204 protein-coding genes, 8 tRNA genes, 1 pseudogene and 1 riboswitch (2 of these 214 only partly in view) are annotated in these 229,681 nt (G+C 72.5%); of the genes and pseudogenes, 150 read left to right on the forward strand and 63 right to left on the reverse strand.

The genetic code is table 11. The features are described 5' to 3' along the window. Positions 1-469, forward strand: the 3' portion of a protein-coding gene (locus GGE06_RS32060; protein WP_184932449.1) for a helical backbone metal receptor. Its footprint begins 488 nt before the window's first position; only the last 469 of its 957 coding nucleotides appear in the window; its start codon lies beyond the left edge, outside the window; the stop codon is at positions 467-469. Here the strand turns inward: GGE06_RS32060 and GGE06_RS32065 are convergent. After that, the gene (locus tag GGE06_RS32065) at positions 396-1,556 is read right to left on the reverse strand and encodes a TDT family transporter (RefSeq protein ID WP_184932450.1); all 1,161 of its coding nucleotides are present in this window, start codon (positions 1,554-1,556) and stop codon (positions 396-398) included. The genes GGE06_RS32060 and GGE06_RS32065 overlap by 74 nt on opposite strands. Positions 1,557-1,626: 70 nt before the next feature. Between GGE06_RS32065 and GGE06_RS32070 the strand changes: the two genes are divergently transcribed. Then, positions 1,627-2,568: a LysR family transcriptional regulator gene (locus tag GGE06_RS32070; RefSeq protein ID WP_116161913.1), complete on the forward strand. Its 942-nt coding sequence runs from the start codon at positions 1,627-1,629 to the stop codon at positions 2,566-2,568. Between the two features lie 18 nt (positions 2,569-2,586). Here GGE06_RS32070 and GGE06_RS32075 read toward each other — a convergent pair whose 3' ends face one another. Next, positions 2,587-4,221, reverse strand: coding sequence for an amidohydrolase (locus tag GGE06_RS32075; protein WP_184932451.1), 1,635 nt, complete (start codon positions 4,219-4,221; stop codon positions 2,587-2,589). A gap of 350 nt (positions 4,222-4,571) precedes the next feature. Then, the gene (locus GGE06_RS32080; protein WP_184932453.1) at positions 4,572-5,330 is read right to left on the reverse strand and encodes a TetR/AcrR family transcriptional regulator; all 759 of its coding nucleotides are present in this window, start codon (positions 5,328-5,330) and stop codon (positions 4,572-4,574) included. Positions 5,331-5,398: 68 nt separating this feature from the next. Here GGE06_RS32080 and GGE06_RS32085 point away from each other — a divergent pair, with 68 nt between their 5' ends. Beyond that, positions 5,399-6,841, forward strand: coding sequence for a purine-cytosine permease family protein (locus GGE06_RS32085; RefSeq protein WP_184932454.1), 1,443 nt, complete (start codon positions 5,399-5,401; stop codon positions 6,839-6,841). 106 nt (positions 6,842-6,947) lie between these two features. Here GGE06_RS32085 and GGE06_RS32090 read toward each other — a convergent pair whose 3' ends face one another. From GGE06_RS32090 to GGE06_RS32100, 3 genes are all read right to left on the reverse strand, one after another. Continuing rightward, on the reverse strand, positions 6,948-7,631 hold the full coding sequence (locus GGE06_RS32090) for a gamma-glutamyl-gamma-aminobutyrate hydrolase family protein (protein WP_116161917.1): 684 nt from the start codon (positions 7,629-7,631) through the stop codon (positions 6,948-6,950). Between the two features lie 28 nt (positions 7,632-7,659). After that, positions 7,660-9,093: an ethanolamine permease gene (gene eat, locus GGE06_RS32095; RefSeq protein ID WP_116161918.1), complete on the reverse strand. Its 1,434-nt coding sequence runs from the start codon at positions 9,091-9,093 to the stop codon at positions 7,660-7,662. Between the two features lie 142 nt (positions 9,094-9,235). Next, complete coding sequence (locus GGE06_RS32100; protein WP_116161919.1) at positions 9,236-9,964, reverse strand: FadR/GntR family transcriptional regulator; 729 nt, start codon at positions 9,962-9,964, stop codon at positions 9,236-9,238. Between the two features lie 89 nt (positions 9,965-10,053). Between GGE06_RS32100 and GGE06_RS32105 the strand changes: the two genes are divergently transcribed. From GGE06_RS32105 to GGE06_RS32120, 4 genes are all read left to right on the forward strand, one after another. After that, the gene (locus GGE06_RS32105) at positions 10,054-11,418 is read left to right on the forward strand and encodes a glutamine synthetase family protein (protein ID WP_184932456.1); all 1,365 of its coding nucleotides are present in this window, start codon (positions 10,054-10,056) and stop codon (positions 11,416-11,418) included. 28 nt (positions 11,419-11,446) lie between these two features. Next, positions 11,447-12,811, forward strand: coding sequence for an aldehyde dehydrogenase family protein (locus GGE06_RS32110; protein WP_184932457.1), 1,365 nt, complete (start codon positions 11,447-11,449; stop codon positions 12,809-12,811). After that, a complete protein-coding gene (locus GGE06_RS32115) occupies positions 12,808-13,590 on the forward strand; it encodes a 3-oxoacyl-ACP reductase (RefSeq protein ID WP_093876989.1) in 783 nt (260 codons plus the stop codon). Before GGE06_RS32110 ends, GGE06_RS32115 begins: the two co-directional genes overlap by 4 nt. A 102-nt stretch (positions 13,591-13,692) precedes the next feature. Further along, entirely contained in the window at positions 13,693-14,943 is a 1,251-nt protein-coding gene (locus GGE06_RS32120) for a haloacid dehalogenase-like hydrolase (protein ID WP_116161922.1), read from the forward strand. Between the two features lie 3 nt (positions 14,944-14,946). Here GGE06_RS32120 and GGE06_RS32125 read toward each other — a convergent pair whose 3' ends face one another. Continuing rightward, on the reverse strand, positions 14,947-16,149 hold the full coding sequence (locus tag GGE06_RS32125; protein ID WP_116161923.1) for an amino acid deaminase/aldolase: 1,203 nt from the start codon (positions 16,147-16,149) through the stop codon (positions 14,947-14,949). 108 nt (positions 16,150-16,257) lie between these two features. On the opposite strand from GGE06_RS32125, the gene GGE06_RS32130 reads away from it, so the two are divergent. Genes GGE06_RS32130 through GGE06_RS32140 form a run of 3 tightly spaced genes read left to right on the forward strand, consistent with a single transcriptional unit; the run spans position 16,258 to position 19,362 of the window. Further along, positions 16,258-17,412, forward strand: coding sequence for a hypothetical protein (locus GGE06_RS32130; RefSeq protein ID WP_246532886.1), 1,155 nt, complete (start codon positions 16,258-16,260; stop codon positions 17,410-17,412). After that, a complete protein-coding gene (mycP, locus tag GGE06_RS32135; RefSeq protein WP_376773611.1) occupies positions 17,412-18,593 on the forward strand; it encodes a type VII secretion-associated serine protease mycosin in 1,182 nt (393 codons plus the stop codon). The genes GGE06_RS32130 and mycP overlap by 1 nt, the downstream gene beginning before the upstream one ends. Before the next feature lie 34 nt (positions 18,594-18,627). Then, on the forward strand, positions 18,628-19,362 hold the full coding sequence (locus GGE06_RS32140) for an SseB family protein (protein WP_184932459.1): 735 nt from the start codon (positions 18,628-18,630) through the stop codon (positions 19,360-19,362). A gap of 6 nt (positions 19,363-19,368) precedes the next feature. Here the strand turns inward: GGE06_RS32140 and GGE06_RS32145 are convergent, their stop codons facing one another. Further along, on the reverse strand, positions 19,369-19,737 hold the full coding sequence (locus tag GGE06_RS32145; RefSeq protein WP_041128341.1) for a DUF1844 domain-containing protein: 369 nt from the start codon (positions 19,735-19,737) through the stop codon (positions 19,369-19,371). Between the two features lie 285 nt (positions 19,738-20,022). Between GGE06_RS32145 and infC the strand changes: the two genes are divergently transcribed. The 10 genes from infC (at position 20,023) to GGE06_RS32195 (ending at position 31,194) form a co-directional block, all read left to right on the forward strand. Then, positions 20,023-20,754 (forward strand): translation initiation factor IF-3, encoded by a 732-nt coding sequence (infC, locus tag GGE06_RS32150; protein ID WP_221518739.1) that lies wholly within the window; start codon positions 20,023-20,025, stop codon positions 20,752-20,754. 124 nt (positions 20,755-20,878) lie between these two features. Next, entirely contained in the window at positions 20,879-21,073 is a 195-nt protein-coding gene (gene rpmI / locus GGE06_RS32155; protein WP_015032399.1) for a 50S ribosomal protein L35, read from the forward strand. A gap of 105 nt (positions 21,074-21,178) precedes the next feature. Next, on the forward strand, positions 21,179-21,565 hold the full coding sequence (rplT, locus tag GGE06_RS32160) for a 50S ribosomal protein L20 (RefSeq protein ID WP_056566486.1): 387 nt from the start codon (positions 21,179-21,181) through the stop codon (positions 21,563-21,565). 118 nt (positions 21,566-21,683) lie between these two features. Continuing rightward, complete coding sequence (locus GGE06_RS32165) at positions 21,684-22,523, forward strand: TrmH family RNA methyltransferase (RefSeq protein WP_116161927.1); 840 nt, start codon at positions 21,684-21,686, stop codon at positions 22,521-22,523. A gap of 80 nt (positions 22,524-22,603) precedes the next feature. Then, positions 22,604-23,731, forward strand: coding sequence for a sensor histidine kinase (locus tag GGE06_RS32170; protein ID WP_116161928.1), 1,128 nt, complete (start codon positions 22,604-22,606; stop codon positions 23,729-23,731). Positions 23,732-23,887: 156 nt separating this feature from the next. Continuing rightward, positions 23,888-25,015, forward strand: coding sequence for a phenylalanine--tRNA ligase subunit alpha (gene pheS / locus GGE06_RS32175; RefSeq protein ID WP_116161929.1), 1,128 nt, complete (start codon positions 23,888-23,890; stop codon positions 25,013-25,015). After that, the gene (pheT, locus tag GGE06_RS32180) at positions 25,015-27,546 is read left to right on the forward strand and encodes a phenylalanine--tRNA ligase subunit beta (protein ID WP_184932462.1); all 2,532 of its coding nucleotides are present in this window, start codon (positions 25,015-25,017) and stop codon (positions 27,544-27,546) included. The genes pheS and pheT overlap by 1 nt, the downstream gene beginning before the upstream one ends. A 322-nt stretch (positions 27,547-27,868) precedes the next feature. Next, positions 27,869-28,936 (forward strand): PP2C family protein-serine/threonine phosphatase, encoded by a 1,068-nt coding sequence (locus GGE06_RS32185; RefSeq protein WP_116161931.1) that lies wholly within the window; start codon positions 27,869-27,871, stop codon positions 28,934-28,936. Between the two features lie 324 nt (positions 28,937-29,260). After that, entirely contained in the window at positions 29,261-30,601 is a 1,341-nt protein-coding gene (locus tag GGE06_RS32190; RefSeq protein WP_116161932.1) for an NsdA family TPR-like regulatory protein, read from the forward strand. Between the two features lie 62 nt (positions 30,602-30,663). Continuing rightward, positions 30,664-31,194 carry an NUDIX domain-containing protein gene (locus GGE06_RS32195; protein WP_181924676.1) on the forward strand — a complete coding sequence of 177 codons (531 nt, stop codon included), beginning with the start codon at positions 30,664-30,666 and terminating at the stop codon, positions 31,192-31,194. 116 nt (positions 31,195-31,310) lie between these two features. On the opposite strand, the gene GGE06_RS32200 is transcribed toward GGE06_RS32195, so the two are convergent. Then, a complete protein-coding gene (locus tag GGE06_RS32200; RefSeq protein WP_116161934.1) occupies positions 31,311-32,171 on the reverse strand; it encodes a 3-hydroxybutyryl-CoA dehydrogenase in 861 nt (286 codons plus the stop codon). Between the two features lie 200 nt (positions 32,172-32,371). Here GGE06_RS32200 and GGE06_RS32205 point away from each other — a divergent pair, with 200 nt between their 5' ends. After that, the gene (locus GGE06_RS32205; RefSeq protein WP_312883382.1) at positions 32,372-33,607 is read left to right on the forward strand and encodes a glycoside hydrolase family 10-like protein; all 1,236 of its coding nucleotides are present in this window, start codon (positions 32,372-32,374) and stop codon (positions 33,605-33,607) included. Position 33,608: 1 nt separating this feature from the next. Here GGE06_RS32205 and GGE06_RS32210 read toward each other — a convergent pair whose 3' ends face one another. Continuing rightward, positions 33,609-33,812 (reverse strand): DUF1918 domain-containing protein, encoded by a 204-nt coding sequence (locus tag GGE06_RS32210; protein WP_116161936.1) that lies wholly within the window; start codon positions 33,810-33,812, stop codon positions 33,609-33,611. A gap of 93 nt (positions 33,813-33,905) precedes the next feature. Continuing rightward, positions 33,906-34,865, reverse strand: coding sequence for a DMT family transporter (locus tag GGE06_RS32215; RefSeq protein ID WP_184932464.1), 960 nt, complete (start codon positions 34,863-34,865; stop codon positions 33,906-33,908). Here GGE06_RS32215 and GGE06_RS32220 point away from each other — a divergent pair. The 4 genes from GGE06_RS32220 (at position 34,864) to GGE06_RS32235 (ending at position 38,742) form a co-directional block, all read left to right on the forward strand. Then, positions 34,864-36,300 carry an aminotransferase-like domain-containing protein gene (locus tag GGE06_RS32220; RefSeq protein WP_116161938.1) on the forward strand — a complete coding sequence of 479 codons (1,437 nt, stop codon included), beginning with the start codon at positions 34,864-34,866 and terminating at the stop codon, positions 36,298-36,300. The genes GGE06_RS32215 and GGE06_RS32220 overlap by 2 nt on opposite strands. Positions 36,301-36,405: 105 nt before the next feature. Further along, positions 36,406-36,867, forward strand: a complete 462-nt coding sequence (locus GGE06_RS32225; RefSeq protein WP_181924677.1) for a GNAT family N-acetyltransferase — start codon at positions 36,406-36,408, stop codon at positions 36,865-36,867. Between the two features lie 69 nt (positions 36,868-36,936). Next, positions 36,937-37,512 carry a histidine phosphatase family protein gene (locus GGE06_RS32230; RefSeq protein ID WP_184932534.1) on the forward strand — a complete coding sequence of 192 codons (576 nt, stop codon included), beginning with the start codon at positions 36,937-36,939 and terminating at the stop codon, positions 37,510-37,512. A 66-nt stretch (positions 37,513-37,578) separates the two neighbouring features. After that, positions 37,579-38,742, forward strand: a complete 1,164-nt coding sequence (locus GGE06_RS32235; RefSeq protein ID WP_116161939.1) for a methyltransferase — start codon at positions 37,579-37,581, stop codon at positions 38,740-38,742. A gap of 40 nt (positions 38,743-38,782) precedes the next feature. Here GGE06_RS32235 and GGE06_RS32240 read toward each other — a convergent pair whose 3' ends face one another. The 4 genes from GGE06_RS32240 to GGE06_RS32255 form a co-directional block, all read right to left on the reverse strand. Further along, positions 38,783-39,187, reverse strand: a complete 405-nt coding sequence (locus GGE06_RS32240) for a VOC family protein (RefSeq protein ID WP_184932466.1) — start codon at positions 39,185-39,187, stop codon at positions 38,783-38,785. A 97-nt stretch (positions 39,188-39,284) separates the two neighbouring features. Beyond that, positions 39,285-40,124: a sigma factor-like helix-turn-helix DNA-binding protein gene (locus tag GGE06_RS32245; RefSeq protein ID WP_184932468.1), complete on the reverse strand. Its 840-nt coding sequence runs from the start codon at positions 40,122-40,124 to the stop codon at positions 39,285-39,287. Positions 40,125-40,253: 129 nt separating this feature from the next. Next, positions 40,254-41,708: an argininosuccinate synthase gene (gene argG / locus GGE06_RS32250; RefSeq protein WP_116161942.1), complete on the reverse strand. Its 1,455-nt coding sequence runs from the start codon at positions 41,706-41,708 to the stop codon at positions 40,254-40,256. 67 nt (positions 41,709-41,775) lie between these two features. Then, positions 41,776-42,612: a hypothetical protein gene (locus GGE06_RS32255; RefSeq protein ID WP_184932469.1), complete on the reverse strand. Its 837-nt coding sequence runs from the start codon at positions 42,610-42,612 to the stop codon at positions 41,776-41,778. A 129-nt stretch (positions 42,613-42,741) separates the two neighbouring features. Between GGE06_RS32255 and argC the strand changes: the two genes are divergently transcribed. The 5 genes from argC to GGE06_RS32280 are packed head-to-tail and all read left to right on the forward strand — an operon-like array spanning position 42,742 to position 47,569. After that, a complete protein-coding gene (gene argC, locus GGE06_RS32260; protein ID WP_116161943.1) occupies positions 42,742-43,770 on the forward strand; it encodes an N-acetyl-gamma-glutamyl-phosphate reductase in 1,029 nt (342 codons plus the stop codon). Then, a complete protein-coding gene (gene argJ / locus GGE06_RS32265; protein ID WP_184932471.1) occupies positions 43,767-44,933 on the forward strand; it encodes a bifunctional glutamate N-acetyltransferase/amino-acid acetyltransferase ArgJ in 1,167 nt (388 codons plus the stop codon). Before argC ends, argJ begins: the two co-directional genes overlap by 4 nt. Further along, positions 44,930-45,832, forward strand: a complete 903-nt coding sequence (gene argB, locus GGE06_RS32270; protein ID WP_116161945.1) for an acetylglutamate kinase — start codon at positions 44,930-44,932, stop codon at positions 45,830-45,832. Before argJ ends, argB begins: the two co-directional genes overlap by 4 nt. Continuing rightward, positions 45,832-47,031, forward strand: coding sequence for an acetylornithine transaminase (locus GGE06_RS32275; RefSeq protein WP_184932473.1), 1,200 nt, complete (start codon positions 45,832-45,834; stop codon positions 47,029-47,031). The genes argB and GGE06_RS32275 overlap by 1 nt, the downstream gene beginning before the upstream one ends. A 7-nt stretch (positions 47,032-47,038) precedes the next feature. Next, positions 47,039-47,569, forward strand: a complete 531-nt coding sequence (locus GGE06_RS32280) for an arginine repressor (protein WP_030316147.1) — start codon at positions 47,039-47,041, stop codon at positions 47,567-47,569. 9 nt (positions 47,570-47,578) lie between these two features. Here the strand turns inward: GGE06_RS32280 and GGE06_RS32285 are convergent, their stop codons facing one another. Genes GGE06_RS32285 through GGE06_RS32295 form a run of 3 tightly spaced genes read right to left on the reverse strand, consistent with a single transcriptional unit; the run spans position 47,579 to position 50,296 of the window. Next, the gene (locus GGE06_RS32285; protein WP_184932474.1) at positions 47,579-48,268 is read right to left on the reverse strand and encodes a L,D-transpeptidase family protein; all 690 of its coding nucleotides are present in this window, start codon (positions 48,266-48,268) and stop codon (positions 47,579-47,581) included. Positions 48,269-48,314: 46 nt separating this feature from the next. Then, positions 48,315-48,914 (reverse strand): pyridoxamine 5'-phosphate oxidase family protein, encoded by a 600-nt coding sequence (locus tag GGE06_RS32290; RefSeq protein WP_116165628.1) that lies wholly within the window; start codon positions 48,912-48,914, stop codon positions 48,315-48,317. Positions 48,915-48,955: 41 nt separating this feature from the next. Next, on the reverse strand, positions 48,956-50,296 hold the full coding sequence (locus tag GGE06_RS32295; protein ID WP_184932475.1) for a HEAT repeat domain-containing protein: 1,341 nt from the start codon (positions 50,294-50,296) through the stop codon (positions 48,956-48,958). 148 nt (positions 50,297-50,444) lie between these two features. On the opposite strand from GGE06_RS32295, the gene argH reads away from it, so the two are divergent. Further along, entirely contained in the window at positions 50,445-51,872 is a 1,428-nt protein-coding gene (gene argH / locus GGE06_RS32300) for an argininosuccinate lyase (protein WP_116161949.1), read from the forward strand. Between the two features lie 11 nt (positions 51,873-51,883). Here the strand turns inward: argH and GGE06_RS32305 are convergent, their stop codons facing one another. Next, positions 51,884-52,393, reverse strand: a complete 510-nt coding sequence (locus tag GGE06_RS32305; RefSeq protein ID WP_116165629.1) for an HAD domain-containing protein — start codon at positions 52,391-52,393, stop codon at positions 51,884-51,886. A gap of 85 nt (positions 52,394-52,478) precedes the next feature. Here GGE06_RS32305 and GGE06_RS32310 point away from each other — a divergent pair, with 85 nt between their 5' ends. Together GGE06_RS32310 and GGE06_RS32315 are read left to right on the forward strand one after the other, a co-directional pair. Then, complete coding sequence (locus GGE06_RS32310) at positions 52,479-53,030, forward strand: TetR/AcrR family transcriptional regulator (protein WP_116161950.1); 552 nt, start codon at positions 52,479-52,481, stop codon at positions 53,028-53,030. Continuing rightward, positions 53,027-54,559 (forward strand): MFS transporter, encoded by a 1,533-nt coding sequence (locus tag GGE06_RS32315; protein WP_184932476.1) that lies wholly within the window; start codon positions 53,027-53,029, stop codon positions 54,557-54,559. The genes GGE06_RS32310 and GGE06_RS32315 overlap by 4 nt, the downstream gene beginning before the upstream one ends. 66 nt (positions 54,560-54,625) lie before the next feature. Here the strand turns inward: GGE06_RS32315 and GGE06_RS32320 are convergent, their stop codons facing one another. Next, complete coding sequence (locus GGE06_RS32320; RefSeq protein WP_116161951.1) at positions 54,626-55,300, reverse strand: lysophospholipid acyltransferase family protein; 675 nt, start codon at positions 55,298-55,300, stop codon at positions 54,626-54,628. Positions 55,301-55,542: 242 nt separating this feature from the next. On the opposite strand from GGE06_RS32320, the gene GGE06_RS32325 reads away from it, so the two are divergent. From GGE06_RS32325 to GGE06_RS32335, 3 genes are all read left to right on the forward strand, one after another. Then, the gene (locus GGE06_RS32325) at positions 55,543-56,727 is read left to right on the forward strand and encodes a glycerophosphodiester phosphodiesterase (protein ID WP_184932477.1); all 1,185 of its coding nucleotides are present in this window, start codon (positions 55,543-55,545) and stop codon (positions 56,725-56,727) included. Positions 56,728-56,842: 115 nt separating this feature from the next. Further along, positions 56,843-57,412 (forward strand): sigma-70 RNA polymerase sigma factor region 4 domain-containing protein, encoded by a 570-nt coding sequence (locus GGE06_RS32330; RefSeq protein WP_116161953.1) that lies wholly within the window; start codon positions 56,843-56,845, stop codon positions 57,410-57,412. Positions 57,413-57,448: 36 nt separating this feature from the next. Further along, positions 57,449-57,940: a GNAT family N-acetyltransferase gene (locus GGE06_RS32335; RefSeq protein ID WP_116161954.1), complete on the forward strand. Its 492-nt coding sequence runs from the start codon at positions 57,449-57,451 to the stop codon at positions 57,938-57,940. Here the strand turns inward: GGE06_RS32335 and GGE06_RS32340 are convergent. Then, complete coding sequence (locus GGE06_RS32340) at positions 57,937-58,362, reverse strand: hypothetical protein (RefSeq protein ID WP_116161955.1); 426 nt, start codon at positions 58,360-58,362, stop codon at positions 57,937-57,939. The two genes, GGE06_RS32335 and GGE06_RS32340, sit on opposite strands and share 4 nt — an antisense overlap. A 2-nt stretch (positions 58,363-58,364) precedes the next feature. Next, positions 58,365-58,727: a hypothetical protein gene (locus tag GGE06_RS32345; protein WP_041128303.1), complete on the reverse strand. Its 363-nt coding sequence runs from the start codon at positions 58,725-58,727 to the stop codon at positions 58,365-58,367. A gap of 531 nt (positions 58,728-59,258) precedes the next feature. Here GGE06_RS32345 and GGE06_RS32350 point away from each other — a divergent pair. From GGE06_RS32350 to GGE06_RS32385, 8 genes are all read left to right on the forward strand, one after another. Further along, entirely contained in the window at positions 59,259-60,368 is a 1,110-nt protein-coding gene (locus tag GGE06_RS32350) for a methionine ABC transporter ATP-binding protein (RefSeq protein ID WP_116161956.1), read from the forward strand. Beyond that, positions 60,365-61,033 (forward strand): methionine ABC transporter permease, encoded by a 669-nt coding sequence (locus GGE06_RS32355; RefSeq protein WP_116161957.1) that lies wholly within the window; start codon positions 60,365-60,367, stop codon positions 61,031-61,033. Before GGE06_RS32350 ends, GGE06_RS32355 begins: the two co-directional genes overlap by 4 nt. 120 nt (positions 61,034-61,153) lie before the next feature. Beyond that, on the forward strand, positions 61,154-62,008 hold the full coding sequence (locus GGE06_RS32360) for a MetQ/NlpA family ABC transporter substrate-binding protein (RefSeq protein WP_116161958.1): 855 nt from the start codon (positions 61,154-61,156) through the stop codon (positions 62,006-62,008). Positions 62,009-62,218: 210 nt separating this feature from the next. Next, positions 62,219-62,854 (forward strand): GNAT family N-acetyltransferase, encoded by a 636-nt coding sequence (locus GGE06_RS32365; RefSeq protein WP_116161959.1) that lies wholly within the window; start codon positions 62,219-62,221, stop codon positions 62,852-62,854. A gap of 72 nt (positions 62,855-62,926) precedes the next feature. Next, positions 62,927-64,171, forward strand: a complete 1,245-nt coding sequence (cbiE, locus tag GGE06_RS32370) for a precorrin-6y C5,15-methyltransferase (decarboxylating) subunit CbiE (RefSeq protein WP_116161960.1) — start codon at positions 62,927-62,929, stop codon at positions 64,169-64,171. A 306-nt stretch (positions 64,172-64,477) separates the two neighbouring features. Next, complete coding sequence (gene cobT, locus GGE06_RS32375; protein ID WP_184932479.1) at positions 64,478-67,873, forward strand: nicotinate-nucleotide--dimethylbenzimidazole phosphoribosyltransferase; 3,396 nt, start codon at positions 64,478-64,480, stop codon at positions 67,871-67,873. A gap of 302 nt (positions 67,874-68,175) precedes the next feature. Further along, on the forward strand, positions 68,176-69,408 hold the full coding sequence (cobA, locus tag GGE06_RS32380) for a uroporphyrinogen-III C-methyltransferase (protein ID WP_116161962.1): 1,233 nt from the start codon (positions 68,176-68,178) through the stop codon (positions 69,406-69,408). A gap of 64 nt (positions 69,409-69,472) precedes the next feature. Then, positions 69,473-70,291, forward strand: coding sequence for a TrmH family RNA methyltransferase (locus GGE06_RS32385; protein WP_116161963.1), 819 nt, complete (start codon positions 69,473-69,475; stop codon positions 70,289-70,291). 3 nt (positions 70,292-70,294) lie between these two features. Here GGE06_RS32385 and GGE06_RS32390 read toward each other — a convergent pair whose 3' ends face one another. Continuing rightward, on the reverse strand, positions 70,295-71,479 hold the full coding sequence (locus GGE06_RS32390; RefSeq protein WP_116161964.1) for a serine/threonine-protein kinase: 1,185 nt from the start codon (positions 71,477-71,479) through the stop codon (positions 70,295-70,297). A gap of 507 nt (positions 71,480-71,986) precedes the next feature. Between GGE06_RS32390 and GGE06_RS32395 the strand changes: the two genes are divergently transcribed. The 3 genes from GGE06_RS32395 (at position 71,987) to GGE06_RS32405 (ending at position 73,669) form a co-directional block, all read left to right on the forward strand. Beyond that, the gene (locus GGE06_RS32395; protein WP_181924680.1) at positions 71,987-72,154 is read left to right on the forward strand and encodes a hypothetical protein; all 168 of its coding nucleotides are present in this window, start codon (positions 71,987-71,989) and stop codon (positions 72,152-72,154) included. Positions 72,155-72,360: 206 nt separating this feature from the next. After that, entirely contained in the window at positions 72,361-73,308 is a 948-nt protein-coding gene (locus tag GGE06_RS32400; protein WP_184932535.1) for a phosphotransferase family protein, read from the forward strand. A 67-nt stretch (positions 73,309-73,375) separates the two neighbouring features. Then, positions 73,376-73,669, forward strand: a complete 294-nt coding sequence (locus GGE06_RS32405; RefSeq protein ID WP_116161966.1) for a TFIIB-type zinc ribbon-containing protein — start codon at positions 73,376-73,378, stop codon at positions 73,667-73,669. Positions 73,670-73,722: 53 nt separating this feature from the next. Here GGE06_RS32405 and GGE06_RS32410 read toward each other — a convergent pair. From GGE06_RS32410 to GGE06_RS32435, 6 genes are all read right to left on the reverse strand, one after another. Beyond that, positions 73,723-73,797 (reverse strand) — tRNA-Val (locus GGE06_RS32410). Between the two features lie 29 nt (positions 73,798-73,826). Then, positions 73,827-73,898, reverse strand: a tRNA-Val gene (locus tag GGE06_RS32415). A gap of 27 nt (positions 73,899-73,925) precedes the next feature. Then, positions 73,926-74,000 (reverse strand) — tRNA-Val (locus GGE06_RS32420). 34 nt (positions 74,001-74,034) lie between these two features. After that, positions 74,035-74,106, reverse strand: a tRNA-Val gene (locus tag GGE06_RS32425). 1 nt (position 74,107) lies between these two features. Continuing rightward, positions 74,108-74,181, reverse strand: a tRNA-Cys gene (locus GGE06_RS32430). A 39-nt stretch (positions 74,182-74,220) separates the two neighbouring features. Further along, a tRNA-Gly gene (locus GGE06_RS32435) sits at positions 74,221-74,293 on the reverse strand. Positions 74,294-74,540: 247 nt separating this feature from the next. On the opposite strand from GGE06_RS32435, the gene GGE06_RS32440 reads away from it, so the two are divergent. The 3 genes from GGE06_RS32440 to GGE06_RS32450 are packed head-to-tail and all read left to right on the forward strand — an operon-like array spanning position 74,541 to position 77,348. Then, complete coding sequence (locus GGE06_RS32440) at positions 74,541-75,623, forward strand: chorismate-binding protein (protein WP_116161967.1); 1,083 nt, start codon at positions 74,541-74,543, stop codon at positions 75,621-75,623. Next, positions 75,620-76,450 (forward strand): aminotransferase class IV, encoded by an 831-nt coding sequence (locus GGE06_RS32445; protein WP_184932480.1) that lies wholly within the window; start codon positions 75,620-75,622, stop codon positions 76,448-76,450. The genes GGE06_RS32440 and GGE06_RS32445 overlap by 4 nt, the downstream gene beginning before the upstream one ends. A 58-nt stretch (positions 76,451-76,508) precedes the next feature. Continuing rightward, positions 76,509-77,348 carry a GNAT family N-acetyltransferase gene (locus tag GGE06_RS32450; protein ID WP_184932536.1) on the forward strand — a complete coding sequence of 280 codons (840 nt, stop codon included), beginning with the start codon at positions 76,509-76,511 and terminating at the stop codon, positions 77,346-77,348. A gap of 10 nt (positions 77,349-77,358) precedes the next feature. Here the strand turns inward: GGE06_RS32450 and GGE06_RS32455 are convergent, their stop codons facing one another. Next, positions 77,359-77,874 carry a DsbA family protein gene (locus GGE06_RS32455; RefSeq protein WP_116161969.1) on the reverse strand — a complete coding sequence of 172 codons (516 nt, stop codon included), beginning with the start codon at positions 77,872-77,874 and terminating at the stop codon, positions 77,359-77,361. A 149-nt stretch (positions 77,875-78,023) separates the two neighbouring features. Here GGE06_RS32455 and GGE06_RS32460 point away from each other — a divergent pair, with 149 nt between their 5' ends. Next, a complete protein-coding gene (locus GGE06_RS32460) occupies positions 78,024-78,437 on the forward strand; it encodes a hypothetical protein (protein ID WP_116161970.1) in 414 nt (137 codons plus the stop codon). 122 nt (positions 78,438-78,559) lie between these two features. Beyond that, positions 78,560-78,724: a hypothetical protein gene (locus GGE06_RS32465; RefSeq protein WP_177181792.1), complete on the forward strand. Its 165-nt coding sequence runs from the start codon at positions 78,560-78,562 to the stop codon at positions 78,722-78,724. Positions 78,725-78,741: 17 nt separating this feature from the next. On the opposite strand, the gene GGE06_RS32470 is transcribed toward GGE06_RS32465, so the two are convergent. Together GGE06_RS32470 and GGE06_RS32475 are read right to left on the reverse strand one after the other, a co-directional pair. Further along, the gene (locus GGE06_RS32470) at positions 78,742-79,299 is read right to left on the reverse strand and encodes a CGNR zinc finger domain-containing protein (protein ID WP_116161971.1); all 558 of its coding nucleotides are present in this window, start codon (positions 79,297-79,299) and stop codon (positions 78,742-78,744) included. Positions 79,300-79,490: 191 nt separating this feature from the next. Beyond that, positions 79,491-79,904, reverse strand: a complete 414-nt coding sequence (locus GGE06_RS32475; protein WP_015032345.1) for an SsgA family sporulation/cell division regulator — start codon at positions 79,902-79,904, stop codon at positions 79,491-79,493. A 189-nt stretch (positions 79,905-80,093) separates the two neighbouring features. Between GGE06_RS32475 and GGE06_RS32480 the strand changes: the two genes are divergently transcribed. Both GGE06_RS32480 and GGE06_RS32485 read left to right on the forward strand, forming a co-directional pair. Further along, on the forward strand, positions 80,094-80,516 hold the full coding sequence (locus GGE06_RS32480; protein WP_116161972.1) for a TIGR02611 family protein: 423 nt from the start codon (positions 80,094-80,096) through the stop codon (positions 80,514-80,516). 54 nt (positions 80,517-80,570) lie between these two features. Beyond that, positions 80,571-80,645 (forward strand) — tRNA-Val (locus tag GGE06_RS32485). Positions 80,646-80,695: 50 nt separating this feature from the next. Here GGE06_RS32485 and GGE06_RS32490 read toward each other — a convergent pair. Further along, entirely contained in the window at positions 80,696-83,314 is a 2,619-nt protein-coding gene (locus tag GGE06_RS32490; protein ID WP_184932481.1) for an SCO7613 C-terminal domain-containing membrane protein, read from the reverse strand. Positions 83,315-83,406: 92 nt separating this feature from the next. On the opposite strand from GGE06_RS32490, the gene GGE06_RS32495 reads away from it, so the two are divergent. Further along, a complete protein-coding gene (locus GGE06_RS32495; protein WP_184932482.1) occupies positions 83,407-83,853 on the forward strand; it encodes an SRPBCC family protein in 447 nt (148 codons plus the stop codon). A 39-nt stretch (positions 83,854-83,892) separates the two neighbouring features. Then, positions 83,893-83,964: transfer RNA gene (locus GGE06_RS32500), tRNA-Val, on the forward strand. A 56-nt stretch (positions 83,965-84,020) separates the two neighbouring features. Here GGE06_RS32500 and GGE06_RS32505 read toward each other — a convergent pair. Then, a complete protein-coding gene (locus GGE06_RS32505) occupies positions 84,021-84,749 on the reverse strand; it encodes a 3'-5' exonuclease (protein WP_181924681.1) in 729 nt (242 codons plus the stop codon). 121 nt (positions 84,750-84,870) lie between these two features. Here GGE06_RS32505 and GGE06_RS32510 point away from each other — a divergent pair, with 121 nt between their 5' ends. The 3 genes from GGE06_RS32510 (at position 84,871) to thrS (ending at position 88,878) form a co-directional block, all read left to right on the forward strand. Further along, positions 84,871-85,437: a DUF4365 domain-containing protein gene (locus tag GGE06_RS32510; RefSeq protein ID WP_116161975.1), complete on the forward strand. Its 567-nt coding sequence runs from the start codon at positions 84,871-84,873 to the stop codon at positions 85,435-85,437. Then, positions 85,437-86,753: a serine/threonine-protein kinase gene (locus GGE06_RS32515; protein ID WP_184932483.1), complete on the forward strand. Its 1,317-nt coding sequence runs from the start codon at positions 85,437-85,439 to the stop codon at positions 86,751-86,753. The genes GGE06_RS32510 and GGE06_RS32515 overlap by 1 nt, the downstream gene beginning before the upstream one ends. A gap of 148 nt (positions 86,754-86,901) precedes the next feature. Next, positions 86,902-88,878 (forward strand): threonine--tRNA ligase, encoded by a 1,977-nt coding sequence (gene thrS, locus GGE06_RS32520; RefSeq protein ID WP_116161977.1) that lies wholly within the window; start codon positions 86,902-86,904, stop codon positions 88,876-88,878. Between the two features lie 12 nt (positions 88,879-88,890). Here thrS and GGE06_RS32525 read toward each other — a convergent pair whose 3' ends face one another. Beyond that, complete coding sequence (locus GGE06_RS32525; RefSeq protein WP_116161978.1) at positions 88,891-89,589, reverse strand: potassium channel family protein; 699 nt, start codon at positions 89,587-89,589, stop codon at positions 88,891-88,893. A gap of 65 nt (positions 89,590-89,654) precedes the next feature. Between GGE06_RS32525 and GGE06_RS32530 the strand changes: the two genes are divergently transcribed. Further along, positions 89,655-90,218, forward strand: coding sequence for an HIT family protein (locus tag GGE06_RS32530; RefSeq protein ID WP_030692008.1), 564 nt, complete (start codon positions 89,655-89,657; stop codon positions 90,216-90,218). Between the two features lie 29 nt (positions 90,219-90,247). On the opposite strand, the gene GGE06_RS32535 is transcribed toward GGE06_RS32530, so the two are convergent. After that, positions 90,248-91,903: an AbeC-like domain-containing protein gene (locus tag GGE06_RS32535; protein ID WP_181924682.1), complete on the reverse strand. Its 1,656-nt coding sequence runs from the start codon at positions 91,901-91,903 to the stop codon at positions 90,248-90,250. 176 nt (positions 91,904-92,079) lie between these two features. Further along, a complete protein-coding gene (locus tag GGE06_RS32540) occupies positions 92,080-94,293 on the reverse strand; it encodes an elongation factor G-like protein EF-G2 (protein ID WP_116161980.1) in 2,214 nt (737 codons plus the stop codon). Between the two features lie 292 nt (positions 94,294-94,585). Here GGE06_RS32540 and pgsA point away from each other — a divergent pair, with 292 nt between their 5' ends. From pgsA to GGE06_RS32620, 16 genes are all read left to right on the forward strand, one after another. After that, positions 94,586-95,248 carry a phosphatidylinositol phosphate synthase gene (gene pgsA / locus GGE06_RS32545; RefSeq protein WP_116161981.1) on the forward strand — a complete coding sequence of 221 codons (663 nt, stop codon included), beginning with the start codon at positions 94,586-94,588 and terminating at the stop codon, positions 95,246-95,248. Next, positions 95,245-96,159, forward strand: a complete 915-nt coding sequence (locus GGE06_RS32550; protein ID WP_184932484.1) for a phosphatidylinositol mannoside acyltransferase — start codon at positions 95,245-95,247, stop codon at positions 96,157-96,159. Before pgsA ends, GGE06_RS32550 begins: the two co-directional genes overlap by 4 nt. Beyond that, positions 96,156-97,310: a glycosyltransferase family 4 protein gene (locus GGE06_RS32555; protein ID WP_184932485.1), complete on the forward strand. Its 1,155-nt coding sequence runs from the start codon at positions 96,156-96,158 to the stop codon at positions 97,308-97,310. The genes GGE06_RS32550 and GGE06_RS32555 overlap by 4 nt, the downstream gene beginning before the upstream one ends. A gap of 116 nt (positions 97,311-97,426) precedes the next feature. After that, complete coding sequence (locus GGE06_RS32560; protein ID WP_184932487.1) at positions 97,427-98,062, forward strand: MBL fold metallo-hydrolase; 636 nt, start codon at positions 97,427-97,429, stop codon at positions 98,060-98,062. An 11-nt stretch (positions 98,063-98,073) separates the two neighbouring features. After that, positions 98,074-98,616, forward strand: a complete 543-nt coding sequence (locus GGE06_RS32565; protein ID WP_184932489.1) for a hypothetical protein — start codon at positions 98,074-98,076, stop codon at positions 98,614-98,616. 114 nt (positions 98,617-98,730) lie between these two features. Beyond that, a complete protein-coding gene (gene pdxS, locus GGE06_RS32570; protein WP_184932491.1) occupies positions 98,731-99,645 on the forward strand; it encodes a pyridoxal 5'-phosphate synthase lyase subunit PdxS in 915 nt (304 codons plus the stop codon). A 6-nt stretch (positions 99,646-99,651) separates the two neighbouring features. Then, positions 99,652-100,239, forward strand: coding sequence for a pyridoxal 5'-phosphate synthase glutaminase subunit PdxT (gene pdxT / locus GGE06_RS32575; RefSeq protein WP_116161987.1), 588 nt, complete (start codon positions 99,652-99,654; stop codon positions 100,237-100,239). Positions 100,240-100,302: 63 nt separating this feature from the next. After that, positions 100,303-101,055, forward strand: coding sequence for a YebC/PmpR family DNA-binding transcriptional regulator (locus tag GGE06_RS32580; RefSeq protein WP_055602342.1), 753 nt, complete (start codon positions 100,303-100,305; stop codon positions 101,053-101,055). A 109-nt stretch (positions 101,056-101,164) separates the two neighbouring features. Then, positions 101,165-101,725 carry a crossover junction endodeoxyribonuclease RuvC gene (gene ruvC, locus GGE06_RS32585; RefSeq protein WP_184932492.1) on the forward strand — a complete coding sequence of 187 codons (561 nt, stop codon included), beginning with the start codon at positions 101,165-101,167 and terminating at the stop codon, positions 101,723-101,725. Beyond that, a complete protein-coding gene (gene ruvA / locus GGE06_RS32590) occupies positions 101,722-102,354 on the forward strand; it encodes a Holliday junction branch migration protein RuvA (RefSeq protein WP_116161989.1) in 633 nt (210 codons plus the stop codon). The genes ruvC and ruvA overlap by 4 nt, the downstream gene beginning before the upstream one ends. A gap of 53 nt (positions 102,355-102,407) precedes the next feature. Further along, positions 102,408-103,496 (forward strand): Holliday junction branch migration DNA helicase RuvB, encoded by a 1,089-nt coding sequence (ruvB, locus tag GGE06_RS32595; RefSeq protein WP_116161990.1) that lies wholly within the window; start codon positions 102,408-102,410, stop codon positions 103,494-103,496. Positions 103,497-103,661: 165 nt separating this feature from the next. Continuing rightward, positions 103,662-104,141 (forward strand): preprotein translocase subunit YajC, encoded by a 480-nt coding sequence (yajC, locus tag GGE06_RS32600; protein ID WP_116161991.1) that lies wholly within the window; start codon positions 103,662-103,664, stop codon positions 104,139-104,141. Positions 104,142-104,285: 144 nt separating this feature from the next. Beyond that, positions 104,286-106,037: a protein translocase subunit SecD gene (gene secD / locus GGE06_RS32605; protein ID WP_116161992.1), complete on the forward strand. Its 1,752-nt coding sequence runs from the start codon at positions 104,286-104,288 to the stop codon at positions 106,035-106,037. A gap of 1 nt (position 106,038) precedes the next feature. Next, entirely contained in the window at positions 106,039-107,109 is a 1,071-nt protein-coding gene (secF, locus tag GGE06_RS32610; protein WP_116161993.1) for a protein translocase subunit SecF, read from the forward strand. After that, the gene (locus tag GGE06_RS32615; protein WP_116161994.1) at positions 107,106-107,657 is read left to right on the forward strand and encodes an adenine phosphoribosyltransferase; all 552 of its coding nucleotides are present in this window, start codon (positions 107,106-107,108) and stop codon (positions 107,655-107,657) included. Before secF ends, GGE06_RS32615 begins: the two co-directional genes overlap by 4 nt. A 227-nt stretch (positions 107,658-107,884) precedes the next feature. Beyond that, positions 107,885-110,347: a RelA/SpoT family protein gene (locus GGE06_RS32620; RefSeq protein WP_116161995.1), complete on the forward strand. Its 2,463-nt coding sequence runs from the start codon at positions 107,885-107,887 to the stop codon at positions 110,345-110,347. A 69-nt stretch (positions 110,348-110,416) separates the two neighbouring features. Here GGE06_RS32620 and GGE06_RS32625 read toward each other — a convergent pair whose 3' ends face one another. Continuing rightward, the gene (locus GGE06_RS32625; protein ID WP_116161996.1) at positions 110,417-111,646 is read right to left on the reverse strand and encodes a DUF349 domain-containing protein; all 1,230 of its coding nucleotides are present in this window, start codon (positions 111,644-111,646) and stop codon (positions 110,417-110,419) included. Positions 111,647-111,871: 225 nt separating this feature from the next. Then, complete coding sequence (locus GGE06_RS32630; RefSeq protein WP_116161997.1) at positions 111,872-112,669, reverse strand: peptidylprolyl isomerase; 798 nt, start codon at positions 112,667-112,669, stop codon at positions 111,872-111,874. Positions 112,670-112,822: 153 nt separating this feature from the next. On the opposite strand from GGE06_RS32630, the gene GGE06_RS32635 reads away from it, so the two are divergent. From GGE06_RS32635 to rpsD, 5 genes are all read left to right on the forward strand, one after another. Next, the gene (locus GGE06_RS32635) at positions 112,823-113,530 is read left to right on the forward strand and encodes an MBL fold metallo-hydrolase (RefSeq protein ID WP_116161998.1); all 708 of its coding nucleotides are present in this window, start codon (positions 112,823-112,825) and stop codon (positions 113,528-113,530) included. Positions 113,531-113,540: 10 nt separating this feature from the next. Beyond that, positions 113,541-114,803: a histidine--tRNA ligase gene (hisS, locus tag GGE06_RS32640; protein WP_116161999.1), complete on the forward strand. Its 1,263-nt coding sequence runs from the start codon at positions 113,541-113,543 to the stop codon at positions 114,801-114,803. A 132-nt stretch (positions 114,804-114,935) separates the two neighbouring features. Then, entirely contained in the window at positions 114,936-115,562 is a 627-nt protein-coding gene (locus tag GGE06_RS32645; protein WP_116162000.1) for a vitamin K epoxide reductase family protein, read from the forward strand. Positions 115,563-115,605: 43 nt separating this feature from the next. Continuing rightward, on the forward strand, positions 115,606-116,961 hold the full coding sequence (locus tag GGE06_RS32650) for a replication-associated recombination protein A (protein ID WP_116162001.1): 1,356 nt from the start codon (positions 115,606-115,608) through the stop codon (positions 116,959-116,961). A gap of 341 nt (positions 116,962-117,302) precedes the next feature. Continuing rightward, positions 117,303-117,917 carry a 30S ribosomal protein S4 gene (gene rpsD / locus GGE06_RS32655; RefSeq protein ID WP_015032311.1) on the forward strand — a complete coding sequence of 205 codons (615 nt, stop codon included), beginning with the start codon at positions 117,303-117,305 and terminating at the stop codon, positions 117,915-117,917. 34 nt (positions 117,918-117,951) lie between these two features. On the opposite strand, the gene GGE06_RS32660 is transcribed toward rpsD, so the two are convergent. Further along, complete coding sequence (locus GGE06_RS32660) at positions 117,952-120,162, reverse strand: ATP-binding protein (protein WP_116162002.1); 2,211 nt, start codon at positions 120,160-120,162, stop codon at positions 117,952-117,954. Positions 120,163-120,320: 158 nt separating this feature from the next. Between GGE06_RS32660 and GGE06_RS32665 the strand changes: the two genes are divergently transcribed. The 14 genes from GGE06_RS32665 (at position 120,321) to nusB (ending at position 133,681) form a co-directional block, all read left to right on the forward strand. Further along, complete coding sequence (locus GGE06_RS32665) at positions 120,321-120,758, forward strand: DUF948 domain-containing protein (RefSeq protein WP_116162003.1); 438 nt, start codon at positions 120,321-120,323, stop codon at positions 120,756-120,758. Positions 120,759-120,764: 6 nt separating this feature from the next. Beyond that, positions 120,765-121,118, forward strand: a complete 354-nt coding sequence (locus tag GGE06_RS32670) for a DUF6167 family protein (protein ID WP_116162004.1) — start codon at positions 120,765-120,767, stop codon at positions 121,116-121,118. Next, positions 121,118-123,787 (forward strand): alanine--tRNA ligase, encoded by a 2,670-nt coding sequence (gene alaS / locus GGE06_RS32675; RefSeq protein WP_116162005.1) that lies wholly within the window; start codon positions 121,118-121,120, stop codon positions 123,785-123,787. Before GGE06_RS32670 ends, alaS begins: the two co-directional genes overlap by 1 nt. A gap of 2 nt (positions 123,788-123,789) precedes the next feature. Further along, the gene (ruvX, locus tag GGE06_RS32680) at positions 123,790-124,254 is read left to right on the forward strand and encodes a Holliday junction resolvase RuvX (protein WP_116162006.1); all 465 of its coding nucleotides are present in this window, start codon (positions 123,790-123,792) and stop codon (positions 124,252-124,254) included. Between the two features lie 101 nt (positions 124,255-124,355). Continuing rightward, positions 124,356-126,128: an endolytic transglycosylase MltG gene (gene mltG / locus GGE06_RS32685; protein WP_184932493.1), complete on the forward strand. Its 1,773-nt coding sequence runs from the start codon at positions 124,356-124,358 to the stop codon at positions 126,126-126,128. Next, positions 126,128-126,955 (forward strand): shikimate dehydrogenase, encoded by an 828-nt coding sequence (locus GGE06_RS32690; protein WP_184932494.1) that lies wholly within the window; start codon positions 126,128-126,130, stop codon positions 126,953-126,955. Before mltG ends, GGE06_RS32690 begins: the two co-directional genes overlap by 1 nt. Before the next feature lie 143 nt (positions 126,956-127,098). Continuing rightward, complete coding sequence (gene aroC / locus GGE06_RS32695) at positions 127,099-128,283, forward strand: chorismate synthase (protein ID WP_184932495.1); 1,185 nt, start codon at positions 127,099-127,101, stop codon at positions 128,281-128,283. Beyond that, entirely contained in the window at positions 128,280-128,798 is a 519-nt protein-coding gene (locus GGE06_RS32700; protein WP_116162010.1) for a shikimate kinase, read from the forward strand. The genes aroC and GGE06_RS32700 overlap by 4 nt, the downstream gene beginning before the upstream one ends. Then, a complete protein-coding gene (gene aroB / locus GGE06_RS32705) occupies positions 128,795-129,892 on the forward strand; it encodes a 3-dehydroquinate synthase (protein WP_184932496.1) in 1,098 nt (365 codons plus the stop codon). Before GGE06_RS32700 ends, aroB begins: the two co-directional genes overlap by 4 nt. Continuing rightward, entirely contained in the window at positions 129,889-130,344 is a 456-nt protein-coding gene (gene aroQ, locus GGE06_RS32710) for a type II 3-dehydroquinate dehydratase (protein WP_116162012.1), read from the forward strand. Before aroB ends, aroQ begins: the two co-directional genes overlap by 4 nt. A 121-nt stretch (positions 130,345-130,465) precedes the next feature. Beyond that, positions 130,466-131,452 (forward strand): AAA family ATPase, encoded by a 987-nt coding sequence (locus GGE06_RS32715; protein WP_116162013.1) that lies wholly within the window; start codon positions 130,466-130,468, stop codon positions 131,450-131,452. A 60-nt stretch (positions 131,453-131,512) separates the two neighbouring features. Continuing rightward, positions 131,513-132,625, forward strand: coding sequence for an aminopeptidase P family protein (locus GGE06_RS32720; RefSeq protein ID WP_184932497.1), 1,113 nt, complete (start codon positions 131,513-131,515; stop codon positions 132,623-132,625). A 49-nt stretch (positions 132,626-132,674) separates the two neighbouring features. Next, complete coding sequence (gene efp, locus GGE06_RS32725) at positions 132,675-133,241, forward strand: elongation factor P (protein WP_116162015.1); 567 nt, start codon at positions 132,675-132,677, stop codon at positions 133,239-133,241. A gap of 2 nt (positions 133,242-133,243) precedes the next feature. Next, on the forward strand, positions 133,244-133,681 hold the full coding sequence (gene nusB, locus GGE06_RS32730) for a transcription antitermination factor NusB (protein ID WP_116162016.1): 438 nt from the start codon (positions 133,244-133,246) through the stop codon (positions 133,679-133,681). 154 nt (positions 133,682-133,835) lie between these two features. On the opposite strand, the gene bldD is transcribed toward nusB, so the two are convergent. Continuing rightward, entirely contained in the window at positions 133,836-134,336 is a 501-nt protein-coding gene (bldD, locus tag GGE06_RS32735; RefSeq protein WP_017242229.1) for a transcriptional regulator BldD, read from the reverse strand. A gap of 245 nt (positions 134,337-134,581) precedes the next feature. Between bldD and pyrR the strand changes: the two genes are divergently transcribed. The 14 genes from pyrR (at position 134,582) to GGE06_RS32805 (ending at position 151,159) form a co-directional block, all read left to right on the forward strand. Further along, positions 134,582-135,151 (forward strand): bifunctional pyr operon transcriptional regulator/uracil phosphoribosyltransferase PyrR, encoded by a 570-nt coding sequence (gene pyrR / locus GGE06_RS32740; protein ID WP_116162017.1) that lies wholly within the window; start codon positions 134,582-134,584, stop codon positions 135,149-135,151. Positions 135,152-135,235: 84 nt separating this feature from the next. After that, a complete protein-coding gene (locus tag GGE06_RS32745) occupies positions 135,236-136,213 on the forward strand; it encodes an aspartate carbamoyltransferase catalytic subunit (protein WP_116162018.1) in 978 nt (325 codons plus the stop codon). Between the two features lie 2 nt (positions 136,214-136,215). After that, positions 136,216-137,502 (forward strand): dihydroorotase, encoded by a 1,287-nt coding sequence (locus GGE06_RS32750; RefSeq protein ID WP_116162019.1) that lies wholly within the window; start codon positions 136,216-136,218, stop codon positions 137,500-137,502. After that, positions 137,499-138,080, forward strand: a complete 582-nt coding sequence (locus GGE06_RS32755; RefSeq protein ID WP_116162020.1) for a PH-like domain-containing protein — start codon at positions 137,499-137,501, stop codon at positions 138,078-138,080. The genes GGE06_RS32750 and GGE06_RS32755 overlap by 4 nt, the downstream gene beginning before the upstream one ends. Further along, complete coding sequence (gene carA / locus GGE06_RS32760; RefSeq protein ID WP_116162021.1) at positions 138,077-139,219, forward strand: glutamine-hydrolyzing carbamoyl-phosphate synthase small subunit; 1,143 nt, start codon at positions 138,077-138,079, stop codon at positions 139,217-139,219. The genes GGE06_RS32755 and carA overlap by 4 nt, the downstream gene beginning before the upstream one ends. Then, positions 139,212-142,520 (forward strand): carbamoyl-phosphate synthase large subunit, encoded by a 3,309-nt coding sequence (carB, locus tag GGE06_RS32765; RefSeq protein WP_184932498.1) that lies wholly within the window; start codon positions 139,212-139,214, stop codon positions 142,518-142,520. Before carA ends, carB begins: the two co-directional genes overlap by 8 nt. A 71-nt stretch (positions 142,521-142,591) precedes the next feature. Beyond that, positions 142,592-143,701 (forward strand): quinone-dependent dihydroorotate dehydrogenase, encoded by a 1,110-nt coding sequence (locus GGE06_RS32770; RefSeq protein WP_116162023.1) that lies wholly within the window; start codon positions 142,592-142,594, stop codon positions 143,699-143,701. Continuing rightward, positions 143,698-144,534: an orotidine-5'-phosphate decarboxylase gene (pyrF, locus tag GGE06_RS32775; protein WP_116162024.1), complete on the forward strand. Its 837-nt coding sequence runs from the start codon at positions 143,698-143,700 to the stop codon at positions 144,532-144,534. The genes GGE06_RS32770 and pyrF overlap by 4 nt, the downstream gene beginning before the upstream one ends. 297 nt (positions 144,535-144,831) lie before the next feature. After that, entirely contained in the window at positions 144,832-145,155 is a 324-nt protein-coding gene (locus GGE06_RS32780; RefSeq protein WP_030204477.1) for an integration host factor, read from the forward strand. 73 nt (positions 145,156-145,228) lie between these two features. After that, complete coding sequence (gene gmk / locus GGE06_RS32785) at positions 145,229-145,792, forward strand: guanylate kinase (protein ID WP_116162025.1); 564 nt, start codon at positions 145,229-145,231, stop codon at positions 145,790-145,792. 28 nt (positions 145,793-145,820) lie between these two features. Next, positions 145,821-146,093 carry a DNA-directed RNA polymerase subunit omega gene (gene rpoZ, locus GGE06_RS32790; RefSeq protein ID WP_005319902.1) on the forward strand — a complete coding sequence of 91 codons (273 nt, stop codon included), beginning with the start codon at positions 145,821-145,823 and terminating at the stop codon, positions 146,091-146,093. Between the two features lie 117 nt (positions 146,094-146,210). After that, on the forward strand, positions 146,211-147,437 hold the full coding sequence (gene coaBC / locus GGE06_RS32795; protein WP_184932499.1) for a bifunctional phosphopantothenoylcysteine decarboxylase/phosphopantothenate--cysteine ligase CoaBC: 1,227 nt from the start codon (positions 146,211-146,213) through the stop codon (positions 147,435-147,437). Between the two features lie 288 nt (positions 147,438-147,725). Beyond that, on the forward strand, positions 147,726-148,934 hold the full coding sequence (gene metK, locus GGE06_RS32800; RefSeq protein WP_116162027.1) for a methionine adenosyltransferase: 1,209 nt from the start codon (positions 147,726-147,728) through the stop codon (positions 148,932-148,934). A 95-nt stretch (positions 148,935-149,029) separates the two neighbouring features. After that, entirely contained in the window at positions 149,030-151,159 is a 2,130-nt protein-coding gene (locus tag GGE06_RS32805; protein ID WP_116162028.1) for a primosomal protein N', read from the forward strand. A 174-nt stretch (positions 151,160-151,333) separates the two neighbouring features. Here the strand turns inward: GGE06_RS32805 and GGE06_RS32810 are convergent, their stop codons facing one another. Next, a complete protein-coding gene (locus GGE06_RS32810; RefSeq protein ID WP_116162029.1) occupies positions 151,334-151,852 on the reverse strand; it encodes a hypothetical protein in 519 nt (172 codons plus the stop codon). A gap of 228 nt (positions 151,853-152,080) precedes the next feature. Here GGE06_RS32810 and fmt point away from each other — a divergent pair, with 228 nt between their 5' ends. The 7 genes from fmt to GGE06_RS32845 all read left to right on the forward strand — a co-directional run bounded on the left by fmt (position 152,081) and on the right by GGE06_RS32845 (position 158,884). Next, positions 152,081-153,013, forward strand: a complete 933-nt coding sequence (gene fmt / locus GGE06_RS32815) for a methionyl-tRNA formyltransferase (RefSeq protein WP_184932500.1) — start codon at positions 152,081-152,083, stop codon at positions 153,011-153,013. 69 nt (positions 153,014-153,082) lie between these two features. Continuing rightward, a complete protein-coding gene (locus GGE06_RS32820) occupies positions 153,083-154,495 on the forward strand; it encodes an RsmB/NOP family class I SAM-dependent RNA methyltransferase (protein ID WP_116162031.1) in 1,413 nt (470 codons plus the stop codon). A 150-nt stretch (positions 154,496-154,645) separates the two neighbouring features. After that, positions 154,646-155,329, forward strand: a complete 684-nt coding sequence (gene rpe, locus GGE06_RS32825) for a ribulose-phosphate 3-epimerase (RefSeq protein ID WP_041128223.1) — start codon at positions 154,646-154,648, stop codon at positions 155,327-155,329. Positions 155,330-155,496: 167 nt separating this feature from the next. After that, complete coding sequence (locus tag GGE06_RS32830) at positions 155,497-156,513, forward strand: sugar-binding transcriptional regulator (RefSeq protein WP_116162032.1); 1,017 nt, start codon at positions 155,497-155,499, stop codon at positions 156,511-156,513. Positions 156,514-156,568: 55 nt separating this feature from the next. Continuing rightward, complete coding sequence (locus GGE06_RS32835; RefSeq protein ID WP_116162033.1) at positions 156,569-156,991, forward strand: guanyl-specific ribonuclease; 423 nt, start codon at positions 156,569-156,571, stop codon at positions 156,989-156,991. Then, positions 156,981-157,298: a barstar family protein gene (locus GGE06_RS32840; protein ID WP_116162034.1), complete on the forward strand. Its 318-nt coding sequence runs from the start codon at positions 156,981-156,983 to the stop codon at positions 157,296-157,298. Before GGE06_RS32835 ends, GGE06_RS32840 begins: the two co-directional genes overlap by 11 nt. A 143-nt stretch (positions 157,299-157,441) precedes the next feature. Continuing rightward, complete coding sequence (locus GGE06_RS32845; RefSeq protein WP_181924684.1) at positions 157,442-158,884, forward strand: GuaB1 family IMP dehydrogenase-related protein; 1,443 nt, start codon at positions 157,442-157,444, stop codon at positions 158,882-158,884. A 104-nt stretch (positions 158,885-158,988) separates the two neighbouring features. On the opposite strand, the gene GGE06_RS32850 is transcribed toward GGE06_RS32845, so the two are convergent. Further along, positions 158,989-160,050 carry a GDSL-type esterase/lipase family protein gene (locus GGE06_RS32850; protein WP_116162036.1) on the reverse strand — a complete coding sequence of 354 codons (1,062 nt, stop codon included), beginning with the start codon at positions 160,048-160,050 and terminating at the stop codon, positions 158,989-158,991. Between the two features lie 290 nt (positions 160,051-160,340). Here GGE06_RS32850 and GGE06_RS32855 point away from each other — a divergent pair, with 290 nt between their 5' ends. Both GGE06_RS32855 and GGE06_RS32860 read left to right on the forward strand, forming a co-directional pair. Beyond that, positions 160,341-161,828: an amino acid permease gene (locus GGE06_RS32855; RefSeq protein WP_184932501.1), complete on the forward strand. Its 1,488-nt coding sequence runs from the start codon at positions 160,341-160,343 to the stop codon at positions 161,826-161,828. A gap of 10 nt (positions 161,829-161,838) precedes the next feature. After that, positions 161,839-162,294, forward strand: coding sequence for an Lrp/AsnC family transcriptional regulator (locus GGE06_RS32860; protein WP_030691274.1), 456 nt, complete (start codon positions 161,839-161,841; stop codon positions 162,292-162,294). A gap of 71 nt (positions 162,295-162,365) precedes the next feature. Here the strand turns inward: GGE06_RS32860 and GGE06_RS32865 are convergent, their stop codons facing one another. Beyond that, positions 162,366-162,920 carry a Repetin gene (locus GGE06_RS32865; protein ID WP_116162038.1) on the reverse strand — a complete coding sequence of 185 codons (555 nt, stop codon included), beginning with the start codon at positions 162,918-162,920 and terminating at the stop codon, positions 162,366-162,368. A gap of 287 nt (positions 162,921-163,207) precedes the next feature. On the opposite strand from GGE06_RS32865, the gene GGE06_RS32870 reads away from it, so the two are divergent. Together GGE06_RS32870 and GGE06_RS32875 are read left to right on the forward strand one after the other, a co-directional pair. Then, positions 163,208-164,014: a carbon-nitrogen hydrolase family protein gene (locus GGE06_RS32870; RefSeq protein ID WP_116162039.1), complete on the forward strand. Its 807-nt coding sequence runs from the start codon at positions 163,208-163,210 to the stop codon at positions 164,012-164,014. A gap of 60 nt (positions 164,015-164,074) precedes the next feature. Continuing rightward, on the forward strand, positions 164,075-165,772 hold the full coding sequence (locus tag GGE06_RS32875; RefSeq protein WP_116162040.1) for a flavin monoamine oxidase family protein: 1,698 nt from the start codon (positions 164,075-164,077) through the stop codon (positions 165,770-165,772). Between the two features lie 21 nt (positions 165,773-165,793). Here GGE06_RS32875 and GGE06_RS32880 read toward each other — a convergent pair whose 3' ends face one another. The 3 genes from GGE06_RS32880 to GGE06_RS32890 form a co-directional block, all read right to left on the reverse strand. After that, on the reverse strand, positions 165,794-166,501 hold the full coding sequence (locus tag GGE06_RS32880; RefSeq protein ID WP_184932502.1) for a DUF5995 family protein: 708 nt from the start codon (positions 166,499-166,501) through the stop codon (positions 165,794-165,796). A gap of 73 nt (positions 166,502-166,574) precedes the next feature. Then, entirely contained in the window at positions 166,575-167,969 is a 1,395-nt protein-coding gene (locus tag GGE06_RS32885; protein ID WP_184932503.1) for a uracil-xanthine permease family protein, read from the reverse strand. A 109-nt stretch (positions 167,970-168,078) separates the two neighbouring features. Next, positions 168,079-169,293, reverse strand: coding sequence for an MFS transporter (locus GGE06_RS32890; protein ID WP_184932504.1), 1,215 nt, complete (start codon positions 169,291-169,293; stop codon positions 168,079-168,081). Positions 169,294-169,412: 119 nt separating this feature from the next. On the opposite strand from GGE06_RS32890, the gene GGE06_RS32895 reads away from it, so the two are divergent. Continuing rightward, positions 169,413-170,537: an ROK family transcriptional regulator gene (locus GGE06_RS32895; RefSeq protein WP_116162044.1), complete on the forward strand. Its 1,125-nt coding sequence runs from the start codon at positions 169,413-169,415 to the stop codon at positions 170,535-170,537. A gap of 11 nt (positions 170,538-170,548) precedes the next feature. Here the strand turns inward: GGE06_RS32895 and GGE06_RS32900 are convergent, their stop codons facing one another. Both GGE06_RS32900 and GGE06_RS32905 read right to left on the reverse strand, forming a co-directional pair. After that, entirely contained in the window at positions 170,549-171,289 is a 741-nt protein-coding gene (locus tag GGE06_RS32900) for an SDR family oxidoreductase (protein ID WP_116162045.1), read from the reverse strand. 132 nt (positions 171,290-171,421) lie between these two features. Continuing rightward, the gene (locus GGE06_RS32905) at positions 171,422-173,791 is read right to left on the reverse strand and encodes a chitinase C-terminal domain-containing protein (RefSeq protein ID WP_184932505.1); all 2,370 of its coding nucleotides are present in this window, start codon (positions 173,789-173,791) and stop codon (positions 171,422-171,424) included. A 245-nt stretch (positions 173,792-174,036) separates the two neighbouring features. After that, positions 174,037-174,167, forward strand: a riboswitch (FMN riboswitch). A gap of 170 nt (positions 174,168-174,337) precedes the next feature. On the opposite strand from GGE06_RS32905, the gene ribD reads away from it, so the two are divergent. The 10 genes from ribD to GGE06_RS32955 all read left to right on the forward strand — a co-directional run bounded on the left by ribD (position 174,338) and on the right by GGE06_RS32955 (position 182,929). Continuing rightward, the gene (gene ribD / locus GGE06_RS32910; RefSeq protein ID WP_116162047.1) at positions 174,338-175,411 is read left to right on the forward strand and encodes a bifunctional diaminohydroxyphosphoribosylaminopyrimidine deaminase/5-amino-6-(5-phosphoribosylamino)uracil reductase RibD; all 1,074 of its coding nucleotides are present in this window, start codon (positions 174,338-174,340) and stop codon (positions 175,409-175,411) included. A gap of 2 nt (positions 175,412-175,413) precedes the next feature. Then, entirely contained in the window at positions 175,414-176,022 is a 609-nt protein-coding gene (locus GGE06_RS32915; protein ID WP_116162048.1) for a riboflavin synthase, read from the forward strand. A gap of 44 nt (positions 176,023-176,066) precedes the next feature. Then, positions 176,067-176,657 carry a nicotinamide mononucleotide transporter family protein gene (locus GGE06_RS32920; RefSeq protein WP_116165633.1) on the forward strand — a complete coding sequence of 197 codons (591 nt, stop codon included), beginning with the start codon at positions 176,067-176,069 and terminating at the stop codon, positions 176,655-176,657. Next, complete coding sequence (locus GGE06_RS32925; RefSeq protein ID WP_116162049.1) at positions 176,654-177,931, forward strand: bifunctional 3,4-dihydroxy-2-butanone-4-phosphate synthase/GTP cyclohydrolase II; 1,278 nt, start codon at positions 176,654-176,656, stop codon at positions 177,929-177,931. Before GGE06_RS32920 ends, GGE06_RS32925 begins: the two co-directional genes overlap by 4 nt. A 55-nt stretch (positions 177,932-177,986) precedes the next feature. Next, positions 177,987-178,472 carry a 6,7-dimethyl-8-ribityllumazine synthase gene (gene ribH, locus GGE06_RS32930; RefSeq protein WP_024760819.1) on the forward strand — a complete coding sequence of 162 codons (486 nt, stop codon included), beginning with the start codon at positions 177,987-177,989 and terminating at the stop codon, positions 178,470-178,472. A 35-nt stretch (positions 178,473-178,507) separates the two neighbouring features. Beyond that, positions 178,508-178,780 (forward strand): phosphoribosyl-ATP diphosphatase, encoded by a 273-nt coding sequence (locus GGE06_RS32935; protein ID WP_116162050.1) that lies wholly within the window; start codon positions 178,508-178,510, stop codon positions 178,778-178,780. 106 nt (positions 178,781-178,886) lie between these two features. Then, the gene (hisG, locus tag GGE06_RS32940) at positions 178,887-179,735 is read left to right on the forward strand and encodes an ATP phosphoribosyltransferase (RefSeq protein ID WP_030691289.1); all 849 of its coding nucleotides are present in this window, start codon (positions 178,887-178,889) and stop codon (positions 179,733-179,735) included. A gap of 46 nt (positions 179,736-179,781) precedes the next feature. After that, the gene (locus tag GGE06_RS32945; RefSeq protein ID WP_116162051.1) at positions 179,782-180,234 is read left to right on the forward strand and encodes a PH domain-containing protein; all 453 of its coding nucleotides are present in this window, start codon (positions 179,782-179,784) and stop codon (positions 180,232-180,234) included. A gap of 218 nt (positions 180,235-180,452) precedes the next feature. Next, on the forward strand, positions 180,453-181,880 hold the full coding sequence (locus GGE06_RS32950; protein WP_116162052.1) for a hemolysin family protein: 1,428 nt from the start codon (positions 180,453-180,455) through the stop codon (positions 181,878-181,880). Then, the gene (locus tag GGE06_RS32955) at positions 181,877-182,929 is read left to right on the forward strand and encodes a hemolysin family protein (RefSeq protein ID WP_184932506.1); all 1,053 of its coding nucleotides are present in this window, start codon (positions 181,877-181,879) and stop codon (positions 182,927-182,929) included. Before GGE06_RS32950 ends, GGE06_RS32955 begins: the two co-directional genes overlap by 4 nt. A 43-nt stretch (positions 182,930-182,972) precedes the next feature. Here the strand turns inward: GGE06_RS32955 and GGE06_RS32960 are convergent, their stop codons facing one another. Both GGE06_RS32960 and GGE06_RS32965 read right to left on the reverse strand, forming a co-directional pair. Continuing rightward, on the reverse strand, positions 182,973-184,892 hold the full coding sequence (locus tag GGE06_RS32960) for an AAA family ATPase (protein ID WP_184932537.1): 1,920 nt from the start codon (positions 184,890-184,892) through the stop codon (positions 182,973-182,975). A 330-nt stretch (positions 184,893-185,222) separates the two neighbouring features. Beyond that, positions 185,223-185,852, reverse strand: a complete 630-nt coding sequence (locus GGE06_RS32965; RefSeq protein WP_116162055.1) for a uridine kinase family protein — start codon at positions 185,850-185,852, stop codon at positions 185,223-185,225. Positions 185,853-186,105: 253 nt separating this feature from the next. On the opposite strand from GGE06_RS32965, the gene GGE06_RS32970 reads away from it, so the two are divergent. Then, complete coding sequence (locus tag GGE06_RS32970) at positions 186,106-187,491, forward strand: C39 family peptidase (RefSeq protein ID WP_184932507.1); 1,386 nt, start codon at positions 186,106-186,108, stop codon at positions 187,489-187,491. 495 nt (positions 187,492-187,986) lie between these two features. On the opposite strand, the gene GGE06_RS32975 is transcribed toward GGE06_RS32970, so the two are convergent. Together GGE06_RS32975 and GGE06_RS43540 are read right to left on the reverse strand one after the other, a co-directional pair. Beyond that, positions 187,987-188,553: an SMI1/KNR4 family protein gene (locus GGE06_RS32975; protein WP_184932508.1), complete on the reverse strand. Its 567-nt coding sequence runs from the start codon at positions 188,551-188,553 to the stop codon at positions 187,987-187,989. 12 nt (positions 188,554-188,565) lie between these two features. Next, entirely contained in the window at positions 188,566-199,122 is a 10,557-nt protein-coding gene (locus GGE06_RS43540) for a LamG-like jellyroll fold domain-containing protein (protein ID WP_181924685.1), read from the reverse strand. A 556-nt stretch (positions 199,123-199,678) separates the two neighbouring features. On the opposite strand from GGE06_RS43540, the gene GGE06_RS32985 reads away from it, so the two are divergent. The 5 genes and pseudogenes from GGE06_RS32985 (at position 199,679) to GGE06_RS33005 (ending at position 204,106) form a co-directional block, all read left to right on the forward strand. Continuing rightward, positions 199,679-199,888 (forward strand): hypothetical protein, encoded by a 210-nt coding sequence (locus GGE06_RS32985; RefSeq protein ID WP_184932509.1) that lies wholly within the window; start codon positions 199,679-199,681, stop codon positions 199,886-199,888. 896 nt (positions 199,889-200,784) lie between these two features. Then, a pseudogene (locus tag GGE06_RS32990) lies at positions 200,785-200,925 on the forward strand (peptidase C39 family protein); the annotation flags it as partial. A gap of 108 nt (positions 200,926-201,033) precedes the next feature. Further along, positions 201,034-202,416: a glutamate--tRNA ligase gene (gltX, locus tag GGE06_RS32995; RefSeq protein WP_246532901.1), complete on the forward strand. Its 1,383-nt coding sequence runs from the start codon at positions 201,034-201,036 to the stop codon at positions 202,414-202,416. A 249-nt stretch (positions 202,417-202,665) separates the two neighbouring features. Then, positions 202,666-202,812, forward strand: a complete 147-nt coding sequence (locus GGE06_RS33000) for an SCO1431 family membrane protein (RefSeq protein WP_116162063.1) — start codon at positions 202,666-202,668, stop codon at positions 202,810-202,812. Positions 202,813-202,933: 121 nt separating this feature from the next. Continuing rightward, complete coding sequence (locus GGE06_RS33005; protein ID WP_116162064.1) at positions 202,934-204,106, forward strand: acyl-CoA dehydrogenase family protein; 1,173 nt, start codon at positions 202,934-202,936, stop codon at positions 204,104-204,106. Here the strand turns inward: GGE06_RS33005 and GGE06_RS42115 are convergent. Continuing rightward, on the reverse strand, positions 204,069-204,254 hold the full coding sequence (locus GGE06_RS42115; protein WP_181924686.1) for a hypothetical protein: 186 nt from the start codon (positions 204,252-204,254) through the stop codon (positions 204,069-204,071). The genes GGE06_RS33005 and GGE06_RS42115 overlap by 38 nt on opposite strands. 510 nt (positions 204,255-204,764) lie before the next feature. Here GGE06_RS42115 and GGE06_RS33010 point away from each other — a divergent pair. Together GGE06_RS33010 and GGE06_RS33015 are read left to right on the forward strand one after the other, a co-directional pair. After that, a complete protein-coding gene (locus tag GGE06_RS33010; RefSeq protein ID WP_221518819.1) occupies positions 204,765-205,826 on the forward strand; it encodes an Rv3169 family protein in 1,062 nt (353 codons plus the stop codon). A gap of 10 nt (positions 205,827-205,836) precedes the next feature. After that, positions 205,837-206,928, forward strand: a complete 1,092-nt coding sequence (locus tag GGE06_RS33015) for a phosphotransferase family protein (protein ID WP_184932511.1) — start codon at positions 205,837-205,839, stop codon at positions 206,926-206,928. Positions 206,929-206,937: 9 nt separating this feature from the next. On the opposite strand, the gene GGE06_RS33020 is transcribed toward GGE06_RS33015, so the two are convergent. Further along, complete coding sequence (locus GGE06_RS33020; RefSeq protein WP_116162067.1) at positions 206,938-207,306, reverse strand: hypothetical protein; 369 nt, start codon at positions 207,304-207,306, stop codon at positions 206,938-206,940. Positions 207,307-207,531: 225 nt separating this feature from the next. On the opposite strand from GGE06_RS33020, the gene GGE06_RS33025 reads away from it, so the two are divergent. From GGE06_RS33025 to fxsA, 4 genes are all read left to right on the forward strand, one after another. Beyond that, positions 207,532-207,972, forward strand: a complete 441-nt coding sequence (locus GGE06_RS33025) for an Lrp/AsnC family transcriptional regulator (RefSeq protein WP_116162068.1) — start codon at positions 207,532-207,534, stop codon at positions 207,970-207,972. A gap of 138 nt (positions 207,973-208,110) precedes the next feature. Next, positions 208,111-209,748 (forward strand): amidohydrolase, encoded by a 1,638-nt coding sequence (locus GGE06_RS33030; protein ID WP_184932512.1) that lies wholly within the window; start codon positions 208,111-208,113, stop codon positions 209,746-209,748. A gap of 467 nt (positions 209,749-210,215) precedes the next feature. Continuing rightward, complete coding sequence (locus GGE06_RS33035; RefSeq protein ID WP_086824078.1) at positions 210,216-210,992, forward strand: polyprenol monophosphomannose synthase; 777 nt, start codon at positions 210,216-210,218, stop codon at positions 210,990-210,992. A gap of 85 nt (positions 210,993-211,077) precedes the next feature. Continuing rightward, positions 211,078-211,671 carry an FxsA family membrane protein gene (gene fxsA, locus GGE06_RS33040; RefSeq protein ID WP_116162070.1) on the forward strand — a complete coding sequence of 198 codons (594 nt, stop codon included), beginning with the start codon at positions 211,078-211,080 and terminating at the stop codon, positions 211,669-211,671. Between the two features lie 118 nt (positions 211,672-211,789). On the opposite strand, the gene GGE06_RS33045 is transcribed toward fxsA, so the two are convergent. From GGE06_RS33045 to yczE, 4 genes are all read right to left on the reverse strand, one after another. Next, positions 211,790-212,164 (reverse strand): RNA polymerase-binding protein RbpA, encoded by a 375-nt coding sequence (locus tag GGE06_RS33045; RefSeq protein ID WP_015032218.1) that lies wholly within the window; start codon positions 212,162-212,164, stop codon positions 211,790-211,792. Positions 212,165-212,419: 255 nt separating this feature from the next. Next, entirely contained in the window at positions 212,420-213,790 is a 1,371-nt protein-coding gene (locus tag GGE06_RS33050; RefSeq protein WP_116165635.1) for an MFS transporter, read from the reverse strand. Between the two features lie 41 nt (positions 213,791-213,831). Continuing rightward, complete coding sequence (locus tag GGE06_RS33055) at positions 213,832-214,596, reverse strand: glycerophosphodiester phosphodiesterase family protein (protein WP_116162071.1); 765 nt, start codon at positions 214,594-214,596, stop codon at positions 213,832-213,834. After that, positions 214,593-215,327, reverse strand: a complete 735-nt coding sequence (gene yczE / locus GGE06_RS33060) for a membrane protein YczE (RefSeq protein WP_116162072.1) — start codon at positions 215,325-215,327, stop codon at positions 214,593-214,595. Before yczE ends, GGE06_RS33055 begins: the two co-directional genes overlap by 4 nt. Positions 215,328-215,430: 103 nt before the next feature. On the opposite strand from yczE, the gene GGE06_RS33065 reads away from it, so the two are divergent. Beyond that, positions 215,431-216,933, forward strand: coding sequence for an SCO1417 family PLP biosynthesis transcription factor (locus GGE06_RS33065; RefSeq protein WP_116162073.1), 1,503 nt, complete (start codon positions 215,431-215,433; stop codon positions 216,931-216,933). A gap of 81 nt (positions 216,934-217,014) precedes the next feature. Here GGE06_RS33065 and GGE06_RS33070 read toward each other — a convergent pair whose 3' ends face one another. Both GGE06_RS33070 and GGE06_RS33075 read right to left on the reverse strand, forming a co-directional pair. Continuing rightward, entirely contained in the window at positions 217,015-218,718 is a 1,704-nt protein-coding gene (locus tag GGE06_RS33070; protein WP_116162074.1) for a hypothetical protein, read from the reverse strand. Between the two features lie 37 nt (positions 218,719-218,755). After that, complete coding sequence (locus GGE06_RS33075) at positions 218,756-218,950, reverse strand: hypothetical protein (RefSeq protein ID WP_015032212.1); 195 nt, start codon at positions 218,948-218,950, stop codon at positions 218,756-218,758. A gap of 308 nt (positions 218,951-219,258) precedes the next feature. Between GGE06_RS33075 and GGE06_RS33080 the strand changes: the two genes are divergently transcribed. From GGE06_RS33080 to GGE06_RS33105, 6 genes are all read left to right on the forward strand, one after another. Then, a complete protein-coding gene (locus GGE06_RS33080; RefSeq protein ID WP_116162075.1) occupies positions 219,259-219,651 on the forward strand; it encodes an ankyrin repeat domain-containing protein in 393 nt (130 codons plus the stop codon). A 258-nt stretch (positions 219,652-219,909) separates the two neighbouring features. Next, complete coding sequence (locus GGE06_RS33085) at positions 219,910-221,325, forward strand: HEAT repeat domain-containing protein (protein WP_116162076.1); 1,416 nt, start codon at positions 219,910-219,912, stop codon at positions 221,323-221,325. Positions 221,326-221,565: 240 nt separating this feature from the next. Then, positions 221,566-222,687 carry a glycosyltransferase family 4 protein gene (locus GGE06_RS33090; protein WP_184932513.1) on the forward strand — a complete coding sequence of 374 codons (1,122 nt, stop codon included), beginning with the start codon at positions 221,566-221,568 and terminating at the stop codon, positions 222,685-222,687. Beyond that, positions 222,684-223,868, forward strand: a complete 1,185-nt coding sequence (locus GGE06_RS33095) for a glycosyltransferase (protein ID WP_184932514.1) — start codon at positions 222,684-222,686, stop codon at positions 223,866-223,868. Before GGE06_RS33090 ends, GGE06_RS33095 begins: the two co-directional genes overlap by 4 nt. Further along, positions 223,865-224,875 carry an SGNH/GDSL hydrolase family protein gene (locus GGE06_RS33100; RefSeq protein WP_184932515.1) on the forward strand — a complete coding sequence of 337 codons (1,011 nt, stop codon included), beginning with the start codon at positions 223,865-223,867 and terminating at the stop codon, positions 224,873-224,875. The genes GGE06_RS33095 and GGE06_RS33100 overlap by 4 nt, the downstream gene beginning before the upstream one ends. Further along, complete coding sequence (locus GGE06_RS33105) at positions 224,872-228,465, forward strand: hydantoinase B/oxoprolinase family protein (RefSeq protein WP_184932516.1); 3,594 nt, start codon at positions 224,872-224,874, stop codon at positions 228,463-228,465. The genes GGE06_RS33100 and GGE06_RS33105 overlap by 4 nt, the downstream gene beginning before the upstream one ends. A gap of 4 nt (positions 228,466-228,469) precedes the next feature. Here the strand turns inward: GGE06_RS33105 and GGE06_RS33110 are convergent, their stop codons facing one another. Together GGE06_RS33110 and pxpB are read right to left on the reverse strand one after the other, a co-directional pair. Continuing rightward, positions 228,470-229,333: a 5-oxoprolinase subunit C family protein gene (locus GGE06_RS33110; RefSeq protein WP_116162081.1), complete on the reverse strand. Its 864-nt coding sequence runs from the start codon at positions 229,331-229,333 to the stop codon at positions 228,470-228,472. Further along, on the reverse strand, positions 229,330-229,681 hold the 3' portion of the coding sequence (gene pxpB, locus GGE06_RS33115) for a 5-oxoprolinase subunit PxpB (RefSeq protein ID WP_184932517.1). The gene runs 269 nt beyond the window's last position; only the last 352 of its 621 coding nucleotides appear in the window; its start codon lies beyond the right edge, outside the window; the stop codon is at positions 229,330-229,332. Before pxpB ends, GGE06_RS33110 begins: the two co-directional genes overlap by 4 nt.

Consider the following 229,681-nt stretch of genomic DNA (forward strand, 5'->3'; position numbering starts at 1 on the left):
CGGCGCCGTGGGGCTGCCGGGGTCGACTGGCGCCGTGGGGTCGTTGAGGTCGGTCGCCTCCGCCGGACCGCGGGGGCCCGTCACCGGCGTCGTGCCGCGGGGGCCCGTCACCGGCGTCGTGCCGCCGGGGCCCGTCACCGCCGTCGTGCCGATCTGGCGGCGGCCCTGGATGGTGCTCGGGTGTGACACCTTCGCGGGTGATCTGCTCGCCCGCCTCGGCGTGCGGAATCTGTACGACGACCACCCCGAGCGCTATCCCCGGCTCCCGCTCGACGAGCTCCGCGCCGCGCGCCCCGACCTCGTCGTCCTGCCCGACGAGCCCTACCGCTTCACGCGCGACGACGGCCCCGAGGCCTTCCCCGGGACAGCCGCCGCCCTCGTCGACGGGCGCATGCTCACGTGGTACGGGCCGTCACTGGCCGAGGCGCCGCGGGTGCTGTCCCGGGCGCTGCGAGCAGCGCACCGCTGAACAGCCCGCGCAGGGTGTGGAAACCGGCCACCAGCCAGGCCGCCACGAGGAGCGCGTACAGGCCGATCGCCAGCCATCGGAAGGCGTCCAGACCGGTGTGCAGGGCCAGTCCCTCGGCGCCGGTCACACACGTGCCGACCGGGAAGGTGAACGCCCAGAAGGTCATCGCGAAGCCCATGCCCCGCCGCCGCGCCCGCAGCACCATCGCCCCGGCGAGCGCCAGCCACAGCAGCGCGAAGCCCGTCACGGGCACCCCGTAGAGGACGGCGAAGGCGGCGAAGCCGTGGGCGTACGGGGCGGGCAGCACGCCCGCGGCCGTGTCGGCGAACTTGTTCGCGGCGGTCGTCGACTGGCCCAGCGGGCCGAGGACCAGGAAGAGGGTCGGGGTCAGCGCGAGCGGCAGCGGGCCGCCGGTGACGAGCCGTCCGAAGACCAGCGGCAGCATGACCAGGGTGGCGAGCAGGCTGACGCCGAACAGCGCGTAGCAGCCGATCAGCAGGGTCTGCTGGGCCTGTCCGGCGGGCAGATGGGGCACGAGCAGCGGGCCGAGCGCGGCGGAGACCATGGGGGCGACGACCGGCAGCAGCCACACCGGGGAGGCGCCCTCGATCTTGTGGTGCACCACCATGAGGTACGGGATGCCCACCGCCGCCGCCAGGCCGATCACCGTTCCGGCGGTGAACAGGACGGTGTCGAGGGCGACGGCCGCCGGGAGCCCGATCCAGTCGCGGCCCACGATCACCGCCCCGCCGCCGACCGCGAGCAGCGCCATCGACAGACAGCCGTAGAACGGCGCCGTCGCCGGGTCCATCAGATGGGCGCGGGCCTGGTCCCGGTGGCGGGCCCAGTGCGTGGCGCGGGCGGCGAGGAGGGTGAGCAGCATCGCGAGCGACAGGGCCCAGACGGCGGCGCAGGCCGTGCGGAGACCGGGGACGTCGAGGGGGAGGGCGGCGCCGGCGTTGGCGACGATGGCCGTGCCCATCACGGAGGCGTACCAGTTGGGTCCGAGGTGGCGGACGGAGCGGGTCGCCCGGGCGCCGGGGGTGGTGGCGCGAAGAGCGGGGACGGAAGGTGCGAGGCTTGCCATGTGTCGATCGTTTCGCGCCGGAACGGCCCCCACCAGGGACGTTGTGGCTATGAGGCCATAAGCTGACCTTATGAGCAGCGAGCCGGGCGCGACGCCCACCCCCCTCCTCCACCGGGGCCTCTCCCACCGGGTGCCCGACCTCGGCGCGCTCGAACTGCTCCTCGCCGTCGCCCGGCACGGCAGCCTCGGCGCGGCGGCCCGCGAGGTCGGGATCACCCAGCCCGCGGCCAGCAGCCGCATCCGCTCGATGGAGCGGCAGCTCGGCGTGGCCCTCCTCGACCGTTCGCCGCGCGGCTCCCGGCTCACCGACGCGGGCGCGCTCGTCACCGACTGGGCGCGGCGGATCGTGGAGGCCGCGGAGGCCTTCGACGCGGGCGCGCAGGCGCTGCGCGGGCGGCGGGACTCGCGGCTGCGGGTGGCCGCGTCGATGACGATCGCCGAGTACCTGCTGCCGGGCTGGCTGATCGCGCTGCACGCGGAGCGCCCCGACACCGCGGTGTCGCTGCAGGCCGGGAACTCCGCCGCCGTCGCCGAACGCCTCTTCTCCGGCGAGGCGGACGTCGGCTTCGTCGAGGGGCTCGCCGTGCCGGACGGCCTCGACGGGGTCGTCGTCGCCCATGACCGGCTCGCGCTCGTCGCCGCGCCCTCGCACCCGTGGGCCCGGCGCCGCAGCCCGCTCGACCCGGCGGAGCTCGCCGCGACCCCGCTGGTCCTGCGGGAACGCGGCTCGGGCACCCGTCAGGTCCTCGACGCGGCGCTCTCCGCGCACGGGGGGCTCGCGCAGCCGCTCCTCGAACTCGCCTCCACGACCGCGGTGAAGGCGGCGGCGGTGAGCGGCGCCGGGCCCGCCGTCCTGAGCGAGCTCGCGATCACGGAGGAGCTGGCGTCGCGCCGCCTGGTCGCCATCCCGGTGAAGGGGGTCCTCCTCCGCCGGGACCTCCGCGCGGTCTGGCCGGCGGGCCACCGCCCCTCGGGCCCGGCGCGGGACCTGCTGTCGCTGACGCGGGGGTAGGCGCGGGGCGGTGTCCCGTCAGAGATCGGCCGCCCGGAACGTCACCCGGCCCGACACCGTCGTCAGGCGGACCGGGACGTCCGGGAGGTCCGTCGACGGGGTCGTCAGGGGGTCCGCCGCGAGGGCCGTCAGGTCGGCGCGGTAGCCCATGGCCAGACGGCCCGCCTCGTGCTCCTCGCCCGCCGCGTACGCCGCCGCCGTCGTGATCCCCCGCAGTGCCTCCAGCGGCGTCAGCGCCTGCTCCGGGCCGTGCGGCGCCTGGCCGAGGTCACGGCTCGGGCGCCGGTGCCGGGCCCCGGCCATCACGCCCAGCGGCGGGAACGGCGCGATCGGCCAGTCCGAGCCGAGGACGACCGTGGCCCCCGACTCCGACAGGTCCCGGCAGCGCCATGCGCGCGCGGCGCGCTCCTCGCCGAGGCGCCGCGACCAGTTGTCGGTGTGGTCGGCGCGGGTGAAGTCGCAGCAGTGCGTCGGCTGCATCGACGCCAGGACGCCCAACTCCGCGAAGCGGCGCAGCGTGTCGTCCGGCACCGTCTCGATGTGCTCGACCCGGTGCCGTACCGCACCGCCGCCGTCCCCGCCCGCCCGCGCCTTCTCGACGGAGTCGAGCACGTGCCGTACGGCCGCGTCGCCGATCGCGTGCGTCGCCGTCGGCACACCCGCCCGGTGCAGCTCCCCGATGATCCGGGTGTACGCCTCGGGGTCCGGCCAGAACGCGTGCGTGGACTCGCCGTGGCAGTCCGGCCGCTCCAGCCACGCCGTGCCGTTGTCGATCGTCCCGTCCATGAACAGCTTCACGCCCGCGACCCGCCACAACTCCCCGCCCAAGCCCTGCTGCTCGATCAGCGCGCGCACGCCGTCGGCGTCGGTGCCCGGCTGGCACCAGGGCGCGACCCGGAGCCGCAGCGGCAGCTCGCCGGCCGCGTCGAGCTCGCCGTACAGGGCGAGGCTGTCCCCGTTGGCGTCCATGGCGTGGCCGCCGGTGAGACCCGCCGCCGCCATGCCCCGCAGCGTCTCCGCGAGCCGTTCCCGGCTCTCCTCGCGCGTGGGCCGGGGGGCCACCCGCTCGACCAGCTCGCAGGCCGCGTCCTCCTGGAGCAGTCCGGTCGGGCGCCCGTCGGCGTCGCAGACGACCTCGGCGGAGGCCTGGTCGAAGGTGCGGGGGCCGTCGACCCCGGCGAGTTCGAGGGCCCGGCGGCTGGCCAGGGCCGAGTGGGCGTCGAAGAGCAGCAGGAAGGCCGGGATCCCGTCGAGCACCGCGTCGAAGGGGGCGATGCCGACGGGCCGGTCGCCGAAGACGTTCGGGTCCAGGCCCCAGCCGAACAGCCACTGGCCGCGGTCGAGGTTCCGCACCTCGCGGGCCAGCGCCTCCCGCACGTCGTCGAGGTCGGCGCAGTACGACAGGTCGAGGCCGTGGGTGAGTTCGGCGCCGGTCACCGGGTGCAGGTGGCCGTCGACGAAGCCCGGGGTGACGACGGCCCCCTTGAGGTCGACGACGGTGCTCGCCGGACCGGCCAGCGCCCGGATCTCGCGGTCGTCGCCCAGGGCGGAGATCCGGCCGTCGTCGGAGACGGCGAGCGCCGTCTCCGGCAGGAACGCCCCCGTGCCGGGGTCGAGCAGACGGGCGGAGTGCAGGACGAGTCGGGTGCGCACGGGTGGCTCCAGGGGAAGTGCGAAGGGCGGGAGGGGTGGTGGGGTCGGTGGGCGCGGCCGGTTCGGCCGAAACTGCCGGTTCGGTCGGAACTGCCGGTTCGGCCGAAACGGCCGGTTCGGTCGGAACTGCCGGTTCGGCCGAAACAGCCGGTTCGGCCGAAACAGCCGGCTCGGTCGGACCGGCTCGCTCGGTCGGACCGGTTCGCTCGGACCGGCTCGCTCGGCTAGGCCGGTCCAGCCGGTCCAGCCGGTCCAGCCGGTTCGGTCGGAACTGCCGGTTCGGTCGGCCGGAACGGCTCGCTCGTCTAGGCCTAGCTGGTCGGTCCCGCCGGTGCGGCTGGACCGGTCGGTCAGGCCGAGTTGGTCGGTTCAGTCGGCTCGGCGAGCTGGGCCGGTCCTGTCGAATCGGCCGGATCCGTCGACTCGGCCGGATCCGTCGGCCCGGCCTGTCCGGTCGGCGCGACCAGCTCCGCCGGTAGCCGTACCTCCGTCAAAGCCCCGTACCGCAGACCGAGTTCCCGTTCCGCCGTCGTCACCGCCATCCGCGTCACCGCCTCCGGTCGGTCGCTCCGGTCGGTGTTGGCGTGGGCGCCGAGGCCGTCGACGACCACCAGGATCTGGATGGCCGCCGCGCGCGGGTCGTCCGTGCGGAACTCGCCCCGTTCGACGCCCTCGCGGATGAGGTCCGAGAGGCGGTCGTCGGAGGCGAGCTCCTGTTCGGCGACCCGGTCGCGGAGCACGGGCCGGTAGCGGCTGAGGTGCCGGGCGTTGATCCACAGGCGGCTGATGTCGTCGTACGCCTCTCCGCCCGAGAGGGCGAAGTAGCGCGCGAGGTACTGCGTCGGGGACCCGTGCGGGCGGTCGGCGGGCAGCAGGGCGTCGAGCTCTCCGGTGGCGGCGACGCTGAACGCCTCGGCGACCAGATCCTCCGCCGACGGGAAGTAGTGGCTGATCAGACCGGGTCGTACGGCGAGCTCCTCGGCGATGCGCCGGAGCGTGACGCACTCCAGGCCCTCGGTGAGGGCGACGCGGGCCGCGGTCTCGACGATCTCCGCCCTCCGGGCCTCGGGCGTTTTCCGAATTCTCTTGCGCTGGACGCTTGACGGCATACCGGCGATGCTATTGAGTGTGCGACCAATAAGCAACCAGGTGGGCACATACGCATCCGGAGGGCCGCATGGCTTCCACGATTCCCGACCCCGGCGCCGCCCGCGCCGAGGCCACCACGCCGGCCGACGACCGGCCCGGCCGCATCGAAGCCCACGGCATCGATCACATCTCCGACGCGGAGCGCCACGGCAACCCCCGCGAACTGTTCGCCGTGTGGGCAGCCGCCAGCGTCAACTACCTCAGCCTCGTCGTCGGCGGAGCCCTGGTCCTCATGGGCCTGTCCCTCTGGCAGTCGCTCGCCGTGATCGTCGTCGGCAACCTCTTCAGCGTGCTCACCGGCCTGGTCGCCACTCCGGGCCCGGCCGCGGGCGCGCCCAGCGAGGTCATCACCCGCGCCCTGTACGGCGTCATCGGCAACCGCGTGAACAACGCGATCGGCGGCTGGCTCGTCTCCGTCTGCTACTTCGCCCTCAACCTGGCCGCCGCCGCGACCGCCGCCTTCGCCCTGGTCGAGAAGGTCGGCATCACGGCGGACACCCCGGTGAAGATCGTCGTCGTCGTGGTCATCGCCGCGCTCACCCTCGGCATCAGCGTGTACGGGCACGGCCTGATCATCAAGCTGTACCTGCCGATCACGCTGGCCCTGGCCGGCGCCTTCACCGTCGTCGCGCTGGCGGTCTTCAAGCACGCCGACTTCTCGTACGTCCCCGCCGAGCGGCTGACCGGCACGGACCTGTGGGCCGTGCTCGTCGCGGGCACGGCGATGGTCGCCTCGGGCCCGCTCTCGTACACCACGAGCGCCGACTTCTCCCGCTACCTGCCCCGCACGGCCTCCCCGAAGGCCGTCGCCGGCTGGACCGCCCTCGGCTCGTTCATCCCGAGCGTCGTCGTCTGCGCGCTCGGCGCGTTCGCCGCGACGGCCGTCGACATGACCGACCCTCAGAACGCGCTCCAGGGGATCCTGCCCGGCTGGTTCGTCCCGGTGTTCCTGCTGGCCCTGGTCCTGGGCACGATCTCCATCAACGCCCTGACCGCCTACAGCGCGGGCCTCGCCCTCCAGGCCGTCGGCCTGCGCATCCGCCGGACCGTCAGCGTCCTCTTCGACGGCACCGTCGCGGTCGGCCTCACCCTCTACGGGCTGCTGGTCTCCAACTTCCTCGACACCGTCAGCAACGCCCTGCAGATGATCACCGTCCTGATCGGCCCGCTGATGGCCGTCTTCGCGACGGACGTCGTGCTGCGCCGCAACCGGTACGACGGCGTCGCACTCTCGGACGAGACCCCCGGCAGCACCTTCTGGTTCACCGGCGGCGTCAACTGGGCGGGGGCCGGCTCCCTCGTGGCGGGCGTGGTCGCTGCCGCCCTCTGCGTGAACACCCTCTACACCGGCCCGGTCGCCGCCGCCCTCGGCGGCATCGACCTCTCCCTGCCGGTCGGCATGGTGGTCTCCAGCGTGCTGTACGTGGTGCTGGGGCGCCGCGCGGTCGAGGCGACCGCCGCCGCCCGCTGAGCCGCGGGGCGGCCGGTGCCCACCCCGGCCGCCCCGCACCCCCTTCCGGTCCCGCGCCTCTCCCCGGCGCGCCACCGGGCCGCCCCGATCCCTTCCCGCTCGCCTTCTAGCGAGCCGACGCCGCCTCCACCAGCCCCCGCATCACGCGCAGGTCCTCGCCCATCTCCGGGTGCCACTGGACTCCGAGCGCCCAGGCCGGTGCGGCCAGTTCCACCGCCTCCACCGTGCCGTCCTCCGCGTGGGCGGAGGGCGTGAGCCCCGCGCCGAGCCGGTCCACGGCCTGGTGGTGGTAGGTCGGGACCTCGGTGAGCTCGGGCACCAGCGAGGCGTACCGCGTGCCCGGCACCGGCTTCACCGCGTGCCGGCCGATCACCCCGACCGCCTCCACGTGCCCGTCCAGGTGCTGGATCAGCGTCCCGCCGAGGGCCACGTTCAGGAGCTGCATGCCCCGGCAGATGCCGAGCAGCGGGGTGCCGGAGGCCAGGGCCGCGTCGATCAGGGCCAGCTCCCAGGTGTCCCGGGCGCGGGCCGGCGGGCCGGTCCGGGGGTCGGGCTCGGCCCCGTACCGTACGGGCTCGACGTCCGCCCCGCCCGCGACGACGAGCCCGTCGAGCCGGGCCAGGACCGCCGCCGCGTCCTCGGGTCCGCCCGGCGGGAGCATCACCGGGAGCCCGCCGCCGTCCCGTACGAGGCGCGGGTACTGCGCCGGGAGCAGCGCGGCGGGCATGTCCCACACGCCCCAGCGCGCCTGGTCCAGGTAGGTGGTCACGCCGATGAGCGGCTTGGTCACGGAACTTCCTCCAGGAAGAGAAGGGACATCAGTCGCGTTCGAGTTCGGCCTCGGCCGCGGCGAGCGCCGCGAACTCCTCCTCGGGCGCCCTGGCCACCAGATGGTGCCGACTGTAGAACGCGAAGTAGGCGAGGGCGATCACGTACACCCCCAGCGCCATGAACGCCGCCGTCCGGTCCACCAGGAAGGTCGCGACGAGTGCCGAGAGGGCCAGGACGAAGGCCACCGACGAGGTCACGATCCCGCCGGGCGTGCGGTACGGCCGGTGAAGCCCCGGCTCGCGGCGGCGGAGCACGATGTGGGAGAGCGCCATCAGGGCGTACGAGATGGTGGCGCCGAACACCGCGATGTTCAGCATCCGCGCCCCGTTCCCGGTCCCCGCGGCGAGCGCGAAGCCGATCGCGCCCGGGATGAGGAGTCCCAGGTACGGCGACTTGCGGCGGCTGGTCAGGGAGAGGAACCGGGGCAGGTAGCCCGCCCGGGAGAGGGCGAACAGCTGGCGCGAACCGGCGTAGATGAGGGAGAAGAAGGAGGCGACGAGGCCCGCGAGGCCCGCGTAGTTCACGAAGCGGCTGAGCGCCGTCGGCTCCCCGTCGCCCTGGAGCGCCACGACCAGCGGATTGCCCGCCTCCTGCACGGCGGCCGCGCCCCGCGCCCCGGTGGCGGCGAAGAAGGTCATGACGGCGAGCAGCACGAGGATCCCCATGGAGAGCGCGAGCGCCCTCGGCATCGACCGCACCGGGTCCTTCGCCTCCTCGGCGGCCAGCGGCACGCCCTCGACGCCGAGGAAGAACCACATGCCGAAGGGGAACGCCGCCCAGATCCCGAGCAGCCCGAACGGCAGCCAGGAGTTCGCGCCGAAGGCCCCGCCGTCGACCGGGATGTCGTTCAGGCCGTCCACGTGGAAGTCGGTGAACGCGCCGAGCGCGAAGACGACCAGGGCCGTGACCGCGATCGCCGTCACGATCAGGCTGAAACGCAGCGCCTCGCCCACGCCCCACAGGTGGATCCCGATGAAGATCGCGAAGCAGGCCAGGTAGACCGGCCAGCCGGACTCCAGGCCGAAGAGGCCGAGGGACGTCACGTAGTCGCCGATGAAGATGGAGATCGCGGCGGGGGCCAGGATGTACTCGATGAGGATCGCGGTGCCGGTGAGGAAGCCGCCCCAGGTGCCGAGCGCACGGCGGGCGAAGCCGTAGCCGCCGCCCGCGGTGGGCAGGATGGCGGACAGCTCGGCGAGCGCGAAGACCAGACAGGCGTACATCGCGCCCATCAGGACGGTGGCGACGGCGAGCCCGCCGAAGCCGCCCTTCGACAGGCCGATGTTCCAGCCGGAGTAGTCCCCGGACACGACGTAGGCCACGCCGAGGCCCGTGAGCAGCAGCCAGCCGGCGCTGCCGCGGCGCAGGGCCCGGCGTTCGAGGTAGTCGTCCTTCGACGGCGTGGTGTCTTCGAGCGTCATGGCAGCGTCAGCTCCCCGCAACGGGCCCAATGGATTGGAGCCATACCTTTGCGGTGGCCGACGGGGGAGCGCAACCCCCGTGCGTTACTTTCGGGTTACGCGGGAAGCCATGCCCGGGTCACGTCGGGGCCCCGTCCGGCCCTCACGTCAGGAAGCCCCGCAGCAGCGCCGCCGTGCCCGCGCAGTGCTCCCGCATCACCTCGCGCGCCGCGTCCGCGTCCCCGTCGAGGACCGCCTCCACCAGGGCCGTGTGCTGGTGCTGGGAGTGCTCCAGATTGCGTACGAGCAGGGGGATGCAGTCCAGGAGGTCGTTCACCGTCGCGCGCACGGCGGCGTACTGGGCCGTCAGCGTCGGCGAGCCGGAGAGCTCCGCGAGCGTGAGGTGGAGCAGGGTGTCCTGGCGGCGGTAATCGGCCAGCGGGGCGTCATGGGTCGCCGCGACGGCCGTCCGCAGCCGCTCGGCGCCCGCCGCGTCGAGGCCGTGGGCCGCGCAGAGCCCGGCAGCCCCCACTTCCAGGACCTCACGGAAGCGCAGGGTGTCCTCCATGTCGACCGTGGCGATCCGGCGGCGCAGCTCGTCCTCGTCGGCCGTCTGGACCCGGGGCAGCACGAACGTCCCGCCGTACCTGCCCCGCCGGCTCTCCACGAGCCCCTGCTCCTGGAGGACCTTCAGGACCTCGCGCAGGGTCACCCGGCTGATCCCCATCCGGTCGGCGAGCTCCCGCTCGGCGGGCAGCCGCTCCCCGCCGGGCACCAGCCCGAGCCGTACCACCTGGAGGATCTGCTCCAGGGCCTCCTCGAAGCCGTTGCCCGCCCGCACCGGCCGCAGCACGGGCGTCAGCCGGTCCGCCGATTCACTCGTACTGGCCACGTTCTCGTTTCCCCTTCTCCAGCACTTCCCAAGCAATGGTCTTCCGCAATACCTTATGGCTCCCGGCAGGCCGAAGGAGGAGCAATCCCGTGGCAGACCGCACACCCCCGCTCACCGTCGAGGAGCTGCGCGCCCTCGTCGCGAGCGGCGAGATCGACACCGTCGTCCTGGCCTTCCCCGACATGCAGGGACGCCTCCAGGGCAAGCGGTTCGCCGCACCGTTCTTCCTGGACGAGGTCCTCGGCCACGGCACCGAGGGCTGCAACTACCTCCTCGCCGTCGACACCGAGATGAACACCGTCGACGGCTACGAGATGTCCTCCTGGGACCGCGGCTACGGCGACTTCGCGATGCACCCCGACCTCACCACCCTCCGCCGCCTCCCCTGGAACGACGCCACCGCCATGGTGACGGCCGACCTCGCCTGGGCCGACGGCACCCCGGTCGTCGCCGCGCCCCGCCAGATCCTCCGCCGCCAGCTGGAGCGCCTCGCGGAGCTCGGCCTCACCGCGCACGTCGGCACCGAGCTCGAGTTCATCGTCTTCAAGGACAGCTACGAGCAGGCCTGGGACGCGAACTACCGCGGCCTCACCCCGGCCAACCAGTACAACATCGACTACTCCGTCCTCGGTACCGGACGCATCGAACCGCTCCTGCGCCGCATCCGCAACGAGATGACCGGCGCCGGACTCACCGTCGAGTCAGCCAAGGGCGAGTGCAACCCCGGCCAGCACGAGATCGCCTTCAAGTACGACGAGGCCCTCGTCACCTGCGACCAGCACGCCGTCTACAAGACGGGCGCCAAGGAGATCGCCGCCCAGGAGGGCTACTCGCTCACCTTCATGGCGAAGTACAACGAGCGCGAGGGCAACTCCTGCCACATCCACCTCTCGCTCCAGGACGCCGACGGCCGCAACGTCATGGCCGGCGACGACCCGCAGGGCATGTCCGAGACCATGCGGCACTTCCTCGCCGGACAGCTCGCCGCCCTCCGCGACTTCTCCCTCCTCTACGCCCCGAACATCAACTCCTACAAGCGGTTCCAGCCCGGCTCCTTCGCGCCCACCGCCGTCGCCTGGGGCCACGACAACCGCACCTGCGCCCTCCGCGTCGTCGGCCACGGCCGCTCCACCCGCTTCGAGAACCGCCTCCCCGGCGGCGACGTCAACCCCCACCTCGCCGTCGCCGGCCTGGTCGCCGCCGGCCTGTACGGCATCGAGCAGCGCCTCGAACTGCCCGCGCCCTGCACCGGGAACGCGTACACCGGCGAGTACGCGCACGTCCCGACCACCCTGCGCGAGGCCGCCGAACTCTGGGAGACCAGCGAGATCGCCAAGGCCGCCTTCGGCGCCGAGGTCGTCGCCCACTACCGCAACATGGCCCGCGTCGAACTCGACGCCTTCGACGCCGCGGTGACCGACTGGGAGCTGCGCCGCTCCTTCGAACGCCACTGAGCCCCTTCGAGTCACTGAAAGGAACGCGTTGCTCCAGGTACTGAACCCGGCGACCGAGGAACTCGTCGCCACCGTCCCCGCCGCCACCCCCGCTGCCGTCGACGCCGCCGTCGCCCGCGCCACCGCCGCCCAGCGCGGCTGGGCCGCCGCCGCGCCCGCCGACCGGGCCCGGCTGCTCCGCCGCTTCGCCGCCGTCGTCGACGACCACGTCGAGGAACTGGCCCGCCTGGAGGTCACCGAGGCCGGCCACACCATCGGCAACGCCCGCTGGGAGGCCGGCAACGTCCGCGACCTGCTCGACTTCGCCGCCGGGGGAGTGGAGCGCCTCAACGGCCGCCAGATCCCGGTGGCCGGCGGCCTCGACATCACGATCCTCGAACCGCTCGGCGTCGTCGGTGTCATCGCCCCCTGGAACTTCCCGATGCCGATCGCCGCCTGGGCCACCGCACCCGCCCTCGCCGCCGGCAACGCCGTCCTCCTCAAGCCGGCCGAGACCACCCCGCTCACCGCGCTCCGCCTCGCCGAACTCGCCCTGGAGGCGGGCCTGCCCGAAGGCCTCTTCCAGGTCCTCCCCGGCACCGGCCCCGTCGCCGGGAACGCCCTCGTCGAGCACCCCGGCATCGCCAAGATCGTCTTCACCGGCTCCACCCGGGTCGGAAAGTCGATCATGGCGAAGTGCGCCGACCAGGTGAAGCGGGTCACCCTCGAACTCGGCGGCAAGAGCCCCAACATCGTCTTCGCCGACGCGGACCTGGAGGCGGCCGCCGCCGCGGCGCCGATGTCCTTCCTCGACAACAGCGGCCAGGACTGCTGCGCCCGCACCCGCATCCTCGTCCAGCGGAGCGCGTACGACCGCTTCCTGGAGCTCCTCACCCCCGCCATCGAGGAGATCGTCGTCGGCGACCCCTCCGACGAGCGCACCCAGATGGGCCCGCTCATCTCCCGCGCCCAGCTCGACCGCGTCCGCTCCTACGTCACCGACGATCTCGAAGGGATCCGGGGCAAGGCGCCCGAGGGCCCCGGCTTCTGGTTCCCGCCGACCGTCCTCACCGGCGTCCCCGAGAACGCCCCCTGCGCCGTCGAGGAGATCTTCGGACCCGTCGCCGTCGTCCTCCCCTTCGAGGACGAGGCCGACGCGATCCGCCTCGCCAACGCCACCGAGTACGGCCTGTCCGGCTCCCTCTGGACCCGTGACGTCGGCCGCGCCCTGCGCGCCTCCCGCGCCGTCCGGGCCGGCAACCTCTCCGTCAACTCCCACTCCAGCGTCCGCTACTGGACCCCGTTCGGCGGCTACCAGCAGTCCGGCCTCGGCCGTGAACTCGGCCCCGACGCCCTGACCGCCTTCACCGAAACCAAGAACGTCTTCATCAGCACGGAGGGCCCCGCACTGTGAGCAACGAGATCATCTGCCGCCGCCTCGTCGGCCGTACCGCCGTCATCACCGGAGCCGGCAGCGGCATCGGCCTCGCCACCGCCCGCCGCCTCGCCTCCGAAGGCGCCAACGTCGTCTGCGGCGACATCGACGAGACCGCCGGCAAGGCGGCCGCGGAGGAGGTCGGCGGCACCTTCGTGCAGGTCGACGTCACGGACCCGGAGGAGGTCGAGAACCTCTTCAAGGTCGCCTTCGACACGTACGGCTCCGTCGACATCGCCTTCAACAACGCCGGCATCTCGCCCCCCGACGACGACTCCATCCTGGAGACCGGCCTGGAGGCCTGGAAGCGGGTCCAGGACGTCAACCTCACGTCCGTCTACCTCTGCTGCAAGGCCGCCCTGCCCTACATGCGCCGCCAGGGCAAGGGCTCCATCATCAACACCGCCTCCTTCGTCGCCATCATGGGCGCCGCGACCAGCCAGATCTCGTACACCGCGTCCAAGGGCGGCGTCCTCGCCATGTCCCGCGAGCTGGGCGTCCAGTTCGCCCGCGAGGGCATCCGCGTCAACGCCCTCTGCCCCGGGCCGGTCAACACCCCCCTCCTCCAGGAGCTGTTCGCCAAGGACCCCGAGCGGGCCGCGCGCCGCCTCGTCCACATCCCCGTCGGCCGCTTCGCCGAGGCCGAGGAGATCGCCGCCGCCGTCGCCTTCCTCGCGAGCGACGACTCCTCCTTCGTCAACGCCAGCGACTTCCTCGTCGACGGCGGCATCTCCGGGGCGTACGTGACCCCGCTCTAGGCCTCACCGCCGCCACCCCGTATCCCCCCACCCGACAGCCGGGCGTCGCGAGGCGCCCGGCTGTCGTGCGTATCCCCCAGGCATCGCATCCAGGAGACGCCCATGAACGACAAGCTCCGCACCGGCGCCGCGGCGGCCGCCCTCGCCCTCGCCGCCACCGGCCTCCTCCCCGGCACCCAGGCGGAGGCCCGGCCCGCCGCCTGCCCCACCCTGAAGATCTCCGACGGCTGGTACGGCGACAACAAGGCCCGCATCGACGCCCTGCTCGCCGACCACTGCGGCGCCGAGGGAGGCAGGAAGCCGGTCGCGGTCTTCGACTGGGACAACACCGTCATCAAGAACGACGTCGGCGACGCCACCTTCTACTGGCTCCTCCGCAACGACCGCATCCGGCCCCCGAAGGACGGCGACTGGTCCACCACCAGCCGCCACCTCACCCCCGAGGCCGCGACCGCCCTCCGCGCGGCCTGCCCCACCGGCGTCCGCACCCTCCCCACGGCCACCGACACGGGCTGCGCCGACGAACTCCTCTCCGTGTACGGGAACGGCGCCACGACCGCCGGAAAGACGGCCTTCGCCGGCTACGACCACCGCCGCACGGAGCCCCAGTACGCCTGGCTCGCCCAGCTCCTGCACGGCTGGACCACCCGCCAGGCCGCCTCCTTCGCCGCCGCCGCCCGCGCCGAGAACCTCGCCGCCCCGCAGGGCGCGACGCAGCGGGTCGGCAGCGCGCAGGTCACCGGCTGGGTCCGCTACTACGACCAGCAGCGGGACCTCATCCGCGCCCTGAAGGACGGCGGCTTCGACGTCTGGATCGTCTCCGCCTCGCCCGAACCCGTCGTCGACGTCTGGGCGAAGGGCGCCGGCGTCGACGCCTCCCACGCGGTCGGCATCCGCAACACCACCGAGCACGGCCGCCTCACCAGTCACCTCAAGGGCTGCGGCAGCGTCCGCGACGGCGAGGACACGATGATCACCTACGTCGACGGCAAGCGCTGCTGGATCAACCAGGAGATCCTCGGCGTCCCGGGCCCCGCCGCCGAGCGCGTCCAGCCCGCCGCCCGCCGCCAGGTCCTCGCCGCCGGCGACTCCGACACCGACGTCTCCTTCCTGCGGGACGCCACCGGGCTGCGCCTGGTCCTCAACCGCAACAAGAACGAACTCATGTGCCGGGCCTACGAGAACGGAGACGGACGCTGGCTCGTCAACCCCGTGTTCATCGAGCCGAAGAAGCGGAAGACGACGCCGTACCCCTGCGCCACGACCGGCTACACGGCGAGCGACGGCACGGCGGCCCCGGTCCGCCGCGAGGACGGCACGGTGATCCCGGACCAGCTCGACTCCGTCTTCTAGACGCTAGAGGAAGGTCATCCCCTCACCCCGGTACGTGGGCACGGTCGCCGTCACGCGATCGCCCTCGACCAGGTGCAGGCTCTCGAACCGCTCGCACAGCTCCCCGGCCTTCGCGTGCCGGAACCAGACCTTGTCGCCGATCCGCAGGTCGTCGGCGGGGGAGCCGAGCAGCGGGGTCTGCACCTCGCCCGGGCCCTCCTGGGAGTCGTACCGGAGCCCCTCCGGCAGGTACGGGACGGGCAGCCGGTCCGGGCCCGCGACGCCCGAAGCCGGGTAGCCGCCGCCGAGCACCGTCACCACGCCGACGCCCGGGCGGCGGACCACCGGCTGCGCGAAGAGCGCGGCGGGGCGCCCGGTGAAGGACGTGTAGTTGTCGAAGAGGCGCGGCACGAACAGCCCCGAACCCGCGGCGATCTCGGTCACCGCGTCCTCGGCGGCCGTGTGCTGCACGCTGCCGGTGCCGCCGCCGTTCACGAACTCCAGGTCCGGCGCCACCGCCCGGACGGCCCGCACGACGGCCGCACGGCGCTCCGCGAGCTCCTTGCGGGCGGCGGACTGCATGAGCCGGACGGCCCGGGACCGCAGCGGGCGGCCCGCGACGGCATCCCCGACCCCGGCGACGTGCCCCTCGTACGCCATGATCCCGACCAGCCGGAAACCGGGCCGCCGCACCACGGACCGAGCGAGCTCGGCGAGCTGGGCGGGCTCCCTCAGCGGGGAACGCCGGGCCCCGACCCGAATCCGCCCCCCGAACAGGTGCAGCGCCGTGTCCAGCTCCAGACAGACCCGCACCTCCTCCGTCCCGCCCGCGCGGGCGGCGTCGATCAGATCGAGCTGGGCCACGTCGTCCACCATGACGGTCACGGCGGCGGCGAGCTTCGGATCCCGCGTGAGCTCCCCGAACCCGGAGCGGTCCGCCGACGGATACGCGAGCAGCACGTCCTCGAACCCGGCGCGGGCCAGCCACAACGACTCGTCGAGCGTGAACGACATGATCCCGGCGAACCCGTCCCGCGCCAGCACCCGCTCGAGCAGCGCCCGGCACCGCACGGACTTGCTCGCCACCCGGATCGGCTTGCCCCCGGCCCGGCGCACGAGGTCCGCCGCGTTGGCGTCGAAGGCCTCCAGATCGACGATCGCCACGGGCGCGTCGAGATGAGCGGTGGCCCGGTCGTAACGGGCCCGGTCGGCGGCACGGGGAGTCATGGCCCGAGCTTGCCAGACCGGTTTACGGGTGGGTAGCCCCTGGGTTCCCGTGCGCGGGGGAACAGCCCGTAGAGTGACGGGCATTGTCGACACGAGCGGGGGACGGGGATGACCGGCGAGCCCACACCGTCCCGCATCACGGACGCCCTGCTCCCACCGGACCCCCCGGCGACCGAGACCACGACCCGCCTCCGCAGGGTCCCACCGGCGGCCACCGCACCCCGCCCGGCGGCCGTCCCGCCGACGGCCACCGCACCCCGCCCGGCGGCCGTCCCGCCGGCCATGCCGCCCCGGCCGACGGCGGCCCCCGTCGCCGCGACGGGCGCCGCTACCCGTCCGACGCCCGGCCCGGTCCGCCCCGCGACCGGTCCCGCCGTGGCCGGTCACCCGGCCACGGGGCGTGCGGGCGTCGGCGCGGCGACCGTGCCCGCACCCTTCTACCGCGGGCCCGGCGCGCTCCCGCCCGAGGTGCCCGTCGAGGTCACCGCGCGGCTGCGGGTCGTGCGGGAGCGGCAGGTCGGGCGGACCGTCGCCGTCGCCGCCTGTGCCGTGCTCGGGTTCGGGCTCATCGGCGGGGCGCTCGCCGGCGTGTGGCTGGCCGCGGCCGAGCCCGGGAAGCCCGTCGAACCCGTCGGGTACACCGAGGCGAAGGACCTCTGGCACGACGCCCCCGTCGACACCCTCTTCCCCCGCACCCTGACCGGCCCCGGCGCCGGCCCCGGCGGCGCCGACCGCACCTGGACCCGGATCGTCGTCGCCCCCGACGCGGCCTGCGCCCCCGCCGTCCTTCCCAAGGGCCTCCTCGCCACCGTCGAGCCCCTCGGCTGCGAGCGCGTCCTGCGCGCCACGTACACCGACGCCACCGCCAGCAGCGTCATCACCGTCGGTCTCGTCTTCACCCGGGCCGACGCCCCCACCCAGCGCACCCTGGGCCAGGACCTCACCACCCGCCTCGGTGCGGACGTCCCCCCGGCCCTCGCCGGCCCCGGCACCGTCGCCGCCCGCTTCGGCGCCCCCCAGCGCGCCGCCTGGTGGCTGAACGCCCCCGCCGACCTCCCCGTCGTCGTCACCGCCGTCTCCGGCTTCGCCGACGGCCGGACCGTCGAGGGCGGCCCCGTCCCCGCCGACCGCGCCATGACCGCGAACCGTACCGACGCCACCGCCCAGTCCGGCCTCGGCCACGAGGCCAAGGGCATCACCGAACGCCTCGTACGACTGCTGCGCACGGCCGCCACCACGGCCGCCAAGGAGAACGCCCGGTGATCCGACCCACCCACCGCCGCCGGGCCCGCGGCGGCGCGGTCGCCCTGCTCGCCGCCGCGTTCTCCGTACTGCCCGCCACCACCGCCCCCGCGCACGCCGACACCATCCGGGCCCGCCAGTGGGGCCTCGAAGCCCTCCACACCACGGAGGCCTGGCGCACCACCAAGGGCCGCGGCATCACCGTCGCCGTCCTCGACACCGGCGTCGACGCCGACCACCCGGACCTCGCGGGTTCGGTCCTCGCCGGACGCGACCTCGTCGGCTTCGGCGCCTCGAAGGGCGACCGCGCCTGGGCCCGCCACGGCACCGCGATGGCCGGCATCATCGCCGGGCACGGCCACGGCCCCGGCGGCGAGGACGGCGTCCTCGGCGTCGCCCCCGACGTCCGGATCCTGCCCGTACGGGTCATCCTGGAGTCCACCGACAAGGCCCGCGACAAGGCCCGCAAGACCCGCGGCACGGCCCTCGCCGAGGGCATCCGCTGGGCCGCCGACCACGGCGCCGACGTCATCAACCTCTCCCTCGGCGACGACTCCAAGTCCGCCCACCCCGACGCCGGCGAGGACGCCGCCGTCCAGTACGCCCTCGCCAAGGGCGTCTCCGTCGTCGCCTCCGCCGGCAACGGCGGTGAGAAGGGCGACCACATCTCCTACCCCGCCGCCTACCCCGGCGTCATCGCCGCCGCGGCCGTCGACCGCTACGGCACCCACGCCGCCTTCTCCACCCGGCGCTGGTACGCCACCGTCAGCGCCCCCGGCGACGACATCGTCATCGCCGACCCCGACCGCCGCTACTACGAGGGCTGGGGCACCAGCGCCGCGGCCGCGTTCGTCTCCGGGGCCGTCGCCCTCGTCCGCTCCGCCCACCCCGACCTCACCCCGGCCCAGATCAAGCGGCTGCTCATCGACACCGCCCGCAACCGGCCGAAGGGCGGCCGCAGCGACGCCAAGGGGTACGGGACGGTCGACCCGGCCGCCGCGATCGCCGCCGGCGGCCGGATCAAGGCCGGCGACCCCAAGGCCGTCGCCTCCGGATACCAGGGCCGCTACTTCGGGCCCGGCCCCCTCCCCGCCGCCGAGGAGAGCCGTCCCTTCGGCTTGCTCGCCCCCGTCGCCGGCGGACTCGGCGCCCTGCTGCTCCTCACCGCCGTGATGCTCCGCCGCGCCCACCGGACCTCCTAGCCGGCGGCCGGGACCCGGCGGTTAGGCTCGGTGCGTGGCGCTCAAGAACATCCCTGACCCCGGTTTCTCCGAAGACGACGGCACCGCCGACCCGCGGCTCGCCGCGGCCCTCGCGGCCTGGGCGGAGGACAGAACCGCGCACGGCCCGGTCCTGGAGGCGCTCAAGGGCGCCCGGCTGCTCGTCCCCGTGGTCGCCGTCCTCGGCGAGGTCGAGATCGACCCCGAGACGGGCCTCAAGCAGGAGAAGACCAGCGACATGGCCGTCCCCACCCTCACGGCCGGCGACCGGCGGGCTCTCCCGGCCTTCACCTCGATCGCCGCGCTCGCCCTCTGGGACCCGCAGGCCAGGCCCGTCGCCGTCCCCACCCACCAGGCCCTCGCCGCCCTCGTCCACGAGAAGGCCGACACCCTGGTCCTCGACATGGCCGGCCCCGTGCCGTACCAGGTGACCGGCTCCGCGCTGCTCGCCCTCGCCGAGGGCCGCTCCAGCACCGACCCGCTCGACGACCCGGCCGTACGGGACGCGGTGCGCGCCGCCGTGGCCGCCGAGCCCGCGGTGCTCCGCGCCCACCTGGGTCCCGGCACCGCCGACGGCACCCTCGCCCTGGTCCTCGACGCCGACGCCGCCCCGGCGGAGGCCGCCCAGCGCGTGGCCCGCGCCCTGGCCGCCGACGAAACACTGAGGGCCCGCCTGGTGCGGGGCCTCGACCTGGCACTCCTGCCGGCCTCGGCCACGCCTCCGGGCGAGCCCTTCTACGTGAAGAAGTAGGAATCCCTAGCCGTACACCGGTCCGGTGTACTTCTCGCCCGGTCCCTGGCCCGGCTCGTCCGGGATCAGGGAGGCCTCGCGGAAGGCGAGCTGGAGGGACTTCAGGCCGTCCCGCAGGGGAGCCGCGTGGAAGGAGGAGACCTCCGTCGCGCCGGCGTCCAGGAGGCCCGCGAGCGCGTGGATCAGCTTCCGGGCCTCGTCGAGGTCCTTGTGCTTCTCGCCCTCCTCGGTGAGCCCGAGCTTCACGGCGGCGGCGCTCATCAGGTTGACGGCGACGGTCACGATCACCTCGACCGCCGGGACCTCCGCGATGTCGCGGGTCATGCTCTCGAAGTCGGGGGTGTCCGTGGACTCGTTCTGGGGCGTCTCGCTCATGCCCACACGATAAGCGGACGTACGGTTCGCGCCGACCGCCGGGTCCTGCTAACCTTGTGTAACGACCGGCTGGACACCTCTGTGTCCGGCCCACAAGTGGAGGCTCCGTACTCCCACCTGACCACCCTCGCGGGTGGCGGGTCACCGGTCAGGTGGCGCCCATCGTTCCGTACGGACGATGGAGCCGCCCGATGTGCGCCCCGCGGTTGACCGCGGCGGTGCTCCGGTATTTTCGTGGAGCCCCGCCTGTGTCCCGTCCGGGGCGTTTTTCACGTGTCGGCTCGGTTGGTCAGAAACAGACAGTGCGCGTTCGTCCGCCAGGCGGTCGCGTGGTGCTACCGAGGAGGATCCATCAGCGCCGAGCCCCGCATCAACGACAGGATTCGCGTTCCCGAGGTGCGACTTGTCGGACCCAGCGGCGAGCAGGTCGGGATTGTTCCGCTTGCCAAGGCCCTGGAGCTCGCACAGGAGTACGACCTCGACCTGGTCGAGGTGGCGGCGAACGCCCGTCCGCCCGTGTGCAAGCTCATGGACTACGGGAAGTTCAAGTACGAGTCGGCCATGAAGGCCCGTGAGGCGCGCAAGAACCAGGCGCACACGGTCATCAAGGAGATGAAGCTCCGGCCGAAGATCGACCCGCACGACTATGACACCAAGAAGGGTCACGTCGTCCGGTTCCTGAAGCAGGGCGACAAGGTCAAGATCACGATCATGTTCCGTGGTCGTGAGCAGTCCCGTCCCGAGCTCGGTTTCCGACTGCTTCAGCGGCTGGCGTCGGACGTCGAGGAGCTTGGCTTCATCGAGTCCAACCCGAAGCAGGACGGCCGGAACATGATCATGGTTCTCGGCCCGCACAAGAAGAAGACCGAGGCCATGGCCGAGGCGCGTGAGGCCCAGGCCGCACGCAAGGCCGAGCGCCAGGGCGTCGCCTCCGAGGAGGCCCCGGTCGCCGAGGCCCCGGTCGCCGAGGCCCCGGCCGCCGAGGCCGAGGCTCCGGTCGAGACCCCCGAGGCGTGACCCTACGGGCTGCCAACCAGGCAGCCCTGGGCCTCGCCCGGAACCACCAAACGAAGAACTGACGCTCCCGGATGTCCGGTGTTCGCACCGGGCGGGAGCGCCACTGACGAGGAGATACGGCGCGATGCCGAAGAACAAGACGCACTCCGGTGCCAAGAAGCGCTTCAAGGTCACCGGCTCGGGCAAGATCCTGCGCGAGCGCGCCGGCAAGCGCCACCTGCTCGAGCACAAGTCGTCCAAGCTGACGCGTCGCCTCACCGGCAACGCCGAGATGGCCCCGGGTGACGCCGCCAAGATCAAGAAGATGCTGGGCATCTGAGTTGATCTCCCGCCCTCGGCGACGGGGGCATCCGGCAGAGACCGGGAACCATTCGTATTTCGGGTCGTGTGAGGACCACCACGACCCCGCTACAAGGAGTTAAAAGTGGCACGCGTCAAGCGGGCAGTCAACGCCCACAAGAAGCGCCGGGCGATCCTCGAGGCGGCCTCCGGCTACCGCGGTCAGCGTTCGCGCCTGTACCGCAAGGCCAAGGAGCAGGTCACCCACTCGCTGGTCTACAACTACAACGACCGCAAGAAGCGCAAGGGCGACTTCCGTCAGCTGTGGATCCAGCGCATCAACGCCGCTGCCCGCCAGAACGGCATGACGTACAACCGCCTCATCCAGGGTCTGAAGGCCGCCAACATCGAGGTGGACCGCAAGATCCTCGCCGAGCTGGCCGTCAACGACATCAACGCGTTCGCCGCGCTGGTCGAGGTCGCGCAGAAGGCCCTCCCGGCCGACGTCAACGCCCCGAAGGTCGCCGCCTGATCTTCCAGGCCCGCAGTACTTCCGCCCGGACCCGCAGCGCGCTCGCGCCTGCGGGTCCGGGTGCGTCGGCCCCCGAGAACCCGTAGCCCCGGCCCCGAAGAGAGAACCGCCGCACCCCATGGTCACCCCCGAGCTGATCTCCCCGCGTTCCCCGCGCGTCGTCGCCGCCCGGCGGCTCGCCAAGCGCAACTTCCGGGGCAAGGACCGCCTCTTCATCGCCGAGGGCCCCCAGGCCGTCCGCGAGGCCGTCGAACACCGCGGCTCCGGCGGCGAGCCCACCCTCGTCGAGCTGTTCACCACCGTCGAGGCCGCCGAGCGCTACACCGCGATCGTCGACGCCGCCCGCGCCGCCGGCGCCCGCGTCCACTTCGCCTCCGACGCCGTCCTCGCCGAGGTCTCCCAGACCGTCACCCCGCAGGGCCTCGTCGGCGTCTGCCGCTTCCTCGACTCGCCGTTCGAGGACATCATCGCCGCCCGGCCCAAGCTGGTCGCCGTCCTCGCGCACGTCCGCGACCCCGGGAACGCCGGCACCGTGCTGCGCTGCGCCGACGCGGCCGGCGCCGACGCCGTCGTCCTCACCGACGCCTCCGTCGACCTCTACAACCCCAAGTCCGTCCGCGCCTCCGTCGGCTCCCTCTTCCACCTGCCGGTGGCCGTCGGCGTCCCCGTCGAGCAGGCCGTCGCCGGACTCAAGAGCGCGGGCGTACGGATCCTCGCCGCCGACGGGGCCGGTCAGGACGACCTCGACGACGAGCTCGACGCCGGCACCATGGGCGGGCCCACCGCCTGGATCTTCGGCAACGAGGCCTGGGGGCTGCCCGAGGAGACCCGGGCGCTCGCCGACGCCGTCGTCCGCGTCCCGATCCACGGCAAGGCCGAGAGCCTCAACCTCGCCACCGCCGCCGCGGTCTGCCTGTACGCCTCCGCGCGCGCCCAGCGCCCCCGAACCTCCGCCTGAGGGTCCATTCCGCCGTCCCCGCCCAGTAGAGTGACGCACTCGGGGGCCCACTGCACTGCACGGAGGGGTGGGGTACGGGGATGACGGTCGGCACGGACAGTCCCGCACAGGCACGGAGCGCCCCGCCGCACGCCCCGGAACCGCCCCTCGGCTTCGCCGGGGTCGATCCCGACGACCTGCCCGACGGCCTCGTCATCGCCGACGAGACCGGTCGCGTGGTCTGCTTCAACGCCGCCGCCGTCCGCATCACCGCCGTCCGCGGCGACCGGGCCCTCGGCCGCCCGCTCGACGAGGCGCTGCCCCTGGAGGACCTCAAGGGACGCCGCTGGTGGGCGCTGACCGATCCGTACGGCGGACTCTCCACCCGCCGCGGCCAGCCCGAGCGCAACCTGCTGCTCCCCGGCGGCCGCGAGGTCCTCGTCTCCGCCCGGTACGTCCGCGAGCACCCCACCGGGCCCGTCCGCCGCGTCGTGGTCTCCCTGCGCGGCACCGAGGCGCGCCGCCGCACCGAGCGCAGCCACGCCGAGCTCATCGCCACCGTCGCGCACGAACTGCGCTCCCCGCTCACCTCCGTGAAGGGGTTCACCGCCACCCTCCTCGACAAGTGGGAGCGGTTCAACGACGAGCAGAAGCGGCTGATGCTGGAGACGGTCGACGCCGACGCCGGCCGCATCAAGCGGCTCATCGCCGAACTCCTCGACATCTCCCGGATCGACTCCGGCCGCCTCGAAGTGCGCCGCCAGCCCGTCGACATCGCCGCCGCCGTCGGCCGGCACATCCAGGTGCACACCACCGCCGGCCAGTCCCCGGACCGTTTCTTCGTACGGATCAGGCCGCAGCTGCCCGCGCTCTGGGCCGACCCCGACAAGATCGACCAGATCCTCGGCAACCTCCTGGAAAATGCGGTGCGCCACGGCGAGGGAACCGTCACCATCGAGGTGGCACCCACCACGCTGGGCGACGACGGAGAAGAGGGGACGGAGGTCACCGTGAGCGACGAGGGACCCGGCATCCCCGAAGCGTCGATGGGCCGCGTCTTCACCCGCTTCTGGCGGGGCAGCAAGCGCGGCGGCACCGGCCTCGGCCTCTACATCGTCAAGGGCGTCGTCGAGGCCCACGGCGGCACCATCACCGTCGGAAGAGGTCCCCGTGGCGGGGCCGAGTTCCGATTTATCCTGCCCGTCGGCACCCCGGCCCACCTCCTCTGACGTCTCAGCAGTCGAGACCGTACGAGATCAGTGGCCGCGCGGCCCGCCCACGGGCTCATTCGCGTCCCCGCGCCCCGTTAGACTCGTCCTTTGGCACGTTTGCGCCCTTGACGTCGAGCGGGGCCGCCCAGCCAGCCAACGGAAGCACGGGAAGAGATGTCGGCACCCAATAAGTCGTACGACCCGGTCGAGGTCGAGGCCTTGAAACCGGAAGAGATCGAGCGCATGCGGGACGAGGCGCTCGCCGCCTTCGCCGCCGCAGGCGACCTCGACGCGCTCGCCCACGCGAAGACGGCGCACACCGGCGGCACCTCGCCGCTGGCGCTGGCCAACCGCGAGATCGGCGCCCTGCCCCCGCAGGCCAAGGCCGCGGCCGGCAAGATCGTGGGCCAGGCCCGCGGTGCCGTCTCCAAGGCCCTGGCCGCCCGCCAGGTCGAGCTGGAGGCCGAGCGCGACGCCCGCGTCCTCGTCGAGGAGGCCGTCGACGTCACCCTGCCGTACGACCGCGTCCCGGCCGGTGCCCGGCACCCGCTGACCACGCTCATGGAGCGGGTCTCCGACGTCTTCGTCGCCATGGGGTACGAGGTCGCCGAGGGTCCCGAGGTCGAGGCGGAGTGGTTCAACTTCGACGCCCTCAACTTCGTCCCGGACCACCCGGCCCGGCAGATGCAGGACACCTTCTTCGTCCAGGGCCCCGAGGGCACCACGGGCGACGAGTCCGGTGTCGTGCTCCGCACGCACACCTCGCCGGTCCAGGCCCGCACCCTCATCGACCGGGAGCCCCCGGTCTACGTGGTGTGCCCCGGCCGCGTCTACCGCACCGACGAGCTCGACGCCACGCACACCCCGGTCTTCCACCAGATCGAGCTGCTCGCCGTCGACGAGGGCCTGACCATGGCCGACCTCAAGGGCACCCTCGACCACATGGTCCAGGCGCTCTTCGGCCCGGACATGAAGACCCGGCTGCGGCCGAACTTCTTCCCCTTCACCGAGCCGTCCGCAGAGATGGACATGCTCTGCTACGTCTGCCGCGGCGAGTCCGTCGGCAACCCGGACCGTCCCTGCCGCACCTGCGGCAGCGAGGGCTGGATCGAGCTCGGCGGCTGCGGAATGGTCAACCCGAAGGTGCTCGTCGCCGCCGGTGTGGACCCCGAGAAGTACAGCGGATTCGCCTTCGGGTTCGGCATCGAGCGGATGCTGATGTTCCGCCACAACGTGGAAGACATGCGAGACATGGTCGAGGGTGACGTCCGGTTCACCCGGCCGTTCGGGATGGAGATCTGATGCGGGTCCCGCTTTCTTGGCTGCGGGAGTACGTCGACCTGCCGGCGACGGCGACCGGCCGCGACGTCCAGGCCAAGCTCATTTCGGCAGGCCTCGAGGTCGAGACCGTCGAGCAGCTCGGCGCCGGCCTGACCGGCCCGCTGGTGGTCGGCAAGGTCCTCACCATCGAGGAGCTGACGGAGTTCAAGAAGCCCATCCGCTTCTGCACCGTCGACGTCGGCCAGGCCAACGGCACCGGCGAGCCCCAGGAGATCATCTGCGGCGCCCGGAACTTCGCCGAGGGCGACAAGGTCGTCGTGGCGCTGCCCGGCGCCGTGCTCCCCGGTGACTTCCGGATCGCCGAGCGCAAGACGTACGGCCGCGTCTCCCGGGGCATGATCTGCTCCGGCGACGAGCTCGGCATGGGCGACGACGGCACGCACGGCATCATCGTGCTGCCGCCGGAGCACGAGGTCGGCACGGACGCCACGGTCCTCCTGGAGCTGTTCGACGAGGTCCTCGACATCGCCGTCACCCCGGACCGCGGCTACTGCCTCTCGATGCGCGGTGTCGCCCGCGAGACGGCCACCGCCTACGGCCTGCCGCTGCGCGACCCGGCGCTCCTCGACGTGCCCGCGCCGAACTCGTACGGCTACCCGGTCCAGATCGCCGACCCGATCGGCTGCGACCGCTTCACCGCCCGTACGGTCGTCGGCCTCGACCCCGAGGCCCGCAGCCCGATCTGGCTCCAGCGCCGCCTGCAGAAGGCCGGCATGCGCCCGATCTCGCTCGCCGTCGACATCACCAACTACGTGATGTTCGAGCTCGGCCAGCCGCTGCACGCCTACGACCGCACCCGGATCGACGGCCCCATCGGGGTCCGCCGCGCCGCCGCCGGCGAGAAGATCACCACGCTCGACGGCGTCAAGCGCGTCCTCGACACCGGGGACCTGGTCATCACCGACAACCGCGGGCCGATCGGCCTCGCGGGCGTCATGGGCGGCGCCGACACGGAGATCGCCGACCCGGTGACCGACCCGGAGACCGGCATCGTCACCGGCACCACCGAGGTCGTCATCGAGGCCGCGCACTTCGACGCGATCTCGATCGCCCGCACGGCCCGCCGCCACAAGCTGGGCTCCGAGGCGTCCAAGCGCTTCGAGCGCGGTGTCGACCCGCAGGCCGCCGCCGCTGCCGCGCAGCGCTGCGTCGACCTGCTCGTGCTGCTCGCGGGCGGCACCGCCGAGGCCGGCGTCACCGAGATCGCCGCCCCCTCCGCGCCGCACACGATCACCATGCCGGCGAACCACCCCGACAGGGTCGCGGGCGTCGACTACGGCCGTGAGATCGTCGTCCGCCGCCTCCAGGAGGTCGGCTGCGACGTCTACGGCCAGGACGAGCTCGTCGTCACCGTGCCGTCGTGGCGTCCCGACCTCTACGTGCCGAACGACCTCGCCGAAGAGGTCATCCGCCTGGAGGGCTACGAGAACCTGCCCTCCACGCTGCCGAAGCCCCCGGCCGGCCGTGGGCTCACCGACCGCCAGCGCGTCCACCGCCGGGTGGGCCGCGCGCTGGCCGGCGCCGGCTACGTCGAGGCGCTGAACTACCCGTTCATCGGCGAGCAGGCCCTCGACCAGCTCGGTCTCGACGCGGACGACGACCGTCGCCGCCTCGTGAAGCTGGTCAACCCGCTCTCCGACGAGGAGCCCGCGCTCCGCACGACCCTGCTCCCGGGTCTGCTCGGCGCGCTCCGCCGCAACGACAGCCGCGGCAGCCACGACCTGGCGCTCTTCGAGACCGGTCTGGTCTTCCGGCCGACCGAGGGCCAGCCGGGCGTCGCCGTCCGCCTGGGCGTCGACCGCCGTCCCTCCGACGAGGAGATCGCCCGCGTCAACGCCGCGCTGCCCGCGCAGCCGCGCCGCGCCGCCGTCGTGCTCGCCGGTGCGCGCGAGCAGGCCGGCTGGTGGGGCAAGGGCCGTCCGTCCGACTGGGCGGACGCCGTCGAGGCCGGCCGGGCCGTGGCCGCCGAGGCCGGGGTCGAGCTGATCATCAGCGCCGACCAGCACGCGCCCTGGCACCCGGGCCGCTGCGCCGCGTTCCACGTCGAGGTGGACGGCGAGAAGGTCCTCGTCGGCCACGCCGGCGAGCTCCACCCGCGCGTGGTGAAGGCGTACGGCCTCCCGGCCCGCGCCTGCGCGATGGAGATCGACCTGGACCTCCTGGAGAAGGCGAACCAGGGCCCCGTGAAGGCCCCCAGGATCTCCTCCTTCCCGGTCGCCACCCAGGACGTCGCCCTGGTCGTCGCCTCCGGCGTCCCGGCCGCCGACGTCGAGGCCGCCCTCACCGAGGGCGCGGGTGAACTCCTGGAGTCCATCCGGCTGTTCGACGTCTACACCGGCGACCAGCTCGGCGAGGGCAGCAAGTCCCTGGCGTACGCGCTGAAGTTCCGCGCCCCGGACCGCACCCTGACCGTCGACGAGGCCTCCGCGGCCCGCGACGCCGCGGTGGCCCTGGCCACCGAGCGCACGGGCGCCGTCCTGCGCGGCGCCTGACGCACCGCAGCACCACCAGGAGGGCCGCCCCGGGAATCCCCGGGGCGGCCCTCCGCCGTTTCCGGGGCCCGGAAGCCGCTCGGGGGCCGGGAAGCCGTTCGGGGTCCCGGAAACCGCACTCCCGCTCGTGGCTCGGCGATCCGTGCGCGTGGCGCGGCCCTGGCGGAGAGCGGCGCGGCGGGGGCGCTCACTCCTTCGGGTGAGATCGCCGGGGGCCGTTCCACGGCGGACCGCGCGGTCGGCACAATCGACGCGGCCACAGGGGCGGACCTGTGGGCCGCAGGGCCTTCGGGCGCTGTCGGGGGCTCGGAAAGGGCCGTGCATGATCCGTACCAGGTCGTTGCTCGCCGATGGCTCCCGGCTCCGCCGGCTGGCCCCGCTCGCTCTTCCCACCGCGTGGGGCGCGGTGGCCCTGGCGTGGAAGTACGGCTGTCCCCTGGCCCGGCAGCCGGGGCTGCCCATGCGGATCGCCACCAGTGTCGTCTTCGTCAGTGTCGGCCTCGGCCTGGTGTGGGGCGTCCGGCGCGGGCTCGCGCGGGAGCTCGCCCGGGTCCGGGCCGTCGCGGCAGTCACCCAGCGGGTCCTCCTTCGGCCCCTGCCCGCCCGACTCGACGGACTCGCGCTGGCCGCCGGGCAGTTGTCCGCCTCCCGGGGCGCGTCCGTCGGCGGCGACCTGTACGAGGCGGTGGCCACCCCCTACGGGGTGAGGATCGTCATCGGGGACGTCCGGGGCCATGGGCTCGCCGCGCTCGGCGCGGTGGTCGCGGTGCTCGGCAGCTTCCGCGAGGCCGCGCACGACGAGCCCGAACTCGCCGGGGTGCTGCGGCGTCTCGAGCGGGCCCTGGAGCGCCATCTGCGGGAGCGGGGGCGGGAGGAGCACCCGGCGAGGGCCGGTGCGGAGCCCGAACACCCGGCGGCGGAGGAGTTCGTCACGCTGCTGCTCGTGGAGGTCCGCTCCGACGGGCGGCTGGCCGTCCTCAACTGCGGCCACCCCGGCCCGTACCGCCTCGGCCGGCGGGCGGAGCGGCTCCCGGTCGGGGACCCACTGCCCCCGCTCGGGGTGCTGCCGCTGCCCGTCGGGCTCGTGCCGTACACGGCGGCCCGGCTGCTGCCCGGCGAGACGCTGGTCCTGCACACCGACGGAGCGGAGGAGGCCCGGGACCGCCGGGGCCGGTTCTTCGCGCTGGACGCCGCCCTCGCCGGCGTGCCCGGCGAGGCGCCCGCCGCCCTGGTCCGCCGGGTCCACGCGGCGCTGCTGCACCACACGGGCGGCCGGCTCGCCGACGACATCGCGCTGCTCGTCGTACGCAACGACCGTGTCCGGGTACCGGCGCAGCCCGCCGAACCCGGGCTGCGCCGCCCCCGGCCCGCCCCCTCCTCCCACTGCTGAGCGGAAGGAACCGGGACCGGCGTCGCCCGTCCCGCCACGGAGTGTCGGGCAGATCAGCGGGGCGGGCGACGCGGACCGGGCGGCCGCACTGTACGAGGGGGAGCCGGCGGCCCGGTCTTCGCCTTGCGGCGAGAAGCACAGTCAACCGGGGCCGGGACGGGTGTGGCAGAGTACGCGGGCCGGGAGAACGGGTACTTCGTTCACACCCCGTGCGAAATCACCGGTACGGGGGGCTTCCGCTCGGTTCGACCCGTATGAATTCGGCCACCGCTAGGCTGAGTTCACCGAGCGAGCGGAGCGGCCATGCGAGCGACCGGAGCGGCCATGCAGCCCAACACCCTGCTCGACGCCCTGCTCGACGAAGCGGGCGTCTCGAACGCCGGCCTGGCCGCCCATGTGAACCGGGCGGGCCGGGCCAGGGGGCTTTCCCTGCGGTACGAACACACAGCCGTGGCCCGCTGGTTGAAGGGCCAGCGGCCGCGCGGCCAGGTGCCGGACCTGATCTGCGAGGTGCTCGCCGTCCGGCTGCGCCGGCAGGTGACCCTGGACGACATCGGCCTCGGGGTGCCGGGAAGTCCGGTGCCGGCCGCCGGTTCGCCGCTGTCCGGCTTCGTCGAGCGGGCGGCGGCGCTGTGGCGCTCCGACGAGCAGCAGCGGCCGCACATCGTGGCGGCCCCGGCCGTGACCGGCACCCAGGCGGTGATGCCGGTGTGGGAGTGGGAGAACCCGCCGGAGGACGTGGACGTCTCCCGTACGGGCCGGACGGCGGTCTCGGCGGCCGACATCGCGGTCCTGACCGCGGCCCGGTCGCACTACGAGCAGATGTACCGCCGGGCCGGGGGCATCGCGACCCGGGCGCGGATCGCCGGCTTCCTGAACACGCAGACCGCGCCGCTGCTGAGGGGCGCGTACGGCGACGCGCTGGGGCGGCAGCTGCACCGGGCCACCGGCGGGCTCGTCGCGGTGGCCGGAATCTGTGCGTACGACGCGGACGCGCACGGTCTCGCCCAGCGCTACTTCCACCAGGCGCTGCGGCTCGCGAAGGCGAGCGGGGACCGGGGGCTCGGCGCGTACGTGATCGCGCTCCTCGTCAACCAGTCGCTCTTCACGGGGGAGTACCGGCAGGCCGTGGCGTTCGCGGAGGCGGCGCTGCGGGCGGCGGGGCGGCAGATCACCCCGGCGCTCGCCGCCGATCTGACGGCGATGCAGGCGAAGGCGTACGCGCGCCTGGGCGACGGGGCGGCCGCGCTGGCCTGCATCCGGCGGGCCGAGGCGGAGGCGGAGCGGATCAGCCCGGGGGAGGAGCCGGTCGAGACCGGCTACGTCCAGCCGGGGTTCGTCAACGTCCAGGTGGCGGAGGCACTCCTCGGTCTGGGTGAACTCGACGCGGCCCACGAGCACGCGGCGGCGGCGGTCGGGATGCCCTCGCACGACCGGGGCCGGGTGCACCGGCTCGCCATGCTGTGCCGCGTCGAGCTGCGGCAGGGGGAGGTCGACGGGGCGGCGCGCACGGCGGTGGAGATGACGGAGCGGGCGCGGGGGATGGAGTCGCGGCGGCTGCGGGACCGGCTGACGCAGGTGCGGGGGGATCTCCTCGCGAGCGGCGGCGGGGAGGCCCGGGAGGCAGCCGCTCTGATCGAAGGGGCGCTGCGCGTTCCCCTGTGAGCCGTCAACTGCTGCGATATTGCCACCAAACAAGCACCGACCGATCGGAAGGTGGCAAGAACGTGCAGTGGACGAAACTCAGCGAACGCGCTGTCTATGAGAATCGCTGGTTCCGAGTGAACCTCGCGGACGTCGAACTCCCGGACGGCCGCCGCCTCGACCACTATCTGATCCGGCTCCGCCCGGTCGCCGTCGCGACGGCGGTCAACGAGGCCGACGAAGTCCTGATGCTCTGGCGCCACCGCTTCATCACCGACAGCTGGGGCTGGGAACTGGCCGCCGGCATCGTCGAGGACGGCGAGGAGATCGAGGCCGCCGCCGCCCGCGAGATGGAGGAGGAGACCGGCTGGCGGCCGGGGCCGCTGCGCCATCTCCTCACCGTCGAACCCTCGAACGGCCTCACCGACGCCCGCCACCACCTCTACTGGGCGGAGGGGGCCACCTACACGGGACCGCCCGAGGACGCCTTCGAGTCCTCGCGGCGGGCGTGGGTCCCGCTGAAGGAGATCCCCGGGATGATCGGCCGGGGCGAGATCCCGGCCGCCAACATGGCCGCGGGACTGCTGATGCTCCACCATCTGCGCCTCGGCTGAGACGCGGGAGCGAATGTGCCGGACGGCCCGTACCTGTGCGGGGATGCGGGCCGTCCGGCCGGAGCGACGGCGTCAGGGGTCGGACGCCGACTCCGGGTCTGGGTGGGGACCTCGGGTCAGTTGTACGGGTAGAAGCCCGAGCCCGTCTTGCGGCCGAGACGACCCGCGTCCACCATGCGCTGGAGCAGCGGGGGAGCGGCGTACAGCGGCTCCTTGAACTCGGAGTACATCGAGTCGGCGATCGACGCGATCGTGTCCAGGCCGATCAGGTCGGAGAGCTTCAGCGGGCCCATCGGGTGGGCGCAGCCGAACTCCATGCCGTTGTCGATGTCCTCACGGCTCGCGATGCCCGACTCGAACATCCGGATCGCCGAGAGCAGGTACGGCACGAGCAGCGCGTTCACCACGAAGCCGGAGCGGTCCTGGGCGCGGATCGCGTGCTTGCCGAGCACCTTCTCCGCGAAGGCCTGGGCCCGGCTGATCGTGCCCTCGGAGGTGGTGAGGGCCGGGATCAGCTCGACGAGCTTCTGCACCGGGGCCGGGTTGAAGAAGTGGATGCCGATGACATGGTCGGGGCGGGAGGTCGCCACGGCCAGCTTCACCAGCGGGATGGAGGAGGTGTTCGAGGCCAGGATGGCGTCCGGCCGGGTGATCACCTGGTCGAGGACCTGGAAGATCTCGGTCTTGACCTGCTCGTTCTCCACGACCGCCTCGATGACGAGGTCGCGGTCGGCGAACTCGCCCAGGTCGGTGGTGAAGCTGAGGCGGGCGAGCGTCGCGTCCCGCTCCTCCTCGCTGATCTTGCCGCGTTCGGCGGCCTTCGCCAGCGAGTTGTAGAGCCGTGTGCGGCCGATCTCCAGCGCTTCGCCGGTGGTCTCGGCGACCTTCACGTCGAGCCCGCTCCGGGCACACACCTCTGCGATGCCTGCGCCCATCTGGCCGCAGCCCACCACTCCGACGCGCTCAATGTCGGCCATGGAGTCCGTCACCTCGTGCCTTTCGCTCTTCTCCGTCGGCGGAGTGCCCGTGTGATTCCGGGTGCACCCGCCTCTACCCCCACGACGTTACCGCTCATTAACCGATGATCGATCGTCTGAGGCGGGCATGCTGTCCGGGTGCGTGTGACGTATCCGACAGAGGAGGGGTACAAGTGCGGCCTTTCGGCAGAAGAGGGTTCGTGGCCGGCGCCACCGGAGCGGCGCTCGCCGTGGCGGGAACGACAGGAGCGGCACGCCCGGTTGTGTCCGACGCCACTCCCGAGGCGCGCGGGAAACCGCACCGCAGGAGGGAGTTCCGCGGGATGTGGCTGGCGACGGTCGCCAACCGCGACTGGCCCTCCCGCGCCGGGCTGACCGCCGAGCAGCAGCGCACCGAACTCCTCCGCCACCTGGACACGGCCGTCGACCGCCGGCTCAACACGGTGGTCCTCCAGGTCCGGCCGACCGCCGACGCGCTCTGGCCCTCGCCGTACGAGCCGTGGGCGCAGTACCTCACCGGCACGCAGGGCCGGGACCCCGGCTGGGACCCGCTGGGCACGGCCGTCGACGAGGCCCACGCCCGCGGGCTCGAACTGCACGCCTGGTTCAACCCGTACCGCGTGGCGAACCACACGGACCCGGGCAGGCTCGTCGCCGGCCATCCGGCCCGGATCCACCCGGAATGGGTACTGCCCTACGGCGGGAAGCTCTACTACAACCCGGGGCTGCCCGAGGTGAGGAGCTTCGTCCAGGACGCGATGCTGGACGCGCTGCGCCGCTACGAGATCGACGCCGTGCACTGGGACGACTACTTCTATCCGTACCCGGTGGCCGGGCAGGTCTTCGCCGACGACGAGGCGTACGCGCGGTACGGCGGGGACTTCCCCGACAAGGCGTCCTGGCGGCGGAACAACACCGACCTGCTGGTCTCGGAGACGGCGTCGCGGATCAAGGAGATCAGGAAGCGCACGGCCTTCGGCGTCAGCCCCTTCGGGGTCTGGCGGAACATCGCCACCGACCCGGAGGGCTCGGACACCCGCGCCGGCGTCCAGACGTACGACGACCTCCACGCCGACACCCGGAAGTGGATCCGGGAGGGCTGGATCGACTACGTGATCCCCCAGTTGTACTGGAACATCGGGCTGCCGGCGGCCGACTACGCCAGGCTGGTGCCCTGGTGGGACGCGGTGGTCCGGGACACCGGCGTCGGGCTCTACATCGGCGAGGCGCTCTACAAGGCGGGCGATCCCGCCCAGCCCGCGGCCTGGCAGGACCCACGGGAGCTCTCACGCCATCTGGACTTCGCGGCCCAGTACCCCTCGGTCGGCGGCCACTGCTTCTTCTCCGCGAAGGAGGTCGCCGCGGACCCGATCGGGGCGATGACCACCGTGGTGGCCGACCACTACCCGACCAGGGTCCGTCCGCCGAGGCGGTGACTCAGCCCGTCCCCGCCTCCGGGCGGTGGCGTACGACGGAATCGGGGCCCGGCGACACCAGGGCCTCGTGACCGTCGTCCTCGAACTTCACGCGGTACGGGGGATTGCCGTTCTCCCCCAGTACCTGAAGGACCTTGGCCGTGCGGTCGTGGTGACCCACGGTCCGGCCGTGTACCAGCAGCTTGTCGCCCACGCTCGCCTGCATCGAGCTGACCTCCTCGCGACCGGGCCGGTCCTGCCCTGTACTGCGCAGGGCCTCTGTCTGCCATTGTGACCCGTTCCGCCCGGATTCGTCGCGTCAGCTCTTCGCCCGCTGGGTGACCGCGATGCAGACCAGGACCGCCACCGCGGCGACCGGGGCGGCCAGCGGCAGGGTCTCGCCGAGCAGGAAGACCGACCAGAAGAGGGTGAGGAGCGGCTGGGCGAGCTGGAGCTGACTGGCCTTGGGGATGCCGATCGCGGCCATCCCGCGGTACCAGACGTACAGACCGAAGAAGGTGGAGCCGGCGGCGACCCATACGAGGCCGATGACACCGTGCGCGGTCAGACGCACCGGTTCGATCGACAGCGTGACGGCCGAGGCGACCGCCATCAGCGGAAGGCAGAGGACCAGGGCCCAGCCGATGACCTGCCAGCCCGGCATGAGCGCGGCGAGCCGGCCGCCCTCGGTGTAGCCGGCCGCGCACACGAGCAGCGCCCCGAAGAGGTACAGGTCGCCCGTGGAGAAGGAGCCCCCGCTCTCCTTGAGCGTGAAGCCGAGCACCACCACGGCGCCGGAGACGGCCGCGATCCAGAAGGTGCGGGACGGCCGGCGGCCGGTCCGCAGGGCGGCGAGGGTCGCGGTGGTGAGCGGCAGGAGGCCCACGACCACGGCGGCGTGCGAGGTGGTGGAGGTCTGCAGGGCCAGCGTGGTCAGGAGCGGGAAGCCGATGACGACACCGCAGGCGACCACGGCGAGGCCCGCCCAGTGGCGGCGCTCGGGCAGCGGCACCCGGCCCGCGAGCAGGAAGGCGCCGGCGATGAGCGCCGCGAGGGTGGAGCGCACGGCCACCAGCGACCAGGGGCCGAAGCTCTCCAGGCCCCAGACGGTGGACGGGAAGGTGAGGGAGAAGGAGATCACGCCGAGCCCGGCGAGCAGGGTGCCGCGGGTCCGGGGCTCGACGCCGGTGCGGACCTCTGTCGCGGATCCGTTCCCGGGGGTTCCCGTAGCGGTGACCGCTATCGTGGTCGGAGTAGTAGCGCTATCCTGTGTTCTCATGCATGAGCGTAGCAGTGTCGCGGAATTGGCGAAATCCCTGAGGGCGGAACTGAACCGCTACTCACCTGGTGGAAAGCTGCCATCGAGCCGGGCGCTCGTCGAGCGCTACCGCGTCTCCCCGGTCACCGTCACCCGGGCCCTCGCACAGCTCGCCGCCGAAGGGCTCGTCGTCACCCGCCCCGGCGCCGGCGCCTTCCGCGCGGAACCGCGCACCCCCACGCCCGTCGTGGGCGACACCTCCTGGCAGGAGGTCGCCCTCAGCGCCGACAGCGCCACCGAACTCGTCCCCCGGGCCGTCGACGCCTCCGGCGTCCTCGTCACCCTCTCCGCGCCCCCGCCCGGCGTGATCGAGTTCAACGGCGGCTACCTCCACCCCTCCCTCCAGCCCGAGAGCGCCCTCGCCGCCGCCCTCGCCCGGGCCGGCCGCCGCCCCGGCGCCTGGGGCAGGCCCCCCACCGACGGCCTGCCCGAACTGCGCGAATGGTTCGCCCGCGAGATCGGCGGCAGCGTCACCGCGGCCGAGGTCCTCATCACCGCCGGCGGCCAGTCCGCGATCAGCACCGCCCTGCGCGCCCTCGCCCCGCCCGGCACCCCCGTCCTCGTCGAGTCGCCCACCTACCCGGGCATGCTGGCCGTCGCCCGCGCCGCCGGACTCCGCCCCGTCCCCGTGCCGACCGACGCCGACGGAGTGCGCCCCGAACTCCTCGAAGCCGCCTTCCGCGCCACCGGCGCCCGCGTCTTCGTCTGCCAGCCGCTCTTCCAGAACCCGACCGGGACCATGCTGCGCCCCGAACGCGGCCGCGAGGTCGTCCGCATCGCCCGCGCCGCCGGGGCCTTCGTCGTCGAGGACGACTTCGCCCGCCGCCTCGTCCACGAGGACGCGGGGCCGCTCCCCGCACCGCTCGCCGCCGATGACCCCGACGGCGTCGTCGTCCACGTCCGCTCGCTCACCAAGATCACCTCGGCGAGCCTCCGCGTCGGCGCCCTCGCCGCCCGGGGACCCGTCCTGGAACGGCTGCGCGCCATCCAGGTCGTCGACAGCTTCTTCGTCCCCCGACCCCTCCAGGAGGCCGCGCTCGAACTCGTCGGCTCCCCGGCCTGGCCCCGCCACCTCCGCGCCGTCACCCAGGAGCTCAGGAACCGCCGCGAGGTCATGACCGGCGCCCTCGCCCACCACCTCCCCGAACTCGCCCTCCCGCACATCCCCTCCGGCGGCTACCAGCTCTGGCTGCGCCTCCCCGACACCCTCCCCGAGGCCTCCCTCCTCGCCGCCGGCCTGCGCGCCGGGGTCACCGCAGCCCCCGGCCGCCCCTACTTCTGCGCCGAGCCTCCCGCCGGCCACATCCGGCTGAGTTTCGCGGGTGTCGCGGGCCCCACGGAGATCGTCGAGGGCGTACGCCGCCTGCGGACGGCGGTGGACGAGCTCACCGGCTGACCCCCCGGGGCGTGCCGCGCCGACACCCCGCACGGCACGCCCCCTGTCCCTGGCCCACGGCAAATTCACCTGACAAGCCCGCCGGCCCCCTGGAAGCCTTCGCCCATGAGCGACAGCGCCATCCCCGACACCCCCGGCACCCCCCTCATGCACGGGGCGTACGAGATATCAGCCGACCCCGCCCGGATCGACGCCGCCCGCGTCCACCACTGGCTCTCCACCGACGCCTACTGGGCCCTCGGCCGACCTCGCGAAAAGCAGGACAGCGCCATCGCGGGCTCCCTGAACCTCGGTGCCTACCACCGCGAGACCGGCGAGATGAGCGCCTACGCGCGCGTCGTCACCGACTACGCCACCTTCGCCTGGCTCTGCGACGTCTACGTCGACCGCCCGGCCCGCGGCACCGGCCTCGGCACCGCGCTCGTCACCGCCGTCCGCGACCACCTCGCCCCGTACGGACTGCGCCGCATCATGCTCGCCACCGCCGACGCGCACGGCGTGTACGAGAAGGTGGGTTTCACGCCACTGCAGAATCCGGACAAGTGGATGGCTCTCGGGCAGCAGTGAGCCCTGCCCCCTCCGGTCGCTTCAAATGACCCCTTGACCAGCGGCGCCACCGGCCTCACGATCGCGGCCATGAGTCTTCGGGTGACGCTCGTCACGGCGGCACGCAGCTCCTCCCTGCTCGCCGAACGCTTCGACGACGACCGGCCGCTGGACGAAGCCGGCTGGTACGAGGTGCAGCAGGCCGCGCCCGCGCTCATCCCGCTCGGCGCGGCCGAACTGCGCTACTGCTCCCCGACCCCGCGCAGCCGCGCCACCGGCACCGCCCTCGGCTACGCGCCGCTCGCCCAGCCCGCGCTCCGCGACTGCGACATGGGCCGCTGGCGCGGCCTGACCCTCGCCGAGGTCGCCGCCCTCGAACCGGCCGCCGTCAACGCCTGGCTCACCGACGCCCGCTCGGCCCCGCACGGCGGGGAACCGCTCCTCACCTTCATCACCCGCATAGGGAACTGGCTCGACACCCGCCCCGCCGAGGACGGCTCCATCGTCGCCGTCGCCGAACCCTCCGTCGTACGGGCCGCCCTCGTGTACGCCCTCAAAGCGCCACCCGCCACCTACTGGAACGTGGACGTCCGCCCCCTCTCCACCGTCACCCTCACCGGCCGCCCCGGTCTCTGGCACCTCCACCTGGACACCGCCCTGCACTGACACCGGGACACCCGCCCGGCGCCGCGGCGGGAGCCGGCGGTCCCGACCGGCTAGCCTGAGAGCACGATGAACCGTTTGACCACGTCATGGGGCGCCTTCACGCTGACCCGCTTCCCCGAGGACCCGCGCGACCAGCTGCGCGCCTGGGACGCGTCCGACGAGTACCTCCTCGGGCACCTCGCCGAGACCGGGACCGACCTCTCCGGCACCGTCGCCGTCCTCGGCGACCGCTGGGGAGCCCTCGTCACCGCGCTGCAGGCCGCGGGACCCCGCGAACTCGTCCAGATCACCGACTCGTATCTCGGCGAGCAGGCGACCCGGGCCAACCTCGCACGCGCCGGGGCCGCCCCGGACGCCGTGCGGCTGCTCACCACCCAGGACACGCCGCCCGAGCGGATCGACGTGCTCCTCGTCCGGGTCCCCAAGAGCCTCGCGCTCCTGGAGGACCAGCTGCACCGGCTCGCACCCGCCGTGCACGAGGGCACGGTGGTCGTCGGCGCCGGCATGGTCAAGGACATCCACACGTCCACGCTCAAGCTCTTCGAGCGGATCCTCGGCCCCACCCGCACCTCGCTCGCGGTGAAGAAGGCCCGGCTCATCTTCACCACCCCCGACCCGGCCGCCACCCCCGGGCCGAACCCGTGGCCGTACCGCTACGACCTCCCCGCGGACACCCCCGCGCCCGGCCTGCCCGGACTGACCGTCACCAACCACGCCGGGGTCTTCTGCGCCGACCGCCTCGACATCGGCACCCGCTTCTTCCTCGCGAACCTGCCCGGCGGGCTCGGCCGGGCCAGGGTCGCCGACCTGGGCTGCGGCAACGGCGTGGTCGGCCTCGCCATCGCCCTCCACGAACCCGAGGCCGAACTGGTCTTCACCGACGAGTCGTACCAGGCGGTCGCCTCGGCCGAGGAGAACTTCCGCGCCCACGTGGGCACGGACCGCAAGGCCGAGTTCCTCGTCGGCGACGGGCTCACCGGGCTCGCCCCCGGCTCGGTGGACCTCGTCCTCAACAACCCGCCGTTCCACAGCCACCAGGCCACCACCGACCGCACATCCCGCCGGATGTTCGCGGACGCGTGGCGCGCGCTGCGGCCCGGCGGCGAGCTGTGGGTCATCGGAAACCGGCACCTCGGCTATCACGTCACGCTCCGCCGGATCTTCGGCAACAGCGAACTCGTCGCGAGCGACCGGAAGTTCGTCGTCCTGCGCGCGGTCCGCAGGGACTAGTCCGGCCGACCGGTCCGGCCGGCCGGACCGGAGGACCGGTTCATATGGACCAGCTCCGGGAGCACAGCACGAGCCGGTACCCGTCGGGGTCGGCGACGGTGACGCCGTACTCGTCCCAGTACGGGTTGTGCGAGGGCACCCGCGTCCCGCCGGCGGCGAGCAGCCGCTCCACCTGCTCCTCCTCGACGGGCGCGTCGAGGTAGACGACGAACAGGTCGTCGACGGTCGGCGTGGGTTCCATCGGGTGCTCGGGATCGAAGGTCAGCTCGAAGTGCCAGCCCCCACCCGGGGGCCCGACCATGAGCAGGTCGTGCTTCCTGGGCACCCGCTCGGTGCTCCGCCACTGGACTGCGAGGCCGAGCCCGTCGACGTAGAACCGCTCGGCGGCGGCGAGGTCCCGCGAAGGGCGGGCGACCCGTACGTGAGTCTTCGCATCGATGATCATGCCTCCAGGCTAGAGCGAGCCGGCGGCGGCGTCCCTCGGGGATCTCCCCCTCCCGTCACGGACTTGACCCTGACGTGAGGTCGGGGTTCCCCGTGCCTCAGATGTCGGGGAAGGCCACGTCGAGCGCGCGCACCCGGTCCTCCCCGAGGATCAGGGACACGGCGACGATCCGGTCCCGGCGGAGGGTGGCCGCGACCGCCGACACCGGCCGGCCGGCGGCGAACCCGACCGCACCGACCGCCCCGTCGACCAGCGCGGCCCGCGACACGTCCGCGCACCGCGCGAAGGCGGCGGCCGTCTCGGCGACCGCGGCGACCCCGTGCACCGGGCCGCCCTCGGAGTACGCGACGACGTCCGGGTCGAGGACGGCCACCAGCGCTCGGGCGTCACGCGCGCGTGCGGCCGCCAGGAACCGGTCCACCACCGCGCGCTGCCGCCCCCGCTCGCCCTCGGTGCAGGCCGTCCCGCCGCCCCGGATCCGCTCCCGGGCCCGCCGGGCCAGCCGGGCGGCCGCGTCGGGGGAGCAGCCGATGGTCCGCGCGGTCTCGTGCGCGGGCAGCCCGAACAGATCGTGCAGGACATAGGCGAGCCGCTCCTCGTCCCCGAGCCGCTCCAGCATCACGAGCAACACCAGCCACAAGGAGCCGACCCCGTCCGGGAGCGACCCCCCGGACCGTCCCGCCCCCTCGGGCCCGCCGCGCCACCGCTCCTCCGCGCCCCGTCCCTGGAGACCCCGTACGCACGCCTGCCCCACGGCCGCCGTCAGCCAGGCGCGCACCGTCGCACCGTCGTCCCGTCCGAGGCCCGCCCGTGCCGCCGCGAGCGCCTCCTCGGCCTCGACCGGCGACCCCGTGATCCGCAGGGCGACGGCCCGCAGCTGCTCCTCGTGGGCGTCGAACCGCCCGGCCAGGGCGGTCAGAAACGTGTCGTCGTGCATGGCGCCTCACTCCTCTTCGGTTCCCTCACCGCGTTGACGCGAGGACCTGCCGGGATGTGACAGCAGCCGGGCAGACGGAAAAGGCCGGTCCGACACGAAAGTGTCGAACCGGCCTCTCACATGGGGGCGTCAGTCCGTGCCGAACTCCATCGCGGCCCGGTCCAGCATCTCCTCGTCCTCGGAGACCTCGCCGCGGGAGGCGATGGCCTCGGCGCCGCCCTCGGGCAGCTGCGGCATGGTGCCGATCAGCCCGGTCGCGGCCGCCTGGGCGGCACCGATGGTGGGGCTGCCGGTGCCGATCAGGCCGAGGCCCGCGTACTGCTCCAGCTTGGCGCGGGAGTCGGCGATGTCGAGGTTCCGCATGGTGAGCTGGCCGATCCGGTCCACCGGGCCGAAGGCCGAGTCCTCGGTGCGCTCCATGGACAGCTTGTCCGGGTGGTAGCTGAACGCCGGGCCCGTGGTGTCGAGGATCGAGTAGTCCTCGCCGCGCCGCAGCCGCAGCGTGACCTCGCCGGTGATGGCCGCGCCGACCCAGCGCTGGAGCGACTCGCGGACCATGAGGGCCTGCGGGTCCAGCCACCGGCCCTCGTACATGAGCCGGCCGAGGCGGCGGCCCTCGTTGTGGTACTGGGCGAGGGTGTCCTCGTTGTGGATCGCGTTGACCAGGCGCTCGTACGCGGCGTGCAGCAGCGCCATGCCGGGGGCCTCGTAGATGCCGCGGCTCTTGGCCTCGATGATCCGGTTCTCGATCTGGTCGGACATGCCCATGCCGTGGCGGCCGCCGATGGCGTTGGCCTCCATGACCAGGTCGACGGCGGAGTGGAACTCCTTGCCGTTGATCGACACCGGGCGGCCCTGCTCGAAGCCGATGGTGACGTCCTCGGTGGCGATCTCGACCGACGGGTCCCAGAACTTCACGCCCATGATCGGGTCGACGGTCTCGACACCCGTGTCCAGGTGCTCCAGCGTCTTCGCCTCGTGGGTGGCGCCCCAGATGTTGGCGTCGGTGGAGTACGCCTTCTCGGTGCTGTCCCGGTAGGGGAGGTCGTGGGCGACCAGCCACTCCGACATCTCCTTGCGGCCGCCGAGCTCGGTCACGAAGTCCGCGTCCAGCCAGGGCTTGTAGATCCGCAGGTGCGGGTTGGCGAGCAGGCCGTAGCGGTAGAACCGCTCGATGTCGTTGCCCTTGAAGGTCGAGCCGTCGCCCCAGATCTGGACGTTGTCCTCGAGCATCGCCCGGACGAGGAGCGTGCCGGTGACGGCGCGGCCGAGCGGGGTGGTGTTGAAGTAGGCGCGGCCGCCCGAGCGGATGTGGAAAGCGCCGCAGGTGAGCGCGGCCAGGCCTTCCTCGACCAGCGCGGCGCGGCAGTCGACCAGGCGCGCGATCTCGGCACCGTAGGTCTTCGCGCGGCCGGGCACCGAGGCGATGTCGGGCTCGTCGTACTGGCCGATGTCGGCGGTGTAGGTGCACGGGATGGCGCCCTTGTCGCGCATCCATGCGACGGCGACGGACGTGTCGAGGCCGCCGGAGAAGGCGATGCCGACGCGCTCGCCGGCGGGCAGGGAGGTGAGGACCTTGGACATGGGAAGAGTATGCATCATTGCGCATGGTCATGCAAAGGGTGGTTTTCCGGAGGCGGCTCTCGTCCGCTCAGAGGCCGGGAACGCCCGCCCGGTCCAGGAGCGCCCTCATCTCCGGAACCGGCAGCAGCGGATTGCAGGCGGCCGCCCCTCCCACCTCCGGATCCTCCGGCAGTTCCAGCAGTCGGGCCACCGGAAGCCGCCGATCGAGCGAGGCCGCCTCCCGTACCCGCACCGCCGGATCCCGGCTCGGTCGTTCGACGAGTGCGGGTGTCGCGCCCGGATCGCGCAGGGCCGGCCGACGGGCCTCCGGCTCCGACGCGTCCCCGAACCGCGTGGCGAGGCCCGCCGCCGGGAACTGCGGCCGGGAGGTCGGCGAGGCGACGGCCCTGTGGGTGCCGTGCAGATGCAGGTCGAGCAGCAGCTCCGGCGGCGCCGTCGGGTGGAACTCGGTGAGCAGCAGGCGTACGGCGAAGTCCGCGTCGCCCGCCGGCAGCTCCACGCAGTCCTCGGGCGGCTTCGGGCACACCGCGGCGCTCCGCCGCGGCCAGGTGTGCGCGGACGCCGCGCAGCGGTGCAGGAGGTCCGTGTCCTCGCGTGCGTCTCCCACCCACCGCAGGGTGTCGAGCCGGTCCTCGGGGCCGACCGTCCAGTCGATCGCGGCCCGCTCCTCCTCCGACGGCTCGGGGCGGGCGGAGACCGCGAGCCGCACGGCGGGGTCCTCGTGGCCGGCGAGCGGTATCAGCACGTCGGCCGGAGCCGCCGGATTGCTCGCCGACCCGTCCACCGCGTGGTGTGCCGCCACGAGTTCCCCCGTCCACCGGTCCCCGCGCGTCCCGCCGCGGCGTACGTCCGGGCGCGGGGTCGCGAACCCGCTCGCGTAGGGCATCCCGTCGGGCCGCGCCACGACGGGCGCCCCATTTCGAACGGATGTAGACCGGAGGTGCAGGCCGGCGCCGTCGGCGCGTAGATCACGGAGTCGTTGCATAAAAGTTCGGCGACACGTATAGTCATGCCATCCATGAGGAGGGTTTCGATGACGGTACGAGTAGCAGTGGCGGGTGCGAGCGGATACGCGGGCGGGGAGCTCCTGCGTCTCCTCATCGCCCACCCCCACGTGGAGATCGGGACGCTGACCGGCCACTCCAACGCCGGACAGCGACTCGGGGCCCTCCAGCCCCACCTGCTCCCGCTCGCCGACCGCGTCCTCGCGCCCACCACCGCCGAGGAGCTCGCCGGACACGACGTGGTCTTCCTCGCGTTGCCGCACGGCCAGTCCGCCGCCGTCGCCGAGCAGCTCGGGCCCGACGTGCTCGTCGTCGACATGGGCGCCGACTTCCGCCTCAAGGACCCGGCCGACTGGGAGACGTACTACGGCTCCCCGCACGCCGGGACCTGGCCCTACGGCCTCCCCGAACTGCCGGGTGCCCGCGCCGCCCTCGAGGGGTCCAGGCGCGTCGCGGTCCCCGGCTGCTACCCGACGGCCGTCTCGCTCGCCCTCTTCCCGGCGTACGCGGCCGGTCTCGCCGAGCCCGAGGCCGTGATCGTCGCCGCCTCCGGCACCTCCGGCGCCGGCAAGGCCCTCAAGCCGCACCTGCTCGGCAGCGAGGTCATGGGCAGCATGTCCCCGTACGGCGTCGGCGGCGGCCACCGCCACACGCCCGAGATGATCCAGAACCTCAGCGGTCCGGCGGGGGAGCGGGTCACCGTCTCCTTCACGCCCACCCTGGCCCCGATGCCCCGCGGCATCCTCGCCACCTGCACGGCCACCGCGAAGCCCGGCGTCACCGCCGAGTCCGTACGCACCGCGTACGAGAAGGCCTACGCGGACGAGCCCTTCGTCCACCTGCTGCCCGAGGGCCAGTGGCCGGCGACGTCGTCCGTCTACGGTTCCAACGCCGTTCAGGTGCAGGTCGCGTACGACGCGAACGCGAACCGGATCATCGCCATCAGCGCCATCGACAACCTCACCAAGGGCACCGCCGGCGGCGCGGTGCAGAGCATGAACATCGCCCTCGGGCTGCCCGAGGACACCGGACTCTCCACGATTGGAGTCGCTCCATGAGCGTCACCGCAGCGAAGGGATTCACGGCCGCGGGCATCGCGGCCGGGATCAAGTCGAACGGCAACCCGGACCTGGCCCTCGTGGTCAACACCGGGCCCCGCCGCGCCGCCGCGGGAGTCTTCACCTCCAACCGCGTCAAGGCCGCCCCGGTCGTCTGGTCCCAGCAGGTCCTCGCCGACGGCGAGCTGACCGCCGTCGTCCTCAACTCCGGCGGCGCCAACGCCTGCACCGGCCCCAAGGGCTTCCAGGACACCCACGCCACCGCCGAGAAGGTCGCCGAGGTCCTGAGCGGGCAGGGCACGGAGGTCGGCGCGGGCGAGGTCGCCGTCGCCTCCACCGGCCTCATCGGCGTCCTGCTCCCCATGGACAAGCTGCTCCCCGGCGTCGAGACCGCCGCCGCCGAACTCTCCGAGCACGGCGGCGAGAAGGCCGCCATCGCCATCAAGACCACCGACACGGTCCACAAGACCGCGGTCGTCACCAAGGACGGCTGGACCGTCGGCGGCATGGCCAAGGGCGCGGGCATGCTCGCCCCGGGCCTCGCCACCATGCTCGTCGTCCTCACCACCGACGCCGACGTCGACGCCAAGGGCCTCGACGCCGCCCTGCGCAGCGCCACCCGGCTCACCTTCGACCGGGTCGACTCCGACGGCTGCATGTCCACCAACGACACCGTCCTCCTCCTCGCCTCCGGCGCCGCCGGAGTCACCCCGGAGCAGGACGAGTTCGCCGAGGCCGTACGGGCCGTCTGCGACGACCTCGCCCGCCAGCTCATCGGCGACGCCGAGGGCGCCAGCAAGGACATCCGCATCGAGGTGATCAACGCCGCGAGCGAGGACGACGCCGTCGAGGTGGGCCGCTCCATCGCCCGGAACAACCTCCTCAAGTGCGCCATCCACGGCGAGGACCCCAACTGGGGCCGGGTGCTCTCCGCCATCGGCACCACACAGGCCGCCTTCGAGCCCGACCGGCTGAACGTCGCCATCAACGGCGTCTGGGTCTGCAGGAACGGCTCCGTCGGCGAGGACCGCGACCTGGTCGACATGCGCTACCGGGAGGTCGTCGTCACCGCCGACCTCGCCGCCGGCACGGAGTCCGCCGTCATCTGGGCGAACGACCTCACCGCCGACTACGTCCACGAGAACAGCGCGTACTCGTCATGAGCAACACCGCGCGGAAGCACACCGCCCTCCCGAAGGCGCAGATCCTCATCGAGGCCCTGCCCTGGCTGACCCGCCACCACGGCAAGACCGTCGTCATCAAGTTCGGCGGCAACGCCATGATCGACGAGGACCTCAAGGCCGCCTTCGCCCAGGACGTCGTCTTCCTGCGGCACGCCGGCCTCAAGCCGGTCGTGGTGCACGGCGGCGGCCCCCAGATCAACCGCGCCCTCGACCAGGCCGGCCTGGTCAGCGAGTTCAAGGCCGGCCTGCGGGTCACCACCCCCGAGGCCATGGACGTCGTACGGATGGTGCTCGCCGGCCAGGTCCAGCGCGAGCTCGTCGGACTGCTCAACCAGCACGGCCCCTTCGCCGTCGGCATGACCGGCGAGGACGCCCGCACCATCACCGCCACCAAGCACCAGCCGGTCATCGACGGCGAGCGGGTCGACATCGGCCGGGTCGGCGAGATCACCGCCATCGAGACCGGAGCCATCGAGGCGCTCCTGGAGGACGGCCGGATCCCGGTCATCTCCTCCATCGCCCGCTCCCAGGACGACGGACATGTCTACAACGTCAATGCTGATACGGCGGCTGCGGCACTCGCTGCGGCGCTGGGTGCCGAGACCCTGATGGTCCTGACCGACGTCGAGGGCCTCTACGAGGACTGGCCGAACAGCGACGAGGTCATCAGCAGGCTCACCGCGACCCAGCTGGAGAAGCTCCTGCCCGACCTCTCCAGCGGCATGGTCCCCAAGATGGAGGGCTGCCTGCACGCCGTACGCAACGGGGTCACCACGGCCCGCGTCATCGACGGCCGCGTCCAGCACTCCATCCTGCTGGAGATCTTCACCGACGAGGGCATCGGCACGATGGTCGTGCCGGACGGACAGGGGGACTGATGACCGGCAACACCGAGCTGACCCGGCGGTGGCAGGGCTCGCTCATGAACAACTACGGCACCCCCCGGCTCCCGCTCGTCCGCGGCGAGGGCGCCAAGGTCTGGGACGCCGACGGCAAGGAGTACCTCGACTTCGTCGGCGGCATCGCCGTCAACGCCCTCGGCCACGCCCACCCGGCGGTCGTCGACGCCGTGTCGAAGCAGATCGCGTCCCTCGGCCACGTCTCCAACCTCTTCGTCGCCGAACCGCCCGTCGCCCTCGCCGAGCGGCTCCTGGGCCTCTTCGGCCGGCCCGGCAAGGTCTTCTTCTGCAACTCGGGCGCCGAGGCCAACGAGGCCGCGTTCAAGATCGGCCGGCTCACCGGCCGCTCCCACATGGTCGCCACCGACGGCGGCTTCCACGGCCGCACCATGGGCTCCCTGGCGCTCACCGGCCAGCCCGGCAAGCAGACCCCCTTCCTGCCGCTCCCCGGCGACGTCACCCACGTCCCGTACGGGGACGTGGGGGCGCTGCGGGCCGCGGTCACCGAGGACACCGCCTTCGTCATCATCGAGCCCATCCAGGGCGAGAACGGCGTCGTCGTCCCGCCCGCCGGCTACCTGAAGGCCGCCCGGGAGATCACCCGCGCCACCGGCACCCTGCTCGTCCTCGACGAGGTGCAGACCGGCATCGGCCGCTGCGGCCACTGGTTCGAGCACCAGGCCCACGACGGCGTCGAGCCGGACGTCGTGACCCTCGCCAAGGGCCTCGGCGGAGGCCTCCCGCTGGGCGCGACCGTCGCGTTCGGCGAGGCCGCGGAGCTCTTCGCGCCCGGCCACCACGGCACGACCTTCGGCGGCAACCCGGTCGCCTGCGCCGCCGGACTCGCCGTCCTGGACACCCTCGCGGCCGACGCCGCCCTCGACCACGTGAAGTCGGTGGGGGAGCGGCTGCGCCAGGGAATCGAGGGTCTGGGGCACCCGCTGGTCTCCCACGTCCGTGGTGCCGGCCTTCTGCTGGGTATCGTGCTCACCGGGCCCCTCGCACCCCAGGTGCAGCAGGCGGCCCAGGACGCGGGCCTCCTGGTGAACGCGCCCGCCCCCGACGTCGTACGGATCATGCCTCCGCTGGTCCTCACCGACGCCGAGGCGGACGCCTTCCTCCAGGCGCTGCCCGGGGTCCTGGACGAGGCGAACGGGCAAGGACGAACCGGAGAATGAGACGACGATGACCGACGCGCAGGAGAACGAGCACGGCGGGCCGTCCGTTCCGCAGACCCGCACCGCACGCCACCGCAGGATCGTCGACATCCTCAACCGGCAGCCGGTGCGGTCGCAGAGCCAGCTCGCCAAGCTCCTCGCGGACGACGGACTGAGCGTCACCCAGGCGACGCTCAGCCGCGACCTCGACGAGCTCGGCGCGGTGAAGATCCGCAACACGGGCGGCGAGCTGATCTACGCGGTGCCCAGCGAGGGCGGCTTCCGCACCCCGCAGGCGCCGCTCGGCGAGTCCGCCAAGGAGGAGCGCATGCGCCGCCTCTCCGGCGAACTGCTGATCTCCGCCGAGGCCTCCGCCAACCTGGTGGTGCTGCGGACCCCGCCGGGCGCCGCCCAGTTCCTCGCGTCGGCCATCGACCAGGCCGAACTCCACGCCATCCTCGGCACCATCGCGGGTGACGACACCCTGCTCCTCATCAGCCGCGACCCGGCCGGCGGGCAGGCGCTCGCCGACCACCTCCTGAAGCTGGCCCAGAAGTAGCCTCCGGGCTCAGTAGCGCGTGATCGCCGTCGGACCGCCCCGCGTTCCGACGGCGATGTGCGGTCGGCGTACGGGATCCGCCCAGGAGAGGACCGCGCGCATCGCGTCGGCCGGCACGGAGACGCAACCGGCCGTCGCACCACGCCCGTTGACGTGCAGGAAGATCCCGGCCCCGCGCCCGCGCACCGGACGCTCGTAGTTGAAGCCGATGACGAGCGCGTACGCGTACTGCGTGCCGTACGAGGCGAGGTGCTCGGACTCGGCGGCCCGGCAGTCCCGGGGCAGCCCCTCGACCCAGCGGTTGTACGCGCGGGAGGCGTTGTCCTGGCACCACCAGGACCGCTCGGTGACCCGGGCGTACGGGAAGCGGGTCCCGGCGGGCCGCGCCCGCACCCCGAAGGCGTACGGCAGCCGGTAGAGCCCGGTGGGCGTCGTGTTCGTGCCCTGCCGGCGCGAGGCGCCCTCGGCGAGCCCGCTCGCCCCGAACCGTGCGGGCGCGGACCCCGCGACGACCCACCGCCCGTCCTGCCGGTCCCACCAGGTCAGCGTCCCCGTGGTGGCGCCCGGTTCCGCGGCCTCGGCGGTGATCAGCTGGGAACCCCCGCCGGTGTCGGCCATCCGCTCGGGCAGCGGTGCGGGGGCGGGCGCGGCGCCCAGGCAGGAGAGCAGGGCGGCGCCGAGGGCGATGAGGGTGCGCATGCCGCGACGCTAGGACGGCACACGGGTCCCCGCCCGTCGTACGGGGCTATTCGGCGGGCAGCGGGGGCAGCGGGAGCGGCAGCCCGGGCAGTCCGTCGAGGCTGGTCGCGATGTGGTCCTTGCTCTCGCAGTAGTCGCTGAACTCCTGGTCCGTCTTCCGGTTGAAGTACTCGGCGTGCAGTGCCCGCTCCTCCCGGTACTCCATCAGCGGGACGGCGAACCCGCACGCGTCGCTGATCCGCCGCGCGTGCACGAGGACGATCGCCCGCGCGCTGCCCTGGCCCTCGACGGCCTCGGCCGGGAACCGCGCGTACAGCTCGCCCCACCGAGGATCGTCCCGCAGCACGGCCTCCCCGGTCCCGTGCACCCGCACGACGGTCGGCGGGCCGGAGAACGCGGTCCACATCAGGGTGATCCGCCCGTTCCCCGGCTCCCGCAGGTGCGCGATCGTCTCGGCACCGCTGCCACCGAAGTCGACATAGGCGAGCGTCAGTTCGTCGAGCACGACGAGCGTGCCCCTGCGGCCCTTGGGGGAGAGGTTGACGTGCCCGTCGCCGGCGAGCGGCGCGGTCGCGGTGAAGAAGACCGGCTGGTCCTCGATGAAGGTCCGGAGTCGTCCGTCGATACGTTCATATGTTTTCGCCATGGCCTGATTCTCGCTCACCCGGCTGCCGTCCGGTCCGGGCGTCAGCTCCTCAGCAGCGCCCAGGAGTTGGCGCGCAGCCTCGGCTCGGCGTCCTCGACCAGCGTCCGGGCGATCTCCCGCAGGTCCGGACCGTCATGTGCCCGGAGCAGCCGGAACGCCGCCACGCGCACGTGCCGGGGATGCTCCGTCGCGAGCCGGGCCCGCAGGGCGTCCACCGGCAGCCGCTCGCGGTACGGAACGAGGGCGGCCGTCACCTCCCGTACGACTCCGGGCGCGGGGTCGTCGAGCAGCTGCATCAGGCGGGCCACGTCCGTGGCGTCGAGTACGCGCAGCCCGGCCACGGCCCTGGCGCGCACACCGGGGTGAGGGTGGTCGGTGAGACCCCAGAGGAGGGCGGCGTCCCCGCGCGCACCGCACTCGGCGAGCCCGAGGGGCGCGGCCGGAGGCGGCGACCCGCTCGCGCACAGGGCACGGTAGAGCGGGGCGGGGTCGACGCCGTACTGCCGCAGCACGTACCGCGCGCAGGCCCGCACCAGTCCCGACCGGTCCGCGAGGAACGCCTCGGCCTCCCCGGGGCGCCCGGCCCGGCGCAGCGCCGTCACGCCCGCCGCGCGCACCCGGGAGTGCGGGGAGCGGAGCAGCGGGAGAAGGACCTCGTCGCCGGTCTCCGGACCCACGCCGGCGAGCGCGCCGTCCGCGCAGATGTCCTGGATCACCACGTCGGGGTCGGTGGCGGCGGCCTCGGCGAACCGCTGGGGGGAGAAGTGCCGCCGCTGGACCGCGATCCGGTGCGCCAGGCGCCGGGTCGCCCGGTCGTCGCGGACGAGGACGGTGTCGAGGACGGGCGCCGGGCCGTCCCGGAGCGCCGCTTCGAGGAGGGTCCGGGCGGCCTCCCCGTGCCGGCGCACGGCGACGCGCAGGACGATGGTCGTCAGGACGGCGATCGTGTCGGGTCCGGCGCCGGGGAGCGCGTCCCGCAGCAGGTCGCGGGCCACCTCGCGCACCGGCGGCGCCCAGTCGGCGCAGCGGATGGCGACGAGGGGCAGCAGCGGCCGGAGGTCCGGCGCGGGAAGACCGGCCGCGCGTCGCAGGGCCGCCTCGCGTATCCGGCCGTCGGGGTGGCACAGCGCGAGGGCGAGTCCGGTCTCGTCGGGTTCGCGGCGCTTCACGGTGAAGGTGGGCAGCGGCGCGTCCCACGCCCAGTGGAAGCGGCGGCCGGTCGCCCACGCGTGGTCCGGCAGCGCGGACGGGCGGGTGCGGGCGAGCCGGCGTACGGCGAGGTCGAGCCCCGTCCAGGCGGCGGCGTCCGACGTGTCGATCGCCGAGGTGAGCGGCGTCCCCCGGGCCAGTCGGGTGGCTCCCTCGGTGTGGGTGTCGTGCATGGGCGGAGCGTAGGGACAGGGTGTACGGGGACGCCCCTGATTTTCCCGGCCCACGGGCGGCGATTGACAAAACATACGGCCATCCGCATAGTTATGCCTATCAACGTCGACCTTGCGTCATCCGCCCACGTTCGATCGAGGAGCAGCAGTGAGCAGCAACAACGGTGACGTCCGGCTCTGGGGCGGACGGTTCGCCGACGGCCCCGCCGAGGCCCTGGCGAAGCTCTCCGCTTCGGTGCACTTCGACTGGCGTCTCGCGCCGTACGACATCGCCGGCTCCCGGGCCCACGCGCGCGTGCTGCACAAGGCCGGTCTGCTCACCGAGGACGAGCTGACCCGCATGATCGCCGGGCTCGACCAGCTGGAGGCGGACGTCGCCGACGGCTCCTTCGTCGGCACCATCGCCGACGAGGACGTCCACACCGCCCTGGAGCGGGGCCTCCTGGAGCGCCTCGGCGCCGAGCTCGGCGGCAAGCTGCGCGCCGGCCGGTCCCGGAACGACCAGGTCGCCACCCTCTTCCGCATGTACCTGCGCGACCACGCGCGGATCATCGGCGGGCTCGTCGCCGACCTCCAGGACGCCCTCGTCGGCCTCGCCGAGGCCCACCCGGACGTCGCCATGCCCGGTCGTACGCACCTCCAGCACGCCCAGCCGGTGCTCTTCGCCCACCACGTGCTCGCCCACGCCCAGTCCCTCTCGCGGGACGCCGAGCGGCTGCGGCAGTGGGACACCCGGACGGCCGTCTCCCCGTACGGCTCCGGCGCCCTCGCGGGGTCCTCGCTCGGGCTCGACCCGGAGGCGGTGGCGAAGGACCTCGGCTTCGAGCGGGGCTCGGTCGGCAACTCGATCGACGGCACGGCGTCGCGTGACTTCGTCGCCGAGTTCGCCTTCATCACGGCGATGATCGGCGTGAACCTCTCGCGGATCGCCGAGGAGATCATCATCTGGAACACGAAGGAGTTCTCCTTCGTGACCCTCCACGACGCCTTCTCCACCGGCTCGTCGATCATGCCGCAGAAGAAGAACCCCGACATCGCCGAGCTGGCCCGCGGCAAGTCGGGCCGCCTCATCGGCAACCTCTCCGGCCTGATGGCCACCCTCAAGGCCCTCCCGCTCGCCTACAACCGGGACCTCCAGGAGGACAAGGAGCCGGTCTTCGACTCCTGCGACCAGCTGGAGATCCTGCTGCCCGCCTTCACCGGCATGATGGCCACCCTCACGGTCAACCGCGACCGCATGGAGGAACTGGCCCCGGCCGGCTTCTCCCTCGCGACCGACATCGCCGAGTGGCTGGTCAAGCAGGGCGTCCCGTTCCGGGTGGCGCACGAGGTGGCCGGCGAGTGCGTGAAGGTCGCCGAGTCCGAGGGCAAGGAGCTGGACGAGCTCACGGACGAGCAGTTCGCCAAGATCTCCGAGCACCTCACCCCCGAGGTCCGCACCGTCCTCAACGTCCCCGGCGCCCTCGCCTCCCGCAACGGCCGCGGCGGCACCGCCCCCTCGGCGGTCGCCACCCAGCTCGTCGAGGTCAAGGCGGACCTGGTGATCCAGCACGCCTGGGCCGAGGCCAAGAAGTAGCCCTCGGCCCGTCACAGCGCCGCCGCCCACTCCGCGAGCGCGTCGAAGTCCGGTCGGACCAGTCCGATCCGGGGATCGACGCGCAGCAGCAGGGCGGCGGCGAGGTGTTTCTGCTCCACGTACTCGTGGTCGTACGGCGTGATGTCGTCGTCCACCCATGCGAACGGCCGCCCCGCCGCGTACTCCAGGACGTACTGGGTCTTCCAGAACGTCCCGCGCGGGGCGGCCCCGTGCATCTTCGGCCAGTCGACGAACGGCAGCTCGGGCAGCCCGAGGCGGGGTCCGATCCAGTCGTTCGCCTCGCCCTTCCAGGTCGTCGCCCACACCAGCTCGTACGCCTCCGCCAGCGCGAGCAGCTCGCTCCCGTGGTCCGGGTTGAGCCACACCCGCAGCGGCTTCGTCCCGAACCAGCCGTCGGGCCGCATCCGGTGCGTCGTGTACCCCGCCGGACGCCGCTCGCGCTGCGCCGCGTACGGATTCAGCGGTCCGTCGACATCGATCAGCAGCAGTGGCTTCGTCACGATCACAGCATTCCGTTCCCCGCCCCGGTGAGGCGTTGATTTATCGAATGAGACACTGATGTCTCATTGGGTGTATGGTCGTCTCATGTCAGTCGATCGCACCCAGGTGCTCCGTGCCGCCGCCGCCCTGCTCACCCGGAAGGCGACCGCCACCATGGACGAGGTCGCCCGGGCCGCCGGGATCGGGCGGGCGACGCTGCACCGGCACTTCGCCGGGCGGGACGCCCTCGTGCGGGCGCTCGAGGAGCTCGGGCTGCAGGAGCTGGAGGCGGCCCACGACCGGGCCCGCACCGAGGAAGGGCCCGCCGACGAGGCCGTGCGACGGCTCGTCGCCGAGGTCGAACCCGTCGGCCCCCTGCTGTCGTTCCTCGTCACCGAGAACCAGCTCTTCGAGGGCGACCAGCAGAACGAGGGCTGGGCCCGCCTCGACGCCCGCGTCTCCGCGCTCTTCCGGCGCGGCCAGGAACAGGGCGTCTTCCGCATCGACCTGACCCCCGCCTGGCTCACCGAGGCCTTCTACGGGCTCATCGGTTCCGGCGCCTGGGCCGTGCAGGACGGCCGGGTCGCCGCCAAGGACTTCCAGTACATGATCGTCGAGCTGTTGCTCGGCGGAGCGCGCAGGAGCGTGGAGAAGTGACCACCGACAGCATCAGGACGGAAAGCCATATCGAGGGCGTGCGCCGCCCCGGCCGGTGGCTCGCCCTCTCCGTCCTCGTCCTGGCCGTCCTCCTCGTGGCGGTCGACGCCACGGTGCTCGGCCTCGCCACGCCCTTCCTCACCGAGGACCTCAAGCCCTCCGGCACCCAGCTCCTCTGGATCGGCGACGTCTACTCCTTCGTCATCGCCGGACTCCTCGTCTCCATGGGCAGCCTCGGCGACCGCATCGGCCGCAAGAAGCTCCTGCTGATCGGTGCCACCGCCTTCGGCGCCGTCTCGGTCCTGACCGCCTACGCGACCAGCCCCGAGATGATGATCGTCGCCCGCGCCCTCCTCGGCGTCGCCGGCGCGACCCTGATGCCGTCGACCCTGGCCCTCATCCGCAACCTCTTCCACGACGCGCGCGAGCGCAGCCTCGCCATCGGCATCTGGGGCGCCATGGCCTCGGCCGGCGCCGCCGTCGGCCCGGTCGTCGGCGGGTTCCTCCTGGAGCACTTCTGGTGGGGCTCGGTCTTCCTCATCAACCTGCCCGTCATGGCCGTCCTCGTCCTCGTCGGCGCCAAGCTGATCCCCGAGTCGAAGAACCCGAACCCCGGCCCCTGGGACCTCCCCAGCGTCGCCCTCTCCCTCGTCGGCGTCATCGGAGTCGTCTACGCCGTCAAGGAACTGGCCTCCCACGGCCCGACCCTCGGCGCCGGCGCCGGCGCCGTCATCGGTGTCGCCGCCCTGACCTGGTTCGTCCGCAGGCAGCTGACCCTGCCCGCGCCGCTCCTGGACATGCACCTCTTCCGCCACCGCGGCTTCTCCGGTGCCGTCCTCGCCGACCTGCTGACCATCCTCGGCCTCTCCGGCCTGGTGTTCTTCCTGTCCCAGTTCTTCCAGCTGGTCCAGGGCCGGCAGCCCCTGGAGGCCGGACTCGCCGAACTCCCGGCCGCGATCGGCGCCGTGACGGCCGGTCTGGTCGCCGGCGTCGTGGCCCGCCGCTTCTCCGTGCGGTCCGTGGTGGCCGGCGGCCTCGCCGCGGTCGGCCTCGCCCTCGCCGTCCTGACGACGCTCGACCAGCACACCGGCTACCCGCTGCTCGGTGCCGCCCTGCTCGTGGTCGGCGTGGGTGCGGGCTTCTCCTTCACCGTGACCGCCGACGTGATCCTCTCCAGCGTCCCGAAGGAACAGGCCGGAGCCGCCTCGGCCGTCTCCGAGACCGCGTACGAGCTCGGCGCCGCGCTCGGCATCGCCATCCTCGGCTCCATCGTGACCGGCGTCTACCAGAGCTTCACCACTCCGGCCGGCGTCCCCTCGGACATCGCGTCGGCCGCCCACGAATCGCTCGGCGGCGCGGTGGAGGCCTCCGGCGGCCTCGCCCCCGAGACGGCGACCGCCCTGGTCGCCTCCGCCCAGGAGGCCTTCGTCGACGGCCTGCGGATCGCGTCCGGCGTCGGCGCGGCGGTCCTCCTGGCGACGGCCGTCGCCGCCTGGTTCCTCCTCAGGGGCCAGAGGCTGGAGAAGTGACCGGCGGGGAGCAGTCGGGGGCGGCGTCCCGTCCAGGACGCCGCCCCCGCCGATGCCGCACCGCGGCTACGCCGCTTCCTTCGCCTTCGTGGCGTACATGTCCACGTACTCCTGCCCCGACAGGCGCATCACCTCGGCCATCACCGAGTCCGTCACCGCCCGCAGGACGTACCGGTCGCGGTCCATCCCGTCGTACCGCGAGAACTCCATCGCCTCGCCGAAGCGGACCGTCACCCGGCCCGGGCGCGGGAAGCCCGCACCACCCGGCTGGATCTTGTCGGTGCCGATCATCGCGAACGGCACCACCGGCGCCCCGGTCATCAGCGTCAGCCGCGCGATGCCCGTACGGCCCCGGTACAGCCGGCCGTCGGGGGAGCGGGTGCCCTCCGGGTAGATCGAGAAGATCTTGCCCTCCTCCAGGACGCGGCGGCCCGTCATCAGGGCCGCCACACCGCCGCGGCCGCCGTCCCGGTCCACCGGGATCATGCCGACGCTGGTGAAGAACCAGGCCATCGCCCGGCCCTTGATGCCCTTGCCCGTCACGTACTCGTCCTTGCCGATGAAGTGGACCGGACGGTCCAGGCAGATCGGCATGATCATCGAGTCGATGAAGGTCAGGTGGTTGCCCGCGAGGATCACGGGACCCGTCCCGGGGATGTTCTCGACGCCCTCCACGCGGGGGCGGAACATCAGGCGCATGACCGGCCCGAGCACTGCCTTGATGATCGCGAGACGGGACAACGGTTCCTCCGGTGGGAAGCGGGTCGGTCGGGCCCGTCGGGACGACGGCTGAGGCTGGCGACGATACTCGCGGGTCACCCTCACGCGCACATCGGGTTCACCGAGTGGATACACAGTGTTGACGCGTGTTTCCGCCATGTTCCGCACAGGTCTGCCGCCCGTAGGGCCCCACTGCCTAGCGTCGGGGGCAACAGTTGACAGGTGCGGGACATCACACCGCGGCTCACACAGGAGGATCCCTCATGACCCAGGGCGAACGCCGGACCCCGGCACGGCGGACGGTTCTCGGAGCGGCGGGCGCCACCGTCCTCGGCGCCTCCACGGCCCTCGCCGCCGGCACCGGCACCGCGCAGGCCGCCGCGGCGGACCTGGAGAGGGACCGCACGCCCGGCCGGGGCCACGGCTACCGCTCCCTCCCCGTCCCCCTCGTCATCGGCCACCGCGGCGCCGCCGGCTACCGCCCCGAGCACACCCTCGGCTCCTACCGGCACGCCCTCGACCTCGGCGCCGACGTCGTCGAGCAGGACCTCGTCCCCACCCGGGACGGGCACCTGGTCTGCCGCCACGAGAACGACATCACCGGCACCACCGACGTCGCCGACCACCCCGAGTTCGCGTCCCGGAAGACCACCAAGACCGTCGACGGCACCGCGCTCACCGGCTGGTTCACCGAGGACTTCACGCTCGCCGAGCTCAAGACGCTGCGGGCCAAGGAGCGCATCCCCGCCACCCGCCAGGAGAACACCCTCTACGACGGCCGCTGGACCGTCCCCACCTTCGAGGAGGTCCTGATCTGGGCCGAGGAGGAGGGCCGCCGCCGGGGCCGCGAGATCTGGCTCCACGTCGAGACGAAGCACCCCAGCTACTTCCGCTCCCTCGGCCTCGGTCTGGAGGAGCGGCTCGCGAAGCTCCTGCGCCGGTACGGACGCCACCGCGCGAACTCCCCGGTCTTCCTCCAGTCCTTCGAGCCCAGCAGCATCCAGCGCCTGGCGAAGCTCGTGGACGCCCCGGGCGTCGTCCTGCTCTCCGGCGCGACCAGCCGCCCCTGGGACTTCGTCGAGGCCGGGGACCCGCGTACGGTCGCCGACCTGGTCACGCCCGAGGGCCTGCGCTGGATCGCCTCGTACGCCAAGGGCATCGGCCCCACGCTCGACCTGGTCATCCCGAAGGACGCGACCGGCCGGCTCGGCGACCCGACCACCCTGGTCCGCGACGCGCACGCCGAGGGACTGATCCTCCACCCGTACACGCACCGCAACGAGAACACCTTCCTGCCCGTGGACTTCCGCAAGGGCACGGACCCGACGGCGTACGGCGACGCCTTCGGCGCCCTCAAGCGGTACCTGGGGACGGGGATCGACGGCATCTTCTCCGACAACCCGGACACCGCCCTGCTCGCGGCCCAGGACCTCACCGCCCGGGACTGACCCGACCGACCGGGGTTGATCCGAAGAGGGGGCCGTACGGCTCGTACGACCCCCTCCCGGGTGGTTTACGCCCCGCCCCGCAACCGCGGCCGGGCACCCCGGCATCGTGCCGGTCATGACCACCCCCGAGACCGTCCCCGCCGCGGAAGCCCACGCCCCCGGCCTCCTCGCCGCCCTCGCCCCGCTGCTCTCCGCCGAGTCCGACGCCGAGGCCCCGGCCGCCGGCGTCGACCCGGGCGACCTCGAACAGGCCGTCTGGCTGCGCCTCCTGGAACAGCTCCGGGAGACCGGCACCGCACCCGAGCGGCCCGCCGAATGGCTGCGCCGCGCCGTCCGCGCGGAGGCGCGCCGCGCCCGCAGGACCCACGACCGCGAACGCCCCTACCGCGACGAACCCGTGCACGAACCGGGCGGCGCCGTGCCCGAGGGCTCCCCCGAACACTCCCTGATGGTCGCCGAGGGCCGTCGCACCCTGCGCGCCGCCGTCACCAGGACACCCGGCCGCTGCCCGAAGGTACTGACCGCGATGCTCGACCCGCAGGACCCCACCTACCGGGAAATCGCAGGAGAGTTGGGTATCTCACAGGGCAGTCTGGGGCCGATGCGTTCCCGTTGCCTGGGATGCCTGCGCAGAATGCTGGCTGCAGAGGTTCCCGCCCCCGGTCGACGGGGAAGGGTGCGGTAAACCGATGATCGACAGTTGAGCGGGAGGCGTGCACACATGGGCCTGAGTGTGACCATCTCAGCGGCGGACGCGCAGGACGCGGAGCACATCCTGAAGCTGCAGTACCTCTGCTACCAGAGCGAGGCGGAGCTGTACGGGGACTGGTCCATCGAGCCGCTCACCCAGTCGCTCGACGCCCTGCGCACCGAACTGGCCGAGGGGTACGGGCTCGTGGCCCGGCTCGGCGACGAGGTCGTCGCCTCCGTGCGGGCCCGCCTCGACGAGGACGGCACCGTACGGATCGCCAAGCTGATCGTCCACCCGCGCATGCAGCGCCACGGCCTCGGCGGCCGCCTCCTCGACGGCATCGAGCGCCACTTCGCGGCGGACACCGCCGAGGCGACGGCGTCCGCCAAGCGCTTCCAGCTCTTCACCGGCCACCGCAGCGAGGGCAATCTGCGCCTCTACCGCAGCAAGGGGTACGCGCAGGTCTCCACCCGCGAGCTCGGCCCGAAGCTCACCCTGGTGACCCTGGAGAAGGCCGCCTAGGCGGTCCTGGACCTCCGCAGCCACCAGATGCCGGTCAGCGGCAGCAGCACCGGGATGAAGACGTAGCCGTAGCCGAAGTCGGACCAGACCGTGGCGTCCGGGAAGGCGGACGGCTCCACCAGCGTCCAGGTCCCCACGACCAGCACGCCCGCGAGCTCGGCGGCGCAGCACACCAGCGCCGCCCTGCGGGCCTTCTCCCCGCCGCGCACCAGCGTGTACGTGATGAACACGTAGACGACGGCCGCGACCGCCGACAGGCTGTACGCCAGCGGCGCACGGTCGAACTCGCTCGCGATCTGGTAGATCGAGCGGGACAGCGCGCCGACGGACATCACGCCGTACAGCCAGACGAGCAGCATGCCCGGGCCGGTGACGAGCCGGGTCTTTCCCCGGGTCTCGGTCTCGGTCTCGGTCGTGGTCATGGTCAGCCCACCGTCCAGATGTCGTAGAGACGCACTTCGAGCACGGCCAGGACGACCGCGCCGGCCGCCACCGTCGCCGAACCCCACCGACTGCGCTCCGCGAGCGACATGAAGCCGGCGATGGGCACCGCGCACAGCGCGCCGAGCAGATAGGCGACGAAGATCGTCGTGCCCTCCTCGGCCTTCTCGCCGCGCGCCAGCTGCACGATGCCGACGATCAGCTGGACCAGGACCAGGAAGGTCACCACGGCCATGCCGATGAAGTGCCAGTCCTTGGTCGACTGGTCCCGGAAGGCGGCGAAGCCGCACCAGGCGGCGAGGGCGAGCGCGGCCACGGAGACCGCGACCGTCAGGGCGTCAAGCATGCGCCCGAGGGTATTACGGCCCGAATGACCCGATGCCCTCGCCCCCGGCTTGCGAGAGCACGTGGCGCCCGCGTCCCCCTCCACCCCGCCCACCGCGTGGCCTTGGCCACATCCCGTACCCGGGAGCCGTCCCCGACGCGACCGGCCCCGGAGCCGTTCCCTCCAGGCCGCGCAAGGAAAGGCGCTCCGACGCCCGCCCCGGGCGCGTCCGCAGGGCGTCTCAACGATGTCCGCTATTCGGACACCCCGCTTCCCTTCGCAGCTGCGCATGTTTTACTTGCAGACATGACCACGACGAGCAGCCGCACCCTTGCGACCGAGGCGAACACGACGCCCGGTGCTCGTTGTACGTGTCGAATGTGCGCCATCTGAGGGCCCCCGCCTGAGCCTCGCGCCCCGAAGCGAGACCCCGACGGCCGAGCCGATCCGCCCGCCAACCGGCGCCGGACCGTGCCTGCCCCGCGCACCACTGTTCCCCGGTCACCAGCCGGCCGGAACGGCCTCCCGTGCGCCTGACTGTCCGAATGACGAATGCCCGTGCCCGACGGACCCCGCGTCGCGCACTCGACAGTGACGGAAACCCCTGTGATCACCACTTCGGGCCTGACCAAGGTCTACGAGTCGCGCGGCCGGCAGGTCACGGCTCTGGACGGCGTCGACCTCCACGTCCGCGAGGGCGAGGTGTTCGGAGTCATCGGCCAGAGCGGCGCCGGCAAGTCCTCGCTCATCCGCTGCGTCAACCTCCTGGAGCGCCCCACCTCCGGCACCGTGACCGTCGACGGCGTCGACCTCACCGCGCTCGCCGGAAAGGGCCGCCGCGCCGGGAAGGACCTGCGCCGGGCGCGCAGCAGCATCGGCATGGTCTTCCAGCACTTCAACCTGCTGTCCTCCCGCACGGTCAAGGACAACATCGAGCTCCCCCTGGAGATCCTCGGCGTCTCCGGCACCGAGCGCTCCCGCCGCGCCCTGGAACTCCTCGACCTGGTCGGCCTCGCCGACAAGGCGAAGTCCTACCCGGGCCAGCTCTCCGGCGGCCAGAAGCAGCGCGTCGGCATCGCCCGCGCCCTCGCCGGCAACCCCAAGGTCCTGCTCTCCGACGAGGCCACCAGCGCCCTCGACCCGGAGACCACCCGCTCCATCCTCCAGCTCCTGCGCGACCTCAACCGGCAGCTCGGCCTCACCGTCCTGCTCATCACGCACGAGATGGACGTCGTCAAGACGATCTGCGACTCCGCCGCCCTGATGCAGCACGGCCGCGTCGTCGAGTCCGGCACCGTCGGCGAACTGCTCGCCACCCCCGGCTCCCAGCTGGCGGCCGAGCTGTTCCCGGTCAGCGGCGCCCCCACGGGCCCCGACCGCACCGTCGTCGACGTCACGTTCCACGGCGAGGCCGCGACCCAGCCGGTCATCTCCCAGCTCTCCCGCACGTACAACATCGACATCTCGATCCTCGGGGCGGCGATGGACACCGTCGGCGGGAAGCAGATCGGCCGGATGCGGATCGAACTGCCCGGACGGTACGAGGACAACGTCGTCCCGGTCGGCTTCCTGCGCGAGCAGGGCCTCCAGGTCGAACTCGTGGAGGACGAGGACACCGTGCAGGACATCGCGCACGTGCTGGTCAAGGAAGGTGCCAAGTGACCTGGTCGGAGATGCAGCCCCTGCTCGAACAGGGCACCGTCGACACCCTCTACATGGTCCTGTGGGCCACCGTCGTCACCATCGCCGGCGGCCTGCCGCTCGGCATCCTCCTCGTCCTCACGGACAAGGGCGGACTGCTGCAGAACCGGCCCGTGAACAAGGTCGTCGGTGCGATCGTGAACGTCGGCCGTTCGCTGCCGTTCATCATCCTGCTGATCGCCCTGATCCCGTTCACGACCTTCGTCGTCGGCACCTTCATCGGCCCGACCGCGATGATCGTGCCGCTCGCCATCGGCGCCATCCCCTTCTTCGCGCGCCTCGTCGAGACGGCGATCCGCGAGGTCGACCACGGACTCGTCGAAGCCGTCCAGGCCATGGGCGGCGGCATCCCCACCATCGTCCGCAAGGTGCTGCTCCCGCAGGCCCTGCCCTCGCTGATCTCGGCCGTCACCACCACCGTGATCGTGCTCATCGGGTACTCCGCGATGGCCGGCGCGGTCGGCGGCGAGGGCCTCGGCTCCAAGGCCGTCACCTACGGATACCAGCGCTTCGACACCACGTTCATGCTGGTCACCGTCGTCGTCCTGGTCCTGATCGTGACCGTCGTCCAGCTCATCGGCGACGGAGTCGTCCGACTCCTCGCCCGCCGGGGCCGCACCGCCTGACGACCCCGCCGGGGCCGCACCGCGACACGGCCCCCGGCCCCCAAGACTTCGATTCTCGAAGAACAGCCCGGACTTGTTGTCCAGGCAAAGAATCCGCTCCACCGGAAAGAGGCACTCTTCGTGCGTAAGAACATCAAGCTCACCGCCGGTATCGCCGCCACCGCCGCCCTGGCCCTCGGCCTCACCGCCTGCGGCACCTCCTCGGACCCGTCCTCCTCCAAGGACGCGGCCGGCGCCGCCGACAAGCCCCTCGTCGTCGCCGCGTCCCCGACGCCGCACGCCGACATCCTCAACTTCGTCAAGGACAACCTGGCCGCGAAGGCCGGCCTGAAGCTGGAGGTGAAGGAGTTCACGGACTACGTCCTGCCGAACACCGCCACCGAGACCGGCCAGGTCGACGCCAACTTCTTCCAGCACAAGCCGTACCTCGACGACTTCAACAAGAAGAACAACACCCACATCGTCCCCGTGGTGAACGTCCACCTGGAGCCGCTGGGCCTCTACTCCAAGAGCCTCAAGTCGGTGAAGGACATCAAGGCCGGCCAGACCATCGCCGTCCCGAACGACACCACCAACGAGGGCCGCGCGCTCCACCTCCTCGCCGAGAACGGCCTCATCACCCTCAAGGGCGGTGTCGGCACCGACGCCAAGCTCTCCGACATCACCGACAAGAAGGGCCTGGAGTTCAAGGAGCTGGAGGCCGCCACCGTGCCCCGCGCCCTGAACGACGTGGACGCCGCCGTCGTCAACGGCAACTACGCCATCGAGGCCAAGCTCTCCCCGGCGAAGGACGCCCTCGTCCTGGAGAAGGCGGAGGGCAACCCGTACGCCAACTTCCTCGCCGTCAAGGCGGGCAACGAGAAGGACGCCCGCGTGCAGAAGCTCGCCAAGCTCCTCAACTCGCCCGAGGTGAAGAAGTACATCGAGGACACCTACAAGGGCTCGGTCATCCCCGCCTTCGGCGCCGCCCAGTAAGGCCCGCCGAGCGGAACCCGCGTCCGAGGGGCCGTCAGACCGGTTCCCCCGTACAGTCCTTGTGGAGAAGGCCCCCCGCACCCCGTCCGGTGCGCGGGGCCTTCGCCACACCCCCACCCGACACCCGACCCGGCCATGCGCACCGGCAGTCGCATGCTGCATGCTGTGCGTTCACGGTCGATTCGGACGGTCCACGGCATGGAGCTGCGCATGACTACCACCTTTCCGGACATCTCCATCAACACGGACCGGCTGGTGCTGCGCGCGCTCGAGGAGGCGGACGCCCCCGCCCTCGCCGAGATGATGAACGACGAGATGGTCGCCGCCTGGACGGCCGTGCCCCAGCCCTACACCGAGCCCGCGGCACACCGCTGGATCACCGAGTACGCCCCCACCGAACGCGCCGCGGGACGAGGCCTCGACCTCGCCGTCACCGAGTTCCTGACCCAGCGTCTGGTCGGCATCGTCCAGCTGAGCAACACCGACTGGCGCGTCCGCTCCACCGAGATGTCGTACATCATCGCCCCCTGGGCCCGCGGCGAGGGCTACGCCTCCGAGGCCGCGCTCGCCACCGCCCAGTGGCTCTTCGGCGACCAGAAGTTCGAGCGCCTGGAACTGCGCACCGCCGCCGACAACACCGCCTCCCAGCAGGTCGCCCAGAAGATCGGCTGCATCAGCGAAGGCGTCCTGCGCAACGCCTGCATAGCCCGCACCCGCACCGAGGACGGCAGCTGGACCGAACTGCGCACCGACTTCATCGTCTGGGGCCTCCTCCCCGAGGACCTCGACGGCGTCGCCGACCAGATGGCCGAGGCCGGCTACTCCTCGTACACCGACTGGAGCTGAGCCCCCGGGAAGCGATCCCGGGGTACGCTCGGCACGCCCCCGACCTGCGACGACACAGGGAGACAGACGACGATGGCCGACCGCGTCACGGTGATCGGCTGGGACGGCTCGCCCCTCACCGCGGGGGCCAGGGCCGCGCTCTCCGCCGCCACCCTCGTGGCCGGCGCAGCCCACCACCTGGCGCTGCCCGAGGTGCCCCCCGCCGCCGAACGCATCCGCCTCGGCAGCGTCGACCTCGCCGCCCGCCGCATCGCGACACACCGCGGCACCGCCGTCGTCCTCGCCGACGGAGACCCCGGCTTCTTCGGCGTCGTCCGCACCCTGCGCGCCCCCGAACACGGCCTCGAGGTCGAGGTCGTCCCCGCCGTCTCCTCCGTCGCCGCCGCCTTCGCACGGGCCGGCATGCCCTGGGAGGACGCCCGGATCGTCGTCGCCCACCAGCGCACCCTGCGCCGCGCCGTCAACGTCTGCCGCGCCCACCCCAAGGTCGCCGTCCTCACCTCACCGGGCGCGGGCCCCGCCGAACTCGCCCTCCTCCTCGAAGGGGTCCACCGCACCTTCGTCGTCTGCGAGGAACTCGGCACCGACCGCGAACAGGTGTCCGTCCTCACCTCCGACAAGGCCGCCGACCACGCCTGGCGCGACCCGAACGTCGTCCTCGTCATCGGCGGCGCCGTCGGCGGCACCCCCACCGCCCCCTGGCTGATGGGCCAGGACCCGGCCGCGCGCACGGTCCGCGGCTGGGGGCTTCCCACCGAGGAGTACGACTCCGAGGGCGAAGGCCCGGGAACCGGACCGGCGCACACCGGCGCGGGCACGGACCCCGCCCTCCGAGCCGCCCAACTCGCCCGCCTCGGCCCCCGCACCGGCGACCTCGTCTGGGACATCGGCTGCGCGGGCGGCGCCTTCTCCGTCGAGGCCGCCCGCTTCGGCGCCGCCGTCATCGCCGTGGACGCCGACCCGGCCGCCTGCGCCCGCGCCGAACGGGCCGCCCGCCGCCACGGAGTCCCCCTCCAGACCGTCCGGGGCCGCGCCCCGCACGTCCTGGAGAGCCTGCCCGAACCCGACGTCGTACGGATCGCGGCCGGCGGCGTCCCCGTCGTCACCGCCTGCACCGACCGGCGCCCGGAGCGGATCGTCGCCCACGCCTCCACCCGCGACGAGGCCGAGGCGATCGGCGCCGCCCTCGGCGCCGGCGGATACGCCGTCGAGAGCCTCCTCCTGCAGACCGTCGGACTCGACCCGGAGGACTGGTCGGAACGCGAGCGTTCGGTCGTGTTCCTGCTGTCCGGACGCAGGATCGAACGCGCCCCGTGACCAGGCCGCCCCACCGGGGCAGGGTAGGCTGGCCGATTGTTGTACCGCACCGGGACGTTCGACGGTCTGTTCGTCAATGTCCCGAATTGGTGGCCGCTTTGTGCCGCTGATGTGGTACGCGACAAGGGGGGACCGCGCGACGTGGCGCAGTCCACAGCGCACCGTGGCAGATCTCCCTGCCACGATGGCCGAAGGCCGCGACAATGTGTGGATGTCAGCGCGTGCTTCGTGCCGCGCGGCGCGCGCGCTCGTTCTTGTCGACGGGCGCAGGTCTGAAGGAGAACAAGCGATGGGCGAGGGGTACGCATGACGGACACCGGCCAGGTCCCGGGCGAGGGGCTGCCGGAGAACGCAGGCATGGTCGAGCAGCCGGGCATCCCCGCTCCGGACGCGTACACCTTCCTGGACCCCTCCGGTCACACCGCCGATGACGACGACATCCTGCTGATGCCGGGAGCCCAGGGCGCCTGGAGCGAGCACCCGCCGGGCGTCGTGCCCGCGCCGCCGGTCGCCGTACCGGCCCCCGTCCTTCCGCCGCAGGGGGTGCCGCAGGCCGGCGTTCCGGCGCCGCAGGTCCCGATGGGCGACCCGCTCACCGACCCCCTGCCGGACCCGCTCACGGGCCCGCTCCCCGACGGCGTCGCGCTCGCCGACGTGCTGACGGCCCCGCAGGGCCAGACCCCGCCGCAGGGCGTGCCGCTCGGCACCCCGGCGCACGGCGTCCCCGTGGTCACCGACCACGGCTACGAGCCGGGCATCCTCGACACCGGCGCCCACGAGGCGGCGGGCCGCGACACCGGCTCCGTCGACCTCGGCGGCGTCCGCGTGCCCCCGCCCGCTCCGGCCCCGACCCCGCAGCCGGCCCGCCGCCCGCTGCACATGGGCCCGCCGGTGCCCGACGCCACCGGCGGCGTCGTGCTCTCCCTCGCCGACCGCGGCCCGGCCGCCGCGCCCGCGCCGGCCCCGCAGCCCGTGCCGGCCCCCGAGCCGGTCGTGGCCACGGCCCCCGCCCCGATGCCGGTGCGGAACCCGGGCCCGCCGACCACCGGCCCCGAGTACTTCGAGATCGCGCAGGACCAGCAGCTCGCCCCGCAGGGCGCCGAGCCGTGGGTCGCGCAGCCGCAGGAGCCGGCCGCGCCGCAGGCACCCGCAGAAACGGTCGTCCCGCAGACGGCCCAGTTCGTCCAGGTCGAGGGCTCCGTCCCGACGACCCCGCACCTGGCCCCGATCCCGGCGGCCGAGGTGCCCCCGCTCGCCGAGCAGGCGCCGATCGCGGAGCAGCCCGCCCCGGCCGAGGCGCCCGTGGCTCCTGCGGCTCCCGTGACTCCCGTGGCGGAGGTCCCGGCCGAGGTCGTGGAGACCGCCGCCCCGGAGACCCCGGAGGAGGCCCCCGAGCCCCAGGCCGTGGTCCCCGCGCCCCGCGAGGCCGAGCCCGCCGCCGAGGTGATCGTCCCGGCCCAGGAGCCCGAGCCGCAGCCGGCCGAGCCCGTCGCCGAGGCCCCGGCCGAGCCGGCGCAGCCCGTGGAGGAGCCGGTCCAGGCCCAGCAGCCCGTCGTCGAGGAGCTCGCCCAGGCCGCCGAGGTCCAGGAGGAGCCCGCTCCCGAGGCCCCGGTGGAGGCCGTCGCGGAGCCGGTGGCGGAAGCGCTCGCGGAGCCCGCCGTCGAGCAGCCCGCAGCGGTCGAGGCCGTGGTCGAGGAGATCCCCGTAGCGGCCGAGGCGGTACCGGTCGTCGAGGTCGCACCGACCGAGGCGCAGGCCGACACCGAGGCCCAGCCGGCAGTGGAAGCCCCGGCAGAGGAAGCCCCGACCGCCGAAGCCCCGGCGATCGAGGCACCGGCAACCGAGGCCCCGGCCACCGAAGCCGAAGCCACCGAAGCCACTGCCGAAGAGCAGCAGGAGCAGCAGCAGGAGCAGCAGCAGGAGCTGGAGCAGGAGGCGGAGCCGGAGCTGGAGCAGGTGGCGCGCCCCGACTCCCCGGCCCCCGGCTACGACGACGCCGAGCGCGAGGCCGTCCTCCGTGTGATGCGCGAGCGCCGAGACATCCGCAACGGCTTCCGCAGCGACCCGATCCCTCACGAGGTGCTCCTCCGCGTCCTCGAAGCGGCCCACACCGCACCCAGCGTCGGTCACTCGCAGCCCTGGGACTTCGTCGTCATCCGCTCGGCGGAGACCCGGCAGACGATGCACGAGCTGGCGCAGCGTCAGCGCGAGGCGTACGCGAAGTCGCTGCCGAAGGCCCGGGCGAAGCAGTTCAAGGAACTGAAGATCGAGGCCATCCTCGACACCCCGGTGAACATCGTCGTGACCGCCGACCCCACCCGGGGCGGCCGCCACACGCTCGGCCGTTACACGCAGCCGCAGATGGCCCCGTACTCCTCGGCGCTCGCCGTCGAGAACCTCTGGCTCGCGGCCCGCGCCGAGGGCCTCGGCGTCGGCTGGGTCAGCTTCTTCGACGAGCGCGAGATGGTCCGCGCGCTCGGCCTTCCCGAGCACCTGGAAGTGGTCGCGTACCTCTGCGTGGGTTACGTGGACGAGTTCCCGGAGGAGCCCGAGCTGATGCAGGCGGGCTGGTCGAAGCGCCGTCCGCTGGCCTGGGTCGTCCACGAGGAGACGTACGGCCGCCGTGCGCTGCCGGGCGAGGAACCGCACGACCTCCTCCAGGAGACGGTGGCGAACATCCGTCCGCTGGACGCCAAGGCGCTCGGCGAGGCGTGGGAGCGACAGAAGCGCATGACCAAGCCCGCCGGGGCGCTGGGCATGCTGGAGATCATCTCCGCACAGCTCTCGGGCCTGTCCCGCGTCTGCCCGCCCCCGATCCCGGAGCCGGCGGCGGTCGCGATCTTCGCGGGAGACCACGGTGTCCACGCCCAGGGCGTGACCCCGTGGCCGCAGGAGGTCACGGGCCAGATGGTGGCCAACTTCCTGGGCGGGGGAGCGGTCTGCAACGCCTTCGCGAACCAGGTCGGGGCGGAGGTCTGCGTCATCGACGTGGGCGTGAAGTCGGAACTCCCGGCGACACCCGGTCTCCTCCCCCGCAAGGTCCGCCCGGGCACGGACGACTTCACCACGGGCCTCGCGATGACCCGCGAAGAGGTGCTGGCCGCGATCGAGGTGGGCATCGAAACGGCCCGAGACCTCGTGGCGGCGGGCAACAAGGCCCTGCTCACGGGTGAGATGGGCATTGCCAACACGACCGCGTCGGCGGCACTGATCTCGGTCTACACGGGCGTGGACGCCGCCGAGGTCACGGGCCGGGGCACGGGCATCAACGACGAGACGCACGCCCGCAAGGTGGACGTGGTCCGGCGCGCGCTGGACCTGCACAAGCCGGACCCGGCGGACCCGATCGGCGTCCTGTCGGCGGTCGGCGGCCTGGAGCACGCGGCCCTCGTGGGCCTGATCCTGGGCGCGGCCTCGCTCCGTACCCCGGTCATCCTGGACGGCGTCTCCACGGGCGCGGCGGCCCTGGTCGCCCGCGCCATCGCCCCCGAGTCCCTCGCGGCGTGCATCGCGGGCCACCGCAGCGCCGAGCCGGGCCACGTGGCGGCCCTGAACAAGCTGGGCCTGCGCCCGCTGGTCGACCTGGACCTCCGCCTCGGCGAAGGCACGGGCGCGCTTCTGGCGCTTCCCCTGGTGCAGAGCGCGGCCCGGGCGATGCACGAGGTGGCCACGTTCGACTCGGCGGGAGTCACCGAGAAGTAGCACACCGGCGCGTCCCCCGACCCATCCACGGGAGTGGGGGACGCGCAGGAACCGGGTTCGGGACGTAAAGCGTGATGTGTGGCGCGTAAGGGCCTGAAGCTTTCAGGATCCCGCAGGCGCCGTAGATCATGCAGTCCCGAACCCGGTTCCGGAGCGTCCCCCATGCGCCCGCCCACCGGCCGGGGGACATCCGTCACACCCAGCAACCCGCACGTCACCGCTATCGTGACCGTGCAGAGCCGCTCCACCGCAGCAGCGGCACCCTCGCCCGCACCGCACGCTCTCCGAGGAGCCGCTCACCTATGGCAGAGAACACCGAGCACCCCGCCTACCCCGTGGGGCTGCGCCTCGCGGGACGCCGCGTCGTCGTCCTCGGCGGCGGCCAGGTGGCCCAGCGTCGACTGCCGGCGCTGATCGCCGCGGGCGCCGACGTCACGCTGATCTCCCCGTCCGCGACCCCGTCCGTGGACGTGATGGCGGAGACGGGCGAGATCACCTGGATCAAGCGCCGGTACGAGGAGGGCGACCTGGCGGACGCCTGGTACGCCCTGGTGGCAACGACGGACCCGACCGCCAACGCGGCAGCCTCGGCAGAGGCCGAGCGAACCAGGACCTGGTGCGTCCGAGCGGACGACGCGGAGGCGGCGACGGCCTGGACTCCGGCGACGGGCCGGGACGCGGGCGTCACGGTGGCCGTCCTCACGGGCCACGACCCCCGCCGCTCGGCGGCCGTACGCGACGCGATCGTCGAGGGACTCCGCGACGGCTCCCTCGCCGCCCCCGCGCACCGCGACCGCACGCCCTTCGTGGCCCTGGTCGGCGGCGGCCCCGGCGACCCGGACCTGATCACGGTCCGCGGCCGCCGGCTGCTCGCGGAGGCGGACGTGGTGATCGCGGACCGGCTGGGCCCCCGCGACCTCCTGGACGAACTGCCGCCGCACGTCGAGGTGATCGACGCGGCGAAGATCCCGTACGGCCGCTTCATGGCCCAGGAGGCCATCAACAACGCGCTCATCGAGCACGCGAAGCAGGGCAAGTCCGTCGTGCGCCTGAAGGGCGGCGACCCGTTCGTCTTCGGCCGGGGCATGGAGGAGGCCCAGGCGCTGGCGGCCGAGGGCATCGCGTGCACGGTGGTCCCGGGCATCTCCAGCTCGATCTCGGTCCCGGGCGCGGTCGGCATCCCGGTGACGCACCGCGGGGTGGCGCACGAGTTCACGGTGGTCAGCGGCCACGTGGCCCCCGACGACCCGCGCTCGCTGGTCGACTGGGCGTCGCTGGCGAAGCTCACGGGCACGCTGGTCATCCTCATGGGCGTCGACAAGATCGGCAAGATCGCCGAGGCGCTGATCGCCCACGGCAAGTCCCCCGACACCCCCCTCGCCCTCGTCCAGGAGGGCACCACGGCGACCCAGCGCCGCGTGGACGCCACCCTCGCCACGGTCGCCGACGTCGTCCAGGCGGAGGAGGTGCGTCCCCCGGCTGTCATCGTCATCGGCCCGGTGGTCGCGGAGGGGCCGGACAAGCTCACGAAGTAACCCGGGGTAACGGAACCCCGTCGCACACATTGGCACCACACCCCGGACAAGGCAGTATCACCTCGTGGCCGAACTCATCACGATCGACGACCCCGACGACCCGCGCCTGCGCGACTACACCGGCCTGACCGACGTCGAGCTGCGCCGCAGGCGCGAGCCGGCCGAGGGCCTGTTCATCGCGGAGGGCGAGAAGGTCATCCGCCGGGCCAGGCAGGCCGGGTACGAGATGCGGTCGATGCTGCTCTCCGCCAAGTGGGTGGACGTCATGCGCGACGTCATCGACGAGGTCCCGGCGCCGGTGTACGCGATCCAGCCGGAGCTCGCCGAGCGCGTGACCGGCTATCACGTGCACCGGGGCGCGCTGGCCTCGATGCAGCGCAAGCCGCTCCCGGAGGCCGGTGAACTCCTCGCCGGCGCCCGCCGCGTGGTGATCATGGAGTCGGTCAACGACCACACCAACATCGGAGCCATCTTCCGCAGCGCCGCCGCGCTCGGCATGGACGCGGTCCTGCTGTCCCCGGACTGCGCGGACCCGCTGTACCGGCGCTCGGTGAAGGTCTCGATGGGGGCGGTGTTCTCCGTCCCGTACGCCCGTCTGGAGAGCTGGCCCCGGGGCCTGGAGACGGTACGGGAGGCGGGCTTCAAGCTCCTCGCCCTCACCCCGGCGGAGAAGGCGACCTCGATCGACGAGGCCGCCCCGCACCGCCTGGACCGGGTGGCGCTGATGCTCGGAGCGGAGGGCGACGGCCTGTCCACGCAGGCCCTGCGCGCCGCCGACGAGTGGGTCCGCATCCCCATGGCCCACGGCGTCGACTCGCTGAACGTGGGCGCGGCGGCGGCCGTCGCGTTCTACGCGGTGGCGACGGGCCGCCCGGAGGCCTGAGCCTCAGCTCTGAAGGGCCTGGGCGGCGGCGATCCCGAGGGCCACGATGAGCGTCACGACCACGAAGACGAAGAGCCGCTGCCGCAGCAGCCGGGGATTGGCGGGCCGGCGCCCCGTAGAGGTGGAACGGGCGCCGGGCCGGGTCCCGGGACGGGACTGAGGCCCACGCGAACCACCGGTCCGGGGCCCGGCCGAGGGCCGCGACGCGGCCCCGGTCCCACGCTGCCCCCGCTCCGTACCCCGCTCGCCGCCCCGCTCCGCGCCACGACCGGGCACGTCCCGCTCGGTGTACCGCTCGGTGGGCCGGACGGTGCTCCGCTCCTCGGCGCGCTCGCGCTGCACCGGCGGCCGGGAGACCGGCAGCCCCTGGGCCTCGCGCGCCGCGATCTCCTTGAGCCGCATCGACAGCTGGAGCGTGCTGGGCCGGTCCTCGGGGTCCTTCGCGAGGCAGGCCCGGATCAGCGGCGCGAGGGCGTCCGGCACCCCGTGGAGCTGGGGCTCCTCGTGCACGACCCGGTAGAGCATGACCTCGGAACTGCCGTGCCCGAAGGGGGAGTCGGCCATCGACGCGTACGCGAGGGTGGCGCCGAGCGAGAAGACGTCGGTGGCGGGGGTGACGGCCGCGCCGCGCACCTGCTCGGGCGCGAGGAAGCCGGGCGAGCCGACGGCCGTGCCGACATGGGTCAGGGTGCTGGCCCCGGTGGCCCAGGCGATGCCGAAGTCGATGATGCGGGGGCCCTTGGGGGACAGCAGGATGTTCGAGGGCTTGAGGTCACGGTGGACGACCCCGGCCTCGTGGACGGCGACGAGGCCCTCCGAGAGCGCCGCCCCGATGGAGGCCACGTCGGCGGCGCGCAGCCCGCCCTCCTCGGCGACCCGGTCGTGCAGCGAGGGGCCGGGCACGTACTGGGTGGCGAACCAGGGGCGGTCGGCCTCCAGATCGGCGGCGACGAGACGTGCGGTGCAGCCGCCGCGGATGCGCCGGGCCGCCGACACCTCGCGGGCGAACCGCGAGCGGAACTCCTGGTCCTCGGCGAGGTCGGGCCGGATCACCTTCAGCGCCACCCGCTGGCCGCGCCGGTCGGACCCCAGGTACACGACGCCCATTCCGCCGGCCCCCAGCCTGCGGTGGAGCCGGAACGACCCGACGATCCGCGGATCCTCGCGCCGGAGCCGCATCATCGCCATGTCCGTCCCCTCGTCCGTTCGACGTGGCACAGCTTACGTAGTGGCGCCCGTAGGCGCTCATAGGCCGCGCCCTCGCACCGGGATCGATTGTCAGTGCTGAGGGGGACACCGGGGGACCGGCGGTCACGGCATCGGTCGCCAACCTCCCCTCGGGGAAACCCACTTGACGTGCGGACGTGAGCACAGCGGGACACCCCGGAGGGCGCCTCCCGGCCCCTCGGCGGCCGGCCGGCGCACCGGGCCGCACCCCCGGCACCCGGGGAAGTGACCGATGTCACTCTTGCGCACCGGCCCCTCCGGGAAGACCCCGGGTTCCGGACCCCCGTCTCCACCCAGGGGAGTACGCCGCACGGGCGGGCGTCATCCTCCGGGAGGCCCGGAAGTCGGTACGCGGGCATGACGTCCCGGACCTTCCGGCTCCCTACTGTTGAGGTCAAGCGGCGGGTGCCAGCACTCGTCCCCCGAGGTCACGCACCCGCCGCTCGCAGACACGACAGGAGAGGAACCATGGCTTACACGGCACCGCGGACGACCGCCCGGCCCTCCGGCCGCCGTCACCCCCTGGTGGCCACCGCCATGGTCCTCCCTCTCGCGGCCCTGCTCGTGGTCGTCTTCGGCGGCTGGGAGGCAGTGGTCACACAGGCGTCGTCCGTGGGCGTGATGCTGGGGCGCTGAGAGGCGCCCCGGACCCGGGAGAGCGGCCCGGGTCGGGACATCCGGCCATCAGCCCCGTGGGGACGGGGGTGCGGCGGACGGCAGCGTGGGGCCGGTCAGCTGGGGAGCTGACCGGCCCTCGCGCGTTCCCGGAAGGCGATCCGGCCGACGCGGCCGAGCACACCCCGTACGCTCCACGGGTGGCCCCAGCACCCCCGACACCCCCGATGCGTTCCACCTCACCCCTCCACCGCCTCGCCGCCCTGGCCCGTACCGCCGCGCATCCGACGGGCGAGCCCTGCGGCTGCGACGGCGGTGTCGTCGGCGTGCTGGCCGACCGGGACGACGGGACGGTCGTACGGCACGGGGATCTCGTCGCCAAGGCGCACGCGCCCGGGACCGACCCCGAGGCCCATCGCGTACGGCTCGCGCTGGCCGGACACCAGGACGTCGCCGGCGTCTTCGTGCCGCCCCTGCGACTGCCCGCGCCGCGGCCCGGCACCGAGGTGCCGGACGGCCGCCCGGTCACGGTCTGGCCGTACGGGCCGCCCGTCGACCCGGAGGACCCCGACGCAGCACCGTGGGAGGAGGCGGCACGGCTCCTCGCCCTGCTGCACCGCACCCCGCCCCCGCCCGGCTGCGCCGACCGGCTCCCGGACATGAGGGCCCCCGTGAAGGTGGCCCTCGCCGTGGAGCGGATGCGCCGCACGGCCCCGGACCACCCGGCGGCCGCCACCGTCCTGGACGCCTGGCGGACGGTCGCGGACGCCCCCGCGACGGCGCGCCGGCTGCTGTGCCACGGCGACTTCCACCTGGGCCAGCTGGTCCGCGCCCCCCGCCACGGCGCCGTGGCGGGGCCCTGGCGGCTCATCGACATCGACGACCTCGGCCTCGGCGACCCCGCCTGGGACCTGTCCCGGCCCGCCGCCTGGTTCGCCGCCGGCATCCTGCCGCCGGAGATCTGGACGCGGTTCCTCGGCGCGTACCAGGAGGCGGGAGGCCCGGCCGTGGACGGCGATCCATGGGCCCGACTCGACGTCCCGGCACGGGCGCTGACGGTCCAGACCGCCGCGCTGGCCCTCGCGAAGTCCACGGCCGAGAGCCGGCCGCTCGACGAGGTCGAGGAGGTGATGATCGACACCTGTGCCCGCATCGCCGGACATCGAACCGGGTAGGCACTTTCGGCGTCCACGTAAGGTGAAGCCACCATTCGAACGGCAATGTCAGGGAGTTGAGCCGAGCATGCAGTGTCCCAAGTGCCATGCGGCCATGCACACGTACAACCGCAACGGTGTCCAGATCGAGCAGTGCAGCGGTTGCCGGGGCATATTCCTGGACTACGGCGAGCTGGAGGCCCTGACCCGCCTGGAGTCCCAGTGGGTCCAGCAGGCCCCGCCCGCCCCGCCGGCCTACCCGGCGCAGCCCGCCCCCGCCGCGCCCGCCTGGGGCGCCCCGCACCACGGCGGCCACCACGGTGGTCACCACGGCGGCCACTACCGCAAGGGCGGCTTCGGGCGGATGCTCTTCTCCTCCTGACCGGGGAACGAAGAAGCCCCCGGCCGCGAGCTGCGGCCGGGGGCTCCTTCGTATGGTGCGCGATACTGGGATTGAACCAGTGACCTCTTCCGTGTCAGGGAAGCGCTCTCCCGCTGAGCTAATCGCGCGGGTACACCCGAGGGGTGCCTGTACTGCGTGCGCGATACTGGGATTGAACCAGTGACCTCTTCCGTGTCAGGGAAGCGCTCTCCCGCTGAGCTAATCGCGCGGGCGCACCCGAGGGGTGCGTGAAATGTGGTGCGCGATACTGGGATTGAACCAGTGACCTCTTCCGTGTCAGGGAAGCGCTCTCCCGCTGAGCTAATCGCGCGGGGGATCCGGGGATCCAGGATCCGAAGATCCAGTGGACGATACTGGGATTGAACCAGTGACCTCTTCCGTGTCAGGGAAGCGCTCTCCCGCTGAGCTAATCGTCCTTGGAGGTGGAGACGGGATTTGAACCCGTGTAGACGGCTTTGCAGGCCGTTGCCTCGCCTCTCGGCCACTCCACCAGGAGTGAATACGGGGGTTCGGGAAGATCCCCCACATCGAGCGGACGACGAGATTCGAACTCGCGACCCTCACCTTGGCAAGGTGATGCTCTACCAACTGAGCCACGTCCGCTTGTCGTTTCCGTTCCGCTTGCGCGTCCCGGCGACGTGTTGAACTCTAGCGGATTCCTGGGCCAGTACAAAAACGCGTTTCCGCAGCGTGCTGACCTGCGGGCCCTTCGCCGCGCCCGGCCGAGCCTCCCGAAGGGTTGGAACGCTGTTCACCCACCGTGCCCCCGGGACGACAGCAGGCCCCGCCCCCTCCCACCCCGCATCCCGCACGACCCCGTGCTCCCTCCCACCCGACCTAGACTCGATGCGTGCACGACCTTGCTCCTCTGGCCCGCTTCGGCGGCCTCGTCGCGACCGACCTCCGGGACGTCACCCACGATCCCGAGGCACTCGACTCCGCAGGCTTCTGGGCCGTCTGCGCGGACTTCGAAGGGCGCCTCACCTGCGCGCGCTTCGGGGACGTCCGGCCCGCCCCGGTCCCCGCGCCCGTCCCGGGCGCCTGGCGCGGACCCGCCGCCGGTGACTGGACGTCCTCGCTCGACCGCACCGCGTACACCGCGGGCGTACGGCGCGTGCGCGAGCACATCGCGCGCGGCGAGGTCTACCAGGCGAACCTCTGCCGGGTGCTGACCGCGCCGCTGCCGGACCCGGCCGGTGCCGACGTCGACGCCCTCACCGCGCTGCTCGCCCGGGGCAACCCCGCCCCGTACGCCGGAACGATTCGCCTGCCCGCCCACGGCGTGGAGATCGCCACCGCGTCCCCCGAGCTGTACCTGCGCAGGGAAGGGGCCCTGATCTCCTCCGGCCCCATCAAGGGCACCGGCCGCACCGCCGCCGACCTCCTGCCCAAGGACCACGCGGAGAACGTGATGATCGTCGACCTGGTCCGCAACGACCTGGGCCGCGTCAGCGAGACCGGCAGCGTCGCCGTCCCCGAACTCTGCGCGATCGAGGAGCACCCCGGCCTCGTCCACCTGGTGTCCACGGTCACCGGACTCCTCCGCGAGGACGCCGGCTGGCCCGAGCTGCTCGCCGCCACCTTCCCGCCCGGCTCCGTCACCGGCGCGCCCAAGTCCAGCGCGCTGCGGATCATCGAGGCCCTCGAGACCGCGCCCCGGGGGCCGTACTGCGGAGGCATCGGCTGGGTGGACGCCGACGCGGGCACCGGTGAGCTGGCCGTGGGCATCCGCACCTTCTGGATCGACCGCCCCGAGGGCGTGCTCCGCTTCGGCACGGGTGCCGGGATCACCTGGGGCTCCGACCCGGAGCGCGAGTGGGAGGAGACCGAACTGAAGGCGGCCCGGCTCGTCGCGATAGCGTCAGGCGCCTATGAGTCAGGCGCCCCGGGCGCGGACGTCTCCGAGGCGAGCGGAAAGGCCACTTCTCGATGAAACTCTGGGTCAACGGCGGGCTGCACGACGCGGAGACCGCCCGGGTCTCCGTACTGGACCACGGACTGACCGTCGGCGACGGCATCTTCGAGACGGTCAAGGCGGAGCATGGCGAAACGTTTGCTCTCACCCTCCACCTGGAGCGCCTCACCCGCTCCGCCCGGGGCCTCGGCCTGCCCGACCCCGACCTCGACGAGGTTCGCCGCGCCTGCGCGGCCGTCATCGAGGCGAACCCGATGGAGCTCGGCCGGCTCCGCATCACGTACACCGGCGGTCTCTCCCCGCTCGGCTCGGAGCGCGGCGACGCGGGTACGAGCCTGGTCGTCGCCCTCGGCGAGACCGGCCGCCGCCCCGACTCCACCGCCGTGATCACCGTCCCCTGGACGCGCAACGAGCGCGGCGCCCTCACCGGTCTCAAGACCACCTCGTACGCCGAGAACGTCGTCGCCCTGGCCAGGGCGCGCGAGGAGGGGGCCTCCGAGGCGCTCTTCGCCAACACCGTGGGGCAGCTCTGCGAGGGCACCGGCTCCAACGTCTTCGTCGTGGTCGGCGGCCGGATCCTCACCCCGCCCGTCTCCTCCGGCTGCCTCGCGGGCATCACCCGGGCCCTGGCCGTGGAGTGGACCGGCGCGGAGGAGGCCGACCTGCCGTTCGAGGTCCTCGAGAGCGCCGACGAGATCTTCCTGACCTCGACCCTGCGCGACGTCCAGGCCGTGCACCGGGTCGACGGGCGTGAGCCCGCGGACGCGCCCGGCCCCGTCACCGCCAAGGCGATGCGGATCTTCGACGAGCGGGCGGCCGCGGACCGGGATCCGCGGCTCGCGTAGATCCGGACTCGCGTAAATCCGGATGACGGGCGGGGGCCGGATGGGTAGAACACCCATGATGACCACCACCCTGCGGCCGACCGAGCCGCTTCAGCAGTCCGCCGACGGCGGCCGTTCCCGCACCTTCGACATCTGCGTGAACAGCCGCCGGGTCGGCTCCGTCCACCTCGCCACCGATCAGGCCTTCGGCGAGGCCTCCGGCCTGATCGACCGCCTCCTGGTCGACGAGCCCGACCGGGGCCGGGGCCGGGGCACGGTGGCGGCGCTCGCCTCGGAGGAGGTGCTGCGCGGCTGGGGCTGCGGCGAGGTGCAGATCTCGGTGCCGGCGGAGGCGGAGGCCGCGCTGCGGATGGCCCGCTCGCTCGGGTACACCGAGCGCAGCCGGAACATGCTCAAGGAGCTTCCGGCCGAGCCGCCGCGCCTCCCGGAGGGCTTCGAGCACCGGCCGGCGACCCAGGAGGAGTTCGACGCGTGGTCGGCGAAGTCCCGGGCCGCCTTCGCGCAGAGCTGGATCGACCGGGGCGTCCCGGAGGAGCAGGCGCTCGCCAAGGCCGAGGACAGCAACCGCCGCTTCCTCCCGCAGGGCCTCGCGACCCCCGGCGTCACCATCAGCGTGGGCGTGCGCGACGGGCAGGTCGTCGGCTATCTGTGGGTGGGGCGTCTCGAGCGCGAGCCCGGGAAGGCGACGGGCTTCGTCTTCGAGGTCGAGGTCGTCGAGGGGGAGCGCGGCAAGGGCTACGGCCGGGCGCTGATGCTGCTCGCCGAGCAGAACGCGCTGGAGGCCGGGGAGCGCCTCATCGAACTGCACGTGTTCGCGGGCAACACCCCGGCGATCCGGCTCTACGAGTCGCTCGGCTACCGCACGGTGCTCGTCAACAGCGCCAAGCCGCTGCTCTGACCGGGCCCGACTAGGCGCCCAGGAGGCGGTCGGCGATCGTCTCGATCCGCTCCCGCAGGCCCTCCTGGCTCTGGCCGCCGTCGAGGCGCTCGCCGCCGATGACGTAGGTCGGGGTGCCGGTGACCTTGATCGCCTTGCCCTCGGCCTCGTCGGCGTCCACCGTCAGCAGGTGCCGGCCGTCGATCAGGGCGGTGTCGAACTCCTCGGCGTCCAGGCCGAGTCCGGCGGCCACCTCCAGGAGGACCGGCTCGCCGCGCTCGCCGAGCTCGGCGGTCCTGGCGAGCAGCGCCTCCGTGTACGGCCAGCCCTTGCCCTGCTCGAAGGCCTCCTCGGCGGCCTGGGCGGCGGCGTACGCGTGCTTGTGCTTGGCCAGCGGGAAGTGGCGCAGCTGTACGTCGAGCCGGTCGCCGTACTTGTCACGCAGCGCGCGGACGTCGTCGAGGGCCTGGAAGCAGTCGGGGCACTGGAGGTCGAACCACGCCTCCAGGACGACGGGGGAGGCGGGTGCGGTGGTGGACTCGTTCATGGCAGCAGTCTCCCTCACTGGTCCCTGGGGAGGAGATCCCGGCCGGGGGGACCCGGAGATCTCCCTGAGACGGGGCTCGGGACATGGCCCCGGGCGGGCCCGGCGGTGCAGGATGGAAGGGACGTATCGCCCGGCACCTGGAGGATCGCATGCTCGCCGAGACCATCTGTTCCGCGGTGTCCGCGGCGGGCCTGGGCATCGCCGCGATTACGGCGTACCGGAAGAAGTTCCTGTCCGCCGCCCGCATCGCGGCCTACTCCCTGGTGCCGCTCGGCCTGGTGATGACGGGCGCGGTCGAGTGGCTCGTCGACACGGCCTTCAGTCCGGTGGCCTGGGCCGGCTTCGGCGTGCTCGGCGTCGCCTGGCTGCTCTTCATGTCCACCCGGGCCGTGGAGCGGCGCCGGGCCGGGCGTGAGGTGGCCGCCGGGGGAGCCGGGCAGAGAGCCGTGGCCCCGGCCGCGTCGGCGCCCTCGCGGGCCGTGACGTCGAAGCCGAAGGCCGCCCAGCCCGCCGGTGAGGACTTCAGCGACATCGAGGCGATTCTGAAGAAGCACGGAATCTGATCACTTCTGGCGGTTCCGGTGTCCGTCCTCGTTCCGTGATCCACGGGAAGGGGTGAACGGCCCCCGCGGTGGGGCGTGTTGCGGGATTCGCCGGGTGCGGGGTGCGCCATCATCCCCCCGAGATGCTGGATACCTCGCGGGAGCCCGTACCCGCCGCCACCGACGCCCCTGCCGAAGAGCCGCGCGGCTGCCTGTTCGCGCTCTCCCAGCCACCGCTGATGATCTTCCTCGGGGTGATCGGCTGTCTGCTCCTCATGGCCGCGGTGCACGACCTCTTCGTGCTCTGACGCCCGGGGCGGGCCCGTCAGCCCGCGGCCTCCTTGCGGCGCGCCCGGTACGCGGCCACGTGCAGACGGTTGCCGCAGGTGCGGCTGTCGCAGTACCGGCGCGAGCGGTTGCGCGAGAGGTCCACGAAGGCCCGGCCGCAGTCCGGGGCCTCGCAGCGCCGCAGCCGCTCCTGCTCGCCCGCCACGACGATGAAGGCGAGGGCCATGCCGCAGTCGGCCGCGAGGTGGTCCGCGACCGAGGCGCCCGGCGCGAAGTAGTGCACGTGCCAGTCGTAGCCGTCGTGGTCGGTGAGCTGCGGGGTGGTGCCCGCGCCCGCCACCAGCTGGTTGATCAGGGGGGCCGCGATCCGGGCCTCGGGGGCGGAGAAGACCGCCGCGAACTTCTCGCGCACCTCGCGCACGGCGCGCAGGTCGTCGGGGCCGAGGTCGCCCACGCCGCTGACCTCGTGCGCGCGCAGGAAGTCGTGGAGCTCCGGGAGGTCCGCGAGCTCGTCGGCGCGCTCGCCCTGGGGCGCGGTGTTCATCAGATCGACGACGGTGTCGAGGGCGATCCGGGTGTCGTGGGGGATCAGCACGATTCGCTCCCTTGCCGGCCGCGTGCGGGTGCCCGCGGAATGGCGGGTACTTTAGCGCGCCCCGGAAAACGACACCGGCGCCCTCCACCGCGCCGGCTGCGCGGTGGGAGCGCCGGATCTCGTGCCTATGTGACTGTCCGCGCGGCGCCGTCTCCCCGAGTCGGACGGCGCCGTGCGGCTCTCGGCCTGGCTCAGCTGTCGGCCAGGATGTGGGAGAGCTCCGTATCGAGGTCGAAGTGCCGGTGCTCGGTGCCCGGTGGCACGGCGGCGTCGGTCCTCTTCAGGAACGACTCCAGGGCCCTCGCCGGGGCCTCGAGCAGGGCTTCCCCCTCGGGGGAGCTCAACGCGATGCAGACGACTCCCTGACCGTGGCTACGGGACGGCCAGACACGGACGTCGCCCGTGCCGGTGGGCCGGTGCAGCCCCTCGGCGAGAAGGTCGCGGGCGAACACCCATTCGACCGTCTCCTCGGCTCCGGTGTGGAAGGTGGCGTGCACGGCATACGGATCGGCCGTGTCATACCGCAGGCCCGCGGGTACAGGCAGTGAGGACTCGCTCGACACAACGAGGCGCAGGTGCAGCTCGCAGCTGACCGTGGTGTTCATAAGCGCCAGGGCCTTTCGCTCAGTGTGCGCTCGGGGATTCGCACGTCGGCGAAATCGACATGCCACCTCCGGTGCCGTTGTAAACCCCTCTGTCGGTTTTGTGATCGTTCAGGTAGCTCGAACGGGTGCGTGTGACCTGCGGTAATACCGCCATTCCGGTGGGGGCTCCCGGTCCGGTAGGTTGGGGGCATGAATGCGGAGAGTGACGAGCGCACCGGGGAATCCGCGGACGGCCAGGAAGCCGGACTGGGATCCCGCGCACCGGAGTTCATCAAGTCCCGGCGAGGCCTGCACCTGAGCTGGCAGGTCGGTGTCTTCATCGTGGGACTCGCCGTGGTCGGCGCCGGAGTGGTGATGCTTCCGCTCCCGGGGCCCGGCTGGCTGGTCATCTTCGGAGGCATGGCGATCTGGGCGACCGAGTTCGTCTGGGCGCAGCTCGTGCTCCGCTGGACCAAGCGCAAGGTCACGGAGGCCGCCCAGCGCGCCCTCGACCCCAAGGTCCGCCGCCGGAACATCATCCTCACCACCATCGGTCTGGTGATCGTCGCCGCGCTGCTCGCCGTCTACTTCTGGAAGTTCGGCTTCGTCATGCCCTGGAAGATCGACGAGTGACCTTCCGGTGGTTCGGAAGCACCGCTGACATGCGGTAATGTTTGCGGTGCGCCGGGGCGATTAGCTCAGCGGGAGAGCACTTCGTTCACACCGAAGGGGTCACTGGTTCGATCCCAGTATCGCCCACCACCCGGCCCGAAGGCCCGGAGACGGAACACCGTCTCCGGGCCTTCGGCGTCTCACCGCATCCGCGCGAGCCGCTCCCGCAGCCTCCGGGCGTCCCGCAGCCGCTGCTCGTACGTGGCACCCACCGTGAGCAGCACCAGACCCGCGAGGGCCGGCGGCAGCCAGCGCGGCAGCGCGCCCACCACCTGCACCACGTACGGCGCCAGCTCGTGCAGCCCGTCCAGGGCGAGCACCGCACCGCCGAGCACCAGGAGCGCCTGGAGCCGGAAGCGGGCGCCGAGCAGCGTCACCGCGAGCGCCGCGACCCCCAGGGCCAGCGGGCGTACCCACTCCGGGTCCGTCCAGGCCGCCGCCAGGCTCGGCAGCAGCGTCACCGCGAGCCCGGGGCCGTACGCCGTCCAGGACGAGGCCCCCGGGTCCCGGCGCCGCCGCAGGAAGCCGACGGTCAGCGCGGGCACGGTCACCGGGAGCGTGTACGCCTCCGGGGTCGTCACGTCCCAGACCGCGAGCCGCACCCACGTGGCGAGCAGGAACAGCACCGCCGCCGTCCACGAGGCGAACCGCCGCCGCTCGGGCCGGACGGCCGTCGCCGCCGCGATCACGCCGCCGAGGGCCAGCGCGAGCGCGAGGTACGCGGGGCGGGACGCCGCGATCCCCAGGGCGAGCAGCCCCACGGCCCCGCCCGTGACCTCGACCGCCAGGGCCACCGGGCGCGGCGCCCTGGACCCGATGGCGGCGGTCGCCGCCGGGACGAGCAGCAGCGCGAGCGCCGTCCACCGGTCCTCGAACCCGGCCGCGGCCGCCACCGCGAACACGAGCCCCGTCGCCGCGAGCACCGCACCGGTGGCCGAGACCACCCGGCGCGCGTCCGTGCCGAGCACCGCGACGCCTGCGAGGAGCGCGAGGAGCACACCGAGCGCGGCGAAGGTGGCCGCCCGTACGTCCAGCGCGAGGGCGACCGCACTCACGGCGGACGCGAGCCCACCGACGTACGCCGTCCACCCGAGAACGGTCCCGGGCTCCGCCGCCCGCACCCGGGGCGAGGGCGCCCACGCGGGCCAGGGGGTGGCGGGCCCGAAGCCCTGGGGCGCGGCGGGTCCCTCCAGGCCGGCTTCCCGGGCGCCGTCGGCCTTCGCCGTGGCCCGGGCGCCGGGGTGACCGGCCGAAGCGTCGACGGCGCGAAGGCCGCGCGTCAGCGGGCCCGGGCGGACCGCGACCCACAGGGCGGCCGCCGCCGTCAGCAGCTGAAGGGCGAGCGTCGCCGCGTACGGGAGGTCGAGGGAGACGGGGAGCGCGGTGAGCAGCGCCCAGGCGAGGGCGAGCGCCCCGCACCGGGCCCAGAGGCGGGGGACGACCGCGAGTGCGGCGACGGCCGCCACCAGGACCAGGGTCGCCGTCGCCGGGTAGGAGCCCAGCGCGTTCGCGGCGTGCTCGCCGGACCAGACCTCCGTCGTCCGGGCCACCGGCCCGAGAAGCCCCACCACGGCGGGCGGCAGCGCCCACGCGACCCCGAGCCCGGCGACCCCGGCCCCGGCGCCGGCAAGCCCGAGCCGGATCCCGCGTGGCAGCCACCCACGGCCACGGTCCGACGCGACGGCGCCGGACCCCGTGCCGGCCGCGCCGGACCGGGTGTCGGCCGTGGCCGCAGGCCCGGATCCCGTCCCCGGCTCCCCGCCCGCCGATACCGGCGCCGCCGCGCCGCCCAGGCGCCACACCGACGTCAGGGCCAGTGCGCACAGGACGTAGCCCGGGACCGACCAGTCCGTGGGCAGAGCCGCGCGGAGGAGACCGCCGGTCGCCGTCAGGAGGGCCAGGCCCGATATCGCCGAGGCCGCCGTCGCCACGGCGGGCGCGCGCCAGGACGCGTACAGGGTGATCGCCGCGCCCGTGAGGAGGAGGGCGGCGCCGCTCCACGGGGAGACGAGGGAGAGCCAGCCGCCCGTCAGGAGGGACCAGCCGCCCAGGACCGTCGCCGCCGCGCCCGCCGTGATCCGGACCGCCGCCGGACGGGTCCACAGCACGACCGCCGCGTCCGCCGCCGCCGTCACGAGCGCCGCCCACGCGAGGGCCGTCGGACCGCCGCCGGCCGCGAGGACACCCAGCGGCAGCGGCAGCTGCGCCGCGACCACGGCCACCGGCCGCGGGATCCGCAGCCGGGACAGCACCGAGCCGTACGCCGTCCACGCGCCCGCGAGGACCGCCGACGCCACGGCCGTGTACCCCAGGCCGTCCGTCTCCGGCAGCGCCACCCGGTGCAGCGCGTACGCGTCGAGAACCGTCAGGACCAGCCCGAGCGCCGCCACCGACTCGGCCGTCGACAGCAGGCCCTTGCGCAGCAGCGCCACCGGCGCCGCGAGCGCCGCACCGGTCACCACGGCCAGCACCGCCGCACGGCCGCCGATCCCCATCGAGCCCCAGCTCACCAGGGTGAAGGCGACCGCCGCGATCGTCAGCAGCGTCCCGCCGAGCGTGAGCAGCACGTTCTGCGCGCTCCGCGGCGTCGAGTCCGCGAGCGGCGTGCGCGGGTGCAGCGGGGCCGCCGCCACCGGCGGGTACAGCACCTGGATCAGCCAGGCGCGGCGGGCCAGCAACTGGGAGCGGCGCGCGTCGAGTTGCGCCAGCTCGCGGTCGACGAGCACCAGCTCGTCCGCGGGCGGCAGGGAGTTGTCCATACCCGGAGTGTGGCTCCGGCCACAGTCGGCGGGAATGCGTCCCGGTACTCAGATTCCCGCGATTCCCACCTGAGTACGTCCACACTGGGGGCATGGACTGGTGCCGGTACCGCTTCCGCCGTGTCTGGTGGCTCGCCGCCCCGCCCGACGCCGTCTACGCGGTCCTCGAACGCGCCGAGGAGTACCCGCGCTGGTGGCCCCAGGTCCGTGAGGTCGCCCCCCTCGACGAGACCACCGGGACCGCCCGCTTCCGCTCCTTCCTCCCGTACGACCTCGTCGTCACCGCCCGGGCCCTGCGCCACGACCCGGCCGCCCGCGTCCTGGAGATCGGCCTCGGCGGGGACCTGGAGGGATGGGTCCGCTGGACCCTCACCGGCGAAGGGGCCGGCACCCGCGTCCTGTACGAGCAGGAGGTCGAGGTCCGCGCCCGGCTCCTGCGGGCCCTGGCCGTCCCCGGACGGCCCGTCTTCCGCGCCAATCACGCCCTGATGATGCGGGGCGGGCGGCGGGGACTGGCGGCTCACCTGCGCGCGGTTTGAATCAGCGGCACGAAGGGCTGTATGGTTCAACCCGTTCCCGGGCGATTAGCTCAGCGGGAGAGCACTTCGTTCACACCGAAGGGGTCACTGGTTCGATCCCAGTATCGCCCACCGGGAGAGGCCGGTCCGTCGAAAGACGGACCGGCCTCAGCCGTTTCCGGGGCCGATCACGCCGCCGTCCCCAGCTCCGGCCGCAGCGGCCACGCCGGGTCCACCGTCTCCGGCGTCCCCTGCCGGGTGAACCAGGCCTGGAGCCCCCGCGCCTGCGCCGCGTGCCACACCGCCTGGAGCGTGTGGAGCTCGCCCGGTGTCAGCCGCTCGAGCCGGGACGAGAAGCGCCGCGCCACCGCCCGTACGACGTCCATCGCCGCCGTCGCGTCCGCCGCGGCGTCGTGCGCGCCCGCCAGCTCGACCTCGTAGTGCGCGCACAGGTCCGTCAGCGTCCTGCGGCCCTTCCGGTAGCGGTCCAGGTGCTTGTCCAGGACCCGCGGGTCGAGCACCGTCAGGGGGCTGGCCGCCGTGTAGTTCCCCAGCGACGAAGCCCGGTGCCGGCGCAGCTCGCGGTCCAGGATCGTCAGGTCGAACGGCGCGTTCATCACCACCAGCGGCCGCCCCGCCGCCGACTGCTCGGCCAGCGCCCGCGCCAGCTCCTCCATCACCGGCGCCGGCCAGCGGCCGTTCCGCTGGAGGTGATCGTCCGTCAGGCCGTGGACGGCCGTCGCCCCCTCCGGCACCGGTATGCCGGGGTTGACCAGCCAGCGCGTCACCCGCGGACGCGCCCCCACCGTGTCCTGGACGACGAGGGCGGCCGAGACGATCCGGTCCTCCTCGACGTCAACTCCTGTGGTCTCCGTATCGAAAGCGGCCAGGGGCCCTTCGTACCAGTGCATCGACATCCCCGAACTCCCTGCACACGTGCGGCAGATGGCCAACCCCCTGCCCCGAAACGGTGATACCCGGACTGTTTGCGTCGTACGCGGACCGGTCACAACACAAGGGACGGGGAAGGAAGACGACATGGCGCTCGCCCAGCCCGAGTCGGGAGGGCTGCCGCCCCAGCGGGTGGCACCGACGCGCGGCTCACTCGCCACCACCGCCTGCATGGAGACCCTTCAGGTGGGATACCTGCACGCCGTCGCCGCCGCGGCCGGCTGCTCGCTGTCCCAGCCCTTTCCGGACAACGGCATCGACTGGCACGTGAGCCACAGCGCTCCCGGGCACACCGTCGACGACGAAGTGACCATCAAGGTGCAGCTCAAGTGCACCTATCAGATACCGCCGCGCCCGCCGGGCAGCACGTTCTCGTTCACCCTCGACAACGACCACCTGGTGAAACTCGCCCGGACACCGGTGTCCGTGCACAAGATCCTGGTCGTGATGCTCGTCCCGAGGTCGCCCGAGGACTGGCTGAGAGCGAGCCACGACCGGCTCGACCTGCGGCACTGCTGCTACTGGACCAACCTGGCCGGACACCCGGTCACGGGACGGCGCCGGACCACCGTGCGCATCCCGACGACGCGGATCTTCGACGACCGGGCGCTCTGCGAGATCATGACCCGGGTCGGCGTGGGAGGGAGACCTTGATGCACCGACCGATCGACGAACGCGGGTTCGGGGACGAGGGGGACGGGGCCGGGCGCGGCCCCGTCCCCCCGCCCTACCGGCCCCATCCGGCGCCCGGCGAGACCCCGGGACCCTGGACCGGCATCCCCGCCCCGCCCATCGGGCCCTGGGCCGACACCCAGGGCGCACCCGACCCGGGCAGGGTCGACCCGCGGGTCCTCGGCGCGCTCCTCGCCCGGCACGGCTGGCGGCGGCGCGGCGGTGCCGTCGGCCGCTACAGCCGCTGGACCCCGCCCGGCAGCGGCACCGGCACGAGCCTCCTCGTCCCGGAGAGCCGCGCCTTCCCCGACTGCGAGGACCTGCTCGGCGAGGCGCTCACCGCCCTCGCCCGCAGCGCCACGCCCTCCGCCCGCGAGGTCCTCACCGGCCTCTCCGTGCCCAGCGACGAGATCCGCTGGTGGCGGGACGTGCCCCCGGGCCCGGCCGGCACCGTCCCCTGGACCGTGCAGGAGCAGCTCAGATCCGCCGCCCGCCAGCTCCTCCTCGCCGGCGCCCTCGCCGTGCGCGGCCGGGCCGGCTACCACGGGGCCCGGCACCGCAGGGCCGCCCAGGCCTCCCTGGAGACCGTCGTCGTCGGCGCGGCGCCCGGCGGCCGCGGCCTGACCGCCTTCCTGCCCGTCGAACCGGGCCGCCCGATCGCCGTCCGGCTCTACCACGCGCTGTACGCGGCCCGCGAGGCCGTCGACTACCAGCGGGCCACCGGCGGCATGGAGGCCTTCGACGCCGCCGTCGAGGCGGGCGTCAGCCGCGAGCTCACGGAGGCGCTCGTCGCCCTCGTCCGGGGCACCGAGGGCGCCCGCGTCGCCCTGGAGTGGGCGCCGGCCGCCGGCGCGCCCGAGGGGTGCGCGGCCCGGCCCGAACCGGTCGAGTTCTCGCCCGGGGACCTGCCCGCGCTGCGGGAGGCGAGCGCCCGCTACCTGACCGACGAGCCCTCCGTGCCGGTCCGGCTCACCGGCGCCGTCGTCCGCATGCGCCGCTCCGGGCCGCGCGGCGAGGGGATCGTCCGGCTCCGGGTGCTCGGCGGCGCGGAGGTCCCGCACGTCCGGGTCGCCCTCGACGAGGAGGCGTACCGCACGGCCGGCCACGCCCACCTCGTCGGCCTCCCGATCAGGGTCGTGGGCCGGCTGGAGAGCCGCGGCGGCTTCCGTCGCCTGACCGACGCCTCCGGGGTCGTCCCCGTCCAGGTCGACGAGACGGAACGGGACCGGCTGCTCAAGTCCCTCCACGAGAACCTCGACTTCTTCGAGGAGGCGTGCGGGCCGGACGAAGAGGAGTGAGGGCGCGCCGCCCGCGTGCCGGGGAAACCCTTTCGCGGGCGGCGCCGACCGCTCGGTAAGATCGGTGACGACGCGGCACCTCGTCTCTGCCGCGCGTCGCCGGCGCCGGCACCTCGTGTCTGCCTGCGCCCTTATGTATGGAGTACCCGTGTCTGATGTCCGTGTGACCGTCCAGTCCGCCTCGGAGGCAGAGGAGAGGGCGGTGAGCGCGGGCACCACCGCCGGCGCCCTGTTCGCCGACGACCGCACCGTCATCGCCGCCCGCGTGGGCGGCGAGCTGAAGGACCTGTCGTACGAGCTCCGCGACGGCGATGTCGTCGAGGGCGTCGAGATCTCCTCCCCGGACGGTCTCGACATCCTCCGCCACTCGACCGCGCACGTCATGGCCCAGGCCGTGCAGGAGCTCTTCCCCGAGGCCAAGCTGGGCATCGGCCCGCCGGTCCGGGACGGCTTCTACTACGACTTCGACGTCGAGAAGCCCTTCACTCCCGAGGACCTCAAGGTCATCGAGAAGAAGATGCAGGAGATCCAGAAGCGCGGCCAGCGCTTCGCCCGCCGCGTGGTGACCGACGAGGCCGCCCGCGAGGAGCTGGCGGACGAGCCGTACAAGCTGGAGCTCATCGGCATCAAGGGTTCCGCGTCGACCGACGACGGCGCGAACGTCGAGGTGGGCGGCGGCGAGCTGACCATCTACGACAACCTCGACGCCAAGACCGGCGAGCTGTGCTGGAAGGACCTCTGCCGTGGTCCGCACCTGCCCACCACCCGGAACATCCCGGCGTTCAAGCTGATGCGCAACGCGGCCGCCTACTGGCGCGGCAGCGAGAAGAACCCGATGCTCCAGCGCATCTACGGCACCGCCTGGCCGTCGAAGGACGAGCTGAAGGCGCACCTCGACTTCCTCGCCGAGGCCGAGAAGCGCGACCACCGCAAGCTGGGCAACGAGCTCGACCTCTTCTCCGTCCCGGACGAGATCGGCTCCGGCCTCGCGGTCTTCCACCCCAAGGGCGGCATCATCCGCCGGGTCATGGAGGACTACTCGCGCAAGCGCCACGAGGAGGAGGGCTACGAGTTCGTCTACTCGCCGCACGCCACCAAGGGCAAGCTGTTCGAGAAGTCCGGCCACCTGGACTGGTACGCCGAGGGCATGTACCCCCCCATGCAGCTCGACGAGGGCGTGGACTACTACCTCAAGCCCATGAACTGCCCGATGCACAACCTGATCTTCGACGCGCGCGGGCGCTCCTACCGTGAGCTGCCGCTGCGCCTGTTCGAGTTCGGCACCGTGTACCGGTACGAGAAGTCGGGCGTCGTCCACGGCCTGACCCGCGCCCGTGGCTTCACCCAGGACGACGCGCACATCTACTGCACCCGCGAGCAGATGGCGGAGGAGCTCGACAAGACCCTCACCTTCGTCCTGAACCTGCTCCGCGACTACGGTCTGAACGACTTCTACCTGGAGCTGTCGACCAAGGACCCGGAGAAGTTCGTCGGCTCCGACGAGGTGTGGGAGGAGGCCACCGCGGTCCTCCAGCAGGTCGCCGAGAAGCAGGGCCTCCCGCTGACCCCCGACCCGGGCGGCGCCGCGTTCTACGGCCCGAAGATCTCGGTGCAGGCGCGGGACGCCATCGGCCGCACCTGGCAGATGTCGACCGTCCAGCTCGACTTCAACCTGCCGGAGCGCTTCGACCTGGAGTACACCGCGCCGGACGGCACCAAGCAGCGCCCGGTCATGATCCACCGCGCGCTGTTCGGCTCGATCGAGCGGTTCTTCGCCGTGCTCCTGGAGCACTACGCGGGCGCGATGCCGCCGTGGCTGGCCCCGGTCCAGGCGACCGGCATCCCGATCGGTGACGCGCACGTCGACTACCTGCACGAGTTCGCCGCGAAGGCGAAGAAGCAGGGCCTGCGGGTGGAGGTCGACTCCTCCTCGGACCGGATGCAGAAGAAGATCCGGAACGCGCAGAAGCAGAAGGTCCCGTTCATGATCATCGCGGGTGACGAGGACATGGCCGCCGGCGCCGTCTCCTTCCGCTACCGCGACGGTTCGCAGGAGAACGGCATCCCCGTCGACGAGGCGATCGCCAAGCTCGCCAAGGTCGTCGAGGACCGCGTCCAGGTCTGATGGCCTGAGCCTTCAGGAGGCCCCCGGGGAATCCCCCGGGGGCCTCTTCCCGTCCTCCTTCTCGTCGTCCCGGGTGAACGCCTGGATCAGCCAGGACGAGAAGGAACCCGTCACCGCGCCGAGCAGGGCCAGGCCGACCCCCATCATGCCCACCGCCGTGAGGCGTCCCATCGGCGTCACCGGGGTCACGTCCCCGTACCCCACCGTCGCCAGCGTCGCGCACGCCCACCACACCGAGTCCCCGAAGGTGCGGATCGTCGCGCCCGGGGCGGTGTACTCGAAGTGGTAGACGGTCAGTGCTCCCGCGAAGCCGAGCAGGCTCGCCGTCAACCCCGCGTACGCCATGACCCGGGCGTAGAGCGTGAGCCGGGGCTGGTCGCGGCGGCGCTGCACCCGGTCGTAGACGCTCACGATCCGCAACGGGCGCAGCAGCGGCAGGATCACCACCACCGTGTCGAGGAAGTGGTGGCGCACGAAGCGGAGCAGACCGAGACCGCTCAGCCTGACGCGTACGGCATAGTCCACGATGAAGACCGCCCAGGCCGCGTACGTCAGCGCGAGGCACAGGTCGCGCAGGGAGCCCGCCAGGTCGTGGCCGAGGATCCGCACCGCGTAGGCGGCGAGATAGACCAGGGCCATCACCGTCAGCGGGGTCTCCATCCAGCTGTCCCAGCGCTCCTGCGCGGGCTGGACGGGGGGCCTGTCTCTCATCGGATCAGCATGGCCCGTGCATGGATCTTCCGCCCCGGCGACACGTTCCGAACGGGCGACGCAATATGCTGCTGAGCATGACGACTGAGCCGGAGCAGCAGATCGGAGTGGGGACGCAGGACGCGTTCCAGCGCCTGTGGACGCCTCACCGGATGGCGTACATCCAGGGCGAGAACAAGCCGACCGGGCCGGGGTCCGAGGACGGCTGTCCGTTCTGCGTGATTCCGTCGAAGTCGGACGAGGACGGTCTGGTGATCGCCCGCGGCCAGGGTGTGTACGCGGTGCTCAACCTCTACCCGTACAACGGCGGTCACCTGATGGTCGTCCCGTACCGGCACGTCGCCGACTACACCGACCTCGACGAGGCGGAGACGGTCGAGCTCGCCGCCTTCACCAAGCGGGCGATGGTCGCGCTGCGGGCGGCGTCCGGGGCGCACGGCTTCAACATCGGCATGAACCAGGGCGCCGTCGCGGGCGCCGGCATCGCCGCGCACCTGCACCAGCACGTGGTGCCCCGCTGGGGCGGGGACACCAACTTCATGCCGGTCGTCGGGCACACCAAGGTGCTGCCGCAGCTGCTCGCCGACACCCGGAAGATGCTGGCCGACGCCTGGCCGGCCACGCTCTGACCGGCTGACGCGTCCGTGGGAGACCCGGGTCAGGCGTCGTAGACGTCGGCCTTCTTGGGGCCCGGGTCCTGGACGCCGCCGCTGAGGACGAGCGAGCGGTTGGTGAAGCGCTCCGTGTCCACGTTGTGCTCGTCGAGCACCTTTATGGTCGCGGCGTGGACGGCGCGGAGCACCGGCGTCGCCATGCGGATGGCGTCGTCGGCCATGAAGCGGTTCTTCCAGGGCGGCCCGGCCCAGACGTGCCGCAGACCGAACGGCTCGGGCAGCGTCATCTTGCCGCCGAGGAAGTCCAGGACCGGCGGGTACCAGGTGAGCGGGGCGCGCACCGCGAGCCGGACGATGTCGTTGGTTCCGAGGAGGGGCTGCTGGATCTCCTTGGTCTCCCAGAAGCGGACGGTCTTGGAGACCTCCTTGGTCTTCGCCTTCGGCTTCGTGGTGAAGAGGCCGTGGACGGGACCGAGCGCGTGACCGGTGACCTCGATCCGCAGGGTGTCGTGGAGCGAGGTGACGGTGACCATCATCGTGAGGACCAGGTTGCCGTCGTAGAGGGTGAACTGGACGCCGAGGTAGTAGCGGTTGCCCGAGTCGAACTGCTGCTCGTTGCAGATGCGCTGTATCTCGTGCGGCTTGACCTGGTAGTGGACGATGTTGTCGCTCTCGGGGCGGCTGACCTCGTCCGCGCCCTCGCCGACCGAGGAGACGATCCAGTGCTTGACGGTCGGCTTGGGGAAGCCGGTCTTGAGCGCGCCGCGATCGAGCAGCGTCAGCTCGTCGTGGATCTTGCGGGCGATGTCCCAGGCGCGGAACGCGTGCATCTCCCGGCCGGGCACCGGGACGAGGTTCTCGGCGAGCGACCAGCTGCCCCAGCGGGGGCCCAGGCCGAGGACGCCCTTGCCCCCGGCGTAGAAGACGATGTTGGACTGCTGCTCCGCCGAGAGCTTCTCCAGATTGAGCCGGAGCGCCTCCGCCGACTTCTCGCCCGGGTCCTGGGGGACGGACTTGGGGACGTGGGGGCCGACGCCGCCGCCGCCGAGCAGGCCCGACCAGCGCTCGCGCAGGTCGATGGCGGCGCTCAGGCAGATCCGGCCCGCGAGGTACCAGCCGACGACCGGGGCGACGACCATCGCGCGCAGGTAGTTCGGCAGGATCCCGTCGAAGGGCAGCTTGATCAGGACGAGCACCGCGAAGATCCCGGCGACCCACAGGAGGCCGGTGCCGATGGCGCTGTGGCGCTTGTTGTCGGCGCCGGCGATGAGACGGCGGAGCTGGATGACGCCGAGCCAGAGCAGCAGGCCGGGCAGGAAGAGGACGCCGCAGAAGAAGGTGACCAGGGTCAGCTTGATGTCGCGCTGCCGGCGCAGGTGGGTGGCGGCCAGGCAGTGCTCGACGACCGGCTGCGGCTCGGCCCCGAAGGACTGGATCAGGGCCTTGCGGGCGCCGCCGAGCATCCGGACCTGGACCGCGCGGGAGAAGGCCTCGCCGAGGTCGGGGCTGAACAGCCCCCACTTCCCCTCCTTGACCGTGGTCTTGTAGAGGTCGTTGTCGGCTTCCTGGATCGTCTTCAGGGGACTGTCCCGGTACGCGGCGGACGCGAGCGCGTTCGTCGCGCCCGTACCGCCTCCCGAGCCCTGGAGGGGGATCTGAGCCCCCGGTCCGAAACCGTCGATCGCCACTGCCGCCCCCATCGCGCGCGAGTACCTGTGCGGGCTGTTCCCAACTGCCGTGCCCCGCACACCTTCTGAGCTGGGCACCACAGCGTAACCGGGTACGGCCGGATGCGTCACGGCCTGTGGATGTCGTCGGCCGAATGACGTCCGCCCGGCAGCCGCCGGGCGGACGTGGCCCCTTGTCACTCCGTCAACTAGGAGCCCTTTTCGGCCTGTTCGCGGAGCTTCTCCGCCAGGTGCGGCGGCATCGGCTCGTGCCGGGCGTACGTGCGGTCGAACCGGCCCGTGCCGTGCGAGATCGCCCGCAGGTCGATCGCGTACCGCCCGATCTCGATCTCCGGAACCTCGGCCCTGACCACGGTCCGGCCGGGACCGGCCTGGTCGGTGCCGACGACCCGGCCGCGCCGCCCCGACAGGTCGCTCATGACCGGGCCGACGTACTCGTCGGGGACGAGGACCTCGACCTGGGCGACCGGTTCGAGGAGGTGGACGGGCACGTCGGCGGCCGCCTCGCGCAGCGCGAGCGCCCCGGCGGTCTGGAAGGCGGCGTCGGAGGAGTCCACCGAGTGGGCCTTGCCGTCCCGCAGCGTGACCCGGATGTCGACCAGCGGATGGCCGGTGGAGAGCCCGCGCGCCGCCTGCGCCCGTACGCCCTTCTCGACGGACGGGACGAACTGCCGCGGGACGGCCCCGCCGACCACCTTGTCGACGAACTCGATGCCGCTGCCCGGCGGCAGCGGCTCCACGTCGATCTCGCAGATGGCGTACTGTCCGTGGCCGCCGGACTGCTTGACGTGCCGGCCCCGGCCCGAGGAGGCGTCCCCGAAGGTCTCGCGCAGCGCCACCTTGTACGGCACGGCGTCGACCTGCACGCCGTACCGGCCGCGCAGCCGGTCCAGGGCGACCTCCTGATGGGCCTCGCCCAGGCACCACAGCACCACCTGCCGGGTGTCCGGGTTCTGTTCGAGCCGCAGCGTCGGGTCCTCGGCGACGAGCCGGGCGAGTCCCTGCGAGAGCCGGTCCTCGTCGGCCTTGCCGTGGGCCTGGACGGCCAGCGGCAGCAGCGGCTCCGGCATCGTCCACGGCTCCATCAGGAGCGGATCGTCCTTGGCGGAGACGGTGTCGCCGGTCTCCGCGTGGCCGAGCCGGGCGACACAGGCGAGGTCCCCGGCGATGCACTCCGCGAGCGGGCGCTGCTGCCTGCCGAACGGGGAGGTGAGCCCGCCGACCCGCTCGTCCGCCTCGTGCAGCTCATGGCCGTCGCGGGACCCGTCCAGGCCGTGGCCGGAGACGTGCACGGTCTCGTCGGGGCGCAGGGTGCCGGAGAAGACCCGGACCAGGGAGATCCGGCCCACGTAGGGGTCGGCGGCCGTCTTGACGACCTCGGCGACCAGCGGCCCTTCCGGATCGCAGGCGAGCGGGGGCCGGGAGCGGCCGTCGGGAGTGGTCACGGTGGGCGCCTCGTGCTCCAGGGGGGAGGGGAAGCCGCCGGTGATCAGTTCCAGGAGTTCGAGGGTGCCGAGCCCCTGTGTCCCGCCGTCGGCGGCGGGGGCGGCCGCGAGCACCGGATGGAAGGTGCCCCGGGCGACGGCCTTCTCCAGGTCGTCGACGAGGGTCTTCACGTCGACCTCCTCGCCGCCGAGATACCGGTCCATCAGGGTCTCGTCCTCGCTCTCGGCGATGATCCCCTCGATGAGCCGGGCGCGGGCCTCCGCGATGAGCGCCCGCTGCCCCTCGTCCGGCTCGTTCTCCCGGCGCACCCCGGACGAGTAGTCGAAGATCCGCTCCGAGAGCAGGCCGACCAGGCCGGTCGCGGGCGCGTGCCCGTCGGCGCCCTCGGAGCCGCGCACCGGCAGGTAGAGGGGGAGGACGGCGTCGGGGTCGTCCCGGCCGAAGAGCCCGGCGCAGACGGCGGTGAGCTCGGTGAAGTCGGTGCGGGCCGTGTCGAGGTGGGTGACGACGATGGCGCGGGGCATGCCGACGGCGGCGCACTCCTCCCAGATCATGCGGGTGGAGCCCGCGACGGCGTCGGCCTCCTGGGCGGCCGAGACGACGAAGAGGGCCGCGTCCGCCGCGCGCAGACCGGCCCGCAGCTCCCCGACGAAGTCGGCGTACCCGGGGGTGTCGAGGAGATTGATCTTGAATCCGTCCCAGCCGACCGGGACGAGGGAGAGCTGTACGGAACGCTGCTGGCGGTGCTCGATCTCGTCGTAGTCGGAGACGGTGCCGCCGTCCTCGACCCGCCCGGCCCGGTTCACCGCTCCCGCGGTCTGCGCCAGGGCCTCGACGAGGGTCGTCTTGCCCGATCCGCTGTGGCCGACCAGCACCACGTTCCGCACGGCCGAGGGCCGGTCGGCCGTAGGAGCCCTGCCGGCGGCTCCGGTGGGGGTCTTCGCCTTGTCACCCATGATGTGTTCCTCCCGACTGCTCGCACGGTGCGGCGGGACGCGGGCGCGGGGGAGTGGTGTGTCGCGGTACGGCTCCTGCGGTGCCCGCGGTGGTCCTTCGAGCTTTGCACCGACGCCAGGAAGCGTCCATACGTCGTACACGCGGCACCCCCCACAGAGACCGTCGGAGGGACGCCGGAGGGACGCCGACGCGACGGGGCGGGTGCCCGCCGGTGCGCCGGGACGCGCGTGGATACGATGGGCGAGCCGGTGGTCGTAGGGGCCGCGCGGCCCACCGAACCTCGGGAAGGCCATGCTGAACAAGTACGCGCGTGCCTTTTTCACGCGTGTCCTCACACCGTTCGCCGCGTTTCTGCTCCGCCGGGGCGTCAGCCCCGACGCGGTCACGCTCATCGGCACGGCGGGGGTGATGGCCGGTGCGCTGGTCTTCTTCCCCCGCGGAGAATTCTTCTGGGGCACGATCGTCATCACCCTGTTCGTCTTCTCCGACCTCGTCGACGGCAACATGGCCCGGCAGGCGGGGATCTCCAGCCGCTGGGGAGCCTTCCTCGACTCGACGCTCGACCGGGTCGCCGACGGCGCGATCTTCGGCGGCTTCGCGCTCTGGTACGCCGGCACGGGCGACGACAACATCCTGTGCGCCGTGGCGATCTTCTGCCTGGCCAGCGGCCAGGTCGTCTCGTACACCAAGGCCCGGGGCGAATCGATCGGCCTGCCCGTCGCCGTGAACGGCCTCGTCGAGCGCGCCGAGCGCCTGGTGATCTCCCTGGTCGCCGCGGGCCTCGCGGGGCTCCACAAGTTCGGCGTGCCCGGCGTCGAGGTGCTCCTGCCGATCGCCCTGTGGATCGTGGCCGTCGGCAGCGCCGTCACCCTGGGCCAGCGGGTCGTGACCGTGCGCCGGGAGTCGGCCGAGGCGGACGCCGCCACGGCCGGGGGCGGCGGGGCGGCCTCGTGAGCACCTTCAAGGAACGGCTGAGCGACGGTCTGTACGGCGCCGGCTGGGCGACCGTGAAGAAGCTGCCGGAGTCGGTGGCGACGGGCCTCGGCCGGCGGATCGCGGACATCGCCTGGAAGCGGCGCGGCAAGAGCGTCCTGCGGCTCGAGTCCAACCTCGCGCGCGTGGTGCCGGACGCCACGCCCGAGCGGCTCGCCGAGCTGTCGCAGGCCGGCATGCGCTCGTACATGCGGTACTGGATGGAGTCCTTCCGGCTGCCGACCTGGACCAAGGAGCGGGTCGAGCGGTCCATCGACATCAAGGACCGCCACTATCTGGAGGACGGCCTCGCCTCCGGGCGCGGCGTCATCCTCGCGCTGCCGCACCTGGCCAACTGGGACCTCGCGGGCGTGTGGGTGACCCGCTCGGTCGGCGTGCCCTTCACGACGGTCGCGGAACGGCTCAAGCCCGAGTCGCTGTACGACCGGTTCGTCGCCTACCGCGAGTCCCTCGGCATGGAGGTCCTGCCCCACACCGGCGGCTCCGCCTTCGGCACCCTCGCCCGGCGGCTGCGGGCCGGCGGCCTCGTCTGCCTGGTCGCCGACCGCGACCTGTCGGCCTCCGGCACCGAGGTCACCTTCTTCGGGGACACCGCGCGGATGCCGGCCGGACCGGCGATCCTCGCCCAGCAGACCGGCGCGCTGCTGCTGCCGGTGACCCTCTGGTACGACGACTCGGCGGTCATGAAGGGCCAGATCCACCCGCCCGTCGACGTGCCCGAGTCAGGTACGCGGGCCGAGAAGACGTCCGTCATGACACAGGCGCTCGCCGACGCGTTCGCCGCGGGCATCGCGGACCACCCGGAGGACTGGCACATGCTGCAACGACTGTGGCTCTCGGACCTGGAAGAGCGGGAGGAGCCGACCGCGTGAAGATCGGGATCGTCTGCCCGTACTCCTGGGACGTGCCGGGCGGCGTCCAGTTCCACATCCGCGACCTCGCCGAGCACCTCATCCGGCTCGGCCACGAGGTCTCCGTCCTCGCCCCCGCCGACGACGAGACCCCGCTGCCGCCGTACGTCGTCTCCGCGGGGCGCGCCGTGCCCGTGTCGTACAACGGCTCGGTGGCCCGGCTCAGCTTCGGCTTCCTCTCCGCCGCGCGGGTCCGCCGCTGGCTGCACGACGGCACCTTCGACGTCGTCCACATCCACGAGCCGGCCTCGCCCTCCCTGGGGCTGCTCACCTGCTGGGCGGCGCAGGGGCCGATCGTGGCCACCTTCCACACCTCGAACCCCCGCTCGCGGGCCATGATCGCCGCGTACCCGATCCTCCAGCCCGCCCTGGAGAAGATCAGCGCCCGCATCGCGGTGAGCGAGTACGCGCGCCGGACGCTGGTGGAGCACCTCGGCGGCGACGCCGTCGTCATCCCGAACGGCGTCGACGTCGACTTCTTCGCCCGCGCCGAACCGAAGAAGGAGTGGCAGGGCGAGACACTCGGCTTCATCGGCCGCATCGACGAGCCGCGCAAGGGCCTGCCCGTCCTCATGCGGGCCCTCCCGAAGATCCTCACCGAGCGGCCCGGCGCCCGGCTCCTCGTCGCCGGGCGCGGCGACGAGGAGGAGGCCGTGGCCTCGCTGCCGGCCGCGATGCGCTCCCGGGTGGAGTTCCTCGGCATGGTCAGCGACGAGGACAAGGCGCGGCTGCTGCGCAGCGTCGACGTGTACGTGGCGCCCAACACCGGCGGCGAGAGCTTCGGCATCATCCTCGTCGAGGCGCTGTCGGCCGGCGCGCCGGTCCTCGCCTCCGACCTGGACGCCTTCGCGCAGGTCCTCGACCAGGGCGCCGCGGGCGAACTCTTCGCCAACGAGGACGCGGACGCGCTCGCGGACGCGGCGATCGCACTCCTCGGCGACGCGACGCGCCGCTCCGAACTGAGCACCAGGGGCTCGGCGCACGTACGCCGCTTCGACTGGTCGACGGTCGGCGCGGACATCCTGGCGGTGTACGAGACGGTGACGGACGGGGCGGCGTCGGTCGACACGGACGAACGCCCGCTGGGGCTGCGGGCGCGGCTGGGCTTGTAGGGCCGGGGCGGTGCCCCCGTCCACCCCCGTGTGGGCAATCGTCCCGCAGGGCGAGGGGGGACCCCCTTCGCCCCGGCGGAACGCATGCCCACAACGGGGCGGGGCAAGGTGTTCGGATGGAAACGATCACGCGGCTCGACCTCGGGCACATCACCCGCCCCGCACACGAATGGAACGGCCCCCACGCCCGCGTGGAGCCCGTTCTCGGGTATCTCGTGCGGCACGCGGGCGTGAGGGTGCTGTTCGACACCGGCCTGGGGACGGGGTCCCCGGAGACCGACGCCCATTACCGGCCCGTCCGGCACCCCCTGGACGTCGGCCCCGACGACGTCGACCTCGTCGTCAACTGCCACCTGCACTTCGACCACATCGGCGGCAACCAGCGCTTCCCCGACACCCCCGTCCTCGTCCAGAGCAAGGAGTTCGCCGTCGCCCGCGCCGGCGGGTACACGATCGACTCGCTCCTGCCCGGCGTCCGCTACGAGGAGCTCGACGGCGAGCACGAGATCGCTCCGGGCCTGCTGATCGTGCCGACGCCCGGCCACACCGAGGGTCACCAGTCGCTCGTCGTCGACCACGGCGACCGGATCACGGTCCTCGCCGGTCAGGCGTACGACTTCGCCCACGAGTTCGGCAGCCCGTACCTCCCCTGGCTCGACCGGCTCGGCGAGCTCGCCGCAGGCCGTCCCGCACGTGTCCTGTTCGCCCATGACCACGACCTTTGGGAAGGTGTGCTGCCGCCGCCCCGGTAGCCTGTGCGCCCGTGACCGAAACCCTGATCTGGACCGTCGTCGCGCTGATCCTCATCGGCGTCTATCTGAGCTGGACCGCCGGACGGCTCGACCGCCTGCACATGCGCATCGACGCCGCCCGCGCCGCCCTGGACGCACAGCTGCTGCGCCGGGCCTCGGTCACCCAGGAGCTCGCCACCTCCGGCGTCCTCGACCCGGCCGCCTCGATCGTGCTGTACGAGGCCGCGCACGCCGCCCGGCAGGCGGAGGAGGACCATCGGGAGGTCGCCGAGAGCGAGCTGAGCCAGGCGCTGCGGGCCGTCTTCGGAGAGCCCGAGCAGGTGGAGCTCGTACGGCAGGCGCCCGGCGGCGAGGAGGCCGCGGGGGAGCTGGCCGCGGCCGTCCGCCGGGTGCCGATGGCCCGCCGCTTCCACAACGACGCCGTCCGGGCCGCCCGCGCCCTGCGCCGCCACCGCAAGGTCCGCTGGTTCCGGCTCGCGGGCCACGCGCCGTTCCCGCTGGCCTTCGAAATGGACGACGAGCCGCCGGTGGCCCTTGCCGATCGTCCGGCCTGACCCTCGTAGCCTGGGAAAACGATCCACCGGGTCCACATTGGCCCTTGATGTGGACCGAGGGTGGACTGTTTCCTCTTCTTGTCGTCAACCCCTGTTGTCACGAGTGAGGTATCCGTGTCCACCACGCCTTCCACCACCTTCCAGTCCCCCGAGACCGGCACCGCGCGCGTGAAGCGCGGCATGGCCGAGCAGCTCAAGGGCGGCGTGATCATGGACGTGGTCAACGCCGAGCAGGCGAAGATCGCCGAGGACGCCGGCGCCGTGGCCGTCATGGCCCTGGAGCGGGTCCCCGCGGACATCCGCAAGGACGGCGGCGTGGCCCGCATGTCCGACCCGAACATGATCGAGGAGATCATCGGCGCGGTCTCCATCCCGGTCATGGCCAAGTCCCGCATCGGCCACTTCGTCGAGGCCCAGGTCCTCCAGTCCCTCGGCGTCGACTACATCGACGAGTCCGAGGTCCTGACCCCGGCCGACGAGATCAACCACTCCGACAAGTGGGCCTTCACGACCCCCTTCGTCTGTGGCGCCACCAACCTGGGCGAGGCCCTGCGCCGCATCGCCGAGGGCGCGGCCATGATCCGCTCCAAGGGCGAGGCCGGCACCGGCAACGTCGTCGAGGCCGTCCGCCACCTGCGCCAGATCAAGAACGAGATCGCCAAGCTGCGCGGCTTCGACAACAACGAGCTGTTCGCCGCCGCCAAGGAGCTGCGCGCCCCGTACGAGCTCGTCAAGGAGGTCGCCGAGCTCGGCAAGCTGCCGGTCGTGCTGTTCTCCGCCGGTGGCGTCGCCACCCCCGCCGACGCCGCGCTCATGCGCCAGCTCGGCGCCGAGGGCGTCTTCGTCGGCTCCGGCATCTTCAAGTCGGGCGACCCGGCCAAGCGTGCCGCCGCCATCGTGAAGGCCACCACCTTCTACGACGACCCGAAGGTCATCGCGGACGCCTCCCGCAACCTGGGCGAGGCCATGGTCGGCATCAACTGCGACACCCTCCCCGAGTCCGAGCGCTACGCGAACCGGGGCTGGTAAGCACCCATGAGCACGCCCGTAATCGGTGTCCTGGCCCTCCAGGGCGACGTACGGGAGCACCTGATCGCCCTGGCCGCGGCTGACGCCGTGGCCAGGCCGGTCCGGCGTCCCGAGGAGCTCGCCGAGGTCGACGGCCTGGTCATACCCGGTGGCGAGTCCACCACCATCTCCAAGCTGGCCGCCCTCTTCGGCCTGATGGAGCCGCTGCGCGAGCGCATCGCCGCCGGCATGCCCGTGTACGGCACCTGCGCCGGCCTGATCATGCTCGCCGACAAGATCCTCGACCCGCGCTCGGGCCAGGAGACCTTCGGCGGCATCGACATGATCGTCCGCCGCAACGCCTTCGGGCGGCAGAACGAGTCCTTCGAGGCCGGCGTCACGGTCGCGGGAATAGACACCCCCGTCGAGGGCGTCTTCATCCGTGCCCCGTGGGTCGAGTCCGTCGGCGCCCAGGTCGAGGTGCTCGCCGAGCACGAGGGCCACATCGTCGCCGTCCGGCAGGGCCGGGCCCTCGCGACCTCCTTCCACCCCGAGCTCACCGGCGATCACCGGATCCACGAGCTGTTCGTGGACATGGTGCGCGCCGAACGGTGACCCGATCCCGGTAGGATCTCTGGGGTTCGTTCAAGAAGTTGGTTACGCGAAGGAGACAGGCAGATGTCCGGCCACTCTAAATGGGCTACGACGAAGCACAAGAAGGCCGTGATCGACGCCAAGCGCGGCAAGCTCTTCGCGAAGCTGATCAAGAACATCGAGGTCGCGGCGCGCACCGGTGGCGCCGACCTGGACGGCAACCCGACGCTGTTCGACGCCGTCCAGAAGGCGAAGAAGCAGTCCGTCCCGAACAAGAACATCGACTCCGCGCTCAAGCGCGGTGCGGGTCTTGAGGCCGGTGGCGCCGACTACGAGACGATCATGTACGAGGGCTACGGCCCGAACGGTGTCGCGGTGCTCATCGAGTGCCTCACCGACAACCGCAACCGTGCCGCCTCCGACGTGCGCGTCGCCATGACCCGCAACGGCGGCTCCATGGCCGACCCGGGCTCGGTCTCGTACCTGTTCAACCGCAAGGGCGTCATCGTGCTCCCCAAGGGCGAGCTGTCCGAGGACGACGTCCTGGAGTCGGTGCTCGAGGCCGGCGCCGAGGAGGTCAACGACCTCGGTGAGTCCTTCGAGATCATCAGCGAGGCCACCGACCTGGTCGCGGTCCGTACCGCCCTCCAGGAGGCCGGCATCGACTACGACTCGGCCGAGTCCAGCTTCGTCCCGACCATGCAGGTCGAGCTCGACGAGGAGGGCGCGCGCAAGATCTTCAAGCTGATCGACGCCCTGGAGGACAGCGACGACGTGCAGAACGTCTTCGCCAACTTCGACGTCAGCGACGAGGTCATGGAGAAGGTCGACGCCTGATCGCGGTCTTCACGAGCAGCGGGCCGACGGGACACACCCCGTCGGCCCGCTGCGTTGTCAGTGCCTGCCGATAGCCTGCAGGAACAGACTTGCGAGCAGGGAGGACGGAGTGCGCGTACTCGGAGTGGACCCCGGACTGACCCGGTGCGGCGTCGGCGTGGTCGAGGGCGTCGCCGGACGGCCCCTGACCATGCTCGGGGTCGGCGTCGTGCGCACGGCGGCCGACGACGACATCGGCGTGCGCCTGGTCGGCATCGAGCGCGGCATAGAGGAGTGGCTCGACCGCTTCTCGCCCGAACTCGTCGCCGTGGAGCGGGTGTTCAGCCAGCACAACGTGCGTACGGTGATGGGCACGGCCCAGGCCAGCGCCGTCGCCATGCTCTGTGCGTCCCGGCGCGGCATCCCCGTCGCCCTGCACACCCCCAGCGAGGTCAAGGCCGCCGTCACCGGCAGCGGTCGTGCCGACAAGGCGCAGGTCGGGGCCATGGTGACCCGGCTCCTTCGGCTCTCCGCCCCGCCCAAGCCGGCCGACGCGGCCGACGCCCTCGCCCTCGCCATCTGCCACATCTGGCGGGCCCCCGCCCAGAACCGTCTGCAGCAGGCCGTCGCCGCTCAGAACCGTCTGCAGCAGGCCGTCGCCCTGCACGCCACGAAAGGCCGCACGTCATGATCGCCTTCGTCAGCGGCCCCGTCGCCGCCCTCGCCCCCACGACCGCCGTCGTCGAGGTCGGGGGAGTGGGCATGGCCGTCCAGTGCACCCCGACCACCATCGCCGGCCTGCGCGTCGGAGAGCACGCCCGGCTCGCCACCTCCCTCGTCGTCCGTGAGGACTCCCTCACCCTGTACGGCTTCGCCGACGACGACGAGCGTCAGGTCTTCGAGCTCCTCCAGACCGCCAGCGGCGTCGGCCCCCGCCTCGCCCAGGCCATGCTCGGGGTGCACAGCCCCGACGCGCTGCGCCTCGCCTTCTCCACCGGCGACGAGAGGGCCCTCACCGCCGTCCCCGGCATCGGTAAGAAGGGCGCCCAGAAGCTCCTCCTCGAGCTGAAGGACAAGCTCGGCGCCCCGCTGGGCAGCAGCGGCCTCGTCGGTGCCCAGCGCGCCGCCGCCACCGGCCCCGCCCCCTGGACCGAGCAGCTCTCGGCCGCCCTCATCGGCCTCGGCTACGCGAGCCGCGAGGCCGAGGAGGCCGTCGGCGCCGTCACCCCGCAGGCCGAGGCCGCGATCGCCGCCGGCGGCTCGGCCCCGGTCCCGCAGCTGCTGCGGGCGGCGCTGCAGACCCTGAACCGCGCACGCTGACGGCGAACCGCCGCGCCCCCGCACCACACACCACCACCGAGAAGGCAGACCACGTGAACTGGGACGACGAGACGGACACCGGCGCGGAGCGCATCGTCGGGTCCTCCGCCGAGGGTGACGACCAGGCCGTCGAGGCGGCCCTGCGCCCCAAGGACCTCAGCGAGTTCGTCGGCCAGGAGAAGGTCCGCCAGCAGCTCGACCTGGTCCTCAAGGCCGCCCGCCAGCGCGGTGCCACCGCCGACCACGTGCTGCTCTCCGGGGCCCCCGGCCTCGGCAAGACCACCCTCTCGATGATCATCGCCGCCGAGATGAACGCACCGATCCGCATCACCTCGGGTCCCGCCATCCAGCACGCCGGCGACCTCGCCGCGATCCTCTCCTCCCTCCAGGAGGGCGAGATCCTCTTCCTCGACGAGATCCACCGCATGTCCCGGCCCGCCGAGGAGATGCTCTACATGGCGATGGAGGACTTCCGCGTCGACGTCATCGTCGGCAAGGGCCCCGGCGCCACCGCCATCCCGCTCGAACTCCCGCCCTTCACCCTGGTCGGCGCCACCACCCGGGCCGGACTCCTGCCGCCCCCGCTGCGCGACCGCTTCGGCTTCACCGCCCACATGGAGTTCTACGACCCGGGCGAGCTCCAGCGCGTCATCCACCGCTCCGCCGGACTCCTCGACGTCGAGATCGACCCCGACGGCGCCGCCGAGATCGCCGGCCGCTCCCGCGGCACGCCCCGCATCGCCAACCGCCTGCTGCGCCGGGTCCGCGACTACGCCCAGGTCAGGGCCGACGGAGTGATCACCAGGGAGATCTCCGAGGCGGCCCTCAGCGTGTACGAGGTGGACGGCCGCGGCCTCGACCGGCTCGACCGCGCGGTCCTGGAGGCCCTGCTCAAGCTCTTCGGCGGCGGACCCGTCGGCCTTTCGACCCTCGCGGTCGCCGTCGGGGAGGAGCGCGAGACCGTCGAGGAGGTCGCCGAGCCCTTCCTCGTACGCGAAGGACTGCTGGCCCGTACGCCCCGTGGCCGGGTCGCCACTCCGGCGGCATGGACGCACCTCGGACTGGTTCCACCGCAGGCAGCGGGCCCGGGCGCCGCAGGGTACGGCACGGGAACGGGACAACAGGGGCTCTTCGGGGCGTGACGGTGCGGACACTCGCCCGGACCGGAACCAGGGTGCGATGCTGGACGTTGTTCCATCGATGCGGACTCGCCTAGACTCCGCCGTTGCCGCCCTTTCTGGTCGGCGCGCCCACCCCCGAAGATCAGGCCGCGGGTTCTCCGCGACCGTGCGAAGGAAACCCGTCCCGTGAGCATCGTGACCCTCCTCCCCTTCATCGTCCTCATCGGGGCCATGTTCCTGATGACCCGCTCTGCCAAGAAGAAGCAGCAGGCGGCGGCGCAGATGCGCAACGAGATGCAGCCCGGCACCGGCGTACGGACGATCGGGGGGATGTACGCCACCGTCAAGGAGATCGGCGACGAGACCGTTCTCCTCGAGGTCGCCCCGGGCGTGCACGCGGTCTACGCGAAGAACGCGATCGGCGCGGTCCTCGAGGACTCCGAGTACAACCGGATCGTCCACGGTGACGACGAGGCGTCGGGCACCGACACCGTCGTCCCGGACGACGCCTCCTCGCTGACCGAGGCCGCCGAGGCCAAGGACAAGGACGCGGAGACCGTCGAGGACGCGCCGAAGGCCGACCTGACGAAGAAGTCGGACGCGGCCGAGGCCGCCGCCGAGGGTCAGCAGGACGGCAAGGCCGACGGCGAGGCCGACGCGAAGTAGTCGCGGCCGGGGACCGCGCGCACGCCCACCGGCGAGCGCGGTCCCCGGAACGGTTCCACGTCTGCGGGGGCAGGTCCCCACACACACTTCGTGGCCGTCTCACGCATACCCGGCGTGAGGCGGTTGGACAGGGAGATACGACAGGTGGCAGCACCGAAGAAGGGCCGAGGGCCGGCGGGGGGACAGAGCCGTCCGGGCCGCGCCCTGGCACTCATTCTGATCGCCATGGTCGCGCTCACCGGCGGGATGTTCTGGTCGGGGCACACCACCCCGCGCCTCGGCATCGACCTCGCCGGCGGTACGTCGATCACGCTCAAGGCGAAGGCCGAACCCGGCCAGGAGTCGGCGGTCAACGAGACCAACATGAACACGGCGGTCGGCATCATCGAGCGCCGTGTCAACGGTCTGGGTGTGTCCGAGGCCGAGGTCCAGACGCAGGGCGCCGAGAACATCGTCGTCAACATCCCTCGCGGGACGAACGAGAAGCAGGCCCGCGAGCAGGTCGGCACCACCGCCCAGCTCTACTTCCGGCCCGTTCTCGCCGTGACGAGCGGCGCACCGGCGGCGACGCCGAGCGCCGGTACCTCCGGCTCGCCCACGCCGAAGCCGTCGTCCTCCGCCTCCGGCGCGACCGCGGGTGAGAAGTCGGCCACCCCGACGGCCACCGCCTCCACGCAGGGCCGTGCGCTCACCGAGGCCCTCAAGGCCCCGAGCCCGACGCCCACCGCGAGCTCCTCGGCGAAGCCGAAGGCCACCGGGACCCCGCAGGCGACCCCGAAGCCCGACCCCGCCACCGCTGCGCTGCAGCAGAAGTTCACCGCCCTGAACTGCCTCGACCCCAAGCAGCGCGCCGCCGCCGGCCAGGGCGTCAAGGCGACCGAGCCCACCGTGGCCTGCGGCGAGGACAGCCCGGGCGTCTGGTCGAAGTACCTGCTCGGTCCGGCCGAGGTCAACGGCAAGGACGTCGACGACGCCAAGGGCGTCCTCGACCCGCAGCGCGGCATGTGGATCGTCACCATGAACTTCACGGACGCCGGTTCGAAGAAGTTCCAGGCGATCACCAGCAAGCTGTCGCAGCAGACCGACCCGCAGAACCGGTTCGCGATCGTCCTGGACGGCGACGTCGTCTCGGCGCCCTCCGTCCGTCAGACGCTCAGCGCCAGCGCGGAGATCTCCGGCAACTTCAACCAGCAGTCCGCGCAGGACCTCGGCAACATCCTGTCGTACGGCGCCCTGCCGCTGACGTTCCAGACCCAGAGCGTCGACACCGTCACCGCCGCGCTCGGCGGTGACCAGCTTCAGGCCGGTCTCATCGCCGGTGCCATCGGCCTCGCCCTGGTCATCATCTACCTGGTCGTCTACTACCGCGGCCTGTCGCTGATCGCCATCCTGAGCCTCGCCGTCTCGGCGCTGCTCACCTACGTGCTCATGGCCCTGCTCGGCCCGGCCATCGGATTCGCGCTGAACCTGCCGGCCGTCTGCGGCGCCATCGTCGCCATCGGCATCACCGCGGACTCGTTCATCGTCTACTTCGAGCGCATCCGCGACGAGCTCCGCGAGGGCCGCACGCTCCGCCCGGCCGTCGAGCGCGCCTGGCCGCGCGCCCGCCGCACCATCCTGGTCTCCGACTTCGTGTCGTTCCTGGCCGCGGCCGTGCTGTTCATCGTCACCGTCGGCAAGGTCCAGGGCTTCGCGTTCACGCTCGGCCTGACCACCCTGCTCGACATCGTCGTGGTGTTCCTCTTCACCAAGCCGGTCATGACGCTGCTCGCCCGGACCAAGTTCTTCGGCAACGGCCACAAGTGGTCCGGTCTGGACCCGAAGCGACTCGGCGCGAAGCCGCCGCTGCGCCGCACCCGCCGTGCCCACGCCCCCGTCGACGCGAAGGAGGCGTGAGATGTCGAAGCTCGGCGATCTCGGCGCCCGGCTCCACCGCGGTGAGGTCGGTTACGACTTCATCGGCAACCGCAAGATCTGGTATGGCCTGTCCATCCTGATCACCATCACCGCCATCGTCGCCCTGGCCGTCCGCGGCCTCAACATGGGCATCGAGTTCCAGGGCGGCGCCGTCTTCACCACCCCGAAGACGGACGTCTCCGTCAGCCAGGCCAAGGACTACGCGGAAGAGGCCTCCGGCCACGACGCGATCGTCCAGGAGCTCGGCAGCGGCAAGCTCCGCATCCAGGTCGGCGGCCTCGACACCGCCAAGTCCGACCAGGTCCGCGCTGAGCTCGCCAAGGACCTGAACGTCCCCGAGGACAAGATCGCGGCCGAGCTCGTCGGCCCGAGCTGGGGCGAGCAGATCGCCACCAAGGCCTGGACCGGCCTCGGGGTCTTCATGATCCTCGTGGTGATCTACCTGGCCATCGCCTTCGAGTGGAGAATGGCGGTCGCGGCACTCGTCGCCCTCATCCACGACCTCACGATCACGGTGGGCATCTACTCCCTGGTCGGCTTCGAGGTCACCGTCGGTACGGTCATCGGTCTGCTGACGATCCTCGGCTACTCGCTGTACGACACCGTCGTCGTCTTCGACTCCCTCAAGGAGCAGACGAAGGACATCACCAAGCAGACCCGCTACACCTACAGCGAGCTGGCCAACCGCTCGATCAACGGCACCCTGGTCCGTTCGATCAACACCACCGTCGTCGCGCTGCTGCCGGTCGCCGGCCTGCTCTTCATCGGTGGCGGCGTCCTCGGCGCCGGCATGCTCAACGACATCTCGCTGTCGCTGTTCGTGGGTCTCGCCGCCGGCGCGTACTCCTCGATCTTCATCGCCACCCCGCTCGTGGCGGACCTCAAGGAGCGCGAGCCGTCGATCAAGGCGCTCAAGAAGCGCATCCTGGCCAAGCGCGCCAGCGCCGCCGCCAAGGGCGAGCCGCTGGACGCGGCGGACGACCTGTCCGCCGAGGCCGCCGTCGTGGGCCCCCGGGCGGGCCGTCGCGGCTCCCAGGAGCGCCGAGGATGACCGCCGAGGCCCAGGACGTCACCGCACTCCTGCTCAGCCGCATCCGTGACGTCCCCGACTACCCGAAGCCGGGCGTGCTGTTCAAGGACATCACGCCGCTGCTCGCGGACCCGGACGCGTTCACGGCCCTGACCGACTCCCTCGCCGAGCTGTGCTCCGCGCACGGCGCGACGAAGATCGTCGGTCTGGAGGCCCGCGGCTTCATCCTGGCCGCCCCGGTGGCCGTCCGCGCGGGCCTGGGCTTCATCCCGGTCCGCAAGGCCGGCAAGCTCCCCGGAGCCACGCTCCGCCAGGCGTACGAGCTGGAGTACGGCACCGCCGAGATCGAGGTGCACGCCGAGGACCTGGCCGCGGGCGACCGCGTCATGGTCATCGACGACGTCCTCGCCACCGGCGGCACGGCCGAGGCCTCCATCGAGCTGATCCGCCGCGCGGGCGCCGAGGTCGCGGGCGTCGCCGTCCTCATGGAGCTCGGCTTCCTCCCGGGCCGCGCCCGGCTCGAGCCGGCCCTGGGGGGAGCCCCGCTCACGGCGCTGATCACGGTCTGACATCGGGGTCCACCCCGATCGGGGCGCTCCGGGGAATCCCCGGGGCGCCCCTCCGCGTTCTCCCCTACGTCCCCGGAGCCCGGGGCGATGCCCCTCCGGGAGCCGTCCGAAACACGGGCGCGTGAGCACAGCCACTCTTGGCTCGATACCATGGCCTTTCCGGGCCTGACCGGGGGACCCGGAACCTCCCCCAGACTCCGTCCGGGGGGACCCCCAGAGGAGCGCTCTTGCCCGACGAGGCCCAGTCACTCTCCGCCGCGCAGCCCGACCCGAAGGCCGAGAAGGCCGCGCCGGGGACCGGCACGCCCCAGAACAAGCCAGCGGAGACCAGGCCTTCGCCTGCTGCGCCCGCCCCCGCGCCCGCCGCCCCCGAGCGGCCCGCGCCCGCCCGCTCCGGCGGCTCCTCCAACCGCGTCCGCGCCCGGCTCGCCCGCCTCGGCGTCCAGCGCTCCTCCCCGTACAACCCGGTCCTCGAACCGCTGCTGCGGATCGTCCGCTCCAACGACCCCAAGATCGAGACGGCGACGCTCCGCCAGATCGAGCGGGCCTACCAGGTCGCCGAGCGCTGGCACCGCGGCCAGAAGCGCAAGAGCGGCGACCCGTACATCACGCACCCGCTCGCCGTCACCACCATCCTCGCCGAGCTCGGCATGGACCCGGCGACCCTGATGGCCGGGCTGCTCCACGACACCGTCGAGGACACCGAGTACGGTCTGGAGGACCTGCGCCGCGACTTCGGCGACCAGGTCACGCTCCTCGTCGACGGCGTCACCAAGCTCGACAAGGTCAGGTTCGGCGAGGCCGCGCAGGCCGAGACCGTGCGCAAGATGGTCGTCGCCATGGCCAAGGACCCGCGCGTCCTGGTCATCAAGCTCGCCGACCGCCTGCACAACATGCGCACCATGCGCTACCTCAAGCGGGAGAAGCAGGAGAAGAAGGCCCGCGAGACCCTCGAGATCTACGCGCCCCTGGCCCACCGCCTGGGCATGAACACCATCAAGTGGGAGCTGGAGGACCTCGCCTTCGCGATCCTCTACCCCAAGATGTACGACGAGATCGTCCGGCTCGTCGCCGAGCGCGCCCCCAAGCGCGACGAGTACCTGGCGATAGTGACCGACGAGGTCCAGGCCGACCTGCGGGCCGCCCGGATCAAGGCCACCGTCACCGGCCGCCCCAAGCACTACTACAGCGTCTACCAGAAGATGATCGTCCGCGGCCGTGACTTCGCGGAGATCTACGACCTGGTCGGCATCCGCGTCCTCGTGGACACCGTCCGCGACTGCTACGCGGCCCTCGGCACCGTCCACGCGCGATGGAACCCGGTCCCCGGCCGGTTCAAGGACTACATCGCGATGCCGAAGTTCAACATGTACCAGTCGCTGCACACGACGGTCATCGGACCCAACGGCAAGCCCGTCGAGCTGCAGATCCGCACCTTCGACATGCACCGCCGCGCCGAGTACGGCATCGCCGCGCACTGGAAGTACAAGCAGGAGGCCGTCGCCGGCGCCTCCAAGGTGCGCACCGACGTGCCGAAGAAGACCGGCAAGGACGACCACCTCAACGACATGGCCTGGCTGCGCCAGCTCCTCGACTGGCAGAAGGAGACCGAGGACCCGGGCGAGTTCCTGGAGTCGCTGCGCTTCGACCTGTCCCGCAACGAGGTCTTCGTCTTCACGCCGAAGGGCGACGTCATCGCGCTGCCCGCCGGCGCCACCCCCGTCGACTTCTCGTACGCCGTCCACACCGAGGTCGGCCACCGCACGATAGGGGCGCGGGTCAACGGGCGGCTCGTACCGCTCGAATCGACCCTCGACAACGGCGACCTGGTCGAGGTCTTCACCTCCAAGGCCGCCGGCGCCGGGCCCTCCCGCGACTGGCTGGGCTTCGTCAAGTCCCCGCGCGCCCGGAACAAGATCCGCGCCTGGTTCTCCAAGGAGCGCCGCGACGAGGCCATCGAGCAGGGCAAGGACGCCATCGCGCGGGCCATGCGCAAGCAGAACCTGCCGATCCAGCGGATCCTGACCGGCGACTCCCTCGTCACCCTCGCCCACGAGATGCGCTACAGCGACATCTCCTCGCTGTACGCGGCGATCGGCGAGGGCCATGTCACGGCCCAGTCCATCGTGCAGAAGCTGGTCCAGGCCCTCGGCGGCGAGGAGGCCGCCACCGAGGACATCGAGGAGGCCGCGCCGCCGACCCGAGGCCGCTCCAAGCGCCGCTCCAGCGCCGACCCCGGCGTCATCGTCAAGGGCGTCGAGGACGTCTGGGTGAAGCTGGCCCGCTGCTGCACGCCCGTGCCCGGCGACCCGATCATCGGCTTCGTCACCCGGGGCAGCGGCGTCTCGGTCCACCGCAGCGACTGCGTCAACGTGGAGTCGCTCTCCCGGGAGCCGGAGCGGATCCTGGAGGTCGAGTGGGCCCCGACCCAGTCCTCGGTCTTCCTCGTCGCCATCCAGGTCGAGGCCCTGGACCGCTCCCGGCTCCTCTCCGACGTCACCCGGGTCCTCTCGGACCAGCACGTCAACATCCTCTCGGCGGCCGTCCAGACCTCCCGCGACCGGGTGGCCACCTCCCGCTTCACCTTCGAGATGGGCGACCCGAAGCACCTGGGCCACGTCCTGAAGGCCGTACGGGGCGTGGAGGGCGTCTACGACGTCTACCGCGTCACCTCGGCCCGCAGGCCGTAACCGCGGCCACGAGGAAGGCCCCCCGGCGCGATGCCGGGGGGCCTTCCTCGTACAGCCGGGTCCAGGGCGTCAGCCGCCGAACTCCTCCAGGCCCTTCAGGGCCTGGTCGAGCAGGGCCTGGCGGCCCTCCAGCTCACGCGCCAGCTTGTCGGCCTTGGCGTCGTTGCCGGCGGCACGGGCCGCGTCGATCTGCTTGCGCAGCTTCTCCACGGCGTCCTGGAGCTGACCGGTCAGGCCCGCGGCACGCGCGCGTGCCTCCGGGTTCGTCCGGCGCCACTCGGCCTCCTCGGCCTCCTGGATCGCCCGCTCCACCGTGTGCATCCGGCCCTCGACCTTGGGACGGGCGTCACGCGGGACGTGGCCGATGGCCTCCCAGCGCTCGTTGAGGGAACGGAAGGCCGCACGCGCCGCCTTCAGGTCCGTCACCGGCACCAGCTTCTCGGCCTCGGTCGCGAGCTCCTCCTTCAGCTTGAGGTTCTCGCCCTGCTCCGCGTCCCGCTCGGCGAAGACCTCGCCGCGCGCCGCGAAGAACACGTCCTGGGCGCCGCGGAAGCGGTTCCACAGGTCGTCCTCGTGCTCGCGCTGGGCACGGCCGGCCGCCTTCCACTCCGCCATCAGCTCGCGGTAGCGGGCCGCCGTGTTGCCCCAGTCCGTGGAGTTCGACAGCGACTCCGCCTCGGCGACCAGACGCTCCTTCGCCTTGCGGGCGTCCTCGCGCTGGGCGTCGAGCGAAGCGAAGTGGGCCTTGCGGCGCTTCGAGAACGCCGAGCGGGCGTGCGAGAAGCGGTGCCACAGCTCGTCGTCGGACTTGCGGTCGAGCCGGGGGAGGCCCTTCCAGGTGTCCACGAGGGCCCGCAGCCGCTCGCCCGCGGAGCGCCACTGCTCGCTCTGGGCCAGCTCCTCGGCCTCGGTGACGAGCTTCTCCTTGGCGGTGCGCGCCTCGTCGGTCTGCTTGGCCTTCTGGGCCTTGCGCTCCTCACGGCGCGAGTCCACCGTCTCGACGAGCTTGTCCAGACGGGTCGCGAGCGCGGCCAGGTCGCCGACGGCGTGGTGCTCGTCGACCTGCTGGCGGATGTGCTCGATCGCCGCGGTGGCGTCCTTCGCCGAGAGGTCGGTGGTCCTCACCCGCTTCTCGAGGAGGCCGATCTCGACAACCAAGCCCTCGTACTTGCGCTCGAAGTAGGCCAGGGCCTCCTCAGGGGTGCCGGCCTGCCACGATCCGACGACCTTCTCACCATCGGCCGTCCGCACGTACACGGTGCCCGTCTCGTCGACACGGCCCCACGGGTCGCTGCTCACAGCGCCTCCTCACCATGATGCCGTCGCGGGGTCGTACCCCCCGGGCATCGTCCACAGTTTCCCGGCGGGCCTCGCCCGCCTTCCGCAGCGCGACCGACGGCCCACGCTGCACAACGCCAATCTAGGCGAACGGCGGCCCGGCTGTCCGCACTCAGCGCGACCGAGATTCGACGGTCACGCGCGCGTGCGGAAGGAAAGGTCACGCGCGCGTGCGGACGAGCGGGCTCACTTCTTCGTGACGGTCGCCTTCTCGACGGTGACGGGCTTCTTCGGGGCGCCGTCGCCGGCGCCGCCCTCGACGCCCGCCTTCGCCACGTCCTGGACCGCCTTGAGTCCGGCCGCGTCGATCTTCCCGAAGGGGGTGTACGTCGGCGGCAGCTTGGTGTCCTTGTAGACGAGGAAGAACTGCGAGCCGCCCGAGCCCGGCTGCCCGGTGTTGGCCATGGCGACGGTGCCGGCCGGGAAGGTCACCGTGCCGTCCGCGCCCGCCTTGCCGAGGGCGCCCAGGTTCTCGTCGGGGATCGTGTAGCCGGGGCCGCCGGTGCCGTCGCCCTTGGGGTCGCCGCACTGGAGCACGTAGATGCCCTGGGTCGTGAGGCGGTGGCACTTGGTCCCGTCGAAGTACTTCTTGTCGGCGAGGTGCTTGAAGGAGTTCACCGTGTGCGGGGTCTTCGCCGCGTCCATGGTGATCGTGATCGCGCCCTCGTTCGTCTTCAGAGCCATGGCGTACGTGGCCGTCTTGTCGACGGTCAGCTTCGGCTCGGGGCTCTTCGACTCGCTCTCCGTGGGCGTCGGGGTGCCGGTCGGGTTCTCGCCCGCCGCGCTGTCCGAGGCCTTCGAGGAGTCGTCCGTCAGCGCCACGGAGGCGTAGACGGCACCGCCCGCGGCCAGCACCACCGCGAGGGAGGCCGCGATGACGGTGTTGCGGCGCTTCGCCTTGCGCCGGTGCTCCTCCCGCCGCTGCTGCTGCCGCGCGTACTTCTCCCTGGCGAGCTGCCGCCGTCGCTGATCGCTGCTGACCACCGGGTCCGCTCCTGTCGCTCGTCTGTTCCTGTCCTGGCCGGATGTGCCCGTACCGTATACGGGTTGGCTGTGGAACCGGCACCGCCGGTAGGCTCTGATCTGCCGCATTCCGTGATTTCCGCGCCACCGGGCCGGACGACCTTAAGGACGAACGTGCTGATTGCCGGGTTCCCCGCCGGGGCCTGGGGGACCAACTGCTACCTGGTCGCCCCCGCCGCAGGCGAGGAGTGCGTGATCATCGACCCGGGCCACCAGGCCGCCCAGGGTGTCGAGGAGACGCTGAAGAAGCATCGGCTCAAGCCCGTCGCCGTCGTCCTCACCCATGGACACATCGACCACGTCGCCTCCGTCGTTCCGGTGTGCGGCGCCCATGACGTCCCCGCGTGGATCCACCCGTCCGACCGCTACATGATGAGCGACCCGGAGAAGGCCCTCGGCCGCTCCATCGGGATGCCCCTCATGGGCGAGCTGACCGTGGGAGAGCCCGACGACGTGCGCGAGCTCACCGACGGCGCCCAGCTGAAGCTCGCCGGTCTCGACTTCTCCGTCGCCCACGCGCCCGGTCATACCAAGGGGTCGGTGACCTTCCGGATGCCCGAGACCACGGAGATCCCCTCCGTGTTCTTCTCCGGGGATCTGCTGTTCGCCGGCTCCATCGGACGCACCGACCTTCCCGGCGGTGACATGGACGAGATGCTCGCGTCGCTGGCCCGCGTGTGCCTGCCGCTCGACAACTCGACCGTGGTCCTGTCGGGACACGGTCCCCAGACGACCATCGGCCAGGAGCGCGCCACGAACCCCTATCTGCGGGACGTGGCCGCCGGCCTCGGGAGCACGGACGCTCCCCGACGAGGAATGTGACGAGATTTCCGTGAGCACCTTCAAGGCCCCCAAGGGCACGTACGACCTGATCCCGCCCTTCTCCGCCAAGTACCTGGCGGTCCGCGAGGCGATCTCCGCGCCGCTGCGGAAGTCCGGCTACGGCTACGTCGAGACCCCCGGCTTCGAGGACGTGAACCTCTTCGCCCGCGGCGTCGGCGAGTCCACCGACATCGTCAGCAAGGAGATGTACGCCTTCGAGACCAAGGGCGGCGACAAGCTCGCCCTGCGCCCCGAGGGCACCGCCTCCGTGCTCCGCGCGGCCCTGGAGGCCAGCCTCCACAAGCAGGGCAACCTGCCGGTCAAGCTCTGGTACTCCGGCTCGTACTACCGCTACGAGCGCCCGCAGAAGGGCCGCTACAGGCACTTCTCCCAGGTCGGCGCCGAAGCGATCGGCGCCGAGGACCCGGCGCTGGACGCCGAGCTGATCATCCTGGCCGACGAGGCGTACCGCTCGCTGGGCCTGCGGAACTTCCGCATCCTGCTGAACTCGCTCGGCGACAAGGAGTGCCGCCCCGTCTACCGCGAGGCCCTGCAGACCTTCCTGCGCGGTCTCGACCTCGACGAGGAGACGCTGCGCCGCGCCGAGATCAACCCGCTGCGCGTCCTCGACGACAAGCGGTCCGACGTCCAGAAGCAGCTGGTCGACGCGCCGCTCCTGCGCGACTACCTGTGCGACGCGTGCAAGGCGTACCACGAGGAGGTGCGCGCCCTGATCACCGCGGCGGGCGTCGTCTTCGAGGACGACCCGAAGCTGGTCCGCGGCCTGGACTACTACACGCGGACCACGTTCGAGTTCGTCCACGACGGTCTCGGCTCGCAGTCCGCGGTCGGCGGCGGCGGCCGCTACGACGGCCTCTCCGAGATGATCGGCGGCCCCGCGCTGCCGTCGGTGGGCTGGGCGCTCGGCGTGGACCGCACGGTCCTCGCCCTGGAGGCGGAGGGCGTCGAGCTCGACATCCCGGCCACCACCAGCGTCTTCGCCGTCGCCATCGGCGAGGAGGCCCGCCGGGTGCTGTTCGGCAAGGTCACCGAGCTGCGCCGGGCCGGCATCGCCGCCGACTTCTCCTTCGGCGGCAAGGGCCTCAAGGGCTCGATGAAGGACGCCAACCGCTCCGGCGCCCGCCTCACCGTCGTCGCCGGTGAGCGCGACCTCGCCGAGGGCGTCGTCCAGCTCAAGGACATGGAGTCCGGCGAGCAGCAGGCGGTCGCCGTGGACGGTCTCGTCGAGGCGGTCCGGGCCAAGCTGGCCTGATCCGACGTACGGAAGGGCCCGGACCGCACCCTGGTCCGGGCCCTTCCTTATCTCCGGCGAACGGCCGGACGACAGGTCGGTGTTGCAGAATGACCGTGCCCACAAGGCCGGTCGAGCGAGGGAACAGGTGACATGGCGAAGGCAGCGGTGGACGAGATCGGGTCCGGCCGGGACGGCGGCGGCACGATCGGGGCGAGCCGGGCCTTCTCCTGGCTCCTCGTGATCACCGGAGCGGCCGGACTGCTCGCCGCCTGGGTCATCACCATCGACAAGTTCAAGCTGCTCGAGGACCCCAACTTCACCCCGGGGTGCAGCCTCAACCCGATCGTCTCCTGCGGGAACATCATGAAGAGCGAGCAGGCCTCGGTCTTCGGCTTCCCGAACCCGATGCTCGGCCTCGTCACGTACGCCATGGTGATCGCGATCGGCGTGGGCCTGCTCGCCGGTGCCCGTTACCGCCGCTGGTACTGGCTCGGCCTCAACGCCGGAACGCTGTTCGGCGTGGGCTTCTGCACCTGGCTGATGTACCAGTCGCTGTACGAGATCAACTCGCTCTGCCTGTGGTGCTGCCTCGCCTGGGTCGCCACCATCGTCATGTTCTGGTACGTGACCTCGCACAACGTGCGCCTCGGCGTGATCCCCGCCCCCGGCGGCCTCAAGACCTTCTTCGACGAGTTCACCTGGATCCTGCCCGTCCTGCACATCGGGATCATCGGCATGCTGATCCTGACCCGCTGGTGGGACTTCTGGACCAGCTGAGCCGGGGCGGCTCTGTCAGTGCCCTGACTTAGGCTTCATCACTGTGGAGCCCGACCTCTTTACCGCAGCAGCCGAAGACCGCCAGGAGAAGGACCCGGCCAGCAGCCCGCTGGCCGTCCGGATGCGCCCCCGCACCCTCGACGAGGTGGTGGGCCAGCAGCACCTGCTCAAGCCCGGATCCCCGCTGCGCCGACTCGTCGGCGACGGGGACGGCGGCCCCGCCGGCGCCTCCTCGGTGATCCTCTGGGGCCCGCCCGGCATCGGGAAGACCACCCTGGCGTACGTCGTCTCGAAGGCCACGAACAAGCGCTTCGTCGAGCTCTCCGCGATCACCGCCGGCGTCAAGGAGGTCCGGGCCGTCATCGACGGCGCCCGGCGCGCGGTCGGCGGCTACGGCAAGGAGACCGTCCTCTTCCTCGACGAGATCCACCGCTTCTCCAAGGCCCAGCAGGACTCGCTCCTGCCGGCCGTCGAGAACCGCTGGGTGACGCTGATCGCCGCCACCACCGAGAACCCCTACTTCTCCGTGATCTCCCCGCTCCTCTCCCGCTCCCTGCTGCTCACCCTGGAGCCGCTGACCGACGAGGACCTCAAGGGCCTGATGGCCCGGGCGCTCACCGGTGAGCGGGGGCTCGGCGGGGCCGTGACCCTGCCGGAGGACGCCGAGGCGCACCTGCTGCGCGTCGCCGGCGGCGACGCCCGGCGGGCCCTGACCGCCCTCGAGGCGGCGGCGGGCGCGGCGATCGCCAAGGGCGAAGCGGAGATCACCCTCCAGACCGTGGAGGAGACCGTCGACCGCGCGGCCGTGAAGTACGACCGGGACGGCGACCAGCACTACGACGTGGCGAGCGCGCTCATCAAGTCGATCCGCGGCTCGGACGTGGACGCGGCCCTGCACTACCTGGCGCGGATGATCGAGGCGGGGGAGGACCCGCGCTTCATCGCCCGCCGGCTGATGATCTCCGCGAGCGAGGACATCGGGCTCGCCGACCCGAACGCCCTGCCGATCGCCGTCGCCGCCGCCCAGGCCGTCGCCATGATCGGCTTCCCCGAGGCGGCCCTCACCCTGAGCCACGCCACCATCGCCCTGGCACTGGCCCCGAAGTCGAACTCCGCGACGACCGCGATCGGCGCCGCCCTCGCCGACGTGCGGAACGGGCTCGCGGGCTCGGTCCCGCCGCATCTGCGCGACGGCCACTACAAGGGCGCGGCCAAGCTCGGCCACGCCCAGGGCTATGTGTACCCGCACGACGTGCCGGGCGGCATCGCGGCCCAGCAGTACGCCCCGGACACGATCCACGGCCGCCAGTACTACGAGCCCACCCGCTACGGCGCGGAGGCGCGGTACGCGGACGTGGTGGAGCGGGTGCGCGAGCGGCTGAAGGGCGAGGGGGGCTGACACTCCGCACCTCCCGGACCCGGTACACTGGTCCGGATTGCTGCGTCCCGTGCCCGACTCCGGTCGGCACCACCAGAACGGGACAGTCAGCGGGAGACCCGGCCCTCGGGCGGGGTTTCCAGGAGCGTCGCGCACCTTCGAAGGTGTCGCGGGCCACCCATCACCACCCGGATTCCCGGGAGCGGCGGTGGGCCGTTCGCGTGCTGCACGTATGTGCCCAGACCTGGGAGCGGCTGCCCGCCACGTCCGTCTCGTACGGACCGGACGGGTTTCCCGGGCTGCGGATGCGACCTCCCCTAACCCTGGTGAAGCCGTATTCGTACAGATAGAGAGGTTGGTTCATGCCGAACCAGTCCCGTCCCAAGGTCAAGAAGTCGCGTGCCCTCGGCATCGCGCTGACCCCGAAGGCCGTCAAGTACTTCGAGGCCCGCCCCTACCCGCCGGGCGAGCACGGCCGTGGCCGCAAGCAGAACTCGGACTACAAGGTCCGTCTGCTCGAGAAGCAGCGTCTGCGCGCCCAGTACGACATCAGCGAGCGCCAGATGGCGCGCGCCTACGACCGCGCCAAGAAGGCCGAGGGCAAGACGGGCGAGGCGCTGGTCGTCGAGCTCGAGCGTCGCCTCGACGCCCTGGTCCTGCGTTCGGGCATCGCCCGCACCATCTACCAGGCCCGCCAGATGGTCGTGCACGGTCACATCCAGGTCAACGGTGGCAAGGTCGACAAGCCGTCGTTCCGCGTCCGTCCGGACGACGTCGTCATGGTCCGCGAGCGCAGCCGCACCAAGCCGCTGTTCGAGATGGCCCGTGAGGGTGGCTTCGCCGCCGACGGCGAGACCCCGCGCTACCTGCAGGTCAACCTGAAGGCCCTGGCCTTCCGCCTCGACCGCGACCCGAACCGCAAGGAAATCCCGGTCATCTGCGACGAGCAGCTGGTCGTCGAGTACTACGCCCGCTGATCTCAGTCCGGGAGCAGTACCACCCTCGCGGTGTTCAGCCCGCCGCTTCCCCGCCCTTTCCGGTGGGGGAGCCGGCGGGCTTCCGCGTTCCCGGGACCGCCGCCGACCTGCCCGTACGGAACGGACGCGGGGCCGTCGAACCCCTCGGGCCGCCGACCGCCGGATCCCGGCGCCCGGCGAGCGCGCGCTCCACGACCGCGTCGAGCGACAGACGCCGGCCCTCCTGGACCGCGACGCCGAAGGCCTCCGCGCCCAGGGCCTCCGCCGCCCGCTGCTCGCACAGGGCCCTCGGCCCGTCGAAGGCCTCCGAGCCGAACAGCCGGATGCCCACCGTGTCCCACACCGGCACCGCGGCCCCCTGGAGGACCGCGGCCTCCGCCGGATCCCCCTCGCTGACCGTCACGAGCGCGAGCAGCTCGATCGCCAGGACGAGACCGACCAGGTCACGGAAGGTGTGGTTGATCGAGACGCACTCGGTGAGCAGCTCCCGCGCCTCCCCGAACGCGTCCCGGGTCCACGCCGAGAACGCCAGGACGTAGAGGGCGTAGGCCCGGGTCCACAGCTCCCCCCGCTCCTCGCAGACCTCCCGCACCTCCCGACAGATCGCGACCGCGCCCTCCAGGTCGCCCCGGAAGGCCAGCGCCATCGCCACCTCGACCTGCCCCATCAGCACGTTGCTGTTCAGCTCGCCGAGCTCCCGGTAGGAGTCGAGGGCCCGCCCGATCAGCGACTCGGCCCGCGGCAGATCGTCCGAGAGCAGCGCGAGACAGCCCATCCGGTGCGTCGCGTACGCCTCCGCCAGCGCGTTCCGCGAGGAACGGGCCCGCTCCCCGCACTCGTGGAGGGCCGCCACCGCCGCCGTGCCGTCCCCCTGCAGGACCGCCACGTAGCCGAGCACCCACAGCGCCTTGAGCCGCGCCTCCTCGTGCCCCGACTCCAGCGCGACCGCCCGCTCCAGCCAGTGCCGGCCCTCCGACAGGCGTCCGCAGCCCACCCAGGCGAACCAGAGCGTGCCCGCCAGGTGCTGGGCGAGGTGCGCGTCGTCCGGGAGTTCGAGGCACAGGTCGAGCGCCGCCCGCAGATTGGGCAGCGCCGCGTCCGTACGGGCCGCCACCTCCGGCTGGCGCGGGCTGAACCACTCCAGCTCGCACCAGGTGGCCAGACCCATGTACCAGTCGCGGTGCCGACGCCGCATCCGCTCCGTGTCGCCGAGTGCCGCCAGCCACTCCGCCCCGTACGCGGCGACCGTGTCCAGGAGCCGGTAGGCGGGGCCCGCGGGCGTGTCCTCCCGCGACACGAGCGACTGCGCGAGCAGGCCCCCGAGGTGGTCGAGGATCCGCTCCGGCGGCAGCTCCCGGCTTCCGCACACGTACTCCACCGCCTCCAGGTCGAAGGGGCCGGCGAAGACCGAGAGCCGCGCCCAGAGCAGCCGCTCCTCCGGGGTGCACAGCTCATGGCTCCAGCCGATCGCGGTGCGCAGCGTCTGATGGCGGGGGAGCACCCCGCGCTCGCCGTCCGCCAGGAGCCGGAAGCGGTCGTCGAGGCGGAGCAGCATCTGCTCGACCGTGAGGAGGGGGAGGCGGCCCGCGGCCAGTTCGAGGGCGAGCGGGATCCCGTCGAGCCGCCGGCACAGCTCCCGCACGGCCTCGGGACCGGTCGGCGGGACGGCCGGGAAGTCCGGTCCACCGGGGCCCGCGGGGAGGTTCCCGGTCACCGGCGCCCCCGCCTCCGCGGCCCGCTCGGCGAGCAGCGCCATCGCGTCCGCCTCGTCCATGGGGGCCAGCGGGAACACCGACTCGCCCGCCACCCGCAGCGGCCGCCGGCCGGCCGCGAGCACCGTGAGGCCCGGCGCGTGCGCCAGGAGCTCCCGCAGCAGCGGCGCGCAGGCCTCCACCAGGTGCTCGAAGCCGTCCACCACCAGCAGCATCCGCCGCTCCGCGAGATGCTCGACGAGGACCTCGCGCGGGGCCTTCGGCGTGTGGTCGGTCAGCCCGAGCGCCTCCACCAGGGCGTACGCCACCAGGTCCGGGTCGCGCAGCGGCGCGAGCTCGGCCAGCCGGACCCCTTCGCCGTAGCGTTTCTGCGCCCCCGCGGCAGCCCGCAGCGCGAGCCGTGTCTTGCCGACACCGCCCACGCCCACGACCGTGACCAGGCGGGACGTCTGGAGGAGCGCCGTCAGCGCGGCCTCCTCGGCGGCCCGTCCGACGAACCGGTTCAGCTCCGCCGGGAGATTGCTCCGTCGCATGGGACACGGAGCGTACCCACCCGCGCGCGCTCCGTACAATCGAGATCGCGTAACCACCGTTCCACGGGCGGTAATGCGGTACGGCGGGACAGCCCGGGCGCGATAGGGTCGGGGGACGACTTTTCACAAGGCCCAACGACAGCAGAGAGCGGTGCACAGTGACCGGTGGAGAGGTTGCCGGGATCCTGGTGGCCGTGTTCTGGGCGATCCTCGTCTCCTTCCTCGCCGTGGCACTGGTGAGGCTGGCGCAGACGCTCAGGGCGACCACCAAGCTGGTGGCGGACGTGACCGAGCAGGCCGTTCCCCTGCTGGCCGAGGCGTCCGCGACCGTGCGCTCGGCGCAGACCCAGCTCGACCGGGTCGACGCCATCGCCTCGGACGTCCAGGAGGTCACCTCCAACGCCTCCGCGCTGTCCACGACCGTCGCCTCCACCTTCGGCGGCCCGCTCGTCAAGGTGGCCGCCTTCGGCTACGGCGTCCGCAGGGCGCTCGGCCGGGGCCGTGAGGCGGAGGGGGCACCGATGGCCTCCGACCGCCGTACTGTGATCGTCGGCCGTACCGTGCCGTCCTCGCGACGCCGGAAGCAGAAGGGCTGAGCCGCGATGTTCCGCCGCACGTTCTGGTTCACGGCCGGCGCAGCCGCCGGCGTGTGGGCCACCACCAAGGTCAACCAGAAGCTGAAGCAGCTGACCCCCGAGAGCCTCGCGGCCCAGGCGGCGAACAAGGCCGTCGAGACCGGGCACCGGCTCAAGGACTTCGCCCTCGACGTGAGGGCGGGCATGCTCCAGCGCGAGGCCGAGCTGGGCGACGCGCTCGGCCTGGCCGCACCGGTGGAGCACGGCCGGGAGCTTCCGGAGCCGCGCCGCAGGGCCGCGCTCGGCCCGGTCGCGCACCCGACCACCGCTTCGTTTTCCAAGATCCCCACGAGTTCGTACAACCGGAATGAGGACCACTGATGGAGTCGGCTGAAATCCGCCGCCGCTGGCTGAGCTTCTTCGAGGAGCGCGGGCACACCGTCGTCCCTTCGGCGTCGCTCATCGCGGACGACCCGACTCTGCTGCTCGTCCCGGCCGGCATGGTGCCGTTCAAGCCCTACTTCCTGGGCGAGGTCAAGCCGCCCTTCACGCGCGCCTCCAGCGTGCAGAAGTGCGTGCGCACGCCGGACATCGAGGAGGTCGGCAAGACCACCCGGCACGGCACGTTCTTCCAGATGTGCGGCAACTTCTCCTTCGGCGACTACTTCAAGGAAGGCGCCATCAAGCTCGCCTGGGAGCTGCTGACCACCCCGGTGGAGCACGGCGGCTACGGGCTCGAGCCGGAGAAGCTCTGGATCACCGTCTACCTGGAGGACGACGAGGCCGAGCGCATCTGGCGTGACGTCGTCGGCGTCCCGGCCGAGCGCATCCAGCGCCTCGGCAAGAAGGACAACTACTGGTCCATGGGCGTCCCCGGCCCCTGCGGCCCCTGCTCCGAGATCAACTACGACCGCGGCCCCGAGTTCGGCGTCGAGGGCGGCCCGGCCGTCAACGACGAGCGGTACGTGGAGATCTGGAACCTGGTCTTCATGCAGTACGAGCGCGGCGAGGGCTCCGGCAAGGACGACTTCCCGATCCTCGGCGAGCTGCCGTCGAAGAACATCGACACGGGCCTCGGCCTGGAGCGCCTGGCGATGATCCTCCAGGGCGTCCAGAACATGTACGAGACGGACACCCTCAAGGTCGTCATCGACAAGGCCACCGAGCTCACCGGCGTCCAGTACGGCAAGACCCACGACAGCGACGTCTCGCTCCGCGTGGTCGCCGACCACATGCGCACCTCCGTGATGCTCATCGGCGACGGCGTCACCCCCGGCAACGAGGGCCGCGGCTACGTGCTCCGCCGCATCATGCGCCGCGCCGTCCGCAACATGCGCCTGCTCGGCGCCACCGGCCCGGTCGTCCAGGACCTCGTCGACACCGTGATCGACACGATGGGCGAGCAGTACCCGGAGCTGGTCACCGACCGCAAGCGCATCGAGACCGTCGCCCTCGCCGAAGAGGCCGCCTTCCTGAAGGCCCTCAAGGGCGGCACGAACATCCTCGACACCGCCGTCACCGAGACCAAGGCCGCCGGCGGCACGGTCCTCGCCGGCGAGAAGGCCTTCCTGCTCCACGACACCTGGGGCTTCCCGATCGACCTCACCCTGGAGATGGCCGCCGAGCAGGGCCTCTCCGTGGACGAGGACGGCTTCCGCCGCCTGATGAAGGAGCAGCGGGACCGGGCCAAGGCCGACGCCAAGGCCAAGAAGACCGGCCACGCCGACATGACCGCGTACCGGGAGATCGCCGACTCCAACGGCGCCACCCAGTTCACGGGCTACACCAACACCGAGGGCGAGACCACGGTCGTCGGCCTCCTCGTGAACGGCGTCCCCTCGCCGGCCGCCTCCGAGGGCGACGAGGTCGAGGTCGTCCTCGACCGCACCCCGTTCTACGCCGAGGGCGGCGGTCAGATCGCCGACCAGGGCCGCATCAAGCTGCACAGCGGTGCCGTCATCGAGGTCCGCGACGTCCAGCAGCCGGTCCCGGGCGTCTCGGTCCACAAGGGCTCCGTGCAGGTCGGCGAGGTGACCGTGGGCTCCACCGCCTACGCCACCATCGACGTCAAGCGCCGCCGGGCCATCGCCCGCGCCCACTCCGCCACGCACCTGACGCACCAGGCCCTGCGTGACGCCCTCGGCCCGACGGCCGCCCAGGCCGGTTCCGAGAACCAGCCCGGCCGCTTCCGCTTCGACTTCGGCTCGCCGAACGCCGTCCCCGGCGCCGTCCTCACCGACGTCGAGCAGAAGATCAACGAGGTCCTCTCGCGCGAGCTGGAGGTCCACGCCGAGGTCATGCCGATCAACGAGGCCAAGCGCCAGGGCGCCATCGCCGAGTTCGGCGAGAAGTACGGCGAGCAGGTCCGCGTCGTCACCATCGGCGACTTCTCCAAGGAGCTGTGCGGCGGCACGCACGTCGGCAACACCGCCCAGCTGGGCCTGGTGAAGCTGCTCGGCGAGTCGTCCATCGGTTCCGGCGTGCGCCGCATCGAGGCCCTCGTCGGCGTCGACGCGTACAACTTCCTCGCCCGTGAGCACACGGTCGTCGCCCAGCTCCAGGAGCTCGTCAAGGGCCGTCCGGAGGAGCTGCCGGAGAAGATCTCCACCATGCTCGGCAAGCTGAAGGACGCCGAGAAGGAGATCGAGAAGTTCCGCGCGGAGAAGGTCCTCCAGGCCGCCGCCGGTCTCGTCGACTCCGCCCGCGACATCCGCGGCGTCGCCCTCGTCACCGGGCAGGTCCCGGACGGCACCGGCGCCGACGACCTGCGCAAGCTGGTCCTCGACGTCCGCGGCCGCATCCCGTCCGACCGCCCGGCGGTCGTGGCCCTGTTCACCACGGTCGGCGGCAAGCCGCTGACGGTCATCGCCACCAACGAGGCCGCCCGCGAGCGCGGTCTCAAGGCCGGCGAGCTCGTCCGCACGGCCGCCAAGACCCTCGGCGGCGGTGGCGGCGGCAAGCCGGACGTCGCCCAGGGAGGCGGCCAGAACCCGGAGGCCGTCGGCGAGGCCATCGCCGCCGTCGAGCGTCTCGTGGTGGAGACGGCGTGACGATGCGCCGCGGCCGCCGTCTCGCGGTCGACGTCGGGGACGCCCGGATCGGGGTCGCCTCGTGCGACCCCGACGGGGTCCTCGCGACGCCGGTGGAGACCGTGCCGGGACGTGACGTCCCGGCCGCCCACCGGCGGCTCCGCCAGATCGTCGAGGAGTACGAGCCGATCGAGGTCGTCGTGGGCCTGCCCCGCTCGCTCAGCGGGCGGGAGGGCCCGGCCGCGACCAAGGTCCGCGCCTTCGCCGGCGAGATGGCGAAGGGCATCGCCCCGATCCCGGTCCGTCTCGTCGACGAGCGGATGACCACCGTCACCGCGACCCAGGGTCTGCGGGCCTCGGGCGTGAAGGCGAAGAAGGGGCGGTCCGTCATCGACCAGGCCGCCGCCGTGATCATCCTTCAGAACGCTCTTGAGTCCGAACGGGTATCAGGTAATCCGCCCGGTGAGGGCGTCGAAGTGGTCATCTGATCGCGATACGGTAACGTTCCGCGCGATGCGGCGGTGTTCGAACAGCTGCCGCACTACGTAGAGGCGGATCGTCCGGAAGCCTCGCGGCTGTTTGGGGATCGATGACTGAGTATGGCCGGGGCCCTGGCTCCGAACCGTGGCACCCGGGGGACCCGCTCTACGGGGACCAGGGGTGGGAGGGCCAGCAGCAGTACCCGCAGCCGCAGCAGGCGAGCCAGTACGGCCACGGTGGCCAGGGCTACGCGGACCCGTACGGCCAGGGGCACGGGGGTGACCCGTACCAGCAGCAGGGACAGCCGCAGCAGGGACAGCAGCAGTACCAGCAGCAGCCTCAGCAGCAGTACGTCGATCCTCAGTACCAGCAGCAAGAGCAGTACCAGCAGCAACAGCAGCAGCAGTACCAGCAGCAGTACGGGACGGGGTACCCGGGCGGCGGTTACGACACGCCCGGGAACCTCGGGCAGCAGTACGACGGCAGCTGGGAGAGCGGCCAGGCGGCGATGGCCTACGGCGCGCCCCCGGCCGATCCGTACGGCGGCCAGAACCCCGACCTCTACGGCACGCCCGAGGCCTACCCGCCGCCCCAGCCGCCCGGCCGTCGGCAGAACCCGCCGGAGCCGGTCGTCGACTGGGCGCCGGAGGAGGAGACGCACCCCGAGCCGGAGCCGGAGGAGGAGAAGCACCCCTTCTTCACCGGTGAGGACGACGAGGACGACGACTACGACGAGGAGCCGGGCCGCGGGCGCGGCCGCGGCTCCCGCGACGACGACCGCGAGCGCCGGAGCAAAGCGAAGAAACGCAAAGGCAAGAACGGCGTGGCCTGCCTGGTCGTCGCCGCCGTCCTGGTCGGCGGCGTGGGCGGCATCGGCTACTTCGGCTACAAGTTCTGGCAGGGCCAGTTCGGCGCGGCGCCCGACTACGCGGGCGGCGGCAGTGGGGTCGTCCAGGTCGAGATCCCGAAGGACGCCGGCGGCTACGAGATCGGCAACATCCTCAAGAAGGCCGGCGTCGTCAAGAGCGTCGACGCCTTCGTCTCCGCCCAGCAGAAGAACCCCCGGGGCCTCTCGATCCAGGCGGGCGCGTACACGCTGAAGAAGGAGATGTCGGCGGACAGCGCGGTCACGCTGATGCTGAACCCGGCGAGCCAGGCCAACCTCATCATCCCCGAGGGCAAGCGGAACGCGTGGGTGTACGAGAAGCTCGACGAGCGTCTGGACCTCGCGCCCGGGACGACGCAGGGCATCGCAAAGGCGAAGGCGGACACCCTCGGTCTCCCGGACTGGGCGAAGAACCACAAGAACGTGAAGGACCCGCTGGAGGGCTTCCTCTTCCCGGCGAGCTACCCGGTGGCCAAGGGCAACAAGCCCGAGGACGTCCTGCGCAAGATGGTGGGCCGCGCGAACCAGGAATACGGGAAGTTCGACCTCGAGGCCAAGGCGAAGACGCTCGGTGTCGACAGCCCCTGGGAGCTCGTCACGATCGCGAGCCTCGTCCAGGCGGAGGGCACGTCCCACGACGACTTCCGCAAGATGGCCGAGGTCGTCTACAACCGACTCAAGCCGTCGAACCCGCAGACCTACGGCGGCCTCGAGTTCGACTCGACGTACAACTACATCAAGAACCAGAGCAAGATCGACCTCACCCTCGAAGAGCTGCGGAAGTACGACAACCCGTACAACACGTACTTCGTCAAGGGCCTGCCTCCCGGTCCCATCGGCAACCCCGGTGCCGAGGCGATGCAGGGTGTGGTCAACCCGACGAACGACGGCTGGTACTACTTCGTCTCGATCGACGGCAAGACCTCCCAGTTCACGAAGACCAACGCCGAGCACCAGAAGCTCGTCGAAAAGTTCAACGAGTCGAGGAAGAACTGATGGCGACAGCACGCCGGGCGGCCGTTCTGGGATCGCCCATCGCCCACTCGCTGTCCCCGGTCCTGCACCGGGCCGCGTACGCCGAACTCGGGCTCGACGACTGGGCGTACGACCGCTTCGAGGTCGACGAGGCCGGGCTGCCCGGCTTCGTCGGCGAGCTGGACGGCAGCTGGGCCGGGCTCTCGCTGACCATGCCGCTCAAGCGGGCGATCATCCCGCTGCTCGACGAGATCAGCGACACGGCCGCCTCCGTGGAGGCCGTCAACACCGTCGTCTTCCGCGAGGGCGGGCGCCGGGTCGGCGACAACACCGACATCCCCGGCATGATCGCCGCCCTGCGCGAGCGGGGCGTCGAGAAGGTGGAGTCGGCGGCCGTCCTCGGCGCCGGCGCCACCGCCTCCTCCGCGCTCGCCGCCCTCGCCCGGATCTGCGCGGGCCCCGTCACCGCGTACGTACGGAGCGATGCGCGCGCCGAGGAGATGCGCGGCTGGGGCGAGCGGCTCGGCGTGGACGTCCGTACGGCCGACTGGGAGCGCGCGGCGGAGGCCTTCGAGGCGCCGCTGGTCATCGCGACCACCCCGGCCGGCACCACCAACGCCCTCGCGACCACCGTCCCCGACCGCGTCGGCACGCTCTTCGACGTCCTGTACGACCCCTGGCCGACGGCGCTCGCCGCCGCCTGGTCCGACCACGGCGGCAAGGTCGTCGGCGGCCTCGACCTCCTCGTCCACCAGGCCGTCCTCCAGGTCGAGCAGATGACGGGCGTCCCCAAGGCCCCGCTCGCGGCCATGCGGGCGGCGGGGGAGCAGGCGCTGGCGGCTCGGTAGGTCCGAATCTGATCAAGTCGCGTCCGATAGCTGGACCGGAGGGCGGGTTCGTCCCCCGGACGTGGGAGGATCGGGGTTGGCGGGCCCGGGCCGCGCACCCGGCCGCTCGTCGCAGTGCCCAGGCGCGAGCATGAGGAGCATCGTTGAGCAGGTTGCGTTGGCTGACCGCTGGGGAATCCCACGGACCCGCGCTGGTCGCGACGCTGGAGGGTCTTCCCGCCGGTGTCCCGGTCACCACTGAGCTGGTGGCGGACCACCTCGCGCGGCGACGTCTCGGCTATGGGCGGGGTGCCCGGATGAAGTTCGAGCGGGACGAGGTCACCTTCCTCGGTGGTGTCCGGCACGGGCTGTCCCTGGGTTCGCCGATCGCGGTGATGGTGGGCAACACCGAGTGGCCGAAGTGGGAGAAGGTGATGTCGGCCGATCCGGTCGATCCCTCGGAGCTGAAGGAGACGGGTCGCAACGCGCCCCTGACCCGGCCGCGGCCCGGCCACGCGGATCTGGCCGGGATGCAGAAGTACGGCTTCGACGAGGCCCGGCCGATCCTGGAGCGCGCGTCCGCCCGGGAGACCGCGGCCCGGGTCGCGCTCGGCGCCGTCGCCCGCTCCTTCCTGAAGGAGGCCGCCGGCATCGAGATCGTCTCCCACGTCATCGAGCTCGCGGCCGCCAAGGCTCCCTACGGCCTCTACCCGACCCCCGCCGACGTCGAGAAGCTCGACGCCGACCCGGTCCGCTGCCTGGACGCCGACGCGTCGAAGGCGATGGTCGCGGAGATCGACCAGGCCCACAAGGACGGCGACACCCTGGGTGGTGTGGTCGAGGTCCTCGCCTACGGCGTGCCCGTCGGGCTCGGCTCGCACGTGCACTGGGACCGCCGTCTCGATGCCCGTCTGGCGGCCGCGCTGATGGGCATCCAGGCCATCAAGGGGGTCGAGGTCGGTGACGGTTTCGATCTGGCCCGCGTGCCCGGCTCGAAGGCCCACGACGAGATCGTGCGCACCGGGGACGGCATCAAGCGCGCCTCCGGCCGCTCCGGCGGCACCGAGGGCGGCCTGACCACCGGTGAGCTGCTGCGCGTCCGCGCCGCGATGAAGCCCATCGCGACCGTCCCGCGGGCGCTGGCCACGATCGACGTCGCCACCGGCGAGGCCGCTGCCGCCCACCACCAGCGCTCCGACGTCTGCGCCGTCCCCGCCGCCGGCATCGTCGCCGAGGCGATGGTCGCGCTCGTCCTCGCGGACGCGGTCGTCGAGAAGTTCGGCGGCGACTCGGTCCCCGAGACCCGCCGCAACGTCCAGTCGTACCTCGACAACCTGAACATCCGGTGACCGCCGGACCCCTGGTCGTCCTCGTCGGCCCCATGGGCTCCGGCAAGTCCACGGTGGGCGCGCTCCTGGCCGAACGGCTCGGCGCGCCCTACCGGGACACCGACGCCGACATCGTCGCCGCCGAAGGACGCGAGATCTCCGACATCTTCGTCGAGGACGGCGAGGAGCACTTCCGCGCCCTGGAGCGGGCCGCGGTCGCCACGGCCGTCGCCGAGCACGAGGGCGTCCTCGCCCTCGGCGGCGGCGCGATCCTCGACGCCGGGACCCGCGCCCTGCTCGCCGGGCTGCCCGTCGCGTACCTCTCCATGGACGTCGACGAGGCCGTACGGCGGGTCGGACTCAACACCGCCCGGCCGCTCCTCGCCGTCAACCCGCGCCGCCAGTGGCGCGAGCTGATGGAGGCGCGCCGCCACCTGTACGAAGAAGTCGCACGCGCCGTCGTCGCCACGGACGACCGCACCCCCGAAGAGGTCGCCCAGGCGGTCCTCGACGCTCTGGAGTTGAAGGACGTATGACGGACCAGGACCAGGTCACCCGTATCCAGGTCGGCGGTTCCGCGGGCACCGATCCGTACGAGGTACTGGTCGGCCGGCAGCTCCTCGGCGAGCTCCCCGCGCTGATCGGCACCCAGGCCAAGCGGGTCGCCGTGATCCACCCGGAGGCGCTCGCCGACACCGGCGAGGCGCTCCGCGCCGACCTCGCCGAGCAGGGCTACGAGGCCGTCGCCATCCAGGTGCCGAACGCCGAGGAGGCGAAGACCGCCGAGGTCGCCGCCTACTGCTGGAAGGCGCTCGGACAGACCGGCTTCACCCGCAGCGACGTCGTCGTCGGCGTCGGAGGCGGTGCCACCACCGACCTCGCCGGCTTCGTCGCCGCGACCTGGCTGCGGGGCGTGCGCTGGATCGCCGTGCCGACCACTGTCCTGGCCATGGTCGACGCGGCCGTCGGCGGCAAGACGGGCATCAACACCGCCGAGGGCAAGAACCTCGTCGGCGCCTTCCACCCGCCCGCCGGCGTCCTCTGCGACCTCGCGGCGCTCGACTCGCTGCCCGTGCACGACTACGTCAGCGGTCTCGCGGAGATCATCAAGGCCGGCTTCATCGTCGACCCGGTGATCCTCGACCTCATCGAGGAGGACCCGCAGGCCGCCCGCACCCCCGCCGGGCCGCACACCGCCGAGCTGCTCGTCCGCTCGATCAAGGTCAAGGCGGAGGTCGTCTCCGGCGACCTCAAGGAGTCCGGCCGCCGGGAGATCCTCAACTACGGCCACACCCTCGCCCACGCCATCGAGAAGAACGAGCGGTACAAGTGGCGCCACGGTGCCGCCGTCTCCGTCGGCATGGTCTTCGCCGCCGAGCTCGGCCGCCTCGCCGGTCGCCTCGACGACGCCACCGCCGACCGGCACCGGGCCATCCTGGAGTCCGTCGGCCTGCCGCTCACCTACCGCGGCGACCAGTGGCCCAAGCTCCTGGAGACCATGCGGGTCGACAAGAAGTCCCGCGGCGACCTGCTGCGCTTCATCGTGCTCGACGGGCTCGGCAAGCCGACCGTCCTGGAGGGCCCCGACCCGGCCGTCCTGATCGCGGCGTACGGGGAGGTGTCGGCGTGAGCGAGGCGCTTCCGGGCCGCCCGGTCCTCGTGCTGAACGGCCCGAACCTGGGCCGCCTCGGCTCCCGCGAGCCCGACATCTACGGCGCCACCTCCTACAAGGGGCTCGTCGAGTCCTGCCGGACCCTCGGCGCGGAGCTCGGCTTCGACGTCGAGGTGCGGGAGACCAACGACGAGGGCGAGATGATCCGCTGGCTGCACGAGGCCGCGGACCGCTCGGTCCCCGTGGTGATCAACCCCGGCGCCTTCACCCACTACTCGTACGGAATGCGCGACGCCGCCGCCCAGCGGACCGCCCCGCTGATCGAGGTGCACATCTCGAACCCGTACGCCCGTGAGGAGTTCCGGCACACCTCGGTCATCGCGGCCGTGGCGACCGGCACGGTCGCCGGGTTCGGGATCGGTTCCTACCGGCTGGCGCTGCGGGCGCTCGCCGAGGAACTCACCGACTGACAGGGCACCAGGAGGCGTCCCCGGCCGTTCCCCCTGTGGGGGGCCGGGGCGGTAACGTTCCGGCGTCCCCGGACACACCTGTCCGGGGATCCAGCAGGCGCACGAGTGGGAGTGGCACCGGATGCAGCACGCAGTGGGGGGTCCGCTGCCACCGCCCGAGCAGCCGGGCCGGGCACCCGGCCCCGGCCCGGGCCCCGCGCCCGGTTCCGTACCGACGTCCGCGGCAGGCGGGGGAGAGGTCGGCGGGCAGGTGCCCGTTCCTCCGCCGCTGCCGCCCGGCACCCCGTACCCCGCGCCGCCGTCCGGACCCCGGCTCGGTGTGCACCCGACGGTCCAGGCCGGTGCTCCCCGGCCCCCGCACGCCCCGCCGCCCTCCGGGCCCGGGCCGGGCTGGGGCGCGCCGGGAGGCATACCCCAGCACCAGCACCCCGCCGCACCCCCGCAGCACCCCTCCTCCGCGCCGCCGCGCGGGGACATGACCGGGCACGTGCCGCTGCCGCCCGTGAGCGCGCCGCTCGCGCCGCCCGCGGAGCTCGGCGCCGGGACCGGTGCGGCCACCCTCGCCGTCCTGCTCATCGGCCCCGCGGGCGCGGGCAAGACGACCGTCGCGCGGCACTGGGCGCAGCGCCGCCGCGTGCCCACCGCGCACATCAGCCTCGACGACGTCCGCGAGTGGGTCTGCTCCGGCTTCGCCGACCCGCAGTCCGGCTGGAACGAGCACTCCGAGGCGCAGTACCGGCTCGCCCGCCGCACCTGCGGCTTCGCCGCGCGCAACTTCCTCGCCAACGGCATCTCCTGCATCGTCGACGACGCCGTCTTCCCGGACCGGCCCGTCGTCGGACTCGGTGGCTGGAAGCGGCACGTCGGCCCCGGTCTGCTGCCCGTCGTGCTGCTGCCCGGCCTGGAGATCGTCCTGGAGCGCAACGCCGAGCGCAGCGGCAACCGGCGCCTGTCGGACGAGGAGGTCGCCGCCATCCACGGCCGGATGGCCGGCTGGTACGGCTCGGGCCTGCCGATCATCGACAACTCCACGTACGACGTGGAGACCACCGCGCGCGTCCTCGACGACGTCCTCGCCCGCGCGATCGCGAGCCCGCCCACCTGGTGACCCCGCCCGGACGGCCGCCCTGAACAGGCCGTCGCGGCGCGGCGCTCGTACGCTCGGAGCATGTCAGAGGTGTATGCGGACCGCCGTGTGCGGCTGCGCGACCGGTGCGCGGCCGCGGGCAGCCCGGCGGCCCTGGTCTCCCGCCCCGCCAACGTCCGCTATCTCGCGGGTGGTTCACCGCCCGACTCCGTCCTGCTCGTCGGGCCGGAACCGGAGTCGGACGTGCTGCTCTGCCCCGTCCCGCCCGGCGGCGAGCCGGCCGACGGACGACTCGACGAGCTGCTCCGGCAGCAGGTCCTGCCCGCCGGAGGAGGTGATCCGGCGGTCGCCGCCGTCGACCTCGCCCGCCGCGCGGGCGCCGACGCGCTCGCCGTCGAGGAGCACCACCTGACGGTCGCCCGGCACCGGGCGATGGGCTCCGTCGCCCCCGCACTGCGCCTCGCCGACCTCGCCTGCGCCGTGGAACAGCTCAGGATCGTCAAGGACGAGGACGAGATCGCCTGCCTGCGGATCGCGGCGGAGATCGCCGACCAGGCCCTCGGCGAGCTCCTGGAGTCGATCCTCGTCGGGCGGACCGAGCGCCACCTCGCCCTGGAGCTGGAGCGGCGGCTCGTCGACCACGGCGCCGACGGGGCCGCCTTCCCCACCTCCGTCGGGACCGGCCCGCACTCCGGGCGCCGCGGGCACCGGCCCACCGACCGCCGGGTCGAGGAGGGTGATTTCCTCACCGTCTGCCTCGGCGCCGACTACCGCGGCTACCGGTGCGAGATCGGCCGCACCTTCGTCATCGGCACCACCCCCGCCGACTGGCAGATCGAGCTGTACGAGCTCGTCTTCGCCGCTCAGCGGGCCGGACGGGAGTCCCTCGCACCCGGCGCCGAGTACCGCGACGTGGACCGGGCGGCCCGTCAGATCCTGGACGCCGCGGGGCACGCGGAGGCCGCCGTGCCCCTCACCGGGCACGGGGTGGGGCTCGAAATCGACGAGGACCCGCAGCTCTCACCTTCGGCCATGGGTAAACTGGACGCTTGCGTGCCGGTCACCGTCGAACCGGGGGTCCACCTCCCGGGCCGGGGCGGGGTCCGGATCGATGACACGCTCGTCGTGCGCCAGGAGGCGGACGGCGGACCCGAGCTACTCACCATCACGACCAAGGAGCTGCTCGCGCTGTGAGGCGCGTACGCCTCCTCGGTCCCACGTCAGTCCAGGAGATTCCGCAACCGTGGCTTCCACGAACGACCTCAAGAACGGCATGGTGCTCAAGCTCGACGGGGGCCAGCTCTGGTCCGTCGTCGAGTTCCAGCACGTCAAGCCCGGCAAGGGCCCGGCCTTCGTGCGCACCAAGCTCAAGAACGTGCTGTCCGGCAAGGTCGTCGACAAGACCTTCAACGCGGGCGTGAAGGTCGACACGGCCACCATCGACCGCCGCGACATGCAGTTCTCCTACATGGACGGCGACTACTTCGTCTTCATGGACATGGAGACCTACGACCAGCTGCACGTTTCCCGCGCGGCCGTCGGCGACACCGCCAATTTCCTCATCGAGGGCTTCACCGCCTCCGTCGCGCAGCACGAGGGCGAGGTGCTCTACGTCGAGCTCCCCGCCGCCGTCGAGCTGACCATCCAGCACACCGACCCGGGCGTCCAGGGCGACCGCTCCACCGGCGGCACCAAGCCGGCGACGCTGGAGACCGGCCACGAGATCCAGGTCCCGCTCTTCATCACCACCGGTGAGAAGATCAAGGTCGACACCCGCACCAGCGACTACCTCGGCCGGGTGAACAAGTAACCGTGGCTGCTCGCAGCAAGGCCCGCAAGCGGGCCTTCCAGATCCTCTTCGAGGCGGACCAGCGCGGTGCCTCCGTCCAGGAGGTTCTCGCGGACCAGGTCCGGCTCGCGCGGTCGGACGACCGTCAGCCGCCGGTGAACGACTTCACCATGCAGTTGGTCGAGGGATACGCCGCCCACGTGGCGCGGATCGACGAGCTCATCGAGACCTACTCGGTGGACTGGACCCTCGACCGGATGCCCGTCGCCGACCGGAACATCGTGCGCCTCGGTGCGTACGAGCTGATCTGGGAGGACGGCACGCCCGACGCGGTCGCGATCGACGAGTCGGTGCAGCTCGCCAAGGAGTTCTCCACGGACGAGTCCCCGGCCTTCGTCAACGGCCTTCTGGGGCGCTTCAAGGACTTGAAGCCGCGCCTGCGCCGGGACGCGGACGTCTAGTCCCGTACGGTACGCGAAGGGGCCCGCAGCACCGAGTGCTGCGGGCCCCTTCGCGTACCGCCGGCTCGTCCGGGGAAGAAAGAAGCCGGGCCCGTGGTCGTCGGATGACGGCCACGGGCCCGGCGGTACGTTTCTGCTGTGCCCTCGTAAGGGGTCAGTTGTCCTCGTGGGCGACCGCGCGGCGCGCGTCCGCGTCCAGGACGCCCCAGCTGATCAGCTGCTCGGTGAGGACCGAGGGGGACTGGTCGTAGATGACGGCGAGGGTGCGCAGGTCGTCCTGGCGGATCGACAGCACCTTGCCGTTGTAGTCGCCGCGCTGCGACTGGATCGTCGCCGCGTAGCGCTGGAGCGGGCCCGCCTTCTCCTGCGGGACGTGGGCCAGGCGCTCCAGGTCCAGGACCAGCTTCGGCGGCGGCTCGGCGGCCCCGCCCGGGGTCGTGCCCGGCAGGAGCTCCTGCACCGGCACGCCGTAGAAATCGGCCAGCTCGGCAAGACGCTGCACGGTCACCGCGCGGTCTCCGCGCTCGTACGAGCCGACCACGACCGCCTTCCAGCGGCCCTGGGACTTCTCCTCCACCCCGTGGAGGGAGAGACCCTGCTGGGTGCGGATGGCACGGAGTTTGGCCCCGAGCTGCTTTGCGTATTCGCTGGACATAACGCTCCCGGACGCTGTGACGACATGCGGCTGCGCCGCGCGGCTGGTAACTCACTGTGAGGTTACGCAGCGTTACACCTACCCGTCAAGCCGAATGGTCCGTACCGCCTCCTCCCGGGGGACGGCGCCCGGAGGGGCGGCAGGGGTGCGCGGGACCGGGCCTCCCACCCCTGGTAGAGTGAACGGCGCAAATCCGACGTCCTTTAAGAGCCGTCCCGTGAGGCGGAGAAGGAGGTCCGTTTTCCATGGACACTCAGCAGCAGTACGGCGACGAAGCGCGGCCCGTTCTCGAGGCCCCTGACATCGCGCGGGTCCTGACCCGCATCGCCCACGAGATCGTCGAGCGCGCCAAGGGCGCCGACGACGTGGTCCTCCTCGGCATCCCCACCCGCGGCGTCTTCCTCGCCCGCCGGCTCGCCGAGAAGCTCGAATCGATCACCGGCTCCAAGATCCCGGTCGGTTCCCTCGACATCACCATGTACCGGGACGACCTGAGGCTGAAGCCCGCCCGCGCCATCGGCCGCACCGAGATCCCCGGTGACGGCATCGACGGCCGCCTCGTCGTCCTCGTCGACGACGTCCTCTTCTCCGGCCGCACCATCCGCGCCGCCCTCGACGCCCTCGGCGACATCGGCCGCCCGCGCGCCGTCCAGCTCGCGGTCCTCGTCGACCGCGGCCACCGCGAACTTCCGATCCGCGCCGACTACGTCGGCAAGAACCTCCCCACGTCGCTGCGGGAGACGGTCAAGGTCCTGCTCGCCGAGGAAGACGGTCGCGACACCGTCCTGCTCGGCGGCAAGCCCGCCTCCTCCTAACCGGACCGGCACCCCCGACGGGTCCCGGGGCACAGCCCTGCGCACCCGCATGCCCTCACCCTCCCACCACGGAGCGAAAACCCGATGATGCGTCACCTCATCTCGGCCGCCGACCTCACCCGCGACGACGCCGTCCAGATCCTCGACACCGCCGAGGAGATGGCCCGGGTGGCCGACCGGCCCATCAAGAAGCTGCCGACCCTGCGCGGCCGGACCGTCTGCAACCTCTTCTTCGAGGACTCCACCCGGACCCGGATCTCCTTCGAGGCCGCCGAGAAGCGCCTCTCCGCCGACGTGATCAACTTCGCGGCCAAGGGCTCCAGCGTCTCCAAGGGCGAGTCCCTCAAGGACACCGCGCAGACCCTGGAGGCCATGGGCGTCGACGCGGTCGTCATCCGGCACAGCGCCTCCGGCGCGCCGTACCGGCTCGCCACCTCCGGGTGGATCGACGCCCCCGTCATCAACGCCGGCGACGGCACCCACCAGCACCCCACCCAGGCCCTCCTGGACGCCTTCACCATGCGCCGCCGCCTCGTCGGCCGCGACGCCGGGCTCGGCCAGGACCTCGCGGGCAAGCGCATCACCCTCGTGGGTGACGTCCTGCACAGCCGGGTCGCCCGCTCGAACGTCGACCTGCTGCACACCCTCGGCGCCGAGGTCACCCTGGTGGCCCCGCCCACCCTGGTCCCCGTCGGCGTCGAGACCTGGCCCTGCGACATCTCGTACGACCTCGACAGCGTGCTGCCGAAGTCCGACGCGGTGATGATGCTGCGTGTGCAGCGCGAGCGGATGAACGCCGCCTTCTTCCCGACCGAGCGCGAGTACTCGCGCCGCTACGGGCTCGACGGCGAGCGGATGGCGAAGATGCCCGAGCACGCCATCGTCATGCACCCCGGCCCGATGGTCCGCGGCATGGAGATCACCGCCGAGGTCGCCGACTCCGACCGCTGCACGGTCGTCGAGCAGGTCGCCAACGGCGTCTCCATCCGGATGGCCGTCCTCTACCTGCTGCTCGGCGGCAACGACTCCGCCACCCCCGCCCGTACCGAGGAGAACAAGTAACCATGAGCAAGATCCTTATCCGCGGTGCGAAGGTCCTCGGCGGCGACGTCCAGGACGTCCTCATCAACGGCGAGACCATCGCCGAGGTCGGCACGGGCCTGTCCGCCGAGGGCGCCACCGTCGTCGAGGCCGACGGCCAGATCCTGCTGCCCGGCCTGGTCGACCTCCACACCCACCTGCGCGAGCCCGGCCGCGAGGACTCCGAGACCGTCCTCACCGGCACCCGCGCCGCCGCCTCCGGCGGCTACACCGCGGTCTTCGCCATGGCCAACACCCACCCGGTCGCCGACACCGCCGGCGTCGTCGAGCAGGTCTACCGCCTCGGCCGGGAGCACGGCTACTGCGACGTCCAGCCCATCGGCGCCGTCACCGTCGGCCTCGAGGGCAAGAAGCTCGCCGAGCTCGGCGCCATGCACGACTCCGCCGCCGGCGTCACCGTCTTCTCCGACGACGGCAAGTGCGTCGACGACGCCGTGATCATGCGCCGCGCCCTGGAGTACGTGAAGGCCTTCGGCGGCGTCGTCGCCCAGCACGCCCAGGAGCCCCGCCTCACCGAGGGCGCCCAGATGAACGAGGGCGTCGTCTCCGCCGAGCTCGGCCTGGGCGGCTGGCCCGCCGTCGCCGAGGAGTCGATCATCGCCCGCGACGTCCTCCTCGCCGAGCACGTCGGCTCCCGCGTCCACATCTGCCACCTCTCCACCGCCGGCTCCGTCGAGATCGTCCGCTGGGCCAAGTCCCGCGGCATCGACGTCACCGCCGAGGTCACCCCGCACCACCTCCTCCTCACGGACGAGCTGGTCCGCTCGTACGACCCGGTCTACAAGGTCAACCCGCCGCTGCGCACCGAGAAGGACGTCCTCGCCCTGCGCGAGGCGCTGGCCGACGGCACGATCGACATCGTCGCCACCGACCACGCCCCGCACCCGCACGAGGACAAGGACTGCGAGTGGGCCGCGGCCGCCATGGGCATGGTCGGCCTGGAGACCGCCCTCTCCGTCGTCCAGCAGACGATGGTCGAGACCGGCCTCCTCGACTGGGCCGGCGTCGCCGACCGGATGTCCTTCGCGCCCGCCCGCATCGGACGGGCGAAGGGCCACGGACGCCCCGTCTCGGCAGGTGAGCCCGCGAACCTGACGCTGGTCGATCCGGCTTACCGTGGTGTCGTGGACCCCGCGGACTTCGCCTCCCGCAGCCGCAACACCCCCTACGAGGGCCGTGAGCTGCCGGGACGCGTCACCCACACCTTCCTGCGGGGCCGGGCAACGGTCGTGGACGGGAAGCTGGCGTGACACCACTCATCGCAATCGCCGCAGAGGCAGCCGAGCAGAAGTCGGCGGAGGTGACCGACTGGGCCGGGCGGCTCGGCTGGGTCGCAGGACTGCTGCTCTTCGTCGTCTTCGTGTACTGGCTCATGCGCCAGGGATGGAAGTGGCGCGGCAGCCTCCAGTCCGACCTCCCGGAGCTCCCCACCGCGCCGGAGTCCACCGGTGAGGCGAAACTGACTCTCAGCGGGCGCTACCACGGGTCCACGACCGCCGGGCAGTGGCTCGACCGGATCGTCGCCCACGGCCTCGGCACCCGCAGCCGCGTCGAGCTCACGCTCACCGACGCCGGCATCGAGGTCGTCCGCCCCGGGGCGAACGACTTCTTCGTGCCGGCCGCCGCGCTGCGCGAGGCCCGCCTCGACAAGGGCATCGCCGGCAAGGTCCTCACCGAGGGCGGGCTCCTGATCGTCACCTGGGAGCACGGCGGCAAGCAGCTCGACTCCGGCTTCCGCTCCGACCGGGCGGCCGAGCACACGGCCTGGGTCGAGGCCATCAACTCCATGAACGCCGTATCCACCACGACGGAAGGCATCGCACGATGACGACCTCCACCAGGGGAGCCGCCAAGACTCCCGCCGTACTCGTCCTGGAGGACGGCCGCATCTTCCGCGGCCGCGCCTACGGGGCCGTGGGGGAGACCTTCGGCGAGGCCGTGTTCTCCACCGGCATGACCGGCTACCAGGAGACCCTCACCGACCCGTCCTACCACCGGCAGGTCGTGGTCATGACGGCCCCCCACGTCGGCAACACCGGCGTCAACGACGAGGACCCCGAGTCCGCGCAGATCTGGGTCTCCGGCTACGTCGTCCGCGACCCCGCCCGCGTCTCCTCCAACTGGCGCTCGCAGCGCTCCCTCGACGAGGAGCTGCGCAACCAGGGCGTCGTCGGCATCCAGGGCATCGACACCCGCGCCCTCACCCGCCACCTGCGCGAGAGCGGCGCCATGCGCGTCGGCATCTTCTCCGGCAGCGCGCTCCCCGACGAGGGCACCATGCTCGCCGAGGTCCGCCAGCAGCCCGAGATGAAGGGCGCCGACCTCTCCGCCGAGGTCGCCACCAAGGAGACGTACGTCGTCCCCGCGATCGGCGAGAAGAAGTTCACCGTCGCCGCCGTCGACCTCGGCATCAAGGGCATGACCCCGCACCGGATGGCCGAGCGCGGCATCGAGGTCCACGTCCTCCCCGCCACCGCCACCGCCGAGGACATCTACGCCGTCGAGCCCGACGGCGTGTTCTTCTCCAACGGCCCGGGCGACCCGTCCACCGCCGACGGCCCCGTCGCCGTCATGCAGGCCGTCCTGGAGCGCAAGACGCCGCTCTTCGGCATCTGCTTCGGCAACCAGATCCTCGGCCGCGCGCTCGGCTTCGGCACCTACAAGCTGAAGTACGGCCACCGGGGCATCAACCAGCCGGTCCAGGACCGCACCACCGGCAAGGTCGAGGTCACCGCGCACAACCACGGCTTCGCCGTCGACGCGCCCCTCGACAAGGTCTCCGACACCCCCTACGGGCGTGCCGAGGTCTCCCACGTCTGCCTGAACGACCAGGTCGTCGAAGGCCTCCAGCTGCTCGACCAGCCGGCCTTCTCCGTCCAGTACCACCCCGAGGCGGCCGCGGGCCCGCACGACGCCGCGTACCTCTTCGACCGCTTCGTTTCTCTGATGGAGGCCGAGCGTGCCTAAGCGCACCGATATCCAGTCCGTCCTGGTCATCGGCTCCGGCCCGATCGTCATCGGCCAGGCCGCCGAGTTCGACTACTCCGGCACCCAGGCCTGCCGCATCCTCAAGGCCGAGGGCCTGCGGGTGATCCTGGTCAACTCCAACCCGGCCACGATCATGACCGACCCGGAGATCGCCGACGCCACGTACGTCGAGCCGATCACCCCCGAGTTCGTCGAGAAGATCATCGCCAAGGAGCGCCCCGACGCGCTCCTGCCCACCCTCGGCGGCCAGACCGCGCTCAACACCGCGATCTCCATGCACGAGCAGGGCGTGCTCGAGAAGTACGGCGTCGAGCTCATCGGCGCCAACGTCGAGGCGATCAACAAGGGCGAGGACCGCGACCTCTTCAAGGGCGTCGTCGAGGCCGTCAAGGCCAAGATCGGGTACGGCGAGTCCGCCCGCTCCGTCATCTGCCACTCCATGGACGACGTCCTCAAGGGCGTCGACGAGCTCGGCGGCTACCCCGTCGTCGTCCGCCCCTCCTTCACCATGGGCGGCGCCGGCTCCGGCTTCGCCCACGACGAGGAAGAGCTGCGCCGCATCGCCGGCCAGGGCCTCACGCTCTCCCCGACCACCGAGGTGCTCCTGGAGGAGTCCATCCTCGGCTGGAAGGAGTACGAGCTGGAGCTCATGCGCGACAAGCACGACAACGTCGTGGTCGTCTGCTCCATCGAGAACTTCGACCCGATGGGTGTCCACACCGGTGACTCGATCACCGTCGCCCCGGCGATGACGCTCACCGACCGCGAGTACCAGCGCCTCCGCGACATCGGCATCGCGATCATCCGCGAGGTCGGCGTCGACACCGGCGGCTGCAACATCCAGTTCGCGGTCAACCCGGACGACGGCCGGATCATCGTCATCGAGATGAACCCGCGCGTCTCCCGCTCCTCCGCGCTCGCCTCCAAGGCGACCGGCTTCCCGATCGCCAAGATCGCGGCCCGTCTCGCCGTCGGCTACACGCTGGACGAGATCCCGAACGACATCACGGAGAAGACCCCGGCGTCCTTCGAGCCCACGCTCGACTACGTCGTCGTCAAGGCCCCGCGCTTCGCCTTCGAGAAGTTCCCGCAGGCCGACTCCACCCTCACCACCACGATGAAGTCGGTCGGCGAGGCCATGGCCATCGGCCGCAACTTCACCGAGGCGCTCCAGAAGGCCCTGCGCTCCCTGGAGAAGAAGGGCTCGCAGTTCTCCTTCACCGGAGAGCCCGGCGACAAGGCCGAACTCCTCCGCGAGGCGGTCCGTCCGACCGACGGCCGCATCAACACGGTCATGCAGGCCATCCGCGCCGGCGCCACCCCGCAGGAGGTCTTCGACGCCACGAAGATCGACCCGTGGTTCGTCGACCAGCTCTTCCTGATCAAGGAGATCGCCGACGACCTGGCCGCCGCCGAGAAGCTCGACCCCGAGCTGCTCGCCGAGGCCAAGCGCCACGGCTTCTCCGACGCCCAGATCGCCGAGATCCGGGACCTGCGCGAGGACGTCGTCCGCGAGGTCCGGCACGCCCTCGGCGTCCGCCCGGTCTACAAGACGGTCGACACCTGCGCCGCCGAGTTCGCCGCCAAGACCCCGTACTTCTACTCGTCCTACGACGAGGAGACCGAGGTCGCCCCGCGCGAGAAGCCCGCGGTGATCATCCTGGGCTCCGGCCCGAACCGCATCGGCCAGGGCATCGAGTTCGACTACTCCTGCGTCCACGCCTCCTTCGCCCTGAGCGACGCCGGCTACGAGACCGTGATGGTCAACTGCAACCCGGAGACCGTCTCGACGGACTACGACACCTCCGACCGCCTGTACTTCGAGCCGCTCACGCTCGAGGACGTGCTGGAGATCGTCCACGCCGAGACCCTCGCCGGGCCCGTCGCCGGTGTCGTCGTCCAGCTCGGCGGCCAGACCCCGCTGGGCCTCGCCCAGGCGCTCAAGGACAACGGCGTGCCGGTCGTCGGCACCTCCCCGGAGGCCATCCACGCCGCCGAGGACCGCGGCGCCTTCGGCCGCGTCCTCGCCGAGGCCGGTCTCCCCGCGCCGAAGCACGGCACCGCGACCACCTTCGCCGGCGCCAAGGCCATCGCCGACGAGATCGGCTACCCCGTCCTCGTACGCCCGTCGTACGTGCTCGGCGGCCGCGGCATGGAGATCGTGTACGACGAGGCCCGCCTGGAGTCGTACATCGCCGAGTCCACCGAGATCAGCCCCACCCGGCCGGTCCTGGTCGACCGCTTCCTCGACGACGCCATCGAGATCGACGTCGACGCGCTCTACGACGGCACCGAGCTCTACCTCGGCGGCGTCATGGAGCACATCGAGGAAGCCGGCATCCACTCCGGCGACTCGGCCTGCGCCCTGCCCCCGATCACCCTCGGCGGCTTCGACATCAAGCGCCTGCGCGCCTCCACCGAGGCCATCGCCAAGGGCGTCGGCGTCCGCGGCCTGATCAACATCCAGTTCGCCATGGCCGGCGACATCCTCTACGTCCTGGAGGCCAACCCGCGCGCCTCCCGGACGGTCCCCTTCACCTCGAAGGCGACCGCCGTGCCGCTCGCGAAGGCCGCCGCCCGCATCTCGCTGGGCGCCACCATCGCCGAGCTGCGCGCCGAGGGCCTGCTGCCGAAGACCGGCGACGGCGGCACCCTGCCGCTCGACGCGCCGATCTCCGTCAAGGAGGCCGTGATGCCGTGGTCGCGCTTCCGCGACGTGCACGGCCGCGGCGTCGACACCGTCCTCGGCCCGGAGATGCGCTCCACCGGCGAGGTCATGGGCATCGACGCGGTCTTCGGCACGGCCTACGCCAAGTCGCAGGCCGGCGCCTACGGCCCGCTGCCCACCAAGGGCCGCGCGTTCATCTCGGTCGCCAACCGCGACAAGCGCTCGATGATCTTCCCGGCCCGCGAGCTCGTCGCCCACGGCTTCGAGCTGCTCGCCACCTCCGGCACCGCCGAGGTCCTCAAGCGCAACGGCATCAACGCCACGGTCGTCCGCAAGCTCAGCGAGGGCGAAGGCCCGAACGGCGAGAAGACCATCGTCCAGCTCATCCACGACGGCCAGGTCGACCTGATCGTCAACACCCCGTACGGCACCGGCGGCCGCCTCGACGGCTACGAGATCCGTACGGCCGCGGTGGCGCGCAGCGTCCCCTGCCTCACCACGGTCCAGGCGCTCGCCGCGGCCGTCCAGGGCATCGACGCGCTGAACCACGGCGGCGTGGGCGTCCGCTCGCTCCAGGAGCACGCGGAGCACCTGATCGCGGCCCGCGACTAGCAAGCCCGTACGAGGAGGGGGACACCGGCAGGACCGCGGTGTCCCCCTCGTCATGACCTGGAGCCACCAGCATGTACAAGTTCTTCTTCAACCTGGTCTTCAAGCGCATGGACCCCGAGCAGGCCCACTACACGGCCTTCCGCTGGATCCGCCTCGCCGCCCGGATCCCGGTCCTGCGCACCTTCGTCGCCGCCGTCCTCGCGCCCCGGTACAAGGAGCTGCGCACCGAGGCCCTCGGCCTCCGGATGCACGGCCCCTTCGGGCTCGCCGCCGGCTTCGACAAGAACGCCGTCGCCATCGACGGCATGTCGATGCTCGGCTTCGACCACGTCGAGATCGGCACCGTCACCGGCGAGGCCCAGCCCGGCAACCCCAAGAAGCGCCTCTTCCGGCTCGTCCCGGACCGCGCCCTGATCAACCGCATGGGCTTCAACAACGAGGGCTCCGCCGCCGTCGCCGAGCGCCTGGCCACCCGCAACCCCGTCTTCAAGACGGTCGTCGGGGTCAACATCGGCAAGACCAAGGTCGTCCCCGAGGCCGAGGCCGCCGCCGACTACGTGAAGTCCACCGAGCGCCTCGCCGCGCACGCCGACTACCTCGTCGTCAACGTCTCCTCCCCGAACACCCCGGGCCTGCGCAACCTCCAGGCCACCGAGTCCCTGCGCCCGCTCCTCACGGCCGTCCGCGAGGCCGCCGACCGCACGGTCACCGGCCGCCGGGTCCCCCTCCTGGTCAAGATCGCCCCCGACCTGGCCGACGAGGACGTCGACGCGGTCGCCGACCTCGCCCTGGAGCTCGGCCTCGACGGCATCATCGCCACCAACACCACCATCGCGCGCGAGGGCCTCGGCCTGAAGTCCGACCCCGAGCTCATCAAGGAGACCGGCGGCCTGTCCGGCGCGCCCGTCAAGGAGCGCTCCCTCGCCGTCCTGCGCCGCCTCCACGCGCGCGTGGGCGACCGGCTGGTCCTGGTGGGCGTCGGCGGCGTCGAGAACGCCGAGGACGCCTGGCAGCGCATCCTCGCCGGCGCCACCCTCGTCCAGGGCTACAGCGCCTTCATCTACGAGGGCCCGTTCTACGCCCGCGCGATCCACAAGGGCCTCGCCGCGCGCCTCGCGGCCTCCCCGTACGCCACCCTCGCCGAGGCCGTCGGCGCCGACAACCGAAAGGCCACCTCGTGACTCTCTCCTTCGGCACCCGCCTCCGCACCGCCATGGACGAGCGCGGTCCGCTCTGCGTGGGCATCGACCCGCACGCCGCCCTGCTCGACTCCTGGGGCCTGACCGACGACATCGCCGGTCTGGAGCGCTTCACCTTCACCGTCGTCGAGGCCCTCGCCGAGACCGTGGCCGTCTTCAAGCCGCAGTCCGCCTTCTTCGAGCGCTTCGGCTCGCGCGGCATCGCCGTCCTGGAGCGCGCCACCGCCGACCTGCGCGCGGCGGGCGGCCTGGTCGTCATGGACGCCAAGCGCGGCGACATCGGCTCCACCATGGCCGCGTACGCGGAGACCTTCCTGCGCAAGGACTCCCCGCTCTTCTCCGACGCCCTGACGGTCTCCCCGTACCTCGGCTACGGCGCCCTGAAGCCGGCCGTCGACCTGGCCCGCGAGTCCGGCGCCGGCCTCTTCGTGCTGGCCCTCACCTCCAACCCGGAGGGCGCGGAGGTCCAGCGCGCGGTCCGCGAGGACGGCCGCACCATCGGCGCGACCATGCTCGCCCACCTCGCCGAGGAGAACGCGGGGGAGACCCCGATGGGCTCCTTCGGCGCGGTCGTCGGCGCCACCCTCGGCGACCTGTCCTCCTTCGACCTGGACATCAACGGGCCGCTCCTCGCCCCCGGCATCGGCGCCCAGGGCGCGACCCCCGCCGACCTCCCGGCCGTCTTCGGCGCCGCGGTCCGCAACGTCGTCCCGAACGTCAGCCGCGGCGTCCTGCGCAACGGCCCGGACGTGGCCGCCCTGCGGGACTCCGCGCACCGCTACGCGGACGAGATCCGCGCGGCCGTCGCCGGCTGACGGGTCTCCCGGACAATCCGCAGGTCGGAGAGGCAGGGCCGCCGGATGGTGAGCTGTCTCACCACTTGACGAAATCTTGGCTCAAAACAGGGGCGGTATGCCGGAAAAGTCCTGGTCGGTCGATGCTGACCAGGACTTTTCCTCTGTTCTCGCTGACTGGAGCGGCCTCGGCCGCTAGTCTCCGGGGCAGAGCAGGCGTTCAACGACCACACCGTTGATCGTTGCTCCACTGGTGTGGGGCGTCCAGGTTCCTCACCGGTCCGTATCCGACAGATCGACATCCGAGGTGACGTAGGCGTGGCTCTTCCGCCCCTTACCCCTGAACAGCGCGCAGCCGCGCTCGAAAAGGCCGCCGCGGCTCGCCGGGAGCGGGCCGAGGTCAAGAATCGACTCAAGCACTCCGGCGCCTCCCTGCACGAGGTCATCAAGACCGGCCAGGAGAACGACGTCATCGGCAAGATGAAGGTCTCCGCCCTCCTTGAGTCCCTGCCCGGCGTCGGCAAGGTCCGTGCCAAGCAGATCATGGAGCGCCTCGGCATCTCCGAGAGCCGTCGTGTCCGTGGTCTCGGCTCCAACCAGATCGCTTCCCTGGAGCGCGAGTTCGGCAGCACCGGCGCCTGAACCGGCGGCCGGTCCGGCCGCCGATCCGGGACACGCGTCCCGGGCACGCCGGTGAAGCTGGAATAATCGCTGCATGGCAGCAGAGGTACGTCCGCGGCTGACCGTGCTCTCCGGCCCCTCAGGGGTCGGCAAGAGCACGGTCGTCGCTCATATGCGCAAGGTCCACCCCGAGGTCTGGCTCTCGGTGTCGGCGACGACACGGAAGCCCCGCCCCGGCGAGAAGCACGGCGTCCACTACTTCTTCGTCACGGACGACGAGTTCGACAAGCTGATCGCCAACGGTGAGCTCCTGGAGTGGGCCGAGTTCGCGGGCAACCGCTACGGCACCCCGCGCGGAGCCGTCCTGGAGCGGCTCGACTCCGGCGAGCCCGTGCTCCTGGAGATCGACCTCCAGGGCGCCCGTCAGGTGAAGGACTCCATGGCCGAGTCCCAGCTGGTCTTCCTGGCCCCGCCGAGCTGGGAGGAGCTGGTCCGCCGGCTCACCGGCCGCGGCACCGAGTCGCCCGAGGTCATCACGCGCCGCCTGGAGGCCGCGAAGGTCGAGCTGGCCGCCGAGTCGGAGTTCGACACCACCCTCGTCAACACCTCCGTCGAGGACGTCGCACGCGAGCTGCTAACGTTGATGCACGTTGTCTGATCTTTTTTCCATCTTCGGAAGGTAGAGCGTGTCCTCTTCCATCACCGCGCCCGAGGGCATCATCAACCCGCCGATCGACGAGCTGCTCGAGGCCACGGACTCGAAGTACAGCCTCGTGATCTACGCGGCCAAGCGCGCGCGTCAGATCAACGCGTACTACTCCCAGCTCGGCGAGGGCCTGCTGGAGTACGTGGGTCCGCTGGTCGACACCCACGTCCACGAGAAGCCGCTCTCGATCGCCCTGCGCGAGATCAACGCGGGTCTGCTGACGTCCGAGGCCATCGAGGGCCCCGCGCAGTAAGCATTGAGCGTGTAACGCTCGTCACCACAGGCCCGGCGGAACATCCGCCGGGCCTGTGGTGTCTCATGGAGTCGTACGCATCCGAGCCTCCGGAAGACCAGGGGAGCAGTGACAGTCGTGACCAAGCCGAAGGTGGTCCTGGGCGTCAGCGGCGGCATCGCCGCCTACAAGGCGTGCGAGCTGCTGCGCCGGCTCACCGAGTCCGGCCACGACGTCCGGGTCGTGCCCACCGACTCCGCCCTCCACTTCGTCGGCGCCGCCACCTGGTCCGCGCTCTCCGGCAACCCCGTCTCCACCGAGGTGTGGGAGTCCGTCCACGAGGTCCCGCACGTGCGGATCGGCCAGGGCGCCGACCTCGTCGTCGTCGCCCCCGCCACCGCCGACATGCTCGCCAAGGCGGCCCACGGCCTCGCCGACGACCTGCTCACCAACACGCTGCTCACCGCGCGCTGTCCGGTCGTCTTCGCCCCCGCCATGCACACCGAGATGTGGGAGCACCCGGCGACCCAGGAGAACGTGGCGACCCTGCGCCGCCGCGGCGCCGTCGTCATCGAGCCCGCCGTCGGCCGCCTCACCGGCGTCGACACCGGCAAGGGCCGGCTTCCGGACCCGGCCGAGATCTTCGAGGTATGCCGCCGCGTTTTGAATCGGCACAGTCTCGCCCGCGGCGTCACCACCCCCGACCTCGCCGGGCGCCATGTCGTGGTCAGCGCGGGCGGCACCCGCGAGCCCCTCGACCCCGTCCGCTACCTCGGCAACCGCTCCTCCGGGAAGCAGGGCTACGCCCTCGCGAAGGCGGCCGCCGCCCGCGGCGCCCGCGTCACCCTCGTCGAGGCGAACACCGGCATCGCCGACCCCGCCGGAGTCGACGTGGTCCGCGTCGGCACCGCCGTCCAGCTCCGCGAGGCCGTCCTCAAGGCCGCCGCCGACGCCGACGCGGTCGTGATGGCCGCAGCCGTCGCCGACTTCCGCCCGGCCGTCTACGCCCCCGGGAAGATCAAGAAGAAGGACGACGGCGGCGCGCCGACCATCGAGCTCGTGCGCAACCCCGACATCCTCGCCGAGCTCTCCGCCGACCGCGCCCTGCCCGGCCAGGTCGTCGTGGGCTTCGCCGCCGAGACCGACGACGTCCTCGCCAACGGGCGCGCCAAGCTCGCCCGCAAGGGCTGCGACCTCCTCGTCGTCAACGAGGTGGGGGAGCGGAAGACCTTCGGCTCCGAGGAGAACGAGGCCGTCGTCCTCGCCTCGGACGGTGCCGAGACCCCCGTACCGTACGGGCCGAAGGAAGCGCTCGCCGAGACGGTCTGGGACCTGGTCCTGCCGCGGCTGCGCCCCTCGACCTGACGCATCAGGTCCGCCTCCGCGGCGGACACCGGTGCCGCCTCCGGGGGCGCGATCCGCCGTCCGGGGAGGCGCGAAACACCGCCTGACGAGTGATTTGCGCCCCACCCGGCTGGGCAGGTCTGCCCTGCCGGCAGGCGGTTCCGCCGTCTCACCGGCATTCGCCAGGCGAGACACCTGGTCCATTGTCCGACCACGACCGATAGACTGTTCGTGGAACGTCGCGGGGCGCAGCCCCCTGCCGGTCCGCGTCACGAGTAGCCAGCAGCCGCTGCAACCCCAGGGAGCGTTGTGTCCCGTCGTCTGTTCACCTCGGAGTCCGTCACCGAGGGCCACCCCGACAAGATCGCTGACCAGATCAGCGACACCATTCTCGACGCGCTGCTGCGCGAGGACCCCACCTCGCGCGTCGCCGTCGAGACGCTGATCACCACCGGTCTGGTGCACGTCGCCGGTGAGGTGACCACCAAGGCGTGGGCGGACATCCCGACCCTCGTCCGGAACAAGATCCTCGAGATCGGTTACGACTCCTCGAAGAAGGGCTTCGACGGCGCCTCCTGCGGCGTGTCGGTGTCCATCGGATCCCAGTCCCCGGACATCGCCCAGGGCGTGGACACCGCGTACGAGAAGCGGGTCGAGGGCGACGAGGACGAGCTCGACAAGCAGGGCGCCGGCGACCAGGGCCTGATGTTCGGCTACGCGTCGGACGAGACCCCCGAGCTGATGCCGCTGCCGATCCACATCGCGCACCGGCTCTCCCGCCGCCTCACCGAGGTCCGCAAGAACGGGACCATCCCGTACCTGCGTCCCGACGGCAAGACCCAGGTCACCATCGAGTACGACGGCGACAAGGCCGTCCGCCTCGACACGGTCGTCGTCTCCTCGCAGCACGCCTCGGACATCGACCTCGAGTCGCTGCTCGCGCCCGACATCCGCGAGTTCGTCGTCGAGCACGTGCTCAAGCAGCTCGTCGAGGACGGCATCAAGCTCGACACCGACGGCTACCGCCTGCTCGTGAACCCGACCGGCCGCTTCGAGATCGGCGGCCCGATGGGCGACGCCGGCCTCACCGGTCGCAAGATCATCATCGACACCTACGGCGGCATGGCCCGCCACGGTGGCGGCGCCTTCTCCGGCAAGGACCCGTCCAAGGTCGACCGCTCCGCCGCCTACGCCATGCGCTGGGTCGCGAAGAACGTCGTCGCCGCGGGCCTCGCCTCGCGCTGCGAGGTCCAGGTCGCCTACGCGATCGGCAAGGCCGAGCCCGTCGGCCTCTTCGTCGAGACCTTCGGCACCAACACCGTCGAGACCGAGAAGATCGAGCACGCCATCGGCGAGGTCTTCGACCTCCGCCCGGCCGCGATCATCCGCGACCTCGACCTGCTCCGCCCGATCTACTCCCAGACCGCCGCCTACGGCCACTTCGGCCGCGAGCTGCCGGACTTCACCTGGGAGCGCACGGACCGCGTGGACGCCCTGAAGCAGGCCGCCGGCCTGTAGTCCCACCCGGACACCCACGGAGCCCGGTACCCCCAGCGGGGGTGCCGGGCTCCGGGCATGTCCGGCTGTCGGTGGCGTCTGGTAGGTATGGGGCTGTGAGCAGCGAGAACGAGAAGTCCGACGAGCCCGAGCAGCTCGCGCTCATCCGGGAGACCGTCCGGAAGGCGAAGGTGCCGCGGGCCAAGCCGCGGACGTGGCGGGGGGCCGCGCTGGCCAGGGAACTGCCCGTCGCCCGGGTCGTCGTGAACAAGGGGGCGCTCCACCTCGACCAGTTCTTCGACTACGCGGTCCCCGAGGAGCTCGACGAGGCCGCCCGGCCCGGCGTGCGCGTGCGCGTGCGGTTCGGGGCGGGGGCGCACCAGGTGCGGGGCGGGCGGCGCGAGGGCGGGCGGCTGATCGACGGCTTCCTCGTGGAGCGGCGTGCCGAGTCCGACTACTCGGGACCGCTGGCCGCGCTCGCCGACGTCGTCTCGCCCGAGCCGGTGCTCGGACCCGAGCTGCTCGGCCTCGCCCGGGCGGTCGCCGACCGGTACGCGGGGAGTCTCGCCGACGTCCTCCAGCTGGCCGTACCCCCGCGCAACGCGAGCGCCGAGCGCCGGCCCTCGCCCGCGCCGCTGCCGCCGCCCAGGGCGCCGGAGCCGGGGAGCTGGACGCGGTACGAGCGCGGGCCGGCGTTCCTGGACTCCCTCGCGCGCGGCGGGGCGCCCCGGGCCGTGTGGAACGCGCTGCCGGGGCCGTACTGGGCCCAGGAGATCGCCCGTGCCGTCGCCGCCACCCTCGCCTCCGGGCGGGGCGCGCTCGTCGTCGTCCCCGACGGGCGGGCCGCCGGCCGGGTCGACGCGGCGCTGACCGAGGTCCTGGGGGAGGGCCGACACGCGGTGCTCACCGCCGAGGCCGGACCCGAGAAGCGGTACGCGCAGTGGCTCGCCGTGCGGCGCGGCGCCGTGCGGGCCGTCGTCGGCACCCGGGCCGCGATGTTCGCCCCCGTACGGGACCTCGGCCTCGCCGTCATCTGGGACGACGGCGACGGCAGCCACAGCGAGCCGCACGCCCCGCAGCCCCACGCGCGCGAAGTGCTGCTCCTGCGCGCCGCCCACGACCGGTGCGCCTTCCTCCTCGGCTCCACCAGCTGCACCGTCGAGGCCGCCCAGCTCGTCGAGTCCGGCTGGGCCCAGGCGCTCGGCGCCGGACGCGAGCAGGTCCGCAAGGCCGCGCCCCTGATCCGGACCGTCGGCGACGGCGAACTCGCCCGCGACGAGGCCGCGCGCGCCGCCCGGCTGCCCTCGCTCGCCTGGCAGACCGTACGGGAGGGCCTCAAGACCGGGCCGGTCCTCGTCCAGGTCCCCCGCCGGGGGTACGTGCCGAGACTGGCCTGCGAGCGCTGCCGCACGCCCGCCCGCTGCCGGCACTGCGCCGGGCCCCTCGAGGCCCCCGAGCAGCAGGAGCTGCGGTGCGGCTGGTGCGGCCGCGGCGCCCCCGACTGGCACTGCGCGGAGTGCGGCTCGACCCGGCTGCGGGCCCAGGTGGTCGGCGCCCGGCGGACCGCGGAGGAGCTCGGGCGGGCGTTCCCCGCCGTGCCCGTACGGACCTCCGGCCGCGACCACGTCCTGGACAGCGTGCCCGGGCGCCCCGCGCTCGTCGTCTCCACCCCCGGGGCCGAACCCGTCGCCGAGGGCGGCTACGCGGCCGCGCTGCTCCTCGACGGCTGGGCCATGCTCGGCCGGCCGGACCTGCGCGCCGGCGAGGAGGCGCTGCGCCGCTGGATCGACGCGGCCTCGCTGGTCCGCGGCCAGGCCGAGGGCGGCGCCGTCGTCGTGGTCGCCGAACCGACCCTCCGGCCCGTCCAGGCGCTGGTCCGCTGGGACCCGGTCGGGCACGCCCAGCGGGAGCTGGCCGAGCGGGCCGAGCTGGGCTTCCCGCCGGTCTCCCGGATGGCCGCCGTGACCGGGCCGCCGGAGGCCGTCGAGGGCTTCCTCACGGCGGCCGGGCTGCCCGCCGACGCGGAGGTCCTCGGCCCCGTGCCGCTGCCCGTCGTCCGCCCCGGCGGCCCCCGCAGACCCGGCGATCCGCCGCCCGGCGAGCAGTGGGACCGGGCCCTGGTCCGGGTCCCGCCGGGCAGCGGCGCGGCCCTGGCGTCCTCGCTGAAGCAGGCGAGGGCGGCGCGGATGGCGCGCGGAGGCGGGGAACCGGTACGGATCAGGGTGGACCCGCCGGACATCGGCTGAGGGGGCGGGCGGCGCTCTCCGTCGGCATCGGCTGACGGGCCGGGCGGCTCTGTCCGCCGGGCATCGGCCGGGAGGCGCCGCCCGGCCGCTTCACGGCCGCCCCAAGGCGCCCCGGACGCGCCACGGCCGCCCGTCCCCGGTGGGGGCGGGCGGCCGTGGTCCGTTCTTACCGGGTCAGCCGTTGCGTCGGCCCGGGAAGGCCGGCGGGCGCGGGTCCTCGCGGAGGGTGGCGCTGCCCGAGGTGGGCTGCGGCGGCATCGAACGGGCGGCGGGGACCGAGGGGAGCGTGCGGGCCACGCCCGGCTCCACCGCGTGGTCCTGGTCCACGGCCACGCCCGGCTGGGGCGCTCGCCGGGCGCCGTAGCGGCGGTGGACGGCCTGCTTGGTGACCCCGAGCGCGGAACCCACCGCGTCCCAGGAGAACCCGAGCGAGCGGTCGAAGTCGACCGCCGCGGTCACCAGGGTCTCGACACTGTCCCGCAGCTCCTGGGCGAGACGTACGGTCGGGGCGGGCGCGCGCCCGTAGACGACGAAGCCCGTCGACGGGCCGGAGCGGCGAGGGCGGTAGACATTGCCCAGCTGGGCCGTGAGCGTGCGCAGTGCGTCCACCTGCCGCCGGACCCGCTCGATGTCCCGCACCAGCAGGTGCAGACTTGCCCGGGCTTGGGCGTCGTGGGTTGCGTGGTCGGCCATGTGAAAGCCTCTCGAACCGGCGTTTAAGGGGGCGGGCCGCAGGGGGGGAGCAGCGACCCGATTCGGTCAATCTCTCTTGACCAACGCGCCACCGGGGCTTGGGTCACGCTGCGGGGGCGTACACGCATATGCGCGGGGCGCTCACCGCCCCGTACGCCCCCTCCGCCCCAGCGGCCCTAGACTGGTGCGCTGCCCGCACGCCCCCGGAGAGACAGGCAGTCCCGACCCATGAAGCTCGTCTTCGCAGGCACCCCCGAGGTCGCCGTTCCCGCCCTGGACGCCCTGATCGCCTCCGGGCGGCACGAGGTGGCCGCAGTGGTCACCCGGCCGGACGCCCCGGCGGGGCGCGGCCGGCGGCTCGTCGCCAGCCCGGTGGCCCAGCGGGCGGAGGAGGCCGGGATCGAGGTCCTGAAGCCGGCCAGGCCGCGCGACGAGGAGTTCCTCGCCCGGCTGCGGGAGATCGCGCCGGACTGCTGCCCGGTCGTCGCGTACGGCGCGCTGCTGCCCAAGGTGGCCCTCGACATCCCCGCGCACGGCTGGGTCAACCTGCACTTCTCGCTGCTGCCCGCGTGGCGCGGCGCGGCGCCCGTGCAGCACTCCCTGATGGCCGGTGACCAGGTGACGGGCGCGTCCACCTTCCTCATCGAGGAGGGCCTCGACTCCGGGCCGGTCTACGGCGTCGTCACCGAGGACGTCCGCCCGACGGACACCAGCGGCGACCTGCTGACCCGGCTCGCCTTCGCGGGCGCCGGGCTGCTCGCCGCGACGATGGACGGCATCGAGGACGGCACGCTCCAGGCCGTCCCGCAGCCGATCGAGGGCATCACCCTCGCCCCGAAGATCCAGGTCGAGGACGCCCACGTCGACTTCGCCGCCCCCGCGCTCCGGGTGGACCGCGTGGTCCGCGGCTGCACCCCGGCCCCCGGCGCCTGGACGGTCTTCCGCGGCGAACGCCTCAAGCTGATCCAGGTCACCCCCCTCCCGGACCGCACGGACCTCGCCCCGGGCGAGCTCGTGGTCGGCAAGAACAACGTGTACGCGGGCACCGGCTCGTACGCCGTCGAACTCCTCTGGGTCCAGCCCCAGGGCAAGAAGCCGATGAAGGCCGCGGACTGGGCGCGGGGCGTGCGCATCGCCCCGGGTGAGCGGCTCGGGGCGTAGGCGCGGGCGGCTCCGCGGGCGACGTAGGCTGGGAGCGTTCCACCCCTCATTTCGTCACGCGGAGCACCTTTGAGCGAGCAGGCACGTCGTCGTCCCCACAAGCCCTACCGGCGGCCCCAGAAGGACCCCGTGCGGATGCTTGCCTTCGAGGCGCTGAGGGCGGTGGACGAGCGGGACGCCTACGCGAACCTGGTGCTGCCGCCGCTCCTCAAGAAGGCCCGGGAGAAGGGGGACTTCGACGGGCGGGACGCGGCGCTCGCGACCGAGCTCGTGTACGGGACGCTGCGCCGGCAGGGCACGTACGACGCGATCATCTCCGCCTGTGTCGACCGGCCGCTGCGCGAGGTCGACCCGCCCGTGCTCGACGTGCTGTCGCTCGGCGCGCACCAGCTGCTCGGGACCCGGATCCCCACCCACGCCGCCGTCTCCGCCAGCGTCGAGCTGGCCCGGGTCGTGCTCGGCGACGGGCGCGCCAAGTTCGTGAACGCCGTGCTGCGGAAGATCTCGCAGCAGGACCTCGACGCCTGGGTGGAGCAGGTCGCCCCGCCGTACGACGAGGACGCCGAGGACCACCTCGCCGTCGTCCACTCGCACCCGCGCTGGGTGGTCTCGGCGCTGTGGGACTCCCTCGGCGGCGGCCGCGCCGGGATCGAGAGCCTCCTGGAGGCCGACAACGAGCGGCCCGAGGTCACCCTCGTCGCCCGCCCCGGCCGGATCAGCACCGAGGAGCTGGCCGCCGGCGCCGAGACCGAGCCCGGGCGCTGGTCGCCGTACGCCCTGCGGATGGCCGAGGGCGGCGAGCCCGGCGCCATCGAGGCGGTCAAGGAGGGCCGGGCCGGCGTCCAGGACGAGGGCAGCCAGCTCGTCGCGATCGCCCTCGCCAACGCCCCCGTGGAGGGCTCCGACGCCCGCTGGCTCGACGGCTGCGCAGGCCCCGGCGGAAAGGCCGCCCTCCTCGGCGCCCTCGCGGCCGAGCGCGGCGCCTTCCTGCTCGCCTCCGAGAAGCAGCCGCACCGCGCCCGCCTCGTCGAGCGCGCCCTCGCCGGCAACCCCGGCCCGTACCAGGTGATCGCCGCCGACGGCACCCGCCCGCCGTGGCTCCCCGGCTCCTTCGACCGGGTCCTCATGGACGTGCCCTGCTCGGGTCTCGGCGCCCTGCGCCGCCGCCCCGAGGCCCGCTGGCGCCGCCGCCCCGAGGACCTGGACGGCTTCGCCCCGCTCCAGCGCGCCCTGCTCACCGAGGCCCTGAGCGCCGTCCGCGTCGGCGGCGTCGTGGGGTACGCGACCTGCTCGCCGCACCTCGCCGAGACCAGGGTCGTCGTCGACGACGTCCTCAAGAAGGTCGGCGGCGCCGAGCTGATCGACGCCCGCCCGCTGCTGCCCGGCGTCCCGGAGCTCGGCGACGGTCCTGACGTCCAGCTGTGGCCGCATCTGCACGGCACGGACGCCATGTACCTGGCGCTGCTGCGCCGGACCGCCTGACCTCCGGTCGATCGGCCGTTCGATCACCTGACCGCAATCACCCGGTCTGTGCGGGTCCCGGACTCGTCGCTTCGTACCGAAATTGGTCTGGACCGGATCCGAAACCGCGCAGCGGCAAAGAAGTGCCCAAGAACGTGGGAGGCTTGGCACATGGCGCAGATCAACCCCAGCATCCTGTCCGCGGACTTCGCCCGGCTCGCCGATGAGGCGAAGGCCGTCGGCGGTGCCGACTGGCTGCACGTCGACGTGATGGACAACCACTTCGTCCCCAACCTGACGCTCGGCGTCCCGATCGTGGAGTCGCTGGCCCGCGCGACGGACACCCCGCTCGACTGCCACCTGATGATCGAGGACCCCGACCGCTGGGCCCCGCAGTACGTGGAGGCGGGCGCCGGCTCGGTCACCTTCCACGTCGAGGCGGCCGCCGCGCCGGTCCGGCTCGCGCGGGAGATCCGGGCCAAGGGCGCGAGGGCGTCGATGGCCCTCAAGCCGGCCACGCCCATCGAGCCGTACGAGGACCTGCTCCCCGAGCTCGACATGCTGCTCATCATGACCGTCGAGCCCGGCTTCGGCGGCCAGGCCTTCCTCGACATCATGCTTCCCAAGATCCGCCGCACCCGTGAGCTGATCTCCAAGCACGGTCTGGAGCTGTGGCTCCAGGTCGACGGCGGGGTCGCCGAGTCCACGATCGAGCGGTGCGCCGAGGCCGGGGCCGACGTCTTCGTCGCCGGTTCCGCGGTGTACGGCGCGGCGGATCCGGCCGCGGCCGTCGCCTCGCTCCGGGCCCGCGCGGAGGCCGCGACCGCGTCCGCCGCGTGGGCGTGTGGCCACTGAGCCTCCGGCGGATGAACGCGGTCCGTCGGGCCGTCGACAGGACTGATCAAGGCCCGCCGGATCTGACAGGATGAACGGCGAGTCCAGAGTGTGAACGACATCGGTATGTGACTTCCGTACGTGAACAGCGGTACGTGAACAGCAGTGAGGAGATCGCGGTGGCGGGTATGTCGGCGGGACGGTCAGCCCTGCGGATGGGCCCCGCGGAGCTGGTGCAGGCGGCGGCCATGGCCCGCCGCTTCTACCTCGAGGGCAAGTCCAAGATCCAGATCGCCGAGGAGTTCGGCGTGAGCCGCTTCAAGGTGGCCCGGGTCCTGGAGACCGCCCTGGAGCGCGACCTCGTGCGGATCGAGATCCGCGTACCGGCCGAGCTGGACGCCGAGCGCTCCGACGCGCTCCGCGCCCGCTACGGGCTCCGCCACGCCGTCGTCGTCGAGTCCCCGGCGGAGGGCGACGACGAGTCGCCCGACCCGGAGAACCTCGGCGAGGTCGCGGCCGACCTGCTCGGCGAGCTCGTCACCGAGGGCGACGTCCTCGGCCTGGCCTGGGGCCGCTCCACCATCCACATGGCGGCGGCCCTCGACCGGCTGCCGCCCTGCACGGTCGTCCAGCTCACCGGTGTGTACGACGCCGGGACCGCCGAGCGCGGCTCCGTCGAGGCCGTGCGCCGCGCCGCGCAGGTCTCCGGCGGCGAGGCCCACCCCATCTACGCGCCCATGCTGCTGCCCGACCCGGCGACCGCGGCCGCGCTGCGCAGCCAGACCGGCATCGCGCGGGCCTTCGAGTACTTCGACAAGGTGACCGTCGCCTGCGTCTCCATCGGCTCCTGGGAGCCGGGCATCTCGACCGTCCACGACATGCTCTCCGACGCCGAGCGCGCCCACTACGCCTCGCTCGGCGTCGCCGCCGAGATGTCCGCGCACCTCTTCGACACCGAGGGGCGCCGGGTCGGCCGCGACCTGGGCGAGCGCTGCATCACCGTCGAGGCGGACCGGCTGCGCCGGATCCCCGAGGTCGTCGCGATCGCCGGCGGCCAGCGCAAGGCGGCGGCGATCGGCGCGGTGCTCCGCTCCGGGCTCGTCACCAGCCTGGTCACCGACCGCGCCGCGGCGGACTACCTGCTCACCGAGTCCAGCCCGGGCACGCACCCGGCGCTCGACCGCAAGGACCCCGACGGCAACTGAACGAGGCCGCGTGAGCCCAGGGGCCGGAGCCGATCCGTAACGGTATGTTCGGGACATGTCGCTCCGGCCCCTGCGCGTACTCCTCGCGCTCGTCCTCGCCGTCCTCCTGGCCGGGTGCTCCTCGGCGGGCGGCACCGGCACCGCCACCCCGACCCGTACGCCCGCGGCCGCCGCGGCCACCGGAACCTCGGGGCTCCCCACCGTACGGGCGTCGCGGCTGCCGCCCGAGGCGCGCGAGACGCTCGCCCTCATCGCGCGCGGCGGCCCCTTCCCGTACGCCAAGGACGGCACGGTCTTCTCGAACTTCGAGCGGGTCCTGCCCCGGCGCGAACGCGGCTACTACCACGAGTACACCGTGAAGACCCCCGGCGGACGCGACCGGGGAGCGCGGCGCATCGTCACCGGGCGCGGCGGCGAGACGTACTACACCGACGACCACTACGAGACCTTCCGGGAGGTGGTCACGGATGAGGCTTGACGACCCCGTCGTCCTCGACCTGACCGGCGTCATGGACAAGGCCGCCCTCATGGACCGGTGCGCCGTCGCGCTCGCCCTGCCCGACTGGTTCGGCCGCAACTGGGACGCCCTCGCCGACTGCCTCACCGACCTGCCCGAGCCGGTCACCCTCGTCGTCACCGGCTGGCAGACCTATGCGAGGACGCACCCGCGCGAGTGGGGGATCGCCCAGGACGTCTTCGCCACGGCGGTCGACGAACGCCCCACCCACCTCTCCGTCCTCCTCGCGCTGGGGGAGCCGAGGGAGGGCTTTCCGGAGGACCTTTAGGAGGATCCGACGAACCGCATGCCGTAAGCCTCGGATGTTTCGGCCTGGACTGGTATTCGTACTGGCGTGGGACAATGAACTACGTGCTTTTTCCCCTGGCTGAAATGCCTAGGGGCCGATCCGAACGACTGGGATGTCAGCACGTGCGTTTCCTCAATGACGTCAAGCCGCCCTACGACCTGACGTACGACGATGTGTTCATGGTGCCGAGCCGCTCGGCCGTGGGTTCCCGCCAGGCCGTGGACCTCTCCTCGCCCGACGGCACCGGGACGACCATCCCGCTCGTCGTCGCCAACATGACCGCCATCGCCGGCCGCCGGATGGCCGAGACGGTCGCCCGCCGCGGCGGCCTGGTCGTCATCCCGCAGGACATCCCGATCGAGGTCGTCACCGACGTCATCTCGTGGGTGAAGAGCCGCCACCACGTGCTCGACACCCCGATCGTCCTGGAGCCGCACCAGACCGTCGCCGACGCGCTGTCGCTGCTGCCGAAGCGCGCCCACGAGGCCGGTGTCGTCGTCGACGAGAACCGCCGCCCGGTGGGCGTCGTCACCGACGCGGACCTCTCCGGCGTCGACCGCTTCACCCAGCTCTCCGAGGTCATGTCCAAGGACCTGCTGCTCCTGGACGCCGACATCGACCCGCGCGAGGCCTTCAACACCCTCGACGCCGCCAACCGCCGCTACGCCCCCGCCGTGGACGCGGACGGCAAGCTCGTCGGCATCCTCACCCGCAAGGGCGCGCTGCGCGCGACGCTGTACTCCCCGGCCGTCGACGCCCAGGGCCGCCTGCGCATCGCCGCCGCCGTCGGCATCAACGGCGACGTGGCCGGCAAGGCCAAGCAGCTCCTCGACGCGGGCGTCGACACGCTCGTCATCGACACCGCGCACGGCCACCAGGAGTCGATGATCAGCGCGATCCGCACCGTGCGGGCGCTCGACCCGCAGGTCCCGATCGTCGCGGGCAACATCGTCGCCGCCGAGGGCGTCAAGGACCTCATCGAGGCGGGCGCGGACATCATCAAGGTCGGTGTCGGCCCCGGCGCCATGTGCACCACCCGCATGATGACCGGCGTCGGCCGGCCGCAGTTCTCCGCCGTCCTCGAATGCGCCGCCGAGGCGAAGAAGTACGGCAAGCACGTCTGGGCCGACGGCGGTGTCCGCCACCCGCGCGACGTCGCCATGGCGCTCGCCGCCGGTGCGTCCAACGTGATGATCGGCTCCTGGTTCGCCGGGACCTACGAGTCGCCGGGCGACCTCCAGCACGACGCCCAGGGCCGTGCGTACAAGGAGTCCTTCGGCATGGCCTCGGCCCGCGCCGTGCGGAACCGGACCTCGGACGAGTCCTCCTACGACCGCGCCCGCAAGGCGCTGTTCGAGGAGGGCATCTCCACCTCGCGCATGTTCCTCGACCCGCAGCGTCCGGGCGTCGAGGACCTGATCGACTCGATCATCGCGGGCGTGCGGTCGTCGTGCACGTACGCGGGTGCGGGCTCGCTCGCCGAGTTCGAGGAGAAGTCGGTGATCGGGATCCAGTCGGCGGCGGGCTACGCGGAGGGCAAGCCCCTCCACGCCAGCTGGAGCTAGTCGCTCGCGCTTGTGGTACGCCTTGGGCCCCGGGACCTCGTCCCGGGGCCCAAGCCCGTTGTGGGCGGCGCCGGGGGAGGCGCAGGCCCCAGGGCGCCGGGGGCCTAACCGTCCGGCCGCAGCACCCCCCGCAGCGCGTCCGCCACCGCCCCCGCAAGCCGCGCGTGCCCCGCGTCGTTCGGATGCAGCCCGTCCGCCAGGTGTTCCGGGCCCAGGAGGGGGCCGCCGGGGAGGACGTGGAGGTGGGGGTCGCCCTCCGAGGCCAGGTCGCGGCCCGCGCGTTCCATCGCGCGTCGGAGCTCCGTCAGCGTCGCCCCGAGTGCGTTGCGGGTGTGTTCCGCCTCCGGGCGCAGGACCGGGGAGAGGATCAACAGCGGCGTGGACGGGTGGCCCCGGCGGACCAGGCCCACGAACGCGCGGACCGTCGCGTAGAGCCAGTCCGCCGTCGCCGGCACCCGGGACCAGCAGTTCGTGCCGAACGCGAGGGTGATCACATCGCCTCGGAGCCGCGCCAGATGCTCCGCCAGCGGCAGCTCGCCCCGCGCCCCGCCCGCGTACCCCAGGTTGACCGGGTCGAGGCCGAGGAGCCGGCCCGCCGTGGCGGGCCAGGAGTGTGCCGGGCGGGTCGACCACCAGCCCTCGGTGATCGAGTCGCCGTGGACGAGCCAGCGGGGGCGGACCGGGGCGGGGGAGAGGCCGCCGCCGACGGCCCGCAGGGCGAGCGGGACGGGCGCCTGGCCCTCCGGGAGGTGGACGGTGAAGACGCCGCCGCACGGGGGGAGGGCGAGCTTCACGACGGCCTCCGGCGCCGGAGGAGCGCACGTCTCCCCGACGAGCCGTGTCCCCTGCCAGAGGGCGAAGCAGTGGCGCAGCGCGCGCAGGGGGTCGTCGGGCCCGGGGACGGCCGCCCGGTAGCGGAGCTCCACCGCGCGCGTGCCGGGCGCGGCCCTGAACTCGATCCGTACGCCGATGGGCAGCGCGGCCCGCTCGGCGATGTCCCACGGCAGCCGTTCGAGGTCGTCGGGGTCGGCGCGGACGGGCCGGTCGCCGTCCAGCCAGGCCGTGCCGCGCAGGAACGGAGCCGGGTCGAGCCAGTGCACCGGGGCCTCCGATCGGGGGGCGCCAAAGGCGGTCGCCAGGGCCTCGCAGCGTGCGTCATTCCGCATGAGGAGTCCATACGCGTGCACGTGCCGGTTCACACCCGGATGTGTCGATTCATGCGGGGGAGCGCAATGTTCGCCCGTCTGTGCCCGAAGCGCGCAATGATCATCCGGCACTGCGCAACAACCCTGCATTACGAGTGCGAAGCTCTTGCCTTTAGGCTCGTGCCCCGTACCAGGAGTGGCGTCGACCGCCTGCTCGGCGGTTCCCGTCCCCCGTGGGTCTTGCTCCGGCATGCCCGCGTACCGCCGCGGTCGTCTCCGTACCCACAGGCAGCGATGAAGGAGCCTCCGCAGTGCTGGACCACGGCGCAGCCCCACCGGTCGTCGACACGACCACCCCGAAGACCTCCGCTCTCGGCGCGCTCGTCCGCCGCAAGCCGGTAGAACGCCTGGTCGATGAGGGTGGACAGGGAGAGGGCGGCAGTCTCCGCCGCTCGCTCTCGATGTGGCAGCTGACCATGATCAGCATCGGTGCCACGCTCGGCACCGGCATCTTCGTCGTCCTCGGAGACGCCGTCCCGAAGGCCGGTCCGGCCGTCACGATCGCCTTCGTCATCGCCGGCCTCACGGCGCTGTTCTCGGCGCTCTCGTACGCCGAGCTGGCCGGCTCCATACCGGTCGCCGGCTCCTCGTACTCGTACGCGTACGCAACGATGGGCGAACTCGTCGCCTGGGTCTGCGGCTGGTGTCTGGTCCTGGAGTACGGCGTCTCCGTCGCCGCCGTGGCCGTCGGGTGGGGCGAGTACCTCAACGAGCTGCTCGACGGCACGATCGGCGTCACCATTCCCGACGTGCTCTCGTCGGCCCCCGGCGAGGGCGGTGTCATCAACCTGCCCGGCCTGATCGTCGTGATGCTCGCCATGGTGTTCCTGCTCGGCGGTGCCCGCGAGTCCGCCGTCGTCAACACGATCATGGTCGCGGTGAAGATCGTCACCCTCGTGATCTTCTGCGCCATCGGCTTCATGGGCTTCAAGTCCGGCAACTACAAGGACTTCATGCCGCTCGGCATGACCGGCGTCGGCGCCGCGAGCGCGACCCTCTTCTTCTCGTACATCGGCTTCGACGCCGCCTCCACGGCCGGCGAGGAGGCCAAGAACCCCAAGCGCGACCTGCCGCGGGCGATCATGCTCTCGCTGCTCATCGTCACCGTGCTGTACGTGCTCGTCGCGGCCGTCGCCGTCGGCGCCTGGCGCTGGAAGGCCTTCGAGGGCTCCGAGGCCACCCTGGCCGCGATCATGAACGACGTCACCGGCCAGACTTTCTGGGGCACGATGCTCGCCGCCGGCGCGGTCATCTCCATCGCCAGCGTCGTCCTCACCGTGCTCTACGGCCAGACCCGCGTCCTCTTCGCGATGTCCCGCGACGGCCTGGTCCCCAAGGTCTTCGGCAAGGTCAGCGGCAAGACCGGCACCCCGCGCATCAACACGGTCATCGTGTCGCTCTTCTGCGGCGTCCTCGCCTCGGTCATCCCGCTCGGCAAGCTCGTCGACGCCACCAGCATCGGCACCCTCTTCGCCTTCGCCCTGGTCAACGTCGCGGTCATCGTGCTCCGCCGCACCCGCCCGGACATGCCGCGCACCTTCAAGGTGGCCCTCGGCCCGGTCTTCCCGATCCTCGGCTTCGCCTTCTGCATCTACAACATGGTCAGCCTCGATGCCATCACCTGGGTGGTCTTCGGTTGCTGGATGGCCGCCGGGCTCGTGTTCTACTTCCTGTACGGCATGCGCCGCTCCCGACTGGCCACGGCTCCGGCCCTGGCAGAGGCTCCAGCAGAGAAGTGATCCACCCGTAGTGCGACTCAACGACCTCGACGAACGCATCGTCCACGCCCTCGCGGAAGACGCCCGCCGCAGCTACGCCGACATCGGCTCGCTCGTCGGACTCTCCGCGCCCGCCGTGAAGCGGCGCGTGGACCGGCTCCGGGCCGAGGGTGCCATCACCGGCTTCACCGTCCGGGTGGACCCGGCGGCGCTCGGCTGGGAGACCGAGGGCTTCGTCGAGATCTACTGCCGCCACAACACCTCGCCGGAGGACATCCGGCGAGGTCTGGAGCGGTACCCCGAGGTGGTGTCCGCGTCGACCGTCACCGGTGACGCGGACGCCGTCGTCCAGGTCTTCGCCTCGGACATGCGCCACTTCGAGCGCGTCCTGGAGCGCATCGCGGGCGAGCCCTTCGTGGAGCGCACCAAGTCCGTCCTGGTGCTCTCGCCGCTCCTGCGGCGCTTCTCCTCCGGCTCGCCTGCCTAGAGGTGCCGGCCGGGGCGGTGCGGGCCGTGGTTCCCGCACCGCCCCTCGCCCGCCCACCCCCGTGGGGCGGTCTATTCGGTCGGGTAGACGAACTCCCAGGGCACGACCTCGAAGTCCCCCGTCCCCTCCTTGACCTTCTCGAACGGCGCGCCGCTGATGCACGGCGGCACCTTGTCCTTCTGCGGATCCGCCGTCATCCAGGTGTAGCCGAGCCGGTCCCCGGCGGGGTCGTCGTGCACCGTGACGCCGACGCGCGCCTTCTTGAACTCCTTCACGTCGGTCTCGACGACGACACCGGACACCACGGCCACCTTGCCGCCCGTGGTGAGGCAGTCGACCTTGACCTTCGCGTACCCGCCCCAGTCGCCCTTGTAGTGGCTGAAGCGGAACGTTCCGGTGGCCTTCATCGGATCCTGCCGGTCCGCCTCCGCCAGATGCGCGTCGAAGCTGAACGTGATGTCGTCCCCGGCCGGCCGGTACAGCTTCGCGGTGCCGGTCAGCGCGGCGGCCTCCGAGACGGCGGCCGGGGCGGGAACGTCGTCCCCCGAGGCGACGGCGACACCCCCGGCCCCCAGGGTGAGCAGAATCGCGGCGGCTACGGCGACGATCTTCGTACGGCGCTTCATGGCGGTCCCTTTCGGCAGGTCGTCCGGCAGGTCTTCCGGACGAGCACCACTCTTCCGCCCGGACCGCGCCCGGGCGTCGGGCCGCAGGACGGTCCTCGTCTCCGCCGCGCGGCGGGGGAGCCGTACGCCCCCGGTCGGAGCCGTACGCAACGAATCGACGCGCCGACCACCGATCGCGCAACGGTTCGACGGTCGGTCCGCAACGCCTCCGCCTTGTCCCGGGAGAGCGCGAAACCGTACCGTTTTTGACGTCTTCCCCCTCAACTTCCGACCCACGAGGATCGCCGATGCCCGCGCTGCGCACCGCCCTGCTCCAGAGCTCCGGTGAGCTCGGTGACGTGGCCGCCAACCTCAAGATCCTCGACGAGGCCGCCGCCCGCGCCGCGGCCGCCGGAGCGGGCGTCCTGCTCGCCCCCGAGCTCTTCCTGACCGGCTACGCCATCGGCGCCGACATCGCGCGCCTGGCCGAGCCCGCCGACGGGCCCTCCGCCCGCGCCGTCGCGGCCATCGCCGTGCGCCACGGCCTGGCCGTCGGCTACGGCTACCCGGAGCGGGACACCGAGCGGCACGGCGTCCTGTACAACTCCGCGCAGCTCATCGGCGCCGACGGCGTACCGCTGGCGCAGTACCGCAAGACCCACCTCTTCGGAGGCTTCGAGACGCAGTGGTTCACCCCCGGTGACCAGCCGGTCGTCCAGGCGGAGCTCGGCGGGCTCACCGTCGGCATGATGATCTGCTACGACGTCGAGTTCCCGGAGAACGTGCGGGCGCACGCGCTGGCCGGTACGGACCTCCTCCTCGTGCCGACCGCGCTCATGCACCCCGCCGAGATCGTGCCGCTGTCCGTGGTGCCGGTCCGCGCCTTCGAGAACCAGCTCTACCTCGCGTACGCCAACCGGACCGGCCCCGAGGGCGACTTCGAGTTCGTCGGCCTCTCCACCCTGGCCGGCCCCGACGGCACCGCCCGGGCCCGTGCCGGACGCGGCGAGGAGCTCGTCATCGGCGACGTCGACCCGGCCTTCCTCGCGGCCTCCCGCCAGGAGAACCCCTACCTCCGCGACCGGCGCCCGGGCCTCTACGGCTCCCTCGTCTGAGCCGCCGCCCCACCCACCTCCCCGCCTCACCCTTTTTTCCGTGCAAGGAGTCCGTACCCCATGACGTCCACGGTGCCCACGACCGCCGTCCCGCACAGCGACGGCCAGCCGCCGATCACCATGTTCGGTCCGGACTTCCCGTACGCCTACGACGACTTCCTGGCCCACCCGGCCGGGCTCGGCCAGATACCGGCCACCGAGCACGGCACCGAGGTCGCCGTCATCGGCGGCGGGCTCTCCGGCATCATCGCCGCGTACGAGCTCATGAAGATGGGCCTCAAGCCCGTCGTCTACGAGGCCGACCAGATCGGCGGCCGACTGCGCACCGTCGGCTTCGAGGGCACCGGCACCGAGGGCCTGACCGCCGAGATGGGCGCCATGCGCTTCCCGCCCTCCTCGACCGCGTTCCAGCACTACATCGACCTCGTCGGCCTGGAGACCAGGGACTTCCCGAACCCGCTGGCCCCGGCCACCCCGTCGACCGTCGTCGACCTCAAGGGCGAGTCGCACTACGCCGAGACGATCGCCGACCTGCCGCAGGTCTACCGCGACGTCGCCGAGGCCTGGAACAAGTGCCTCGACGAGGGCGCCGACTTCTCCGACATGAACCAGGCCATGCGCGAGCGCGACGTCCCGCGCATCCGCGAGATCTGGGCGAAGCTCGTCGAGAAGCTCGACAACCAGACCTTCTACGGCTTCCTCTGCGAGTCCGAGGCCTTCAAGTCCTTCCGCCACCGCGAGATCTTCGGCCAGGTCGGCTTCGGCACCGGCGGCTGGGACACCGACTTCCCCAACTCCATCCTGGAGATCCTCCGCGTCGTCTACACCGAGGCCGACGACCACCACCGCGGCATCGTCGGCGGCTCGCAGCAGCTGCCTCTGCGCCTGTGGGAGCGCGAGCCGGAGAAGATCGTCCACTGGGCGCAGGGCACCTCGCTCAGCTCCCTGCACGAGGGCACCCCGAAGCCGGCCGTGACCCGGCTGAACCGGACCGCCGGCAACCGCATCACGGTCACCGACGCCTCCGGCGACATCCGCACGTACCAGGCGGCGATCTTCACCGCCCAGTCCTGGATGCTGCTGTCCAAGATCGCCTGCGACGACTCGCTCTTCCCGATCGACCACTGGACGGCGATCGAGCGCACCCACTACATGGAGTCCTCGAAGCTGTTCGTCCCCGTCGACCGGCCGTTCTGGCTGGACAAGGACGAGGAGACCGGCCGGGACGTCATGTCGATGACGCTGACCGACCGGATGACCCGCGGCACGTACCTCCTGGACGACGGCCCGGACAAGCCGGCGACGATCTGCCTCTCGTACACCTGGTGCGACGACAGCCTGAAGTGGCTGCCGCTCTCGGCGAACGAGCGGATGGAGGTCATGCTGAAGTCGCTCGGCGAGATCTACCCGAAGGTCGACATCCGGAAGCACATCATCGGCAACCCGGTGACGGTCTCCTGGGAGAACGAGCCCTTCTTCATGGGCGCCTTCAAGGCGAACCTGCCGGGCCACTACCGCTACCAGCGCCGCCTGTTCACGCACTTCATGCAGGACCGGCTGCCCGAGGACAAGCGGGGCATCTTCCTCGCCGGCGACGACATCTCCTGGACGGCCGGCTGGGCCGAGGGCGCGGTGCAGACGGCGCTCAACGCGGTCTGGGGCGTCATGCACCACTTCGGCGGCGCGACCGACGGCACCAACCCGGGTCCGGGCGACGTGTACGACGAGATCGCCCCGGTCGAGCTGCCGGAGGACTGATCCCCGGTACGGACCGAGAGGTCAGGGCCTGGTCAGGGGCGTGAGCAGCATCCGCCCCACCAGGCCCACCGACCGGTCGAGGCGTTCCGTGAACTCCTCGGCCAGGTCGGGCAGCCGCCGCAGCTGCCACAGCGAGCGGGCGGCGAGCCAGGCCCCGTCACGGGCCCGGTCCAGGCTCCAGCAGCCGAGCAGATGCGTCAGCGGGTCCGCGACCTCCAGGAGGTCCGGGCCCGGCATCAGTTCCTCCCGGATGCGCTCCTCCAGGAGGACGAGGACGTCGCCGACCCGGTCGAACTCGTCCTCCAGGTCGGCCGGCGCGCACTCCAGGATCCGGCAGGCGTCGACCACCGCGAGCGCCAGGTCGTGGCCGATGTGCGCGTTGATCCCGGCGAGCGCGAACTGCAGCGGCCGTACGCCGGGATGGCGCCGGTAGTGGAAGAGGGGCCGCCAGCAGGCGGGCGCGGGACGGCCGGTGGCGGCGGCGTCGACCGCCGCGAGATAGCGCTCCGCGAACCGCACGTCGAGGGTCGCGGCGGCCCGCCGGTCGGCGAAGGCGCCCGCGTCGAGGGCGTGGCCGATCTCCTCGGTGACCGTCAGGTAGACCCGGTTGAAGACGGCGACCCCGTCGGCCGGATGCCAGGCCGCGCGAAGCGCCCGCATCCGGTCCACCACGGGGTCGACCGCGACGAACTGGCCGATCCGTTCCGGGCACCACTGGGTCTGCGTCATGGGGGCAGGCTCCCAGCCGCCGGGCCCACGGGGGAACTCCTCGGGCCCGGCTTACCCAGAACGGGCGAATCACTCAGTTCTTCGACACGTCTTCCGTGTCCGTCTCGTACGAGCTGGTGCCCGAGTCCAGGAGGGGTTCCTGGGTCTTGAGGTGGGCCGGGGCGAAGGCCCGCAGCACGTGGTAGCCGGTGATGACGACGATCGTGCCGAGCGCGATGCCGCCCAGCTCGAAGGTGTCGGTGAAGTGCAGCTTCACGCCGCCGACGCCGATGATGATGCCGGCGGCGGCCGGGACCAGGTTGAGCGGGTTGCGCAGGTCGACCTTGGCGTTGATCCAGATCTGGGCGCCGAGCAGGCCGATCATGCCGTACAGGATCACGGTGATGCCGCCGAGGACGCCGCCGGGGATCGCGGCGACGACCGCGCCGAACTTGGGGCAGAGGCCGAAGAGCAGCGCGAAGCCGGCGGCGGCCCAGTAGGCGGCGGTCGAGTAGACCCGGGTGGCGGCCATGACGCCGATGTTCTCGGAGTACGTGGTGTTCGGCGGGCCGCCCACTCCGGTGGAGAGCATGGACGCGACGCCGTCGGCGGCGATCGCGGTGCCGAGCTTGTCGTCGAGGGAGGTGCCGGTCATCTCGCCGACGGCCTTGACGTGACCGGCGTTCTCGGCGACCAGCGCGATGACCACGGGCAGCGCCACGAGGATCGCGGACCACTCGAAGCTCGGGCCGTGCAGCGACGGCAGGCCGATCCAGTCGGCCTTGGAGACGCCGGAGAGGTCGAGCCGCCAGTGGTCGGTGACCTGGCCGCTCGGGGACACCGAGTGGATCTTGCCGAACACGAGGTCGAAGATCCAGGAGATGGCGTAGCCGAAGATCAGGCCGAGGAAGATCGCGATCCGGGACCAGAAGCCGCGCAGACACACCACGGCGAGTCCGGTGAACAGCATGACGAGCAGGGCCGTCCACTGGTCCTGGGGCCAGTACGTCGACGCCGTGACCGGCGCCAGGTTGAAGCCGATCAGCATGACGACCGCGCCGGTCACGATCGGCGGCATCGCCGCGTGGATGATCCGCGCGCCGAACTTCTTCACGGCGAGACCGGCCAGGAACAGCACCCCGCCGACGACGAACACCGCACCGGTGACGGTGGCGCTGGTGCCGCCCGAGGCCCGGATGGCGGCGGCGACGCCGACGAAGGAGAGCGAGCAGCCCAGGTAGGACGGGACGGTGCCGCGGGTCGCGAGCAGGAAGATCGCGGTGGCGACACCGGACATCATGATCGCCAGGTTCGGGTCGAGACCCATGAGGACCGGGGCGACGAACGACGCCCCGAACATCGCGACGACGTGCTGGGCGCCGAGCCCGACCGTACGGGGCCAGGAGAGCCGCTCGTCCGGGCGGACGACGGCTCCGGGAGCGGGTGTTCTCCCGTCGCCGTGCAAGGTCCAGCGCACGCCGAGGTTCATGAGGTCTGCTCCCGTTCTCCGGTTCCGGCGGCCGTGTCGAGACCGCAAAAGTTCAGCCATATGGTAGGCGCCACGGCCGCGGACCTGGGATTTCGGGAAGCCGCTCGGTCTACGCCACGGGCCCTGCGCTCTTCGCCGGCTCCGGCGTCCCCGACGCCGTCTCCCGCCCGCTCGTCCTCAGCACGCCCGCGCCGAGGACGAGCCCCAGGGCGAGCAGCGTGACCAGGCCGAAGGAGAGGACCAGGGAGGTCGCGTCGGCGATGCCGCCGATCGCCGAGGGGGCGATGAGGCCCGAGGTGTACGTGATGGTGGCGACGCCCGCGATGGCCTGGCTCGGGTTCGGGCCGCTGCGCCCGGCCGCCGCGAAGGCCAGCGGGACGACGACCGCGATCCCGAGTCCGATCAGACCGAATCCGGCCATCGCGACGGCGGCGTGCGGGGCGAGGACCACCAGGACCCCGCCGAGGGTGGCGACGGCGCCCCCGACCCGTACCGTACGAACGGCCCCGAAGCGGTCCACCACGCGGTCGCCGGCGAGCCGCGCCACCGCCATCGTCAGCGCGAAGGCGGTCGTGGAGGCGGCCGCGAGCCCCGCCGAGCTGCTCAGCTCGTCCCGGAGGTAGACCGCCGACCAGTCGAGGCTGGCGCCCTCGGCGAACACCCCGCAGAAACCGATGGCGCCGATGATCAGCGCGGACCTCGGCGGCAGCGAGAAGCGCGGCGGCGGCTCCTCCTCCGGGGTGCTGCGGACGTCGAGCACGCCCTGGCAGAAGACCAGGCCGAGCGCGGTGAGCACCAGGGCGGCGATCAGGTGGTGCAGCCGGGCGTCGCCGCCGAGGTGGGCGGCGACCGTGCCGGCGGCGGAGCCGAGCAGGGCGCCGACGCTCCACATGCCGTGCAGGCTCGACATGATGGACCTGCCGAGCCGGTTCTCGGTCTCGACACCGAGCGCGTTCATCGCCACGTCGGACATGCCGGCGGTCGCCCCGTACACGAGGAGCGCTCCGCACAGGCCCCAGATGTTCGGGGCGAGCGAGGGCAGGGTGAGCGAGAGGGTCCACAGGGCGAGCAGGCCGCGCAGCGCCGTGCGGGCGCCGAAGCGGTGCGAGACGGCCCCGGCGAGCGGCATCGCGAGGGAGGCGCCGAGCGCGGGGAAGGCGAGGGCGAGGCCGAGCTGCCCGGCGCCGATGCCCGCGTGCTCCTGGATCCAGGGGATCCGGGTCGCGAAGCTGCCGGTGACCGCGCCGTGGACGCAGAAGACGGCGGCGACGGCGAAGCGCGCGCGCCGGAGGCGTTCGGTGCTGGTGACGGTCTCCGCCGCCATGGGCCCTCCCGGTGCTCGTAGGTGCTCGTGGTGTGTGCCGCGTAAACTATCAGGAACCCTGCCTGATAAATAGACCGCGGAGGGAGCCCCGCTCCTCGCGCGTCTGAGAGGATCGCCGCATGGCCGCATCCCCGAGCACCGCACGAGCCATCAACGACCGGTTCGCCCTGCGACTGCTCCAGGACGAAGGCCCGTTGACGGCCGCTCAGCTCAAGACGCTCACCGGACTCTCCCGCCCGACCGTCGCCGACCTCGTCGAGCGGCTCCAGGGCTCCGGGCTCGTCCACGTCGTCGGCGAGGCCGGAGCCGAGCGCCGCGGCCCCAACGCCAAGCTGTACGGGATCGTCGCCGACCGCGCCCACCTCGCCGCCCTCGACGTCCGCACCCGCTCCGTCTCCGTGACCGTCGCCGACCTGCTCGGCACCACGCTCGCCGAGGCGTCCGTCCCCGTCGGCGACGAGAGCGGCACGGGACCCGCGGTCGAGAAGGCGGTCGCCCTCCTGGAGCGCACCGCGAAGGAGGCCGGCGCCGACCGGCTGCACAGCGTCGCCGTCGGCGCGCCCGGGCTCATCGACCCCGCCACGGGCGAGCTGCGCGACTCCTCGGGGCTGCCCGCCTGGCACCGCCGGCTCGTCGGCGTCCTCCAGGAACGGCTGCCCGCCCACGTCCTCGTCGAGAACGAGACCAACCTCGCCGCCGTCGCCGAGCTCCGCGAGGGCGCGGCCAGCGACCGGGAGGACTTCGTCCTGCTCTGGCTCGGCCAGGGCGTCGGCGCCGCCGTCGTCCTCGACGGGCGCCTGCGCCGGGGAGCCTCCGGCGGCGCGGGGGAGATCGGCTTCCTGCCCGTTCCCGGCACCTCGGGGCTTCCCTCGGCCACCGGCTGCGACGGCGGCTTCCACGAACTGGCCTGCACGGCCGCCGTCGAGGCCCTCGCCGCCGACCACGGCCTCGACCCGGCCGACGCGCTCGCCTCCGGGCACGGGCCCTTCCTCGACGCCCTCGCCCGCCGCCTCGCCGTCGGCGCGGCCGCCGTCGTCTCCGTCCTCGACCCCGGCTGCGTGGTCCTCGCCGGGGAGACCGGCCACCAGGGCGGCGCCGGCCTCGCCGCCCGCGTGGAGACCGAACTCGCGGCCCTCTCCCCGCTCCGCACGGAGGTCCGCGCCACCGCCCTCGGCGACGCGGCGGTCCTCCGCGGCGCCCTGCTCCGCGCCCGTGACGCGGCCCAGGACGAGCTGTTCCCGTAGGCCCGGACGGCCTAGGAGGCGAACCGCCGCGCGAGGAACTCCTCGAACGCCACCCGGCCCACCGCGCGGTCCGGCGCCAGGTGCCCGCCGCGTCGCAGCGCCCGGTAGACCCGGCCCGGCAGCGGCACCTCCACCAGTCGGCGCGTGCGTCCGCTCGCCCGCAGGTAGGCGCGGGCCAGCTCGTCGAAGGTGCGGATCTCGGGACCGCCCATGTCCTCCACCCGGCCCGCCGGCGGCCCTGCGGCCAGCTCGGCGAGGCGGGCGGCAGCCTCCGTCACCTCCAGCGGCTGGTCCCGGACCTCCTTCGGCAGGAGCATCACCGGGGGCTTGGCGAGGCCCTGCAGCAGCTGGAGGATCAGGTCGTGGAACTGGGTGGCCCGCAGCAGGGTCCACGGGACACCGGACTGCTGGATCATGCGCTCCACCGCGTACTTGGTCCGGTAGTAGCCGAGCGGTACCCGGTCGACGCCGACGATCGAGATGTAGAGCAGGTGCGGCACCCCGGCCCGCCGCGAGGCCTCGACGAGGAGGCGGGCGGCCTCCTTGTCACCGCGCAGGATGTTGCTGCAGTGGACGACCGCGTCGACCCCGTCGACCGCCCGGTCGAGCAGCGGTCCGCCTTTGCGCAGGTCGACGGCGTACGGAGGGGAGTGCCGGCTGAGCACCCGCACCTCGTGGCCGTCCGCGCGCAGCCGCTCGCAGACGGGACGGCCGAGCGTTCCCGTGCCGCCGGTCACCAGGATCGTGCTCATCTCTCCAGACTGACCGCCCGGGAGCGCGAACGCGACCGCGCCGCGCCCCGGACAGGGGGGCGCGGCGCGGAGGGGGCCCGGCGGGGGCAAGGGCCGTGAGAGTCCGCCGCCGGGGGTTTCAGCGGGGGTGCGTCAGCAGGTGCCGAGGTCCTTCCAGACGCCCCAGTCGCCGGTCGTGCCCGGCTCCTCGTTCTGCGTCCACCACTGGGCCTTCCACTGGTGGCCCTTGTGGGAGACCGTGGTGCCCGCGGTGTAGACCTGGCCGGCCGCGTACGCCGGGGCGGTGCAGCCCGTGGTGGGCGGCGTCGTCGGAGGCGTGGTCGGGGGAGTCGTCGGCGGGGTGGTGGGCGGCGTCGTCGGGGGCGTGGTCGGCGGCGTGGTGGTGCCCGGCTCCACGACCGTCGTGCCGCGCGCCAGGTCACCGGCGAGGGCGTACGTCGTGCCGTTGATGTTCACCGTCCAGTTGGAGGGGGTGGACACCGGCAGGTAGTAGTTGAAGGCCAGGTCGACCGTCGCGCCCGGGGCCAGCGTCTGCCAGGCCGGGAGCTTCAGGGAGACGCGGTGGAAGTCGCCCTTCAGGCCGCCCACGTTGGAGCCCGTGTGGTCGCTGCTGATGACCTTCGTGCCGAAGCCGGACTGGTCGGAGGCGTTGTTCGGGGCCGAGGTGCCGTAGTCGAACTGGAACTCCGTGCCGCCGGGCAGCGTCGTCGCCGTGTTGTTGGTGATCTTGATCTTCGGGGTGATCGGGTAGTTCGAGTCGCCCAGCTTGAACTCGGTGAACTGGGTGTCGATCTTCACGGCCTGGGTCGGCAGCGCCTTGTTCGACTTCTTCGCGCCGTACGGGGTGGCCGCCTTGAACTTGTCGTACATCAGCGAGGTGAGCGTGGAGCCCATCTCGTACTGGCCCTTGGCGGCGTTCCAGGCGTAGTCGCCGGCCATCTCCCAGACCATGGTGCCGCCGATGCCGCGGTCGACCACGTAGTCGGCCTTGGCGCCCACGGACTGCTCGTCCTCGGTGGAGAGGAAGACCTTCTTGTCGGCGTTCCACAGCCACGGCGCGACCAGGGTCGCGTCGTACTTGCGGGCGTAGGTGCCGGTCAGCGTGGTGTTCGTGGGGAAGCCGTACTGGGTGACGTAGTCGCCGACGATCCCCTTCTCCAGGTTCTTGGCGTGCCACATCGGGTTGGAGCCGGCGGGCGACTCGACACCGTTGGTGTCCTTGTCGTGCCAGAGGTTGTCGATGCCGGTGGCGCCGTCGCCGCACTTGGTCAGGCCGGCGCCGGCCGGGCAGGTGGTCGTGGCCGCCTTGCCCCACAGGCCGTCGGTGCCGCCCTGCACGTTCTTGAAGCCGCGGGTGTAGTAGGGCAGGCCGATGTTGATGCGGCCGGCCGGCATGGAGCCGCGGAAGTAGTGGTACGCCCAGTCGGTGTTGAGGTAGCCGATGGAGCCGTACTGCGAGGAGCCGTAGACGTTCGCGGCGGCGAGCTCGGCGTCCTTGCCGTCGTCGAAGAGCGAGGCGTTGGGGCCGACGTACTCGTTCCAGGCGCCGTGCAGGTCGTAGGACATGATGTTGACGTAGTCCAGGTACTTCTGCATCTGGAACGTCTCCATGCCGCGCAGCAGGTAGCCGGAGGACGGGGCGGCGACGGTCAGCAGGTAGTGCCTGCCGTCGGCGGCGCCGGCCGTGTCCAGCTTCTCGCGCAGGGACTTCATGAGGGCCGCGTAGCCCTGCACGAGTCCGGCGCGGCGCGCGTTGGAGATCTGCCAGTCGAGCGGGTTGCCCGAGTCCTTCATCGTGGTCGGGTACTCGTAGTCGATGTCGACGCCGTTGAACCCGTACGTGCGGATGAAGTCGACGGCCGAGTTCGCGAAGGTGTCGATCCCGGCCTGGTTGACCGAACCGTCGGCGTTCGTGGCCATCGAGTAGAAGCCGCCGGAGGAGACCCGGTCGCCGTTGTCGGCGAAGTAGCCGCCGGTCTCCGCCCAGCCGCCGACCGAGATCAGCGTCTTGACGTTCGGGTGCTGCTTCTTGAACTTGTTGAGCAGGTTGAAGTGCCCCTTGTACGGGTACGCGGGGTCCATCTCCGCGCCGGCGACACCGGGCCAGGTCATCCCGGTGGCCGCGTTGTCCGGGCCGTCCGTGCCCACGGAGAGCTTGTTGTCGCCGCCGATGTGGCCGAAGGCGTAGTTGATGTGGGTGATCTTGTCCCACGGGATGTCCTTGGCCAGGTACGCGGGCTGGCCGTTCTTGCCGGTGCGCCAGCCGGTGAAGTAGCCGATGACCCGGCGCTGGTGGTCCGCGCCCATCTTCTCGCGGCCCTCGGTGTCGTAGACCGAGCAGTACGGGACGTCGACGCCCGGGGTCTTGTAGAGCCCGTCGGGGCGACAGGACTCGTTGTCGGCCGCGTACGAGACGCCGCCGGAGAGCGAGCTGAGCAGCAGCCCGGCGACGGCCGCGCCGGACGCGAACAGCGAGGCTCTCTTGGTCGTGGGGGACAGCACGATCGGTCCTCCTGGGGAGGTCGAAGAAAACACGCAACGAACAGGGGGGTGGTACGTGTTGGGCCCGTGGAGTGCGCACACCGACGGACCGTCACCTCGGAGGTGACACGGAGATTAAGAGGACTAGACCAGTGCGTCAATAGGTCTGGACCAAAGGCGCCATGTGTGGGAATCTGTGAGTCAGCCCACAGGGCCCGGGGCTGGTGATCCACGCCGGTCGTGGCACACTGGCCCTGTATCAGCAGCAGCGCACTCCGGGGTCGGTGTAATTCCGAACCGGCGGTATAGTCCGCGACCCGTCCGCAAGCCAGCGGCCGGTTGACCAGGTGAGATTCCTGGACCGACGGTGAAAGTCCGGATGGGAGGCAGTGCGCGGCGGGCGACCCCACCAGGGGTGTGCCGGCCGTACGTCCGCTGGTGGCCGCGTTCCGTCGGCGCACCCGTGGACCTCCGGCCGTACCGGCACACCCGTGCGCAGCGTCGTACCCGCTCTCTGTCGTCATCGACAGGCCCCGGAGTCCGTGCCCGAAGAGGCAGGAGGACCCGGTGGCCCAGCAGGCCGACATCACCGCCATGCGACGCGCCGTCGAGCTCGCCGCACGCGGTCTCGGCGCCACCAGCCCCAACCCGGTCGTCGGCTGCGTCATCACCGACGCCTCCGGCCACCCGGTCGGCGAAGGCTTCCACCAGCGCGCCGGCGGCCCCCACGCCGAGGTCCACGCCCTGCGCGCGGCCGGCGTCCTGGCCCGCGGCGGCACCGCGTACGTCACCCTCGAACCCTGCAACCACACCGGCCGCACCGGCCCCTGCGCCCAGGCCCTGATCGAGGCCGGCGTCAGCCGCGTCGTGTACGCCGTCGCCGACCCGAACCCGCAGGCCACCGGCGGTGCCGACACGCTCCGCGCCGCCGGGATCGAGGTCGAGCAGGGCCTCCTGGAGGACGAGGCCGAGGCCGGCAACATCGCCTGGCTCACCTCCGTCCGCCGCGGCCGCCCCTTCGTCCGCTGGAAGTACGCCGCCACCCTCGACGGCCGGATCGCCGCCGCCGACGGCACCTCCCGCTGGATCAGCTCCGCCGAGTCCCGCGCCGACGTCCACCGGCTGCGCGCCGAGGCCGACGCCGTCGTCGTCGGCTCCGGCACCGCCCGCGCCGACGACCCCCACCTGGCCGTCCGGGGCGTCGACGGCGCCGTCCAGCCGCTGCGGGTCGTCGTCGACACGGAGGCCACCGCCGTCAAGCCCGGCGCCCGGGTCCTCGACGACGCCGGCCCCACCCTGATCGCGATCGCCGAGGACGCCGAGACCACCCTCACGGACGTCGTACGGCTCCCCAGGGCCGAGCGCGGCCTCGCCGTCCCCGCCCTCCTGGACGCCCTGCACGCGCGCGGTGTCCGCTCCGTACTCCTCGAAGGCGGCCCCACCCTCGCGGGCGCCTTCATCGCCGCGGGCGCCGTCGACCAGGTCGTCGGCTACCTCGCCCCGGTCCTCCTCGGCGCGGGCCCCGCCGCCCTCGCCGACGCCGGAATCACCACCCTCACCGAAGCGTTGCGGCTCGACGTCACCGAGACCGCGCACATCGGATCCGACATCCGCATCACCGCCACCCTCAAGGGAGCCTGACCGTGTTCACCGGAATCGTCGAAGAACTGGGAGAGGTCGTCGCCGTCGAGCAGCTGGAGGACGCCTCCCGCTTCCGGCTGCGCGGCCCCCTGGTCACGGAAGGCGCCCAGCACGGCGACTCCATCGCCGTCAACGGTGTCTGTCTCACGGTCGTCGAGTTCGGCGACGGCGAGTTCACCGCCGACGTCATGGCCGAGACCCTCAAGCGGTCCAGCCTCGGCGCCCTCGCCGTCGGCTCCCGCGTCAACCTGGAGCGGCCCATGGCCGTCGGCGGCCGCCTCGGCGGTCACATCGTCCAGGGCCACGTCGACGGCACCGGCACCATCCTGGAGCGGACCCCGTCCGAGCACTGGGAACTCGTCAAGGTCGGCCTGCCCGCCCACCTCTCCCGGTACGTCGTCGAGAAGGGCTCGATCACGGTCGACGGCGTCAGCCTGACCGTCGTCGAGGTCGCCGACGACTGGTTCACCATCAGCCTCATCCCGACCACCCTCGACCTGACCACGCTCGGCATCAAGCAGTCCGGCGACCCGGTCAACCTCGAAGTGGACGTCATCGCCAAGTACGTCGAGCGGCTGCTCGGCACCGACGCCAAGGAGAACGAGAAGTGAACTGGCTCAACTCCGAGGCGTTCAGCGTCTTCGGCCAGCACATCATGTGGTCCGACATGATCGGCAACACGATCGGTCTGATCGCCCTGGCCCTCGGCTGGCGCCGCTCCATCCTCACCTGGCCCGCCCAGCTGCTCTCCGGCGTCATCCTCGTCGGCGCCTACGCCACCGCCCACCTCTCCGGCGGCGTCGGCAAGCAGCTCCTCGTCATCGGCGTGGCCGCCTGGGGCTGGTGGCAGTGGAACCGCGGCAAGCAGCAGGCCCAGGACGGCTCCATCGCCGTCCGCTTCGCCACCTGGAAGGAGCGCGGACTGCTCCTCGCCGGCGCGGCCCTCGGCACCCTCGCCGTCGGCGGGCTCTTCACCCTCTACCCGTCGCTCTCCTGGAGCCCCTGGGCCGACGCGTACATCTTCGTCGGCACCCTCGTCGCGATGATCGCCCAGGCCCGCGGCCTCGTCGAGTTCTGGTTCGCCTGGCTCCTCGTCGACCTCGTCGGCGTCCCGCTCGCCTTCAACAGCGGCCTCGCCTTCTCCGGCCTCGTCTATGTCGTCTACTTCGCCCTCGTCATCTGGGGCATGCGCGACTGGTGGCTCCGGACCCGCACGACCCCCGCCCTGGAAGGAGTCACGGCATGAGCGCGCTTCCGATGTGGGACGCCACCGACCTCGCCCTCGACCCCGTAGAGCAGGCCATCCGCGACATCGCCGCCGGCCGCCCCGTCGTCGTCGTCGACGACGAGGACCGCGAGAACGAGGGCGACCTCGTCATCGCCGCCGAGAAGGCCACGCCCGAGATCGTCGCCTTCATGATGAGCGAGTGCCGCGGCCTGATCTGCGCCCCCATGGAGGACGAGGAGCTGCAGCGCCTCGAACTCCCGCAGATGGTCGAGCACAACACCGAGTCGATGCGCACGGCCTTCACCGTCTCCGTGGACGCGTCCCCCGCCCACGGCGTCACCACCGGCATCTCCGCCGCCGACCGCGCCACCACCCTGCGGATGCTGGCCTCCGGCAGCCACGAGCCGTCCGACTTCGTCCGCCCCGGCCACATCTTCCCGCTGCGCGCCAAGCCCGGCGGCGTCCTCGTCCGCAACGGACACACCGAGGCCGCCGTCGACCTCGCCCGCCTCGCGGGCCTCCGCCCGGCCGGCGCGATCGTCGAGATCGCCGGCGAGGACGGCGTGATGCTGCGCCTGCCCGAACTGGTGCCCTTCGCCCGCAAGCACGGCCTGACGATCATCTCCATCGAGGACCTGATCGCCTACCGCCGCTCCGCCGAGCCGACCGTCCGCCGCGAGGCCGAGGTCCAGCTCCCCACCGCGCACGGCGAGTTCACCGCGTACGGCTACCGCTCCACCGTCGACGGCGTCGAGCACGTCGCCCTCGTCCACGGCGAGATCGGCGACGGCGAGGACGTCCTCGTCCGGGTCCACTCCGAGTGCCTGACCGGCGACATCTTCCAGTCGCAGCGCTGCGACTGCGGCCCCCAGCTGCACGCCTCCATGGACCGGATCACCGAGGCCGGCCGCGGCGTCGTCGTCTACCTGCGCGGCCACGAGGGCCGCGGCATCGGCCTGCTGTCCAAGCTGCGCGCGTACGAGCTCCAGGAGCAGGGCCGCGACACCCTCGACGCCAACCTGGAACTCGGACTGCCCGCCGACGCCCGCGACTACGCGGCCGGCGCGCAGATCCTCGGCGACCTCGGCGTTCGCAGCCTGCGCCTGATGACCAACAACCCCGACAAGATCGACGCCCTCACCCGGCACGGCCTGCGCGTCGAGGGCCGGGAGCCCATGCCGGTCAAGGCCGGCGAGCACAACCTCCGCTACCTGCGCACCAAGCGGGACCGGATGGGGCACGACCTGCCCTGGCTGGACGGCTCCCAGGCCTCCACCTGCGGCAACCAGTAACCACGTACGTACGACATCGGTACATCGATCCATCGGCAAGTCGGCTAGGAGAGACATGAGCGGCAAGGGCGCACCCGTCCTCAGCGTGAAGAACTGCGGCGACCTCCGGGTGGCGGTCATCGCGGCGCAGTGGCACGAGAAGATCATGGACGGTCTCGTCGACGGCGCCCTGCGCGCCCTCAGCGAGCTCGGCATCGACGAGCCGACGCTGCTCCGCGTCCCGGGCAGCTTCGAGCTCCCGGTCGTGGCCAAGGTCCTCGCCGGGCGCGGCTACGATGCCATCGTGGCGCTCGGCGTCGTCATCCGCGGCGGAACGCCGCACTTCGAGTACGTGTGCCAGGGCGTCACCCACGGCCTCACCCAGGTCTCGATCGACACCGGCGTACCCGTCGGATTCGGCGTCCTCACCGTCGACAACGAGGAGCAGGCGCTCGACCGGGCCGGCCTGGAGGGATCCTCCGAGGACAAGGGCCACGAGGCCGTCACCGCAGCCGTCGCCACCGCCACCACGCTGCGCACGGTCAGCGAACCCTGGCGCTGATGACGCGACCCTTACCCCGTACTCTTAGGACCATCATGGCGAACAAAACCTTCGAAGAGCTCTTCGCCGAGCTCAAGCTCAAGGCAGAGACCGGCGACCCGGCCACCTCCCGCACCGCGGAACTGGTGGGCAAGGGCGTCCATGCCATCGGCAAGAAGGTCGTCGAGGAGGCCGCCGAGGTCTGGATGGCCGCCGAGTACGAGGGCAAGGAAGCGGCCGCCGAGGAGATCTCGCAGCTGCTGTACCACGTCCAGGTGATGATGGTCGCCCGCGGGATCTCGCTCGACGACGTCTACGCCCATCTCTGAGCACGAGACTCCGGGTACGAATCTCCGAGTACGAATCTCTGAGCACGACTTTCCGAGCACACGCGTCACCCCCTCCCCGAACTCCCAGGCAAAGGAAGCTCACCCCATGCTGCGCATCGCCGTCCCCAACAAGGGTTCCCTCTCCGGACCTGCGTCGGCAATGCTCCATGAGGCCGGCTACCGCCAGCGCAAGGAGTCCAAGGAGCTCGTGGTCATCGACCCCGACAACGAGGTCGAGTTCTTCTACCTGCGGCCGAAGGACATCGCGATCTACGTCGCCTCGGGGAAGCTGGACATCGGCATCACCGGCCGTGACCTGCTCCTGGACTCCGGAGCCAGCGCCGAGGAGATCCTCCCGCTGAACTTCGGCCGGTCCACCTTCCGCTACGCCACCCGCCCGGGCACCGCGAACGGCCCCGAGGACTTCGGCGGCATGACGATCGCCACCTCCTACGAGGGCATCGTCGCCAAGCACCTCGCCGACCAGGGCATCGACGCCTCCGTCGTCCACCTGGACGGCGCGGTCGAGACCGCGATCCAGCTGGGCGTCGCCCAGGTCATCGCGGACGTCGTGGAGACCGGCACGAGCCTGCGCAACGCGGGCCTGGAGGTCATCGGCGAGCCGATCCTGACCTCCGAGGCCGTCGTCATCCGCCGCCACGGCGCCTCCGACGACCACCCGCAGGTGCAGCAGTTCATGCGCCGCCTCCAGGGCGTCCTGGTCGCCCGCTCGTACGTGATGATGGACTACGACTGCCGGGCCGAGCACCTGGAGCAGGCCGTCGCCCTCACCCCGGGCCTGGAGTCGCCGACCGTCTCCCCGCTGCACAACGAGGGCTGGGTCGCCGTCCGCGCGATGGTCCCCGCCAAGGAGGCGCAGCGGATCATGGACGACCTGTACGAGATCGGCGCCCGCGCCATCCTCACCACCGCCATCCACGCCTGCCGCCTCTGACGGCCGGCCTGCCCGCACCGTCCCACCAGGCACTGAGGAACCTCCGATGTCGCAGTCCACGACGCCCGCCCTCCCGGTCACCTTCCGTCCCGGGCGCACCCGGGCCGTCCTGCTGACCATGAGCGCCGCGATGTTCGTGGTCATCACCGGCGTCGCGATGATGCTGGAGCGGCTCGGACCGGGGGAGCGCGCCAGCTTCGTCCTCACCGCCGTGCTGCTGTCCGGGGTCCTCGTCCTGCTGAGCCGTCCCAAGGTCGTCGCCGACGACGAGGGCGTGACGGTCGTCAACATCACCAGGACCCGGCGGCTCGCCTGGGCGGAGATCCTCAAGGTCAACCTCCGCCCCGGCGACCCCTGGGTCTTCCTCGACCTGAGCGACGGCACCAGCCTGCCGGTGCTCGGCATCCAGCCGGGCATCGCCAAGGAGTCGGCGATCCGCGACGCCCGCGCCCTGCGGGCCCTCGCGGACAGCCACGGGACGGGCGCCGAGCAGGCCTGAACCCCGGTTCGTCCCCCATCCGGGGCCGACCCCCTGCCCCTCGGGGCGTTCACATGACTACTCTGGAGACGGTGGCGCCGAGCGGCGCCACCGTCTCGCGTGTGCAGGGCCGCAGCCGCGGCCCGCGAGACCACCCTTCGACCCGAGGAGTGACTCCCTCCAGCAATGGACGGATCGTCCGGTAGTACCTGCGCCGCCCCCTCCCTGGAGGCGGCGGCATGATCGTCTCCCTTCTGCTGCTCTTCGCGGCCTTCCTCCTGATCCTCGCCAACGGCTTCTTCGTGGCCGCCGAGTTCGGTCTCGTGACCGTCGAGCGCGCCGAGGCCGAGCGAGCCGCGGCCGCCGGCGACCGGCGCGCCCGCACCGTCGTCACCGCCCTGCGCGAGCTGTCCTTCCAGCTCTCCGGCACCCAGCTCGGCATCACGATCACCTCGCTGGTCGTCGGCATGCTCGCCGAGCCCGCGCTCGCCGGGCTGCTGCACGGGCCGCTCACCGCGACCGGACTGCCCGAAGGGGCCGTCTCCGGGATCTCGGTGGTGATCGGCATGCTGCTCGCCTCCGCCGTCCAGATGGTGGTCGGCGAGCTCGTCCCGAAGAACTGGGCGGTCTCCCGGCCGCTCCAGGTCGCCCGCTTCGTCGCCACCCCGCAGCGCCGCTTCTCGGCCCTCTTCCGGCCGGTGATCTCGCTGCTCAACCGGGTCGCCAACCGGCTGGTACGGCTCCTGGGCGTCGAGCCCACCGAGGAGCTGGACTCGGTCCGCACCCCGGGCGAGCTCGTCTCGCTGGCCCGGCACTCCGCCGAGGCCGGCGCGCTCGAACAGGACACCGCGGACCTCTTCGTACGGACCCTGAGCCTCGGCGGTCTCACTGCCGAGCAGGTCATGACGCCGCGCGTGAAGGTGAGCGCCCTCCAGTGGGACGCCACCGCGGCCGACGTCCTCAACCTCACCCGGGCCACCGGCCTCTCGCGCTTCCCGGTCTACCGCGACCGGATCGACGAGATCGTCGGCATGGTCCACCTCAAGGACGCGCTCGCCGTCGCCCCGCACGCCCGCCTGCGCACGCCCGTCGGACGGATCGCGGTCCCGCCGCTGCTCGTCCCCGAGACGCTGCCCGCCCAGACGCTCCTGGAGCGTCTGCGACGGGAGCAGCCGATCGCGGTGGTCGTCGACGAATACGGCGGCACGGCCGGGGTCGTCACCCTGGAGGACATCGTGGAGGAGCTCGTCGGCGAGGTCCGCGACGAGCACGACACGGCCGCCGACGGGCGGCCCGAGCTGGCCGCGGCGCCCGCCGAGGACGGTCGTCCCGCCTGGGAGGCCGACGGCTCCTGCCGGGTGCACACCCTGCGCCGGATAGGCCTCGACGTGCCCGACGGGCCGTACGAGACCGTCGCCGGGCTCGTCGCCGACCTCCTCGGGCGCATCCCGGCCCCGGGGGACCGCGCCGAGCTCCCCGGCTGGCGCCTCTCGGTCCGCCAGGTCGACCGCTACCGCGCCGAGCGGGTGCGGATCGTCCGGACGGCACCCGAGCAGGACGAGGCCGAGGCGTCGGCCTCGGGTCCCGCCCCGGTCGCAGCGGTTTCCGCCCCGGTGGCCGATCCGATGACCGACCCGGTGCCCGTCCCCGCGGAGGCCGGCCGATGAGCACCCTGCAACTCCTCTTCGCCGTCCTCCTGGTCCTCGCCAACGGCTTCTTCGTCGGCGCAGAGTTCGCCCTCGTCTCCGTCCGGCGCAGCCAGATCGAGCCGCTCGGGGGCGCCAGGGCCAAGCAGGTCCTGTACGGCCTGGAGAACCTGCCGCAGATGATGGCCGCCGCCCAGTTCGGCATCACCGTCTGCTCCCTGACGCTCGGCGCCGTCGCCGAGCCGACCGTCGCCCAGCTCCTCGAACCGGTCTTCCACTCGATCGGCGTCCCGGAGGGGCTGATCCATCCGCTGGGCTACGTCATCGCCCTCGCCGCGGTCGTCTTCCTCCACCTCGTCATCGGCGAGATGGTCCCGAAGAACCTGGCGATGGCCGACCCCGAGCGCACCGCCCTCTGGCTCGCCCCCGGTCTCGTCGGCTTCGAGCGGGTCTGCCGGCCGGTCACGGCCGCGCTCGGGGCCTGCGCCCGGCTGGTCCTGCGGGCGTTCAAGGTGGAGCCGAAGGACGAGGTGGAGGCGGTCTTCACCAGCACCCAGCTCGGCCGTCTCGTGGAGGACGCGGGCCAGGCGGGTCTGCTCGACCCGGCCGAGCAGGAGCGCCTGGAGGACGCCCTCGAACTGGGCAGCCGTCCGGTGACGGACGTCCTGATCGCCCCCTCCTCCCTCGTCACGGTCCCGCCGTCGGTCACCCCGCGCGAGATCGAGGAGCTGACCGTACGGACCGGGTACTCCCGCTTCCCGGTCCGCGCCGAGGGCCGGGCGACCTTCATGGGCTTCGTGCACGTGAAGGACGTCCTGGACCTGGAGGAGCGGGAGCGTGCGGTGCCGCAGCGGCTGTGGCGCCCGATGGCGACGCTCCGCGCGGAGCTGCCGCTCGACGACGCCCTCACCGTGATGCGCCGCGCCGCCACCCACCTGGCCCAGGTCGCGGACGGCCAGGGACGGGTCCTGGGCCTGGTCGCCCTGGAGGACGTCCTGGAGATGCTGGTGGGCGAGGTCCGCGACCCCGCCCACCGGGTCCAGCCGGTCGCACCCTCGCGGACGCGCTAGTAGCCGGCGCGCTGGTGCCCCCGGGGCTCCCTGGCGCCGCGCGCTAGTAGCCCGGCGGCTCCTGCTGCGGGCCGCGGTCGACCGGACCGCGGCCCGACAGGACCTCGCCGTACGCCTGCATGAGGTCGGCGAGCCGGAGGGTGGCGAGGTCCTCCCGGCTCAGGGTCCCCGGGTATCCGGAGAGCCGCAGGTCCCGGTAGGCGCAGGACTTCTCGTACAGGGTGCGGAGGAAGCGGCCGTTGCCGAGCTCGTCGATCCAGCCCTGCTCGACGACGTGCCCGCTGATCGAGCGGAGCTCGTCGAGCGCCTCCTCGTCCCAGCCGTCCCCGTTCGCCGCCGCGAGGACCTCGCCGATGGCGGTGAGTTCCAGCGGGCGGTACGAGGGGAAGTCGACCCGGGTGGTGAACCGGGAGGACAGGCCGGGGTTGGTGCTGAGCAGCCGGTCCATGCCCTCGGGGTAGCCGGCCAGGATGACCACGAGGTGGTCGCGGTTGTCCTCGGCCCGCTTCAGGAGCACCTGGAGGGCCTCGTCGCCGTAGGCGTCGCCCTTGCTGTAGCCGGTGTTGGAGAGCGCGTACGCCTCGTCCACGAACAGCACCCCGCCGACCGCCGAGTCGATCAGCTCGTTGGCCTTGACCGCGGTCTGGCCGAGGAACTCGCCCACCATGTCGGCCCGTTGGGCCTCGACGAGGTGGTCGCCGCCGAGCAGCCCGAGGGCGTAGAAGACCCGCCCGAGGATCCGGGCGACCGTGGTCTTCCCGGTGCCCGAGGGGCCGGAGAAGACGAAGTGGCGCTTGGGCGGCTGGACCGGAAGACCCTGCCCGGCCCGCAGCCGCGCCATCTCCAGCTGCGCGGACAGCGCCTTGACCTGGCGCTTGACCGGTTCGAGCCCGACCATGCCCTCCAGTTCGGCGAGGGCCTCCGCGAGGAGCACCGGATCGGTGGGTCCGGCGGGGAAGCGCGGCGGCACCGGCTGGCCGGGCAGCGGGGCCTTCTGCCGTACGGTCTCCGGCGGTGTGACGGGGGCGGCCGGCGGCACCGGTTCGGGCGCGAGCCGCAGCCCGTCGCCGAGTCCGCCGGGGTCGGGTTCGGCGCCGGGGACGGTGTCCACCGCGTCCTGGCCGAGGCCCCCGCCGAGCGTGCCGAGCGCGACCGCCGCGAGCCCGGCCGGGTCGTCGACCCCGTCGTAGCCCTCGAACCCGTCGTACTCGGCGATCGCCGCGAGCCGCGCCGCGGTGTCCATGAACGCCGGGTCGATCCGGTGCACGGCCCGGTAGAGGGGCAGGGCGGCGGCGCTGCGCCCGGTGCCCTCGTGGGCGCGGGCGAGCCAGTAGCGCAGCTCCTTGCGCTGCGGCTGCTCGCTGCGGCACCGCATCAGCGAGGCCGAGAGGAGCGGCTCGGCCTGGCCGTACATCTCCAGGCGCACCCGGGCCATGCCGCCGAACAGTCCGGCCTCGATGCCGAGCAGCGGGTCGTCGACGAGGGTCTCGGTGTGCCGGACGAGCTGGTCCCAGTCCTTGACGAGGTAGGCGCGGCAGGCGTGCAGGAAGCGCACCTGGGGGTCGGTGTCGACCGGTGGGAGGCCCGCGAGGGCCCGGTCGAGCTCCGGTACGTGGCGGCCGTCGAGCCAGTGGGAGGCGTGCGCGAGCAGCAGGTCGCGCGGGCTCTCCAGGACCGGCTGCACCCACCAGCCCAGCCAGTACCAGGAGTTCAGGGTGCGCCGGTACCGGGTCCGCTGCTCGCCGAAGCGCTCGCGGTTGCGGTACATGCGCAGCAGCGCGGTCGTGGTGTCGACCCGGAGCGCGTGCAGCCCGAGCCAGGCGTCCGCCATCCCGGGATCGATCCGTACCGCCGTCCGGAACTCGTCCTCCGCCTGCGGATACGCGCCCATCGTGTAGGCGTCGACTCCGCGCAGCCAGGCGAGCTCGGCGGGGGTCTGCGACCCCTGCGTGCCGATGTCCATCGGGTCCCCCACAACCGTCATCGCATGGACGGGATTTGACCGCACCTGGGGGCATCGTACCTGCGCAGGGGGTGCGCGCTTAAGGAGAAGCGCATGATCCGGAAGCGGTGACCCTGGGTGAGCATCAGGGGTGGACGAGGCCGTGGAGAAGGCTCCCGGAAGGCTCGGGAAGGGCTTCCGGGGGCAGAACGAAGCCCCCGATCACGGGGGAACAACCGGGGGCTTCGTGTCCGCGGCGGCTCCGAAAAGCCGCACATTCAGAACGTAAGACCTGTACGCCCCGTCGGTCAAGCGAAGTTGAGGGACTTGCGGAAGCGGACTTCCACCCCCTCAGTTCACGGACAGGAGGCCGTCACTGTGCGTGAGGATCTGGTCCGTGCCCGCTGTCACGGCCGGCCCGGGAAGCCAGTCGTACCCCTCCTGACGCTCCCGTACCAGGGTGTCGGCGAAGGGTCTGGAGGGGTCCTCCGCGAAATGGCGAGTCTCCGCCACGGTCCAGCCCTCCCAGAAGGAGGCCTGCTCCGGCCCGTCCCGCCGGCGCCCGCGCGCCCAGGAGTCCTCGGCGCCGCGCTCCATCCACAGCAGCCACGCCAGGAACGGCCGCACCACCCGCCGGCCGGCGCCGACGCCCTCGACGAGGACCACGGGGGCCGGAGGCAGTTCCCGGGCCTCGCCGAAGCGCCGCAGCCGCCAGTCGTACGTGCGGTAGGAGGCGGTCTCGCCGCGCGAGAGCGGTTCCAGGACCTGCTCCCGGAGCCGGCCGGTCCACTCGAAGAGCTCCTCGTGCGTGGCGAGGTCGTCGAGGCGGAGGACGGGCGCGTCGCCGAGGGCGGCGGAGAGGCGGACCGCGAGGGTGGACTTGCCGGAGCCCGCGTGCCCGTCGACCGCGATCAGCCGGACCGGTCCGCAGGAGGGGGGCAGCCGGAGCAGCGCGTGCGCCGCGCGGTCGAGGTCGTTCATGGCCCCAGGGTAGGGGAGTGGGGGACCGTCGCAGGTCAGCGAGGTACCGCCGTCAGTGGTGGAGACCAATATTGGTGCGGCGACGCGAGGCGAAGTGCTGGCGGAGGCCCCGGGGAGCCGGGATAGTGGGCCCGCGCGGCCCCGCCCGTCCACCGGTGCGGAGGCCTGTCCGTCCACACCAAGGCACTCCCGTACGCCCACGCCTCGGCTCTCCCGTACGCCCACCGTTCTCGTCGACTGGGGGTCACCGCCCATGACCAGCTCCACCCCGCGCAGAACCGTCCTCGCCGCGGCGCTCGCGGCCGCCGCGGGAACGGCCGCCGCAGGCCCGGCCACCGCCGCCGGCCCCGGCTGCGCCGCCTCCGACTGCCCGGCCGACGGCGCCGGGCGAGGCCACGTCCCCGCCGCCGGACTGGTCGACAACCGCTTCTGGTCCTCCTACACGGACTGGAGGTGCGGCACGACGGCGGGTACGAAGGCAGTCGCCGGCCTCCGGCCGGGCCTGACCCTCGCCACCCCCGCCGGTCGCGTCGACTACACCGACCCGCACACCGGCCGCACCGCGGCCTGGGAGTACGCCACCTGGACCTCGCCCGTCCACACCCCGGCCGTACCGGCCACCGAGGTCATCGCCTCCTGGAACGCCGCCACCCCGCCCGGCACCTGGCTCCAGGTCGAACTGTCCGGCACGTACTCCGACGGCACCGCCACCCCCTGGTACGTGATGGGCCGCTGGGCCGCCGGCGACGGCGACATCCGGCGGACCTCGGTCGACGACCAGACCGACGGCAAGAGCACCGTCTGGACCGACACCTTCGCGATCGACGACGCGGCGAGCGGCCTGCGCCTGAGCGCGTACCGTCTGCGCCTCACCCTCTACCGCACCCCCGGAAGCGCCCTGACCCCCACCGTCTGGAGGCTCGGCGCCATGGCCTCGGACATCCCGGACCGCTTCACGGTCCCGGCCTCCGAGCCGGGACTCGACCACGAACTGCTGGTCCCGCGCTACTCCCAGAACACCCACGTCGGCCAGTACCCCGAGTACGACAACGGCGGCGAGGCCTGGTGCAGCCCGACCTCCTCCCAGATGATCGTCGAGTACTGGGGCCGCCGCCCCTCGGCCGAGCAGCTCGCCTGGGTGAACCCGTCCTTCGCCGACCCCCAGGTCTGCCACGCGGCCCGCTACACCTACGACCACCAGTACCAGGGCTGCGGCAACTGGCCCTTCAACGCCGCCTACGCGGCGACCTACCCCGACATGAACGCCGCGGTCACCCGCCTGCGCTCGCTCACGGAACTCGAATCCCTGATCCGGGCCGGCATCCCGGCCATAACGTCCCAGTCCTTCCGCAAGGAGGAACTGACCGGCGCCGGCTACGGCACCTCGGGCCACCTGATGACCGTCATCGGCTTCACGGCGACCGGCGACGTCATCGCCAACGACCCCGCCTCACCCACCAACGAGGCCGTCCGCCGCGTCTACCGCCGCCAGGAGTGGGAGAACATCTGGTTGAGGACCAAACGGTACGACGCGAACGGCAAGGTCAGAGGCGGTACGGGCGGTGTCTGCTACCTCTTCTGGCCGGTCAAGTCAGCACCAAGTCAGCACCGCGCACTGCAGGCGCTCGGCCTGGTGTGAGCATGTGCGGCCCGACGGTCGTCTCGACGACCTGACGGCAGCGCTCCTGACCGTCCTGCGTGAGGTGGCCGTACCGGTCCACCGTGACCTTGATCGAACGATGTCCGGGCCAACGAGACACCTCGTGAATGGACACTCCGTGGGTCAGGGCCACGGTGGTCCACTCGTGCCGCAAGTCGGCGGGTTATACGCAGTCAGATCGAGCCGCCTGATAGCGCGGTCCCACGACTTGCGCAGGAGATCGGGATACGGAAATCCCCGCTGGCGTTACGGATCGGAAGAAAAACGTCCCGCTGTCGACTACACCCTGCTATGCGGCGCTTCGGGGGGGCATTGAGCGGGCCCGCGCGTGGGCGGCGGAATCTACGTGGCGCCCGGAGATTCCTCCGAAGGGTGGACGGCACGTGAGGCGCGACCCTGCCGCACCTCACGCCGGGAACGGCGAAGGCCGCCGGGTCACCCCGACGGCCTTCGCTTCGAACTACTTCAGTGGTGTCAGGCCCATGGGTCCTGGCCCGACGCGGTGATCCGCGCCTCCTCCTGGTCCGTCAGGAAGCGCGGCGAAGCGGCACCCCACATCGAGGTCCCGGAGAGCGGACTGTCCGGGAACTCGGCGCGGAAGACACGGAGGAGGAACTCCGCCATCCCGCAGTCGTAGAGCCGCCACTCGTCGGCGAGACGCGAGTACACCAGCACCGGCCACTCGTCCGGGGTTCCGTCCGTCCGGAGCCAGCAGAGCAGGTCCGCAGCACTGTCGGTTGCCCAGGTCAGAATGCGGTCCGGTTCGGCAGCGACGCCAGGGATGCCTGCCAGGAACTCCCAGAGCTCTTGGGCCACGGAGGTCTCGTCCGCCATGTGCCCGGCCGGCTGCCCCGAATCGTCCACGGACGGCTCGAAGACTCCGAGAAAGGCGTCGATGGACCCGATGCCGTAGTGCGTCACGAACGCCTTGTAGTCCGCGGGAAACGACGTTCCCCAGGCCCTCTCCGCAGCGTCCCAGTCGACGTCCGCTCCGGCCCCGGCGTGGGGAGGCATCAGTGCGAGCAGATCACCGATCGACATGCTCTTCCCTCTCTATTTCATGTTTCCGGTGGGAACCGGAGTGCCGTTGACGCTCTGGCGGCCCAGATTGTAGAGAGCTCCGGGCTTGAACTCGTTCTCCACGACGGCATTGTCGGCCAGCGTGGATCGAACCCCATTGTGCCATTTGGTGATGTTGATCCGGTATTCGTAAGGGACGGTGCGCGGCCCGTCGTACTTGGGGGTCACCTTGTACTCGATGACCACCCCGGTTTGCGAGGCCTCCTCCTTCACCATCCGCTCGTAGTAGTACATGGGCTCTTCGTTCCGGTGAACACTGCCCTTCGAGTACCAGGCGTTCGCCGGCCGAGCGCAGGCAGACACGTTCTCCGGCTTCCGCCCGTCCCCACCCAGAGAGCCGGCGAAGAGATGACATGAATTGATGTCATTCGTCGGATTGAAACCGTAGGCCTTGACGAAATCCCGCGCCCAGTAATACCCCTTCGTTATCTCCTTATCGGCGCCGTATCCCTTGACCTTCAGCCTTTCCGCGTTAAGGCAGGCCGTGATGCCGGAGGGCCGGTCACCGTTCAGGTTGTCCAGCGTCCCGTAGTCAATCCTTTGCTGGCCCCTGCTGACGCAGTCGCGCGGGTCGTCCTGATCGGTGCCGCCGCCCGGGTTGGCGCCCGGGGCGCCGTGGGTGTCCGGGCTCTGGTCCGGGGTGAATCCGTTGTCCTGGCCCGTGAGCATGTCCAGCAGGCTCAGCCCGCCGACGATCAGGTCCCAGCCCTTCTTCGGGTCCCAGCCGCCGCCGTCGTTGCCCGGATCCCAGTCGATCTTGGGGATGTGGCGCGGCGCGGGGATCGGGTGCGGGCCCCGGTTGGGGTTCTGCGGGATGGGCGGCTTCGGCGGCTTGACCGGGCGGTCCACCCGGGGATTGCCCCTCGGTCCCTGCGGTCCCCGCGGTCCCTGTGGGCCCCTCGGGCCGCAGTTGATGCACGGGCCCCGGCCGTCACCGGTCCGGACGTTGCCGTTGCCATTGCCGTTGCCGCGGCTGGAGTCGGTCGTGCGGTACGGCGAGTACGGGTAGTTGATCGAAGGGTTGTACGTGGTGGTGCTGGTGGCCGCCGTACTGAACGACCAGGGCAGCTCCCAGTGCAGATCCAGGTCCCAGCTGTACGAGTGCGACGAGACCTGCTGGTAGGTGGCCCAGCTGGCGATGGCGCCGATCGCGGCGGCCACCAGAAGAGCTTCTCCGGCGCACACGTCCCAGATGCAGTGACCACTCGGGTCCGTGCTGTTGAGCGGGCCGCCGAAACCGTAGGAGTAGCGGTTCGCGTGCTGTCCCGACTGGCTCGCGTCGAGCTGCCAGGTGTCGCGGCCGGTGAAGCCGCCGGTGCCGGGCTGGTACCAGCGGGCGGCCATGTTGACCTCGCCGGTGGAGCTGTCCGTCCAGCCCGACTGGTAGCCGAGGGACGGGTTGGCGCCTGCCGACGCGGTCACGTTCCCGAAGGCGTCGTACGCGCGGGACGAGGAGACCGTGGTGCCATCCGCGGTGAGGTTGGCAACCACGTCCGTGTGCTGGTCCGTGACCGCGAGACGGGCGGAGCCCGCCGTCCCCGTCACCGCGCTGGCGAGCAGCGTTCCGCCGGGGGTACGGCTGTAGGTGGAAGAGCCGTCCTTGACGAGGTTGTTGGAGCCGCCGTCGTAGCTGAAGGCGGTGCCGTTGTGGGTCATGACCCGGTCGAGCGAGTCGTACGTGAAGGTGCTCGTGCCGTTGTTGACCGTCCGCTCGAATGCGTCCGAGTTGATCGTGCGAGCGGGGCCCGCGGTATCCGTGATGCCCTTGACCGTGCCGCGTGCGGAGTAGTCGAAGGTCTGGGTGCCCCAGGTCTGGAGCCGGTTGCGGGAGTCGTACGTCCCGGTGATGTCTCCCTTCTTGGTGAGGTTGCCTGCCTTGTCCCACTCGAAGGCGGTGGTGGTGCCCCCGCTGGTCTCCGAGGTCATTCGGCCCGCGAGGTCGTAGGCGTACGTTTCCGCGCCCGCTCCGGCCGTGCCCGATGCGGTCTTTTTGACCAGGCGGTCGTCGAGGTCGTACTCGTAGGCCGTGCCCTGGACCGCGGTGCCCGTGCCGGTCTTCTTGACGCTGTCGTCCGCGAGGCGGCCCAGCGCGTCGTAGGTGTACGAGCGCTTCGATCCGACCGTCCAGCCGCCGCCGGCGGCGGGGCGTGCGTACTCGTCTGCAGTCGGTCGCCCGGCCGCGTCGTAGTCGCTGCGCACCTGGGTGCCGGTGAGCGGGTCGGTCGTCGTGTCGAGACGGCCGGCCAGGTCGTAGGTGAAGGCCGTCGTGCCCGCCGCGTCCGTGCGGGAGGTCATCCTGCCGTCCGCGTCGTACGCGTAGGACGAGGTGCCGCCCGGACCGTCCGTGGCCAGGAGCTGGCCGCGGTCGTTGTAGGTGTACGTGTTGCCCGCGAGGACTCCGTCACCGCCGACGCCGGTCAGGCGCCCGGCGAGGTCGTAGGAGAGCGAGCGGGGACGGGTGGCCACGGCGGTGCCGGAGCCGGTCTCGGCGGTGAGCCGGTCCAGGTCGTCGTACGTCTTCTGACGCTTGACGTTGCCGGGGAGCAGCTCGGTGACGACCCGGGCTGCCGCGTCGTAGACGTTTGTCCACGTGCGGTTGCTCAGACCCGGGTGGAGGGTCGTGCTCGGTTCGATCGTGGACTCGGGCAGGCCCCACGTGTTGAACGTGTAGTACGTGGCCTTGCCGCGGCCGTCGGTCAGGCGCGTGCGGTGGCCCGCCGCGTCGTAGCCGAAGGTCGTCGTGATCGAGTCGGTGGCCGTGGCGTTGACGGGCTCGACCTGCTTGGTGAGCTGCCCGAGCGCGTCGTAGGTGTACGTGCGGCGTGCGCCGCCGGCCGATACGGACGCGGTGACGTTGCCGTCGGCGTCGTACTCGGTGGTGGTCGTGCGCAGGGCTGTCGTGCCGGTCCCGTAGTCGGACACGGAGAGCGGCTTGCCCGCGAGGTCGTACGCGGTGACGGTCTTGCGGCCGGTCGCGTCCTTGCTCTCGGTCTGGCGGCCGAGGCCGTCGTAGACGGCGCTGCTGACGCCGCCGGCCGGGTCGGTGACCGTCAGGGCCTGGCCGGCCTTGTCATAGGTGGCGCTGGTGACCCGCCCGTCGGGTGTGGTCGAGGAGACCTGGTTGCCCGCGTCGTCCCAGGTGAAGCGGGAGACGAGGTTCTGCAGGGTCGGCTTGCGCTCGACCGTGGTGGCGGTGAGCTTGCGGCCCAGCTCGTCGTAGGTGGACTCGGTGCGTGCTCCTGTCGGATCGGTCGCGGAGAGCGGCAGACCGGTCGGGGTCCAGGTGTAGGTGGAGACGCCGCCGCCGGACAGGGCGGTGGAGGTGCCGTCGAGGGAGGCCGTGCCCGGGGCCGTCAGGCCCTGCGCGCCGGCGACCGCAGGGTCGGTCTTGCTGACCAGCCGGCCCATCTGGTCGTACACGTAGTACGTCGCGCGGCCCAGCGGGTCGGTGGTGGAGGCTGTGTTGCCCAGGGCGTCGTACGTCGTGCGGGAAACGGCCGTGATGGCCGTGGTTGCGCCCGGCGGCGTGTAGTCGGGCAGGGTGACCGCGACGGGGCGGCCCAGCTTGTCGGTCTCCGTCTTGGTTACCAGGCCACGCGTGTCACGCGACTCGGTGGCTTCGCCGAAGGTGTTGTAGCCGACGAGGGACTTGGGGGTGACGGCCGCGGCCGCACCGCCGTTCTCCTCGGCCTGCACCTGCGGCGCGGTCGCCTCGACCAGACGGCCCAGCTCGTCGAACCGGCCCGTGCTGGTGATGCCGCGCGGGCTGGTCTGGCTGAGCTGGAGACCGCGCTGGTCGAACGTGGCTGAGGAGACCCGGGTCGTGGTGCCGTCGGTGAGGGTCTGCTTCTTCGGGTTGCCCACCGCGTCGTACTCGGTGGCCGAGGTCACCGTCTTGCCGGTGCCGTCGACGGACTGGGTCTGCTCGGTGAGCCGGCCCTCGGTGTCGTAGGCGAAGGTGGAGACCCGGTTCAGTCCGTTCGGGTCGAACACCGAGCGGGTGGTGCGCCCCAGGGCGTCGATCGTGTTGACGGTCGTGCGATTGCCGCCGGCGGTCTGCGAGACCACGTTGCCGGCGCCGTCGTAGACCGTCGCCCCGAGGAGGACGTCCTTCTTGGAGCCGTTGGACTGGGTGATCTGCTTCGCCGTCGTCGTGGCCTGGAGACCGTCGTCGTAGTAGGTGAAGGTGGTCGTGGCGCCCATCGCGTCCGTCGACGAAGCCAGCCGGCCCGCCGGGTCGTAGGCCTTCGATTCCAGGACCAGGTCGCGGGTCTGGCCGGACGGGTCGCCGGTCCAGTTCTTCAGCACCGACTCGGCGACCTGACCGCGCTTGGTGTACGTGGTCGTCACGACGTTGCCCGCGGGGTCCGTCGCACTGATCACGCGGCCCAGGGCATCGTGCGAGAACGTCGACTCGTTGCCGGCCGCGTCCGTCACGCTGTCGTTGAGGCCCCGCGTGTTGTAGCGGTGGGTGGTGGTGCGGGTGGCGTCGCCGCCAGTGGTGTCCTCCGTGGATTCGGTGAGCAGGTGCCCGTCCGCGTCGTAGGTACGGCTGATGCGGGCGGTGTGGGTGACGCCGGTGATCTCGTTCTTGACACCCGGGCCGGTCTCCGCGGTGACGCGGGATATGGCGTTGTAGGCGTAGGTGGTTGTGACACCCGCCGGGGTGCCGTCCGAGACCTGGGTCTCGGTCAGCTTCCGGCCGATGCCGTCGTAGGTGTACGTCGTCACCAGGCCGGAGGGCGCCGTCGACTTCGCCAGGTCACCGGACGCGAAGTACGCGTACGAGACCGTGGCACCGCCGGCGCTCTTCTTCGTGGCCACCAGGCCGGCCGGGGTGGTCCCGCCGCCGACCGCGGGCTCGGTGCCCGTGGTGTAGGTGGTGGTCGCGGTACGGCCGTCGGCCAGCGTGACCGTGTCGGTCAGGCCGAGCGCGGTGTACGAGGTCGTCGTCCGGTAGCGGTTGTCCGCCGCGCCGGAGGAACGGCCGTCGCGGACCGCGATCTGCTTGCCGTTGCGCGGGTCCAGCTTGTCCGCGGGGTTGTCGTAGTACTCCGCGAAGGAGGTCCAACAGGAGTTGGCGTCCCGGCAGGTCGTCGTGGAGACGGTGTTGCCGCGCTCGTCGTGACCGGTGATCGTCGCGTGACCATTGGGGTCCGTGACCGTGTGCAGGAAGCCGCCGGTGTCGTACGCGTACGTGGTGACACCGCCGTCCGCGTCCGTCGAGGCCGTACGGCGCTGGCCGCGGACCGCGTCGAACGTGCTGGACGTCTTCGCGCCCGTCGGGTCGGTCACCGTCACCGTCGAGGACAGTGAGGAACCCGAGGCGTAGGCGCGTGCGCCGTAGTGGCGGGCGACCTGGTCACCGGTGAGGGTCCGCGGGTAGACCGCGACCTCGTCGATCTGGCCGGTGAAGTACTGCACGCCGTCGCCGGGTGACGCGGGCCACCACGCGGTGTAGCCGGCGCCGATGTACGCGCGCTGATTGGTCTCGTGCGTGACCGGCACGGTGGTGGTCTGGGCGACCTGGGCGCCGTCGAGGTACAGCGTGTGGGTGGAGCCCAGCGCCGTCACCACCGCGTGGTGCCACTCGTTGTCCGTGACCGTGTTCGGTGAGGTGTTGGTCGCGGAGACGCCGCGGGTGAAGTACTGGCCGTGCAGCTTGTTGTCCGAGCCGACGTACAGGACGGGCGCGTAGCCGACGGCGTCCGGGAGCGGCTTCTCCTGGTCACTGAAGAGCACGCCGGGCTTGGCGGTCTTGAACCACAGCTCGACCGACAGGTCGGTGTTCGGCAGGTGTCCGCCCGGAAGTTCGGCCCACCCCGCGCCGGTGAACTCCGCCGAGGTGCGGTCGCCGGACCCGAACGCGCCGGGCTTGCCCGGCGTCGCCTTGGTGTAGGTGCCGTTGGAGCCGACCGCGGCGACCTTGTTCACGACGGTCGTGCCACCCGACTCGTCCAGCTGCCAGTAGCCGGCCGGGGCGTCCGCCATCACGACGCCCTCGTACTGGTCGCCGTTGCCGGAGACCAGGCGGGTGCGGGCCTTGAAGTGGTCCGCGACGGTCTGGGCGTCCAGCTCCTTGGAATAGAACGCGGTCTCGTCGAGCTGTCCGCTGAAGTAGCGGGTCGCCGCAGACTGCGAGTCCCAGGCCTCGCTGGAGTAGCCGCCGCCGAGGTAGGCGTAGCCGAGGGTCTCCGGCTTGACCGTGCCGGACTGCGAGCCCAGCTGCACGCCGTCGAGGTACAGCGACTGGCCGGTGGGGCCGCCGGTGAGCACCGTGTGGTGCCACTTGTTGTCGGTGACCTTCACGCCGCCCATGACCGGCCAGCCCGCGGAGGGACCGGTCCAGAAGTGGCCGCGCAGCTTGCCCTCTGCGTCGATGACCAGACTCGGGTTCCACATCTGCGGAGTGGTGCCCAGCTCGGTGTTCTGCAGCGCGAGCAGGACCCCGCTCGGCTTGTCCGTGCGGAACCACATCTCCACGGACAGGGAGGTGGCACCGGCGATCGATTCGCTGGGAACCGATACGGCGCCCTTGCTTCCGTCGAGGGTGATCGCGCCGTCGTCGCCGTCGAGGAACGCGCCGACGCCGCCGAGTGCCACACCGTCACGGTAGGAGCCGTTGCCTCCGGCGGATATCTCGTCGGCCGCGGCGGCGCCGCTGCTGTCGCCGAAGCGCCAGTAGTTGACGGGCGAGGAGGCCAGCACCGCGTCGCTGTACGCCTGCGAGCCCGCGGAGTACCGCGGCTCGGAGATCTGCCAGACGCCGCCGTTCTCGTCCGTCACCTTCGTCGCACGGCCGGTGTCACCGTCGTACTCGACCGTCGCGCTCACCCGGCCGGACGGCAAGGTGGACCTGGTCAGCTTCGACCCGCCCGTACGGGCGTCGAAGCGGGCCTTGATCGCTCCGGCATCGAGGGCCCGGTGGTAGACCGCGACCTCGTCCATGAGGCCCTTGTAGTAGCGCGTGCCGTACGTGCCGGCGCCGTCCCACGACTGGTCGGTGAAGCCGCCGCCGAGGTAGGTGTACGTCTTGGTGGAGTGGCTGACGGGACCCGCGAGGGTACCGATGGCCTGACCGTCGAGGTAGAGGGTCTGGCCGGTGCCGGAGCTGGTCAGCGCGGCATGGTGCCAGGTGTTGTCGGTGACGGAGGCCGTGGAGGTGATCGGGACGAGACCCCCGTTGGCCTTCTCGAAGGCTCCGCGCAGCTTGCCCGCCGAGTCGACGGCGAGCACGGGGTTGTAGACGTTGGGGTGCGTCGGACCCAGCGGGTCGTCCTGGAAGCCGACGAGGACCCCGTTCGGCGTGTCCGTCTTGAACCACAGCTCCACCGACAGCACGGTCGAGGGGGCCAGCGCGGATTCCGGCAGCTCCACGTAGGAGGTGGTGCCGTTGAAGGAGACGGCCTTGTTGCCGGTCGCGCCCAGCACGCCCGCGGACCCGAGGGCCACGTCGCGGTAATGGCCGGCGTTCATGCCGGTGCGGGAGACCGCCTCACTGACCGCGGCCTCGCCCTCGGCCTCGTTCAGCCGCCAGTAGCCGACCGGGTCGGCGTCCTGCACCATGCCCCGGTACTGCGAGCCGGCCGTGTACTCGTACGTCGAGCACGCGGTGGTCGAATCGGGCGGGCAGACCTTGGTCAGCTGGTCTCCGGTGTACGTGTACAACCACTTGAGCGCCGGAGCGAACGGGCCGACGGCGTCGGTGGACACCGAGGAGACGTGCGCGCCGCTCCAGGTGAACGTCAGCGCGCGCTTCGACAGCGCGTCGGTGGCCTTGGTCAGCTTGCCGGACGTGTACGTGAGGAGCTGCTCACGGCCGTGGCCGTCCATGACCTTGGTCAGGCGGCCCGTCGCGTCGAAGGTGAACAGGGCCGCGCTCGCGTCGCGCAGGGTCCAGCCCCCACCGGTGACGGCGGTCAGCACGCCGAGCGAGCCGGACGGGGCGCTGTACGTGCCGTCGCTGTTCTTGCCGAAGCGGACCTGGCTGCCGCTGTCGAGGGTGATGACGACACTGCCGTCGGGCTCGGCGACCGCCCGCATGTCCCAGCGGGTGGCCCAGCCGGCGCCGAAGGCGTTCGCCTGGCGCGGATCCTGAGAGTTGTACGTACGCGTGACCGCGAGCTCGGGGCCCACGGTCGGTACGGCGGCGTCGGTGGCGGCGGTGGCGTAGTTGCCGGCCCGCTCGCCGAACGTCCGCCCGCTGTCCGCACCGCCCAGGTGGGAGGTGATGACGGGCTGAGGGACCTGCGTGGTCAGGATCGATGGCGCGGTGCGCGCCGACTGGTCCTTGCCGTCGTTCGCGTAGGCGTACCAGGCGTAGGTCTTGGCCCAGTTGAGCCAGCCGCTGGGCACCGTCCAGCTCTCGGAGGGAGCGTGGGTGTTGCCGCGGCAGTTCTTCCTGGTGTCCTTGCCCTCGACCTCACAGACCTCGAACTGGTAGGTCAGCGAGCTCGGGGACTTGTCCCGGTCGGTGGCCGTGGCCCACAGGGTCGGGTTGAGGGTGTCGACCACGGTGCCGCTGGGCGGGGCCGCGCCGGTGAGGTACGGCGGCGCGTTGACCGCGTCGAAGCGGACCGCAGGGCCCGGGACCCCGTCGTCGACGAAGCTCCGTACGCCGTACTCGTCCATGGTCCACTGGATCGTGTACGTGCCGGGCGCCAGCGGGGCGATGTGCGCGTCGACGGTGGCCGAGCCGCCCGGGCCCACGTCGTAGGGCATCGGCGTCCACCGGATCTTGCTCCAGTAGTCACCACCCACCTTGTTGCCGTTGGCGTCGAACAGGTCGTAGCGCAGCTTGTAGTTGCTGGTCTTCCCCCAGGTCTCGCGACCCTGGTTGGTGACGGTGACCTTGAAGATGCCGTCAGCGGTGGCCGTCGGGGGCTGGACGAAGCCGCCCAGGCCGTATGTAGCCCCGTACTTCGACCAGGTGACGTCGAGGCTGGGCTTGCCGTCGGGGTAGTTGTCGGAGCCGAACTGCTTCCAGGTCCTGGAGTCGTCCGTGGCCGCCTTCACCGCCAGGCCGTAGTTGGCCTTGCGCCCGTGCGTCCAGTCGTCGACCAGCTTGCGGCCCGACTCGCCGAGCGGAATCGACTCCCACGCGGGCCCGCAGGACCAGGTGTTCGTGCCCGACGGGCGCCACGCATGTGCGAAGGACTTGGAGCCCAGGGCGCCGCCGGTGGCGGGACCGGGGTAGCTGTTGGTACTGCCCTCGGACCAGTTCGACGTGATCTCGTGGACCGTCACCGGACGCGCGGTGCACGAGTACGACCAGCTGTTGTAGAGGCTCAGGTTCGCATTGATGACGAATGCGTTCTTGAGGGTGGTGTCCAGACCGTTGAACTTCAGGAACGAGGCCGCCTTGTGGCCGCCCCCGTCGTACGTGCCGACCTTGAGTTCGGGGGCGCTGGAGAAGTTCGTGCTGTACGGCGACTCGACGTAGGTGCCGGAAGCCGCCTGCATGCCGTCCACGGACGGGTCGACCTTGACGGGGAAGACCCGCTCGGGGGCCGACAGCCACTTCTGGTCGAGCTTGACGACCAGGACCTGGCGGGAGCCCTCGCGGACGAGGTCGTAGGTGACGCCGGACGAGATGACGCCCTCGTTGGAGTTGGGCGCCTTCTTCGAGTCCTCCATCCACCCGGCGGGCATCCAGCCCTGCTGGCGGCCCGCCGTGTCGTTGAAGACGACGCCGCCGTGGCCGTCGAGCTTCGCTGTGAGGCCCTTGAGGGCCAGCGGGAACCGCCACTCGGTCGGCGCGCCCTTGTCCTTGAGGATCAGCGTCTCCTTGACGGAGTTGCTGCCGGCGATCAGTTCCACGTCCGTCGAGGGGCGCACGTCCGGATACGTGATCACACTGCCGGCCACCCGGCCCCGCGAGCGGGCCGCGCCCTCGATCGAGTAGCCGATCCCGGCGGTGCCGCTGACGCCCGCACTCAGGCGCACGAACGTTTCTGCATCCGCGAACTCGGAGAAGTAGAGCTTGCCCTCGGTCGACCGGGGCTGCCAGCCGGATCCCGGGGTCTCCTCGGTGAGCGCCAGCGGGGACGACGGCGTCAGCCGGGTGTCGATCGCCTTCCACTTGCCGTCGTAGCCGAGGAAGTTGACCGGCTCGTTGTAGTGGCGGGTCGTGAAAGTGCCGTCGGGATTGGCGAACGTACGCGCATCAGCGGCCCGCTTGCCGGGCACTTCCGTACTGGCCTTGGGGTCGAAGCCCTTGGGAGCGGCCCGGCGAGGCGACGGGACCTTGACGTAGGAGGGCAGTGGCGTCTTGGGCGCCTTGCCCAACTTCAGCCGCGTGGTGCCCGAGTCGGGCGCGAGTTCGCCGGGCGCCTTCAACGCGCCGCCGTGGCCTCCGGACGCGGCTGCATCCGTGGCGTCGCCGGAGGCGCTGTGCCCGCGCCCGCGGGCTGACCCCCAGCCCTGTTCGGGTATTGCGCCGGCGCCTGGGCCGGATCTCGCTGCAGACCAGCGGCCGACGGCCGCGGCTGCCTGCTCCGTGCCCGCGAGCACGGTCATGGTGATCGCCATGGATATGACGAGTGGACGGGTGATACGCACCGCTATTGCCCCCACAGGATTGATCAGTCGGGGCAGTCCTATCCGGACTCACAGGCAGCTCACAAATATTGCCCAGAATCCGACAGGTCGGATCCCGAGCAACTGGACTGGCCATTCCGGAAATAGGGCTACTAACTTGGCGAATCATTACTCGTGGGCCCCTGGGATGTGATGCGGATCACCGCTCACCACTCACCAGTTGGCGGCCTTTCAGCCATGTCGAGCGGCGGCGGGGTGTCCTCCGGCGCGGGCGGCACCACCTGCTTCTCAGCCGCGAAGTGGCAGGCCGAGGGGTGGGCCGCCGGGCCCGTGTGGCTGCGGAAGGCCTCTGGGACGGCCAGCAGGGGGGACTTCGTCCGCCCGCGACGCTCTCCTCGGCCCACAGGCGCAGGTCCTGACGGACTTCGGGGACGTCACAGGCCCGCAGGTGAGTAGTCGCCATGCCCGGCACGACGACTGCGCCTGCCGCAGGCAGCCCCGTCCCCAGCGACGGCCGTCACCTCGCCGAACCCGGCGGGGCCTATGCGTGTACGCGGCCGTCGACGAGCGGGTGTACTGGCAGGCGACGCCTGAGGAGACGGTCCTGACCTCGAAGCGGACGCACAGCCCGGTGTCGGTGCGGGCGTTCGTGTTCGACCACGTGCAGCTCAAGGTCTTGCCCACCCGGGCCGCCGTCGAGGTGTTGAACGCCTTGTCGCTCCACAGCAGCGTCACCGGCGCGCTGCGACGGCCCTGAAGACCGCGACCAGCGCCGCCGCCGATGCCATCAAGGATTCCCAGTCCGTCGCCGAGGAGGCTCGGACCGCCGTCAGGCTGGCGGATGAGGCGGAGAAGCTGGCCAAGACCGCCAAGACCCAGGCGGACGAGGCCGACAAGGAGGCCGTGAAGGCCCTCGCCGCCGCCGCGAAGGCGGTCGGCTTCGCCCACGTCACCGCCCAGGCCGCCGTGGACGCGGGCAACGCCGCCGTACAGGTCGCCAAGCCCGCCGACGACGCGATCCAGCTCGGCTCGCCGTACGTCACCACCGATTCGGCCGCCAGCCTCGTCGCGCTGACCGGGCAGGCGTCCAAGACGATCGCCGACCAGCAGAGGGCCGTTGCCGACGTCCACGCCCAGAACGCGCAGGCAGAGGCCACGACCGCCCCGAGCATCGCCGATCAGGCGTCCGGCGACGCGAAGCTCGTCTACCAGTACGCGGCCAACGCCGCTGGACACGCGGTCACCGCCCACGGCTACTCCAAGGAGGCCCTCGGTTACACAACCGACGCCGCGGCGGCGGCCGCGAAGACCGCGGCGTCACTGGCCTGCACCGTCGAGTGCGACCGCAAGGCCGCGGGGCGTGCCGAAGGTGCGCGTCGGGAACGAGGGCCCGACGCAGCGGAAACCCCGTCAGGCGACCAGACGGGGTTTCTTCGTCGTCCTCGCTCGACGGGGCCAGGATCCCGAGAGGGACCCGGAGGTCAGCACCGATCCAGCACGACGCACCCGAACGGGCCGGAACGGACGCCAGCGGAAGTCAGCACCAGGTCAGCACCAGCGCGTCCCCGCTCGATTTGTCTCACGCGGTCCGAGCCTGTGACCTGCATGTTTGTGCGGGATGGCGCTGTATGGTACGTGGCGCCCTCCCATTTGGAGAACATCTGGCTCCGGACGAAGCGCTACGACGCCAACGGCAAGGTCAGGAGCGGTACGGGCGGCGTCTGCTACGTCTACTGGCCGGCCAGGCCCACACCGGACCAGCGGCACGCACTGCAGGCGCTCGGCCTGGATTGACGATGCCGCCGGGGGGCGGGGTGATCCGGAGGGGCGTCCGGCGTCGGTACCGTGGGGTGTATGTCCACTGCTCCGGTTCGTGTTCGTTTCGCCCCGTCCCCGACCGGCATGTTCCATGTCGGTGGTGCACGGTCCGCTCTCTACAACTGGGCCGTGGCCCGACAGTCCGGCGGCACCTTCGTGCTGCGGATCGAGGACACCGACGCGGCGCGGAACAAGCCGGAGTGGATCGACGGGATCGTCAACGCGCTTTCCGCGATCGGCATTCATGACGAGGACCCGGCTTTCGAGGGGCCGTATTTCCAGTCGCACAACGCCGATCGGCACCGCGAGGCGGCTCTGGAGCTCTTCGCGGCCGGGCGTGCGTACTACTGCGACTGCACCCGGGAGCAGCTGAGGGAGCGCACCGGGTCGGAGCACCTCGGGTACGACGGGTTCTGCCGGGAGCGGGGGCTCACCTTCGAGGAGGGCCGGGCACTGCGGTTCCGGACGCCGGACGAGGGCGAGACCGTGGTGGTCGACCTCATCCGCGGGGAGCCGGCGTTTCCGAACGGTGCGATCGAGGATTTCGTGATCGCCCGTGGTGACGGGTCACCGGTCTTTCTGATCGCCAACGTCGTCGACGACCTGGACGAGGGCATCACGCAGGTCATCCGTGGCGAGGAGCACCTGTCGAACACGCCCAAGCAGCAGCTGCTGTGGGAGGCGCTCGGCGCCGAGCCGCCCGTGTGGGCGCACCTGCCGGTGATCGTGAACGAGAAGCGGCAGAAGCTGTCCAAGCGCCGCGACAAGGTCGCGCTTGAGGACTATCTCGCCGAGGGCTTCCTGCCCGAGGCGATGGTGAACTACCTCATGCTCCTCGGGTGGGGTCCCGGCGACGACCGGGAGATCATGCCGCACGACGAGCTGGAGCAGCTCTTCCGGATCGAGGACGTCAACACCGCGCCCGCCTTCTTCGACGTGAAGAAGCTGACGGCGTTCAACGGCGACTACATCCGTGCGCTCTCGCCGGAGCAGTTCGCCAACGCCTGCGCGCCGTGGCTCGTCGCCCCGTACGCGCCGTGGGGCCCGGAGGCGTTCGACAAGGACGTCTTCGAGGCGGTGGCGCCGCTGGCCCAGACCCGGCTGGCCCTGCTGTCGGAGATCACCGGCTACGTGGACTTCCTGTTCCTCGACGAGCCGGTACGGGACGAGGCGTCGTGGAGCAAGGCGATGAAGGCCGGCGCCGGCGATGTCCTGTCCGACGCCCGTGCCGAGCTGGCCGCCGTAGCGGACTGGAAGGCGGACGACCTGAAGGCCGTCCTGCTCGCCGTCGGCGAGAAGCACGGCCTCAAGCTCGGCAAGGCCCAGGCGCCGATCCGCGTCGCGGTGACCGGCCGGACGATCGGGCTCCCGCTGTTCGAGTCCATGGAGCTGCTCGGCCGTGACCGCGTACTGGCCCGTCTCGATGCCGCGGCCAGGTCGTCGTCCGTCGATGAGGAATCCCTGTAGGCCGAACGCCGCCTCTGCCCCCCGGCCGTGACCGTCGGTCCTGACGGTCGGGGAGGGGGTCGGTACCGATCCGGCGCCGACGTGGTCTCCGGCACACCCCGGGGCCGCCGCCCCTGTTCCCGACCGCCCGTTGCCCGCCTGGCGCAAGGCCCCGGACGTCCCCGGGATCGGCCGGGGCGGCGCCGCGGCCCGTCGGACGTGACCCACGTCTCTACCCCCGGGCCGCCCCCGTGGCGCAAGGTGGTCGCCATGACCTCCACCACCCATTCCCGCCTCCTCACCCGCGTACGGACGGGCGGCCCCCGTGACGACGGTCCCAAGGTCCTGGAGCACGTCCTCGGCTGGACCCTGGTCGTCCTGCTCGCCGTCCTCGTCACCCGGGCCGGCCTCATGTGACGTGGCGCCGATGAACCGGCAACCGTGTGGATCCGCCCCGGCCGGGTGATCCTCCGGTACGGAACGGGCATACTCCCCCCGATCGCCGCGCCCCGCGCCCGGCAGGGAGGAGCGTCCGGCCATGGCCGACAGCACCGCGGACGGCGTGGAACGCCGACTGCCCACCGACGAGGCCCGGGAACTGATCTCCCTGGTGCGGGACATCGCCCGGCGGGAGATCGCCCCGCACGCCGCCGAGGAGGAGGCCGCCGGCCACTTCCCCCGCGAGCTGTTCGCGCTGCTCTCCCGCTCCGGGCTGCTCGGACTGCCGTACGACCCCGAGTACGGCGGCGGCGGTCAGCCGTACGAGGTCTACCTCCAGGTCCTGGAGGAGCTCGCCGCCGCCCGGCTCACCGTCGGGCTCGGGGTGAGCGTCCACAGCCTTTCCTGCCACGCGCTCGCGGGCTACGGCACCGAGGAGCAGCGTGCCGCGCACCTGCCCGCCATGCTGGGCGGCGGGCTCCTCGGCGCGTACTGCCTCTCCGAACCCTCCGCCGGATCGGACGCGGCGGCCCTGCGGACCCGCGCCGTCCGGGAGGGTGACGAGTGGGTGGTCGAGGGCACCAAAGCCTGGATCACGCACGGTGGGATCGCGGACTTCTGCACGGTCATGGCCCGTACCGGCGGACCCGGCGCGCGCGGCGTCACCGCCTTCCTGGTGCCGGGGGACGCGCCCGGACTGAGCGCCGCCCCTCCCGAGCGGAAGATGGGCATGAAGGGCTCCCCGACCGCGCAGCTCCACTTCGACGGGGTGCGCGTCGGCGACGACCGTCGCCTCGGTCGTGAGGGGCAGGGCTTCGCGATCGCGCTCGACGCCCTGGACTCGGGGCGGCTCGGCATCGCCGCCTGTGCCGTGGGCCTTGCCCAGGCGGCCCTGGACGAGGCCGTGGCGTACGCGAGGGAGCGCCGCCAGTTCGGCCGGCCGATCGCCGACTTCCAGGGGCTCCGCTTCCTGCTCGCCGACATGGCGACCCGGATCGAGGCGGGCCGGGCGCTCTACCTGGAGGCGGCGCGGCTCCGGGACGAGGGGCGGGCCTTCGGCCGGTCCGCGGCCATGGCGAAGCTCTTCTGCACGGACGCCGCCATGCAGGTCACGACGGACGCGGTGCAGGTGCTCGGCGGCTACGGCTACACGGCGGACTTCCCCGTGGAGCGGTATCTGCGCGAGGCGAAGATGCTCCAGATCGTCGAGGGGACCAATCAGATCCAGCGCGTGGTCATCGCCCGTCACCTGGTCGGACCAGAGTCCCGCTGACGCGCACCGTGCGGTCCGCCCACACCGGTCCGGCGGCCAGCCGGGTCCACTCCTGGTCCCGGTGGCCGGGCAGCGTGCGGCCCTGGCTGGCCCAGAGGGAGAGCACGTCCCGGTAGATGGGCGGGTCGGCGGGGGCGGGGGGCTTCACCTGCGCCTGAGCCTGAGCCGGCCCGTGCAGCTGAGCCTGTCCGTACGCCCGTGTCTGTGTCTGTGTCTGTGTCTGTGCCTGAACCTGCCCATGCGCCTGTGCCTGTCCCTGCGCCGGTACGGGGACCGGGACCGGGGTCGAGACCGGTGCGGGGGCCGGGACCGGTGCGGGAGCCGGGGTCGGCACGGCGGCCGGTGCAGGCGTCGCCGCCGGGAGCGCCTGCGACTGCGGAACCGATTCTTCACCGCGCGGTTCGGCCTGCCGGTGCCGACCGTAACCGCTGGGAGTGGTGTACAGCGTGGTCATACCGGGACCAACGCGCCCCGGCGGCCGGGGTCACCGCCGAGCGGATTCGAGCGGCAGTTCGCCCGGTACCCGGTGCGCGGCTCTGGCCCCCCGGGCTATATCTGACGTACCGTCAGATCCCACTCGCCGCTCAGGAGGACAGCCGTGGACGACGACCGGCCCGTCTCGCTCGACGAATACCCCGTGCACCAGGCACCGCTCTCGATGAAGCACCACGTCAGCGGCGATCGGAACGCCTACGACCGGTGCATCTTCCACGTCTTCGACCACAGCGGCCGCGCCCTGCTCATCGCCGGCCTCGGCGTCTACCCCAACACCGGGGTCGTCGACGCCTACGCCACCCTGCGCACCGGCGACCGGCTGCACGCCGTCCGCGCCTCCGACGCCCTCGGCGACGACCGGATGCACCTCTCCGTCGGGCCGCTGACCATCACCGTCGACGAACCCCTCAAGCGCCTCGGCCTGCACTGCGAGGCCGACCCCGACGACCCCGACGGGCTCTCCTTCGACCTCGCCTGGACCGGCGACTTCCCCGCCGTCTGGGAGCCCCACCACACCCAGCGGCACGGAGGCAGGCTCACCCTCGAAGGCCGCCGCTTCGTCCAGGCCGGGCACTGCGCGGGCACCATCAGGGCCGGCGGCGAGGAGTTCACCGTCACCGCGGGGGAGTGGACCGGCACCCGCGACCGCAGCTGGGGAGTCCGCCCCCTGCCCGGCGAGGAGCCCGGCCGTGCCGCCGAGTTCCGCCCCGAGGGCTTCCACTGGCTCTGGATCCCGATGCGCTTCGAGGACCGCTTCCTCATGGTCATCGCCCAGGAGGACGCCGACGGCTACCGCACCCTCAACGAGGCCCTCCTCGTGCGGAACGGCCACCGCGACACCCAACTCGGCTGGCCCCGCACCGAGATCGCGTACCGCCCCGGCACCCGCCACCCCGAGCGGGCCACGGTCCACCTGACGGACCCGGCCGGAAAACCCCTGGAGATAGGCGTCGAGATCCTCGCCTCCTCACCGCTCGCCGTCGGCGCCGGCTACCCGCCCGCCACCGACTGGCAGCACGGGACCTGGCAGGGCCGCGACTGGACCGACCGCCGCGTCTACGACCTCTCCGACCCCGCAGCCCACCCCATGGCCGCCTACGGCGTCACCGACCACGCCGCCCGCTTCACCCTCGACGGCCGTACCGGCTACGGCATCTTCGAGCACGGCTCCTTCGGCCGCCACGACCCCAGCGGCTTCGCCGACCACACCTCGACAGCCAACTGAGGAGGCCGATGTGGCCACCGCGCCCCGCCCCCGCACCACCACCCGCGACCCCGAGGAGCTCGGCCGGCGGCTCGCCGCCTGGCTGGACCGGCACCTGCCCGGAGCCCGGGTCACCGGCCTCGCCGCGCCCGGCTCGAACGGCATGTCCAGCGAGACCCTGCTCTTCGACGTCGACCATCCGGACGCACCCGTACGGGGCTGCGCCCTGCGGCTGGCCGCCGACCCCGCCGCGTACACCGTCTTCCCCGTCTACGACATGGCGCGCCAGCACCGGGTCATGCGGCTCGTCGGCGAGCACACCGACGTCCCGGTGCCGCGCGTGCTCTGGCTGGAGGAGGACCCCGAACCGCTCGGCGCCCCCTTCTTCGTGATGGCCCGCGCCGAGGGCCGCGTACCGCCGGACGTCATGCCCTACACGTACGAGGGGAACTGGCTGCACGCCGCCACCGACGCCGAACGCGACCTCCTGGAGGCCGAGTCCGTCTCCGTACTGGCCAGGCTGCACGACCAGTTCCCCGCGAAGGAGGCCGAGTTCCTGCTGCCCGAGGGCACCGGGAGCCCGCTGCGGCGGCACGTCGACGCCCAACGCGCCTATTACGCCTGGGTGGTGGAGGGGATCGCGCCCTCGCCGCTCATCGAGTCGGCCTTCGCCTGGCTGGAGGAGCACTGGCCGGCCGACGAGGGCCCGGCCGTCCTCGGCTGGGGCGACGCGCGCATCGGGAACATCGTCTACGACGGATTCACGCCCGCCGCCGTCCTCGACTGGGAGATGGCCTCGTACGTCCCCCGCGAGGTCGACCTCGGCTGGACGGTCTATCTGCACCGCTTCTTCCAGGACCTGACCGTCGGCTTCGGCCAGCCCGGGCTCCCCGGCTTCCTGCGGCGCGACGCGGTCGAGCGGCGGTACGCGGAACTGACCGGGCACACCCCGCGCGACATGGAGTTCCACACGCTCTACGCGGCGCTGCGGCACGCGATCGTGATGCTCAGGATCGCGTACCGCCAGGCCCACTTCGGAGAGGTCGAGGTGCCCGGCGACCCGGACGCCCTGATCCTGCACCACGCCACGCTCGCGGCGATGGTGCGGGGAACCTACTGGTAGCCGAGGGACTCAGGCCGCGCGCCGCATCTGCGGCACCCGGATCGGACGCGAGCCCGGACCGCCGACGTGCGAGAAGGGCTGCGTGCGCCAGTCGAGCCCCTGGGGGAGCGTCAGGAGCAGTGCGGTGTCCTGCTCCTGGACGCCCAGGACGTCGTCGGCGGGGCGGGCCTCGGAGGCCGAGAGGCCCGTGCCCTGGCAGACCGTCAGGACGAAGGGGTTCCACGGCGTCGGGCAGAGCGCGTGCTCCGGCAGCGCGTCCTCGTCCGCGAGCAGCGCGATGGGCTGCTCGCACTCCGGGCAGACCACCCGGAACATCTCAAAGGTGTCGTACGCGTCGAGCTCGTCGGACGTGTCGACCGATTCAACAGGCTCCTGCATTGGGATTCTCCCCCTCGGCTGGGTCGGCCGGATCTGTGCGGCCTCGACCACAGCAAGCACTTCCCATGCGGAACTCCGCATAACCGTGAGGCGGCACCCCGGGCCCGGCGCAAACCTGTGGCGTTCGTCACATGCCCGTCGCAGGTGCCCCGTGACCGCCCATAGCGCCCTATAAGCGCCGCCCCCGACTGTGCCCCCGCCCGCGCGGAGCACTAGGGTCACCGCATGGAGGAGCTGGATCGTCAGATCGTTGAGTTGCTCGTCAAGGACGGGCGCATGAGCTACACCGACCTGGGCAAGGCCACGGGCCTGTCCACGTCGGCGGTGCATCAGCGCGTCCGCCGCCTGGAGCAGCGCGGTGTCATCCGCGGCTATGCCGCCGTCGTCGACCCGGAGGCCGTGGGCCTGCCGCTCACCGCGTTCATCTCGGTCAAACCCTTCGACCCCAGCGCCCCCGACGACACCCCGGACCGGCTCGCCGACATCCCGGAGATCGAGGCCTGCCACAGCGTCGCGGGTGACGAGAACTACATCCTCAAGGTCCGCGTCGCCACCCCGCTGGAGCTGGAGCACCTGCTCACCCGCATCCGCACCCAGGCCGGGGTCTCCAGCCGCACGACCGTCGTCCTCTCCACGCCGTACGAGGCCAGGCCGCCCCGCATCTGACGAGGCGGGTCGTCCCGCATCTGGTGAGGCGGGCCGTCCCGCATCCGGCGAGGTGGCCCGTCCCGTGTCCGACGCGCCGGGGTCGCCAAGGGGGACCTGCCGGACAAACCGTGTCCCGGCAGGTCCTAGCCTGGTGCCATGAGTGAGTCCATGCCTCCTGCGTCTTCCGGCGACCACCGCACCGTGCTGCTGCGCGGTGGAGAAGTCCACAGCCCCGCCGACCCCTTCGCCACCGCCATGGTGGTGGAGCGCGGTCACGTCGCCTGGGTGGGTTCGGAGGGTGCCGCCGACGCCTTCGCGTCCGGCGTGGACGAGGTCGTCGACCTGGAGGGCGCGCTCGTCACCCCGGCGTTCGTCGACGCGCACGTGCACACCACGGCCACCGGGTTCGCCCTCACCGGCCTCGACCTGTCCTCCGCCGCCTCGCTCGCCGAGGCCGCGGAGCTGATCCGCGCGCACGCCGCCGCCCGCCCCGAGGACCGCATCCTCATCGGCCACGGCTGGGACGCCTCCCGCTGGCCCGAGCGCCGCCCGCTCACCCGCGACGAGCTCGACGAACTCACCGGCGGCCGCCCGCTCTACCTGACCCGGATCGACGTCCACTCGGCCGTCGTCACGACCGCCCTGCTCGACCTCGTGCCCGGCATCCGCGACCTGGACGGCTTCCACGACGGGCAGCGGCCGCTGACCGGCGACGCCCACCACGCCGTGCGCGCGGCCGCCTTCGCCGCCGTGTCCCCGCTCCAGCGCACCGAGGCGCAGCGCGCCGCCCGGATCCGGGCCGCCTCCCTCGGCATCGGAACCCTGCACGAGTGCGGCGGGCCGCAGATCTCCTCCGAGGACGACTTCACGGGCCTCCTGGACCTCGCGCGCGAGGAGGCCGGGCCCCGGGTCGTCGGCTACTGGGCCGACCTCGACGTCGAGCGGGCGCGGGCCCTGGGTGCCCTCGGCGCGGCCGGCGACCTGTTCGCCGACGGCTCCCTCGGCTCCCACACGGCCTGCCTCCACGAGCCGTACGCCGACCACGCCGGGCACAGCGGCTCGGCCCACCTGGACGCGGCCACCATCGCCCTGCACGTCGTCGCCTGCACCGAGGCGGGCCTCCAGGCCGGCTTCCACGCCATCGGGGACGCCGCCGTGACCGCCGTCGTCGAGGGCGTCAGGGCCGCCGCCGAGAAGCTCGGCCTGGCCCGGATCAGGGCCGCCCGGCACCGCGTCGAGCACGTCGAGATGCTCACCCCCGAGACGATCGCCGCCTTCGCCGAACTGGGGCTCACCGCCTCCGTCCAGCCCGCCTTCGACGCGCTCTGGGGCGGCGAGGAGGGGATGTACGCCGACCGGCTCGGCGCCGAGCGGGCCCGCACCCTCAACCCGTACGCCGCCCTGCTCCGCGCCGGCGTCCCGCTGGCCTTCGGCTCGGACAGCCCGGTCACCCCGCTCGACCCCTGGGGCACCGTCCGGGCCGCCGCCTTCCACCGGACCCCCGAGCACCGGATCTCCGCCCGGGCCGCCTTCACCGCCCACACCCGGGGCGGCTGGCGGGCCGTCGGCCGGGACGACGCGGGGACGCTGGTCCCGGGTGCCCCCGCCGACTACGCGGTCTGGCGCACCGAGGAGCTCGTCGTCCAGGCGCCCGACGACCGGGTCGCCCGCTGGTCGACCGACCCCCGCTCCGGAACGCCCGGTCTGCCCGATCTGTCGCCCGGCGTGGAGCTCCCCGTCTGTCTGCGGACGGTGGTGTACGGCCAGACGGTGTTCGTACGACCGAACGAGTGATATCGGGACATTTCGCCCCCGCATCACCGCCCCGCACGCTTGTCCCCGACCTGCGGATCTTCCCCTCCGGCCTGGCCTTTCAGGGAGTCTCCGCAGGTCAAGCGGGTGTTGACAGTCGCCCGCCAGGGACGGGTAGGTTCACCGCGTCCACCACAGGACGTCCGACCGGACCGCACCCCCACGCCGTAGCCGAACGCCGCCCGCGCCTCGGTCGCGAGGGAAGGTTTCTCCGGCGGAAGGTGCGACCCGGGTGGGGCCCGGACGTTCAGTAGACAACGGCTCTCGGTCGACCCGCAGCCAGCGGATCCCAGGTCGGACCGAAGGACTCCGGGCCCCGCACCGCACGTCATCCGTCCCGTGGGTCCCTTCCGTCCGGTCTGTCACCCGGACCACCCGACCCGCCGCGCCGGAGCACGTCGGGGACCTCGCTATGGTGGGGGCCTGCGTATGTATCCGAAGGGGCAGTAGTGAACGACGGTGGCCAGAGGCGTTACGGCCCGCTCGGCAAGGCCTTGGTGATCATTCCGACCTACAACGAGGCGGAGAACATCAAGCCGATCGTCGCGCGGGTGCGGGAGGCCGTACCCGAGGCGCACGTTCTCGTCGCGGACGACAACAGCCCCGACGGCACGGGCAAGTTCGCGGACGAGATCGCGTCCGAGGACGATCACGTGCACGTCCTGCACCGCAAGGGCAAGGAGGGGCTCGGTGCCGCCTACCTCGCCGGCTTCCGGTGGGGCATCGAGCACGGCTACGGCGTCCTCGTGGAGATGGACGCCGACGGCTCCCACCAGCCCGAGGAGCTCCCGCGGCTGCTCACCGCCCTCAAGGGCGCGGACCTGGTCCTCGGCTCCCGCTGGGTGCCGGGCGGCCGGATCGTGAACTGGCCGAAGTCCCGCGAGTTCATCTCCCGGGGCGGCAGCCTCTACTCGCGCGTGATGCTCGACGTGCCGATCCGCGACGTCACCGGCGGCTACCGGGCCTTCCGCAAGGAGACCCTGGAGGGCCTGGGCCTGGAGGACGTGGCCTCGGCGGGCTACTGCTTCCAGGTCGACCTGGCGCGCCGCGCGATCGCCGCCGGCTTCCACGTCGTCGAGGTCCCGATCACCTTCGTGGAGCGCGAGATCGGCGACTCGAAGATGAGCCGCAACATCGTCGTCGAGGCGCTGTGGCGGGTCACCGGCTGGGGCCTGACGGCGCGGGCGGAGAAGGTCGGCAAGCTGCTCGGCCGCAAGTCCTCCTGACCTCCGTACCGGCCCTCCGTGCGGACCCTTCGCACTGATCCTTTCTTTACGACGTTCCGGCGGGGCGCCAGGCACACTGGGCAGCATGACGACCGGCGCACCGCCTCCCCTCGCCCCCAAGCGCTCACGCGCGCGTACGTACCTTCCGCTCGGCGTCGCCGCCTGGCTGGTCCTGGAGATCTGGCTGCTCACGGTGGTGGCGAACGCGGCGGGCGGACTGACCGTCTTCGCCCTGCTCGTCGGCGGTGCCGTGCTCGGTGCCGCCGTCGTCAAGCGGGCGGGCCGCCGTGCCTTCCGCAACCTCACCTCGACCTTCCAGCAGGCCCAGGCGGCCGCGCAGACGGGCGTGGCGCCCTCGCCCGCCGACCGGGCCGGCGCGGACGACCGCAACGGCTTCCTGATGCTGGGCGGCCTGCTCCTGATGATCCCCGGCCTGCTCTCGGACGCGGCCGGTCTGCTCCTGCTGATCCCGCAGGTCCGCTCCTTCCTCGGGCGGTACGCGGAGAAGGCGGTCGAGCGCCGGATGAGCGCCGCATCTCCCGGCAGCCTCCAGGACGCCTTCCAGCAGGCCCGCATCCACCGGCCGGACGGCAAGGTGGTGCAGGGCGAGGTCATCCGCCAGGACGCGCCTCAGGGGCCTCCGCGGCCCGAGGGGCCCCGACCGCCCCTGACGCCCTGATCCGACACCCGTGCCCCGGCGCCCTCTCTCCTGAGGGGCCGGGGCACGGGAACGCCGCGGGGCCCGGTACACGATGTGTGTACCGGGCCCCGCGGCGTCGTGCTCCTGCGGCGGTCCGCTAGGCGGACTTGCGGCTGTCGCGCGGATGCACCGCGATGTTCATGGCGCCGGAGCGCAGGACGGCCAGCCTCTCGGCGAGGACCTCCTCCAGCTCCTCGCGGGTGCGCCGCTCCATGAGCATGTCCCAGTGCGTACGCGCAGGCTTGCCCTTCTTCTCCTCGGGTCCGTCCCCGTCCACCAGGAGTGCCTGGATTCCGCAGACCTTGCACTCCCACTCCGGCGGAATCTCCGCCTCGACCGAGAAGGGCATCTCAAAACGATGTCCCTTCTCGCATGCGTACTCCACCGCCTGGCGCGGGGCCAGATCGATGCCGCGGTCGGTCTCGTAGCTCGTCACCACGAGGCGCGTGCCGCGAAGAGCTCGCTCACTCATGAATCGTGCCTCCCGGGCTTGTCGCCCACAGGACAGGTGTCGCTGTCGTCGTTATCCGGTCAACGTCCGGTCGGCGGTGAAGATTCCCGTTCCGGGTCATGCGTCGCCCGTCGTGCCGCCCCTTGTTGTACCCACCAGTGCCCGTTTTGTCACATCTGGCGGCAGATGTGACCCGGTGTCTTCACCAAAGCAGCACGCAGTAACGGTCCGCCTGGCAGGCCAAACGCGTACACTACCGCCCTTTCCCCGCCACGTCTAAATCCGCTCGGGTACGGGGTTCCCCGCGGCCTCGACCGCGCGCCGGACCGGGACCCGGGCGAGCAGCGTGAAGCCGACGACGAAGAAGATCACCAGGGAGATGATGGCATCCCGGTAGCTTCCGGTCAGCTGATACGCGAGACCGAACACCAGCGGACCCAGCCAGCTGAGCCCGCGGTCGCTCATCTCGTACGCCGAGAAGTACTCCGCCTCCTTGCCGCGCGGCACCAGATGCGAGAACAGTGAGCGCGACAGCGCCTGGCTGCCGCCCATGACCAGGCCGATGGCGCCCGCCAGCCAGTAGAAGAACACCGGCGAGTTCGCGGGCAGGAAGTAGCCCGCCGCCAGGATCAGCGTCCAGACCGCCAGCGAGGCCAGGATCGTCCGCTTGGCACCGTACGTCCGGGCGAGTCGCCCCATCCCGAGGGCGCCCGCCACCGCGAGCACCTGGACGAGCAGGACCGCCGTGATCAGCGTCGTCTGGTCGAGCTTCAGTTCCTCGGAGCCGTAGATCGAGGCCTGCGAGATCACCGTCTGGATGCCGTCGTTGTAGATCAGGTACGCGAGGAGGAAGGAGAGCGTCAGCGGATGCCGGCGCATGTCCTTCAGGGTCGCCCGCAGCTGGCCCCAGCCGCTGCCGACCGCGCCCTCGCCGGCCCGCTCGGCCCCCTCCGGGCGGACCTGCCGGTCGCGCAGCCGTCGCAGCGGGACGAGGGTGAAGGCGCCCCACCACACGCCGGCCGAGGCCAGGCAGATGCGGACCGCCTCGCCCTCCGTGAGGCCGAAGGAGTCGTGTCCCGAGTAGAGGACCAGGTTCAGGACGAGGACCAGCGCGCCGGACGTGTACCCGAAGGCCCAGCCGCGCGAGGAGACCGCGTCCCGCTCGTCGGGCTGGGCGATCTGCGGCAGATAGGCGTTGTAGAGCACCATCGAGACCGACAGCGAGGCGTTCGCCACGATCAGCAGGAAGGCGCCGAGCAGATAGCGGTCGCCCGCCAGGAAGAACATCCCCGCGGTGGCCGCCGCCCCCAGGTACGCCGATGCCGCGAGCAGAGGCTTCTTCCGGCCCGTACGGTCCGCCGCCGCGCCGACCAGCGGCATCACGAGGACCGCGACCACGATCGAGGCGGACACGGCGTACGCGAAGAGCGAGCCGGCCCGCACCGGTATCCCCAGCGGGTGCACGAAGCCGTCGGCGTCGGCGGCCGCCCGGGCCACCGAGGTCAGATACGGCCCCAGGAACACGGTGAGCACGCTCGTCGAGTACACCGAGCACGCGAAGTCGTAGAAGTACCAGCCCCTCTGCTCGCGCCGCCGCTCGGCGGGATCGGAGGCGTACTCCTCCGGCTCGATGGTGTCTGCGGTCAAGGCCACGCCCCCCTTGTTCGTTCCCGTGGCCGGGACGCGGCTCAGACCCACGCTCCCCGGTCGGTGAGCACGCCGCGCAGCGTCTCCAGGTGATCGGTCATGATGCCATCGACGCCCAGGTCGAGGAGAGAGCTCATCCGCGCCGGATCGTTCACGGTCCACACGTGGACCTGCAGTCCGCGCGCGTGCGCCTCTCGCACGAAGCGGCGGTCCACGATCGGGACCCCGGCCTGGCGCTCCGGGACCTGCGCCGCCACGGCTCCGGCCCGCAGCGCAGCCGGGATGCCCCAGGAGCGCAGCCGCAGGCCGACTACCCCGCGCACCCCGAACGAGGTGGCGAGCTTCGGCCCGGCCAGGCGCTGGGCCCGTGCCACCCGGGACTCGGTGAACGAGCCCACGCAGACCCGGTCCCAGGCGCCCGTCCTGCGGATCAGGTCGATCAGCGGGGCCAGGGCCGACTCGGCCTTCAGGTCCACGTTCCAGCGGGCCTCGGGGAACTCCTCCAGGAGGTCCTCGAAGAGCGGCAGGGGCTCCTTCCCGGCGACCCGGGCCTCCCGGACCGCCGCCCAGGGCAGGTCGCGGATCCGGCCCGAGGTGTCCGTCACCCGGTCGAGGGTCTCGTCGTGGAACGCGACGAGCACCCCGTCGGACGTCGTGTGCACATCGGTCTCGAAGTAGCGGTAGCCCGCCGCGGCGGCCCGGCGGAAGGCGGCGGCGGTGTTCTCCAGGCCGTTCGCCGTGCCGCCGCGATGGGCGAACGCGAGGGGGGACGGATGGTCGAGATAGGGGTGGCGTACGCGAGTCACGGCCGCAGTATGGCGCCTTCCGGTGTCCCGGTGGCGACCGGGACGCTGCCGACGTGCGGCTCGGGGGTGAGCGCGGTGGTCTCGGAAGCCTGTTCCGGGGTGGGCGCGGTGGTCTCGGAAGCCTGTTCCGGGACGGCGAACCAGCGCAGGAAGAACTGGGCGAGCGGTCCGATCGCCAGCGCGTACAGCACCGTGCCGACCCCGACCGAGCCGCCGAGCAGGAAGCCGGTGGCGACCACCACGACCTCGATCGCCGTCCGCACCAGCCGGATCGACCGGCCGGTGAGCCGGTGCAGACCGGTCATCAGGCCGTCGCGCGGGCCGGGCCCGAACCGCGCCGCGATGTACAGGCCGGTCGCGACCCCGTTGAGGACGATGCCGAGCACGAGCAGCGGCACCTGGCCCGCCAGGCCGTGGACGTCCGGGACGAGCGCCAGGGTGCCGTCCATCGCCAGACCGATCACGAACACGTTCGAGACCGTGCCGAGCCCCGGCCGCTGCCGGATCGGCAGCCACAGCAGCAGCACCATCGCCCCGACGATGATCGACACCACGCCGATGGTCAGCCCGGTCTTCTCGGCGAGACCCTGGTGGAGGACGTTCCAGGGCTCCAGGCCGAGCCCGCTGCGCACCAGCAGCGCCGAGCTGACCCCGTACAGCGTCAGCCCGACGTACAGCTGGACGAGCCGACGGGCGAGGTGCCGGCCGCGGAGGCCGGAGGCGATGGACAAGGAACTGCCCCCCAAGGTGGTGGTAGTGGACTGGCTCATGACACTCTGTGGCGGGGGATCGGATGTCAACCATGGCCAATTCGAGGAAGGTGGACTGATTTCCATGGCTCAGTGGACTTCGGCGGTGGGACCGGCCCAGCTCGCCCGGCAGCTCCAGGCGCAGCAGCCCCGGCCCGCCGGCCCCGGCGCCCGCAAGCCGCCCGCCTACCGCGCCCTGGCCGACGGCATCCGGCTGCTCGTCCTGGAGGGCCGCGTCCCGGTCGCCGCCCGCCTGCCCGCCGAGCGGGAACTCGCCCTCGCGCTCACCGTCAGCCGCACCACGGTCGCCGCGGCCTACGAGGCGCTGCGCACCGAAGGCTTCCTGGAGTCGCGGCGCGGCGCCGGCAGCTGGACCGCCGTGCCCGCCGGGAACCCGCTGCCCGCGCGCGGCCTCGAACCGCTGCCGCCCGAGTCCCTCGGCTCGATGATCGACCTCGGCTGCGCCGCCCTGCCCGCGCCCGAGCCCTGGCTCACCCGGGGCGTCCAGGGCGCCCTGGAGGAGCTGCCGCCCTACGCCCACACGCACGGGGACTACCCGGCCGGGCTGCCCGCGCTGCGGCAGATGCTCGCCGACCGGTACACCGCGCGCGGGATCCCCACGATGCCCGAGCAGATCATGGTCACGACCGGCGCCATGGGTGCCATCGACGCCATCTGCCACCTGTTCGCGGGGCGCGGCGAGCGGATCGCCGTCGAGTCGCCCTCGTACGCCAACATCCTCCAGCTGATGCGCTCGGCCGGCGCCCGGCTCGTGCCCGTCGCCATGGCGGAGGGCCTCGGCAGCTGGGACCTGCCCCGCTGGCGGCAGGTGCTGCGGGACGCGGCGCCCCGCCTCGCGTACGTCGTCGCCGACTTCCACAACCCGACCGGCGCGCTCGCCGACGAGGACCAGCGGCGGCAGCTCGTCGAGGCGGCCCGCTCCGCCGGCACGGTTCTCGTCGTCGACGAGACCATGGCCGAGCTGCACCTGGACGAGGACCTGGAGATGCCCCGGCCGGTCTGCGCCTTCGACCCGGCGGGCGCCACCGTCCTCACGGTCGGCTCGGCCAGCAAGGCCTTCTGGGCGGGCATGCGCATCGGCTGGGTCCGGGCCGCGCCCGACGTGATCCGCTCCCTGGTGGCCGCGCGTGCGTACGCCGACCTCGGCACCCCGGTCCTGGAGCAGCTCGGCGTGAACTGGCTCATGCGGACGGGCGGTTGGGAGGAGGCCGTGAGCCTGCGCCGGGAGCAGGCCCGGGAGAACCGGGACGCGCTCGTCGCCGCCGTCCGCCGGGAGCTCCCGGACTGGGAGTTCGCGGTGCCGCGCGGCGGTCTGACCCTCTGGGTCCGCACGGGCGGTCTGTCCGGCTCCCGGCTCGCCGAGGCGGGGGAGCGGGTCGGCGTCCGCGTGCCCTCCGGGCCCCGGTTCGGTGTCGACGGCGCCTTCGAGGGCTTCGTCCGGCTGCCCTTCACGGTCGGCGGCCCGGTCGCCGACGAGGCGGCCGTCCGGCTGGCCGCCGCGGCCCGCCTGGTCGAGTCCGGTGTCGGCAGCGGGGGGACGGAACCGCCGAGGTCGTTCGTGGCATAAGCGGCACAAGGCGTGACCCCTGGTGACGCGGACGTACGAAGAGGGCCCCACGCGCGCGCGTGGGGCCCTCTTCGTACGTCCTCAGCCCTCCGCGGGGACCGGGGTGTGGAACGGGGCGCCGGAGTCCGGTTCGGCCCGGGGTGCCGGGGCCGGTTCGGGGGCCGAGCCGGGGACCGTCTCGACGGCGGCGGCCGAGAGCGTGACCGTGTCCTGGGACGTGACCGCGGCCGGGGCCTTGACCGTGACCACGGGCGGGGACGCGGGCACCGTCGGCGCCGTGACCGTGCGCTCCGGGAGCAGGTCCAGGACCGCCTGGCGCTGCGCCTCGTTCGTCGCGTCGTCGTACGGGTCGGGCGTCGCCGGCACCTGGATCCGCAGGACCGGGCCGGTGCCCAGGCGCGCGTAGCCGCGGCCCGCCGGGACCTCGGGCGTCGGCGTGGTGTGCGGCCGGGCGCCGAGGACGGCCGCGATCTGCTCCGGGGCGGCGGGGCCGAGGACGATCCGGGCCCTGGTGTGGGTCCGTACCGACTCGCTCAGCGTGTCCGTGCTGTCGAACTGCTCGGCCACCACCACCGTGACCTGCGCCGCGCGCCCGTGCCGCAGCGGCACCTGGAGCAGGTCCTGCGGGTCGGGGCGGCCGTCGGCGGCGGCGAGCTGGCCGAGGATGCCCGGCCGGTCGAGGAGGATCCACAGCGGGCGGCGGGTGTCCTCGGGCGCGGGCTGCCCGGCCTGGGCGGCCCGGTTGGCGGCGATCAGCCGCCGCTCCGTCTCGTGCGCCGCCCACTCCAGGGTGGCGAGGGCGCCGCCCAGCCCGCACTCGACGGCGAGGACGCCGGCGCGGCCGGTGAGGCACGCGTACTCGCCGGTGCCGCCGCCCTCGACGATCACCACGTCGCCGTGCGGGAGGGCCTGGAGCGCGATCGAGCGCAGCAGGGAGGTGGTGCCGCTGCCGGGCTGGCCGATGACGAGCAGGTGCGGCTCGGTGGAGCGGGGGCCGGTGCGCCAGACGACGGCCGGCGCGTCCTCCGTGCCGTCCGCCGAGACGACGGGCACGGTCCGCTGCACGGCGTCGGCGTCGGTGAACCCGAGGACGGTCTCGCCCGGCACCGTGACGAAGCGCTGGGCGGCGATGGTGGTGGGCAGGGCGGGCAGCACGCTCATGACGAGCCGGTTGCCCTCCTCGTCCCAGTCGAAGAGGTACTCGCGGCCGCGCCCCGACTTGGCGTGCAGCAGCTGCTCCACGCGGGCGCGGGCGGCCGGCTCGCCGTCGGTGAAGTACGGGGGGTACGCGATCCTCAGCCGGGTCAGCCGCCCGTCCTCGTCGAAGGCGTAGTCCGCGAACGCGCCGCTCCACTCGCCGCCGTGGGCGAATAGCGGCGCGGGGTCCTCCGGAACGGAGAAGTACGGCACCAGGGCCTCGTACAGGCCCTTGAGCCGCGCGATCTCCGCGTCGTCGGGCCCGGTCTTCACGACCGGGCGTTCACGGCCCATCCAGGCGGCCACGGCCATGAGCAGCACGAGCGCGAGCAGCGGCCCGTACGGCATGAGCGCGACGACCAGGACGCAGCCCGCGACCAGGAGCAGCGTGGGACCACGCCGCTCCTTCGGGGTCGCGGCCCACTTGGCGCGCGCGGTCGCGGCCAGCTTCCGCAGGCCACGGGAGACCGTGATCAGCGGATGGAGCACGTCGGTGGCGCTGTCGGCGGCCGTGCGCGCGATCTCTCGACTGCGAGCGATCTGTGCGCTGCCGCTGCTCAGAATGCGGGGGAGTGGTCGCCGGGCCACGAAGTACTCCTGAATCGGTGGAAGGGGCTGGAGGGCGTCAGAACTTGATCCCGCCCAGGAGGCCGGCGAGGCTCTGGCCACCCGCCGTGATGCTCGGGGCGATGGCGGTGCCCGCGAGGTAGAAGCCGAACAGCGCGCTGACGAGGGCGTGCGAGGCCTTCATCCCGTCCTTCTTGAAGAACAGGAAGCAGATGATGCCGAGCAGGACCACGCCTGAGATGGACAGGATCATTGGTTGTTCTCCTGGTTGAGGGGACAGTCACCATGAGTCCTTCCAGGTTCACAGCAAGTATCTATGTGACTAAAGGTGCATTAGAGTGAAAAACGGGTGATTTCACTTGACCGGCGGACGCCGGACGCCGCGCCGGGTGGCGAAATACCCGGCGTGCGCTAGGGGTGGGCGCCGGTATCGAATGACGTGATCTTTGCCTCGGTCGGGCGCGGTCATGTCGCCGGACGGGCAGTACCCTGTCGATTCACTCGTACGGCCGCGCTTGCCGTGCACCGGTCGACAACGCAGGAGAGAGGCGGGCCCACCCGATGAGCGAGACTCCGGACCCCGAGGTCATCGAGCTGGCGTCCAAGGTCTTCGACCTCGCACGCACGGGTGACGCCGACGCCCTCGCCGCCTACCTCGACGCGGGCGTCCCCGCGAACCTCACCAACGACAAGGGCGACACCCTCGTCATGCTCGCCTCCTACCACGGCCACGCCGCCGCGGTCACCGCCCTCCTGGAGCGCGGCGCCGAGGCCGACCGTGCCAACGACCGCGGTCAGACCCCGCTCGCCGGCGCCGTCTTCAAGGGCGAGGACGCGGTGATCCGCGCGCTCCTCGCCGCCGGCGCAGATCCGGAGGCCGGGACTCCGTCCGCGCTCGACACCGCCCGCATGTTCGGCAAGACCGAACTCCTGGAGCTCTTCGGATCCAGGTGAACGGCGGCTGAACCCCAGGTGGGAGCGGCGTCGTAAATGTGGTCGCGGTGGCGAAATGGGTGGGTCATCATGACGACGGGCCCGGCAAAACGGGCCACCGACGAGAGGCTGAGGAACATGGGCACTGGCAGGCGAATCACGACGACGGGCGGCCCCGAATGTTGCCGCACGGCCTAGGCGTACGGGCGGTGTACCGCCCGACCGGCTTCCCCCCGGTATCCCCCGGTCGTGTCGACAGCTTGATGTGAGGCGTCTTCCATGTTCGATCCAGTCATAGCGCCGAGCGGCACCCTGCTCGGCCTGCTGCAGCGGGGCCGCGGCGACGGCACCCTGCACGCGCTCGCCGCGCCACGCGCCGAGGCCCTCGCGGCCCTCAACAGCTGCGTTCTCGACGACCCCCGCCACGACTGGCAGGTCGAGAACCGCTCCCTCTACTACGCCCGTCTCTACCTGGACCTCCACGGAGGCCTGGACGAGATCGAGGCGCACCTCATGGGTGCCGAGGACCACCTCGACACCGAGGAGTCCAGGACCGGGCTCGCGCTCGCCGTCCTCGGACACCTCGCCTCCTACGGACGCCAGGACGCCCTGCTGCTCCTCAGGCGGTACGCCGCGACCGGCACGAACTGGGCCTGGGCCCTGGACGAGCTGGCCCTCCGCGACGACGACGCCGGGCTCCGCGCGCTCGCCCTGCCCGTACTGGCCCGCTTCCCGGCCGACCCGGAGGGCGAGGCCGAGCTGGCGCGCACCGTCCGCGACGCCTTCGAGCCCCGGCCCTGGCGGCTGTGGGCCGAGGACCCGCGCGAGGCCGTCGGCGCCCGGGTCAGGGCTGCCCGGGAACAGGGCTCCTTCGACCGCTGGCAGCGCCAGATGCGCCCCGCCGGGCCCCGCCCCGGCTGGAGCGTCAAGGCCGTCCTCGACTGGGCGCAGGAGGGGTACGAGCGCGGAGCCCTGCTCTACGGACCCGCCGCCCGCTGCCTGACCGCCGTCGCCGGACCCGAGGACCGGCCCGAGATCCTCGCCGCCGCCCGGCACGGCGCCACCGGAGCCCGCGGCGCCGCCCTGCACCACCTCGCCGAGTCACGGGACCCCGCCGTCCTCGACCTCGTCGAGGCCGCCGCCGACGGCGACTCCCGCGAGGTCGCCGACGCCGCCGTCGCCGCCTACCGGCGGATGTGCGGAGAGGACGCCGTCGCCCGCGCCCGCGCGTGGGTCCGGCGCACCGACGCCCTCGGGACCGCCGCCGCCGAGGTCCTCGCCTGCAGAGGCACCGCCCAGGACACCACGCTCGTCCTCGGCGCCCTGCGCGGCACCGTGCGCTCCGAGGGCCCCGACGCCCCCGAGCTCGCCTTCCTCGTCGACGGCGCCGGACGCCTCGGCATCACCTGCGCGGCACCCGTGCTGCGCCACGTCTACCGCGAGACGACCTCCTCCCAGCTGCGCGGCCGCGTGGCCCGCGCCCTCGCCGCCACCGACCCCACCTTCGCGACCGGCTTCGCCGTCGAATGCCTCTGGGACTGCGAGGAGACCACCCGCGAGGTCGCGGCCCAGCACGCCGAGACCGGTGACGTGCGCGTCGCCGAACGATTGCGCCGCCTCGCCGCGGACCCCGCCGAAGAGGTCGAGGTCCAGACGGCGGTGCGCAACCGGATAGGGCCGGACCTCCAGGTCTGACCCCGGCTCAGGGGGCAGCGACAGGTCCGACCAACCCCTCCCGGCCCGACCTCGCGCACCCGAGCCACCCGCCACCCGGCCCCCGGGGCGGCGCGGCCTGCGGCGGACACCCCGCCGACCGTGGCCCCGCCCCGGGGGCCGGTGCGTTCTGCCGCCCCCAGGGGAAACGCTCATGGGACGTTCCCTCCCCGTCCAGATCCACGTCGGCGGGTACACGCCGAGCGCGACGACAACACCCGTATGCGTGTCGTCATCGTCACCGAATCCTTCCCTCCCGACATCAACGGTGTGGCGCACTGCGCCCTGCAGACCGCGCGCCACCTCGTCCGGCGGGGGCACACCCCGCTCGTCATCGCCCCCGCCGTCGCCGACCAGGCCGCGGACGCCGACGCCCCCTGCGCCGTCGTCCGCGTCCCCTCCCTCCCCCTGCCCGGCTATCCGCAGGTACGGGTCGCCCTGCCCAGCCGCCGGGTCGCCGCGGCCATCGCCGCCCACCGCGCCGACCTCGTCCACCTCGCCGGACCCTTCGTCCTCGGCGTCCGGGGCATGACCGCCGCCGCCCGGCTCGGCATACCCGCCGTCGCCGTCTACCAGACCGACCTCGCCGGCTACGCGCGCACGTACGTCGGGACCGGCGAGGGCGCCGCCTGGCGCCGCCTGCGCGCCGTGCACGGCGCCGCCGACCGCACCCTCGCCCCGTCCACGGCCGCCGTGCGCGACCTGGAGGCCCACGGCATCGGCCGCGTCCGGCGCTGGGGACGCGGAGTGGACACCGTCCGCTTCCACCCCGGAGCGCGCGACACCGCCCTGCGCCGCGAACTCGCCCCCGACGGGGAGGTCCTCGTCGGCTACGTCGGCCGCCTCGCCCCCGAGAAGCGCGTGGACCTCCTCGCCGGAGCCTGCGCGCTCCCCGGCGTCCGGGTCGTGGTCGTCGGGGACGGGCCCAGCGCCCCCGCCCTGCGCACCGCCCTGCCGGGCGCCCGGTTCCTGGGCCGCCGCACCGGCGACGAGCTCGCCCGGATCTTCGCCTCGCTCGACGTCTTCGCCCACACCGGCCCGTACGAGACCTTCTGCCAGACCGTCCAGGAGGCCATGGCCAGCGGGGTCCCCGTCGTCGCCCCGGCCGCCGGCGGACCCCTGGACCTGGTCGACCACGGCCGCACCGGACTCCTCGTACCCCCGGGCGACCCGGACGCGCTGCGGGCGGCCGTCGCCGACCTCGCCGCCTCGCCCGACACGCGCGCCGCCCACGGCCGGGCCGGCCAGGCCGCCGTCGAGGGCCGCACCTGGGAGGCGCTCGGCGACGAGCTGATCGGCCACTACCTGGAGGTGCTGCGCGAGCGGACGGCGGTGGCGGCATGAGCGGCGTCCGTACGGGAGACGGCAGCGGGCTGCGGATCGTCCGGCTCGCGAACTTCGTGACCCCCACGTCGGGCGGCCTGCGCACCGCCCTCGACCAGCTCGGCCGCGGCTACCTCGCCGCCGGTCACGAGCCCGTCCTCGTCGTGCCCGGCGCCGCCGCGAGCGACCACCTCACCGAGCAGGGCCGGGTCGTCACGCTCCCCGGCCCCGTCGTGCCCGGCACCGGCGGCTACCGGGTCCTCGCCGACAAGCGGCGGGTCCGCCGGCTCCTCGACGAACTCGCCCCCGACCGGATCGAGGTCTCGGACCGCACCACCCTGCGGTGGACGGGGGAGTGGGCGCGACGCGCGCGCGTGCCGTCGGTCATGGTCTCCCACGAGACCGCGGACGGGGTGCTGCGCACCTGGGGCGTCCCGCCCGCGCTCGCGGCCGGGACGGCGGACCGGCTCAACCGCCGCACGGCCTGGGCCTTCGCGCGGATCGTGTGCACGACGGAGTGGGCGGAGCGCGAGTTCGTACGGATCGGGGCGCGCAACGTCGTACGCGCCCCGCTCGGCGTGGACCTGGAGCGCTGCCGGCCCGACCGCCGCGACGCGGCGCTGCGGGCCCGGTACGCCAACGGCGAGCGGGTGCTGCTCCTGCTGTGCTCGCGCCTCTCGGTCGAGAAACGGCCGGGCACCGCGCTGGACGCGCTGGAGGAGCTGCGGGGCCTGGGGGTCGCGGCGGCGCTCGTGGTCGCGGGGGACGGGCCGCTGAAGGGCGCCCTGGAGCGGCGGGCGCGCGAGCGGCGCCTCCCCGTGCGGTTCCTCGGGCACGTGGCCGACCGGGAGGCCCTGGCGGACCTCCAGGCGGCGGCCGACGTGTGCCTGGCCCCGGGGCCGGCGGAGACCTTCGGCCTCTCCGCCCTGGAGGCCCTCGCCTGCGGGACCCCCGTCGTGGTCAGCGCCTCCTCCGCGCTGCCCGAGGTCGTGGGTACGGCGGGCGCGTCCGCCGCCGACACGCCGAGCTCCTTCGCCACCGGGGTGCAGGGGCTCCTCGCGATCCCGGAGGGCGTCCGCCGCCGGGCCGCACGCGCGCGTGCGGAGGTCTTCTCCTGGGACCGCGCCGTCGGCGCCTTCCTCGCCGCCCACGACGCCCTCCCGACGCCCCGACCGCTCGTGCCGGAGGAGGCCCGCCGATGAGACGGGACACGGCAGGGGCGGGCACGGTCACGACCGAGGCCGAACCGCACGCCCCGGGGCCTGCGCCCGGCGCGCGTGCCGGGGCCGTCGCGCCCGGAGCCTCCGACGGCCCGGACCCCGCGCCCGCCCCGCCCGAGGTCCCGGCCGCCCGGGGCGGCGGGGCCGCCGAGGACCCCGTTCGGTTCGTCGTCCTCGGGGACTCGTTCAGCGAGGGTGTCGGTGACCGGGTCGGCGGGGCCTGGCGGGGGTGGGCGGCGCTGCTCGCGGAGGGGCTCGCCGCCGAGGGGCGGGGGACGGCCTTCCTGAACCTCGCCGTCAGCGGGGCGCTCAGCGCGGACGTCGCCGACGGGCAGGCCGCCCGCGCCCTCGCGTTCCGCCCGCACCTCGCCTCCGTCGTCGTCGGGGTGAACGACACCCTGCGCCGCACCTTCGACATCGCGCTCCTCGCCCGCCGCCTGGGCCGGGTCTGCGCCGATCTCGACGCCCTCGGAGCCATACTCCTGACCGCCTGTCTGCCGGACCCCGGCCGGATGCTCGGGCTGCCCCCGCCCCTGGCGCGCCCGCTCGCCCGCCGCCAGCGGTCCGTCAACGCGGTCGTGCACGCGCTGTCCGCCCGGTACGGCGCCGTCCACCTGCACCTGGCCGAGCCCGAATGGACCGAGGACCGGGCCCTGTGGAGCGCCGACCGGCTGCACCCCGGTGAGCGCGGCCACCGGGCCGTCGCCGCCGGCTTCCACGAGCTCCTCGCGGCCCGGGGACTCGCGCACGGCGCACCGCCCTCGCCGGAGCCCCTCCAGCCGCCGCCGACCCGTACCGAAGCCCTGCTCTGGCTCGCCACCGCCGGCACCGGCTGGGTCCTGCGCCGCAGCCGCGACCTGCTCCCGCAGCTCCTCCTGCTCGCCGGGGCCGAACTGCGCCACTGGGCCGACGGCACCGGCACGGCTCCCCTCGACGCGCGCGCCGACGACGCCCTCGCGGCCGCCCTCGCGACCACAATGGGGGGATGAGCGGGCGCTGGGAGTTCTGGATCGACCGGGGCGGCACCTTCACCGACGTCGTCGGGCGACGGCCCGACGGCCGGCTCGTCAGCCGCAAGGTGCTCTCCCACGACCCGGCCAGACGGCAGGACGCGGCCGTCGCCGGCATCCGCCTCCTCCTCGGCCTCGGCCCCGACGACCCCGTCCCCGCCGACCGGATCGCCGTCGTCAAGATGGGCACCACCGTCGCCACCAACGCCCTCCTGGAGCGGCGCGGGGAGCCGACCGTGCTCCTGATCACCGAGGGCTTCCGCGACGCCCTCCGCATCGCCTACCAGAACCGGCCCCGGCTCTTCGACCGCCACATCGTGCTTCCCGAGGCGGTGTACGCGCGCGTGATCGAGGTGCCCGAGCGGGTCGACGCCCACGGACACGTCGTCCACCCGCTGGACGAGCCCGCCGTCGCCGCGGCACTCGCCGCGGCGCACGGCGACGGCCTCCGCTCCGCCGCCGTCGTCCTCCTGCACGGCTACCGGCACCCCGAGCACGAGACCCGGGTCGCGGCGGCGGCCCGCGCCGCCGGCTTCACCCAGGTCAGCTGCTCGCACGAGGTCAGCCCGCTCATCAAACTGGTCCCGCGCGGGGACACCACCGTCGTCGACGCCTACCTCTCGCCGATCCTGCGCCGGTACGTCGACGAGGTCGCCCGTGAACTCGCCGGGATCCGCCTCATGTTCATGCAGTCCAACGGAGGCCTCCGCGAGGCGGCCCACTTCCGCGGCAAGGACGCCGTCCTGTCGGGACCGGCGGGCGGAGTCGTCGGCATGGCCCGCACCTCGGCGCAGGCGGGGCACAACCGTGTCATCGGCTTCGACATGGGCGGCACCTCCACCGACGTGTCGCACTACGCGGGCGCCTTCGAGCGTGAACTCGGTACACAGGTCGCCGGGGTGCGGATGCGGGCGCCCATGATGAGCATCCACACCGTCGCGGCGGGCGGCGGCTCCGTCCTCCACTACGACGGGCGCCGCTACCGGGTCGGTCCCGACTCGGCCGGCGCCGTCCCCGGACCCGCCTGCTACCGCCGCGGCGGCCCCCTGACGGTCACCGACGCCAACGTCATGCTCGGGCGCGTCAAGCCCGACCACTTCCCCGCCGTCTTCGGCGAGAGCGGGGACCTCCCCCTCGACGCCGAGGTCGTACGGGAGGGGTTCGCGGCCCTCGCCGAGGAGGTCGGCGGCGGCCGCACCCCCGAGGAGGTCGCCGCGGGCTTCCTGGAGATCGCCGTCCTCAACATGGCCAACGCCGTCAAGAAGATCTCCGTGGAACGCGGACACGACATCACCCGCTACGCCCTCACCAGCTTCGGCGGCGCCGGCGGCCAGCACGCCTGCGCCGTCGCCGACGCCCTGGGCGTCGACACCGTCCTCGTACCCCCGCTGGCCGGGGTGCTCTCCGCGTATGGGATCGGGCTCGCCGACGCCACCGCCATGCGGGAGCAGTCCGTCGAGGCCGAGTTCGACGCCGACGGCACCCACGCGCGCGTGACGGCCCTGTGCGCCGAACTCGCCGAGCGCACCCGCGAGGAGCTGCGCGCCGACGGACTGCCGGACACGGCGATCACCACGCACGCGCGCGTACTCCTGCGGTACGCGGGCACGGACGCGAGCCTCCCCGTCGACCTCGCACCGCCCGACGAGATGAAAGCCGCGTTCACGGACGTCCACCGCGCGCGGTACGCCTTCACCCTGGACCGGCCGCTCGTCGTCGAGGCCGTCACCGTCGAGGCCGTCGGCGGCGCCGGTCCGCACGGCCCGGTCCTCGTGGACACCGGCGAACGGACCGGCGCCCTCGCCCCCGCGGCCACCGTCCGCATGCACAGCGCCGGCACACCCCACGACACCCCGCTCCACCGGCGCGAGGACCTGCGGCCGGGCGACAGCGTCGACGGGCCCGCGATCCTCGCCGAGGCCGACGCCACGACCGTCGTCGACACCGGCTGGCGGGCCACCGCGACCGACGAAGGCCACCTCCTGCTGCGCCGCGTCGTCCCCCGCCCCGCGCGCGTGGCCGCCGGTACGGACGTGGACCCCGTCCTCCTGGAGGTCTTCAACAACCTCTTCATGTCCATCGCCGAGCAGATGGGCGTCCGCCTGGAGAACACCGCCCAGTCGGTCAACATCAAGGAACGCCTCGACTTCTCCTGCGCCCTCTTCGACGCCGAGGGCAACCTGATCGCCAACGCGCCCCACATCCCCGTCCACCTCGGCTCCATGGGGGAGTCCATCAAGGAGGTGCTCCGCCGGCGCGGGGACGACCTGCGCCCCGGCGACGTCTACGCGATCAACGACCCGTACCACGGCGGCACCCACCTCCCCGACGTCACCGTCGTGACGCCGGTGTTCGACGACAAGGGGCGGGAGCTCCGCTTCCTGGTCGCCTCCCGCGGCCACCACGCCGAGATCGGCGGCATCACCCCCGGCTCCATGCCCGCCTTCAGCCGGACCCTCGACGAGGAGGGCGTCCTCTTCGACAACTGGCTGCTCGTCCGCGACGGACACCTGCGCGAGACCGAGACCCGCGCCCTGCTCACCGGCGCCCGCCACCCCTCCCGCGACCCGGACACCAACCTCGCCGACCTGCGCGCCCAGATCGCCGCCAACGAGAAGGGCATCGAGGAACTGCGCCGCACGGTCGAGGAGTTCGGGCTCGACGTCGTCCAGGCCTACATGCGGCACGTCCGCGCCAACGCCGAGGAGTCCGTCCGGCGCATCGTCGCGCGCCTGGACGACGGCGAGTACCGCTACGAGACCGACGGGGGCGCGGTCATCCGGGTCGCCGTCCGCGTCGACCGCGAACGGCGCTCCGCCGTCCTCGACTTCACCGGAACCTCCGCCCAGCTGCCCGGGAACGCCAACGCGCCGACCGCCGTCGTCATGGCCGCCGTCCTGTACGTCTTCCGCACCCTCGTCGACGAGGACATCCCGCTCAACAGCGGCTGCCTGGAGCCCCTGGAGGTCCGCGTCCCGCCCGGCTCCATGCTCGCCCCCGTCCCCCCGGCGGCCACCGTCGCGGGGAACGTCGAGACCTCCCAGGCCGTGACGGGCGCGCTCTACGCGGCCCTCGGCGTCCAGGCCGAGGGCTCCGGCACCATGAACAACGTGACCTTCGGCAACGCGCGCGTGCAGTACTACGAGACCGTCGCGAGCGGCTCGGGTGCGGGCGACGGCTTCGACGGCGCCGACGCCGTCCAGACCCACATGACCAACTCCCGTCTCACGGACCCCGAGATCCTGGAGTGGCGCCATCCGGTCCGGGTCGACGCCTTCGCCGTACGGGAGGACAGCGGCGGCCGCGGCCGGTGGCACGGAGGCCACGGTGTGGAGCGGCGCCTGCGCTTCCTGGAGCCGATGACGGTGGCCCTCCTGACCGGCCACCGCCGGGTCCCGCCGTACGGGATGGCCGGCGGCGAGCCGGGCGCCCTCGGCGAGAACCTCGTGGAACGCGCCGACGGCACCGTCGAGCACCTCGAAGGCGCCGCCACCACGGAGGTGGGCCCCGGCGACGTCCTGGTCCTGCGGACCCCCGGCGGCGGGGGCTACGGCCCGCCGCCCCTGTGACCCCTCAGCGCACCGGCACGAACCGCACGGGCGTCCCCGGGACCGCCTGCGCCGCCGCGCCCAGGTCGGCCTCCCGCACCACCGCGACCACCGGATAGCCCCCGGTCGTCGGATGGTCCGCGAGGAACACCACCGGGCGCCCGTCCGGCGGCACCTGCACCGCGCCGAGCACCATGCCCTCGCTCGGCAGCTCGCCCGCCACGGCCCGCTCCAAGGGCGGGCCGTCCAGCCGCAGTCCGATCCGGTTGCTCGCCGGCGACACCCGGTACGCGCGCGTGGAGAGGGCCCGGAGCGCGTCGGCGGTGAACCAGTCGTCGCGGGGGCCGAGCCGGACCCGCAGGACGAGTTCGTCCGGCGGCCCCGGCCACGGCGGGGCGTCCACCGCGACCCGTACGCCCGTGTCCGGGCCCAGCGGCAGCACCGTGTCCTCCGCGAGCGGCGCCGGGCCGAGGCCCGACAGCAGGTCGGTGGAGCGGCTGCCGAGGACCGGCGCGACGGCGATCCCGCCGCCGACGGCCACGTACGACCGCAGTCCGCGCACGGCCGCGCCGACCTCCAGGACCGACCCGGCGCCGACCCGGACCGTCGTCCCCCAGGCGGCGGGACGGCCGTCCACCCGGACCGGGCACGGCGCGCCGCCCACCGCCACGGTCACCGCGCACCGGGGCCGCAGCGCGCAGCCGCTGACGGTGGTCTCCAGGACCGCCGAGTCCTCCGGGTTGCCGACGAGCCGGTTGACGAGCCGTACGGCCGCGGGGTCGAGGGCGCCCGAGCGGGGCACGCCGAGGTGCGCGTACCCCGTGCGCCCCAGGTCCTGGACGGTGGTCAGCGCCCCGGCCCGGACCACGGCGAGGGCCCGGTCGCTCATCGCCCGCCCCCCGCCGTGAACCGGACCCGGGTGCCGGGCGCGAGCAGCGCGGCCGGGTCCCGCTCGGCGTCCCACAGCACCAGGTCCGTGCTGCCGATCAGCTGCCAGCCGCCGGGGGAGGAGCGCGGGTACACACCCGTGTACGGGCCTGCCAGGGCGACCGACCCGGCCGGGACGGCCGTGCGCGGCGTGGCCCGGCGCGGCACCTCGTACCGCTCGCCGAGCCCGGTCAGATAGCCGAACCCGGGCGCGAACCCGCAGAAGGAGACCCGGAACTCGGCCGCCGTGTGGATCCGTACCGCCGCCTCCACGGACACCCCCCAGAGCGCGGCGACCTCCGGCAGGTCG

The sequence above is a fragment of the Streptomyces nymphaeiformis genome (assembly GCF_014203895.1).
Taxonomy (GTDB): Bacteria; Actinomycetota; Actinomycetes; order Streptomycetales; family Streptomycetaceae; genus Streptomyces; species Streptomyces nymphaeiformis.

Coding starts and splice junctions, on each gene's coding strand:
- GGE06_RS32540 (WP_116161980.1), bottom strand. CDS start 94,293: ATGGGTGACAAGGCGAAGACCCCCACCGGAGCCGCCGGCAGGGCTCCT.
- GGE06_RS32340 (WP_116161955.1), bottom strand. CDS start 58,362: ATGACCACGACCGAGACCGAGACCGAGACCCGGGGAAAGACCCGGCTC.
- GGE06_RS32450 (WP_184932536.1), top strand. CDS start 76,509: ATGACCACCACCCTGCGGCCGACCGAGCCGCTTCAGCAGTCCGCCGAC.
- GGE06_RS32830 (WP_116162032.1), top strand. CDS start 155,497: ATGTCGGCGGGACGGTCAGCCCTGCGGATGGGCCCCGCGGAGCTGGTG.
- GGE06_RS32900 (WP_116162045.1), bottom strand. CDS start 171,289: ATGAGCACGATCCTGGTGACCGGCGGCACGGGAACGCTCGGCCGTCCC.
- aroB (WP_184932496.1), top strand. CDS start 128,795: ATGACGGACCAGGACCAGGTCACCCGTATCCAGGTCGGCGGTTCCGCG.
- GGE06_RS33110 (WP_116162081.1), bottom strand. CDS start 229,333: ATGAGCGACCGGGCCCTCGCCGTGGTCCGGGCCGGGGCGCTGACCACC.
- GGE06_RS32235 (WP_116161939.1), top strand. CDS start 37,579: ATGAACCGTTTGACCACGTCATGGGGCGCCTTCACGCTGACCCGCTTC.
- GGE06_RS32145 (WP_041128341.1), bottom strand. CDS start 19,737: ATGAGCGAGACGCCCCAGAACGAGTCCACGGACACCCCCGACTTCGAG.
- ruvX (WP_116162006.1), top strand. CDS start 123,790: ATGCGCCGCGGCCGCCGTCTCGCGGTCGACGTCGGGGACGCCCGGATC.
- GGE06_RS32275 (WP_184932473.1), top strand. CDS start 45,832: ATGACCGGCAACACCGAGCTGACCCGGCGGTGGCAGGGCTCGCTCATG.
- pgsA (WP_116161981.1), top strand. CDS start 94,586: ATGCTGAACAAGTACGCGCGTGCCTTTTTCACGCGTGTCCTCACACCG.
- secF (WP_116161993.1), top strand. CDS start 106,039: ATGTCGAAGCTCGGCGATCTCGGCGCCCGGCTCCACCGCGGTGAGGTC.
- GGE06_RS32365 (WP_116161959.1), top strand. CDS start 62,219: ATGACTACCACCTTTCCGGACATCTCCATCAACACGGACCGGCTGGTG.
- GGE06_RS32965 (WP_116162055.1), bottom strand. CDS start 185,852: ATGAACGACCTCGACCGCGCGGCGCACGCGCTGCTCCGGCTGCCCCCC.
- GGE06_RS32130 (WP_246532886.1), top strand. CDS start 16,258: ATGACCGGCGAGCCCACACCGTCCCGCATCACGGACGCCCTGCTCCCA.
- GGE06_RS32920 (WP_116165633.1), top strand. CDS start 176,067: ATGTGGTCCGACATGATCGGCAACACGATCGGTCTGATCGCCCTGGCC.
- GGE06_RS32885 (WP_184932503.1), bottom strand. CDS start 167,969: ATGAACCTCGGCGTGCGCTGGACCTTGCACGGCGACGGGAGAACACCC.
- GGE06_RS32505 (WP_181924681.1), bottom strand. CDS start 84,749: ATGTCGATGCACTGGTACGAAGGGCCCCTGGCCGCTTTCGATACGGAG.
- GGE06_RS32810 (WP_116162029.1), bottom strand. CDS start 151,852: ATGGCCGACCACGCAACCCACGACGCCCAAGCCCGGGCAAGTCTGCAC.
- gltX (WP_246532901.1), top strand. CDS start 201,034: ATGTTCCATGTCGGTGGTGCACGGTCCGCTCTCTACAACTGGGCCGTG.
- GGE06_RS32875 (WP_116162040.1), top strand. CDS start 164,075: ATGACGTCCACGGTGCCCACGACCGCCGTCCCGCACAGCGACGGCCAG.
- GGE06_RS32535 (WP_181924682.1), bottom strand. CDS start 91,903: ATGGGGGCGGCAGTGGCGATCGACGGTTTCGGACCGGGGGCTCAGATC.
- GGE06_RS32185 (WP_116161931.1), top strand. CDS start 27,869: ATGATCCGTACCAGGTCGTTGCTCGCCGATGGCTCCCGGCTCCGCCGG.
- argB (WP_116161945.1), top strand. CDS start 44,930: ATGAGCAACACCGCGCGGAAGCACACCGCCCTCCCGAAGGCGCAGATC.
- GGE06_RS32615 (WP_116161994.1), top strand. CDS start 107,106: ATGACCGCCGAGGCCCAGGACGTCACCGCACTCCTGCTCAGCCGCATC.
- GGE06_RS32890 (WP_184932504.1), bottom strand. CDS start 169,293: ATGGCGGCGGAGACCGTCACCAGCACCGAACGCCTCCGGCGCGCGCGC.
- GGE06_RS32670 (WP_116162004.1), top strand. CDS start 120,765: ATGTTCCGCCGCACGTTCTGGTTCACGGCCGGCGCAGCCGCCGGCGTG.
- ribH (WP_024760819.1), top strand. CDS start 177,987: ATGAGCGGCAAGGGCGCACCCGTCCTCAGCGTGAAGAACTGCGGCGAC.
- GGE06_RS32290 (WP_116165628.1), bottom strand. CDS start 48,914: ATGGCGAAAACATATGAACGTATCGACGGACGACTCCGGACCTTCATC.
- GGE06_RS32880 (WP_184932502.1), bottom strand. CDS start 166,501: ATGACGCAGACCCAGTGGTGCCCGGAACGGATCGGCCAGTTCGTCGCG.
- GGE06_RS32215 (WP_184932464.1), bottom strand. CDS start 34,865: ATGAGAACACAGGATAGCGCTACTACTCCGACCACGATAGCGGTCACC.
- GGE06_RS32950 (WP_116162052.1), top strand. CDS start 180,453: ATGATCGTCTCCCTTCTGCTGCTCTTCGCGGCCTTCCTCCTGATCCTC.
- GGE06_RS33075 (WP_015032212.1), bottom strand. CDS start 218,950: ATGATCCTGTCCATCTCAGGCGTGGTCCTGCTCGGCATCATCTGCTTC.
- GGE06_RS32850 (WP_116162036.1), bottom strand. CDS start 160,050: ATGCGGAATGACGCACGCTGCGAGGCCCTGGCGACCGCCTTTGGCGCC.
- alaS (WP_116162005.1), top strand. CDS start 121,118: ATGGAGTCGGCTGAAATCCGCCGCCGCTGGCTGAGCTTCTTCGAGGAG.
- GGE06_RS33090 (WP_184932513.1), top strand. CDS start 221,566: ATGCGTGTCGTCATCGTCACCGAATCCTTCCCTCCCGACATCAACGGT.
- GGE06_RS32935 (WP_116162050.1), top strand. CDS start 178,508: ATGGCGAACAAAACCTTCGAAGAGCTCTTCGCCGAGCTCAAGCTCAAG.
- pheS (WP_116161929.1), top strand. CDS start 23,888: ATGTCGGCACCCAATAAGTCGTACGACCCGGTCGAGGTCGAGGCCTTG.
- GGE06_RS32580 (WP_055602342.1), top strand. CDS start 100,303: ATGTCCGGCCACTCTAAATGGGCTACGACGAAGCACAAGAAGGCCGTG.
- GGE06_RS32230 (WP_184932534.1), top strand. CDS start 36,937: ATGAGTCTTCGGGTGACGCTCGTCACGGCGGCACGCAGCTCCTCCCTG.
- GGE06_RS32715 (WP_116162013.1), top strand. CDS start 130,466: ATGCAGCACGCAGTGGGGGGTCCGCTGCCACCGCCCGAGCAGCCGGGC.
- GGE06_RS32210 (WP_116161936.1), bottom strand. CDS start 33,812: ATGCAGGCGAGCGTGGGCGACAAGCTGCTGGTACACGGCCGGACCGTG.
- GGE06_RS32720 (WP_184932497.1), top strand. CDS start 131,513: ATGTCAGAGGTGTATGCGGACCGCCGTGTGCGGCTGCGCGACCGGTGC.
- GGE06_RS32065 (WP_184932450.1), bottom strand. CDS start 1,556: ATGGCAAGCCTCGCACCTTCCGTCCCCGCTCTTCGCGCCACCACCCCC.
- GGE06_RS32085 (WP_184932454.1), top strand. CDS start 5,399: ATGGCTTCCACGATTCCCGACCCCGGCGCCGCCCGCGCCGAGGCCACC.
- pheT (WP_184932462.1), top strand. CDS start 25,015: ATGCGGGTCCCGCTTTCTTGGCTGCGGGAGTACGTCGACCTGCCGGCG.
- GGE06_RS32070 (WP_116161913.1), top strand. CDS start 1,627: ATGAGCAGCGAGCCGGGCGCGACGCCCACCCCCCTCCTCCACCGGGGC.
- fxsA (WP_116162070.1), top strand. CDS start 211,078: ATGACGACCGGCGCACCGCCTCCCCTCGCCCCCAAGCGCTCACGCGCG.
- GGE06_RS33105 (WP_184932516.1), top strand. CDS start 224,872: ATGAGCGGGCGCTGGGAGTTCTGGATCGACCGGGGCGGCACCTTCACC.
- rpsD (WP_015032311.1), top strand. CDS start 117,303: ATGCCGAACCAGTCCCGTCCCAAGGTCAAGAAGTCGCGTGCCCTCGGC.
- GGE06_RS32975 (WP_184932508.1), bottom strand. CDS start 188,553: ATGTCGATCGGTGATCTGCTCGCACTGATGCCTCCCCACGCCGGGGCC.
- argC (WP_116161943.1), top strand. CDS start 42,742: ATGACGGTACGAGTAGCAGTGGCGGGTGCGAGCGGATACGCGGGCGGG.
- GGE06_RS32955 (WP_184932506.1), top strand. CDS start 181,877: ATGAGCACCCTGCAACTCCTCTTCGCCGTCCTCCTGGTCCTCGCCAAC.
- GGE06_RS32495 (WP_184932482.1), top strand. CDS start 83,407: ATGGACTGGTGCCGGTACCGCTTCCGCCGTGTCTGGTGGCTCGCCGCC.
- GGE06_RS33030 (WP_184932512.1), top strand. CDS start 208,111: ATGAGTGAGTCCATGCCTCCTGCGTCTTCCGGCGACCACCGCACCGTG.
- GGE06_RS32310 (WP_116161950.1), top strand. CDS start 52,479: ATGTCAGTCGATCGCACCCAGGTGCTCCGTGCCGCCGCCGCCCTGCTC.
- GGE06_RS32960 (WP_184932537.1), bottom strand. CDS start 184,892: ATGGACATCGGCACGCAGGGGTCGCAGACCCCCGCCGAGCTCGCCTGG.
- ruvA (WP_116161989.1), top strand. CDS start 101,722: ATGATCGCCTTCGTCAGCGGCCCCGTCGCCGCCCTCGCCCCCACGACC.
- GGE06_RS32080 (WP_184932453.1), bottom strand. CDS start 5,330: ATGCCGTCAAGCGTCCAGCGCAAGAGAATTCGGAAAACGCCCGAGGCC.
- GGE06_RS32865 (WP_116162038.1), bottom strand. CDS start 162,920: ATGAAGCGCCGTACGAAGATCGTCGCCGTAGCCGCCGCGATTCTGCTC.
- GGE06_RS32220 (WP_116161938.1), top strand. CDS start 34,864: ATGCATGAGCGTAGCAGTGTCGCGGAATTGGCGAAATCCCTGAGGGCG.
- eat (WP_116161918.1), bottom strand. CDS start 9,093: ATGACGCTCGAAGACACCACGCCGTCGAAGGACGACTACCTCGAACGC.
- GGE06_RS32225 (WP_181924677.1), top strand. CDS start 36,406: ATGAGCGACAGCGCCATCCCCGACACCCCCGGCACCCCCCTCATGCAC.
- GGE06_RS33020 (WP_116162067.1), bottom strand. CDS start 207,306: ATGCAGGAGCCTGTTGAATCGGTCGACACGTCCGACGAGCTCGACGCG.
- GGE06_RS32745 (WP_116162018.1), top strand. CDS start 135,236: ATGATGCGTCACCTCATCTCGGCCGCCGACCTCACCCGCGACGACGCC.
- GGE06_RS32280 (WP_030316147.1), top strand. CDS start 47,039: ATGACCGACGCGCAGGAGAACGAGCACGGCGGGCCGTCCGTTCCGCAG.
- GGE06_RS32460 (WP_116161970.1), top strand. CDS start 78,024: ATGCTCGCCGAGACCATCTGTTCCGCGGTGTCCGCGGCGGGCCTGGGC.
- GGE06_RS32645 (WP_116162000.1), top strand. CDS start 114,936: ATGGCGAAGGCAGCGGTGGACGAGATCGGGTCCGGCCGGGACGGCGGC.
- GGE06_RS32925 (WP_116162049.1), top strand. CDS start 176,654: ATGAGCGCGCTTCCGATGTGGGACGCCACCGACCTCGCCCTCGACCCC.
- GGE06_RS32465 (WP_177181792.1), top strand. CDS start 78,560: ATGCTGGATACCTCGCGGGAGCCCGTACCCGCCGCCACCGACGCCCCT.
- GGE06_RS32515 (WP_184932483.1), top strand. CDS start 85,437: ATGCACCGACCGATCGACGAACGCGGGTTCGGGGACGAGGGGGACGGG.
- GGE06_RS32480 (WP_116161972.1), top strand. CDS start 80,094: ATGAATGCGGAGAGTGACGAGCGCACCGGGGAATCCGCGGACGGCCAG.
- GGE06_RS32240 (WP_184932466.1), bottom strand. CDS start 39,187: ATGATCATCGATGCGAAGACTCACGTACGGGTCGCCCGCCCTTCGCGG.
- GGE06_RS33095 (WP_184932514.1), top strand. CDS start 222,684: ATGAGCGGCGTCCGTACGGGAGACGGCAGCGGGCTGCGGATCGTCCGG.
- GGE06_RS32325 (WP_184932477.1), top strand. CDS start 55,543: ATGACCCAGGGCGAACGCCGGACCCCGGCACGGCGGACGGTTCTCGGA.
- rpmI (WP_015032399.1), top strand. CDS start 20,879: ATGCCGAAGAACAAGACGCACTCCGGTGCCAAGAAGCGCTTCAAGGTC.
- GGE06_RS32345 (WP_041128303.1), bottom strand. CDS start 58,727: ATGCTTGACGCCCTGACGGTCGCGGTCTCCGTGGCCGCGCTCGCCCTC.
- GGE06_RS32840 (WP_116162034.1), top strand. CDS start 156,981: ATGAGGCTTGACGACCCCGTCGTCCTCGACCTGACCGGCGTCATGGAC.
- GGE06_RS32330 (WP_116161953.1), top strand. CDS start 56,843: ATGACCACCCCCGAGACCGTCCCCGCCGCGGAAGCCCACGCCCCCGGC.
- cobA (WP_116161962.1), top strand. CDS start 68,176: ATGGCAGAGAACACCGAGCACCCCGCCTACCCCGTGGGGCTGCGCCTC.
- GGE06_RS32490 (WP_184932481.1), bottom strand. CDS start 83,314: ATGGACAACTCCCTGCCGCCCGCGGACGAGCTGGTGCTCGTCGACCGC.
- GGE06_RS33100 (WP_184932515.1), top strand. CDS start 223,865: ATGAGACGGGACACGGCAGGGGCGGGCACGGTCACGACCGAGGCCGAA.
- GGE06_RS32525 (WP_116161978.1), bottom strand. CDS start 89,589: ATGAGAGACAGGCCCCCCGTCCAGCCCGCGCAGGAGCGCTGGGACAGC.
- GGE06_RS32895 (WP_116162044.1), top strand. CDS start 169,413: ATGGCCGCATCCCCGAGCACCGCACGAGCCATCAACGACCGGTTCGCC.
- cbiE (WP_116161960.1), top strand. CDS start 62,927: ATGGCCGACCGCGTCACGGTGATCGGCTGGGACGGCTCGCCCCTCACC.
- GGE06_RS32870 (WP_116162039.1), top strand. CDS start 163,208: ATGCCCGCGCTGCGCACCGCCCTGCTCCAGAGCTCCGGTGAGCTCGGT.
- GGE06_RS33065 (WP_116162073.1), top strand. CDS start 215,431: ATGGCTCAGTGGACTTCGGCGGTGGGACCGGCCCAGCTCGCCCGGCAG.
- GGE06_RS32690 (WP_184932494.1), top strand. CDS start 126,128: ATGGCGACAGCACGCCGGGCGGCCGTTCTGGGATCGCCCATCGCCCAC.
- GGE06_RS32350 (WP_116161956.1), top strand. CDS start 59,259: ATGCCCGTGCCCGACGGACCCCGCGTCGCGCACTCGACAGTGACGGAA.
- GGE06_RS43540 (WP_181924685.1), bottom strand. CDS start 199,122: ATGGCGATCACCATGACCGTGCTCGCGGGCACGGAGCAGGCAGCCGCG.
- GGE06_RS32335 (WP_116161954.1), top strand. CDS start 57,449: ATGGGCCTGAGTGTGACCATCTCAGCGGCGGACGCGCAGGACGCGGAG.
- GGE06_RS32530 (WP_030692008.1), top strand. CDS start 89,655: ATGCTGCTGAGCATGACGACTGAGCCGGAGCAGCAGATCGGAGTGGGG.
- pyrR (WP_116162017.1), top strand. CDS start 134,582: ATGGACACTCAGCAGCAGTACGGCGACGAAGCGCGGCCCGTTCTCGAG.
- GGE06_RS33010 (WP_221518819.1), top strand. CDS start 204,765: ATGAAGCACCACGTCAGCGGCGATCGGAACGCCTACGACCGGTGCATC.
- pdxT (WP_116161987.1), top strand. CDS start 99,652: ATGAGCACGCCCGTAATCGGTGTCCTGGCCCTCCAGGGCGACGTACGG.
- GGE06_RS33005 (WP_116162064.1), top strand. CDS start 202,934: ATGGCCGACAGCACCGCGGACGGCGTGGAACGCCGACTGCCCACCGAC.
- GGE06_RS32190 (WP_116161932.1), top strand. CDS start 29,261: ATGCAGCCCAACACCCTGCTCGACGCCCTGCTCGACGAAGCGGGCGTC.
- mltG (WP_184932493.1), top strand. CDS start 124,356: ATGACTGAGTATGGCCGGGGCCCTGGCTCCGAACCGTGGCACCCGGGG.
- rpe (WP_041128223.1), top strand. CDS start 154,646: ATGGCGCAGATCAACCCCAGCATCCTGTCCGCGGACTTCGCCCGGCTC.
- GGE06_RS32770 (WP_116162023.1), top strand. CDS start 142,592: ATGTACAAGTTCTTCTTCAACCTGGTCTTCAAGCGCATGGACCCCGAG.
- GGE06_RS32510 (WP_116161975.1), top strand. CDS start 84,871: ATGGCGCTCGCCCAGCCCGAGTCGGGAGGGCTGCCGCCCCAGCGGGTG.
- GGE06_RS32750 (WP_116162019.1), top strand. CDS start 136,216: ATGAGCAAGATCCTTATCCGCGGTGCGAAGGTCCTCGGCGGCGACGTC.
- GGE06_RS33000 (WP_116162063.1), top strand. CDS start 202,666: ATGACCTCCACCACCCATTCCCGCCTCCTCACCCGCGTACGGACGGGC.
- GGE06_RS32120 (WP_116161922.1), top strand. CDS start 13,693: ATGAACGACAAGCTCCGCACCGGCGCCGCGGCGGCCGCCCTCGCCCTC.
- gmk (WP_116162025.1), top strand. CDS start 145,229: ATGGCAGCAGAGGTACGTCCGCGGCTGACCGTGCTCTCCGGCCCCTCA.
- GGE06_RS32200 (WP_116161934.1), bottom strand. CDS start 32,171: ATGGCCGACATTGAGCGCGTCGGAGTGGTGGGCTGCGGCCAGATGGGC.
- fmt (WP_184932500.1), top strand. CDS start 152,081: ATGAAGCTCGTCTTCGCAGGCACCCCCGAGGTCGCCGTTCCCGCCCTG.
- GGE06_RS32475 (WP_015032345.1), bottom strand. CDS start 79,904: ATGAACACCACGGTCAGCTGCGAGCTGCACCTGCGCCTCGTTGTGTCG.
- cobT (WP_184932479.1), top strand. CDS start 64,478: ATGACGGACACCGGCCAGGTCCCGGGCGAGGGGCTGCCGGAGAACGCA.
- GGE06_RS32445 (WP_184932480.1), top strand. CDS start 75,620: ATGAAACTCTGGGTCAACGGCGGGCTGCACGACGCGGAGACCGCCCGG.
- GGE06_RS32945 (WP_116162051.1), top strand. CDS start 179,782: ATGTCGCAGTCCACGACGCCCGCCCTCCCGGTCACCTTCCGTCCCGGG.
- GGE06_RS33085 (WP_116162076.1), top strand. CDS start 219,910: ATGTTCGATCCAGTCATAGCGCCGAGCGGCACCCTGCTCGGCCTGCTG.
- GGE06_RS32455 (WP_116161969.1), bottom strand. CDS start 77,874: ATGAACGAGTCCACCACCGCACCCGCCTCCCCCGTCGTCCTGGAGGCG.
- GGE06_RS32285 (WP_184932474.1), bottom strand. CDS start 48,268: ATGCGCACCCTCATCGCCCTCGGCGCCGCCCTGCTCTCCTGCCTGGGC.
- carA (WP_116162021.1), top strand. CDS start 138,077: ATGACGACCTCCACCAGGGGAGCCGCCAAGACTCCCGCCGTACTCGTC.
- GGE06_RS32295 (WP_184932475.1), bottom strand. CDS start 50,296: ATGCACGACACCCACACCGAGGGAGCCACCCGACTGGCCCGGGGGACG.
- GGE06_RS32245 (WP_184932468.1), bottom strand. CDS start 40,124: ATGCACGACGACACGTTTCTGACCGCCCTGGCCGGGCGGTTCGACGCC.
- bldD (WP_017242229.1), bottom strand. CDS start 134,336: ATGTCCAGCGAATACGCAAAGCAGCTCGGGGCCAAACTCCGTGCCATC.
- GGE06_RS32390 (WP_116161964.1), bottom strand. CDS start 71,479: ATGGCGATGATGCGGCTCCGGCGCGAGGATCCGCGGATCGTCGGGTCG.
- GGE06_RS32835 (WP_116162033.1), top strand. CDS start 156,569: ATGTCGCTCCGGCCCCTGCGCGTACTCCTCGCGCTCGTCCTCGCCGTC.
- GGE06_RS32405 (WP_116161966.1), top strand. CDS start 73,376: ATGCAGTGTCCCAAGTGCCATGCGGCCATGCACACGTACAACCGCAAC.
- GGE06_RS32165 (WP_116161927.1), top strand. CDS start 21,684: ATGGTCACCCCCGAGCTGATCTCCCCGCGTTCCCCGCGCGTCGTCGCC.
- GGE06_RS32560 (WP_184932487.1), top strand. CDS start 97,427: ATGGAAACGATCACGCGGCTCGACCTCGGGCACATCACCCGCCCCGCA.
- GGE06_RS32395 (WP_181924680.1), top strand. CDS start 71,987: ATGGCTTACACGGCACCGCGGACGACCGCCCGGCCCTCCGGCCGCCGT.
- GGE06_RS32170 (WP_116161928.1), top strand. CDS start 22,604: ATGACGGTCGGCACGGACAGTCCCGCACAGGCACGGAGCGCCCCGCCG.
- GGE06_RS33025 (WP_116162068.1), top strand. CDS start 207,532: ATGGAGGAGCTGGATCGTCAGATCGTTGAGTTGCTCGTCAAGGACGGG.
- GGE06_RS33045 (WP_015032218.1), bottom strand. CDS start 212,164: ATGAGTGAGCGAGCTCTTCGCGGCACGCGCCTCGTGGTGACGAGCTAC.
- GGE06_RS32125 (WP_116161923.1), bottom strand. CDS start 16,149: ATGACTCCCCGTGCCGCCGACCGGGCCCGTTACGACCGGGCCACCGCT.
- GGE06_RS32660 (WP_116162002.1), bottom strand. CDS start 120,162: ATGCGACGGAGCAATCTCCCGGCGGAGCTGAACCGGTTCGTCGGACGG.
- hisG (WP_030691289.1), top strand. CDS start 178,887: ATGCTGCGCATCGCCGTCCCCAACAAGGGTTCCCTCTCCGGACCTGCG.
- GGE06_RS33080 (WP_116162075.1), top strand. CDS start 219,259: ATGAGCGAGACTCCGGACCCCGAGGTCATCGAGCTGGCGTCCAAGGTC.
- argJ (WP_184932471.1), top strand. CDS start 43,767: ATGAGCGTCACCGCAGCGAAGGGATTCACGGCCGCGGGCATCGCGGCC.
- GGE06_RS32400 (WP_184932535.1), top strand. CDS start 72,361: ATGCGTTCCACCTCACCCCTCCACCGCCTCGCCGCCCTGGCCCGTACC.
- GGE06_RS32970 (WP_184932507.1), top strand. CDS start 186,106: ATGACCAGCTCCACCCCGCGCAGAACCGTCCTCGCCGCGGCGCTCGCG.
- argG (WP_116161942.1), bottom strand. CDS start 41,708: ATGTCCAAGGTCCTCACCTCCCTGCCCGCCGGCGAGCGCGTCGGCATC.